The 218,966-nt window shown below is 71.3% G+C and carries 182 protein-coding genes, 1 tRNA gene, 2 pseudogenes and 1 riboswitch; of the genes and pseudogenes, 124 read left to right on the forward strand and 61 right to left on the reverse strand.

The window, feature by feature from the left end:
* The first annotated feature begins 289 nt into the window (after window positions 1-289).
* From ACFC51_RS28940 to ACFC51_RS28950, 3 genes are all read left to right on the forward strand, one after another.
* A tRNA-Thr gene (locus ACFC51_RS28940) sits at window positions 290-362 on the forward strand.
* Window positions 363-582: 220 nt separating this feature from the next.
* Entirely contained in the window at window positions 583-1,116 is a 534-nt protein-coding gene (locus tag ACFC51_RS28945; RefSeq protein WP_376380271.1) for a DinB family protein, read from the forward strand.
* Between the two features lie 192 nt (window positions 1,117-1,308).
* A complete protein-coding gene (locus ACFC51_RS28950; protein WP_376531659.1) occupies window positions 1,309-1,749 on the forward strand; it encodes a hypothetical protein in 441 nt (146 codons plus the stop codon).
* A 272-nt stretch (window positions 1,750-2,021) separates the two neighbouring features.
* Here the strand turns inward: ACFC51_RS28950 and ACFC51_RS28955 are convergent, their stop codons facing one another.
* Complete coding sequence (locus ACFC51_RS28955) at window positions 2,022-4,637, reverse strand: SpoIIE family protein phosphatase (protein WP_376531661.1); 2,616 nt, start codon at window positions 4,635-4,637, stop codon at window positions 2,022-2,024.
* A gap of 413 nt (window positions 4,638-5,050) precedes the next feature.
* Here ACFC51_RS28955 and ACFC51_RS28960 point away from each other — a divergent pair, with 413 nt between their 5' ends.
* From ACFC51_RS28960 to ACFC51_RS29010, 11 genes are all read left to right on the forward strand, one after another.
* Entirely contained in the window at window positions 5,051-10,486 is a 5,436-nt protein-coding gene (locus tag ACFC51_RS28960; RefSeq protein WP_376531663.1) for a HAMP domain-containing protein, read from the forward strand.
* A gap of 244 nt (window positions 10,487-10,730) precedes the next feature.
* A complete protein-coding gene (locus ACFC51_RS28965) occupies window positions 10,731-11,411 on the forward strand; it encodes a two-component system response regulator (protein WP_376531665.1) in 681 nt (226 codons plus the stop codon).
* Window positions 11,412-11,522: 111 nt separating this feature from the next.
* The gene (locus ACFC51_RS28970; RefSeq protein ID WP_376380258.1) at window positions 11,523-14,291 is read left to right on the forward strand and encodes a DNA translocase FtsK; all 2,769 of its coding nucleotides are present in this window, start codon (window positions 11,523-11,525) and stop codon (window positions 14,289-14,291) included.
* 213 nt (window positions 14,292-14,504) lie between these two features.
* On the forward strand, window positions 14,505-15,305 hold the full coding sequence (locus tag ACFC51_RS28975) for a helix-turn-helix domain-containing protein (protein WP_376380255.1): 801 nt from the start codon (window positions 14,505-14,507) through the stop codon (window positions 15,303-15,305).
* Window positions 15,306-15,474: 169 nt separating this feature from the next.
* Window positions 15,475-16,953, forward strand: a complete 1,479-nt coding sequence (gene rimO, locus ACFC51_RS28980; RefSeq protein ID WP_376376488.1) for a 30S ribosomal protein S12 methylthiotransferase RimO — start codon at window positions 15,475-15,477, stop codon at window positions 16,951-16,953.
* Window positions 16,950-17,780 carry a CDP-diacylglycerol--glycerol-3-phosphate 3-phosphatidyltransferase gene (gene pgsA, locus ACFC51_RS28985; protein ID WP_376376486.1) on the forward strand — a complete coding sequence of 277 codons (831 nt, stop codon included), beginning with the start codon at window positions 16,950-16,952 and terminating at the stop codon, window positions 17,778-17,780. Before rimO ends, pgsA begins: the two co-directional genes overlap by 4 nt.
* A complete protein-coding gene (locus tag ACFC51_RS28990) occupies window positions 17,777-18,289 on the forward strand; it encodes a CinA family protein (RefSeq protein ID WP_376376484.1) in 513 nt (170 codons plus the stop codon). Before pgsA ends, ACFC51_RS28990 begins: the two co-directional genes overlap by 4 nt.
* Window positions 18,290-18,398: 109 nt before the next feature.
* A complete protein-coding gene (locus tag ACFC51_RS28995; protein ID WP_376376483.1) occupies window positions 18,399-18,782 on the forward strand; it encodes a helix-turn-helix domain-containing protein in 384 nt (127 codons plus the stop codon).
* Between the two features lie 338 nt (window positions 18,783-19,120).
* Window positions 19,121-19,591: a Dps family protein gene (locus tag ACFC51_RS29000; RefSeq protein ID WP_376376482.1), complete on the forward strand. Its 471-nt coding sequence runs from the start codon at window positions 19,121-19,123 to the stop codon at window positions 19,589-19,591.
* Between the two features lie 43 nt (window positions 19,592-19,634).
* Complete coding sequence (locus ACFC51_RS29005) at window positions 19,635-19,823, forward strand: CsbD family protein (RefSeq protein WP_376376480.1); 189 nt, start codon at window positions 19,635-19,637, stop codon at window positions 19,821-19,823.
* Between the two features lie 248 nt (window positions 19,824-20,071).
* Window positions 20,072-20,320 (forward strand): hypothetical protein, encoded by a 249-nt coding sequence (locus ACFC51_RS29010; protein ID WP_376376478.1) that lies wholly within the window; start codon window positions 20,072-20,074, stop codon window positions 20,318-20,320.
* Between the two features lie 67 nt (window positions 20,321-20,387).
* On the opposite strand, the gene ACFC51_RS29015 is transcribed toward ACFC51_RS29010, so the two are convergent.
* Together ACFC51_RS29015 and ACFC51_RS29020 are read right to left on the reverse strand one after the other, a co-directional pair.
* A complete protein-coding gene (locus ACFC51_RS29015; RefSeq protein WP_376376476.1) occupies window positions 20,388-21,194 on the reverse strand; it encodes an Fpg/Nei family DNA glycosylase in 807 nt (268 codons plus the stop codon).
* Window positions 21,195-21,267: 73 nt separating this feature from the next.
* Window positions 21,268-25,977 carry a DEAD/DEAH box helicase gene (locus ACFC51_RS29020; protein WP_376376474.1) on the reverse strand — a complete coding sequence of 1,570 codons (4,710 nt, stop codon included), beginning with the start codon at window positions 25,975-25,977 and terminating at the stop codon, window positions 21,268-21,270.
* A gap of 101 nt (window positions 25,978-26,078) precedes the next feature.
* On the opposite strand from ACFC51_RS29020, the gene ACFC51_RS29025 reads away from it, so the two are divergent.
* The 3 genes from ACFC51_RS29025 to ACFC51_RS29035 are packed head-to-tail and all read left to right on the forward strand — an operon-like array spanning window position 26,079 to window position 28,037.
* Window positions 26,079-26,942, forward strand: a complete 864-nt coding sequence (locus tag ACFC51_RS29025) for an AraC family transcriptional regulator (protein ID WP_376376473.1) — start codon at window positions 26,079-26,081, stop codon at window positions 26,940-26,942.
* Window positions 26,943-26,952: 10 nt separating this feature from the next.
* Window positions 26,953-27,735 (forward strand): AzlC family ABC transporter permease, encoded by a 783-nt coding sequence (locus tag ACFC51_RS29030; protein WP_376376471.1) that lies wholly within the window; start codon window positions 26,953-26,955, stop codon window positions 27,733-27,735.
* Window positions 27,732-28,037 carry an AzlD domain-containing protein gene (locus tag ACFC51_RS29035; protein ID WP_376376469.1) on the forward strand — a complete coding sequence of 102 codons (306 nt, stop codon included), beginning with the start codon at window positions 27,732-27,734 and terminating at the stop codon, window positions 28,035-28,037. Before ACFC51_RS29030 ends, ACFC51_RS29035 begins: the two co-directional genes overlap by 4 nt.
* Before the next feature lie 10 nt (window positions 28,038-28,047).
* On the opposite strand, the gene ACFC51_RS29040 is transcribed toward ACFC51_RS29035, so the two are convergent.
* The gene (locus ACFC51_RS29040) at window positions 28,048-28,962 is read right to left on the reverse strand and encodes a hypothetical protein (RefSeq protein ID WP_376531667.1); all 915 of its coding nucleotides are present in this window, start codon (window positions 28,960-28,962) and stop codon (window positions 28,048-28,050) included.
* A 79-nt stretch (window positions 28,963-29,041) separates the two neighbouring features.
* Here ACFC51_RS29040 and ACFC51_RS29045 point away from each other — a divergent pair, with 79 nt between their 5' ends.
* The 4 genes from ACFC51_RS29045 to recX all read left to right on the forward strand — a co-directional run bounded on the left by ACFC51_RS29045 (window position 29,042) and on the right by recX (window position 32,956).
* On the forward strand, window positions 29,042-29,236 hold the full coding sequence (locus ACFC51_RS29045; protein WP_376376465.1) for a DUF3046 domain-containing protein: 195 nt from the start codon (window positions 29,042-29,044) through the stop codon (window positions 29,234-29,236).
* Window positions 29,237-29,444: 208 nt separating this feature from the next.
* Window positions 29,445-30,566, forward strand: coding sequence for an AI-2E family transporter (locus tag ACFC51_RS29050; protein ID WP_376376493.1), 1,122 nt, complete (start codon window positions 29,445-29,447; stop codon window positions 30,564-30,566).
* A gap of 569 nt (window positions 30,567-31,135) precedes the next feature.
* Window positions 31,136-32,260: a recombinase RecA gene (gene recA, locus ACFC51_RS29055; protein WP_376376463.1), complete on the forward strand. Its 1,125-nt coding sequence runs from the start codon at window positions 31,136-31,138 to the stop codon at window positions 32,258-32,260.
* A gap of 3 nt (window positions 32,261-32,263) precedes the next feature.
* Window positions 32,264-32,956 carry a recombination regulator RecX gene (gene recX / locus ACFC51_RS29060; RefSeq protein ID WP_376531669.1) on the forward strand — a complete coding sequence of 231 codons (693 nt, stop codon included), beginning with the start codon at window positions 32,264-32,266 and terminating at the stop codon, window positions 32,954-32,956.
* A gap of 376 nt (window positions 32,957-33,332) precedes the next feature.
* Here recX and ACFC51_RS29065 read toward each other — a convergent pair whose 3' ends face one another.
* The 9 genes from ACFC51_RS29065 to ACFC51_RS29105 all read right to left on the reverse strand — a co-directional run bounded on the left by ACFC51_RS29065 (window position 33,333) and on the right by ACFC51_RS29105 (window position 40,768).
* Complete coding sequence (locus ACFC51_RS29065; RefSeq protein WP_376376459.1) at window positions 33,333-34,010, reverse strand: hypothetical protein; 678 nt, start codon at window positions 34,008-34,010, stop codon at window positions 33,333-33,335.
* A gap of 326 nt (window positions 34,011-34,336) precedes the next feature.
* The gene (locus tag ACFC51_RS29070; protein ID WP_376531777.1) at window positions 34,337-34,750 is read right to left on the reverse strand and encodes a rhodanese-like domain-containing protein; all 414 of its coding nucleotides are present in this window, start codon (window positions 34,748-34,750) and stop codon (window positions 34,337-34,339) included.
* Window positions 34,741-35,373: a cysteine dioxygenase gene (locus ACFC51_RS29075; RefSeq protein WP_376531779.1), complete on the reverse strand. Its 633-nt coding sequence runs from the start codon at window positions 35,371-35,373 to the stop codon at window positions 34,741-34,743. Before ACFC51_RS29075 ends, ACFC51_RS29070 begins: the two co-directional genes overlap by 10 nt.
* A 96-nt stretch (window positions 35,374-35,469) precedes the next feature.
* Window positions 35,470-35,556, reverse strand: coding sequence for a putative leader peptide (locus tag ACFC51_RS29080; RefSeq protein WP_311605579.1), 87 nt, complete (start codon window positions 35,554-35,556; stop codon window positions 35,470-35,472).
* Between the two features lie 32 nt (window positions 35,557-35,588).
* The gene (locus ACFC51_RS29085) at window positions 35,589-37,220 is read right to left on the reverse strand and encodes an FAD-dependent monooxygenase (RefSeq protein ID WP_376376457.1); all 1,632 of its coding nucleotides are present in this window, start codon (window positions 37,218-37,220) and stop codon (window positions 35,589-35,591) included.
* Between the two features lie 178 nt (window positions 37,221-37,398).
* Complete coding sequence (locus tag ACFC51_RS29090) at window positions 37,399-38,313, reverse strand: amino acid ABC transporter permease (RefSeq protein ID WP_376531671.1); 915 nt, start codon at window positions 38,311-38,313, stop codon at window positions 37,399-37,401.
* On the reverse strand, window positions 38,310-38,978 hold the full coding sequence (locus ACFC51_RS29095) for an amino acid ABC transporter permease (protein ID WP_376376453.1): 669 nt from the start codon (window positions 38,976-38,978) through the stop codon (window positions 38,310-38,312). The genes ACFC51_RS29090 and ACFC51_RS29095 overlap by 4 nt, the downstream gene beginning before the upstream one ends.
* A gap of 98 nt (window positions 38,979-39,076) precedes the next feature.
* On the reverse strand, window positions 39,077-39,919 hold the full coding sequence (locus ACFC51_RS29100; protein WP_376376451.1) for a glutamate ABC transporter substrate-binding protein: 843 nt from the start codon (window positions 39,917-39,919) through the stop codon (window positions 39,077-39,079).
* Between the two features lie 63 nt (window positions 39,920-39,982).
* Window positions 39,983-40,768, reverse strand: a complete 786-nt coding sequence (locus tag ACFC51_RS29105) for an amino acid ABC transporter ATP-binding protein (RefSeq protein ID WP_376376449.1) — start codon at window positions 40,766-40,768, stop codon at window positions 39,983-39,985.
* 362 nt (window positions 40,769-41,130) lie between these two features.
* On the opposite strand from ACFC51_RS29105, the gene ACFC51_RS29110 reads away from it, so the two are divergent.
* Window positions 41,131-41,823: a response regulator transcription factor gene (locus ACFC51_RS29110; RefSeq protein WP_376531673.1), complete on the forward strand. Its 693-nt coding sequence runs from the start codon at window positions 41,131-41,133 to the stop codon at window positions 41,821-41,823.
* A gap of 16 nt (window positions 41,824-41,839) precedes the next feature.
* On the forward strand, window positions 41,840-43,234 hold the full coding sequence (locus tag ACFC51_RS29115) for a sensor histidine kinase (RefSeq protein ID WP_376376445.1): 1,395 nt from the start codon (window positions 41,840-41,842) through the stop codon (window positions 43,232-43,234).
* Between the two features lie 16 nt (window positions 43,235-43,250).
* Here ACFC51_RS29115 and ACFC51_RS29120 read toward each other — a convergent pair whose 3' ends face one another.
* Together ACFC51_RS29120 and ACFC51_RS29125 are read right to left on the reverse strand one after the other, a co-directional pair.
* Window positions 43,251-44,249, reverse strand: coding sequence for a TAXI family TRAP transporter solute-binding subunit (locus ACFC51_RS29120; RefSeq protein WP_376376443.1), 999 nt, complete (start codon window positions 44,247-44,249; stop codon window positions 43,251-43,253).
* 126 nt (window positions 44,250-44,375) lie between these two features.
* Window positions 44,376-45,290 (reverse strand): YceI family protein, encoded by a 915-nt coding sequence (locus ACFC51_RS29125; protein ID WP_376376441.1) that lies wholly within the window; start codon window positions 45,288-45,290, stop codon window positions 44,376-44,378.
* 261 nt (window positions 45,291-45,551) lie between these two features.
* Here ACFC51_RS29125 and miaB point away from each other — a divergent pair, with 261 nt between their 5' ends.
* Together miaB and ACFC51_RS29135 are read left to right on the forward strand one after the other, a co-directional pair.
* Window positions 45,552-47,072 (forward strand): tRNA (N6-isopentenyl adenosine(37)-C2)-methylthiotransferase MiaB, encoded by a 1,521-nt coding sequence (gene miaB, locus ACFC51_RS29130; protein WP_376376439.1) that lies wholly within the window; start codon window positions 45,552-45,554, stop codon window positions 47,070-47,072.
* A gap of 14 nt (window positions 47,073-47,086) precedes the next feature.
* Window positions 47,087-47,806 carry a class III extradiol dioxygenase subunit B-like domain-containing protein gene (locus ACFC51_RS29135; RefSeq protein WP_376376437.1) on the forward strand — a complete coding sequence of 240 codons (720 nt, stop codon included), beginning with the start codon at window positions 47,087-47,089 and terminating at the stop codon, window positions 47,804-47,806.
* Window positions 47,807-47,920: 114 nt separating this feature from the next.
* Here ACFC51_RS29135 and ACFC51_RS29140 read toward each other — a convergent pair whose 3' ends face one another.
* Window positions 47,921-48,163 carry an antitoxin gene (locus tag ACFC51_RS29140; RefSeq protein WP_376376435.1) on the reverse strand — a complete coding sequence of 81 codons (243 nt, stop codon included), beginning with the start codon at window positions 48,161-48,163 and terminating at the stop codon, window positions 47,921-47,923.
* 175 nt (window positions 48,164-48,338) lie between these two features.
* On the opposite strand from ACFC51_RS29140, the gene miaA reads away from it, so the two are divergent.
* Window positions 48,339-49,277: a tRNA (adenosine(37)-N6)-dimethylallyltransferase MiaA gene (gene miaA, locus ACFC51_RS29145; protein ID WP_376376433.1), complete on the forward strand. Its 939-nt coding sequence runs from the start codon at window positions 48,339-48,341 to the stop codon at window positions 49,275-49,277.
* 398 nt (window positions 49,278-49,675) lie between these two features.
* Here the strand turns inward: miaA and ACFC51_RS29150 are convergent.
* Window positions 49,676-50,037: pseudogene (locus ACFC51_RS29150) on the reverse strand (ISAzo13 family transposase); the annotation flags it as partial.
* A 441-nt stretch (window positions 50,038-50,478) separates the two neighbouring features.
* Here ACFC51_RS29150 and ACFC51_RS29155 point away from each other — a divergent pair.
* The 3 genes from ACFC51_RS29155 (at window position 50,479) to ACFC51_RS29165 (ending at window position 52,879) form a co-directional block, all read left to right on the forward strand.
* Window positions 50,479-50,838 carry a peptidase inhibitor family I36 protein gene (locus ACFC51_RS29155; protein WP_376376429.1) on the forward strand — a complete coding sequence of 120 codons (360 nt, stop codon included), beginning with the start codon at window positions 50,479-50,481 and terminating at the stop codon, window positions 50,836-50,838.
* Between the two features lie 1,240 nt (window positions 50,839-52,078).
* Window positions 52,079-52,264: a hypothetical protein gene (locus ACFC51_RS29160; protein ID WP_376376428.1), complete on the forward strand. Its 186-nt coding sequence runs from the start codon at window positions 52,079-52,081 to the stop codon at window positions 52,262-52,264.
* A gap of 402 nt (window positions 52,265-52,666) precedes the next feature.
* A complete protein-coding gene (locus ACFC51_RS29165; RefSeq protein WP_376531675.1) occupies window positions 52,667-52,879 on the forward strand; it encodes a hypothetical protein in 213 nt (70 codons plus the stop codon).
* A 422-nt stretch (window positions 52,880-53,301) separates the two neighbouring features.
* Here the strand turns inward: ACFC51_RS29165 and ACFC51_RS29170 are convergent, their stop codons facing one another.
* Genes ACFC51_RS29170 through ACFC51_RS29180 form a run of 3 tightly spaced genes read right to left on the reverse strand, consistent with a single transcriptional unit; the run spans window position 53,302 to window position 55,339 of the window.
* Window positions 53,302-53,751 carry a hypothetical protein gene (locus ACFC51_RS29170; protein ID WP_376531677.1) on the reverse strand — a complete coding sequence of 150 codons (450 nt, stop codon included), beginning with the start codon at window positions 53,749-53,751 and terminating at the stop codon, window positions 53,302-53,304.
* Between the two features lie 41 nt (window positions 53,752-53,792).
* Complete coding sequence (locus tag ACFC51_RS29175) at window positions 53,793-54,809, reverse strand: hypothetical protein (RefSeq protein WP_376531679.1); 1,017 nt, start codon at window positions 54,807-54,809, stop codon at window positions 53,793-53,795.
* Between the two features lie 14 nt (window positions 54,810-54,823).
* Window positions 54,824-55,339, reverse strand: coding sequence for a hypothetical protein (locus ACFC51_RS29180; RefSeq protein WP_376376420.1), 516 nt, complete (start codon window positions 55,337-55,339; stop codon window positions 54,824-54,826).
* A 1,101-nt stretch (window positions 55,340-56,440) separates the two neighbouring features.
* Here ACFC51_RS29180 and ACFC51_RS29185 point away from each other — a divergent pair.
* The 5 genes from ACFC51_RS29185 (at window position 56,441) to hflX (ending at window position 63,343) form a co-directional block, all read left to right on the forward strand.
* Window positions 56,441-56,878: a hypothetical protein gene (locus tag ACFC51_RS29185; RefSeq protein WP_376376417.1), complete on the forward strand. Its 438-nt coding sequence runs from the start codon at window positions 56,441-56,443 to the stop codon at window positions 56,876-56,878.
* 53 nt (window positions 56,879-56,931) lie between these two features.
* Window positions 56,932-57,804 (forward strand): diaminopimelate epimerase, encoded by an 873-nt coding sequence (gene dapF / locus ACFC51_RS29190; protein ID WP_376376415.1) that lies wholly within the window; start codon window positions 56,932-56,934, stop codon window positions 57,802-57,804.
* Window positions 57,805-57,944: 140 nt separating this feature from the next.
* Window positions 57,945-60,092: a RelA/SpoT family protein gene (locus tag ACFC51_RS29195; RefSeq protein ID WP_376376413.1), complete on the forward strand. Its 2,148-nt coding sequence runs from the start codon at window positions 57,945-57,947 to the stop codon at window positions 60,090-60,092.
* Between the two features lie 106 nt (window positions 60,093-60,198).
* Window positions 60,199-61,689, forward strand: a complete 1,491-nt coding sequence (locus ACFC51_RS29200) for a M1 family metallopeptidase (protein WP_376531681.1) — start codon at window positions 60,199-60,201, stop codon at window positions 61,687-61,689.
* 133 nt (window positions 61,690-61,822) lie between these two features.
* Window positions 61,823-63,343, forward strand: a complete 1,521-nt coding sequence (gene hflX, locus ACFC51_RS29205) for a GTPase HflX (RefSeq protein ID WP_376376409.1) — start codon at window positions 61,823-61,825, stop codon at window positions 63,341-63,343.
* 145 nt (window positions 63,344-63,488) lie between these two features.
* Here the strand turns inward: hflX and ACFC51_RS29210 are convergent, their stop codons facing one another.
* Window positions 63,489-64,700: a trypsin-like serine peptidase gene (locus ACFC51_RS29210; protein ID WP_376531781.1), complete on the reverse strand. Its 1,212-nt coding sequence runs from the start codon at window positions 64,698-64,700 to the stop codon at window positions 63,489-63,491.
* 339 nt (window positions 64,701-65,039) lie between these two features.
* Between ACFC51_RS29210 and ACFC51_RS29215 the strand changes: the two genes are divergently transcribed.
* Genes ACFC51_RS29215 through ACFC51_RS29235 form a run of 5 tightly spaced genes read left to right on the forward strand, consistent with a single transcriptional unit; the run spans window position 65,040 to window position 73,052 of the window.
* Complete coding sequence (locus tag ACFC51_RS29215; protein WP_376531682.1) at window positions 65,040-66,431, forward strand: diaminobutyrate--2-oxoglutarate transaminase family protein; 1,392 nt, start codon at window positions 65,040-65,042, stop codon at window positions 66,429-66,431.
* Window positions 66,432-66,458: 27 nt separating this feature from the next.
* On the forward strand, window positions 66,459-68,384 hold the full coding sequence (locus ACFC51_RS29220) for an IucA/IucC family protein (RefSeq protein ID WP_376379271.1): 1,926 nt from the start codon (window positions 66,459-66,461) through the stop codon (window positions 68,382-68,384).
* A 40-nt stretch (window positions 68,385-68,424) separates the two neighbouring features.
* Complete coding sequence (locus tag ACFC51_RS29225; protein WP_376379268.1) at window positions 68,425-69,141, forward strand: GNAT family N-acetyltransferase; 717 nt, start codon at window positions 68,425-68,427, stop codon at window positions 69,139-69,141.
* Between the two features lie 60 nt (window positions 69,142-69,201).
* A complete protein-coding gene (locus ACFC51_RS29230; RefSeq protein WP_376531683.1) occupies window positions 69,202-71,037 on the forward strand; it encodes an IucA/IucC family protein in 1,836 nt (611 codons plus the stop codon).
* A gap of 50 nt (window positions 71,038-71,087) precedes the next feature.
* Window positions 71,088-73,052, forward strand: a complete 1,965-nt coding sequence (locus ACFC51_RS29235) for an ATP-dependent DNA helicase (RefSeq protein WP_376379262.1) — start codon at window positions 71,088-71,090, stop codon at window positions 73,050-73,052.
* Window positions 73,053-73,229: 177 nt separating this feature from the next.
* Here the strand turns inward: ACFC51_RS29235 and lexA are convergent, their stop codons facing one another.
* A complete protein-coding gene (lexA, locus tag ACFC51_RS29240; protein WP_329233606.1) occupies window positions 73,230-74,027 on the reverse strand; it encodes a transcriptional repressor LexA in 798 nt (265 codons plus the stop codon).
* Between the two features lie 524 nt (window positions 74,028-74,551).
* Between lexA and nrdR the strand changes: the two genes are divergently transcribed.
* The 3 genes from nrdR to ACFC51_RS29255 all read left to right on the forward strand — a co-directional run bounded on the left by nrdR (window position 74,552) and on the right by ACFC51_RS29255 (window position 79,103).
* Window positions 74,552-75,067, forward strand: coding sequence for a transcriptional regulator NrdR (gene nrdR / locus ACFC51_RS29245; protein ID WP_376379259.1), 516 nt, complete (start codon window positions 74,552-74,554; stop codon window positions 75,065-75,067).
* 156 nt (window positions 75,068-75,223) lie between these two features.
* Window positions 75,224-78,133, forward strand: a complete 2,910-nt coding sequence (locus tag ACFC51_RS29250) for a vitamin B12-dependent ribonucleotide reductase (RefSeq protein ID WP_376531685.1) — start codon at window positions 75,224-75,226, stop codon at window positions 78,131-78,133.
* A gap of 505 nt (window positions 78,134-78,638) precedes the next feature.
* Complete coding sequence (locus ACFC51_RS29255; RefSeq protein ID WP_376531687.1) at window positions 78,639-79,103, forward strand: hypothetical protein; 465 nt, start codon at window positions 78,639-78,641, stop codon at window positions 79,101-79,103.
* Window positions 79,104-79,186: 83 nt separating this feature from the next.
* Here the strand turns inward: ACFC51_RS29255 and ACFC51_RS29260 are convergent, their stop codons facing one another.
* On the reverse strand, window positions 79,187-79,717 hold the full coding sequence (locus ACFC51_RS29260; protein ID WP_376379250.1) for a TerD family protein: 531 nt from the start codon (window positions 79,715-79,717) through the stop codon (window positions 79,187-79,189).
* Window positions 79,718-79,921: 204 nt separating this feature from the next.
* Here ACFC51_RS29260 and ACFC51_RS29265 point away from each other — a divergent pair, with 204 nt between their 5' ends.
* From ACFC51_RS29265 to ACFC51_RS29290, 6 genes are all read left to right on the forward strand, one after another.
* Entirely contained in the window at window positions 79,922-80,527 is a 606-nt protein-coding gene (locus ACFC51_RS29265) for a YdbC family protein (RefSeq protein WP_376379247.1), read from the forward strand.
* A gap of 92 nt (window positions 80,528-80,619) precedes the next feature.
* Window positions 80,620-81,279 carry a histidine phosphatase family protein gene (locus ACFC51_RS29270; protein WP_376379244.1) on the forward strand — a complete coding sequence of 220 codons (660 nt, stop codon included), beginning with the start codon at window positions 80,620-80,622 and terminating at the stop codon, window positions 81,277-81,279.
* A 12-nt stretch (window positions 81,280-81,291) separates the two neighbouring features.
* On the forward strand, window positions 81,292-82,203 hold the full coding sequence (locus tag ACFC51_RS29275; RefSeq protein ID WP_376379241.1) for an ADP-ribosylglycohydrolase family protein: 912 nt from the start codon (window positions 81,292-81,294) through the stop codon (window positions 82,201-82,203).
* 223 nt (window positions 82,204-82,426) lie between these two features.
* Window positions 82,427-84,208, forward strand: a complete 1,782-nt coding sequence (locus tag ACFC51_RS29280) for a DUF4153 domain-containing protein (RefSeq protein ID WP_376531689.1) — start codon at window positions 82,427-82,429, stop codon at window positions 84,206-84,208.
* 604 nt (window positions 84,209-84,812) lie between these two features.
* Window positions 84,813-85,523 (forward strand): ribonuclease HII, encoded by a 711-nt coding sequence (locus tag ACFC51_RS29285; protein ID WP_376531691.1) that lies wholly within the window; start codon window positions 84,813-84,815, stop codon window positions 85,521-85,523.
* 58 nt (window positions 85,524-85,581) lie between these two features.
* Window positions 85,582-86,220: a hypothetical protein gene (locus tag ACFC51_RS29290; RefSeq protein WP_376531693.1), complete on the forward strand. Its 639-nt coding sequence runs from the start codon at window positions 85,582-85,584 to the stop codon at window positions 86,218-86,220.
* A gap of 57 nt (window positions 86,221-86,277) precedes the next feature.
* Here the strand turns inward: ACFC51_RS29290 and ACFC51_RS29295 are convergent, their stop codons facing one another.
* Together ACFC51_RS29295 and ACFC51_RS29300 are read right to left on the reverse strand one after the other, a co-directional pair.
* A complete protein-coding gene (locus tag ACFC51_RS29295; protein WP_376380767.1) occupies window positions 86,278-86,910 on the reverse strand; it encodes a hypothetical protein in 633 nt (210 codons plus the stop codon).
* Between the two features lie 216 nt (window positions 86,911-87,126).
* Window positions 87,127-89,298 (reverse strand): RecQ family ATP-dependent DNA helicase, encoded by a 2,172-nt coding sequence (locus tag ACFC51_RS29300; RefSeq protein ID WP_376380770.1) that lies wholly within the window; start codon window positions 89,296-89,298, stop codon window positions 87,127-87,129.
* A gap of 111 nt (window positions 89,299-89,409) precedes the next feature.
* On the opposite strand from ACFC51_RS29300, the gene ACFC51_RS29305 reads away from it, so the two are divergent.
* From ACFC51_RS29305 to ACFC51_RS29330, 6 genes are all read left to right on the forward strand, one after another.
* Complete coding sequence (locus ACFC51_RS29305) at window positions 89,410-90,792, forward strand: DUF4192 domain-containing protein (protein ID WP_376531695.1); 1,383 nt, start codon at window positions 89,410-89,412, stop codon at window positions 90,790-90,792.
* Between the two features lie 141 nt (window positions 90,793-90,933).
* Complete coding sequence (locus ACFC51_RS29310) at window positions 90,934-91,698, forward strand: NUDIX domain-containing protein (protein ID WP_376380776.1); 765 nt, start codon at window positions 90,934-90,936, stop codon at window positions 91,696-91,698.
* 146 nt (window positions 91,699-91,844) lie between these two features.
* Window positions 91,845-93,812: an ATP-binding cassette domain-containing protein gene (locus ACFC51_RS29315; protein ID WP_376531697.1), complete on the forward strand. Its 1,968-nt coding sequence runs from the start codon at window positions 91,845-91,847 to the stop codon at window positions 93,810-93,812.
* A 180-nt stretch (window positions 93,813-93,992) separates the two neighbouring features.
* Entirely contained in the window at window positions 93,993-94,859 is an 867-nt protein-coding gene (locus ACFC51_RS29320) for a FadR/GntR family transcriptional regulator (protein ID WP_376380784.1), read from the forward strand.
* 323 nt (window positions 94,860-95,182) lie between these two features.
* On the forward strand, window positions 95,183-96,727 hold the full coding sequence (locus ACFC51_RS29325) for an RNA polymerase sigma factor (RefSeq protein WP_376380782.1): 1,545 nt from the start codon (window positions 95,183-95,185) through the stop codon (window positions 96,725-96,727).
* Window positions 96,728-96,853: 126 nt separating this feature from the next.
* Window positions 96,854-97,684, forward strand: a complete 831-nt coding sequence (locus ACFC51_RS29330) for a trypsin-like serine protease (protein WP_376531699.1) — start codon at window positions 96,854-96,856, stop codon at window positions 97,682-97,684.
* A 106-nt stretch (window positions 97,685-97,790) separates the two neighbouring features.
* Here ACFC51_RS29330 and ACFC51_RS29335 read toward each other — a convergent pair whose 3' ends face one another.
* On the reverse strand, window positions 97,791-98,024 hold the full coding sequence (locus ACFC51_RS29335) for a hypothetical protein (protein ID WP_014153643.1): 234 nt from the start codon (window positions 98,022-98,024) through the stop codon (window positions 97,791-97,793).
* Between the two features lie 432 nt (window positions 98,025-98,456).
* On the opposite strand from ACFC51_RS29335, the gene ACFC51_RS29340 reads away from it, so the two are divergent.
* The 6 genes from ACFC51_RS29340 to ACFC51_RS29365 all read left to right on the forward strand — a co-directional run bounded on the left by ACFC51_RS29340 (window position 98,457) and on the right by ACFC51_RS29365 (window position 105,239).
* Window positions 98,457-100,583 carry a type IIA DNA topoisomerase subunit B gene (locus ACFC51_RS29340; protein WP_376367377.1) on the forward strand — a complete coding sequence of 709 codons (2,127 nt, stop codon included), beginning with the start codon at window positions 98,457-98,459 and terminating at the stop codon, window positions 100,581-100,583.
* 123 nt (window positions 100,584-100,706) lie between these two features.
* Window positions 100,707-101,246, forward strand: a complete 540-nt coding sequence (locus ACFC51_RS29345) for a DUF1453 domain-containing protein (RefSeq protein ID WP_376531701.1) — start codon at window positions 100,707-100,709, stop codon at window positions 101,244-101,246.
* Complete coding sequence (locus ACFC51_RS29350) at window positions 101,243-102,406, forward strand: sensor histidine kinase (RefSeq protein WP_376531703.1); 1,164 nt, start codon at window positions 101,243-101,245, stop codon at window positions 102,404-102,406. The genes ACFC51_RS29345 and ACFC51_RS29350 overlap by 4 nt, the downstream gene beginning before the upstream one ends.
* Window positions 102,403-103,080: a response regulator gene (locus ACFC51_RS29355; RefSeq protein WP_376531705.1), complete on the forward strand. Its 678-nt coding sequence runs from the start codon at window positions 102,403-102,405 to the stop codon at window positions 103,078-103,080. The genes ACFC51_RS29350 and ACFC51_RS29355 overlap by 4 nt, the downstream gene beginning before the upstream one ends.
* Window positions 103,081-103,209: 129 nt before the next feature.
* On the forward strand, window positions 103,210-103,650 hold the full coding sequence (locus tag ACFC51_RS29360; RefSeq protein ID WP_376531783.1) for a DUF485 domain-containing protein: 441 nt from the start codon (window positions 103,210-103,212) through the stop codon (window positions 103,648-103,650).
* On the forward strand, window positions 103,647-105,239 hold the full coding sequence (locus ACFC51_RS29365; protein ID WP_376367385.1) for a cation acetate symporter: 1,593 nt from the start codon (window positions 103,647-103,649) through the stop codon (window positions 105,237-105,239). Before ACFC51_RS29360 ends, ACFC51_RS29365 begins: the two co-directional genes overlap by 4 nt.
* A gap of 37 nt (window positions 105,240-105,276) precedes the next feature.
* Here ACFC51_RS29365 and ACFC51_RS29370 read toward each other — a convergent pair whose 3' ends face one another.
* Both ACFC51_RS29370 and ACFC51_RS29375 read right to left on the reverse strand, forming a co-directional pair.
* Window positions 105,277-105,954, reverse strand: coding sequence for a response regulator (locus ACFC51_RS29370; protein ID WP_376531707.1), 678 nt, complete (start codon window positions 105,952-105,954; stop codon window positions 105,277-105,279).
* Window positions 105,951-107,795: an ATP-binding protein gene (locus tag ACFC51_RS29375; RefSeq protein ID WP_376367389.1), complete on the reverse strand. Its 1,845-nt coding sequence runs from the start codon at window positions 107,793-107,795 to the stop codon at window positions 105,951-105,953. Before ACFC51_RS29375 ends, ACFC51_RS29370 begins: the two co-directional genes overlap by 4 nt.
* A gap of 158 nt (window positions 107,796-107,953) precedes the next feature.
* On the opposite strand from ACFC51_RS29375, the gene ACFC51_RS29380 reads away from it, so the two are divergent.
* Window positions 107,954-108,961: a LacI family DNA-binding transcriptional regulator gene (locus tag ACFC51_RS29380; protein WP_376531709.1), complete on the forward strand. Its 1,008-nt coding sequence runs from the start codon at window positions 107,954-107,956 to the stop codon at window positions 108,959-108,961.
* A gap of 28 nt (window positions 108,962-108,989) precedes the next feature.
* Here the strand turns inward: ACFC51_RS29380 and ACFC51_RS29385 are convergent, their stop codons facing one another.
* Window positions 108,990-110,585, reverse strand: a complete 1,596-nt coding sequence (locus tag ACFC51_RS29385; RefSeq protein WP_376531711.1) for a citrate/2-methylcitrate synthase — start codon at window positions 110,583-110,585, stop codon at window positions 108,990-108,992.
* Between the two features lie 164 nt (window positions 110,586-110,749).
* Between ACFC51_RS29385 and ACFC51_RS29390 the strand changes: the two genes are divergently transcribed.
* Both ACFC51_RS29390 and ACFC51_RS29395 read left to right on the forward strand, forming a co-directional pair.
* Window positions 110,750-111,913, forward strand: a complete 1,164-nt coding sequence (locus tag ACFC51_RS29390) for a citrate synthase/methylcitrate synthase (RefSeq protein WP_376367395.1) — start codon at window positions 110,750-110,752, stop codon at window positions 111,911-111,913.
* A 22-nt stretch (window positions 111,914-111,935) separates the two neighbouring features.
* Window positions 111,936-113,000 (forward strand): CobW family GTP-binding protein, encoded by a 1,065-nt coding sequence (locus ACFC51_RS29395; protein WP_376531713.1) that lies wholly within the window; start codon window positions 111,936-111,938, stop codon window positions 112,998-113,000.
* A 24-nt stretch (window positions 113,001-113,024) separates the two neighbouring features.
* On the opposite strand, the gene ACFC51_RS29400 is transcribed toward ACFC51_RS29395, so the two are convergent.
* A complete protein-coding gene (locus ACFC51_RS29400) occupies window positions 113,025-115,475 on the reverse strand; it encodes a DNA topoisomerase (ATP-hydrolyzing) subunit A (RefSeq protein WP_376531715.1) in 2,451 nt (816 codons plus the stop codon).
* Window positions 115,476-115,720: 245 nt separating this feature from the next.
* Here ACFC51_RS29400 and ACFC51_RS29405 point away from each other — a divergent pair, with 245 nt between their 5' ends.
* The 4 genes from ACFC51_RS29405 to ACFC51_RS29420 all read left to right on the forward strand — a co-directional run bounded on the left by ACFC51_RS29405 (window position 115,721) and on the right by ACFC51_RS29420 (window position 120,566).
* Entirely contained in the window at window positions 115,721-117,073 is a 1,353-nt protein-coding gene (locus ACFC51_RS29405) for a M16 family metallopeptidase (RefSeq protein WP_376367400.1), read from the forward strand.
* 26 nt (window positions 117,074-117,099) lie between these two features.
* Window positions 117,100-118,482, forward strand: a complete 1,383-nt coding sequence (locus tag ACFC51_RS29410) for a M16 family metallopeptidase (RefSeq protein ID WP_376531785.1) — start codon at window positions 117,100-117,102, stop codon at window positions 118,480-118,482.
* Window positions 118,483-118,672: 190 nt separating this feature from the next.
* Window positions 118,673-118,840, forward strand: a riboswitch (cyclic di-AMP (ydaO/yuaA leader).
* Between the two features lie 13 nt (window positions 118,841-118,853).
* On the forward strand, window positions 118,854-119,636 hold the full coding sequence (locus ACFC51_RS29415) for a M23 family metallopeptidase (protein ID WP_376367402.1): 783 nt from the start codon (window positions 118,854-118,856) through the stop codon (window positions 119,634-119,636).
* A gap of 222 nt (window positions 119,637-119,858) precedes the next feature.
* Window positions 119,859-120,566 (forward strand): GntR family transcriptional regulator, encoded by a 708-nt coding sequence (locus tag ACFC51_RS29420; RefSeq protein ID WP_376367404.1) that lies wholly within the window; start codon window positions 119,859-119,861, stop codon window positions 120,564-120,566.
* 172 nt (window positions 120,567-120,738) lie between these two features.
* Here ACFC51_RS29420 and ACFC51_RS29425 read toward each other — a convergent pair whose 3' ends face one another.
* Window positions 120,739-121,020, reverse strand: a complete 282-nt coding sequence (locus tag ACFC51_RS29425; protein WP_012378711.1) for an HPr family phosphocarrier protein — start codon at window positions 121,018-121,020, stop codon at window positions 120,739-120,741.
* A gap of 164 nt (window positions 121,021-121,184) precedes the next feature.
* Between ACFC51_RS29425 and ACFC51_RS29430 the strand changes: the two genes are divergently transcribed.
* The 4 genes from ACFC51_RS29430 to ACFC51_RS29445 all read left to right on the forward strand — a co-directional run bounded on the left by ACFC51_RS29430 (window position 121,185) and on the right by ACFC51_RS29445 (window position 126,651).
* Window positions 121,185-124,097 carry a GNAT family N-acetyltransferase gene (locus ACFC51_RS29430; protein WP_376531717.1) on the forward strand — a complete coding sequence of 971 codons (2,913 nt, stop codon included), beginning with the start codon at window positions 121,185-121,187 and terminating at the stop codon, window positions 124,095-124,097.
* A 70-nt stretch (window positions 124,098-124,167) separates the two neighbouring features.
* Window positions 124,168-124,764, forward strand: coding sequence for a DUF5998 family protein (locus tag ACFC51_RS29435; protein WP_329233674.1), 597 nt, complete (start codon window positions 124,168-124,170; stop codon window positions 124,762-124,764).
* On the forward strand, window positions 124,764-125,951 hold the full coding sequence (locus ACFC51_RS29440; RefSeq protein WP_376531719.1) for an alkaline phosphatase family protein: 1,188 nt from the start codon (window positions 124,764-124,766) through the stop codon (window positions 125,949-125,951). Before ACFC51_RS29435 ends, ACFC51_RS29440 begins: the two co-directional genes overlap by 1 nt.
* Window positions 125,952-126,000: 49 nt before the next feature.
* Window positions 126,001-126,651, forward strand: a complete 651-nt coding sequence (locus ACFC51_RS29445) for a thymidine kinase (protein WP_376367410.1) — start codon at window positions 126,001-126,003, stop codon at window positions 126,649-126,651.
* A 299-nt stretch (window positions 126,652-126,950) separates the two neighbouring features.
* Here the strand turns inward: ACFC51_RS29445 and ACFC51_RS29450 are convergent, their stop codons facing one another.
* Window positions 126,951-127,727, reverse strand: coding sequence for a VOC family protein (locus tag ACFC51_RS29450; RefSeq protein ID WP_376531721.1), 777 nt, complete (start codon window positions 127,725-127,727; stop codon window positions 126,951-126,953).
* 237 nt (window positions 127,728-127,964) lie between these two features.
* Between ACFC51_RS29450 and ACFC51_RS29455 the strand changes: the two genes are divergently transcribed.
* Window positions 127,965-128,792: a sulfurtransferase gene (locus ACFC51_RS29455; protein WP_376531723.1), complete on the forward strand. Its 828-nt coding sequence runs from the start codon at window positions 127,965-127,967 to the stop codon at window positions 128,790-128,792.
* An 82-nt stretch (window positions 128,793-128,874) separates the two neighbouring features.
* Here the strand turns inward: ACFC51_RS29455 and sepH are convergent, their stop codons facing one another.
* Window positions 128,875-129,939, reverse strand: coding sequence for a septation protein SepH (gene sepH, locus ACFC51_RS29460; RefSeq protein ID WP_376367415.1), 1,065 nt, complete (start codon window positions 129,937-129,939; stop codon window positions 128,875-128,877).
* Between the two features lie 497 nt (window positions 129,940-130,436).
* Here sepH and ACFC51_RS29465 point away from each other — a divergent pair, with 497 nt between their 5' ends.
* A complete protein-coding gene (locus ACFC51_RS29465) occupies window positions 130,437-131,540 on the forward strand; it encodes a hypothetical protein (protein ID WP_376531725.1) in 1,104 nt (367 codons plus the stop codon).
* Between the two features lie 24 nt (window positions 131,541-131,564).
* On the opposite strand, the gene ACFC51_RS29470 is transcribed toward ACFC51_RS29465, so the two are convergent.
* Window positions 131,565-132,884, reverse strand: coding sequence for a D-arabinono-1,4-lactone oxidase (locus ACFC51_RS29470; protein WP_376531727.1), 1,320 nt, complete (start codon window positions 132,882-132,884; stop codon window positions 131,565-131,567).
* A complete protein-coding gene (locus ACFC51_RS29475; protein WP_376367421.1) occupies window positions 132,844-134,088 on the reverse strand; it encodes an MFS transporter in 1,245 nt (414 codons plus the stop codon). The genes ACFC51_RS29470 and ACFC51_RS29475 overlap by 41 nt, the downstream gene beginning before the upstream one ends.
* A 125-nt stretch (window positions 134,089-134,213) precedes the next feature.
* On the opposite strand from ACFC51_RS29475, the gene ACFC51_RS29480 reads away from it, so the two are divergent.
* Entirely contained in the window at window positions 134,214-135,338 is a 1,125-nt protein-coding gene (locus tag ACFC51_RS29480) for a ferrochelatase (RefSeq protein WP_376367423.1), read from the forward strand.
* A gap of 68 nt (window positions 135,339-135,406) precedes the next feature.
* Window positions 135,407-136,207 (forward strand): inositol monophosphatase family protein, encoded by an 801-nt coding sequence (locus ACFC51_RS29485; protein WP_376367424.1) that lies wholly within the window; start codon window positions 135,407-135,409, stop codon window positions 136,205-136,207.
* A gap of 99 nt (window positions 136,208-136,306) precedes the next feature.
* Here ACFC51_RS29485 and ACFC51_RS29490 read toward each other — a convergent pair whose 3' ends face one another.
* Window positions 136,307-136,480 (reverse strand): hypothetical protein, encoded by a 174-nt coding sequence (locus tag ACFC51_RS29490; protein ID WP_329233710.1) that lies wholly within the window; start codon window positions 136,478-136,480, stop codon window positions 136,307-136,309.
* A gap of 363 nt (window positions 136,481-136,843) precedes the next feature.
* Here ACFC51_RS29490 and ACFC51_RS29495 point away from each other — a divergent pair, with 363 nt between their 5' ends.
* The 4 genes from ACFC51_RS29495 (at window position 136,844) to ACFC51_RS29510 (ending at window position 140,408) form a co-directional block, all read left to right on the forward strand.
* On the forward strand, window positions 136,844-137,497 hold the full coding sequence (locus tag ACFC51_RS29495; RefSeq protein WP_376367426.1) for a response regulator transcription factor: 654 nt from the start codon (window positions 136,844-136,846) through the stop codon (window positions 137,495-137,497).
* Window positions 137,498-137,504: 7 nt separating this feature from the next.
* Window positions 137,505-138,737, forward strand: coding sequence for a sensor histidine kinase (locus tag ACFC51_RS29500; protein WP_376367428.1), 1,233 nt, complete (start codon window positions 137,505-137,507; stop codon window positions 138,735-138,737).
* 405 nt (window positions 138,738-139,142) lie between these two features.
* Window positions 139,143-139,439, forward strand: a complete 297-nt coding sequence (locus ACFC51_RS29505) for a DUF4193 domain-containing protein (protein WP_003965732.1) — start codon at window positions 139,143-139,145, stop codon at window positions 139,437-139,439.
* 12 nt (window positions 139,440-139,451) lie between these two features.
* Complete coding sequence (locus tag ACFC51_RS29510; protein ID WP_376367430.1) at window positions 139,452-140,408, forward strand: hypothetical protein; 957 nt, start codon at window positions 139,452-139,454, stop codon at window positions 140,406-140,408.
* A 21-nt stretch (window positions 140,409-140,429) separates the two neighbouring features.
* Here the strand turns inward: ACFC51_RS29510 and ACFC51_RS29515 are convergent, their stop codons facing one another.
* Window positions 140,430-140,885, reverse strand: coding sequence for a DUF3093 domain-containing protein (locus ACFC51_RS29515; protein WP_376367432.1), 456 nt, complete (start codon window positions 140,883-140,885; stop codon window positions 140,430-140,432).
* Between the two features lie 57 nt (window positions 140,886-140,942).
* Here ACFC51_RS29515 and ACFC51_RS29520 point away from each other — a divergent pair, with 57 nt between their 5' ends.
* The 8 genes from ACFC51_RS29520 (at window position 140,943) to ACFC51_RS29555 (ending at window position 148,454) form a co-directional block, all read left to right on the forward strand.
* On the forward strand, window positions 140,943-141,527 hold the full coding sequence (locus ACFC51_RS29520; protein ID WP_376367434.1) for a PaaI family thioesterase: 585 nt from the start codon (window positions 140,943-140,945) through the stop codon (window positions 141,525-141,527).
* Entirely contained in the window at window positions 141,527-142,054 is a 528-nt protein-coding gene (gene dut / locus ACFC51_RS29525; protein WP_376367436.1) for a dUTP diphosphatase, read from the forward strand. Before ACFC51_RS29520 ends, dut begins: the two co-directional genes overlap by 1 nt.
* Before the next feature lies 1 nt (window position 142,055).
* Window positions 142,056-142,829 (forward strand): DUF3710 domain-containing protein, encoded by a 774-nt coding sequence (locus tag ACFC51_RS29530; protein WP_376367438.1) that lies wholly within the window; start codon window positions 142,056-142,058, stop codon window positions 142,827-142,829.
* A gap of 153 nt (window positions 142,830-142,982) precedes the next feature.
* Window positions 142,983-143,717, forward strand: a complete 735-nt coding sequence (locus ACFC51_RS29535) for an ABC transporter ATP-binding protein (RefSeq protein ID WP_376367440.1) — start codon at window positions 142,983-142,985, stop codon at window positions 143,715-143,717.
* A 166-nt stretch (window positions 143,718-143,883) separates the two neighbouring features.
* Complete coding sequence (locus tag ACFC51_RS29540) at window positions 143,884-146,427, forward strand: DUF4118 domain-containing protein (RefSeq protein ID WP_376367442.1); 2,544 nt, start codon at window positions 143,884-143,886, stop codon at window positions 146,425-146,427.
* Window positions 146,428-146,482: 55 nt separating this feature from the next.
* Window positions 146,483-147,190, forward strand: coding sequence for a response regulator (locus ACFC51_RS29545; protein ID WP_376367444.1), 708 nt, complete (start codon window positions 146,483-146,485; stop codon window positions 147,188-147,190).
* A 70-nt stretch (window positions 147,191-147,260) separates the two neighbouring features.
* Window positions 147,261-147,680 (forward strand): OB-fold nucleic acid binding domain-containing protein, encoded by a 420-nt coding sequence (locus tag ACFC51_RS29550; RefSeq protein ID WP_376367446.1) that lies wholly within the window; start codon window positions 147,261-147,263, stop codon window positions 147,678-147,680.
* A 3-nt stretch (window positions 147,681-147,683) separates the two neighbouring features.
* On the forward strand, window positions 147,684-148,454 hold the full coding sequence (locus ACFC51_RS29555) for a DUF3159 domain-containing protein (RefSeq protein WP_376367448.1): 771 nt from the start codon (window positions 147,684-147,686) through the stop codon (window positions 148,452-148,454).
* A gap of 54 nt (window positions 148,455-148,508) precedes the next feature.
* Here the strand turns inward: ACFC51_RS29555 and ACFC51_RS29560 are convergent, their stop codons facing one another.
* Both ACFC51_RS29560 and ACFC51_RS29565 read right to left on the reverse strand, forming a co-directional pair.
* Window positions 148,509-149,186, reverse strand: coding sequence for a TrkA family potassium uptake protein (locus ACFC51_RS29560; RefSeq protein WP_073748168.1), 678 nt, complete (start codon window positions 149,184-149,186; stop codon window positions 148,509-148,511).
* Window positions 149,186-149,854, reverse strand: coding sequence for a TrkA family potassium uptake protein (locus ACFC51_RS29565; protein WP_014153600.1), 669 nt, complete (start codon window positions 149,852-149,854; stop codon window positions 149,186-149,188). Before ACFC51_RS29565 ends, ACFC51_RS29560 begins: the two co-directional genes overlap by 1 nt.
* A 530-nt stretch (window positions 149,855-150,384) precedes the next feature.
* Here ACFC51_RS29565 and ACFC51_RS29570 point away from each other — a divergent pair.
* Window positions 150,385-152,439 carry an APC family permease gene (locus ACFC51_RS29570; RefSeq protein ID WP_376367450.1) on the forward strand — a complete coding sequence of 685 codons (2,055 nt, stop codon included), beginning with the start codon at window positions 150,385-150,387 and terminating at the stop codon, window positions 152,437-152,439.
* A gap of 103 nt (window positions 152,440-152,542) precedes the next feature.
* On the forward strand, window positions 152,543-153,886 hold the full coding sequence (locus ACFC51_RS29575) for a class I SAM-dependent RNA methyltransferase (protein WP_376531729.1): 1,344 nt from the start codon (window positions 152,543-152,545) through the stop codon (window positions 153,884-153,886).
* Window positions 153,887-154,898: 1,012 nt separating this feature from the next.
* Here ACFC51_RS29575 and ACFC51_RS29580 read toward each other — a convergent pair.
* Complete coding sequence (locus tag ACFC51_RS29580; RefSeq protein WP_376531731.1) at window positions 154,899-155,534, reverse strand: ScbR family autoregulator-binding transcription factor; 636 nt, start codon at window positions 155,532-155,534, stop codon at window positions 154,899-154,901.
* Window positions 155,535-156,091: 557 nt separating this feature from the next.
* Here ACFC51_RS29580 and ACFC51_RS29585 point away from each other — a divergent pair.
* Window positions 156,092-156,772 carry an HAD family hydrolase gene (locus ACFC51_RS29585; RefSeq protein WP_376531733.1) on the forward strand — a complete coding sequence of 227 codons (681 nt, stop codon included), beginning with the start codon at window positions 156,092-156,094 and terminating at the stop codon, window positions 156,770-156,772.
* A gap of 32 nt (window positions 156,773-156,804) precedes the next feature.
* Here the strand turns inward: ACFC51_RS29585 and dhaL are convergent, their stop codons facing one another.
* The 3 genes from dhaL to ACFC51_RS29600 all read right to left on the reverse strand — a co-directional run bounded on the left by dhaL (window position 156,805) and on the right by ACFC51_RS29600 (window position 159,862).
* On the reverse strand, window positions 156,805-157,476 hold the full coding sequence (dhaL, locus tag ACFC51_RS29590; protein ID WP_376531735.1) for a dihydroxyacetone kinase subunit DhaL: 672 nt from the start codon (window positions 157,474-157,476) through the stop codon (window positions 156,805-156,807).
* A gap of 55 nt (window positions 157,477-157,531) precedes the next feature.
* Window positions 157,532-158,530 carry a dihydroxyacetone kinase subunit DhaK gene (locus tag ACFC51_RS29595; RefSeq protein ID WP_376367460.1) on the reverse strand — a complete coding sequence of 333 codons (999 nt, stop codon included), beginning with the start codon at window positions 158,528-158,530 and terminating at the stop codon, window positions 157,532-157,534.
* A gap of 153 nt (window positions 158,531-158,683) precedes the next feature.
* A complete protein-coding gene (locus ACFC51_RS29600) occupies window positions 158,684-159,862 on the reverse strand; it encodes a PP2C family protein-serine/threonine phosphatase (RefSeq protein ID WP_376531737.1) in 1,179 nt (392 codons plus the stop codon).
* Window positions 159,863-160,365: 503 nt separating this feature from the next.
* On the opposite strand from ACFC51_RS29600, the gene ACFC51_RS29605 reads away from it, so the two are divergent.
* From ACFC51_RS29605 to ACFC51_RS29645, 9 genes are all read left to right on the forward strand, one after another.
* On the forward strand, window positions 160,366-160,551 hold the full coding sequence (locus tag ACFC51_RS29605) for a hypothetical protein (protein WP_376367462.1): 186 nt from the start codon (window positions 160,366-160,368) through the stop codon (window positions 160,549-160,551).
* Window positions 160,548-160,742, forward strand: coding sequence for a hypothetical protein (locus ACFC51_RS29610; RefSeq protein ID WP_376367464.1), 195 nt, complete (start codon window positions 160,548-160,550; stop codon window positions 160,740-160,742). The genes ACFC51_RS29605 and ACFC51_RS29610 overlap by 4 nt, the downstream gene beginning before the upstream one ends.
* A 52-nt stretch (window positions 160,743-160,794) precedes the next feature.
* The gene (locus ACFC51_RS29615) at window positions 160,795-160,989 is read left to right on the forward strand and encodes a hypothetical protein (RefSeq protein ID WP_376367466.1); all 195 of its coding nucleotides are present in this window, start codon (window positions 160,795-160,797) and stop codon (window positions 160,987-160,989) included.
* 43 nt (window positions 160,990-161,032) lie between these two features.
* Window positions 161,033-161,248, forward strand: coding sequence for a hypothetical protein (locus tag ACFC51_RS29620; protein WP_376367468.1), 216 nt, complete (start codon window positions 161,033-161,035; stop codon window positions 161,246-161,248).
* Window positions 161,249-161,418: 170 nt separating this feature from the next.
* Complete coding sequence (locus tag ACFC51_RS29625) at window positions 161,419-163,344, forward strand: alpha/beta fold hydrolase (RefSeq protein ID WP_376367470.1); 1,926 nt, start codon at window positions 161,419-161,421, stop codon at window positions 163,342-163,344.
* Entirely contained in the window at window positions 163,341-163,949 is a 609-nt protein-coding gene (locus ACFC51_RS29630) for a hypothetical protein (RefSeq protein WP_376531739.1), read from the forward strand. Before ACFC51_RS29625 ends, ACFC51_RS29630 begins: the two co-directional genes overlap by 4 nt.
* Complete coding sequence (locus ACFC51_RS29635; RefSeq protein ID WP_376367473.1) at window positions 163,946-164,752, forward strand: class I SAM-dependent methyltransferase; 807 nt, start codon at window positions 163,946-163,948, stop codon at window positions 164,750-164,752. Before ACFC51_RS29630 ends, ACFC51_RS29635 begins: the two co-directional genes overlap by 4 nt.
* Window positions 164,749-166,605 carry an ABC transporter ATP-binding protein gene (locus ACFC51_RS29640; RefSeq protein ID WP_376531741.1) on the forward strand — a complete coding sequence of 619 codons (1,857 nt, stop codon included), beginning with the start codon at window positions 164,749-164,751 and terminating at the stop codon, window positions 166,603-166,605. Before ACFC51_RS29635 ends, ACFC51_RS29640 begins: the two co-directional genes overlap by 4 nt.
* Window positions 166,606-166,702: 97 nt before the next feature.
* On the forward strand, window positions 166,703-168,190 hold the full coding sequence (locus ACFC51_RS29645) for a phytoene desaturase family protein (protein WP_376367477.1): 1,488 nt from the start codon (window positions 166,703-166,705) through the stop codon (window positions 168,188-168,190).
* Window positions 168,191-168,397: 207 nt separating this feature from the next.
* Here the strand turns inward: ACFC51_RS29645 and ACFC51_RS29650 are convergent, their stop codons facing one another.
* A complete protein-coding gene (locus ACFC51_RS29650; protein WP_376367479.1) occupies window positions 168,398-169,402 on the reverse strand; it encodes a helix-turn-helix transcriptional regulator in 1,005 nt (334 codons plus the stop codon).
* A 162-nt stretch (window positions 169,403-169,564) separates the two neighbouring features.
* On the opposite strand from ACFC51_RS29650, the gene ACFC51_RS29655 reads away from it, so the two are divergent.
* Complete coding sequence (locus ACFC51_RS29655; RefSeq protein WP_376367481.1) at window positions 169,565-171,445, forward strand: hypothetical protein; 1,881 nt, start codon at window positions 169,565-169,567, stop codon at window positions 171,443-171,445.
* A gap of 95 nt (window positions 171,446-171,540) precedes the next feature.
* On the opposite strand, the gene glpK is transcribed toward ACFC51_RS29655, so the two are convergent.
* The 3 genes from glpK to ACFC51_RS29670 all read right to left on the reverse strand — a co-directional run bounded on the left by glpK (window position 171,541) and on the right by ACFC51_RS29670 (window position 176,466).
* Window positions 171,541-173,058, reverse strand: coding sequence for a glycerol kinase GlpK (glpK, locus tag ACFC51_RS29660; RefSeq protein ID WP_376367483.1), 1,518 nt, complete (start codon window positions 173,056-173,058; stop codon window positions 171,541-171,543).
* A gap of 27 nt (window positions 173,059-173,085) precedes the next feature.
* A complete protein-coding gene (locus ACFC51_RS29665) occupies window positions 173,086-173,931 on the reverse strand; it encodes an MIP/aquaporin family protein (protein WP_376367485.1) in 846 nt (281 codons plus the stop codon).
* A 531-nt stretch (window positions 173,932-174,462) separates the two neighbouring features.
* Window positions 174,463-176,466, reverse strand: coding sequence for a beta-N-acetylglucosaminidase domain-containing protein (locus ACFC51_RS29670; RefSeq protein WP_376531743.1), 2,004 nt, complete (start codon window positions 176,464-176,466; stop codon window positions 174,463-174,465).
* Between the two features lie 197 nt (window positions 176,467-176,663).
* On the opposite strand from ACFC51_RS29670, the gene ACFC51_RS29675 reads away from it, so the two are divergent.
* Both ACFC51_RS29675 and ACFC51_RS29680 read left to right on the forward strand, forming a co-directional pair.
* A complete protein-coding gene (locus ACFC51_RS29675; protein WP_376367489.1) occupies window positions 176,664-177,062 on the forward strand; it encodes a VOC family protein in 399 nt (132 codons plus the stop codon).
* 153 nt (window positions 177,063-177,215) lie between these two features.
* A complete protein-coding gene (locus ACFC51_RS29680; protein ID WP_376367491.1) occupies window positions 177,216-178,178 on the forward strand; it encodes a hypothetical protein in 963 nt (320 codons plus the stop codon).
* A 72-nt stretch (window positions 178,179-178,250) separates the two neighbouring features.
* Here ACFC51_RS29680 and ACFC51_RS29685 read toward each other — a convergent pair whose 3' ends face one another.
* Window positions 178,251-178,757, reverse strand: coding sequence for a hypothetical protein (locus ACFC51_RS29685; protein ID WP_376367493.1), 507 nt, complete (start codon window positions 178,755-178,757; stop codon window positions 178,251-178,253).
* Window positions 178,758-179,393: 636 nt separating this feature from the next.
* Here ACFC51_RS29685 and ACFC51_RS29690 point away from each other — a divergent pair.
* From ACFC51_RS29690 to ACFC51_RS29705, 4 genes are all read left to right on the forward strand, one after another.
* Window positions 179,394-180,893 (forward strand): NCS1 family nucleobase:cation symporter-1, encoded by a 1,500-nt coding sequence (locus tag ACFC51_RS29690; RefSeq protein WP_376531745.1) that lies wholly within the window; start codon window positions 179,394-179,396, stop codon window positions 180,891-180,893.
* A 23-nt stretch (window positions 180,894-180,916) separates the two neighbouring features.
* Window positions 180,917-181,642 carry an aspartate/glutamate racemase family protein gene (locus ACFC51_RS29695; RefSeq protein ID WP_376367497.1) on the forward strand — a complete coding sequence of 242 codons (726 nt, stop codon included), beginning with the start codon at window positions 180,917-180,919 and terminating at the stop codon, window positions 181,640-181,642.
* Between the two features lie 68 nt (window positions 181,643-181,710).
* The gene (gene allB / locus ACFC51_RS29700; protein WP_376531747.1) at window positions 181,711-183,048 is read left to right on the forward strand and encodes an allantoinase AllB; all 1,338 of its coding nucleotides are present in this window, start codon (window positions 181,711-181,713) and stop codon (window positions 183,046-183,048) included.
* A gap of 227 nt (window positions 183,049-183,275) precedes the next feature.
* Window positions 183,276-183,779: a DinB family protein gene (locus ACFC51_RS29705; RefSeq protein WP_376367501.1), complete on the forward strand. Its 504-nt coding sequence runs from the start codon at window positions 183,276-183,278 to the stop codon at window positions 183,777-183,779.
* 64 nt (window positions 183,780-183,843) lie between these two features.
* Here the strand turns inward: ACFC51_RS29705 and ACFC51_RS29710 are convergent, their stop codons facing one another.
* The 9 genes and pseudogenes from ACFC51_RS29710 to ACFC51_RS29750 all read right to left on the reverse strand — a co-directional run bounded on the left by ACFC51_RS29710 (window position 183,844) and on the right by ACFC51_RS29750 (window position 194,804).
* The gene (locus ACFC51_RS29710; protein ID WP_376531749.1) at window positions 183,844-184,992 is read right to left on the reverse strand and encodes a serine hydrolase domain-containing protein; all 1,149 of its coding nucleotides are present in this window, start codon (window positions 184,990-184,992) and stop codon (window positions 183,844-183,846) included.
* Window positions 184,993-185,240: 248 nt separating this feature from the next.
* Complete coding sequence (locus ACFC51_RS29715; RefSeq protein WP_376531750.1) at window positions 185,241-186,530, reverse strand: VWA-like domain-containing protein; 1,290 nt, start codon at window positions 186,528-186,530, stop codon at window positions 185,241-185,243.
* Window positions 186,527-187,807 (reverse strand): AAA family ATPase, encoded by a 1,281-nt coding sequence (locus ACFC51_RS29720; protein ID WP_376531752.1) that lies wholly within the window; start codon window positions 187,805-187,807, stop codon window positions 186,527-186,529. The genes ACFC51_RS29715 and ACFC51_RS29720 overlap by 4 nt, the downstream gene beginning before the upstream one ends.
* A gap of 108 nt (window positions 187,808-187,915) precedes the next feature.
* Entirely contained in the window at window positions 187,916-189,346 is a 1,431-nt protein-coding gene (locus ACFC51_RS29725; RefSeq protein WP_376367508.1) for a hypothetical protein, read from the reverse strand.
* 183 nt (window positions 189,347-189,529) lie between these two features.
* Window positions 189,530-190,342: an HpcH/HpaI aldolase/citrate lyase family protein gene (locus ACFC51_RS29730; RefSeq protein ID WP_376531754.1), complete on the reverse strand. Its 813-nt coding sequence runs from the start codon at window positions 190,340-190,342 to the stop codon at window positions 189,530-189,532.
* Window positions 190,339-191,205 carry a hypothetical protein gene (locus ACFC51_RS29735; RefSeq protein WP_376531756.1) on the reverse strand — a complete coding sequence of 289 codons (867 nt, stop codon included), beginning with the start codon at window positions 191,203-191,205 and terminating at the stop codon, window positions 190,339-190,341. Before ACFC51_RS29735 ends, ACFC51_RS29730 begins: the two co-directional genes overlap by 4 nt.
* An 18-nt stretch (window positions 191,206-191,223) precedes the next feature.
* Window positions 191,224-192,633 (reverse strand): MFS transporter, encoded by a 1,410-nt coding sequence (locus ACFC51_RS29740; RefSeq protein WP_376367514.1) that lies wholly within the window; start codon window positions 192,631-192,633, stop codon window positions 191,224-191,226.
* Between the two features lie 286 nt (window positions 192,634-192,919).
* Window positions 192,920-193,716, reverse strand: a pseudogene (locus ACFC51_RS29745) (alpha/beta fold hydrolase).
* A 122-nt stretch (window positions 193,717-193,838) separates the two neighbouring features.
* Entirely contained in the window at window positions 193,839-194,804 is a 966-nt protein-coding gene (locus ACFC51_RS29750; protein ID WP_376367518.1) for a LysR family transcriptional regulator, read from the reverse strand.
* Between the two features lie 127 nt (window positions 194,805-194,931).
* On the opposite strand from ACFC51_RS29750, the gene ACFC51_RS29755 reads away from it, so the two are divergent.
* The 6 genes from ACFC51_RS29755 (at window position 194,932) to ACFC51_RS29780 (ending at window position 203,046) form a co-directional block, all read left to right on the forward strand.
* Window positions 194,932-196,140: a CaiB/BaiF CoA transferase family protein gene (locus tag ACFC51_RS29755; protein ID WP_376531758.1), complete on the forward strand. Its 1,209-nt coding sequence runs from the start codon at window positions 194,932-194,934 to the stop codon at window positions 196,138-196,140.
* 261 nt (window positions 196,141-196,401) lie between these two features.
* Window positions 196,402-197,568: an acyl-CoA dehydrogenase family protein gene (locus tag ACFC51_RS29760; RefSeq protein WP_376367522.1), complete on the forward strand. Its 1,167-nt coding sequence runs from the start codon at window positions 196,402-196,404 to the stop codon at window positions 197,566-197,568.
* A 356-nt stretch (window positions 197,569-197,924) separates the two neighbouring features.
* On the forward strand, window positions 197,925-199,469 hold the full coding sequence (locus ACFC51_RS29765; RefSeq protein ID WP_376367524.1) for a polysaccharide lyase family 1 protein: 1,545 nt from the start codon (window positions 197,925-197,927) through the stop codon (window positions 199,467-199,469).
* A gap of 286 nt (window positions 199,470-199,755) precedes the next feature.
* Window positions 199,756-201,228 carry an aldehyde dehydrogenase family protein gene (locus tag ACFC51_RS29770; RefSeq protein WP_376367526.1) on the forward strand — a complete coding sequence of 491 codons (1,473 nt, stop codon included), beginning with the start codon at window positions 199,756-199,758 and terminating at the stop codon, window positions 201,226-201,228.
* A gap of 279 nt (window positions 201,229-201,507) precedes the next feature.
* On the forward strand, window positions 201,508-201,777 hold the full coding sequence (locus ACFC51_RS29775; protein ID WP_376531760.1) for an aspartate/glutamate racemase family protein: 270 nt from the start codon (window positions 201,508-201,510) through the stop codon (window positions 201,775-201,777).
* Window positions 201,778-201,819: 42 nt separating this feature from the next.
* Window positions 201,820-203,046 carry a cysteine desulfurase-like protein gene (locus ACFC51_RS29780; protein ID WP_376367530.1) on the forward strand — a complete coding sequence of 409 codons (1,227 nt, stop codon included), beginning with the start codon at window positions 201,820-201,822 and terminating at the stop codon, window positions 203,044-203,046.
* Between the two features lie 30 nt (window positions 203,047-203,076).
* Here ACFC51_RS29780 and ACFC51_RS29785 read toward each other — a convergent pair whose 3' ends face one another.
* The gene (locus ACFC51_RS29785) at window positions 203,077-203,865 is read right to left on the reverse strand and encodes an IclR family transcriptional regulator (protein WP_376531762.1); all 789 of its coding nucleotides are present in this window, start codon (window positions 203,863-203,865) and stop codon (window positions 203,077-203,079) included.
* 97 nt (window positions 203,866-203,962) lie between these two features.
* Between ACFC51_RS29785 and ACFC51_RS29790 the strand changes: the two genes are divergently transcribed.
* The 3 genes from ACFC51_RS29790 (at window position 203,963) to ACFC51_RS29800 (ending at window position 207,743) form a co-directional block, all read left to right on the forward strand.
* Entirely contained in the window at window positions 203,963-204,934 is a 972-nt protein-coding gene (locus tag ACFC51_RS29790; protein WP_376531764.1) for a 5-dehydro-4-deoxyglucarate dehydratase, read from the forward strand.
* Window positions 204,935-205,031: 97 nt separating this feature from the next.
* Entirely contained in the window at window positions 205,032-206,369 is a 1,338-nt protein-coding gene (locus tag ACFC51_RS29795) for a gluconate:H+ symporter (protein WP_376367534.1), read from the forward strand.
* Between the two features lie 45 nt (window positions 206,370-206,414).
* Complete coding sequence (locus tag ACFC51_RS29800) at window positions 206,415-207,743, forward strand: enolase C-terminal domain-like protein (RefSeq protein WP_376367536.1); 1,329 nt, start codon at window positions 206,415-206,417, stop codon at window positions 207,741-207,743.
* A gap of 65 nt (window positions 207,744-207,808) precedes the next feature.
* Here ACFC51_RS29800 and ACFC51_RS29805 read toward each other — a convergent pair whose 3' ends face one another.
* Window positions 207,809-208,687 (reverse strand): SDR family NAD(P)-dependent oxidoreductase, encoded by an 879-nt coding sequence (locus ACFC51_RS29805; RefSeq protein ID WP_376531766.1) that lies wholly within the window; start codon window positions 208,685-208,687, stop codon window positions 207,809-207,811.
* 147 nt (window positions 208,688-208,834) lie between these two features.
* On the opposite strand from ACFC51_RS29805, the gene ACFC51_RS29810 reads away from it, so the two are divergent.
* Complete coding sequence (locus ACFC51_RS29810; RefSeq protein WP_376367540.1) at window positions 208,835-209,770, forward strand: LysR family transcriptional regulator; 936 nt, start codon at window positions 208,835-208,837, stop codon at window positions 209,768-209,770.
* Between the two features lie 139 nt (window positions 209,771-209,909).
* Here ACFC51_RS29810 and ACFC51_RS29815 read toward each other — a convergent pair whose 3' ends face one another.
* Both ACFC51_RS29815 and ACFC51_RS29820 read right to left on the reverse strand, forming a co-directional pair.
* Entirely contained in the window at window positions 209,910-210,713 is an 804-nt protein-coding gene (locus ACFC51_RS29815; protein WP_376367542.1) for an ABC transporter ATP-binding protein, read from the reverse strand.
* Window positions 210,710-210,865 carry a hypothetical protein gene (locus ACFC51_RS29820; RefSeq protein WP_376367544.1) on the reverse strand — a complete coding sequence of 52 codons (156 nt, stop codon included), beginning with the start codon at window positions 210,863-210,865 and terminating at the stop codon, window positions 210,710-210,712. The genes ACFC51_RS29815 and ACFC51_RS29820 overlap by 4 nt, the downstream gene beginning before the upstream one ends.
* Window positions 210,866-210,935: 70 nt before the next feature.
* Between ACFC51_RS29820 and ACFC51_RS29825 the strand changes: the two genes are divergently transcribed.
* The 8 genes from ACFC51_RS29825 to ACFC51_RS29860 all read left to right on the forward strand — a co-directional run bounded on the left by ACFC51_RS29825 (window position 210,936) and on the right by ACFC51_RS29860 (window position 218,935).
* Complete coding sequence (locus ACFC51_RS29825) at window positions 210,936-211,625, forward strand: FadR/GntR family transcriptional regulator (protein ID WP_376531768.1); 690 nt, start codon at window positions 210,936-210,938, stop codon at window positions 211,623-211,625.
* Between the two features lie 115 nt (window positions 211,626-211,740).
* Window positions 211,741-212,097, forward strand: a complete 357-nt coding sequence (locus ACFC51_RS29830; protein WP_376531770.1) for an NUDIX domain-containing protein — start codon at window positions 211,741-211,743, stop codon at window positions 212,095-212,097.
* Between the two features lie 244 nt (window positions 212,098-212,341).
* Entirely contained in the window at window positions 212,342-214,612 is a 2,271-nt protein-coding gene (locus ACFC51_RS29835) for a heavy metal translocating P-type ATPase (RefSeq protein ID WP_376531772.1), read from the forward strand.
* Between the two features lie 79 nt (window positions 214,613-214,691).
* Window positions 214,692-215,144, forward strand: a complete 453-nt coding sequence (locus ACFC51_RS29840) for a flavodoxin family protein (RefSeq protein ID WP_376531773.1) — start codon at window positions 214,692-214,694, stop codon at window positions 215,142-215,144.
* Between the two features lie 289 nt (window positions 215,145-215,433).
* Window positions 215,434-216,081: a TetR family transcriptional regulator gene (locus ACFC51_RS29845; RefSeq protein WP_376367553.1), complete on the forward strand. Its 648-nt coding sequence runs from the start codon at window positions 215,434-215,436 to the stop codon at window positions 216,079-216,081.
* 76 nt (window positions 216,082-216,157) lie between these two features.
* Window positions 216,158-217,345, forward strand: a complete 1,188-nt coding sequence (locus ACFC51_RS29850; protein WP_376367555.1) for an NAD(P)/FAD-dependent oxidoreductase — start codon at window positions 216,158-216,160, stop codon at window positions 217,343-217,345.
* Between the two features lie 47 nt (window positions 217,346-217,392).
* Window positions 217,393-218,616 (forward strand): cytochrome P450, encoded by a 1,224-nt coding sequence (locus ACFC51_RS29855; protein ID WP_376531775.1) that lies wholly within the window; start codon window positions 217,393-217,395, stop codon window positions 218,614-218,616.
* 127 nt (window positions 218,617-218,743) lie between these two features.
* On the forward strand, window positions 218,744-218,935 hold the full coding sequence (locus tag ACFC51_RS29860; protein ID WP_376367559.1) for a ferredoxin: 192 nt from the start codon (window positions 218,744-218,746) through the stop codon (window positions 218,933-218,935).
* The last annotated feature ends 31 nt before the right edge of the window (window positions 218,936-218,966 follow it).

The following is a 218,966-nucleotide window of genomic DNA, read 5'->3' on the forward strand; positions in this document are numbered from 1 at the left end:
TGCAGGGGGGACCCTGTGGGAGAGTAGGACGCCGCCGAACAATTATTCCGGGAAAGCCCCGTGCCCTTGTGGCACGGGGCTTTTCTGCGTTCCGGCGCCGACTCTCACTCGTGAGCGTCGCCGGCCCGAGGTGTGGGACCCGCGTCGTGCTCGGACGAGGCCGAGGCGGCAACCGTCGTCGCAACCGCGGCCGAAGCGCGCTGCGACGCGTCGTGGATCTCTTCGAACTGGTGGTTCTGAGCACCCCCGTGTTCGGGGTATGCTTTACCTCGTTGCCGCAAGGCAGCAGGCCCCAATAGCTCAGTCGGTAGAGCGTCTCCATGGTAAGGAGAAGGTCTGCGGTTCGATTCCGCATTGGGGCTCAGCAGAGAAAGGCCCCCGCCGATGGCGGGGGCCTTTTCCGTACCCTCGCCACCGAGCTCGCACGCCTACGCAGCACCAGGTGCCGCCGGCCTCGGGGTCGTCGCCGCTGTGGGCACCTGACCTTCCACATCGGGCGAGGGAAGGGCCATGGCGGCACGATGTCAGGCCGGAGCCGGTTTCCCAGGCGGATCAGACCACCACGACGGACAAGGTGAGCGCATGGAATGGACAGCACCGCCGGTCGTCCGCACCGTGGATCTCGGCAGCCTGGGCACTCTCCCCGAGCGTCAGATGCTGGAGGGGTGGCTGCAGTGGCACCGGGAGACACTGATGGCCAAGTGCGCCGGGTTGCAGTCGGTGGACCTGGCCAGGACGACGGTGGAGCCGTCCTCGCTCAGTCTCCTCGGCCTCGTCCGTCACATGGCGGAGATCGAGCGCTGGTGGTTCCGGCGGAGCTTCGCGGGTGAGGCTCTCGGAGACGTCTTCACAGGCCCGGAGGACGGAAACGAGGGGCTGGACGGGGTCGACGCGGGGGATGCGCCCCGGGCCTTCGCGTCGTTCCTGACCGAGGTTCGTCTGAGCGATGCGGCAGCTGCCGGCCGGGACCTCGACGAGACGTTCCGGTCGGCACGGGGAGCCTCTTTCAGCCTGCGATGGGTCTACGTCGTGATGATCCAGGAGTACGCCCGGCACAACGGCCATGCAGACCTTCTCCGGGAGCGTACCGACGGGGCGACGGGCGACTCCGGTTGATCCCCGCCGCCGGACGCCCGCAACTGGAGCCGGACGCGCGCATCGGAGAGTCGAGCAGCACGGGCGGTCCACAGCAGACGGGGCCTCACGGGAACTCGTCTGCTGAGTGATGCGGGTAGGGCGGTTCTGCCGATCACCCGGGAGGGCGCCGCTGACATTTTGACCAGGACGGCGGGAAGGTCGCACGAATCCATGGACAGTGACCTGCGGTGTGCTGCCGTCGTGGCGCTCGGCGAGCTCGGACGGAGCGACGACTGGCGTGACCGCGCGGATGCCGGGCACAGCCTGGCAGGGTTCGCCGACATGCAGGAGGCCGTAGAGCCGCTGCTGGGCCTTGTGCTCGATCCGGGTGACACCTTCGTCACCAGGCGAACCGCGGAGGGCTTGCTTCGTCGGAGGGACAAGGCCGGACTGACGATCATCGCGTCCGCCCTGGCAGTTGCCAACGACAACCACGCCGATTGGATCCACACCGCAGTCCTCGACGTCTTCAGCATCTTCTCGGCCGACCTGGACGAGGCGTTGCGGCTCTGCGAGGAGCTGTCGGGCGACGCCGACAGCCGCGTTGCCGCCGGGGCCCGTCGTCTGCACCAGAGCCTGGCAGAGATCGATCCCGTTCTCCGCCCCTCGTAGTGGGGGTGCAGGTTGCCGCTGACAGGGACGGCGAGGAGCACGTGGTCGGCTCAGTGCCACGCAGCGATTCCGTCGATCATGCGCAGGCGGATCGTGAGAACTGCCGTACCCGGGCTGTGCCGAAGCCGACGCAACAGTGCTTGTCGACGCGGGTGGCCACCGCCCGGTGCTGCTTCAACCTGCTGATCGCCCGCGCGTTCCGATGTTTTCGCTGCTCCTCGTCGTACCCGGTGACGTCCGCCTTGAAAGCGCCATATGACCAGTCGGAGGTCCTAGACGTTCTGCGGCTCCGGGACACGCATGGCCAGGATGGCCATGTCGTCGGACGCGGGCTCCGCAGCGAAGCGCTCCACCGCCCGCAGGATGCGGCCCGCCACCGCGCCGGCCGTCAGGCCCGTACACATGGACAGGACATCGGCCAGGCCGTCGTCGCCCAGCATGCGAGCCCCCTCGCGGCGTTCGGTGACTCCGTCGGTCACGCACAGGAGCACATCCCCGGGATCCAGGGTGACTTCCTGCTCGTACAGTTCGAGGTCCTCGATGACGCCCAGCAGCGGCTGGGGTTCGGCCGCCGCCTCAACGGAGCCGTCCTGGCGCAGACGCAGCGGGAGAGGATGGCCGGCACAGACGACCTTCAGGAGGGCGCTTCCGTCCTCCTGCGGCCACAACTCCCCGTAGAGCAGAGTGAGGAAGCGGCTGCGTGCGCCCTCGTCCAGGATCGCGGCGTTGAGCCGCTCCAGCACCGCCGGGCCGCCGAAGCCCTCACGGGCCAGCAGGCGCAGGGCGTGCCGGGCGAGGCCGGTGACGGCCGCCGCCTCAGGGCCCGTGCCGCAGACGTCGCCGATGGCGAAGCCGTAGGCACCGTCGCGGATGGGGAACACGTCGTAGAAGTCGCCGCCGACCTCGTTGCCCTCGCCCGCCGCGCGGTAGATGACCTCGATCTCGACGTTGGGCACGTCGGGCAGGCCGGGCGGCAGGAGGCTGCGCTGCAGCGACTGGCTGATGGCCATGCGCTCCGAGTACAGGCGCGCGTTGTCGAGGGCGAGAGCGGCCCGTCGGGACAGGTCCTCGGCCAGCTCCAGGATCTCCTGGCGGAAGTGCTCGTCGGACGGCTTGCCGAGGGTGAGCATGCCGATCACGCGGTTCCTGGCCACCAGGGGCAGGACCACGGTCTCGCCCCCCACAGCGGCCGCCGTGGCCAGGACGGTGCGGGCAGCTGCCCCCATGCTCAGCGGCGCGTCCCTGCCCAGGGTGCGCTTGGACGTGCGCAGGGCTGCCTGGTGCCCGGCTTCCGCGGGTACCGGCCAGAGCCGGGCGCCCGGGGCGGGGACGGGGTCGGGAGGGTCGATGGAGGAGAGCAGGGCCTTCAGGCCGTCGATGCGTTCCTCGTCCTCGTGGAGGACGTAGGAGAGGTACGGCTCCGAGGACTGGTCGGCGATGGTGTAGACGGCGCACCAGGTGGCCAGGGTGGGCACGGTCATCTGGGCCATCAGCGCCAGTGTCTGATCCCGGTCCAGCGTGCCGGCGAGGAGGTCGGACGCCTCGACGAGGAAGGACAGCGAGCCACGGCGCAGACGTTCCAGCTCGCCGAGCCTGGCCGACTCGACGGCCAGGGCGATACGGTCCGCCGCGAACTGCAGCCGCAGCGCCTCCTCGTTGGAGTAGCGCCCCGCGGCTTCGGCCGCCACCCCGAGAGAACCGGTGAGACGCCCCTCGACCTTGAGAGGGACCGTGACGACGGAGCGCATCCCTGTGTCGACGAGCAGCGGCACGGCGCCCGGGACGACGGTGAGGTCCTCATGGACCGCGGGCATACGGGCGGAGCCGTAGCGCCCGGTGCCGGCCTCGACGGGCACCCGGGCGAAGCGCTGGCGGGCCGAGGGGAGGCCGGTCGTCGCCCGGACCTCCAGCTCCGTCTCGTCGTCGGTGGCCAGCAGCAGGAAGGCGGCGTCGGCATCGAGCATGTCGCGGGCGCGTTCCACCGTGCGCTGCAGCAGTCCGTCGAGGTCGTCGGGAGCGGGCGAGCCGATGAAGATCTCGAACGGATCCGTGCTGCGGTTCTCGGCCGAGGTGTCGGAGACGGGGGCGCGGACCGGCGTCTGGAGCACGGCGCGTTCGTAGTCGCGCACGAGGAGGCAGACGGTGGAGGGCTCGCCGTCCGCGTCGCGGACTCGGAGGTGCGAGGCGTACACGGGGATGATCCGGCCGTCCGCGCCGCGGATGCCGTAGCTGCCCTCCCACCGGGAGAGCTGGAGGGCATCGGCGATGCCGGTGTTGGTACCCGGCGTGTGCGGCCAGGCCACGAAGTCGGTCAGCTGTTTTCCGCCGACCTGCTCCGCGGCGTAACCGAAGAGGAACGTGGCGTCGTCGTTCCACGAGGCGATGGAGCCGGAGCCGTCGATCTGCACGACGGCCACCCGTACGCGTGGTTCCGCGACCGGCAGCAGAGCGGTGGGCAGCACGGGGCTGGCGGAGCGGACACCCACGGGGCGTTCCGGGAGGTCGAGCTGGAACCAGACATGTTTGTGCGTGGGGGTGTACTCGACGCCCCAGCGGGAGGCGAGTGCCGCGCAGAGCAGCAGCCCTCGGCCGCCTTCGCGATCGGGGCTGCCGAAGTCCAGACCCGAGCTCTGGAGCGGGACCTCACGCTCCGGATAGTGGTCGGCGACCTCGACGCGTACGCCGTCCTCGGTGCGCAGACAGAGCACATCGGCGGCCGTGCCCGCGTGCACGACGGCATTGGTCACGAGTTCACTGGTAAGAACGACGGCGTCGTCAACGACGTCGGTGTAACCCCACCCCTGGAGGGTGTCGCGGACGAACGCGCGGGCGGTCGCGACCGAGCGTCCGACCGGATCGAAGGTGGCAGCCGCGCGCGCGGTGATCACAGCACTCCCCATTGGTGTCTCGTCGCTTCCCCGAGTCCTGTGCCCGTTTGTCGCCGCTTCGATTCGCCTGCCAGGCTAGACGCTCGCCAGGTGTCCCGGGTACACGAGGGCAGACTTGGGTACGCAGGGCACCCAGTGGTTGTGCGCCGGGCGCACAACTATGGGGCCCCCGGTGAGGGAAATGGGATGACCGTGAGACCTTCCCCGCCCTCCCGTTCCGGCCTGGTACGTTTCAACGATTTGACGACCGCATAGTCACCCGTCGACGGTGTGCTGTGGCGGTGAGCCAGAGTGGACATGGGCAAGCTTCCGATAACGGCCCGAGCGATACGGTCAACCCCTGCGGGAGGGACACGGTGGAGTCTGGCGTGGCGGCGCGGGGTTCAGGAACGCGCACAAAAGGCGGGCAGTCCGTGAAAAAGCAGCGCAATGGGACCATCGATGTGGACGCGGCAGCTCTGAACAGACTGCTCGCTGCGCTCGTGGCGATGCGCGACGGCAACTTCCGCAGGAGGCTCACCGTCTCCGGCGACGGCGTGCTCACGGAGATCGCAGCGGTCTTCAACGAGGTGGCCGACCGCAACCTGCACCTGACGGGCGAGCTCGCCCGTGTGCGGCGTGTGGTCGGGCGCGAGGGGAAACTCACCGAGCGCCTCGAGACCGGGGCCTGCGAGGGTTCCTGGGCGGCTGCCATCGACGCCTCCAACGAGCTCGTCGACGACCTTGCGCGGCCCGTGTCCGAGGTCGGGCGTGTGCTCTCCGCGGTCGCCGACGGCGACCTGGAGCAGCGGATGGAGCTGCGGACCCACGCGGTGGACGAGACCGTGCGCCCGTTGCGCGGGGAGTTCCTGAAGGTCGCCCGCACGGTCAACAACCTCGTCGACCAGCTGTCCGCCTTCACCGAACAGGTGACACGCGTCGCGGTCGAGGTGGGCACCGAGGGCAAGCTGGGCGGCCAGGCCCAGGTGCGCGGCATGTCCGGGTCCTGGAAGGACCTCACCGACTCCGTGAACACGATGGCCTACCGGCTCACCGCACAGGTGCGTGACATCGCCCTGGTGACGACGGCCGTGGCCAAGGGGGACCTGTCACGGAAGGTCACCGTCCATGTGGCCGGTGAGATGCTCCAGCTCAAGAACACCGTCAACACGATGGTGGACCAGCTGTCGTCGTTCTCGTCCGAGGTGACCCGGGTCGCCCGTGAGGTGGGCACCGAGGGCGAGCTGGGCGGGCAGGCGACGGTGCCCGGTGTGGCCGGCGTCTGGAAGGACCTCACCGACTCCGTCAACACGATGGCCGGGAACCTCACCTCCCAGGTACGCGGAATCGCCGAGGTGACGACGGCCGTCGCCAACGGCGATCTCTCGCAGAAGGTCACGGTGAGCGCCCGCGGCGAGGTCGCCCAGCTCGCCGAGACGATCAACCAGATGACCGAGACGCTGCGTACGTTCGCCGACGAGGTGACGCGTGTGGCGAGCGAGGTCGGTGGTGAGGGTCTGCTCGGCGGTCAGGCCCAGGTGCCGGGTGCGGCGGGCACCTGGAAGGACCTCACCGACTCGGTGAACACGGTCTTCCGGAACCTGACGACGCAGGTGCGTGACATCGCGCAGGTGACCACGGCGGTGGCCAGCGGTGACATGACGCAGAAGGTCACCGTCGACGTGGCCGGCGAGATGCTGGAGCTGAAGAACACCGTCAACACGATGGTGGACCAGCTCCAGGCCTTCGGTTCCGAGGTGACCCGGGTGGCCCGGGAGGTCGGCGTCGAGGGCCGCCTCGGCGGCCAGGCCGAGGTGCCGGGTGCGGCGGGCACCTGGAAGGACCTCACCGACTCGGTGAACACCGCCTTCCGCAACCTCACCGGCCAGGTGCGTGACATCGCGCAGGTCACCACGGCCGTGGCCAACGGTGACCTCTCGCAGAAGGTCACCGTCGATGTCGCCGGCGAGATGCTGGAGCTGAAGAACACCGTCAACACGATGGTGGCGCAGCTGTCCAACTTCGCCGACCAGGTGACCCGGATGGCCCGCGACGTGGGCACGGAGGGCCGCCTGGGCGGTCAGGCGCGCGTCGACGGTGTCTCCGGTACGTGGAAGGAGCTCACCGACTCCGTCAACTTCATGGCGGGGAACCTCACCTCGCAGGTGCGGCAGATCGCGCAGGTGACGACGGCGGTGGCGCGGGGTGACCTGTCGCAGAAGATCGACGTGGACGCCCGGGGCGAGATCCTGGAGTTGAAGAACACCATCAACACGATGGTCGACCAGCTCTCCGCCTTCGCCGACCAGGTGACGCGCGTGGCGCGCGAAGTGGGCACCGACGGGCGTCTCGGCGGCCAGGCCCAGGTGCCGGGTGTGGCCGGCGTGTGGCGTGACCTGACGGACTCGGTGAACGGCATGGCCGGGAACCTCACCGCCCAGGTCCGCAACATCGCGCAGGTCGCCACGGCGGTGGCGCGGGGCGACCTGTCGCAGAAGATCGACGTGGACGCCCGCGGCGAGATCCTGGAGCTGAAGAACACCCTCAACACGATGGTCGACCAGCTCTCGAACTTCGCGGAGCAGGTGACCCGGGTGGCCCGTGAGGTGGGCACGGAGGGGATCCTCGGCGGGCAGGCGGAGGTGCAGGGGGTCTCCGGGACGTGGAAGGACCTCACGCAGTCCGTCAACGGCATGGCGAACAACCTGACGCTCCAGGTGCGCAACATCGCCGAGGTCACCACCGCCGTCGCCAAGGGCGATCTCTCCAAGAAGATCACCGTCGACGCCAAGGGCGAGATCCTCGAACTGGTGACGACGGTCAACACCATGGTCGACCAGCTGATGAACTTCGGTGACGAGGTGACCCGGGTGGCCCGTGAGGTGGGTACCGAGGGCATCCTCGGCGGCCAGGCCAGGGTGCGCGGCGCCACGGGCATCTGGAAGGACCTCAGCGAGAACGTCAACCTGATGGCCAACAACCTGACCAGCCAGGTGCGCAACATCTCCCGGGTGTCGTCCGCGGTCGCCAACGGCGACCTGACGAAGAAGGTCACCGTCGAGGCGCGCGGAGAGGTCGCCGAACTCGCCGACACCGTCAACACGATGGTGACGACGCTGTCCTCGTTCGCGGACGAGGTGACCCGGGTCGCGCGCGAGGTGGGCACGGAGGGCGAGCTGGGCGGCCAGGCGCGCGTCCCCGGAGTCTCCGGTACGTGGAAGGACCTGACCGAGTCGGTGAACTCGATGGCGTCCAACCTGACCGGACAGGTGCGTCAGATCGCCACCGTGACCACGGCCATCGCCAAGGGCGACCTCACCAAGAAGATCGACATCGACGCGCGCGGTGAGATCCTGGAGCTCAAGAACACCATCAACACGATGGTCGACCAGCTGTCCTCCTTCGCCGAGCAGGTGACCCGGGTGGCCCGCGAGGTGGGTACCGAGGGGCAGCTGGGCGGCCAGGCCAGGGTCCGGGACGTCGACGGGACCTGGCGCGACCTCACCGAGTCGGTGAACGAGATGGCGGGGAACCTGACCCGTCAGGTGCGCGCCATCGCCGCGGTCGCCACCGCGGTGACCCGGGGCGATCTCAACCTCAAGATCGATGTCGATGCGGCCGGCGAGATCCAGGTGCTGCAGGACAACATCAACACGATGATCGCGAATCTGCGCGACACCACGCTCGCCAACAAGGAACAGGACTGGCTCAAGGGCAACCTCGCCCGTATCTCCGGTCTGATGCAGGGCCGCCGCGACCTGGACGACGTCGCCTCGCTGATCATGAGCGAGCTGACTCCGGTCGTCTCCGCCCAGCACGGTGCCTTCTTCCTCGCCATCAGCACCGGTGACGGTGAGGAGGTGGGATCCGACAGCGGCAACGAGAGTGCGTACGAGCTGCGCATGCGCGGCAGTTACGGCTACTCGGCAGGCTCGATGCCGACCTCCTTCCGTCCCGGTGAGACGCTCATCGGGACGGCGGCGGAGGAGAAGCGGACGATCCAGGTGGACAACGTGCCGCCGGGGTATCTCAAGATCTCGTCGGGGCTCGGCGAGGCGCCGCCCGCGCACGTGATCGTGCTGCCGGTGCTGTTCGAGGGGCAGGTCCTCGGTGTCATCGAGCTGGCCTCGTTCCAGCCGTTCACCCACATCCAGCGGGACTTCCTCAACCAGCTCGCCGAGATGATCGCCACGAGCGTCAACACCATCAGCGTCAACACGAAGACCGAGAAGCTCCTCGAACAGTCCCAGGAGCTCACCGAGCAGCTGCGTGACCGATCGCAGGAGCTCGAGAACCGGCAGAAGGCGTTGCAGGCCTCCAACGCCGAGCTGGAGGAGAAGGCCGAGCTGCTGGCTCAGCAGAACCGCGACATCGAGGTGAAGAACACCGAGATCGAGGAGGCGCGGCAGGTCCTGGAGGAGCGCGCCGAACAGCTCGCCGTCTCGATGCGCTACAAGTCCGAGTTCCTGGCCAACATGTCCCACGAGCTGCGTACGCCGCTCAACTCGCTGCTCATCCTGGCCAAGCTGCTGGCCGACAACGCCGAAGGCAATCTCTCGCCGAAGCAGGTGGAGTTCGCCGAGACGATCCACGGCGCGGGCTCCGACCTGCTCCAGCTGATCAACGACATCCTCGATCTGTCCAAGGTCGAGGCGGGCAAGATGGACGTCAGCCCGACGCGGATCGCGCTGGTGCAGCTGGTCGACTACGTGGAGGCGACGTTCCGGCCGCTCACCGCGGAGAAGGGGCTCGACTTCTCCGTACGGGTCTCCCCGGAGCTGCCCGCCACGCTGCACACGGACGAGCAGCGGTTGCTGCAGGTCCTGCGCAACCTCCTGTCCAACGCGGTGAAGTTCACCGACAGCGGCGCCGTGGAGCTGGTGATCCGGCCGGCCGGCGCCGACGTGCCGAACTCGATCCGGGAGCACCTGCTGGAGGCCGGCTCGCTGCGCGACGCCGACGGTGACCTGATCGCCTTCTCGGTGACCGACACCGGGATCGGTATCGCCTCCAGCAAGATGCTGGTCATCTTCGAGGCGTTCAAGCAGGCGGACGGCACGACCAGCCGCAAGTACGGAGGGACGGGGCTGGGCCTCTCCATCAGCCGGGAGATCGCGCGCCTGCTGGGCGGTGAGATTCACGCCGCGAGCGAACCGGGACGTGGTTCGACGTTCACGCTGTACCTGCCGCTGCACCCCAGCGAGCTGCCGCCGCAGGGCTACCCGCAGATGGGGCCGGGGCCCGTCGAGATCCAGGGCGGTCCCGGCGACGGTGCCCTGCGCCTGGAGTCCTCGCACGACAACGGCGGCGAACAGCCCCTGGGCGATCCCGCCAACTCCGCCGGGGTGTTCAGGCGCCGGCGCAAGGCCCTCGGCGGCTCGACGCAGCGTCCCGCCCTGGCGAACGGCGCCTCCGGCGAGGCACCGGCCGCGGCGCCCGAAGAGTGGGTCAGGAGCGCGCAGGAGGAGCAGGAGCCCCGCAGGACCTTCCGCTTCCAGGGCGAGAAGGTGCTCATCGTCGACGACGACATCCGCAACGTCTTCGCCCTCACCAGCGTGCTGGAGCAGCACGGGCTGTCGGTGCTGTACGCGGAGAACGGGCGCGAGGGCATCGAAGTCCTTGAGCAGCACGACGATGTGACGATCGTACTGATGGACATCATGATGCCCGAGATGGACGGCTATGCCACGACGACGGCGATCCGCCGGATGCCGCAGTTCGCCGGTCTGCCGATCGTCGCACTGACCGCCAAGGCGATGAAGGGGGACCGCGAGAAGGCGATCGACTGCGGGGCCTCCGACTATGTGACCAAGCCGGTCGATTCCGATCATCTGCTGTCGGTGATGGAGAAGTGGATGCGCGGAGAGTGACCAGGCGCCCGGCAGTTCACCGGAATCCGTCGACCGACTCTGTCGGGAGGAGTGTGAGTGGGCCGATTCCGGGGAACCTTCTGGTCTTCGACCGCGTTTTCGCTATGTGCACAGTGACATCGCGGTGACAGGGTGTGGTGACGGGCGGGGTGCGGCTACCATGACCGGCACAAGGACGGACGGCGTAAGGGAGTCGTCCCCTGGGGCGGCACCCGGTGCGATGCCGGGGCGAGGAGGGCGGGCCATGGTGCAGAAGGCCAAGATCCTCCTGGTCGATGACCGGCCGGAGAATCTGCTGGCGCTGGAGGCCATCCTCTCTGCGCTCGATCAGACACTGGTGCGGGCATCGTCAGGGGAGGAAGCGCTCAAGGCGCTGCTCACGGATGATTTCGCGGTCATTCTGCTGGACGTACAGATGCCCGGTATGGATGGATTCGAGACGGCTGCGCACATCAAGCGGCGGGAGCGGACCCGTGACATCCCGATCATCTTCCTGACGGCGATCAACCACGGTCCGCATCACACCTTCCGGGGCTATGCGGCAGGCGCGGTGGACTACATCTCGAAGCCCTTCGACCCTTGGGTGCTGCGGGCCAAGGTCTCGGTCTTCGTCGAGCTCTACATGAAGAACTGCCAGCTCCGGGAACAGGCGGCGCTGCTCCGGCTCCAGCTCGAAGGCGGTGCCCACCAGGGCGCCGACGAGAAGGAGCCGGCCGGTCTGCTCGCCGAGCTCTCGGCGAGGCTCGCCGCGGTCGAGGAGCAGGCCGAGGCCCTCTCCAAGCAGTTGGACGACGAATCGGCGGACGCGGGGGCCGTCGCCACCGCCGCCCATCTCGAGCGCAAGCTCACGGGGCTGCGCCGCGCTCTCGACGCGCTGGAACCCGGCGCGGGCGGTTCCGCGGCCACCCTGCCCTCGCAGAGCTGACCCGCGACCGCCTGAGGGTGCGTCAGTTCACCACCCGCGCAAGGGCGACACGGACGGGTGAAGCCGTGGGCACACGTGTCCACCGCCGTCGGCACCGGTAACCTCAGTCACATGGCCTCACGTACGTCCGGCAAGGGTTCCCTGGGCACGGCGGGCACCGCGAAGCGCGCCGGCCGTACCCAGGGACCGGCGAAGAAAGCCGCGCCCGCCAAGAAGGCGGCGGCGAAGAAGACCGCGCCCGTCAGGAAGGCGCCCGCCAAGAAGGCGGCCGCGAAGAAAGCCGCGCCCAGGCCCGCACCGTCCCCCACGGGGGGCGTGTACCGGCTCGTCCGCGCGCTGTGGCTGGGCACCGCGCACGGTGTCGGGGCGGTGTTCCGTTCCATAGGGCGCGGCGCGAAGGGACTCGACCCGGCGCACCGCAAGGACGGACTCGCCCTGCTGCTCCTCGGCCTCGCTCTGGTCGTCGCGGCGGGCACCTGGTCGCATCTGAAGGGCCCCGTCGGCGACCTCGTCGAAATGCTGGTGACGGGGGCGTTCGGCCGGCTCGATCTGCTGGTGCCGATACTGCTGGGCGCCGTCGCCGTGCGGCTGATCCTCTATCCGGAGAAGCCGGAGGCCAACGGCCGCATCGTCATCGGGCTCTCCGCCCTCGTCATCGGCGTGCTCGGCCAGGTCCACATCGCCTGCGGATCGCCGGGCCGCGAGGACGGCACCGGCGCCATGCAGGACGCCGGCGGGCTGATCGGCTGGGCCGCCTCCCAGCCCCTCGTGTTCACGATGGGCGAGGTCCTCGCCGTCCCGCTGCTCCTGCTGCTCACGGTCTTCGGACTCCTGGTGGTCACCGCCACCCCGGTCAACGCCATCCCCCGGCGGATGCGGCAGTTGGGTGTAAGGCTCGGCATCGTCGACCCGGTGTACGTGCCGGGCGAGGAGGACGGGAGCGACGACGAGCGCTACGACGAGCAGTGGCGCGACGCGCTGCCCGAGGGCTCCCGGAGGCCGGGGGCCCGCGGTGCGGGACCGGACGCGTACGACCCGGACCAGGCCGAGGGCGAGGCGCTGGCCAAGCGGCGCAGGCCCCGCAGGACGTCGGCGCAGCCCGCGATGAACCGCACCCTGGACGCGGTGGACGTCGCCGCCGCGGCGGCAGCCGCGCTCGACGGAGCGGTGCTCAACGGCATGCCCCCTTCCCCGGTGGTCGCGGATCTGACCCAGGGCGTCTCCACCGAACGTGAGCGGACCGCGACCCCGGTGCCCGGTGCACGCTCGGCCGCGAAGACCCCGGCCGGCGACGCAGGTGTGGAGAAGGACGTGTCCTCCGGGGGCGTCCCCGATCTGACGAAGCCCGCCCCCGAGCGGCCGCTGCCGCTGCCCGCCCGGGCCGAGCAGCTCCAGCTCTCCGGCGACATCACCTATGCGCTGCCCTCCCTGGACCTGCTGGAGCGCGGTGGTCCGGGCAAGACGCGCAGCGCCGCCAACGACGCGGTCGTCGCCTCCCTGACCAACGTCTTCACGGAGTTCAAGGTCGACGCCGCCGTCACCGGCTTCACCCGCGGCCCGACGGTCACCCGCTACGAGGTCGAACTCGGACCCGCCGTCAAGGTCGAGCGGATCACCGCCCTCACCAAGAACATCGCCTACGCCGTCGCCAGCCCCGACGTCCGGATCATCTCCCCGATCCCCGGCAAGTCCGCCGTCGGCATCGAGATCCCCAACTCCGACCGGGAGATGGTCAACCTCGGTGACGTCCTGCGCCTCGCGGACGCGGCGGAGGACGACCATCCGATGCTGGTCGCGCTCGGCAAGAACGTCGAGGGCGGCTACGAGATGGCCAACCTGGCGAACATGCCGCACGTCCTGGTCGCCGGAGCGACCGGTTCCGGCAAGTCCTCCTGCATCAACTGCCTGATCACCTCCGTCATGGTGCGGGCGACGCCCGAGGACGTACGGATGGTGCTCGTCGACCCGAAGCGCGTCGAGCTCACCGCCTACGAGGGCATCCCCCACCTCATCACGCCGATCATCACCAACCCGAAGAAGGCCGCCGAGGCACTCCAGTGGGTCGTAAGGGAGATGGACCTCCGCTACGACGACCTCGCGGCCTACGGTTTCCGGCACATCGACGACTTCAACCACGCGGTGCGCACCGGCAAGGCGAAGGCACCGGAGGGGAGCGAGCGGGAGCTCTCGCCCTATCCGTACCTGCTGGTCATCGTCGACGAGCTGGCGGACCTCATGATGGTGGCCCCGCGCGACGTCGAGGACTCCATCGTCCGCATCACCCAGCTGGCGCGTGCCGCCGGCATCCACCTGGTGCTCGCCACGCAGCGCCCCTCGGTCGATGTCGTGACGGGTCTGATCAAGGCCAATGTGCCCTCCCGGCTCGCCTTCGCGACCTCGTCGCTCGCCGACAGCCGGGTCATCCTGGACCAGCCCGGCGCCGAGAAGCTCATCGGAAAGGGTGACGGTCTGTTCCTGCCGATGGGGGCGAACAAGCCGACCCGTATGCAGGGCGCCTTCGTCACCGAGGCCGAGGTCGCGGCCGTCGTCCAGCACTGCAAGGATCAGATGGCGCCGGTCTTCCGCGAGGACGTGGTGGCCGGCACCAAGCAGAAGAAGGAGATCGACGAGGACATCGGCGACGATCTCGATCTGCTCTGCCAGGCGGCCGAGCTCGTCGTGTCCACCCAGTTCGGCTCGACATCGATGCTTCAGCGCAAGCTGCGCGTCGGCTTCGCGAAGGCCGGTCGGCTGATGGATCTGATGGAGTCGCGCAATATCGTGGGTCCCAGCGAGGGTTCCAAGGCGCGCGATGTCATGGTGAAACCGGACGAACTCGACGGTGTGTTGGCCGTCATCCGCGGGGAAACCGCTTCGTAGGAGTTTTGCGGGCAACCGTTTCGCCCGGCCGTACGTCAAGTTGAAAGGAGGACCAGCGGGATGATCCGTTGCGCCCTCCGATCTCCGTCCTGCCCGAGGGGCTGTCCGGCGAACCCGATGGCGTACAAAGTCGTCGCTCCCGGTTGCCCCACCCTTTCGTACCACCCCTAGACTGAACATCCAGCAGGTGGCTCACGCTCGAAAGGCGCCCCCGTGTCCATCGGCAACTCCCCCGAAGACGACCGGCCTTCGATCGGTCGCGCGCTTCAGCAGGCTCGTATCGCCGCAGGTCTGACGGTCGAGGAAGTCAGCAGCTCCACCCGGGTGCGCATCCCCATCGTGCACGCGATCGAGGAGGACGACTTCTCCCGCTGCGGCGGCGACGTCTACGCACGCGGCCACATCCGCATGCTCGCCCGTGCCGTACGGCTCGACCCCGATCCACTGATCGAGGAATTCGACGCCGAGCACGGCGGGCGTCCCGCGCCCACCCCCGCGGCACCGCTGTTCGAGGCGGAGCGCATCCGCTCCGAACCCCGTCGGCCCAACTGGACCGCCGCCATGGTCGCCGCCATCGTCGCCGTGGTCGGCTTCGTCGGCTTCACGCTCTTCAACGGCGAGGACGAGGGGTCGGGCGCGGCACAGGTCGCCGAAGGCTCGACCCCCGACAAGACCACCCCCAAGCCCACCGCGACCAAGCCCGCCGACCCCAAGCCCGCGCCCTCCGAGAGCGCCATCGCCGCTGCCCCCAGGGACAAGGTGACGGTCAGGCTCAGCGCCACCGAGGGCAAGAGCTGGATCTCGGCCAAGGACCACAACGGGCGGCTGCTCTTCGACGGGCTGCTGAACCAGGGCGACTCCAAGACCTTCCAGGACAAGGAGCGGGTCGATCTCGTCCTCGGCGACGCCGGGGCCATCGATCTCTTCGTGAACGGCAAGAAGGTCGACGACGAGTTCGAGTCGGGTCAGGTCGAGCGGCTCTCGTACACCAAGGGTGACCCCGAGGTCGGCTGACCTCCGCACCCGAGCACGTCCGGACGGTGCGTGCCCGGCGGTTTCCGCCGGGCACGCACCGTCCGCGTATGGCGTGCTTTCCCCATGATCCACCGGAGCTTCGGTCACTCCGCGTAGCGGTGAACCCTGCACGGTAGGGCGGGCGCCGGGACAAAGTAGTCTTGAGCCCATGCCCGAACGCCGTACCGTCGCCCTTGTCACTCTTGGCTGCGCCCGTAACGAGGTGGACTCGGAGGAGCTCGCAGGCCGCTTGGCAGCGGACGGCTGGGAGCTCGTCGAGAACGCCACGGACGCGGATGTCGCCGTCGTCAACACCTGTGGATTCGTCGAAGCCGCCAAGAAGGACTCCGTCGACGCCCTGCTCGAAGCCAACGATCTGAAGGATCACGGCAGAACCCAGGCCGTCGTCGCCGTCGGCTGCATGGCCGAGCGCTACGGCAAGGATCTTGCCGAGGCCCTGCCGGAGGCGGACGGAGTCCTCGGATTCGACGACTACGCCGACATCTCCGACCGCCTGCAGACCATCCTCAACGGCGGCATCCACGCCTCCCACACCCCGCGCGACCGCCGCAAGCTGCTGCCGATCAGCCCGGCCGAGCGGCAGGACGCCGCCGTCGCACTGCCGGGGCACGCCCAGGAGATCGCGCCGGCGCCGGCGGACCTGCCGGAAGGTGTCGCACCGGTCTCGGGACCGCGGGCACCGCTGCGCCGCAGGCTGGGCACCAGCCCGGTCGCCTCCGTGAAGCTCGCCTCGGGCTGTGACCGGCGCTGCTCGTTCTGCGCCATCCCCTCCTTCCGCGGCTCGTTCATCTCGCGGCGCCCCTCCGACGTCCTCCAGGAGACCCGCTGGCTCGCCGAGCAGGGCGTCAAGGAGGTCATGCTCGTCTCCGAGAACAACACCTCGTACGGCAAGGACCTCGGGGACATCAGGCTCCTGGAGACCCTGCTGCCCGAGCTCGCCGACGTCGACGGGATCGAGCGGATCCGCGTCAGCTACCTGCAGCCCGCGGAGATGAGGCCGGGGCTGATCGACGTGCTCACCTCGACGCCGAAGGTCGCCCCGTACTTCGACCTCTCCTTCCAGCACTCCGCCCCCGGGGTCCTGCGCGCGATGCGGCGGTTCGGCGATACGGACCGTTTCCTCGAACTGCTGGACACCATTCGGGGCAAGGCTCCGCAGGCCGGTGCCCGGTCGAACTTCATCGTGGGATTCCCCGGTGAGACGGAGGCCGACCTGGCCGAGCTCGAGCGCTTCCTCACCGGTGCGCGCCTCGACGCGATCGGGGTCTTCGGCTACTCCGACGAGGAGGGCACCGAGGCCGTCGGCTACGAGAACAAGCTGGACGCCGACGTCATCGCGGAGCGCCTCGCGCACATCTCGCAGCTCGCCGAGGAGCTGACCTCGCAGCGTGCCGAGGAGCGGGTCGGTGAGACCCTCCAGGTCCTCGTCGAGTCCGTGGAGTCCGACGAGGACGGCCCCGTGGCGGTGGGCCGAGCCGCCCACCAGGCGCCCGAAACGGACGGCCAGGTCATCTTCACCGCACGCGAAGGGCTCGTGCCGGGCCGTATGGTCGAAGCGAAGGCAGTGGGCACCGAGGGAGTGGACCTCGTGGCCGAACACCACGAGCTTGCGGAGGCAGCCAGATGACGGGAGCCCCGGCATCCGCGGCAGGCGGCTCCGGCGCGACGCCGGTTCCCCGCGGCGGCAAGCTGGGCGCGGCGGCCGTCAACCAGGCCGGCCTGTGGAACATCGCGAACATCCTCACGATGGTGCGCCTGCTGCTGGTCCCGGGCTTCGTCATGCTGCTCCTGCACGACGGCGGCTACGACCCGGTCTGGCGTTCGTTCGCCTGGGCGGCCTTCGCCGTCGCGATGATCACCGATGTCTTCGACGGGCATCTGGCACGCACCTACAACCTGGTCACCGACTTCGGGAAGATCGCCGACCCGATCGCGGACAAGGCGATCATGGGCGCGGCGCTGATCTGCCTGTCTTCACTCGGGGACCTGCCCTGGTGGGTCACCGGTGTGATCCTCTTCCGTGAACTCGGCATCACGCTGATGCGCTTCTGGGTCATCCGGCACTCGGTGATCCCGGCCAGCCGCGGCGGGAAGGTGAAGACCCTCGCCCAGGGCATCGCCGTGGGCATGTACGTCCTGGCACTGACGGGACCCCTGGCGACTCTGCGCTTCTGGGTGATGGCGGTGGCCGTCGTCCTGACGGTCGTCACCGGCCTCGACTACGTGCGTCAGGCCATCGTGCTGCGCGGTCACGGACTCGCGGCGGAGCAGGCCGCCGCCCTCGAAGCGGTCGCTGCGGCCGCGGAGGCCGAGGGTGGCGTGGGCGGCGCGTGCGCCGCCGACGACGTGGACGCCGCGGGGGGAGCGGGCGGGGAGCCCGTCGTCGAGCCGCTCGTGGATCCCGTCGGGGAGCGCGTGGCGGGCGGCAGGGGGACTGCGGAGGCCGAGCGGTGACATCCGGGGCGGCCCGGGTGCTGCGGCGGCTCCAGGAGCGCGGTGAGACGCTCGCCGTCGCAGAATCCCTCACCGGGGGCCTGGTGGCCGCCGAGCTCACCTCCGTACCCGGGGCCTCGCAGACCTTCCGTGGGTCCGTCACGACCTACGCCACGTCCCTCAAGCGGGACGTGCTGGGCGTCGACGGCGCGCTCCTGGCCGAGCGCGGCGCGGTCGATCCCGCGGTCGCCCGCTCCATGGCCGCCGGCGTACGCCGGGTGCTGGGCGCGGACTGGGGGATCGCGACCACCGGTGTCGCCGGCCCCGAGCCGCAGGACGGCAAGCCCGTGGGGACCGTCTTCATAGCCGTTTCCGGGCCGGGCGACGTGCAGAAAGTCGCCGAGCTGAGGTTGAACGGCGGGCGGGCGGACATTCGTAAGGAGAGTGTGCGGAGCCTGCTCGAGCTGCTCTCCGGCGAACTCGGGGAAAATGCGAGGGCACAGGATACGGAACAGAACGGGGGGAATTGATGTTTGCAGCCCTGAGTGAACACGACATCGCTCCCCGCACGGCCGCAGCGCGAGGCGGTACGGTGGGGCGTGAAGGATGCGGCTACGCGGTCCGAGGAGGGAGCCACCGATGATTCTGCTCCGTCGCCTGCTTGGTGACGTGCTGCGTCGGCAGCGCCAGCGCCAAGGCCGTACTCTGCGCGAAGTCTCCTCGTCCGCCCGAGTCTCGCTCGGCTATCTCTCCGAGGTGGAGCGGGGGCAGAAGGAGGCATCCTCCGAACTGCTCTCCGCCATTTGCGACGCGCTGGACGTACGGATGTCCGAGCTCATGCGTGAAGTGAGCGACGAACTGTCGCTGGCTGAGCTGGCCGAGTCGGCAGCGGCCAGTGATGCGGTGCCTGTGCCAGTACGCCCGATGCTCAATTCCGTCTCCGTTGCGTCGGTCGGCGGCGTACCCACGGGACGGGTGACCATCAAGGCGCCCGCGGAAGCGGTGGATGTCGTCGCCGCCTGACCGCACGGTTCGTGGTGAACGAAGCCCCGGCGGCCCCTCACGGGGTCGGCCGGGGCTTTCGCGTGTCGTGGCCGCGCGCACGGGCGGCGTCCGTGCCTTCGGGATCCGTGCCTTGCTCCCGGTGTGAGCTCCTGTGCTGTGCGTCCCCGCGATGTGTGCCGTTGGGGTGTGTGTCCTTGCGGTGTGTGCGGAGCCGATCGCGGGGCATGCGGCCAAGTGAGGCCGGAGGGCAATTCTCCGGATCAGCCACCTGAATGCCGGTTTCACCACATATGTGACATTGTGGACAGGTGGCAGGCCAGGTGGTAGGCCGAACAGCTATCTGAACGGAGAAGTGCATGTCTGTCGTGAAGAGCGCTCTTTCCGATGCCGACCGCAAGGTCGTGGGAGACGCGCTGCAAGGCGCGCTGGTCGACCTGGTCGACCTCTCCCTGGTGGCCAAGCAGGTCCACTGGAACGTGGTCGGTCCCCGCTTCCGCTCCGTGCACCTCCAGCTCGACGAGGTCGTCGACACGGCACGACAGCACTCGGACACCGTCGCGGAGAGGGCCTCCGCGGTGGGAGTCAACCCGGACGGCCGGTCCAAGACGCTCGCGAAGACCACGGCGATCGATGTCGTGCCCGACGGCTGGATCAAGGACGTGGACGCGGTACGTGTCCTCGTGGACGCCCTTCGCGTGGTCATCGACCGCATGCGGGAGCGGATCGAGGCGACCGACGAACCGGACCCCGTGAGCCAGGACATCCTCATCACGCTCACCGCGGATCTTGAGAAGCACGCGTGGATGTTCCAGGCCGAGAGCGCCTGAAACCGCGACCGAACCGAACTTCGCACTCGAGGAAGGAATCGCCGTGACGGACAAGAAGGCCATGGACAAGCTCAAGGGCAAGGCCAAGGAGACGACCGGCAAGCTCACCGGAGACCGCCGCAAGGAGGCCGAGGGCAAGGCCGACCAGGCCAAGGCCAAGGCGGAGGGCGCCTTGGGCGAGACCGGTGACCGTGCCAAGGGTGTGAAGGACTCGCTCACCGACGACAAGTGAGACGTCCTGCCACCGGCGTGCCCCCGAGGATTCCGGTCCCGGGGGCACCGGCATGTCCGGGCTCGCGGGATGCAGCCGGGGCCGACCCGGGGGAAACTGCGGGAGGGAGCCCGGTCCCGCTCCCCCCGACAGCGGCTCCAGGAGAGCGCGCACCGCCCCTCGGCTCGCGCCTCGCACGCCGGTCGTGCACCGGTGCGCCCTCCCGTCGGGCGATCGTGCCGTACTAGCGTCGGCCGGAGGAGGCAGCCATGGTGCGGCGATGGGTGCCGGCGCTCGTCCTCGGTGGTGCCTGGTGGTGGGCCGTGCTGCGGCTGCTCCTGAAGCCGGAGCACGCCGGAGTGGTCGAGGGCGCGGTGGCGGCAGGAGGATGGGGGCTGAGTCTCCTGCCGGTCCATGTGGCAGCCGTGGCGCGTCCCGAGAAGGCCGCCGAGGGGTTCGGCGCGGACCGGACAGAGGGAACGGGCCCGACAGAGATATCCGGCCGGCTCCCTCGATGAGCCGTTCCGTCGATGTCGCCACGACAGCCGTGCCGGCCGTCGTACTGGTCGTCGGACTGTGTGGATCTCAGGCGGTGGGCCCCGACTGGCAGCGCGGACACCAGTAGGTGGGGCGGTTGTCCCGGTCCGCCACACGGATCGGGGTGGCACACCGCAGACAGGGGCGGCCCGCTCGCCCGTAGACGAAGAGCCGTTCCCTCACGCGGCTCCTGGACCGGGCCGCGGTCGCTCGCGTGGTGGTCCGCATCGGACGATCGCGATTGGCTTCCAGGAGTTGCTTGGCCGTGCTGACCAGGCGGGTGGTGAGGGGCAGGGGCAGCTCTCCCACCGGCAGCCAGGGCGTCGCACGGGCCATGAAGCAGAGCTCGCACATGTAGACATTGCCGATTCCCGCCAGATTGCGCTGGTCCAGGAGCGCGTCGCCGACGCGGCGCCCGGGGTCGGCGAGCAGATTGCGCAGAGCGGTGTCCGGATCCCAGTCCGGCCCCAGGAGATCGGGGCCGAGGTGCCCGACCGCCTGTTCCTCGTCCTCGGTGCGGAGGAGTTCCAGGACCGGTAGCCGGTAGCCGACGGCGGTGCGCTCCGCGGTGGCGAGGACGGCGCGGATCTGATGGGAGGGACCGCCCCTCCAGCGCTCGCCGTGTCCGTACACGCGCCAGGCACCCTCCATGCGCAGATGGCTGTGGAGGGTGAGGCCGCCCTGGAAACGGGTGAGCAGGTGCTTGCCGCGCGCGGTGACGCCCAGCACGGTGCGGCCGGTCAGGTCGGCCGTGGCGAACCGGGGGACACGCAGGTCGAAGCCCGTCAGCACCTGGTCGGCCAGTGCTGCGTCGAGACGCCGGGCGGTCTGCAGGACGGTGTCACCTTCAGGCATGGCTCCATGATGCGCGGACGGTGCCGTGGGTGGCCGTGTCCCGCGCGCTGCCGCCGTGTCCCGTGGCCGTGGCTCAGGCGCGCAGGCGCAGCCCCCGGGGTGTGGCGAGGAAGCCGGCGGCCTCCAGGGTCCGGCCCAGCGGGGAGGTCAGCGAGGACACGCCGTTGGTGCGTTCCACCGTGACCGTGCCGAGGGTCCCCGCACGGGCGGCCGACGCGAGTGCCTCGGCCGCTGCGCGGAGCGCGGGGTCGGAGGGATCGGTGGGCCACGCGAGGAGGGATTTGCCGCCGCGCTCCATGTAGAGCGTCAGCTCGCCGTCCACGAGGACCACGAGCGACCCGGCCTTGCGCCCTGGTTTGTGTCCGGCGCCGTCAGGCGACTCGGGCCAGGGCAGGGCGGCGCCGTACGCGTTGGCGGGATCGGCCGCGGCGAGGACCAGGGCACGCGGCACGGAGCCCGGGTCGGCGCGGTCACGCGCCGTGGAGACGGCTCTCAGCCGGTCCACGGCACCGTCCATCGCGAACTGCGCGGCCCCCAGCCCCTCGACGACGTAACCGCGGCGGGCCTGCCCGCTGTCCTCGAACGCGGCGAGGATGCGGTAGATCGCGGAGAACCCGCCCTCGACGCCCTCCGCCTGCACCGCGCCACGGGTGACGACGCCGTGGCGGTCGAGCAGCGTGCGGGCCAGGGCGTGAGCGCGATGGGTCGGCTCGGGCTCCGCGGGAGGCAGGAGCGACCAGCGTCCCGACACGGTCGGCGGGCCGGTCCTGGAGGCCGGCCTGGCCGCCGCGGTCAGCGACCCGTAACGCCCGCGCGGCACATTGCGTCGCGCGCGGTGTGCGGTGGAGCCGGCGGTGCGTCCCGAGCCGAGGAGCGAACGCAGCGGGGCCAGCGTGTCGTTGGTCAGCCGGCCCGACCAGACCAGGTCCCAGAGCGTGTCGGCCAGCTGGGGGTCGGTGCAGTCCGGGTGGGTGGTGGCGCGGACCTGGTCGGCGATCTGCCGGAAGAAGAGCCCGTACCCGCCGGAGAGGACGGTGAGGACCGACTCGTGCAGCGCGGTCAGCTCCAGCGGGTGGGGCGGGGGCAGAAGCAGCGGCGCGCTGTCGGCCAGGTGGACGGAGAGCCAGCCGTCCTTCCCGGGGAGGGCGCCCGCGCCCGCCCAGACGACCTCGCCGGTCGTCGTGAGCTCGTCGAGCATGGCCGGGGTGTAGCCCATGACGCGGCTCGGCAGGATCAGCTTCTCCAGGGCGGACGCGGGGACCGGAGCGCCCTGCAACTGCTCGATGGCGCGGGCCAGTCCGTCGATACCGCGCAGGCTGCTGTCGCCCACGTGCTGCCACTGGGGGAGGAAGCCGGCCAGCGCCGCGGGCGGAACCGGCTCGAGCTCCTGGCGGAGCGCGGCGAGCGAACGGCGGCGGAGCCGTCGCAGGACCGTGGCATCGCACCACTCCTGGCCGATGCCCGCGGGGTGGAACTCGCCCTGGACGACGCGGCCCGACGCGGCGAGCCGTTGCAGTGCCCCGTCCGTGACGGCGGTTCCGAGGCCGAAGCGGTGTGCCGCCCGGGTGCTGGTGAACGGGCCGTGCGTACGGGCGTACCGGGCGAGCAGGTCGCCGAGGGGGTCCTTGACCGGCTCGGTGAACGCCTCGGGGACGCCCACGGGGAGGGCGGTGCCGAGGGCGTCGCGCAGCCGGCCCGCGTCCTCGACGGCCGCCCAGTGAGGGGCGCCGCCGATGCGGACCCGGAGGGCGCGCCGCGAGGTCTCCAGCTCCGGTGCCCACGCGGGCTCCGCACCGCGCTCGGCCAGCTCCGCGTCGGTCAGCGGGCCGAGGACGCGCAGCAGATCCGCCACCCCCTCGACGTCCTTGATCTTCCGGTCGTCGGTCAGCCACTGCAGCTCCCGCTCCAGTTCGCCCAGGACATCGGCGTCGAGCAGCTCGCGCAGCTCCGCCTGGCCGAGCAGCTCGGCCAGGAGATGGGAGTCGAGCGAAAGGGCTGCCGCACGCCTCTCGGCGAGCGGTGAGTCGCCCTCGTACAGGAACTGCGCGACATAGCCGAAGAGGAGCGAGCGGGCGAACGGGGACGGCTCGGGCGTGGTCACCTCGACCAGGCGGACACGGCGCGCCTCCAGGTCGCCCATCAGCTCGGTGAGGCCAGGAACGTCGAAGACGTCCTGGAGGCACTCGCGGACGGCTTCGAGGACGATCGGGAACGAGCCGAACTCGGAGGCGACCTGAAGCAGCTGGGACGCGCGCTGGCGCTGCTGCCACAAGGGGGTGCGCTTCCCCGGACTGCGCCGGGGCAACAGCAGCGCGCGGGCCGCGCATTCACGGAAGCGGGAGGCGAACAGAGCCGATCCGCCGACCTGTTCGGTGACGACCTGGCTGATCTCGCCCTTGTCGAACACCACGTCGGTCGCCGCCACCGGGGGCTGGTCGCTGTCGAATCCCGCAGCGGGAGAGACCCGTCCGGCGTCGCCGTGCCCGTCGCTCCCGCCACGTCCCGCATCCGCCTGGACCGGGTCGAAGTCGAGGAGGTCGAGGCCCATGAGATCGGCGTCCGGCAGCCGGAGCACGATGCCGTCGTCCGCGTGCATGACCTGTGCGTCCATGCCGTACCGCTCGCCGAGCCGTGCGGACAGGGCGAGTGCCCACGGTGCGTGCACCTGGGCGCCGAACGGCGAGTGCACCACGATCCGCCAGTCGCCGAGTTCGTCCCGGAACCGCTCGACCAGAACCGTGCGGTCGTCGGGGACGTGGCCGCAGGCGCGGCGCTGCTCGTCGAGGTACGACAGGATGTTGTCCGCCGCCCAGGCGTCGAGCCCGGCGGCGAGCAGCCGCAGCCGCGCGTCCTCGTCGGACAGCGCGCCGATCTCCCTGAGGAACGCGCCCAGGGCGCGGCCCAGTTCCAGCGGGCGGCCCAGTTGGTCGCCCTTCCAGAAGGGCAGTCTGCCCGGGACCCCGGGGGCGGGCGAGACCAGGACGCGGTCCCTGGTGATGTCCTCGATCCGCCACGACGTGGTGCCCAGGGTGAAGACGTCGCCGACCCGGGACTCGTAGACCATCTCCTCGTCCAGCTCGCCGACCCGCCCGCCGCCCTTCTTCGGGTCCGCGCCCGCCAGGAAGACGCCGAAGAGCCCGCGGTCGGGAATGGTGCCGCCCGAGGTGACGGCGAGCCGCTGGGCTCCGGGGCGGCCCGTGACCGTACCGGTGACGCGGTCCCACACGACCCGGGGGCGCAGCTCGGCGAACGCGTCGGACGGATAGCGGCCGGCGAGCATGTCGAGCACGGCGGTGAACGCGGACTCGGGCAGGGAGGCGAAGGGAGCCGCCCGCCGGGCCAGCGCGAGCAGGTCGTCGGCCTGCCAGCTGTCGAGGGCCACCGTCGCGACGATCTGCTGGGCGAGCACGTCCAGGGGGTTGGACGGGATCCGCAGGGCCTCGATGGCCCCCGTACGCATCCGCTCGGTGACCACGGCCGCCTGCACCAGGTCGCCGCGGTACTTGGGGAAGACCACACCGGTGGACACGGCACCGACCTGGTGCCCGGCGCGGCCCACCCGCTGCAGACCCGAGGCCACCGACGGCGGCGACTCGACCTGGATCACCAGATCGACCGCCCCCATGTCGATGCCCAGCTCCAGGCTGGAGGTGGCTACCACGGCCGGCAGCCGGCCCGCCTTGAGGTCCTCCTCCACCTGGGAGCGCTGCTCCCTGGAAACCGAGCCGTGGTGCGCCCGGGCGAGGACGGCCGGTGCGCCCTTCGCGGCCCCGGACTGGGCCATGACCTCGGCGGGGGAGTGGGCCTCGGGCAGGGGGCCGCCGGCCTCCGCCCCCTCCTCGGACACGGCACCGGTCGCACGCTCGTAGGCGATCTCGTTCAGCCGGTTGCACAGGCGCTCGGCCAGCCGTCGTGAGTTGGCGAAGACGATCGTCGAGCGGTGGGACTGGACGAGATCGGCGATCCGCTCCTCGACATGGGGCCAGATCGACGGCTTCTCGGCCTGGCCGCCCTCGTCGCCCGTGGCGGGGGAGCCGCTCAGCTCGCCCAGGTCCTCGACCGGAACCACGACGGAGAGGTCGAACTCCTTGGCGGACGGCGGCTGGACGATCTCCACCTTCCGCTGAGGTGACAGGAACCGTGCGACCTCGTCGACCGGCCGGACCGTCGCCGACAGCCCGATACGGCGCGCGGGGCTCGGCAGCACCTGGTCGAGACGCTCCAGGGACAAGGCCAGATGGGCGCCGCGCTTGGTGCCCGCGACGGCGTGCACCTCGTCGACGATCACCGTCTCGACCCCGGCCAGCGCGTCGCGCGCCGAGGAGGTGAGCATCAGGAACAGCGATTCGGGTGTGGTGATCATGATGTCCGGCGGCTTCGTCGCCATCGAGCGGCGCTCGGCCGGAGGGGTGTCGCCGGAGCGGATCCCCACCCGCACCTCCGGCTCGGGCAGCCCCAGCCGGACCGATTCCTGACGGATCCCGGTCAGCGGCGAGCGCAGATTCCGCTCCACGTCCACCGCGAGGGCCTTCATCGGCGACACGTAGAGCACACGGCAGCGCTTCTTCGCCTCGGCGGGCGGCGGGGCGGCGGCCAGCCGGTCGAGGGAGGCGAGGAAGGCGGCGAGAGTCTTGCCCGATCCCGTCGGCGCGACGACCAGCACGTCCGAGCCCTCGGCGATGGCCCGCCAGGCGCCCTCCTGCGCCGGGGTGGGCGCGTCGAAGGCGCCCGCGAACCAGCCACGGGTCGCGGGCGAGAAGGAATCGAGTGCGGAACCGGCCATGCCCCCCATCGTGCACCCCGCCACCGACAACGGCCGGTGGACAGGCCCGGCGCTCACCTCCGCGAGCGTCGGCATGGGCCCGGACCTGCGAGAATTGCGACATGGTGGAGGTGAACACGACACAGGAATGGGCGAGGCACTGGCAGCACGCCGAACTGCCCGACCTCGACCTGCTGCGCGCCCGGTACGTCCGCCACACCTTTCCGCGCCACAGCCACGAGGGCTACGTCTTCGCCACGGTCACCAGCGGCGTCGAGGACGTCGGCCTTCCCGGCGGCACCGTGCACGCCGGCCCCGGGACCGTGCTCATGATCAACCCTGAGGTTCCGCACACCGCACGCGCCGGAGTGCCGGAAGGGTGGGCGTACGCCACGCTCTATCCGTCCTCCCAGGTGATCAACGACATCGCGGCCGAACTGATGAACACGCGCGGCACGGTCGGCTTCGCCGAGACAGGGGTGACGGACCCGCGCGCAGCCCGGCTGATCACCGAGGTCCACCGGGCGGCCGAAGAGGGCAACGCCCTGGCCGCCGACAGCGTCCTGCGCCTCCTGGTCGCCCAGCTGGTCGACCGCCACGGCAGCGCGATGCCCGCCAGGGTGTCCCATGTCGCCGGCGCCCGTGACGCCGCCCGCGCACGCGCCCTGCTGGAGGAACGGATGGAGCGGCCGCCCACCCTCGAAGCGCTCGCCGCGGACCTGGGCACCAGCCCGTTCGCGCTGCTGCGGGCCTTCAAGAAGCAGTACGGAATGCCCCCGCACACCTGGCTGACCGATGCCCGCGTGCGCCGTGCACGCCGCCTGCTCGACACGGGGACCGCTCCCGCCGAGGCTGCCGTCGCCGTGGGCTTCACCGACCAGCCCCACCTCAACCGTCACTTCACCCGGATCGTCGGGGTGCCTCCGGGCGCGTACCGGCGTGAGCGCGCAAGAACGTACAAGACCGGCGGGGATCAGCCCCCGTAGCGTTCCGGACGTGGCAGAACAGACAGCACCCCCTCCAGCGCCCCCTCGGACCACGGCCGGCCCGGACACCCGGGCCCCGGCCGCGGAGAAGCCGGACGCGGCAGTCGTCCGGGACGCGCTCGGCGTGGGCATAGCCGTGGGTCTCTCCGGCTTCGCCTTCGGCGTGACCTCGGCAGGCTCCGGACTCACCCTCCTCCAGACGTGCGCGCTGAGCCTCCTCGTCTTCACCGGCGCCTCCCAGTTCGCGCTCGTCGGAGCCCTCGCCGCCGGCGGCAACCCCTACACCGCCGCGGCCGGAGCGTTCTTCCTGGGCATCCGCAACGCCTTCTACGGACTGCGGCTGTCGCAGCTCCTGGCCCTGCCGCGCGCGCTGCGGCCCCTCGCCGCCCAATGGGTCATCGACGAGACGACCGCCGTCACCCTGCCCCAGCCCACCCGGCGCGCCGCACGCATCGGCTTCACCGTCACCGGGCTCACCCTCTACGCCCTCTGGAACCTGACCACGTTCATCGGCGCGCTCGGAGCCGAGGCGCTCGGCGACACCGACGTCTGGGGCCTGGACGCGGCCAGCCCCGCCGTGTTCCTCGCCCTGCTCGCCCCGATGCTGAGAAGCACCACGGAGCGCGTCACGGCGGGGCTCGCCGTCCTGCTGGTGCTGGGACTCCTGTCAGTGCTGCCGGCGGGCGCGCCTGTCCTCGTGTCGGCCCTGGCCGCACCCGTCGTCCTCTTCCTCAAGGGCCGCACCACCGACAGGACCGTCACCGAGGACGCGACGCCCGGGGAGGGCCGATGAACATCTGGATCGCCATCGGGCTCACCGCCGTCGGCTGCTACCTCGCCAAGCTCCTGGGGCTGCTGGTCCCCGCCGGAGTCCTGGAACGCCCCCTCGTGCAGCGCATGGCGGCGCTCCTGCCGGTCGCCCTGCTGGCGGCGCTGACCGCCCAGCAGACGTTCGGGGACGGGCAGCACCTGGTGCTGGACGCCCGGGCGGCCGGGCTCGCGGCGGCAGCCCTCGCCCTCGTCCTGCGGGCCCCTTTCCTGGTCGTCGTCGGAGCTGCCGTCGTGGTCACCGCCGTCGTGCGCGCCGTGTCCTGAGCGGCACGGATCAGCGGAGGCCGCGGCCGTACGCACGGAGGGTCTGCAACGCCCTGAGCGTGACGATCGGGCGGCCCTCCAGGGCCGTTCCGGGAGCCCACTGACGCCAGTTGACCGGCCAGCCGCCGTCCTCCTGCTGCTCGGCCGCCAGATGGTCCAGGGAGCTCTCCAGCTCGCCGTCGCTGAACCAGCGGCGGGCGAGCGACCCGGGCGTGCGGGCGTAGTCGTAGGGGAAGTGGTGCTCCCCCTGGGCGTAGCCGGGGGCCACCGGGTACTCCGCCCGGCGTCGCGGATCGGTCACGACCAGCCGCTGATCGCGCACCAGTTCCCCGAGCCGGTCGGCCGCCGTCTCGGCACGCGCCCGGTCCGGGACGCCGTCCAGGAAGGCGACCGCGGCCTCGATCTCGTACGGATGGGAGTGTTCCAGTGCGTCGACGGCGGCCCAGCAGAAGTCGGTGGCCCTGAACAGCCAGGCGTGCCACACCTGGTTGCGGTGCAGCAGTCCGACCACCGGGCCCGTCGCCAGAAGTTCGGCGGGCGGGTCGTCGACCACGGGGATGAACGGGGCGGCGGGGTAGCCCCGTTGGGACGGACGGAGCGCGGGCAGGGCGCCTTCCTTGGTCGACACATCCGTCAGATAGCGGCAGATCCGCTCCACGCGCAGACCACCGCAGCGGCCGATCGAGTCGAGAACGCTCAGCGCGTGAGCGGTGTGCAGCGGTTGGCTCACCGGCCCCCGGAGATCGGGTTCGAGCGCGTGACCGTAGCCGCCGTCCTCGTTCCGGTAGGCGGTGAGCGCGGTCTCGACGATGTCCGCGCCTCCTGAGAGGAAGAGGTGGGCGAACCGCCGCTGTTCGAGGACGCGTGCGGTGAGCCAGATGAACTGCTCGGCGCGGGCGAGAGGGGTTGGTCCGGTTCCAGCCATGGACCGACCGTAGAGGGAAAAGCACCCTCGACAGGGCCCTCCCGCCCGGCCCCACTCTCAGGAGCGGGATACTGAAGGCATGCGGTTGACGATTTTCTGGGAACGGATGGCAGAACACTTCGGCGAGACGTACGCCGATTCCTTTGCGCGGGATCACCACATGGCCGAGCTCGGAGGACGCACGGTGCACGAAGCGCTGGCCGCGGGCTGGGAGGCCAAGGACGTCTGGCGGGGGGTCTGCTCGGCGGTCGGCGTGCCTCCGGACAAGCGCTGAGCGCCGCGGGTTCCGCCAACAGGCGGACCACGTCACCCGCGCCGCCCGCTCCCCGGCCGCAGGGCCGGGCGGCGGAGGAGCCGCCGCAGTGAGCGAGACTTGTCCCGTGGCACCGACAGACGACACCGCCCAGACCCAGCCGCCCGCCTCGCCGCCTGTTCCGCCGGCCGCACCACCGAATCCGCCGCCCGGTGGCGGCTCCGTCCGCATGCCCGGCTGGCTGCCGCGCGCCATTGTCCTGGCTCTGGCGCTCTACGGGTGTTTCCGACTGGGCAGCTGGGCCTTCGACCAGCTCATCGGGCTGCTGACCAACATCCTCATCGCCTTCTTCCTGGCGCTGGCCATCGAGCCGGCCGTCAGCCGCATGGCCGGTCGAGGGATGCGGCGGGGGCTCGCCACCTTCCTGGTCTTCCTCGCCGTGCTGATCGCCGGTGTGGGCTTCGTCGTCCTGCTCGGATCGATGCTCGCCGGACAGATCGTCGACATGGTCGAGGAGTTCCCCAAGTACCTCGACTCGGTGATCAACTGGGTCAACCAGACCTTCCACACGGAGCTCTCCCGCGTCGAGGTGCAGGACAGCCTGCTGCACTCGGACTGGCTCCAGAAGTACGTGCAGAACAGCGCGACCGGCGTGCTCGACGTCTCCACGACCGTGCTCGGCGGACTGTTCCGGCTGCTCACGATCTTCCTGTTCTCGTTCTACTTCGCCGCCGACGGCCCCCGGCTCCGCCGCGCACTGTGCTCCGTCCTGCCGCCCTCCCGGCAGACCGAGGTGCTGCGCGCCTGGGAGATCGCGGTCGACAAGACCGGCGGCTACATCTACTCGCGCGGCTTGATGGCCCTGATCTCGGGCGCGGCGCATTACGTCCTGCTGGTGGTCCTCGGAGTGCCCTACGCACCCGCGCTCGCGGTCTGGGTCGGCCTGGTCTCGCAGTTCATCCCCACGATCGGCACCTATCTGGCCGGCGCGCTGCCCATGCTGATCGCCTTCACCGTCAACCCCTGGTACGCGTTGTGGGTTCTCGGTTTCGTCGTGGTCTACCAGCAGTTCGAGAACTACGTGCTGCAGCCGAAGCTCACCTCCAAGACGGTCGACATCCACCCCGCGGTCGCCTTCGGGTCGGTGGTCGCGGGCACGGCACTGATGGGTGCCGTCGGGGCGTTGATCGCCATCCCGGCGGTCGCGACGCTCCAGGCCTTCCTGGGGGCCTATGTGAAGCGCTACGACGTCATGGACGACCCGCGGGTGCAGGGCGGGCACCGCTGGCGGCGCGGCGAACCGGTGCTGACGAGGATCCGCCGGGCCGTGCGGGGCGTGGGGCGAGGATGAGGCGGGGGCTCCTCGCCCCTGACGGACGCCACCGGGCCCCGGGACGGGGCCACCGTGCTCCTTGCGGCTGCCATGGTGTTCCTGGGGGGCGTCGTCCCTCTCGCCTGTCGTTCCCTCCTGGCCGGTTCCGGTCGGTCGTCGTGGGTGGACGTCGCGTACGTCACGGGGCACGGGTGGGCGGCTCCGAGGGCACGGATCATTTCCGGCCCGTCGACGGGCACTCGGCCGTCGCCCGCTGTGTTGCGGGTGGCTCCGCCGACAGGCGCGCGGTTTCCCGGCAGGCGGGGAGAATGTTCCACGTTTGGTGGGAAATACCCGCGATGTCTGTCACAGTCCATTGACGTGCTCGATGTCGCCTGTTATAAGCCGCTACGCTCGGTTGTGTCGGCCCGGCGTGGTGCGCTTGACACGTAAATCGAACATCCATTCTCATGGGATTCCGGCCGGGTTTTGCCGGGCCCGACCGTGGAGTTGTCCACAGGCCGGGAGGACGTCGAGGCCCATTGTCAGTGGCAGGGGTTAGCGTCTGTGACGTGAAGCGATCGACTCAAGCAAATCGGGTGGAACCCATGGCAGGAACCGACCGCGAGAAGGCGCTGGACGCCGCACTCGCACAGATTGAACGGCAATTCGGCAAGGGCGCGGTGATGCGCCTCGGTGAGCGGCCGAACGAGCCGATCGAGGTGATCCCCACGGGGTCCACCGCGCTCGACGTCGCGCTCGGCGTCGGCGGGCTTCCGCGCGGCCGCGTGGTGGAGGTCTACGGACCGGAGTCCTCCGGTAAGACGACGCTGACCCTGCACGCCGTGGCGAACGCGCAGAAGCTCGGCGGTTCGGTGGCGTTCATCGACGCGGAGCACGCGCTGGACCCGGAGTACGCGAAGAAGCTCGGCGTCGACATCGACAGCCTCATCCTCTCGCAGCCGGACAACGGCGAGCAGGCCCTGGAGATCGTGGACATGCTGGTCCGCTCCGGTGCGCTGGACCTGATCGTCATCGACTCCGTCGCGGCTCTGGTGCCCCGTGCGGAGATCGAGGGCGAGATGGGTGACTCGCACGTGGGTCTGCAGGCCCGTCTGATGAGCCAGGCGCTCCGCAAGATCACCAGTGCGCTCAACCAGTCCAAGACCACCGCGATCTTCATCAACCAGCTCCGCGAGAAGATCGGCGTGATGTTCGGTTCCCCGGAGACCACGACCGGTGGCCGGGCGCTGAAGTTCTACGCCTCGGTGCGTCTGGACATCCGCCGGATCGAGACCCTCAAGGACGGCACCGACGCCGTGGGCAACCGCACCCGCGTCAAGGTCGTCAAGAACAAGGTCGCGCCGCCGTTCAAGCAGGCCGAGTTCGACATCCTCTACGGCCAGGGCATCAGCCGAGAGGGCGGTCTGATCGACATGGGCGTGGAGCACGGCTTCGTCCGCAAGGCCGGCGCCTGGTACACGTACGAGGGCGACCAGCTCGGCCAGGGCAAGGAGAACTCCCGCAACTTCCTCAAGGACAACCCCGACCTCGCCAACGAGATCGAGAAGAAGATTCTCGACAAGCTCGGCGTCGGTGTCCGTCCGGAGGATGCCGCGGCGGAGCCTGCAGCCGATGCTGCGGCGGGTGCTCCGGCTGACGGGGCGGCCAAGTCGGTACCGGCTCCCGCGACCAAGGCCAAGCCTGCCAAGACCGCGGCGGCCAAGAGCTAGGCCGTGACGCGTCGCACGGAGTGGCCGGGCGCAGACGCCGGTGCGGGTCCCGGCCCCGAGTACGCCGCAGAACCGTCCGGGGATCCTCCGGAGCCCGGCCGGGGGGCCGGGTTCGGCGAGGGCGCGGGCCGTCGTTCCCGTTCCCGCTCCAGAAGCAGCGGTTCCCCTTCCTCGTCGAGGGCCGAGAAGGGGGAACCGCGAGACCCGGTCGAGCAGGCGCGCAACATCTGCCTCAGGCTTCTGACCGGGACCCCGCGCACCCGCAAGCAGCTGGCCGACGCGCTCCGTAAGCGGGAGATCCCCGACGAGGCCGCGGAGGAAGTGCTGTCGAGATTCGAGGACGTGGGCCTGATCGACGACGCGGCCTTCGCCGACGCCTGGGTCGAGTCGCGGCACCACGGCAGAGGGCTGGCCCGTCGTGCCCTGGTGCGGGAGCTGCGGACCAAAGGGGTGGACTCGGCGGTGATCGACGAGGCCGTCGGGCAGCTCGATCCCGAGCAGGAGGAGGAGACCGCCAGAGAGCTCGTCGCGCGAAAGCTCCGCTCCACCCGGGGGCTGGACCGTGACAAGCGCCTGCGCCGGCTCGCGGGGATGCTTGCGCGCAAGGGGTACGGGGAGGGGATGGCCCTGCGCGTGGTGCGTCAGGCGCTCGAATCCGAGGGGGAGGACACGGAGGGGCTGGACGAGCCCTTCTGACCGGGGGAAGGGAGCAGGGGGACGGGGGAGCAGGGGAAACGGGAACAGCCGGGGTGCGGGGGACGGGGAAGCGGGGGGCGGGAGCAGCGGGCTTTCCGACGGGTACATAACGGTGCCGATACCCGGGGGCGCGGGGCGCGCGCCTGCACGGCCCTGGTGGCGCTGCGGCGGTGGCGGAGGGGGCCACCGCCGCGGAGTCATCGGCTCTGCGGCAGTGGCGGAGGGGTCACCGCCGGGGAGTCATCGGCTGTCGGTGGCCCGCTCCGGCCTGCGGCGCCCATCGGTCCCAGGTACAGGCGGCGGAGCCGGCGTGGAGTCGCCGGGTGGTCCTGCTGACACCGGGCAGAAGCCAGGCGTGGGGTGCGTGGTGCCGGGGTCAGTGCCCTGCCAGGGATGCCCGGCGGATCGTGGCGTCGATCAGTGCCAGCGCTTCGGTCGCGGTGCGCCCGGGGTGCCGGTTCCAAGGGCCGATGAGGTCGGTCCAGCCCTGCGAACGCAGCTCGGTGATCAGCCAGGCGCCGGCACGGTCCACGGTGGAGAGCGAGCCGTACCCCAGCCGGTGGGCGGTCAGCATGGCCCCGCAGAGGCAGCGTGCACCGCGGGCGTTGCGCAGGCGGTAGGGGGTGTTCTGCCAGCCCCACTCGGTCAGGATCTGCCGTGCGTAGCCGAGATGGACGGACGGACGCACATCGGGCTGTCCGATGCGGCGCCAGGAGTGCAGATGCTCGGGCAGTACGGCGCCGAAGCGCCCGGGCAGAGGGCGCTCACGGGGTTGCCGTGCGGGTCGCCCTGCGGGCAGCGCCCGTAGGGAGTCGTCGACGAGCCGGTCGACCGGGACGCTGAGCAGATCCCGCCAGTCGGCCGGGCGTACGAGCGGTGCCTCACCGTCCGGGGTGGGTGTCTGTGGCGCCGTCGTCATCGGTGCGGGCTCGCGCGGTGAGGGCTCCCGGGCGGTGCGCTCCCACTCCGCGACGATGTCCTGCCACGCGTCCGTCCCGTGGAGCCGGGAGGCTTGGGCATCGAGCTGGTCCGGGGTGAGCTGAGCGGTTTCCATCGGCGCCACATCTCCGTACATTCCGGTCCTCAGTGATGAGGCGAATGTCCGTCGTGCGCGAGGATCGCTCCACCGGAGAGCGGCGTTCGGGTGGGCAGGTGCGGCATTCGGTCCTGCCCACAGCCGACAGCCGCCTACCGAGGGCCGCCTGCCGAGGGCCGCCTGCCGAAGGCCGACACCGACGGGCTCGGGGCGGTGCAGCCGGTCGTTCGGCCTCCGGCGGGGCGGTACGGAGAGCGGGCTTCCCGGTGCCCCTCCGGGCTCCCCGGAGGCCCGGCCACCGTGACGGAGCGCCGTCGGCGGTGCCGGGCTCCGGCCCCTTCCGGTCAGGGGGTGACGGGAAGTCCCGCCGCGCGCCACGCCTGGAAGCCACCCGTCAGATCCGTGGCCCGGTGCAGTCCCAGCTGACGCAGGGAGGCGACCGCGAGACTCGATGCGTAGCCCTCGTTGCAGATCACCACGACCTGCAGGTCGTGGCTCACCGCCTCAGGGGCACGGTGGCTGCCCTGCGGATCGAGTCTCCATTCCAGCTCGTTGCGCTCGACCACGAGCGCCCCCGGGATCAGCCCGTCCTTCTCGCGCAGCGCGGCGTAGCGGATGTCGACCAGGAGCGCGCCCTCGGCGGCCGCAGCCGCGGCCTCCTCGGGGCCGATCCGCTCAAAGCCGGCCCGCACCTGGTCGAGCAGTTCGTCGATGCCCACCGGCTCCTGGCCGTCCTCGTACGCGCCGCTCACTGCCAGTCCTCCGGGTGCTCCGTCTGCTCCAGACGCAGCACCGTTCCCGTGCGGCTGTAGCGGCGGATCTGCGGCAACGGCGGATAGTACGCGTGGACGGAGACGGCGTGCTCCTCGGCGGATTCGTTGAGGACCTCGTGGACGTGGTGCTGCCCGAAGGCCCTGCCCTGGCCGGTCGCCAGGAGCCGGGTCCGGTCGACGCCCTCGTTGAGTTCGAGGGTCTTCCAGCCGTCGGTGGGCAGACGCGCGGCCAGGGAGTGTTCCCTGAGTGCGCCTGCCGCCACGGTGAACGCGCCGGTCGACTCGGCGTGGTCGTGCCATCCGGTGCCGGTGCCGGGAGGCCAGCTGATCAGCCAGGCCTCGCTGCCACCGGGGCCCTCGAGCCGGAGCCAGGTGCGTCCCTCGGGATCAAGGGGGAGCGAGGCTACGAGCGCGGTGTCCTCGGCGGTCCGGCGGACGAAGTCGAGGAGCTCGGCAGCGCTCGGGGCCGGAGCGTCCGGGCCGGTGGCCGCCGCGGCGACCGCGTCCGGAGGGACCGGGACGCCGGCATCCGCCCCTGGAGTGGCCGGGGCGGTGACATCCGCCGGGGAGGTGACGCCCGCGCCGACGGCGGACGCGGGTGTGGGCAGGGAGGAAGAAGAGGTTGCAGACACAGGGACCGTCCTGAGAAGTTCGCTTGGAAGCACGGCGGCGCGGAACGCGGCACGCGTGCCCGGGAAGGCGATTCAGCAGGACGGGCGACACACGCAGCCCGCGTAACGGACGAGGTCCATATGGACCCTCCGCCACAGGCGCACATCGGTGTCGGTCATGATCTGGAGTACACCATGTGCGTCTGCGACGGTCAATTGACGTCCGCTGTCCGGTCGGAGCTCGTGGTGGTGCGCGCGTCGTCGTCGTGCGCCGTGTCCACGCCGCCACGCGCTGCCTCGGCCGCCGCGAAGAGCTCCGCGGGCCGCACTCCGCCGAAGGCCGCCACGAGATGCCCGTCCGGCCTGACCATCAGCACCGTGTGGGCCGTCGCTCCCGGGTAGCTCTCGGTCACCAGCAGCTCGGCCTTCACAGGGAGGGCCTCCACCGCGTCGACGAGCCGGGGCATGACTCCCGCGGTCATCCAGTGCCGTCTGTCCCACACCCCTGTGCCCGGTGCGACCAGGATCACCAGCAGATGCCCCTGGCCCAGCCGGTCGCGGAGCCGCACCGCCGTCCCGTCGGGCGCGGTCACCCGGACATCGGTGACCGGTGCCCCGGGGGCCGTCCCCACTGTCGCGTGCGCCTCGGCGTGTCGAGGCGAAAGAGGGGAGTGCGTGTACGACGGGGGCGCGCCCAGGGGTCCGCATCCCAGATGACCGTCGGCCAGCAGGGTGTCGTGCCCGCGCGCGCTGCCGGGTACGAGCGTCCGGAGGCCCCCGCCGCCCCGCAGTATCGGCAGCGACTGGTCGGCCGCGCGGAGCCGGGAGGCGACTGCGGCCCTGCGCTCCGCCTGGTAGCTGTCGAGCAGCAGCTCGGAGCCGCTCTGGTGCCATGCCTGGGCCAGCTTCCAGGCCAGGTTCTCGGCGTCCCGGAGCCCCTCGTCCAGACCCTGGGTGCCGAGCGCGCCCAGCAGGTGCGCGGCGTCACCCGCCAGGAAGGCACGCCCGGACCGCCACCGCCTGGCCAGTCTGTGGTGGAGCGTGTACACGCCTGTGTCCAGCAGCTCGTAGGCCGGTGTCTCACCGCACCAGCCTTCGAGCGTGTCGCGGATCCGGGTGATGAGGGCGTCGGGGGTGACGAGTTCGCCGCGCGGCGGAAGGAGCCAGTCCAGTCGCCAGACACCACCCGCGAGCGGCCGCGCCGTGACCTCCGCACCGCCCGTGCGCCAGGGCGGGGACCGGTGCAGCACGGCCTCGCCGGGCCAGGGAAGATCGGCCCGCAGCGCGGCGACGGCGTGCCGCTCGACCGCCGTACGGCCGGGGAACCTGATGTCGAGGAGCTTGCGCACGGTGGACCGCGCGCCGTCGCAGCCGACCAGGTAACTGCCGCGCCACCAGGTCGATCCGGGCTCCCTGGTGTGCACCGTGACGCCGTGGGCGTCCTGCTCCAGGGTGTCGATCCTGCTGAGCGGAACCATGGTGACGAGATCCTGCGCGGCCACGGCGGCCCGCAGTCCCCCGGTGAGCGCGTGCTGGGGCAGATGGACGGGCGAGGGCAGCGGAACAGTGCCTTCCATGTCGCCCAGCGGCACGGCGCGCACCAACTGCTTGCGCCGCACGGACCGCCAGCCGGTCCAGCGCAGCCCCTCGTGGTGGAGCGCCGGGCAACCCAGGCGTTCCACCAGGTCAGCGGTGTCCTCCCGCAGCACGACCGTGCGCGCGGGGCGTGGTTCGTCCTTGCCCGGGCCCTCGTCGAGGAGGACCGAGGGGACGCCCTGAGCGGCGAGAGCGAGCGACAGCGCCAGCCCGACCGGGCCGGCGCCGACGACGATCACCGGGTCCACGGTGTGATCCCTTCCGCGCCGGTCGTCGAGATCGAGGGGGAGGAGGTGGTGGCTGCCGGAATCGTTCGAGGCGGGATCACAGAACGTATGCAACCTACTGCCGGTGCTTGCGTCAAGTGAACGTGGCGGGGGCGCGGCAGTTGCGCCGCGCCCCCGTGGGTCGAATGACGACGGACCGTCAGGTCCCGCTCCCGTCCTTGATGACGAGCGGCGGCGCGCCGATGGTCTCGGCGCCCCCGTCGGGGCCGGCACCGACGGTCGCGCCCGTGCTCTTCCTGCCCCGCCGCAGCCGGCGCTCCAGCCAGCTCGCGAAGGACGTGAGTGCGAAGTTCAGGGCGATGTAGATCAGGGCGATGATCGTGAAGCACGCGATGGTGTTCGCGCCGTAGTTCGCGCTCATCGGGCGGACCGACGCCAGCAGCTCGGGGAAGGTGAGCACCGCACCGCCGAGTGCCGTGTCCTTCACGATCACGACGATCTGACTGACGATCGCGGGCAGCATCGCGGTGACGGACTGCGGCAGCAGCACGTACCGCATCGTCTGCCCCTTGCGCATGCCGATCGCCTTCGCGGCGTCGGTCTGGCCGTTGGGGAGCGACAGGATTCCGGCCCGCACGATCTCGGCGAGTACCGAGGCGTTGTACAGCACCAGGCCCGTCACGACGGCGTACAGCAGGCGCTCGTCGGTGGCGATGTCGGTGAACTCCGCGTACGCCGCGTTGGCCGTGATCATCAGGATCAGGACGGGGATCGCGCGGAAGAACTCGACGACGACGCCTGCGGGCATCCGCACCCAGCGGTGGTCGGAGAGCCTGCCGATGCCGAACAGGGCGCCGAGCGGCAGGGCGATCAGCAGGGCGAAGAACGCGGCCTTGAGCGTGTTCTGGAACCCGGGCCAGATGTACGTCTCCCACGGCTGGGGGCTCGTGAAGAACGGCTCCCACTTGACCCAGTCGAGCTGGTGCTTCTCGTCGAGACTGGTGTACACCCACCACAGCACCGCGGCGAGGGCGGCCACGAAGACGACGGTGTAGAGGATGTTGCGCCGCTTGGCGCGGGGCCCCTGCGCGTCGAAGAGGACGGAGGTCGTCATCGCTTCACCGCCACCTTCTTGCTCACCCAGCCGAGGAGAAGCCCGGTCGGAAGGGTGAGGCAGATGAATCCGAACGCGAAGACGGCGGATATGAGGATCAGTTGGGCTTCCGCTTCGATCATGTCCTTCATCAGGTACGCCGCTTCGACCACGCCGATCGCCGCGGCGACCGTGGTGTTCTTGGTCAGCGCGATCAGCACGTTGGCCAGCGGGTTGACGACCGCGCGGAAGGCCTGGGGGAGGACGATCAGCCGCAGGACCTGGGTGAAGCTCAGCCCGAGGGCGCGCGCGGCCTCGGCCTGGCCGGCCGGCACCGTGTTGATGCCCGCCCGCAGTGCCTCGCACACGAAGGCGGCGGTGTACAGGGCCAGGGCGAGCACGGCGAGCCGGAAGTTGATGACCTCGAAGTCGCCGCCGCCGCCGAGCGTGATCTGCAGGGTCTGGAAGAGACCGAGCGAGGCGAAGACGATGATGACGGTCAGCGGGATGTTGCGGACGATGTTCACGTAAGCGGTACCGAAACCGCGCATCAGGGGGACCGGGCCGACCCGCATACCGGCCAGCAGCGTTCCCCATATGAGGGAACCGAGAGCGGAGTAGACGGTGAGTTTCACCGTCACCCAGAAGGCCCCCAGTAGGTCGTAACCTTCAAGAAAGTCGAACACGATCTCCCGTGCTTCCACGTGTGGGGAGGGCTCGGTGCGCCGCCTCGCCGGCGGCGCACCTCGTCAGCCCGGCTTCGGACCGTCCGGAGTGAGGAGCCCTACTTGACGACGTTGCCGATCTTCGGCGCAGGGTCGTTCTTGTAGTTGGCGGGGCCGAAGTTGGTCTCGACCGCCTTGTCCCAGGAGCCGTCCGAGACCATCTTGGTGAGCGCGGCGTCGATCTTCTTCTTGAGCTCGGCGTCGCCCTTCTTGAGGCCGATGCCGTAGTTCTCGTTGGTCATCTTGAAGCCGGCCAGCTTGAACTTGCCCTTGTGGACGTCCTGCGCCGCGTATCCGGCGAGGATCGAGTCGTCCGTCGTCAGGGCGTCGACGGCCTTGTTCTCGAGGCCGGTGAGGCACTCGGAGTAGCCGCCGTAGTTCTGCAGCTGCGCCTTCGGGGCCAGCTTCTCCTTGACGTTCTTCGCGGACGTCGAGCCCGTGACGGAGCAGAGCTTCTTGTTGTTGAGGTCCTCGGGCGTCTTGATGGTGTCGTCGTCGGCGCGGACGAGGACGTCCTGGTGCGCGAGGAGGTACGGGCCCGCGAAGTCGACCTTCTGCAGGCGCTCGTCGTTGATGGAGTACGTCGCGGCGATGAACTTCACGTCGCCGCGCTCGATCGCGGTCTCGCGGTCGGCGCTCTTGGTCTCGACGAACTCGATGTCCTTGGCGTCGTAACCGAGTTCCTTGGCGACGTACGTGGCGACGTCGACGTCGAAGCCGGCGAACGTGCCGTCCGGCGTCTTCAGGCCGAGACCGGGCTGGTCGATCTTGATGCCGATCGTGATCTTGCCACCGCCGCCGGAGCCCGCGGCGTCGTCCTTGTCGTCGGAGCCACAAGCGGTGGCGGTGAGGGCGAGAGCGAGCACGGCGGCGGACGCTGCAGTGACCTTGCGAAGCTGCATGATGGAATTCCTCGGGTTGACGCGGTGTGAGTACTCAGCTGGTGCTGGACCAGCCGTGCGGGTTCAGTGGTGAAGGATCTTCGACAGGAAGTCCTTCGCCCGGTCGCTGCTCGGATTGCTGAAGAACTGGTCGGGAGTCGCCTCCTCGACGATCTTCCCGTCCGCCATGAAGACCACGCGGTTGGCCGCCGAGCGGGCGAAGCCCATCTCGTGGGTGACGACGACCATCGTCATTCCGTCCCTGGCCAGCTGCTGCATGACCTCGAGGACTTCGTTGATCATCTCCGGGTCGAGCGCCGACGTGGGCTCGTCGAAGAGCATGACCTTGGGGTCCATGGCCAGCGCGCGGGCGATGGCGACGCGCTGCTGCTGGCCACCGGAGAGCTGTGCGGGGTACTTGTCCGCCTGCACGCCGACCCCTACGCGGTCGAGCAGGTTGCGGGCCTTCTCCTCGGCCAGCTTCTTGTCCGTCCCGCGAACCTTGACCTGGCCCAGCATCACGTTCTCGAGCACCGTCTTGTGCGCGAAGAGATTGAACGACTGGAAGACCATGCCGACATCGGCACGCAGCCTGGCGAGCTCCTTGCCCTCCTGGGGCAGCGGCTTGCCGTCGATCGAGATCGCGCCCGAGTCGATCGTCTCCAAGCGGTTGATCGTGCGGCACAGCGTGGACTTCCCGGACCCGGAGGGTCCGATGACTACGACGACCTCGCCCGCGGCGATGGTCAGGTCGATGTCCTGGAGCACATGCAGCGCGCCGAAGTGCTTGTTGACGTTGCTCAGTACGACAAGGTCGCCCCCCGCAGGTGCGGCATCCTCGGCAGCCTTGGTCACTGACACTCCGCTCATCGGCTTCTTGCTCCGTCCTCCTCGGTTAGGGAAGGACCCTAGTGACGCAGTGCGACCAGCGTCATTACATCTGAGCGGAAATTGAGCATAACGATCCGGCCGCAACCGGACACACCGTGTGAACGGGACGCCACGGGGTGCTCGCCGGCGTACCGGGTGGGTAACGGAAACCCGGTGGTAACGGGCAGGGGCTTGACTGGCGTACCGGTCATCGGCGTGGATGCCCTGGTACGGAAATGACGTGAATCGCCGCTGTACGGGAAGGTTCGCCGGGTGGAACACCGGCGCACCGTCACGCACGGTCCCGGCCGTCACGAAGAAAAGCGAAGCACCTTGAGAAGTCATGAGGCGGTGAGGGGACCATGAGACTGCTGCTCGTCGAGGACGACGACCACGTCGCGGCCGCGCTCTCCGCCGTGCTCTCCCGGCACGGTTTCCAGGTCGTCCACGCCCGCAGCGGCGAGGAGGCCCTGCAGGCGCTGCTGCCCGCCGACAAGGAGCCGTTCGGGGTCGTGCTGCTCGACCTCGGACTTCCCGACCAGGACGGCTACGAGGTGTGCGGGAAGATCCGCAAGCGCTCGGCGATCCCCGTCATCATGGTGACCGCGCGTTCCGACGTCCGGTCCAGGATCCACGGCCTCAACCTCGGCGCCGACGACTACGTCGTGAAGCCCTACGACACCGGTGAGCTCCTGGCCCGTATCCACGCCGTCGCCCGGCGCAGGACGGCCACGGGGGACACCGGTCCGACCCCCCTCGCGGCGCTGCGGATCGGCCCGGTCCGCATCGAGCTGCCCACGCGCAGGGTCAGCGTCGACGACCAGGAGGTCCCGCTCACCCGCAAGGAGTTCGACCTGCTCGCGCTGCTCGCCCAGCGCCCCGGCGTGGTCTTCCGCCGGGAGCAGATCATCAGCGAGGTCTGGCGGACGAGCTGGGAGGGGACGGGGCGCACGCTCGAGGTCCACGTCGCCTCGCTGCGCTCCAAGCTGCGGCTTCCCGCGCTGGTCGAGACCGTGCGGGGCGTCGGCTACCGGCTCGTCCCGCCGTCGGACTGAGGACGTAAGCCTTCCTGTGCGCACCCGCCTGCTCCCCCTGCTCATCGTCCTCATGGCCGCCGTGCTGCTGGCCCTCGGTTTCCCGCTGGCCGTGCGGGTGGCCGCGGCCGAACAGCAGCGGGTCGTCATCGACCGGATCGACGACACCGCGCGTTTCGGCGCGCTCGCCCAGTTCGTCAGCGAACCCGTCCGCGGCTCCGACGAACGGCGGCGGACCCTCCGGACCGAACTCGAGGCCTACGACTCGGTGTACGGCATCCGGGCCGGAGTCTTCTACCGGGACGACAGGGCCCTCGCCAAGGCACCCGCCTCCTGGACCCTGCCCGCCGAGGGGGAGGGGCGGGAGGCCTTCCAGGAGGCCCTGCTCGGCCGTCGCTCCCACGACCCGCCCCAGGTCTGGCCCTGGCAGCACGGCAGGATCGTCGTCGCCTCCCCGGTCGTACGGGACGGGGACGTGGTCGCCGTCGTCGTGACCGACTCGCCGACCGGCGACATGCGGTCACGGACCGTGCGCGGCTGGCTGCTCATCGCTCTCGGGGAGGCCGTGGCCATGCTGGTGGCGGTCGGTGCGGCGATCCGGCTCACCGGCTGGGTGCTGCTGCCCGTCCGCGTGCTGGACGCGGCCACCCACGACATCGCGAGCGGCCGGATGAGGTCGCGGGTCGTCGCGTCCGGCGGTCCCCCCGAACTCAGGCGGCTGGCAAGGTCGTTCAACGAGATGGCCGACAACGTCGAGGACGTGCTGGAGCAGCAGCGGGCCTTCGTGGCCGACGCCTCGCACCAGTTGCGCAACCCGCTGGCCGCTCTCCTGCTCCGGATCGAGCTCCTCGCACTCGAACTCCCCGAGGGCAACGAGGAGATCGCCTCGGTCCGTACGGAGGGCAAGCGCCTCGCGCAGGTCCTGGACGACCTCCTGGACCTCGCGCTGGCCGAACACGCGGCGGCGGACCTGCAGCTCACGGACATCGCGGCGCTCACCGGCGAGCGGGTCGCCTCGTGGCGCCCGCTGGCCGAGGAGAAGGGCGTGCGGCTGACGCAGGACGGGGCGCCCGCGGTGACGGGCTGGGCGGACCCGATCGCGCTGTCCAGCGCGCTGGACGCCGTCATCGACAACGCGCTGAAGTTCACGCCGGAGGGCGAGGAGGTCAGGGTCACGGCCGGATCCGACGGGGAGAGCGCGACCGTCGTGGTCGCGGACCGCGGGCCCGGTCTCACGGAACAGGAGCTGGAGCGCGTCGGGGACCGGTTCTGGCGCAGCGGGCGGCACCAGAACGTCAAGGGGTCCGGGCTCGGCCTCTCCATCTCGCGTGCGCTGCTCGCGGCGGGCGGCGGGACGATCGGCTACGGCACCCACGAGCCGCACGGCCTGCGGGTCACCGTGACGGTGCCGCGCAATCCTCCGCACGTGTGAGACCCGCACCGTCCCGTCAGGGCTTGGCCGAGCGGTAGTAGCGCTTGGCGCCCTCGTGAAGGGGCAGCGGATCCGTGTAGATCGCCGTCCGCAGGTCCACCAGCTGCGCCGAGTGCACCTCGCGGCCGATCCGGTCGCGGCTGTCGATCACGGTCCGGGTGAACGCCTCGGTCGTCAGCGGATCCACCCGGTCCGTGGTGATCAGCAGATTGGAGACCGCCACCGTCTGCACCTCCTGCCCCTGCTGGGCGTCGTGGTAGGCGTCCGCCGGCATCACGGCCGAACGGTAGTAGCGGGTGGACCCGCCGGCCGCCTGGAGCTCGGTGATCAGTTTCTCGTCGAGGGGCACCAGGCGGATCGCGAACCTCTCCGAGAGGTCCTGCACCGCGCCGGTCGGCAGGCCGCCCGACCAGAAGAAGGCGTCCAGCCGTCCGTCCGTCAGCCTCTCCGGCATGGTGTCGATGCCCGCGTGGACGGGGGTGATGTCGGCCGTGGGATCGAGGCCCGCCGCCGTCATCAGCCGGTCGGCGACGAGAAGCACCCCGGACCCCGCCTGCCCCACGCCGACCCGCTTGCCGCGCAGATCGGCGACCGTCCGGATCCCGGAGTCCCTGGGCACGATCAGCTGGACGTAGTCGTCGTAGAGGCGGACGCAGCCCCGCAGCCGGTCGGCGCCCGCCTTCCCGCTGCGCAGATACGTGGCGACGGCATCGGCCGTGGCGATGGTGAAGTCGGCCTTTCCCGTCGCCACCCGTTCGACGTTCTGCTGGGAACCCTCGCTCGTCTGCAGCCCTATGGACACCTTGGGCATGTCCTTGGCCAGGGCGCCTTCCAGCCGCTGGCCGTAGCGCTGGTAGACCCCGCTCCGCACGCCGGTGGAGAACGTGAGCGAGCCGCTCGGCTCCTCCTCCCCGATCGGGAGGACCCACCACAGCAGCAGTCCGAGCACGACGGCGGCGGCGGCGCCCCCCTGAAGGGTGCGTCGCCGGCCGAAACGGGACAGTGCGTGCAGCATGGCGCGATCCTGCCATTCGCCGGCCCGTGCTGGCCAGGGCGGACAGGTCACAGCCGTGCCCCAGCGGCCCGTCCTCCTCCCGCGGTCAGGGCCTCCGGGCCGCGGGACGGGAGGCCCCCTCCGCCGTCACTCCGGGGGCGTGGGGGTGTCGGGGCCCTGGAACATCGTCTGGATGTCCAGCTCCAGCTGGATCGTGGGCCCGACGATGGCGATGCCGCGGGCGAGCATGTTGCGCCAGTTCAGGGTGTAGTCCTCGCGGTGCAGCTCGGCCGTGGCGCGCGCCGCGCAGCGCAGTTCCTCGCCGTATCCGCCGTTGACGGCTCCCAGGTACTGCGTGTCCAGGGAGACGGAGCGGCTGACACCGTGCATCGTCAGCCCTCCCTGCACCGTCCAGTTGTTCCCGCCCCGGTACACGAAGCGCCTGCTCGCGAAGTGGAGGTGCGGGTAGTTCTCCACGTCGAGGAAGTCGGCCGACCGCAGATGGTTGTCCCGGGTCTTGTTGCCCGTGGTGATGCTCGATGCGTCGATGCGTATCTCCACCTGCGAGTCCTCGACGACGGGTGCGATCCGGACCCCGCCCTCGAAGGCGGTGAAGCGGCCGTGCACGTTGGCCATCCCGACGTGCTTCGCGATGAAGCGGATCGCGGTGTGCGGCGGATCGAAGAGCCAGGTGCCGGGTGCAGGGGGCTCCAGCTGCCGGGCCACGTCCAGTTGCACGCGGCCCATCGACAGGGTCTCGCCCGCGGCGATCCCGAAGGTCCAGCTGGCCGGCTGCATCCCCTCGGCCGTCATCAGCAGGCGGTAGTCGCCGGGCGGCAGGGCCGCGACGAACATGCCGTAGAGGTCCGTGGTGCCCTTCGCGACCGTGCGGGCCGTCTCCTGGGCGGTCACCGTGATCTCGGCGCCGCCGAGCGGCTGGCCCATCGGGTCGATCACCTCGCAGGTGACGGTTCCGGCCCCGGCCGGTACGGGAAGAGCGAATCTCGCACCGCCGCCGGAGGCCTCCTTGGATCGCCTGCCGCGGAGGAGAGAGAGGACCATGACATGCACCTTTCGAGCGTGGAAGATCAGCATAGGAAGAGAACGGAACGAGGCATTCAACGGCCCCCCGGGTCTCCGGACCGGGACGGCCCCCGCTGTCCGCGGGCCCGCGGACACAGCCGGCCCGGCCGGGCGTTCCGCGTGAGGACGCCGCAGCCCGGGCCCGGGGCGGCAGGGGCGGCCCGCCCCCGAGGCTGCCGTGCGCGTCGCGCCCGGGCTCCGGCGTAGGGGCGTGCTCCGGGTACCGCCTACCCTTGTCCCATGACCAGCGGCAACCGGAGCGAAGCAGTGGACGTCCAGAAGAGCTACGAGGTACGCACTTACGGGTGCCAGATGAACGTCCACGACTCCGAACGCTTGTCGGGTCTCCTGGAGGGCGCCGGTTACGTGCGCGCCCCCGAGGGCTCCGACGGTGACGCCGACGTCGTCGTCTTCAACACCTGCGCGGTGCGCGAGAACGCCGACAACAAGCTCTACGGCAACCTCGGCCGCCTCGCCCCGATGAAGACCAAACGCCCCGGGATGCAGATCGCCGTCGGCGGCTGCCTGGCGCAGAAGGACCGCGACACGATCGTCCGGCGCGCCCCCTGGGTGGACGTCGTCTTCGGCACGCACAACATCGGCAAGCTGCCGGTGCTCCTGGAGCGCGCCCGGGTCCAGGAGGAGGCGCAGGTCGAGATCGCCGAGTCCCTGGAGGCGTTCCCCTCGACGCTGCCCACCCGCCGTGAGTCCGCCTACGCCGCCTGGGTGTCGATCTCCGTCGGCTGCAACAACACCTGCACCTTCTGCATCGTCCCGGCGCTGCGCGGCAAGGAGAAGGACCGCCGCACCGGCGACATCCTGGCCGAGATCGAGGCACTCGTGGCCGAGGGCGTCAGCGAGATCACCCTGCTCGGCCAGAACGTGAACGCCTACGGCTCCGACATCGGCGACCGGGAGGCCTTCTCCAAGCTGCTGCGGGCGTGCGGCACGATCGAGGGCCTGGAGCGCGTGCGGTTCACCTCGCCCCACCCGCGTGACTTCACCGACGACGTGATCGCGGCGATGGCCGAGACGCCGAACGTCATGCCGCAGCTGCACATGCCGATGCAGTCGGGCTCGGACACGATCCTCAAGGCCATGCGCCGCTCCTACCGGCAGGAGCGCTTCCTCGGAATCATCGAGAAGGTGCGTGCCGCCATGCCGGACGCCGCCATCTCCACCGACATCATCGTCGGGTTCCCCGGGGAGACGGAGGAGGACTTCGAGCAGACCATGCACGCCGTGCGCGAGGCCCGTTTCGCGAACGCCTTCACCTTCCAGTACTCCAAGCGCCCCGGCACCCCCGCCGCCGACATGGACGGGCAGATCCCCAAGGAGGTCGTGCAGGAGCGGTACATGCGCCTGTCGGCCCTCCAGGAGGAGATCTCCTGGGAGGAGAACAAGAAGCAGGTGGGCCGGACCATCGAGGTCATGGTCGCGGAGGGCGAGGGACGCAAGGACGGTGCCACGCACCGGCTGTCCGGCCGCGCTCCCGACAACCGTCTCGTCCACTTCACCAAGCCGGCCGAGGACGTACGCCCCGGGGACGTCGTCACGGTCGCGATCACCTACGCCGCTCCGCACCACCTGCTCGCCGAGGGCGTGCCCCTCGGCGTCCGCCGCACCCGGTCGGGCGACGCCTGGGAGAAGCGCACGGCCGCTCCTGCCGCACAGCCCGCCGGGGTCATGCTCGGACTGCCCGGCATCGGCGCCCCGGCGCCGCTGCCCGCGGCCGCCACCCCTGGGTGCGGCTGCGACTGAGTACGCTGACCGGCATGCTTGTCGCCGCCGCCGTCTGTCCCTGCCCGCCGCTCCTGGTTCCCGAGGTGGCCGCGGGCGCCGGGCCCGAGCTCGACGCCGCGAGGAACGCCTGCCTCGACGCACTGGGCGTGCTCGCCGCCTCCCAGCCGGACCTGCTGATCGTCGCCGGGCCCGCCGGGCCTGACGACCGGGGCCCGTTCCTCCCGGGCTCGGCCGGCTCCTTCGCCGCCTTCGGCGTCGACCTGACCGTGCAGCTGGGGGAGCCGCCCGCCGGGGCCGCCGCCCCGGAGCGTCCGCTCCCGGCGTCCCTCTCCGTCGGCGCGTGGCTGCTCGGGCGGGCCGGGTGGAGCGGCCCTCCGGCCGAAGGTCTCGGTGTGGGGGAGACGCTGACCACCGAACGCTGCCTGAGGGCCGGGGCCGACCTGGCGGCCAGGGCGGAGCGGGTGGCCCTGCTCGTCATGGGTGACGGCAGCGCCTGCCGTACGGTCAAGGCGCCCGGCTACCTGGACGAGAGGGCGGCCGGCTTCGACGCCGAGGCGGCCCGGGCCCTGGGCCGCGCGGACGTGGCCGCGCTGAGCGCCCTGGACGAGACCCTCGCGTACGAGCTCAAGGCGGCGGGCAGGGCACCCTGGCAGGTGCTCGCGGGCGCCGCCCGGGGCGCGGGTCTGGACGGGCGGCTGCTGTACGAGGACGCCCCCTACGGCGTGGGCTACGCCGTCGCCGCCTGGTCGTGAACCGAGGCCGGGGCGCCGCCGCCCGCCGGTGAACCCGGCGGGTCCGTCGCCGTCATGCGCGGGGGCCGCGGAGCGATCCCGCTCCGCGGCCCCCGGTCTCCGTCGGTACCCGGGTCAGGACGCGGGCGGCGGTGGTGTCCCGCCCTCGTTCTTGTTGCCCAGGCGGTCGACCGCGTCCTTGGCCTTCTGCGTACCGGACACGATCTTGTCGCTGTACTTGCCCTTGGTCTTCTGATCGACGGTGCGGGCTGCCTTGTCGAGGCCCTGGTCGATCTTGCCCCCGTGCTGCTGCGCGAGGTCGCCGACCTTCTCCTTGGCCGGGGCCAGCTTGGCCTTCAGGTTGTCCAGGAAACCCATGGGGCACCTTCCGTGCTGGGGGACTGTGGGTCACATTTTACCCGTCTGTGCGCAATCATGCGTGACTCGCCGTGTCCGTCCGTGCCCGGCGGGGAGCGGGCCGGAAGGCGCTCCTCGCAAGCGCGTGCCGGTTCTCCCGGTCGGGGCGCGTCCCGAAGTTTGGGAGACTGTCCCGGTGAGAAGAGCAGCTCCCAGCCCCCGCGTCATCACCGTCGTCGGCCCCACCGCCGCCGGGAAGTCCGATCTGGGCGTGTTCCTCGCCCAGGAGCTCGGCGGCGAGGTGGTCAACGCCGACTCCATGCAGCTCTACCGGGGCATGGACATCGGCACCGCGAAGCTGACCTCTCCCGAGCGCCTCGGCGTCCCCCACCACCTGCTGGACATCTGGGACGTCACCGAGGCCGCGAGCGTCGCCGAGTACCAGCGGCTCGCCCGCGCCGAGATCGACCGGCTGCTGGCCGAAGGGCGGACCCCCGTCCTGGTGGGCGGCTCCGGCCTCTACGTGAAGGGCGCCATCGACGCCCTGGAGTTCCCGGGCACGGACCCCGAGGTGCGCACCAGGCTCGAACAGGAACTGGCGGAGTCCGGCTCCGGCGCCCTGCACGCCCGCCTCGCCGCCGCCGACCCCGAGGCCGCCCGCGCCATCCTGGCGAGCAACGGGCGCCGGATCGTCCGCGCCCTGGAGGTCATCGAAATCACGGGCAAGCCCTTCACGGCCAACCTCCCGGGCGACAAGGCGGTCTACGACGCCGTCCAGATCGGCGTGGACGTCGAACGCCCCGAGCTCGACGAGCGGATCAGCACCCGGGTCGACCGGATGTGGGAGGCCGGTCTGGTGGACGAGGTGCGCGCACTGGAGGCCGGCGGCCTGCGGGAGGGGCGGACCGCTTCGAGGGCGCTCGGCTACCAGCAGGTCCTGGCGGCACTCGCGGGGGAGTGCACCGAGGAGGAGGCGCGCACCGAGACCGTGCGCGCCACCAAACGCTTCGCGCGCCGTCAGGACTCGTGGTTCCGCCGCGACCCGCGCGTCCGCTGGCTGAGTGGCTCCGAGGGACAGCGCGGAGAACTCCCGCACCGGGCGCTGGCGTTGGTCGAACGGGCGGTCTCGGCCTGATCGCGTGACGGGAGAGCCACGTGTAGGAGAAAGCTTCAGCGCTGCATCGACGCAACTCGGCCAGAGTCCCAGGTGCCGGGGCTTCATCAGCCTTCGACCGTTGGGTACCGCTTGTGCGGATGAGTGCTGACCTGTTGCTGACTGTGCTGATGGCCGGCCAGCCGGGGCGGGTGCAGGTGGGTCCGGGAATTCGCTGTGCGATCCGACTGTGGCCGTCCGCAGGAACCCGTGGATTCGCCGCAGGTCGCCTGCCGGGGCGGCAGGGTGAGTGACGCAAGCCGCACCCGTGCGACTCGACGGCGGTGCAGTGGGCCCTGATCGGGCCGTCGAGCATGTGACATCGGCGATCGTGCGGATTCCTCGTCCATCGAGAGCACCACCGCACTCGGCGGGAGGGCCGAGGTGAGGGCGCACACCGCGGTGTCGTGATCGGTGCCGACGCTGACCCGTCCGGTGCTCGCCGCCCTGTCATGGATTGCGTATTCGACCGCCTTCCCTGACCGGCCAGAGGCCGTGTGTCCTGCCCCTCGGGGCTGCCGTGCGCGGCCGGTGATCTTGTACTCGCCGATCAGCTCCTTCTTCTGCTGTCCATGGAGCGTCCCTGCCGGGGTGCTGAGCATCTTCGATGGTCCTGGCGTCGGCCCGCAGACCGAGGCCTTCCTCTCGCAGCGAACCGGCGACCGTGTCAGGAGACCCGGCGGCCCTGACGGGTCAGCGCCGCTTGCGGCTTCATCGCCCACCGCAGCGGTGCCGTCGGGTCGCGGCCCGGCGGCAGCGACGAACCACCATGCCCCAGCAACAGCGCTCCCGCTCCCATGGCCGGCCGGCGCCGACGCTCGTCCAGATGCGGCAACAAAGCCTGGCCCCTCTCAGCCGGGGCGTACTCGATCCCCTCCGGCCTCCTCCTGCCGCAACAGCGAGTCCCGCAACTGGAAGCCGCGACTTGTTTCCAGACAATTCCTGAATGGACACACCTCGGCTCCCGCCGATGGCTTCACCTTCAGGCCAGAAGAGCTATTTGGCGAGATCGCGTCGCTTGACACAAGGGGAATGTCGGACTCAATGCACTTTGCAATACTGGTCAACGCCCTTCACGACGTCTAGTGTCGTGTCGAATTATGCACGTCACTGCAGTGTCGGACGAAAGGGACGCATTGTGCGTAGGATTCACGTTCTTGCTTGTGTAACTGCTGCGCTCGGGATGGTCGCACTCGCCTCGCCGGTGGAAGCGGCGTCGTACGACGGGGTCTGTAATTCATCGGGCGGAGGGGAGATCTGCCTGTATCGTGACGCGAACGCCAGCGGTATCGTCTATGACACGCTCTATAGCAAGCCGTCGTATACGGGAACATATTTCGGTACGAGTATCTCGATCGACAACAGCGTGACCTCGGTCAAGAACCTCGACCCGGACACCACTGCATATTTGTTCACCAATGCAAATTACACGGGTGACTATGCGACCGCCTGGGCGGGGGCCACGTTGAACGACTTGAGTTCGGCCACGGACAACAAGGTGTCATCACACTGCTTCTGGAGTAACGCCGCTTGCCCCAACTAGCGGCGACGAGGATTGCGGGCGTTATTGAGGGTAAAGCAACGGCAACGCCCGCAAGACTCGAATTCGGAAAGGGTACCTCTCGCATGAACTCGATGCGACGGAAAGTCACACAAGGCGTGGTCGCCATACTTTTCTGTGCCGGATTCTCGGGGTGCACGGCCGAAGGTTCCACGCACAAAGACGGAGCCGAACCCAAAGTGGCGTCCCGGCCCATGACCACGTCCAGCCCGGTCCCGCATCCCCTGGCTTTCCCGCTGGACTCGTACAGATTGAGTGCCCAGGATCGACAGGTCATTGAGCAAGCGGAGTTTGTTCTGGCGAATGAGTGCATGAAGCGACGCGGTATGAGTTGGCCGGCGCCACTCAGACCGCTGGGGCGGAGCCATTCGCCCAACGAACGCCGCTACGCTGTGAGCGATGAAGCCATGGCCTCCCAGTACGGCTACCAGTTGCCCCCTCCCATCGGGGTCACTCGGGCGGAACAGCGTCAGTGGGACAAGGATGGCAAGGAGCGTCTTGCCGGCGTAGCCCCTGCCACTATGAATGCCTACACCGGAGAGGGTGGCGGCGGTCCCGGCTGCAGAGAGCGCGCACGACAGGAACTGGCCATGCAGTGGATCCGCCTCGCCGATCCGGTGGCGGCCGCTTCGAGTGCCGCTTGGCAGCACGCCCAGGCCGACAAGAATGTGCGTGCACTTGACGGCGAGTGGAGCACCTGCATGCGAGCCTCGGGACATCATCGGTCTGATCCCCTGGTTGCCGCCGGCTCATGGTCGGACTCCGGGCTCACGAAGGGGGATTCAATACGTCCGCCAGGAGCGGCAGAGACTGCCATGGCCATTACGGATGTCAAGTGCAAGAAGTCTGTCGACTACATCGCGCGCCGCCAAACCATTGAAGCAAGCTACCAAAGGGACGAAATCTCGTCGCATACGGCTCAGATACGGGCCTACAGGTCCGCGTGGAAACTCAGTCTCGAGAAGGCGCGAGCTGTTTCCAGGAGCTCGTGACAGGATCGTGTCGAACGGTTTCGGCAGGGCGTGACCAACGACGCCTCGACCTGCACGAGGCCTGGTCCTCCTCGCCTGCGCACTCATCTGCTGGAGAAGGATCAGCCGACAGCGTGCGCGGTCCTACGCTGTCCAGCTGTGACTGACAACCCTCTGCATCGGGCCGCCAGTAGGCTCGTCCGCTCCAGCCGGTCCGCTGCCGAGTAACAGGGCACCGGGGACGCTTCGGCGTGGAAGTCGAGTTGGTCGAGCCCGTCACGCAGGCTCGGGCGTTCATCGACTTCGTGAACCTCATCGACCACCTGGCACACCCGGCCCCAAAAGACCTCCCAGCGATCGGTAGCCTCCTCGATGCCGTCGTGCTCGACTTCATGCCCGACGGTGAGCTGCGCCTGTCGGCGCGTCCGTCGTCATGACCCGACAAAGGAACGAAGGCTTCGCCGTCGATCGTGCCGGATGACCGGTGGGAGCGGATCGAGCTGCTCCTGCCGAAGCGGGAGAGACGGTTCAGCTACCTGGGTCGCAAGCCGGTCACGGACCGGCAGGTCCTGTGAGGGATCCTGTTCGTGCTGCACACCGGCATCCAGTGGAACGCCTGTCCCAGAAGCTCGGCTTCGGATCCGGCATGACGGGCCGGCGTCGCATGTGGAACGGGAATGAGGCCGCGGCCCGGCAGAATCTGCACGAGATGCGGCCGGCCGAGCCGAACGTCCTTCGTCCCGTTGATGGGGACGAGCCTGCCGTGACCGGCCGCGATGCCGTGCGGAGTCGGAGCAGCCGAGGTGACCTGACCGGGGAAGGCGACCGGCTGAGACTGCTTGCCGGAGGCCGCGTCCACGGCGATCAGCCAGGTCCTTCCGCTGCTCGTCCCCGTCGTCACTCAGCTGCGTGGACACGACATCGTCCCCGGTGGCGCGGCCCGGGGAAAAATGGGCGAGCGACGCGGTGAGCGGCAGCTCGGCCACCTGCCGCTGCCCAGTTCGACGACGGCGGTGAAGGCGCCGCGCACCATCAGCTCGGGGTCGTTGTGAAGGTCCGAGGCGTGTGGGCGACGGCCGCGTATGTCCTGGATCCGGTCACGCACGCGTTACCTGTCCAGATATCCGCATCGAATCCGACTTCGCAGGGTGGCTACGGTACTGAACTCGTAGCTCTCCTTCTCCTTGCCCGTCAGGACGTGAAAGCCGTGCCGTCACCGGAGGTATACGGGGCCACGTCCTGACGGGCAAGGAGAAGTTCTCGCCCAGGACGGAGGCGCGGTTCTTCTTGCCGACTGCGTGGGGTCTGCTCGTCGCCTCGGGCAGGCTCCTGTCGCCTTGAACGGCATCCTCGGGGACCTTCGGTCCCTGGGCCTGCGGGAGGCGGACAACGACGAGGACATGATCGCCGTCGCCGCCGCCATCACCGCCGCGTATTTCCTCTGCCTCACACGCGCAGAGGTTTACTGCCTTTCCTACTCATGATCGACAAGGGGGGTGAATTCGTCGACGTAGATCTTCGGAATGCGCGGAACCGGACCCATGTCCTCGGAGCCGATCACCGCTTCATCACGCCCGGTTTCACCAGAAGGGACGTCCTGGAGCCAGAATTGGTTGTAGGCGGTCCAGCCCTTACCGTCGGCGATGCTGATCTTGATCGAATACGTCGCGTTCCGTGCGTAGGTATTGGATACCTCGATCTCGGTCCGCACCCCGCCGCTCTCCGGCGTGGCACGCACGACCAGATCTCCGTATTCCAGGACGCGCACACGTCCTTCGGAGTGCACCGACGGCACGGGCGAGGAACGCGGTGGAGGAATGCTCTGCGCCACGCTCGAAGTCGCCGGCCTCGGTGGCTCGGTGGCTCGTTCAGCGGCGTCGTGCGTGCACCCGGCGGCCAGCACGGACGCCGCCAGCAGACCCATCGCCCTGGCCGTACGAAGTCCGGGCAGGGCTGCTCCTGCGCTCACTGGGAGGAGGCAGCCATCTGCTTGCGCGCGGCAGCGACTTCCTTGCCGTGCTGCGACTTGATCCCGGTCAGTCGGCTCTTGTCGCCGGCGATCTGCTCGTTCTGGATCGCGGTCTCCACATCGGACCAGACCTTGACCAGATCTGTCTGCGTCTTGCAGTCGATGTCGTCAACCGCCAGGGCGATGGACTCCTGCGACGGCTGCCCGTCGTTCGTGACGCCCTGGTCCATCGCCTTGTACGGATCGGCAAGTCCCGCATGGCCCTTGCCGTCCATGCACGAAGACCACGCACCGATGGCCTTGATGACCTTGGTGTCCTGCATCGACTGCGTCAGGCTGTCCCCGGCGAGCTCCGCCACGGCGATCGGGTCGGCTTCCTGCGCGCCGAGTTGGTCCTTGGACCAGCCGATGCAGCCGCCCGTCTTCAACTTCTTCCCGTTGTGCTCGGCCCGAGCGGGCTTGACGCCCTGGCCGGGGCTGCTCGACGTCACTCCCGCCTTGGTTCCCTCAGGTGCCTTGAGAGGTTCGGGCTTGGTGTGGCCGGTCAGGATCTCGACCTCGACATCGGACAGATCGCGCAGGGGCTGCTCGGTGTGCTCCCGCAGCGCGGGGGCGAGCTCGTAGCCGTACTTCTGCGCTTCGGCCCGGTCGGTGATGCCGTAGCGACGTTCGATGTTGACATCGTTATCGCTGGGAGGGGGGTTGGCGCCCGCTCGCGGCAACGCCAGCTCGATGCCGTACTCCTTCATGCAGGACTGCTGGAGATCGGTGGCAGCCTGCTCGACGGCGACCTGATCCGCGTAGGAAGCCATGTACTCCTCCAGCGGAAGGGTCAGGTTCTTGGTCAGGCCACTCGTGGGGACCTTCTCGGGCCAGTTGGCCTTGTTCACGATCGTCTTGCTGTCGGCCGCGATCTTCGTGGTGTCCTGAGTCGTGCCGGAGGAACAGGCGCTGACCAGGAAGGCCGAAGCGGTCAGGGCTACTGCGGTGGCTATCCGCTTGGTGTGCTTCACGGAGAAATCCTTCTTTAACCGAAGTGGGAGGATGCGTTGTTGTTGTGCAAAGCGGAGATCAGGTCGGTGAGGTTGCAGTCCCCGTAGGGCCCGTTCTTCGCGAAGTACTGGGACGTGCCGCCGTAGCCGGAGTTGTAGTACACGCGGTAGTTGTCATCCCGGGCGCAGTTCTGTACCGACCCGGCATTGTTCTTCATGTATTCGCCGTTGCCGTTGCCGCCGTTGCCGAAGACATACCGGTAGGTCGTCAGTGACGATCCCTGGTACTGGCTCGTACCCGAGTGGTCGGACACGTTGCCGTAGAAGCTCGTGAACGCCGACTTGATATAGCCGTCCTGGACGGCGAATTGCTTCGTGTTGTAGAACAGCCACAGATCGCCGTACGAGCAGGTGATCCACGGAACATCGCAGTTGTCCATGACTTTGTACTCCGCCGCATGAGCCGGACCGGCGGTCGCCATCACAGCCACCACGGCCGCGAAGGACGTAGCGAAGGCTGCTGCTTTCTTCTTGAAGCGGATGCTCTTCATCAGATCTCCATCGATAGATCATTTATGCGAAGTGGATCTTCACATCCGGTCGGCCGACCTGGCAAGCATGTTCATGACCAAGCCGGGCTTCGTTGCGCCAATGTGATGTCGGGCTCGCGAACGCCGGGGCCGAAGGGAACGAAGGAGGTGACCCGGCGCATGGGTGGTGCGCCGGAGGGTCGGGGGTCATGGCCCTCGCACGGCGTCTTCGACGACTGCGACGGTGACGGGGCGTCAGATTGGCGTGCCCTGTGTCGAGTTGGAGGGCTATGTCCTCCGGCGGTCCAGCTCGTCGGGTCGGCCATGGTGCTGAGTGCGTGGAGTCGGACTGTTCCTCTTGCCGCCGAGCTTCCGGATGCCGACGCCGACGGGCCACCGCAGGTGCCTGATCCGGTCCGGAGCCGGCGTCCGGGGCCGGCTCCACGACGAGATCCTGCACCGCCTGCACGACGCCGGTCTGCTCGACTCGTCCCGGGCTCGACTCAGCTCACCTGGGGGTGAAGCGGGAGCGATCTCACAGGTCCGAGCCCTGCGGACCGAGGTGCGGCGGGTTCCAGGACGCACGTCCTGTCGGACGCGAACGGACTGCCCGTCCTCGTCGGCCTCTCCGCGGCCGACGTCCACCACGGTCTCGCGCTGCAGCTCGTGATCACCGGTCGACGAACGAGACGCGACCCCCTGTCGCGGCCGCTGGTTCAAAACCCGGCCCCTGCATGAGGAGCGAGGCGTGCGGCGTCCCACACCGGTGGAAAATCGCGTGTCGCGGAAGCGGATCGTGCAGAGGTGCGGGAAGCTCGACGGGCGGGGCGCTCTCAGGGCCTGAAGAGGCTCCTCGCGCCCCGCGCAAGCTTGTTCGACATGGTCCCTTCTCCGGATGGTCGCGGCCGGTCAATCCGGCGCTGACCTGCGGCTATTGCTGACCTGCCGCTGACTCGCCGACTAGCAGCACGCGTCTGACCTGCATAAACCCTGAAGCGGCGCTGTAACAGCCTGATCACGTGATGGCATCGGGAAGCTCCGGCCGTCAATTCGGCGGTCTCCGCCGTGCCATCATCGAGCATCGATCGACCAGTGGAGTCCGAGTTGGGAGGGCGCGTGGCGATGGAGGCCGGCCCTCGCGACACAGACCGAGATGCACCGGGTACGCAGCACGAGGCAGGACGCCTGAGCCCTGACGGGCCGGACGAACACCAGGTGGCCCCCGAGGTCGAGGTCGAGCTCCGCCCCGCCCGCAGGCTGCGGATCTGGCAGCTCGCGCCCATCGTGGGCCTGGCGGCGGTCGGCTCCCTGATGTTCGCCTTCCCCCTCGCGTTCGAGTTCGGCGGCGGCGGTGCCGTCGTGGCGATGCTGGGACTGCTGATCAGCTGCTGCGCCGCGGGCTGGGGCATGATGGCGGCGCGCCGCGTGGGCCACACCTGGCCCGGCCTGCCCGGCCGGGGATCGGACGAGCGCCCCGACTGGCGCATGGTCGCGCTGTACGTGGCGGTCTGCGCCGTACTGGTGGCCCTGGCCGTCTGGCGCGTGGCCCGGCTCCGCTGACCTGCCCGGACCCGGATCGGCGGCCCGTCGGCGAAGCCTCGTACAGTTGGCTCGTGAGCACTTCGCAGATCTCCTTCCTCAAGGGCCACGGCACCGAGAACGACTTCGTGATCGTTCCCGACCCGGACAACGCCCTCGACCTGCCGGCCTCCGTCGTCGCCCGGCTCTGCGACCGCCGGGCGGGCATCGGCGGCGACGGGCTGCTGCACGTCGTGCGGTCCGCGGCACACCCCGAGGCCCGGGGCATGGCCGAGCAGGCCGAGTGGTTCATGGACTACCGCAACGCCGACGGCTCCATCGCGGAGATGTGCGGCAACGGGGTGCGCGTCTTCGCCCACCACCTGCGGCGCGCCGGCCTCGTCGCCGAAGGTGATCTGGCCGTCGCGACCCGGGGCGGGGTCAAGCGGGTGCACATCGCCAAGCACGGTGACATCACCGTCTCCATGGGGCGTGCCGAGCTCCCGGAGGACGGTGTCACGGTCACGGTCGGCGGCCGGAGCTGGGCGGCCCGCAACGTGAACATGGGCAATCCGCACGCCGTCGCGTTCGTCGAGGACCTGGCACACGCCGGGGAGCTCCGCTCCGTACCGCCGTTCAGCCCGCAGTCCGTCTACCCGGACGGGGTCAACATCGAGTTCGTCGCCGACCGCGGGCCGCGGCACGTCGCCATGCGGGTCCATGAGCGCGGCTCCGGCGAGACCCGCTCCTGCGGCACCGGCGCCTGCGCCGTGGCCGTGGCGGCCGCACGCAGGGACGGTGTGGACCCCGCGCTGACCGGCGCCCCCGCCACCTACACCGTGGATCTGCCCGGCGGCACCCTGATGATCACCGAATTCCCGGACGGCGGGATCGACATGACGGGACCTGCGGTGATCGTCGCCGAAGGGGTGATCGACCCCTCCTGGCTCGAAACGGTGATCGGTTAGAGCTTCGCTCGAATGGGTGATCCGTTTCACGCTGAGCGAGAGCGGGACTGCGCCACGTGGTGGGGTCGATAGCATCAAGCACCGGCCCGGAGGTGCATCCGCTCCTCTCCACCGCCGGTCGACGTTGCCGGAGGTGCCCCATGAGCGCAGAGGCCACCAATCCAGGTGCTCCCCTTCGCAAGCGCGGTCGTCCACGGATCGATCTGCGCAGGCTGGGCCGTGTCGCCCTGCTCGGGCCGGTCTCCCGTGACCGGCTGCCCGACGCCATCGGGCACGTCGCGGAGGCACACCGAGCGCACCACCCCGACGCCGACCTCTCCCTCCTGCGCAGGGCCTACGTCCTCGCCGAGTCCTCCCACCGCGGACAGATGCGCAAGAGCGGTGAGCCGTACATCACCCATCCGCTGGCGGTGACTCTGATCCTCGCCGAACTGGGCGCGGAGACAACGACCTTGACGGCCTCCCTCCTCCACGACACGGTCGAGGACACGGAGGTGACCCTCGATCAGGTGCGGGAGGAGTTCGGTGACGAGGTCTGCTACCTGGTCGACGGCGTCACCAAGCTCGAGAAGGTCGACTACGGCGCCGCAGCCGAGCCCGAGACCTTCCGGAAGATGCTCGTCGCGACCGGCAACGACGTCCGGGTCATGTCGATCAAACTGGCCGACCGGCTGCACAACATGCGGACCCTCGGTGTCATGCGCCCCGAGAAACAGGCCAGGATCGCCAAGGTCACCCGCGACGTGCTCATCCCCCTCGCCGAACGTCTCGGTGTGCAGGCGCTCAAGACGGAGCTCGAGGACCTCGTCTTCGCCATCCTCCACCCCGAGGAGTACGAGCGCACCCAGGTCCTCATCTCCGCCTGGGAAGGCGCGCAGGACCCGCTCACCGAGATCGCCGACAGCGTCAGGACCACGCTGCGCGACGCCGGCATCAGCGCCGACGTACTCATCAGACCCCGGCACGTCGTGTCCGTCCACCGGGTACGGATGAAACGCGGCGAGATGCGGGGCACCGACTTCGGACGGCTGCTCGTCCTGGTGGGGGAGGACGCCGACTGCTACGCGGTCCTGGGCGAGCTCCACACCTGTCTCACCCCGGTGATCTCCGAGTTCAAGGACTTCATCGCGGCCCCCAAGTTCAACCTCTACCAGTCCCTGCACACCGCGGTGGTCGGACCCGAGGGCGCCGTCGCCGAGGTCCTCATCCGGACGCACCGCATGCACAAGGTGGCGGAGGCGGGCGTCGTCGCGCTCGGCAATCCGTACACCCAGGACGGCAGCACCACGGCGCACCAGGCCGAACCTGCCGACGGCGAGCGCGCCGACCCGACCCGGCCCGGATGGCTCTCCCGTCTCCTCGACTGGCAGGAGTCCGCCACCGACTCGGACACGTTCTGGGCCACGCTCCGCGCCGACCTCGCTCAGGACCGGGAGATCACCGTCTTCCGCACCGACGGGGGGAGGCTCGGGCTGCCCGCCGGCGCCAGTTGTATCGACGCCGCCTACGCGCAGTACGGGGAAGAGGCGCACGGCTGCATCGGAGCCCGGGTCAACGGCCGGCTGGCCACGCTCAGCACCGTCCTGAACGACGGCGACACCGTGCAGCTGCTGCTCGCCCAGGACGCCTCGTCCGGCCCCTCCCCGGAGTGGCTCGACCACGCCCGAACCCCCGCCGCCCGGATCGCGATCACGGCATGGCTCGACACGCATCCCGAGAGCGCGCAAGGCGCCCAGCGGAGCCGGCCGGACGCACCGCGGCCGCACGCCCAGCCGGCCGACGAGCCGCAGAGCAGCCGGGGCAGGACGGCGGGAAGGGCTCCGAGCGTGGCCGTCGACGCGCCGGGTGCGCCGGTCCGGCTCGCCGGCTGCTGCACCCCGGTGCCGCCCGACGGCATCGTCGGGTTCACCGTGCGCGGCGGGGCCGTGACGGTCCACCGCGAGGAGTGCCCCGCGGTGACCCGCATGCGGAACACCGGCCGGGCCGCCGTGGGGGCCCGCTGGAGCGACCCGGGCGACTGGAGCGGCACCACCGACTACCGCGTCACCCTCGTCGCCGAGTCCTTCGGCCGGCCCCGCCTCCTCGCCGACCTCACCGAGGCCATCGCGACCGCGGAAGCGGCCATCGTGTCGGCGACCGTCGAGCCGCCCACCGAGCAGCGCGTCCGGCACACCTACACGCTGCAGCTGCCCGACGCGGCAGGGCTGCCGGGCCTCATGCGCGCCATGCGCGACGTACCCGGCGTGTACGACGTGAGCCGGGCCCAGCAGCCCGCCGCGACGGGCTGACGGCCCGCCCCCGGGGGCCTCTCCTTGCCGCGTCCCGTCGACCCCGTTCGGGTGGTGCGGCGCGCGCCACACCCGTGTGGGCGGTGAGCGCTGGTAGCCGTAGTCCATGCCGCTCACCTCGCGCCGACTGCGTGCCGCTCTGCTGGCCACCGCGTCGGTCACCCTCGTCGCCGCCACCCTGCCCGCACCCGAGCCGCTCGGCATCGGTGACCGACTGTTCCCCCATCTCGGCAACCCGGGCTACGACGTCCTCGCGTACGACATCTCGTTCACCTACAAGGGCAGCAACACCGCACCCCTCGATGCCGTCACCACCATCGACGCGCGGACCACGGCACCCCTGGACCGGATCAACCTCGACTTCGCCCGCGGCGCCGTACGTTCCGTCGAAGTCAACGGCCTGGATGCGGAGTTCGCCACCGCCGGCGAGGACCTGGTCGTCGACGCGCCCGTCCCGCTCCCGGACGGGGCACCCGTACGGATCACCGTCCGGCACACGAGCGACCCCACCGGGGACAAGGCCAACGGGGGCTGGGTCCCCACCGCCGACGGTCTCGCGATGGCGAACCAGGCCGATGCCGCACACCGCGTCTTCCCCGGCAACGACCACCCCGCCGACAAGGCGTACTTCACCTTCCGGGTGACCGCCCCGAAGCAGTTCACGGTGGTGGCGGGCGGCCTTCCCGCCGGACAGCGGCACCACGCGGACACGACCACCTGGACCTACCGCACCGAGCACCCCATGGCGACCGAACTGGCCCAGGTGTCCATCGGCCGCTCCGCGGTCCTGCACCGCACCGGGCCGCGTGGCCTGCCGGTACGCGACGTGGTGCCCGCGGCCGACCGCGAGAAGCTGGAGCCCTGGCTGAAGAAGACCCCGGCGCAGCTGGAGTGGATGGAGAAGCAGGTGGGGCCGTACCCGTTCGAGACGTACGGACTGCTGGTCGCCGACACCGAGACCGGCTTCGAACTGGAGACCCAGACGCTCTCCCTCTTCGAGCGTTCCCTGTTCACCGACGCGGGGTACCCCGCGTGGTACGTCGACTCGGTCATGGTCCACGAGCTGGCCCACCAGTGGTTCGGCGACAGCGTCTCCCCGCGGTCCTGGTCCGATCTCTGGCTCAACGAGGGACACGCCACCTGGTACGAGGCCCGCTACGCCGAGGAGCACGCGAAGAAGCCCCTGGAGCGGCGGATGCGGGAGGCCTACGCGCGCTCCGACACGTGGCGCGCAGCCGGCGGCCCTCCCGCCCGCCCCGACGTCCCTACTCCCGACCACAAGATCAGCCTGTTCAGGCCCGTCGTGTACGACGGGAGCGCGCTCATCCTGTACGCCCTGCGCGAGGAGATCGGTGAGGCCGCGTTCGACCGCCTGGAGCGGACGTGGGTACGTGCCCACCGCGACGAATCGGCCACCACCCAGCAGTTCACCACCCTCGCGTCCACGCTCGCGGGCCGGGACCTGACGGCGTTCTTCGACGGCTGGCTGTACGGGACGAAGACCCCGCCGATGCCGGGCCACCCGGACTGGCGTACCGACGCGCCCCGGGACGCCGCGGCCGGGCGGAGCCCCGCCAGAGCACCGAAACCCGAGTGACGCGCCGGGCGGGGACATGCCACTATCGACGCGTCGGCACGGCGGCCGGCCGGTCGGTCTCCCCCGGGGGAATCTTCCGGCGGGGTCACACGTTGTGACTGACGTAACGGACTTCTATCGACGTAAGGATCCAATGACCTCCTCTTCTTCCCTTCCCCAGGACGCGCAGGACGCGCAGAGCGCCCCGGAAGCCACCTCCGAGAGCCTCACCGAGAGCCTTCGGGCCGACGCCCTGATGGAAGAGGACGTCGCCTGGAGCCACGAGATCGACGGAGAGCGGGACGGCGAGCAGTTCGACCGTTCGGAGCGCGCGGCGCTGCGCCGCGTCGCCGGTCTCTCCACCGAGCTCGAGGACGTCACCGAGGTCGAGTACCGGCAGCTGCGCCTGGAGCGTGTGGTACTCGTCGGTGTCTGGACATCGGGGACCGTCCATGACGCGGAGATCTCCCTCGCGGAGCTCGCGGCACTGGCCGAGACGGCCGGCGCCCAGGTGCTCGACGCCGTGTTCCAGCGGCGCGACAAGCCCGACCCGGCCACCTACATCGGCTCGGGCAAGGCGCTGGAGCTGCGGGACATCGTTCTCGAATCCGGGGCCGACACCGTTGTCTGCGACGGTGAGCTCAGCCCCGGCCAGCTGATCCACCTGGAAGACGTCGTCAAGGTCAAGGTGGTCGACAGGACCGCCCTGATCCTCGACATCTTCGCCCAGCACGCCAAGTCCCGTGAGGGCAAGGCGCAGGTGTCGCTGGCGCAGATGCAGTACATGCTGCCGCGCCTGCGCGGCTGGGGTCAGTCCCTGTCCCGTCAGATGGGCGGCGGCGGCTCCAGCGGCGGTGGCGGCATGGCCACCCGTGGTCCCGGTGAGACCAAGATCGAGACCGACCGGCGACGGATCCGCGAGAAGATGGCGAAGATGCGCCGGGAGATCGCGGAGATGAAGACCGGCCGGGAGATCAAGCGCCAGGAGCGCAAGCGCAACAAGGTGCCCTCGGTGGCCATCGCCGGATACACCAACGCGGGCAAGTCGTCGCTGCTCAACCGCCTCACCGGAGCGGGTGTCCTCGTGGAGAACGCCCTGTTCGCGACCCTCGACCCGACCGTGCGCCGGGCCGAGACACCGAGCGGCCGCATCTACACCCTGGCGGACACCGTCGGGTTCGTGCGGCACCTGCCCCACCACCTCGTCGAGGCCTTCCGCTCCACCATGGAGGAGGTCGGCGAGTCCGACCTGATCCTGCACGTGGTGGACGGCTCGCACCCGGTGCCCGAGGAGCAGCTCGCCGCCGTGCGTGAGGTGATCCGGGAGGTCGGCGCCGTCGACGTACCCGAGATCGTCGTGATCAACAAGGCGGACGCCGCGGACCCGCTGGTGCTCCAGCGCCTGCTGCGCACCGAGAAGCACGCGATCGCGGTGTCGGCACGGACCGGCGCGGGGATCGACGAGCTGCTCGCGCTCATCGACGCCGAGCTGCCGCGGCCGTCCGTGGAGATCGAGGCGCTCGTGCCGTACATCCAGGGCGGGCTGGTCTCCCGGGTGCACGCCGAGGGTGAGGTGATCTCCGAGGAGCACACCCCGGAGGGCACCCTGCTCAGGGCACGTGTCCACGAGGAGCTGGGGGCGGAGCTCGCGGTCTTCGTCCCCGCCGCCCACTGACGCGGCAGACACGCAGGAGGCCGGGCACCCCAGTCACTGGGGTGCCCGGCCTCCTGCGTGTGCGGGCCGGTTCTCCTGCGCGGGCCCGGCTCGCGCGCGGGCCCCGGCACGACGGCTGCCGCGCCGGGGCCCGCGTACCGCGGTCCTACCGCCCCGCGTACTTCTTGCTGACCGCCTGGTAGACGCCCTCGGCCTCCTTGCCCAGCCGGGGGCCGGCCAGCCAGCCTGCCATCACCGGGCCGATGGAGGTGTTGGAGACCAGGGCCGGCTTGCCGTCCTGGCCCTTCGCGACCCAGCCGCCGCCCGAGGAACCACCGGTCATCGTGCAGCCGATGCGGTACATCGTCGGCTGTGCCTCGAACACGGCGAGGCGCCCCGGCTCATCGGTGCACTGCAGGGCCTTCTGGCCGTCGTAGGGCGGGGCGGCCGGGTAGCCGGTCGCCGTCATGCTGTCGATCTGCGGGACGGCCGGGGCGTTGAAGTCGACCGGGAGTGCCGAACCGACGGTCTCCTCCAGGGACTTGCCCGTCGATCCCTTCTCCGGAGCGACCTGGAGCACGGCGAAGTCGTACGGAGCGCCCTGCCCTCCGGTCGCGGCGCCCTGGTTGATCCACTGGTCGGAGGTCTGCGCCCACTGGCCCCACCACACGCCGTACGGAGCGATCTGCTCCTTCGAGGCGTTCTCCAGTTCCGCCGTCGACAGGCCGCTGTCGTTGTACGACGGGACGAAGGCGATGTTGCGGTACCAGCCGCCGTTCTTGCCCGCGTGCACGCAGTGGCCGGCGGTCCACACCATGTTGGACTTGCCCGGGTGGGCCGGGTCCTGCACCACGGTCGCCGAGCAGACCATCGAACCCTCGGGGCCGTCGAACAGCAGCTTGCCGGACGTCGGCGCGCTGTCGTGGTAGGGCGTACCCAGGTTCGCCGCCTCGACCGGGGAGGGGGTCGGATCCGTCACGCCCTCGTCGCCGGAGATGTCGTTGTCGACGGGGTTCTCCGGGGGCTTGTCCGCCTCCCGCATCCGGTCCGGGTCCCAGAGGTCCTCGATGATCGGGTTGACGTAGTCCTTGGCCTCACGCAGCCACTTGTCCCTGTCCCAGTTCCTCCACTCGCCGTCCCTCCACGAGTCGAGGTCGATCCCGTGCTCCTTGAGACGGTCCTTGAGGTCGTCCGGGATCACGACCTTCCCGTCGGCCGCCTGGCCGGTGGAACTGCTCGGCTCGCCGGCCGCGCCGTCCTCCTCCGGCCCGCAGGCCGTGGCGGTGAGCGTCAGCACGGCCGCGAGGGCGGAGGCGGCGAACACCCGGGGGGCGCGGCGGACACTCCCCCCGCGGCGTGCGGTGTCGATCGGGCGCATGGGTCGCATCTGGTGATCCCCCTGGGACTTCGTCACTGACTTCGTTACTGCACTGCGGACTCGGGACACGCGGGCACGGCACGGCGGGGTGCGGCGCACACTCCCGGAGCGGCGGCTCCTTCCCGGGTGCGGCCCCTACTATGCCGGTGCCGATGGGGACGGCGCGCGGCAGGGCCGCGGTTCCGCTGCGCAAGGATCTTCCGATTTACCCGTGATCTCCTGCCGTTCGCGTCGTTGGTACGTACGGGGGACACCCGGACCGCGTTCATTGCCGCATCCGCCCTCGAAGAGGCCGTACCGAGGCGCAACGCAACTGTTACCGCAGGAGGACCGACAGCCGTGGCCGTGACCGAACCAGCTCCGGTGGCGATTCCCCCCGCGCACGAGGGGATCCTGCGGCGTCAGGCGCTGCGCGAATCGGCTGCCCGCACCTATGCGCGGTCCCTGCCGATCGTGCCCGTGCGCGCGCGGGGCATGACCATCGAGGGAGCCGACGGCCGGCGTTATCTCGACTGTCTGTCAGGGGCGGGCACCCTGGCGCTCGGTCACAACCACCCCGTGGTGCTCGAGGCCATCAGGAAGGTCATCGACTCGGGCGCCCCGCTGCACGTGCTCGACCTCGCCACCCCGGTCAAGGACGCCTTCACGACCGAGCTGTTCTCCACGCTGCCGCGGGAGCTCGCCGACGACGCCCGCATCCAGTTCTGCGGTCCGGCGGGCACGGACGCCGTCGAGGCCGCGCTCAAGCTGGTGCGGGTGGCGAGCGGGCGCAGTGGACTCCTCGCCTTCACCGGCGCGTACCACGGCATGACCGCGGGAGCGCTGGCCGCCTCGGGAGGCGCCACGGACGCGGGGGTGACGAGGCTCCCCTTCCCGCTCACCTACCGCTGCCCCTTCGGAGTCGGCGGGGAGCGCGGTGCGGAGATCGCCGCGCGCTGGACGGAACACCTCCTGGACGACCCCAAGGGGGGTGTGCCCGCGCCGGCCGGCATGATCCTGGAGCCCCTCCAGGGCGAGGGCGGGGTGAATCCCGCTCCGGTCGGCTGGATGCGCCGGATGCGGGAGATCACCCAGGAGCGTTCGATCGCGCTGATCGCGGACGAGGTGCAGACCGGGGTCGGCAGGACCGGCACGTTCTGGGCGGTCGAGCACAGCGGGGTCGTACCCGACGTCATGGTGCTCTCGAAGGCCATCGGCGGCTCGCTGCCCCTGGCGGTGATCGTCTACCGTTCCGGGCTCGACCTCTGGCGGCCGGGGGCGCACGCCGGTACCTTCCGGGGGAACCAGCTGGCCATGGCGGCCGGAGCCGCGACCCTCGCGTATGTACGGGAGAACCGGCTCGCGGAGCGCGCGGGGACGCTGGGCGCGCGCATGCTCGCCAGGCTCCAGGCGCTGAGCGCCGACCATCCGAGCATCGGTGACGTCCGGGGCCGCGGTCTGATGCTCGGCATCGAGCTCGTGGACCCCGAGGCCGAGCCGGTCGCCGTCACGGCGGAGAGCGGCGCGGCTCCGCCGCCCGATCCCGCCCTCGCCGCGGCGGTGCAACAGGAGTGCCTGCACCGGGGGCTCATCGTGGAAGTCGGAGGACGGCACAGCGCCGTGGTCCGTCTGCTGCCTCCCCTCACTCTCACCGACGAGCAGGCGACGGCTGTCGTCGACCGTCTCGCCGACGCGCTGAGAGCGGCCGAGCGTTCTCCGTACCGCCGGGCCGCTGCCGGGCCGACCCGCTGATCCCGGACCCCTCACAGGAAGACCGCCGTGAATCCCACCCCTGCGCCCGAGGCCGACGGCCCCCTCACCAGCCAGCAGCGAGGACATGACCTCCCTGACGGGCTGCTCGCCGTCGAGTCGACGACCGTGCCGCGCCAGAAGGCCGGACCCCACGGACCCCCGCGTGCCGGAGCGGACTGCCCGGCCGGAGCCGCATTCGCCGCCCGGCCCGGCCACGCGGACGCCTGGGACCATCCGGACCCGCTGGACCATCCGGATCCGCTCCGGGCCGCGGACTCCGCCGGCACGGAGAACCTGTTGCGCTGCTGGACCAGGGAGAACGACCTGCCCCGGCCGCACGGGGACACCCTGCGCATCCCGCTGCCCGCGAGCGGCACGGCCCTGCTGGTCCCGGTCGCCCACTGGTCCGCTACAGGCTGGCACCGCTTCGGCTCTCCGGTGCTCGAGAACGCGCCCGTCGGTGCCCCGGGCGCCGACGCCGTGACCGTGGCCGCGCTGCTGAGCCGTGAGAGCGAGCGGAGTGCCGGGGTCGACCTGGTGGCCAGGGTGGCCGACTCCGTGCGGCACACCGCTGCCTTCATCGCGGACCGGCGCGGCGCGCCCGACGCGTCGTCCGAGGCGGATCTCTTCCTCGCCGCCGAACAGTCCCTCGTCCTCGGCCACCCCCTGCACCCCACGCCCAAGAGCCGCGAAGGACTCTCCGAGTCCGAAGTCCTGCTCTACTCGCCCGAGTTGCGCGGCTCCTTCCCGCTCCACTGGGTGGCCGTGGACCGCTCCGTGCTGGCCTCGGACTCGTCGTGGACGAAGGCCGGTCGGCCGGTGGCCGCCGAGGCGCTCCTCGCGCCCCACGCCGACGGGCTGAGTCTCCCCCGGGGGACCGCGGCCCTCCCGCTCCACCCGTGGCAGGCCACGGAGGTCCTGCGCCGCCCCGAGGTCGTGGCGCTGTGCGAGAAGGGCCTCCTGCACGACCTCGGCCCGTACGGGGAGCGCTGGCACCCCACCTCCTCCGTCCGTACCGTGCACCGGCCCGGAACCGACCTGATGCTCAAGCTGTCCCTGGGCGTACGCATCACCAACTCCCGCAGGGAGAACCTTCGTAAGGAGCTCCACCGCGGAGCCGAGGTCCACCGGCTGCTCCGCACCGGGCTGGCCGACCGCTGGCGGGAGGCGCACCCGGGCTTCGACATCGTCCGGGACCCCGCGTGGCTGGCCGTCGACTACCCGGACGGAAGCCCCGCCCCCGGCCTCGACGTGATGCTGCGCCACAACCCCTTCGGCCCGGACGACGACGCGGTGTGCGTCGCGAGCCTCACCGCCCCCCGCCCGTGGCCCGGCCGTTCCGGTACGCACTCGCGGCTCGCCGACACCATCTCCTCGCTGGCCGCCCGCACGGGCCGGGCGACCGGGGCCGTGTGCGCCGAGTGGTTCCTGCGCTACCTCGACCGGGTCGTCCTTCCCGTCCTCTGGCTCGACGCCCACGCGGGGGTCGCCCTGGAGGCGCACCAGCAGAACACGCTCGTGCTCCTCGACCACGACGGCTGGCCCGTGGGCGGCAGGTACCGCGACAACCAGGGGTACTACTTCCGCGAGTCCCACCGGAGCGCGCTCGAGCGCCGGCTCCCCGGCATCGGAGCCGTCAGCGACACGTTCGTCTCCGACGCCGTCACCGACGAGCGGCTCGCCTACTACCTGGGCATCAACAACGTGTTCGGGCTGATCGGGGCCTTCGGAGCCCAACGCCTCGCGGACGAAAGGCTGCTGCTCGCCGCGTTCCGCCGCTTCCTCGAAGGCGCCGCGTCACTGGGCTCGCCCCTGCCCGCGTACCTGCTGGAGACCGGCCAGCTGCGCTGCAAGGCCAATCTGATGACCCGGATGCACGGCCTCGACGAACTGGTCGGGCCGGTCGACACCCAGTCCGTCTACGTCACCATCGCCAACCCCCTCCGAGGCTGAGAGTCAGGACCGCCCGAACCCACGAGAGGAGAGTGTCACGGTGCATCACGCCGATGCCCCCGCCGGGACCGGTGCCGACCCGTCCGACGCCACCGGTTCCGAGGACACCCTGGAGCTGCGGCTCACGGAAGAGCTCCTCGCCCTGCTCGGTGACGGCCCCGCCGTCCCCGAGGCGGCCGACTCCTCCGCTCTCGTGGGCAGTCCCGGCACATGGAGCCCGGTCACCACTCCGGCCGGGGAGTTCCAGCTCGTCGCGGTGGAGGCGGAGCGCGACCTCGCGACGATCAGCCGCTGGATGAACGATCCGGCGGTCGCCGCCTTCTGGGAGCTGGCAGGACCGGAATCGGTCACCGCCGCACACCTGGGGCACCAGCTCGCCGGGGACGGCCGCAGCGTGCCCTGCCTCGGGGTCCTCGACGGCTCACCCATGAGCTACTGGGAGATCTACCGGGCGGATCTGGACCCTCTGGCCCGCCACTACCCCGCACGGCCCAACGACGTGGGCGTCCATCTCCTCATCGGCGGTGTGGGCAACCGTGGACGGGGCATCGGCTCCCGGCTGCTCCGGGCCGTCTCCGACCTCGTGCTGGACAACCGTCCGCTCTGCGCCCGGGTCGTCGCGGAGCCCGACCTGCGTAACACCCCGTCCGTGTCCGCCTTCCTGAGCGCCGGATTCCGATTCTGCGGGGAAGTGGACCTGCCCGACAAGCGCGCCGCCCTGATGGTGCGTGACCGAGCCCATCGTGACCAGCTGTGAACAACTCGCACTACCGCCCAGCCCGCTCGAACCCCATCGGTCCCACCCGGAGGAGTCCCCGTGCCGACATATCCTGCGAGCCGTCATCCGGCGGAACCTCACACTTCGTTCGACACCCCGGAGCTCAACCGGGCCGTCTGGGACCGGGCGGCGGCGAGGCTGCTCGCCAAGATGATCGGCGAGTTCGCGTACGAGGAAGTCATCCGTCCGCTGCCGGTGACGGATGAGGGTGCCGGGTCGCCCGGCGACTACACCCTGGCTCTCGACGACGGCACAGCGCTGTCCTTCCGGGCACGGCGCGGTGTCTACGGGAGCTGGCGCGTGGACCCCACGACGATCCGCGAGGGCGCCGGGGGCGGGACACCCTTCCACGACCCGCTGCGGTTCCTCGCCCGTGGCCGCCGGCTCCTCGGCCTCGACGGGGCCACGCTCGGCCACCTCATCCGTGAACTGACCGCCACACTCACGGCCGACGCCCGGCTCGACCACTCGGCCCTCAGTGCCGCGGAGCTCGCCGGGCTCCCCTACGCCGAGCTCGAAGGCCACCAGACGGGACACCCCTGGCTCGTCGCGAACAAGGGCCGCATCGGATTCTCCGCCGCCGACGCCGCCCGCTTCGCCCCGGAGGCGCGGTCCGCCACCGTACTGCCGTGGATCGCCGTCAGCACGCGCATAGCGAGCTACCGGGGAGTGGGCCGTGTGGCCGATCCCGGGGACCTCTACGGCCACGAACTGGACCCGGGCGTCAGCGAGTCCTTCACCGCCGTGCTGCGCGGCAGGGGGCTCGACCCCGCGGAGTACCTGTTCCTCCCCGTGCACCCGTGGCAGTGGGACGAGTGGATCGTCCCGCTCTTCGCCCCCGCCGTCGCGGACGGCGACATCGTGCCCCTGCACACCGACGACGACCTCCGGCTGCCGCAGCAGTCCATCCGGACCTTCACCAATGTCGGGCGGCTCGACCGGCACACGGTCAAACTGCCGCTCTCGATCCTCAACACCCTCGTCTGGCGCGGCCTGCCCACCGAACGCACCCTCGCCGCCCCCGAGGTCACCGCGTGGGTGCAGGGACTGTGCGAGGCCGATCCGTTCCTCCGCGACACGTGCGGCGTCATCCTGCTGGGGGAGGTGGCCTCGGTGACGGTCGAGCACCCCCTCTACGACCATCTCCCCGAGTCGCCTTACCAGTTCAAGGAGATCCTCGGGGCGATCTGGCGGGAGCCCCTCCAGCCGAGGCTCGCACCCGGTGAACGCGCCCGTACGCTGGCCTCGCTGCTGCACACGGACCCCGGCGGCCGTTCCTTCACCGCCGAGCTCGTCAGCCGTTCCGGACTGGCCCCGGCGGCCTGGCTGACCCGGCTCTTCGCCGCCCTGCTGCCCCCGCTCCTGCACTTCCTCTATCGTTACGGCACGGTGTTCTCCCCCCATGGCGAGAACGCCATCGTGGTCTTCGACGAGAACGACGTACCGGTCCGCCTCGCGATCAAGGACTTCGTCGACGACGTGAACGTCAGCGCGCGTCGGCTGCCCGAGCACGACACGATGCCGGAGGGTGTCCGGGACATCCTGCTGACGGAGGACCCCTCCTTCCTGACCCAGTTCATCCACTCCGGGCTGTTCGTGGGCGTCTTCCGCTACCTCTCCCCGCTCTGCGAGGAACAGCTGGACGTACCGGAGGGTGAATTCTGGTCACTCGTCCGTGCCGAGATCCTCCGCCACCACGCCCGTTTCCCCGAGCTGAAGGAGCGGTTCGAGATCTTCGACATGCTGACGCCGACGATCGAGCGCCTGTGCCTCAACCGCAACCGTCTGCATCTGGACGGCTACCGCGACCGGCCCGAGCGCCCGCACGCCGCCGTTCACGGCGTGGTCCCCAACCCGCTGCACCCCTCGGCGTGAGTCCGGGACCGCTCGATGGTGTCAGTGGGGAGCCTTAGGGTGGACGGGCTATGACGAAGCCATCTCTCCCCGAGCTCCTCCACGCCGCCGTCGCCGCCGTCGGCGGTACGGAAAGGCCCGGCCAGGTCTCCATGGCCGAGGCCGTCGCCGAGGCCGTCGACGACAACGCCCATCTGCTCGTCCAGGCCGGAACCGGCACGGGCAAGTCCCTCGGCTACCTGGTGCCGGCGCTGGCCCACGGTGAGCGGGTCGTGGTGGCCACGGCGACGCTCGCCCTTCAGCGCCAGCTCGTGGAGCGGGACCTCCCCCGTACGGTCGAGGCCTTGCACCCGCTGCTGCGCCGGCGGCCCCAGTTCGCGATGCTCAAGGGCCGGTCGAACTACCTCTGTCTGCACCGGCTCCACGAAGGGGCGCCGCAGGACGAGGAGGAGGGGCTCTTCGACCAGTTCGAGGCGGCGGCGCCGTCGAGCAAGCTGGGCCAGGACCTGCTGCGCCTGCGCGACTGGTCGGACGAGACGGAGACCGGCGACCGTGACGACCTGACGCCGGGTGTCTCGGACCGTGCCTGGTCCCAGATCTCCGTCTCCTCCCGCGAGTGCCTCGGCGCCACCAAGTGCGCGTACGGTGCCGAGTGCTTCGCGGAGGCGGCCCGCGAGAGGGCCAAGCTCGCCGATGTCGTCGTGACCAACCACGCCCTGCTCGCGATCGACGCGATCGAGGGGGCGCCCGTGCTCCCCAAGCACGAGGTGCTCATCGTCGACGAGGCGCACGAGCTGGTCTCGCGGGTCACCGGAGTGGCGACCGGCGAACTCAACCCCGGCCAGGTGAACCGGGCCGTGCGGCGTGCGGCGAAGCTCGTCAACGAGAAGGCGGCCGACGCCCTGCTGACCGCGTCGGAGGGCTTCGAGCGGGTCATGGAGCTCGCCCTCCCGGGGCGCCTCGAAGAGGTGCCGGAAGACCTCGGCTACGCGCTGATGGCGCTGCGTGACGCCGCGCGCACGGTGCTCTCCGCTCTCGGCGGCACCAGGGACAAGTCCGTCCAGGACGAGGACGCGGTCCGCAAGCAGGCCATGGCGTCGGTCGAGTCCATCCACGGCGTCGCGGAGCGCATCACCCAGGGCTCCGAGTACGACGTCGTCTGGTACGAGCGCCATGACCGCTTCGGCGCGTCGGTCCGCGTCGCACCGCTGTCCGTGTCCGGTCTGCTGCGCGAGAAGCTGTTCGCCGACCGCTCGGTGGTGCTGACCTCGGCCACGCTCAAGCTCGGCGGCGACTTCAACGGCGTCGGGGCGTCGCTCGGACTCGCACCCGAGGGCACGGCCGGGGACGACATCCCGCAGTGGAAGGGGCTCGACGTCGGCTCGCCGTTCGACTATCCGAGGCAGGGCATCCTCTACGTCGCCCGGCACCTGGCCACGCCCGGCCGGGAGGGTTCCCGCACGGACATGCTCGACGAGCTCGCCGAGCTGGTGGAGGCGGCGGGCGGCCGCACCCTGGGACTGTTCTCGTCCATGCGGGCGGCCCAGGCGGCAGCCGAGGAGATGCGGGGCCGGCAGGACAAGCCGGTTCTGCTGCAGGGCGAGGAGACCCTCGGGGAGCTCATCAAGAACTTCGCCGCAGACCCCGAGACCTGCCTGTTCGGGACGCTGTCCCTCTGGCAGGGCGTCGACGTCCCCGGCCCGAGCTGCCAGCTCGTGGTCATGGACCGGATTCCGTTCCCCCGGCCGGACGACCCGCTGATGAGTGCGCGCCAGAAGGCGGTCGAGGAAGCCGGCGGCAACGGCTTCATGGCGGTGGCGGCGACCCACGCGGCGCTCCTGATGGCACAGGGCGCCGGCCGGCTCGTCCGGGCCATGGGCGACAAGGGTGTGGTCGCGGTGCTCGACCCCCGGCTCGCGAACGCCCGGTACGGCAGCTACCTCCGCGCCTCGCTGCCGGACTTCTGGTACACGACCGACCGGAACCAGGCACGCCGCTCGCTGGCGGCCATCGACGCGGCGGCCAGGACCGCGTAGTGAGGGGAGCCCCTCCTTGGTGCCGGGCCTCGACCCGGCACCAAGGAGGGGCGGCAGACGCTTCGGGGCACCAGGGTCGGCGGCAGACGTTTCAGGAACCCCTGGGATCGGTGGAGGACATGTCAGGACCCCGGGATCGGCGCAGAGATCCCGGGGCCCGGTCCGAACCGGCGGGGATCACACCCGCCGCAGCACCGCCACGACCTTGCCCAGGATCGTCGCCTCGTCACCGGGAATCGGCTGGTAGGCGGAGTTGTGCGGAAGAAGCCACACATGACCGTCCTCGCGCTTGAATCGCTTGACCGTCGCCTCGCCGTCCAGCATGGCCGCCACGATGTCGCCGTTCTCCGCGACGGGCTGACGCCGCACGGTGACCCAGTCCCCGTCCATGATCGCGGCTTCGATCATCGAGTCGCCGACGACCTTCAGCACGAAGAGCTCGCCGTCACCGACGAGCTGGCGGGGGAGCGGGAAGACGTCCTCGACGGACTCCTCGGCGAGGATCGGGCCTCCGGCCGCGATCCGTCCGACCAGGGGCACGTACGAGGCGGCGGGCTTCCCGGTCGTGTCCGTCGGCTGCGTGCTGGGCTGGTCCGAGCCCCTGACCTCGTAGGCCCGGGGACGGTGGGGGTCGCGGCGCAGGAAGCCCTTGCGCTCCAGGGCCATCAGCTGGTGGGCGACGGACGAGGTGCTGGACAGCCCCACCGCCTGGCCGATCTCGCGCATCGACGGGGGATAACCCCGCCGCTGCACGGAATCCCGGATCACCTCGATCACGCGCCGCTGCCTGTCCGTGAGCCCCGAGCTGTCCGCCCGGATCCCTGGGGGACGGCCGGGCAAGGAGCGTGCGGGTCGCGTGGGCTCCGGCCCCTCCGCGTTCATGACTGCGTCATTCATGGCATGTACCGGCTCAAGTCGGCCCTGGGAGCGGTGGTCCTGGGCGGTGATGGTGGCACTGTCTGCGGTGGTGGTCACGTCGGCCCCTCTCGAATGGTCTCCCTGGTTAGGCAACGGTAGTAGCTTTCGAAAGGTTGCGCCAAACACACGTTCGAGTGAAAAACAAATAAAGGGCTGTCACGGGCTTGCCGAGAGGTGTATGAGATGGCGCCGGCGGGCCCGGCGCGGTGCGCAGACCGTCAGGGATCACGCTAGCGTTCCGCCGGCCCGATCCCGCCTCGGGGGGTGTGGCCCCGGCGTGCCGCGGCGGGCCGCCCCGAGCTGTCGCGGGTGCCCCCCGCGGCCGGGGCGGGAGTGCGTTTCCCGTACCCTCGTGGCGGGCCGTAGGCTGCCCCCCGGCCCTTCGGGAAGCGCGACACGCGCGGGGGGTAGGGGTGGAGCAAAACCCTAGATGTAGTGGTTGCACTGCTATCGCCGCCCATAAGTAGTGGTCCCCGGGCCTTCGGGGTCTGGTTCATCGCCTATGCTTGGGGCTGTCCTCGAGGGTCCGTGACGGACCCCGGAGGGCTATTCAGTCGTGCTGTGAAGGAGGGTTCGGAGACATGCACTGCCCCTTCTGCAGGCACCCCGACAGCCGGGTCGTGGACAGTCGCACGACGGACGACGGGACGTCGATCCGACGGCGCCGGCAGTGCCCCGACTGCTCCCGTCGCTTCACGACGGTGGAGACCTGCTCGCTGATGGTGGTCAAGCGCAGCGGCGTGACCGAGCCCTTCAGTCGCACCAAGGTCATCTCGGGGGTCCGTAAGGCGTGCCAGGGGCGTCCGGTCACCGAGGATGCCCTGGCGAAGCTCGGCCAGCGGGTCGAGGAGGCGGTGCGTGCCACCGGGAGTGCCGAGCTGACGACGCACGACGTGGGTCTCGCCATACTCGGCCCCCTGCAGGAACTCGACCTGGTCGCGTACCTGCGTTTCGCGTCGGTGTACCGGGCGTTCGACTCGCTCGACGACTTCGAGGCCGCCATCGCGGAGCTCCGCGACCAGCGGCCCCGCGCAGAGCAATGCGGGAGCGGGGGGACCCCGGAGGTCCCCGCCCCCGCCGCAGTCGCCGCTGATTGATCACCTGACCGGCCCCGCAGGGGCTGCGGGCCGGTGGCGGGCGGCACCAGACCTGTTCCGAGGCGCTGTGCGCGGCGCCCGGAGCATCAGACACACACTGTGCCCTGGGAAGAACTGGGCACTTCAGGGCGTTTTTGCCCACATATGGGAGGCGGCATGACAGAGACGGCGAGCGGCCCGGCACGGGGTTCCCGCACCAAGGGAGCCAAGTCGACTGCGACCAAGCAGGGCCTGCGCATCGAGCGCATCCACACGACCCCCGGCGTGCACCCGTACGACGAGGTCGCGTGGGAGCGCCGTGACGTCGTCATGACCAACTGGCGCGACGGCTCGATCAACTTCGAGCAGCGTGGCGTCGAGTTCCCCGACTTCTGGTCGGTGAACGCGGTCAACATCGTCACCAGCAAGTACTTCCGGGGGGCTGTCGGCACGCCGCAGCGGGAGACCGGTCTGCGTCAGCTGATCGACCGGATCGTGAAGACCTACCGGAAGGCCGGCGAGGACTACAACTACTTCGCCTCGCCCGCCGACGCGGAGATCTTCGAGCACGAGCTGGCCTACGCCCTCCTGCACCAGATCTTCAGCTTCAACTCGCCGGTGTGGTTCAACGTCGGGACCCCGCAGCCGCAGCAGGTCTCGGCCTGCTTCATCCTGGCCGTCGACGACTCCATGGAGTCGATCCTCGACTGGTACAAGGAAGAGGGCATGATCTTCAAGGGCGGTTCCGGCGCAGGCCTGAACCTGTCCCGCATCCGCTCCTCCAAGGAGCTGCTCTCCTCCGGGGGCAACGCCTCCGGCCCGGTCTCCTTCATGCGTGGTGCCGACGCCTCCGCAGGAACGATCAAGTCCGGTGGCGCCACGCGCCGCGCGGCCAAGATGGTCATCCTCGACGTCGACCACCCCGACATCGAGAACTTCATCGAGACCAAGGTGAAGGAGGAGGAGAAGATCCGCGCCCTGCGTGACGCGGGCTTCGACATGGACCTGGGCGGCGACGACATCACGTCCGTCCAGTACCAGAACGCCAACAACTCGGTCCGTGTGAACGACGAGTTCATGAAGGCCGTCGAGAGCGGCGGGAAGTTCGGGCTGCGTGCCCGGATGACCGGTGACGTCATCGAAGAGGTCGAGGCGAAGTCCCTCTTCCGCAAGATGGCCGAGGCCGCCTGGGCGTGCGCCGACCCCGGTATCCAGTACGACGACACCATCAACCACTGGCACACCTGCCCGGAGTCCGGCCGCATCAACGGCTCGAACCCCTGCAGCGAGTACATGCACCTGGACAACACCTCGTGCAACCTGGCCTCGCTGAACCTGATGAAGTTCCTCAAGGACGACGGCGAGGGCCACCAGTCGTTCCAGGCGGAGCGCTTCGCCAAGGTCGTCGAGCTGGTCATCACCGCGATGGACATCTCGATCTGCTTCGCGGACTTCCCGACCCAGAAGATCGGCGAGAACACCCGCGCCTACCGGCAGCTGGGCATCGGCTACGCCAACCTGGGCGCCCTGCTGATGGCCACCGGCCACGCGTACGACAGCGACGGCGGCCGCGCGCTCGCCGGAGCCATCACCTCGCTGATGACCGGTACGTCCTACCGGCGTTCCGCCGAGCTCGCCGCGGTCGTCGGCCCGTACGACGGCTACGCCCGTAACGCCGATCCGCACCAGCGCGTCATGAAGCAGCACTCGGACGCCAACGCCGTGGCCGTCCGCGTCGACGACCTGGACTCGCCGATCTGGGCCGCCGCCACGGAGGCCTGGCAGGACGTGATCCGCCTCGGCGCGAAGAACGGCTTCCGCAACGCCCAGGCGTCGGTCATCGCCCCGACCGGCACCATCGGTCTCGCGATGTCCTGCGACACCACCGGCCTCGAGCCCGACCTCGCCCTGGTCAAGTTCAAGAAGCTCGTCGGCGGCGGCTCGATGCAGATCGTCAACGGCACGGTCCCGCAGGCGCTGCGCCGCCTCGGCTACCAGCCGGAGCAGATCGAGGCGATCGTCGCCCACATCGCCGACCACGGCAACGTGATCGACGCCCCCGGCCTCAAGAACGAGCACTACGAGGTCTTCGACTGCGCGATGGGCGAGCGCTCCATCTCGGCCATGGGCCACGTGCGGATGATGGCGGCGATCCAGCCGTGGATCTCCGGCGCGCTCTCCAAGACGGTGAACCTGCCGGAGACGGCCACCGTCGAGGACGTCGAGGAGGTCTACTTCGAGGCGTGGAAGATGGGCGTCAAGGCGCTCGCGATCTACCGCGACAACTGCAAGGTCGGCCAGCCCCTCTCCGCCAAGACCAAGGAGAAGGAGAAGGAGGCGGTCACCGCCAAGGCCGAGGACACCATTCGTACGGCCGTCGAGAAGGTCGTCGAGTACCGTCCGGTCCGCAAGCGTCTGCCCAAGGGCCGTCCCGGCATCACCACCTCGTTCACGGTGGGCGGCGCCGAGGGCTACATGACCGCCAACTCCTACCCGGACGACGGTCTCGGCGAGGTCTTCCTGAAGATGTCCAAGCAGGGCTCCACCCTCGCCGGCATGATGGACGCCTTCTCGATCGCCGTCTCGGTGGGTCTGCAGTACGGCGTGCCGCTGGAGACCTACGTCTCCAAGTTCACCAACATGCGCTTCGAGCCGGCCGGCATGACGGACGACCCGGACGTGCGGATGGCGCAGTCGATCGTCGACTACATCTTCCGCCGCCTGGCGCTCGACTTCCTGCCGTTCGAGACGCGCTCCGCGCTCGGCATCCACTCGGCCGAGGAGCGTCAGCGCCACCTCGACACCGGTTCGTACGAGCCGGCCTTCGGGGAGGACGACCTCGACGTGGAGGGGCTGGCCCAGTCCGCTCCCGTCCACGTGGAGCCGCTGAAGGCCGTCGCCTCGCCCGAGGAGACCGTCGCGGAGAAGCCGGCCCCCAAGGCCGCCCACACCTCGGCCGAACTGGTCGAGATGCAGCTCGGCATCAGTGCGGACGCACCGCTGTGCTTCTCGTGCGGCACGAAGATGCAGCGCGCCGGGTCCTGCTACATCTGCGAGGGATGCGGCTCGACCAGCGGATGCAGCTGATCCAGGGCGGAGCGGCGCCGGGCACCTGGCCCGGCGTAGCCCGCGCGGGCGGCTGAACAGTGCGTGACGAAGGGGACCGGCCGGTGGCCGGTCCCCTTCGCCGTGTCCGCGACGCTGCCGCCGCGCCCGGTCAGCGGCCTTCGTCTCCGGGGGGCCCGCAGGGCGGAAACCCAGCTGACAGCGTGAGCCCGTTGGTGGTGCATCGGGCCGTGACCACAGAGCCGCGTCTGCCCCTCCGCGTCGTCGTGCCACCGCTCGGGGCCCACGGGGCGGTGGAACCGTCATCGCGACGGGCGGGACGTCCTGGCCGATGTGTTCGAGGAGGGCGGGATGTCCTGGCCGATGTGTTCGAGGAGGGCCCGGCGGAGGACCCCCGGCATCTGCTGGGCCCGGAGGCCCCTCTGCACGCGACCGAGGCCCCCGTGAGGTCCGGCTCGCCGAGGCGGAGTGCACCGAAGGATGCTGCGGCGCCGTCCATGTGACCGTCCGCCGTGAGGGGCGGCACGTGGTCTGGAACGGATGGCGCAATCCGGACGACGGGAACTTCGGGCTCCCGGAGTTCAGGTTCGAGGCGGAGCAGTACGAGGCGGAACCCCGGCGGGCCGGTGCGGATCTCGGCTGGGAGCGGCCGGCCCGACGGGTGGCCGGACTGCTGGAGGCCGGGGTCCGGGCGCACCCCGGCCGGTTTGCGGCCTGGGGGTGCGAGCTGTCCGCCGTCCCCGCCCGGCCCTGGGAGCCCGAGCGGATCGTCGTCTTCCTGCTCCATCCCGGTGTCGCGGCCGTGGTGGACGGCCGGCCGTGGCTCCGGTTCAGGATGACCGTCCCGGTCACCGGGGACGATCCCGCCGAACAGGCCGAGCGTCTCTGTGCCCTTGTCACCGCCCAGGACCCCCGCCGGGGCGCGGAGGTCTCCGGCGGATCGAAGGAGTTCGCCGACCTGCTCGGCCACCCGTGGACGCCGACAGGATGATCTTTCTTCTGGGTCCCCGAGGAGAGCATGGGGGCGTTCGTCCCACCTGATGTCAGCCGGACGGGGTTTCCGTCCGCCGGATGTCAGCCGGAACGGCTCCCCATCACTGCGGCGAACGACCCGGGGTCGCCGTCGTATCCGCGGACCGTTCCGTGGAAGCCCCACGAGCCCGAGGAGTCCCGGACGAATTCCGCGACGACCGCGGCGGTGGCCGCCGCCACCGTGGAGAAGTCGTCCTCCGCCAGGTTCGTGTAGCCCTCCCTGACCTGCACGGCCGTGTGCTCTATCTGGCCGAAGGTCTTGTGGCCGTCGCGCTGCTGGATGGCGACGCCGACCACGACCCTCGCGTACGCGTCCGACAGCCGGTCCAGCTCCAGCGTCATGACCTCGTCGAAGCCGTACCCCTGCCCCGTCCGGCTGTCCCGGTTCAGCGTGATCGTCCCGTCCGGTGACCTGCTGTCGAAGTGCACGAGATAGACGGGGCTGCCGTAGGGTGCGTCCGCCCCGTAGGTGGCCGCGATGATGTCGAGGTCGTTGGCGGGCTCACCGGCGCCGCTCGGGTCCCACTTGACCCTGATCTCGACCTTGTCGATGTCCTTGTTGGGAGTGCTCATCGGACGGGTCTCCTCGCTGCTGGACCGACAGTCCCACCTACCGTCCTCAGATCATGTCCGTAACTGTCCGTGAATCCAACCGTGTTGGATGGGGGCGTCGTATTCGGGCCATCGCGTGGCGCCGGCAGCACGACGGCGGCGCCGGCCCGCACCGGCAGGCCCGGAGCGTGACCCACGCCACGCCCGGCGCCGTACGATGGCGCAGTGCTGGTCAAGTGGATTCGCTGCACCGTGGTCGACCGCCGCGGTTTCGAGCGGGGGCAGCGGAAGTGGGCGGGGCTGCTCGGCGAGCCGGGATTCCTGGGGCAGAGCGGCGGGTGGAGCCGAGGGCGGCCCGACGTCGCCCATGTGTTCGCGTTCTGGGAGAACCGGGTCTTCTACGACTCCTTCATGGCCCGCGGGCACGACCGGCCGGCCGCATCCCAGTCCGGCACGTACAAGGACATGCAGGTGAAGCTCTTCGAGTACCGCTTCGACGTGAAGACCGGTTTCGAGCCGGATTTCACCGACGCCGACGTGGTCAGGGTGGCGCACAGCCGGGTGTACGAGGACCGCGTCGACCACTTCGCCCTCATGCAGCAGAAGGTGTGGAACCCGGCGATGGCGGGATCTCCCGGGATGCTGCGCGGGGTCTTCGGGGAGGCGCCCGGTCACGAGTTCCTGGTGTTGTCGATGTGGCAGTCGAGCGCGGAGCGCGGCAAGTACCGCCCCGCGAGCGTCGACCGGCTCTCGGCGCGCGCGGAGACCGAGAGGGACGTCGAGGCGCTCACGGGCGACGTGGTGCGGCTCGAACCGTCATGGACGGTCTGATCCGCACTCCCGCCGCCGTCTCCTTGGTCACATACGCCCGATGGAGCCCGCACCATTGCTCGATCGGGCCGCACGGCATCTAGGGTCGGTACATGGCACGACCGCAACGCATCGTTCTCGTCCGCCACGGTGAGTCCGAGGGCAATGCCGACGACACGGTCTACGAACGCGAGCCCGACCACGCGCTGAGGCTGACGGAGAAAGGCCTCCGCCAGGCACGGGCGACGGGCTCCCGGCTGCGCGAGACGTTCGACGGTGAGCGCGTCAGCGTCTACATCTCGCCCTACCGGCGGACTCACGAGACCTTCCGGGCCTTCGGCCTGGAACCCGGCAGTGTCCGCGTCAGGGAGGAGCCCCGGCTGCGCGAGCAGGACTGGGGCAACTGGCAGGACCGGGACGACGTGAGGCTCCAGAAGGCCTACCGGGACGCGTACGGGCACTTCTTCTACCGATTCGCGCAAGGCGAGTCCGGGGCCGATGTGTACGACCGGGTCGACGCCTTCCTGGAGAGCCTCCACCGCAGTTTCGACGCTCCCGACCATCCGCCGAACGTCCTGCTGGTCACCCACGGGCTGACGATGCGGCTCTTCTGCATGCGCTGGTTCCACTGGTCGGTGGCGGAGTTCGAGTCGTTGTCCAATCCTGGAAACGGCGAATCGAGGACGCTGCTGCTCGGCGAGGACGGCCGCTACACGCTCGACCGGCCCTTCGCGCAGTGGCGCACTCCCGAGCCGTACGGCATCTCCGGATAGAGTGGCAGGGCGATGACCGCTGACTCCGCTTCCGACCGCTTCGAACGCGCTCTGGCCAGCCTGCGTGGACTGTCCGTGGGAGATGCCCTCGGCTCCCAGTTCTTCGTCCCGGCCAACTACCCCCTGCTCAAGAGCCGGGACCTGCCTCCCGCCGACTGGCAGTGGACCGACGACACCGAGATGGCCTGTTCCGTGCTCGCGGTGCTGGCCGCGCACGACCGGATCGACCAGGACGTGCTCGCCCAGTCCTTCGCCCGGCACCACGACTTCGACCGCGGCTACGGTCCCGCCGTGAACCGGCTGCTCAGACTGGTGCGGGAAGGCGGTGACTGGCGGGAGCTGGCGTCCGCCCTCTTCCAGGGGCAGGGATCCTGGGGCAACGGCTCGGCGATGCGTATCGCGCCGCTGGGCGCCTGGTACGCGCACGACCCGGAGCAGGCCACCCACCAGGCGGAGATCTCCTCCTACACCACCCATCAGCACCGCGAGGCCGTCGTGGGGGCCATGGCCGTCGCCGCGGCTGCCGCCCTCGTCGCGGCACCCGGAGGGCCGCCGCGACCGGGGGACCTGCTCGACGGTGTCATCGCCCTCGTTCCGCGCAGCGCCGTCGGTGCGGGGCTCCGCAGGGCGCGCGACATGCTCGACTACCGGGACGCGGGGACGGTCGCGGCGGTGCTCGGCAACGGCCGCCGCACGAGCGCCCATGACACGGTGCCCTTCGCCCTCTGGTCGGCGGCGCGCAGCCTCGGCGACTTCGAGCAGGCCTTCTGGGTGACGGCGCAGGCGGGCGGAGACGTGGACACCACCTGCGCCATCGTCGGCGGAATCGTCGCCTCGGAGCCCGTCGGTGCGCCTCCCGCGGACTGGCTGGCCCGGACCGAGGAACTGCCCGACTGGGTTCCCCTCGCGCCGGCGCGCCGCTGATCCGCGTCCGTTCGCTCCTCCTGGCGCCGTCGGCCCCCCCTGCCCGGCACCCGTCTGTCACGGTCCTGCCACAGCGGTGGCCCGGCGGGCCCGAAGGAACCGGGCTGGCCTTACTCTTTCGGCCACGCCACCCCCATCGATCTTGGTGGGCGTGTGCCCAGAGATGCCGGGGCCCCGCGCCGCGATGTGCCGTGCGAGCGGACCCCGGTGGGGGAGGGGTCCCATGTCCGAACAATCGTCCGACGCATCCAGCCGGCCCGGGACGGCACCGGAATCAGGTGACACCGCGGAAGCGGCGTCCGCCGGCGCGTCCGCGCCGGTGAGCGAGCCGCCTTCCGCGGGCCCCGGCCTCGCGGACGCACCGGCGGCCCGGCCCGCGCGGGCATCCACCCCGCCGGTGCCGCCGCAGGGCTCCGGACCGGATGTGCCGAAGGTGCCCGCCTATCTCCGGCCGCAGCCCCGCCCGGACGTCTGGCCGGGCAGGAGCCCGCAGACACCCGGTGTGCTGTCCCGGCTGCGGCCCGCGTCCCCGCCCGCCGTGGTACCGGCGACGCTGTGGTCGGTCCTCGCCACGGCTCTGCTCAGCGCTCTGCTGCTCGGTGACGGCCTGGGGCCCAACCTGCTCGTCGTGGCCGTGCCCGCAGCCCTGGGGGCCTTCTTCGCCGCACGCTCGGCGGGGCGCGTACTGCGTCCCTGGACCGCTGTGTGGGCCGTGGGCGGAATGGCGCTCCTGGCGATTCCGGCGCTCCGGGAGGCGGGGTGGCCGGTCTTCCTCGCCGTCGTGTCTGCGCTCGCCCTGGGATCGCTCGCCCTGCACGGGAGCCGCAGCTGGCCCGGTGTGCTGCTCGGCTCGCTGGGGCTGTTCCCCTCGGTCGCGGGCGGCGTGCGCTGGGGGTGGCGCGGAGTGCGCGACCGTGCGGGCGACTCCCGCGGCCGGGTGCGCACCGTGGTCCGCAGTGCGGCGGTGGCGGTCGTGCTGCTCATCGTGTTCGGCGCGCTCTTCGCCTCCGCGGACGCGGCCTTCGCCGACCTGCTGGGCAGTCTCACCCCCGACGTGTCCGTCGGCGACAGCCCCTGGCGCCTGTTCCTCTTCGTCCTGGGCGCGGTCGGCGCCCTCGCCGCCGCCTACAGCGCTGCGGCTCCGGTGCGCTGGGACGGCATCACCGTCCGGCCGGGCAAGGCCAGGAACAGGGCGGAGTGGGCTGTTCCGCTGATCGTGCTCAACCTGCTCTTCGCGGCCTTCATCGCGCTCCAGCTCGTCGTGCTCCTCGGCGGGTACGACAAGGTGCGCAAGGAGACCGGCCTGCTGCCCGCCGAGTACGCCCGGCAGGGCTTCTGGCAGCTTCTCTGGGCGACCCTCCTGACCCTGCTCGTCATCGCACTCGCCCTGCGCTGGGCTCCCCGGGGCCGCCCTGGCGACCGCACCCTGGTCCGGAGCGTCCTCGGGGCGCTGTGCGTGCTCACTCTGGTCGTGGTGGCCTCCGCGCTGCGTCGCATGGACCTCTACGTCGAGGCCTTCGGGCTGACCCGGCTGCGGATCTCCGTGGCAGCCGTGGAGCTCTGGCTCGGAGTGGTGCTGGTCCTCATCATCGCGGCCGGAGTCCTCGGAGCCAGGATGCTTCCGCGGGCGATCGCCGCGAGTGCCGCGGTCGGGGTGCTGGCCTTCGGACTGCTCTCGCCCGACGGACTGATCGCCGAGCAGAACGTCCAGCGGTACGACAGGGACCGGAGGATCGACCTGGAATACCTCAAGGGGCTGTCCGCCGATGCCGTACCGGCTCTGGACAAGCTCCCGGAGCCGCTCAGGTCCTGCGCGCTGGAGCACTTCCAGCGCGACCTCGCCGGGCAGGACACTCCCTGGTACGCCTCCAGCTGGGGCGAAGTCCGGGCCCGGGACGTCCTGGAGAGGACATCCGTGCAGAACCACGGCTCCGAGTGCTACGGCCTCGGGCAGGAGACCGGCGACCGGGACGACTTCGACGAGGACTCCTACGACCCGTACTGAGCCCGGGTGTCCAGCGCCGGGCCGTGCGAGGCCCGGCGCTCTCCCGCTCGCAGGACGGGACACCTCGAACGCGGCGATCCGGCCGGGGGGTTCGAGGAACGGGAGCCGGATCGGTGCGGGACGGCGGCGCGGCGGTGACGTGGTCACGGCGGCGGGCGCCCGTCCAGGGCCGGGCGGCCTCGGCCTCCGGGCTGTCCGTACGCGCAGAGGGTTGTTCACATCTGCGACGGTGTCCCGGATCGACTGCTTCCGTGCGGCGACCTGCCGGAGGGAACGAAGCTCGCGAGCGACGGCCTGCGACGTGCAACTGAACCGGTTGGGGGTGGTGGAGGAGACTCAGTCCGGTCTCGTCGGTACGCCATGTCGGGTGTTTTCCAGTGGCGGAGAGATGTTCCATGGGGTGTGCGAGCGCGAAGACCCGTCCAGTGTCCAGGTCCGGAACACCGGCCGGGTCAGGAGGGTGCCCCACCGCCTGCGGGGGCGTCGGCGCGGTGTCCCGCGCGCCCCTGGACGGTGTTCCGGACATGCCCGGAAACGGGCGGAACGGCTGGACGGTGCCCCGGGGTGTTCTTGCCGTGCCCATCGGCGTACCCTGGCAGGCGCCATGCCGTACGAACCACCCACGCACACCGTCGAGCGCTCACTGCGCGCTACCTCCGGTGCCAGGACCGTCGCCGGTGTCGACGAGGTCGGACGCGGAGCGTGGGCCGGCCCCGTCACCGTGTGCGCGGCCGTCACCGGTCTCCGCAGACCCCCCGAGGGCCTCACCGACTCCAAGCTGATCAGTCCCAAGCGCCGGGCCGAACTCGCCCCGACGCTCGAGAAGTGGGTCACGGCCTACGGGCTGGGCCATGCGTCACCCCTGGAGATCGATGACCTCGGTATGACCGCTGCCCTCCGTCTCGCGGCTGTCAGGGCTCTCGACGCCCTGCCCGTCCGGCCGGACGCCGTGATCCTCGACGGCAAGCACGACTACCTCGGAGCGCCCTGGAACGTCCGTACGGTGATCAAGGGCGACCAGTCCTGCATCGCCGTCGCTGCGGCCTCGGTGATCGCCAAGGTCCACCGGGACACGATGATGGCCGAACTGGGCGCGGACACGGGGCAGTACGCAGACTTCGCCTTCGGCGCGAACGCCGGTTATCCGTCACCGGTGCACCGGGCCGCGCTGGCGGAACAGGGGCCTACGCCTCACCATCGCCTCAGCTGGGCCTACCTCGACGCGCTGCCCAAGTGGCAGCACCTGAAGAAGGTCCGATTCTCCGCAGAGGCGGCGGCACTGGAAAGCGGGGGCCAACTCGGCTTCGACTTCTGATCGCGCAGGCGCACCTACGTGCCGACGCGTGCGCGTCGGCTGTGACAGACAACCATTCATGCCTCTCATCCCCGAGGAGCCTCAGATTCCCGAGAGCGCCCAGGGTCCCCGCGTTACTCCGGCCGCCGGCCGCACCGCGCCGACCCCCCGTCCCGTACCCGGCCCGCGTTCCGCGGCCACACCGCGTCCCGGAAACCCCGGCCGCGGACCCGCGCGGCCCGCGCCCCCGGCGCAGCGCCCGCATCCCACACCCGCACCTCCCGCCGCTACGGCACCCGCCGGGCGGACGCTGCCGGAGGACCGTTCCGCCGCGCAGTTCCAGGTGATTCCCGCTCCGGTCGACGGTGCGATCGACGCCGCCGACGAGGCCGTCGACCTGCTGCTCGACTCCGGACGGGCGCCCGGCGACATCCTGGTGCTCACCACCGGCGGCCAGCACCCCTGGGCCTCCCACGAGCTCTCCTTCGGAGAGGCCGCGTACTGGGCCCAGCACGACGCCGGCGACGACGTCTTCTTCGCCGGTACGGCGAGCGCCGGCCGCTGCGCCCCGAGGCCCGTGGTCATCGTCGCCGTCAACGGCGAACTGGACGACACGGCTGCCCGTGCGCTCTCCGACGTGCGGGGGCGCGCAGGCGCGCTGCTGGTCGTGTGCGGAGATCCCCAGAAGATCAACTCCGCGCTCGGTGCCGGAGTCTGAGCCGTATCCCCGTGGGTCCCGGCCGTCCGCGAGGACGGCCGGGACCCACGGGCCGTTTCACCGGGCGGCGCTCCGCCGCAGTGCCTCGGCGGCCCCGCCGCCGGTGCGCAGCGGAGCGGGGTCGTGGTCGACGGCGGCGTCCGCCAGGGCCGACGGCCTGGACAGCAGCGACGGCATGCGGCCGCCCCGGCCCTCGCCGAGGACCTGCCAGCCGCCGCGCGTCAGCGTGATGTAGGCCCCGCAGCGCAGACCGTGCAGGGTGCAGGCGTCGCGCAGGCCCCACATCCACGCACCGTCCTCCTCCGTCCATCGCTCGTCGCCCTCGCGGCAGTAGAGCAGGACCGCTGTACGCACCGGGGTGCGGCGGCGCAGATCGTGCGGGATCACCCGGCGCAGGTGAGCCAGCAGGGCGTTGCGGAACTCCCAGCCGTCCGTGGCCGCGGTGGACCGCCGGGCGAACGAGGCGCTGGCCGTGAGCCGTTCCTCATGATCGAGGACGGCGACGACCGCGGTGGCCGGAGCAGGCCGGTGCCGCGCGTGGAGGCCGCTGACGACCTCGCGCGGACTGCGCAGCAGGGGTATGCCGGCCGCCGCCCACTCGGCCGGTTCGAGCATCCTGGCGACGTGGTTGACGGAGCCGGCGGACGCCGACAGTGAAGTGGCTGCGGACGGAGCGAATCCGAAGGTCACGGTCCTCCCTTCGCTACGCGCCCACGGTGCGGGCAGGGTCGAATGAGGGCGCGCCGCGGCACAGCCCTTCCGGGCCCGCGAAAAGACCGTGCGGGGAGCGACTTCAATTCTTCCTGTCGTACCGGCAGGCGGCAACGAGCAATTGGCGCGGCTGACGGGTATCTGACGGAATGACACAGATATCCCTGCCCGTTCGGCGACGAACGAAGCCATGTCTCACGCCTGAACCGCGAGGACCAGCGGAAACACCCCCTCGGCACCCGCACGTCGGAGCAGCCGTGCCGCGACGGCGAGCGTCCACCCCGTGTCGGAGAGATCGTCCACAAGCAGGACGGGCCCTCCCGCGGAGGCGAGCGCCTCCGCCAGCGGAGGCTCCACGACGAGTGCCTCGTGCAGCGCCTTGACCCGCTGCGCGCTGTTGGTCTGGGAGATCCGCAGGTCCTCGCTGCCGGGTGCGTAGGTGACCGTGCCCAGCAGGGGCATCCGGCCGATCTCGGCGATCCGGCTGCCGAGCGAATGGACCAGCTGCGGCCTCCGGCGCGAGGCGACCGTGACGACGCCGACCGGCCGGGAGGCCGCGTCCGGCGCCCCGGAGGCCCAGCCTCCCGGGCCGCGGGCCCAGTCGGCGATGACCGTGACCACCGCACCGGACACGTCGTCGGGAACCGGGGCGTCCTGGGCCTGGGCCGCGAGCAGCGGACGCAGCCTGTTGCCCCAACCGATGTCCGAGAGCCTGCCGAGCGCCCGGCCCGGAAGGGCCAGCTCGCCCGCCGGGATGCGGCCCTTGAGATCGACCCCCACCGCGGAGAGACCGGTGGGCCACATCTTGCGCGGCTCCACCTCCACTCCGGGCCGGCCCAGCTCCCCGCGCGCGCCGTCGAGCGCGGCCGTGGAGACCTTGTCGTCGAACCGTGAACCCGCGCAGTTGTCACAGCGCCCGCACGCGGTGGCCTCCTCGTCGTCCAGCTGGCGCCGGAGGAACTCCATGCGGCACCCCGTCCCGGAGGCGTAGTCGCGCATGGCCTGCTGCTCGGCTGCCCGCTGTCGCGCCACCCAGGCGTAGCGCTCGGAGTCGTAGACCCAGGGCTCGCCGGTGGAGATCCAGCCGCCCTTCACCCGCTTCACGGCACCGTCGACATCCAGCACCTTGAGCATCGTCTCCAGACGGGTGCGCCGGAGGTCGACCAAGGGTTCCATGGCAGGCAGCGACAGGGGGCGGCCCGCCTGGGCGAGGACGTCGAGAGTCCGGCGGACCTGTTCCTCCGGCGGGAAGGCGACCGAGGCGAAGTACTGCCAGATGGCTTCGTCCTCCTTGCCAGGGAGCAGCAGAACCTCGGCGTGCTCGACCCCGCGGCCGGCGCGTCCGACCTGCTGGTAGTAGGCGATGGGGGAGGACGGCGATCCCACGTGCACGACGAAGCCGAGGTCGGGCTTGTCGAATCCCATCCCGAGCGCCGACGTGGCCACCAGGGCCTTGACCCGGTTGGCCAGGAGATCGTCCTCGGCCTGCTGCCGGTCGGCGTTCTCGGTCCGGCCGGTGTACGAGGTGACCGGGTGTCCGCACTGGCGGAGGTAGGCCGTGATCTCCTCGGCGGCCGCCACCGTGAGCGTGTAGATGATGCCGGAGCCCGGCAGCTCCCCCAGATGATCGCCCAGCCAGGCCAGACGGTGAGCGGCATCGGGGAGCCGGAGCACGCCGAGGCTGAGGCTCTCCCGGTCCAGCGGGCCCCTCAGTACCAGCGCGTCCGTGCCCGCCCCGGTGCCGAGCTGCTCCGCGACGTCCGCGGTCACCCGGGCGTTGGCGGTGGCCGTCGTGGCGAGCACGGGAACGCCCGCGGGCAGGTCGGCGAGCATGGTCCGCAGCCTGCGGTAGTCCGGGCGGAAGTCGTGCCCCCAGTCCGAGATGCAGTGTGCCTCGTCGACCACGAGCAGACCCGTCGCCGCAGCGAGGGCAGGCAGCACCTGATCCCGGAAGTCGGGGTTGTTGAGCCGCTCGGGACTGACCAGCAGCACGTCCACCTCGCCCGCCGCCACCTCGGCCTGGACGGTCTCCCACTCCTCCGTGTTGGAGGAGTTGATCGTGCGGGCACTGATGCCGGCCCTGGCCGCCGCCGCCACCTGGTTGCGCATCAGGGCGAGCAGGGGCGAGACGATCACCGTCGGCCCGCTGCCCTGCGCGCGCAACAGCGACGTCGCCACGAAGTAGACCGCGGACTTGCCCCACCCCGTCCGCTGGACGACCAGGGCTCTGCGCTTGTCGGCGACGAGGGCCTCGATGGCCCGCCACTGGTCCTCGCGCAGCCGGGCGGTGCCGGTGGCGTCCCCGACCAGACGAGCGAGTACGGAATCGGCCGAGGCCCTGAGCTCTGCACGGTCTGCGTTGGTCATGCCCCCATGCAACCCGATGCCTACGACAAAGCGCGAACGGTGGCACCGCCCCTGTGGACAAGTTATCCACAGGGGGTCGCGGAAATCGGCGCCCCGCGGGACGGTCGTGCCATGAACAAGCACGACGAAACCGCCGGGCCCTCCGACGCGCAGCAGATCACCCTGCGCGGTCCCGCGGAACTTGCCGACGCCCTTCCCTACCTGATGGGCTTCCATCCGAACGACAGCGTGGTCATGGTGGCCCTGCACGGGGGCCGGGGCCGCTTCGGCGGCCGGCTCAGGCTGGGCATCCCGCAGCAGCGGGAGGAGTGGGCGCCGGTTGCCGAGCAGCTCGCGCGCAGCCTGATCGTCGGAAGCGAGAAGCGGGATTCCCGCCCCGACGCCATCGTCGTCTTCCTCTGCCAGGACCCTCCCGTGGGGGAGAGCGCTTCCCTGACCATGGAGCGCCTGAGGCCGCTCGCGCAGAGTCTGCGCACGGCCTGCGGGGCGCTGGACGTTCCCGTGCTCGAGGCGCTCTGCATCTCCGACGGCCGTTACTGGTCCTACTGCTGCCCGGACGAGCGCTGCTGCCCGGCCGAGGGCAATCCGCTGGCGCTCCCGGGCACCACGGTGATGGCGGCAGCCGCCGCGTACGCGGGCATCCAGGTGCGTGGATCACTGCGCGACATGGAGGCGCGGCTGACGCCGTGGGACTCCGCGGCGGCCCAGGAGCAGGAGGAGGCGCTCGACTCGGCGGGCGCCGTGCTGGTGTCCCGGATCCTCGACGCCGACGGGCGCGGCGAGGTGGCACGCGAGACGCTCGCCCTCGCCCGGGAACTCACACGACGCCTCGGCAGCGCGCCGGCCGCAGGGACCGCGGCGACCGACGCCGGTGACGACGGTCTGATCACGTCGGAGGAGGCCGCGGCAGTGATTCTCGGCCTCCAGGACCGTGAGACCAGGGACCGTGTCGCCGAATGGATGGAGGGGCGCGAGGCCGAGGCGGCGCTACGGCTGTGGCGTGCGCTCGCCCGCCGGTGTGTCGGCCCCTACGTGGAACACGCCGCGGCACCACTCACACTCGCCGGCTGGGTCTCGTGGTCCACCGGGGACGAGGCGGGAGCCAGGGTGGCACTGGGGCTCGCACTGCGGGCCGACCCCCACTACACGTTCGCCCAACTGCTGCACCAGGCGTGCAATCAGGGCCTGGATCCGGAGACGCTGCGTCGCTGCCTCCGCGGTGAGCGCGTACTGCGTGACCGCCGGGAAGAGGACAGCTCCTCCGGTGGACGTGCTGGACGTCCTGGAGGCGATGGAGGTGATGGACGTGCTGTGCGGCGGGCGGAGAGCCGGCGCGGGCCGCGGCCGGTGCGTGATCCGGGCGGGAAGCGGAAGCGGAGGGCTGCGCCCCGGCCGGCCCGCTCCACCGGTTCGCACCCCGGCGCGCCCGCGAGCCGCGGTCGGGCCAGGGACACCCGGCGGCTGGATCACCGGGGCTCAGGAAGGCGGGAGTGATTACCGGGCGCACCCCGACGAAGTCCGGCAGGACTGACCGCGATCCTGCAACGGGCCGCGAGCGGGGGCGGAAGAGAAGAGGTGCGCAACGGGTGGTGCGAAGGGAGTGTTTATCGTCAGGAAGACGACTATGATTTCGGCATGCCGCCCTACGACCCGTCGACCTTCCCGCCCTTCGCCGTCACCGTCGACCTGGTCGTCCTCACGGTGCGACGTCACGCGCTCTGCGCGTTGGTGGTGCGTCGCGGTGAATCGCCTTTCCAGGGAAGGTGGGCACTGCCGGGGGGATTCGTCAGGGCCGACGAGGATCTCGGTGCGGCGGCGGCGCGTGAGCTCGTCGAGGAGACCGGGCTCTGCGCGCACGACCCGGCAGGCCCCTCCGTCGGAAACGGCGCCCACCTCGAGCAGTTGGCCACGTACGGCGATCCGGGTCGCGATCCTCGGATGCGGGTCGTCAGCGTCGCGCACCTCGCGCTGGCTCCCGACCTCCCCGCCCCACGTGCGGGTGGTGACGCGAACAGCGCCCGCTGGGCGTCCGTCGACGACCTGCTCGGTCCTGGGGGCGGCTTCGGTCGGGAGGGCGAGCAGTCCGCGCCCCTCGCCTTCGATCACGCGAGGATTCTCGACGACGGGGTGGAGCGGGCCCGCTCGAAGATCGAATACTCCTCACTGGCCACGGCCTTCTGCCCGCCCGAGTTCACCGTCGGGGAGCTGCGCAGGGTGTACGAGGCGGTGTGGGGTGTGGTCCTGGATCCGCGGAACTTCCACCGCAAGGTCACGGGCACGCCCGGCTTCCTGGTTCCGTCCGGAGGGACCACCACACGGCAGGGAGGTCGCCCCGCGCAGCTGTTCCGGGCCGGTGCGGCGACCGTACTGAACCCCCCGATGCTGAGGCCGGAAGTCTGAGCACTTCCGGCTCCGCAGGTACGCGTTGCGTGGACCTGCGGAACGCCCACGGATCCATCGGTGCACCAAAAGTCTGAAATGTCGCGTTATCTTGCGGGGGTACCCCTCCCTGCCGCCGAGCGGTCTCACCCTCCGCGAGAGAAGCGATGCTCCAGGCCATCGGACTCACCAGTGCCCCCCGCCGCGACTGCCCTCCCGTCGTGGACGACCTGACCTTCGAAGCCCCGCCGGGCAGTGTCACCGCGCTGCTCGGCGCTCCGGGCTCCGGCAAGACCACGGCCCTCCGCCTGATGCTCGAACTGCAAACGGGGAGGGGTGTCACCTATTTCAAGGGCCGGCCCCTGCACCGCATCGGCCATCCCGCCCGTGAGGTCGGGGTGCTGCTCGGTGACGTGCCGGGACACCCCGCGCGCACCGCCCGCGGCCAGCTCCGGATGCTCTGTGCCGCTGCCGGGGTACCGGCCTCACGTGCCGACGAACTGCTCGAGGTCGTCGGTCTCGCGGGGCTCGGAGACCAGCGCATCGGGACGCTCTCGGCCGGGATGGACCGGCGGCTCGGTCTCGCCTCGGTGCTGCTCGGGGATCCGCACACGCTCGTCCTCGACGAGCCCACCAAGGGCCTCTCGCCCCGGGAGAAGAGCTGGCTCCACGGGCTGCTCCGCGCGCACGCGGCCGAAGGCGGCACGGTCCTGCACACGACCGGCGATCCCAAGGAGGCCGCCCGCGCAGCCGACCGTGTCGTCACCATCCACCGGGGGCGGCTCGTCGCGGACCAGGCCGTCTCCGACTTCTCCCGCACGCGCCTGAGACCACGGGTCGCCGTGCGGACCCCGCAGGCGGCCCGGCTCGCCGCCGTGGTGAGCCGTGAGGCCCGCGCGGCTCGTCGGTCCGTCGAAGTGGTCGCCGAGGACGGCAGTCGCCTGTCCGTGTACGGCAGCAGTTGCGCGGAGGTCGGGGACGCGGCGTACCGCCACGGAGTTCCCCTCCACCAACTCGCGGACGAGACGGGGGACGCGGGTCCGGTCGCCGTTCCGGCCCCGGGGGTGGGCGGAGCTCAGGTCAGGGGTGCGGGTGGCCCTCCGGTCCGGGGAGCGGTCGCTGTCTTGGACAGGGGGCCGGCCGGTGTGCCGGTCCGGGATTCCGTCGCCGTTCCGGTCCGGGGTTCTGGCGGCGGCCCGATCCCGGGTTCCGGCGGGGGTGGTCCGGCAAGGACGCCGACCGCTGTCCACGTCCTGGATCCGAGCGGCGGCCCGAACGGCGTTCCGGTGAGGACCGTGCTGCCAGGGCCTGCCTCGACCGTGGCGATCTCGCAGTTGCCGCCGCCGATCTCCGTGCGCCCGGCCCGCGGTCCGCTCCGGCCTCTGCGGTACGAACTGCGTCGTCTCTTCGGCGTCAGGACGGCCACTCTGATCCTTGCGTCGGTCCTGGTCGTGTCCGCGGTCCTCTCCGTGGTCCTGGCCCGCTCCGGCAGGACGCCCCTGCCCGATCTTCTGGTCGCCTGGCCGGACCTGCTGCCGCTTCCTCCAGCGGCGTTCGCCGCCGGGCTGCTGGGGGCGCTCTCCTTCGGTGACGAGTTCCGCTATCCGGCGCTCGCTGCGGGACGAGGGACGATTCCGCGCCGTATCGGCCTCCTGGTGGCCAAGCTGACCGTCTCCGCCGGGGTCGCGCTGCTGCTCGCCGTGCTTTCCGTCCTCGTCGACGCCGAAGCCCTGCACCTCGTGTACGGAGGGGACTTGGTGACCGTTCCGGCCCATGCTCCCCAGCTCGCCGCCAGTTGGGCGGGGCTGTCGGTCGGGTGCGCCTGGGCGGGGCTGCTCGGGGCCGGAGTGTTCCGGCTGACCGTCGCCGGAGTCGCGGCGGTACTGGCGGTACCGGTCCTTGTCGTACCGCTGGTCCAGGAACTCCTCGCGGGTCCGGCGGTCCGTTCGATCGCCGGACTTCCGGGCCGGCTGCGTGAACTCGGCTGGCTGCAGTGGCCTTACGCGGTGGATCGCTGGGCCATGGCCGTCGTGCGCGTCGTTGCTCAACCCGTGGGGCTGGCGCTCTCCTTGTCGTTGTCCATCCTGATCTGCGCGTATGTGTTCACCAGCCTTCGAGGTAGGGCTCGTTGGTGACCGATTCGCGCACGATGGGTGGTCATCTGCGGTAACTAGCCTGAAAGCGTGCGATTTTTACCGATAACGCGTCAATTGAGAGGTGGGTGCCGATCACCCTTTCGTGTGCTTTTCAGCAAAGACCTCAAGGGCTGGGCGAGCCGCGCCGAAAAAGGATGCGTGAGTACCCTTGCGCACACCATGATGACCGCCGCCCGCTCCGCCGACTCCGGCCTCGCCGGCCCGGGCGAACTCGATCGCTACCCCTATACGGAGTCGCCGGCCGGGGAGCGTGCCTCGCTCCGCTCCTGGGGAGGGGCCGATTCCGAACTCGGGCGGGCGAGCCGGCGAGGCACGGCCAGCAGGGGCCGTGGGCTGCACGGCCAACTGGTCCAGCAGCTCGGCCAGATGATTGTTTCCGGTGACCTCGGAGCCGACCGGCCGCTCGTGCCGGAGGAGATCGGCCAGCGTTTCGAGGTCTCCCGCACCGTCGTGCGGGAGTCCCTGCGGGTTCTCGAAGCCAAGGGCCTGGTCAGCGCCCGCCCCAATGTGGGTACGCGGGTCCGGCCGGTGAGCGACTGGAATCTGCTGGACCCCGACATCATCGAATGGCGGGCCTTCGGCCCGCAGCGTGACGACCAGCGCCGTGAGCTGGAGGACCTTCGCTGGACCATCGAGCCGCTGGCCGCCCGTCTGGCCGCCGGGCACGGCCGCGAGGACATTCAGCAGCGCCTCGGCGACATGATCGAGATCATGGGGCACGCGATGGGGCAGGGGGACGCCATCACGTTCTCCAGGGCCGACGCGGAGTTCCACGGCCTGCTCATCCAGGCGGCGGGCAACCGCATGCTCGAACACCTCTCCGGGATCGTGTCCGCGGCGCTGCACGTCTCCGGTGGGCCCGTCTCCGGCTGTGACCGGCCCGCCGAGGCATCCCTCGGCCACCATGCGCGGATCGTCGAGGCACTCGCCTCGGGGGATTCCGCCGGTGCGGAAGCCGCCATGCGCCAGCTGCTGGTCGGCCACACAGACGGCGAGCGAGTGGTTCCCGCGCCTCGCGAGCACTGAGCGCCGTCGGATCGGGGTATGCGGACCGTGTGCCGCCGGGCCCGGGCGGTTCGGTGGCACATTTGTGCGGAGACGCGACCCCTGGTTCTGTTTGTCGCGAATGAGGTGTGACTGGGGCCACGCGAATTGGGCGTAACACTCCTCGAAACAGTGCGATGACTTAAGAGGTGACCGCCGCGGAAGGAATACAGCAGCCACATAGTGCGCTGTGCAGTTCTGAGGCCAAGCCCGCGCCGTCGGCGACATCCCCAGCCGACGGTCGTCGGTTCAGCCCCCTCCAGGGCCGGGCCGGAAGCCGTTTCCATCGTTCCGAGAGGTTGTTCGTGTCGGCCAGCACATCCCGTACGCTCCCGCCGGAGATCGCCGAGTCCGAGTCTGTGATGGCGCTCATCGAGCGGGGAAAGGCTGATGGGCAGATCGCCGGCGACGACGTGCGTCGGGCCTTCGAGGCTGACCAGATTCCGCCAACCCAGTGGAAGAACGTTCTGCGCAGCCTCAACCAGATCCTCGAGGAAGAGGGTGTGACGCTGATGGTCAGTGCCGCGGAGTCGCCTAAGCGCGCCCGCAAGAGCGTCGCAGCGAAGAGCCCGGTCAAGCGCACCGCCGCCAAGACTGTCGCGGCCAAGACGACCGTGACGAGGACCGTCGCGGCCTCCGCCGCCCCGGCGGCCGAGAGTGCGGACGCAGCGGCCGGCGACGCCGTTGCCGCTCCTGCGAAGAAGACGGCAGCCAAGAAGACGGTTGCCAAGAAGGCCGCGGCGAAGAAGACCGCGGTCAAGAAGACCGCCGCGAAGAAGACCGGCAAGCAGGACGACGAACTGCTCGACGGCGACGAGGCGGTCGAGGAAGTCAAGGTCGGCAAGGGTGAGGAAGAGGAGGGCGAGGGCGAGAACAAGGGCTTCGTCCTCTCCGACGACGACGAGGACGACGCGCCTGCGCAGCAGGTCGCCGTCGCCGGCGCCACGGCCGACCCGGTCAAGGACTACCTGAAGCAGATCGGCAAGGTTCCCCTCCTCAACGCCGAGCAGGAGGTCGAGCTCGCCAAGCGGATCGAGGCCGGCCTCTTCGCCGAGGACAAGCTCGCCAACTCCGACAAGCTCGCGCCGAAGCTCAAGCGTGAGCTGGAGATCATCGCCGAGGACGGCCGCCGGGCCAAGAACCACCTGCTGGAGGCCAACCTCCGTCTCGTGGTGTCGCTGGCCAAGCGGTACACCGGTCGCGGCATGCTCTTCCTGGACCTCATCCAGGAGGGCAACCTCGGTCTGATCCGAGCGGTGGAGAAGTTCGACTACACCAAGGGCTACAAGTTCTCCACCTACGCGACGTGGTGGATCCGTCAGGCCATCACCCGCGCCATGGCCGACCAGGCCCGCACCATCCGTATCCCGGTGCACATGGTCGAGGTCATCAACAAGCTCGCGCGGGTGCAGCGCCAGATGCTCCAGGACCTGGGCCGTGAGCCCACCCCGGAGGAGCTGGCCAAGGAGCTCGACATGACCCCTGAGAAGGTCATCGAGGTCCAGAAGTACGGCCGTGAGCCGATTTCGCTCCACACCCCGCTGGGTGAGGACGGGGACAGCGAGTTCGGAGACCTCATCGAGGACTCCGAGGCCGTCGTGCCCGCGGACGCGGTGAGCTTCACGCTGCTCCAGGAGCAGCTTCACTCCGTGCTCGACACGCTCTCCGAGCGCGAGGCGGGCGTGGTCTCGATGCGATTCGGTCTCACCGACGGTCAGCCGAAGACGCTGGACGAGATCGGCAAGGTCTACGGGGTGACGCGCGAGCGCATCCGTCAGATCGAGTCCAAGACGATGTCGAAGCTTCGCCACCCGTCGCGCTCGCAGGTGCTGCGCGACTACCTCGACTAGAGCGGGGACGGACATGGGCCGGGCCCGGAACCTCCAGGTTCCGGGCCCGGCCCATGTCCGCATGCGGAGGGCACGGCGGAGGATGACGCTGAGTGGGCACTGTTCACCTCGGCGTCAGGAGCTCCCATGCCCCGCGTTCCCCTCCGTGCCCTTCCCGCTGCCCTCACCCTGGCGCTCGCCACGGCAGTGATACCCCTCGGCCCCCCGGCCCTCGCGCAAGCGGACAGCATCATCGTCGGCGGACGGCCGGTGGCCGTCGCGGACAGCCCGTGGGTCGTGGCCCTGTCGAGTCGTGACCGGTTCGGAGGAACCCGCGCGGGCCAGTTCTGCGGGGGAGTGGCGATCGCGCCCACCAAGGTGCTGACGGCCGCGCACTGCCTGCGGGAGGACGTCCTGGGGGCCGCCGTCCCGGACGTCCGGGATCTGCGGATCATCGCGGGTCGGGACGAGCTCAGCGGGCCGGGGGGTCAGGAGATCTCCGTGCGGTCGACCTGGGTCAACCCCGGCTACGACCCGCACACCAACGCCGGCGACCTGGCGGTCCTCACCCTCGACCGGGCGCTGCCGGAGGGGGATGTCATCCCGATGGCAGGGGCTGGGAGCGCGGCCTACGAGCCGGGCACCGCGGCGACGGTGTACGGCTGGGGCGACACCACCGGATACGGCGCCTACGCCTCCACGCTGCGTGCTGCCACCGTGCAGGTGCTGCCGGACAGCGAGTGCGTGCGGGCGTACCCCGGCGGCACACAGGGCGCGTACGAGGCCTCATCGATGCTCTGCGCCGGTGAAACGGCGGGAGGGCGTGATGCGTGCCAGGGGGACAGCGGAGGGCCGCTGGTGGCCCGTGGGAGCCTCGTCGGGCTCGTCTCGTGGGGCAGCGGCTGCGGAAGCCCGGGCAGCCCTGGCGTCTACACCCGGGTGTCCGCGGCGATCGGGTGGATGGCCGGGCAGAGCTGACCGCGGGATCGCACCGGAAGACATGAGAACGGGCGGCTTCCCCTCAGGGAGGCCGCCCGTCGGCCGGTCCTGGACCGTACCCGTGGCTCGTCGTGGATGCGAGGTGTCAGTGTTGTTCCTCGTCGGCGGCACTGGCCTGCACGGCAGTGAGCCGATCTGTCTCATCCTGTATTTCCGCGGCGATCTTCTTGAGTTCCGGCTCGAACTTGCGCCCGTGGTGGGCGCAGAAGAGCAGTTCACCGCCGCTGATCAGGACGACGCGCAGATAGGCCTGGGCGCCGCAACGGTCACAGCGGTCTGCTGCGGTCAGCGGGCTCGCGGGGGTCAGAACAGTAGTCACGTCGCCTCTTCTCTAGCTCGACGAGCTGTCGTACCAGGGTCAACATCCAACCAGGCCGAAAACGTTCCCGCTCGTGGCATTTCTTCGAAACTTCTTCTCAGGATGGCTGTCTGTTGCCGGTTGGCGGCGAATGTGCCGTATTGCGTAGCGCTACGGTTTCGCGTTGCTTGTGTGGGCCGGTCCGCCGGCTGGCTTGCCGGTTGTTCATGAGGACGTGCCCGGAGCCTAAATGGTTCATGCCTCGAAGGGAACGTGATGTGCGCGTCACCCCGACGAGTGATCGAACGCGTATGCGAGGCTGGACTACCATAAGGATTCCCCCTGGGTGGCGTTACAACCGCTCTACCAGGCCTCGGTAGGCTCTCAGCGGCTACCGAGGCCGAGCCCGTTACCCACTGGGCCCCAAATGAAATTCAGCGAGGAGCGAACCGCGTGACCGCCGATTCCGTGCCGTCCACTGCGCTGCTGACCGGAGCAGGCGGCGCAGACAGGGACAGCTCCAACTACACCGCGCGGCACCTTCTCGTCCTCGAGGGGCTCGAGGCGGTTCGCAAGCGCCCCGGAATGTACATCGGGTCCACCGACAGCCGGGGACTCATGCACTGCCTCTGGGAGATCATCGACAACTCCGTCGACGAGGCTCTCGGCGGGTACTGCGACTCCATCGAGGTCATCCTCCACGACGACGCTTCCGTCGAGGTCCGTGACAACGGCCGGGGCATCCCGGTCGACGTCGAGCCCAAGACCGGTCTCTCCGGCGTCGAGGTCGTCATGACCAAACTGCACGCCGGCGGAAAGTTCGGCGGCGGCTCGTACTCGGCGTCCGGCGGCCTTCACGGCGTCGGAGCCTCGGTCGTGAACGCACTCTCCGCCCGGCTGGACATCGAGGTCGACCGCAACAGCGCGACCCACTCGATCAGCTTCCGCCGCGGTGTTCCGGGCATGTTCACCGAGCAGGGACCGGACAGCCCCTTCGACCCCGCCAACGGACTCCGCAAGGGCAAGCGCGTCGCGAAGACGCGTACGGGCACCCGCACGCGGTACTGGGCGGACCGGCAGATCTTCCTCAAGGACGCCAAGCTCAACCTGGAGACCCTGCACCAGCGGGCGCGCCAGACGGCGTTCCTCGTGCCGGGCCTGACCATCGTCGTGCGCGACGAGCGCGGCATCGACGGCGAGGGCAAGACCGAGGAGACGTTCCACTTCGACGGGGGGATCAGCGAGTTCTGCGAGTACCTGGCCCAGGACAAGGCCGTCTGCGACGTCCAGCGGCTGACCGGGACGGGGACGTTCAAGGAGACGGTGCCCGTCCTGGACGACCGCGGACACATGACGGCGACCGAGGTGACCCGTGAGCTGGGCGTCGACATCGCCCTGCGCTGGGGCACGGGCTACGAGACCAACCTCAAGTCCTTCGTCAACATCATCGCCACCCCCAAGGGCGGCACCCACGTCTCCGGCTTCGAGCGCTCCCTCACGAAGACGGTGAACGAGGTCCTGCGGTCCGCGAAGCTGCTGCGCGTCGCCGAGGACGACATCGTCAAGGACGACGCGCTGGAGGGGCTGACCGCGGTCGTCACCGTGCGGCTCGCGGAGCCGCAGTTCGAGGGGCAGACGAAGGAGGTGCTGGGCACCTCGGCGGCCAACCGGATCGTGGCCAACGTGGTCGCCAAGGAGCTCAAGGCCTTCCTGACGTCGACCAAGCGTGATGCCAAGGCGCAGGCCAGGGCGGTGCTGGACAAGGCGGTGGCCGCGGCCCGCACCCGCATCGCGGCCCGCCAGCACAAGGACGCGCAGCGCCGTAAGACGGCGCTCGAGTCGTCGTCGCTGCCCGCGAAGCTCGCCGACTGCCGGAGCGACGACGTGGAGCGCAGCGAGCTCTTCATCGTGGAGGGCGACTCGGCCCTCGGCACGGCGAAGCTGGCCCGCAACAGCGAGTTCCAGGCCTTGCTGCCGATCCGCGGAAAGATCCTCAACGTCCAGAAGTCGTCCGTCTCGGACATGCTCAAGAACGCCGAGTGCGGCGCCATCATCCAGGTCATAGGAGCCGGCTCCGGGCGCACCTTCGACATCGACGCGGCCCGGTACGGCAAGGTCATCATGATGACGGACGCCGATGTCGACGGTTCTCACATCCGCACCCTGCTGCTCACCCTCTTCCAGCGGTACATGCGGCCGATGGTCGAGGCGGGGCGGGTCTTCGCGGCTGTGCCTCCGCTGCACCGGATCGAGCTCGTCCAGCCCAAGAAGGGCCAGGACAAGTACATCTACACGTACTCGGACAACGAGCTCCGCCAGACGCTGCTGGAGCTCCAGCGGAAGAACGTCCGGTTCAAGGACTCGATCCAGCGGTACAAGGGCCTCGGCGAGATGGACGCGGACCAGCTGGCGGAGACCACGATGGACCCGCGGCACCGCACCCTGCGCCGGATCAACATCGGTGACCTGGAGTCGTCCGAGCAGATCTTCGACCTGCTGATGGGCAACGAGGTCGCGCCCCGCAAGGAGTTCATCACGAGTTCGGCGGCCACCCTGGACCGCTCGCGTATCGACGTCTGACCTTCTCCACCCGTGGGTGGAGGAGCTTTCTCCACCCACGGTCAGCCCCTGAGCCGATCCGGTGATCCCTGCGGCTCCGTAGCGTCGAAGACATCGAAATCTTCACGCCACTCGGAGGCCGCCGTGTCAGAGCTCTTCAACGTCCTGGTGATGGTCGCGGTCGTCGCGCTCGTCGTCGTGCGTCAGTTCTCCGCCCAGAGGGTCGGCGACCGGAGGCAGTGGTGGGTGCTCCCCGCAGTCCTGTTCATCGTCGCTCTGCGCAGTGACGGGGCCCTCGACCACCGGCACGAGGCGTTGTCGGCCGTGATGCTGGGCGGCGGCCTCGTCGTCGGACTGCTCACCGGGGCGGGATGGGGGTGGACCGCACGTCTGTGGCAGGGGCCGGACGAATCCGTCTGGAGCCGGGGCACCAGGGCAACGGTGTTCGTATGGGCGGGAGGCATCGGGCTGCGCCTCTCTCTGGCCGTGGCCGCCCTGCTGCTCGGGATACACCAGGGGACGGCCGCCCTGCTCGTATCGCTGGCGGCGATGCTGTTCGCACGCGGTGCTGTCCTGGCCATGCGGGCCAGGGGTGTGCGCGAGCAGTACGGTGTCCCCGCTGGTTCTCCGGCCGGCGACGCGCCCTCCGGGGCCGTGCGGGCCATGTCGAAGGGCGGGGTGTGAACCGCGATACGTGGACGAGCTGGCCCTCCAGGGAAGCCCTCACCCGAGCGCCCCGGACCCGGACCCGGACCGCGATCGGCCGGCTCGTGTGGAGCGCGGTTTTCATCGGCCTCCTCTGGAACGCATTCGCGGACGGGCGGTTCGCTCTCTGGCAGGTCGCGCTGGGCCTGGCGGTGACCGCGGGCTGCGCGACAGCCGCCAGAGCGTTCTTCCGCACCACCAGGGAGCACCGCCTGGGACCGTCCCTCGGGCTGCTGGTGCTGCTGACGCTGGTGGCGGCCGGGGCTCTGGAGGCGGGTGCCGGAGCGCTCGCGATCGTGCTGTGGTGCGGGTGTGCCGTGGTCGCCCTGGAACGGCTCCCGCTCGTTGCCGCGGTTCCCCTCACCGCGGTGACACTCACCGCCTACGCCCTCGTCAAGGGCGACGGCTGGCTGACGACCGTGATCACCACGGGCAGTCTCTGTCTGGGCGGATACGTGCTGCGGCTCGATGCCGAGGCCCGAGGCAGTTCCCGGCGGCTCCTCGCACAGGAGCGGGCCGCGAGGGAGGCGGAGGCAGGCGCGGCCGCGCTGGCGGAGCGGTCCAGGATCGCGCGGGAGATCCACGACGTGCTGGCCCACAGCCTCTCCGCGCAACTGGTGCACCTGGAGGCTGCCCGGCTGCTGATCGAAAGGGAGCCGTCCGCGGAGTTCCGCGACCAGGTCCTGGAGCGGGTGGTGGCGGCGCGCTCCATGGCGCGTGAGGGCCTCGCGGAGACGCGCCAGGCGCTCTCCGCCCTGCGGGGGGAGATGACCCCGGTGGAGGACTTCCTGCGGCAGCTGATGGCCGATGAGCGGGCCGACGTGTCCGTGACGGGAGAGCGGCGTGAGCTGACCGCGGAAGCGTCGCAGGCGGTGCGGAGGGTGGCACAGGAGGCTCTGACCAATACCCGCAAGCACGCTCCGGGGGCAGCGATCTCTGTCCGGCTGGAGTACCTGCCGGACCTGGTCTCCCTGCAGGTGCGCGATTTCGGCGGTCGCCGTCCGGCGGGCGAGCTCGCTGTCAGCGGCTCCGGTTACGGTCTGGTGGGGATGAGGGAGCGTGCCGAGCTGCTCGGCGGCACCCTGGAGGCAGGGCCGGACGAGGAGGGGTTCGTGGTGAGGCTGCGGGTGCCCGCATGAGCGCGCGGGTGGTGGTCGCCGACGACCAGTCGGTGGTGCGTGAGGGAATCGTCATGCTGCTGGGGCTTCTGCCGGGCATCGAGGTGGTCGGAGCCGCGCGCGACGGCGACGAGGCGGTCGCCCTCGTCGCCGAGACGGCGCCCGACGTGGTTCTGATGGATCTGCGCATGCCCCGTTGCGACGGTGTCGAGGCCACCCGCAGGATCCGTCGGGAGCACCCCGGGACCCAGGTGGTGGTCCTCACCACCTTCGCGGACGACGATTCGCTGTTCACCGCTCTGCAGGCGGGTGCGCGGGGTTACCTGACCAAGGACGCCCGCGGTGAGGAGATCGCCCAGGCCATCGAGGCCGTGTTGTCCGGTGAGGCGGGTCTGTCGCCGAAGGTGCAGAGCCGGCTGCTGGAGCGGGTCACCGCCCAGGCAGTCGAGACCGGGGCGCCGCCGCCCGCCGGGCTGCCCGACGGCCTCACCCCGAGAGAGGCCGAAGTTCTGGTGCTCATCGCCGACGGCCTGTCCAACACGGAGATCGCGCGCACGCTGCACATCTCCCGGGCCACCGTGAAGACGCACATCAACAACCTCTTCTCCAAGACGGGGGCGCGCGACCGGACGGGGGCGGTGCGCTATGCGTACGGCAGGGGTCTTGCACACCCACCCGGCACTTCCGTCACCTGAAATGGTGAAGCACGGCTAATGAAGTGCCCGGGATCTTCCCGATCTGCCCATTCTTGGCTACGCGGCCGAAAAGGCTTGTGGACAAGGGAGTTGTTGGTGGAGAAGGAAGCAGGGCCGGGCGCCGCAGCGGTGCGGCTCGACGACCCGTGGTACGAGGCGCCGGCCACCGGGTGGGACGAGCCGGACGGTACGCGGTCCGTCAACGGTGACGGGCGGTCCCGGCCGGCGGAGCAGCGGGGCCACAGTGCCGCCGAGATCTATCTGGAGGTGCAGAGCAGCCCGGCTTTCCGCGAAGTGCGCCGTCGCTACCGGAGATTCGTGGTGCCGGCCGCAGTCGCCTTCCTGCTCTGGTATCTGGCCTACGTCATCGCGGCGACCACCGCACACGACCTGATGGCACGTCCCGTGACCGGTGCGCTGAACGTGGCCATGGTCGCGGGGCTGGGACAGTTCCTGACCACGTTCCTGCTCACCTGGGGGTACGCGCGCCACGCGCGTCTGCACCGGGACCGTGCCGCGCTGGAACTGCGCTGGGAGACCCAGGAGATGACAAGAGGGGCCGGCCGGTGAGGGGAGAGCACCAGACGCTGGCGCTGCTGCTGTTCAGCGTGTTCATCGCCGTGACGCTCGGCATCACCACGTGGGTCAGCCGGAACAGGCAGGGGTCCGCGGAGGAGTTCTATGCCGGCGGGAGGCTGTTCTCCCCCATGGAGAACGGATTCGCCATCGCCGGCGACTACATGTCGGCCGCGTCCTTCCTCGGCATCTCCGGGCTGATCGCCCTCTTCGGCTACGACGGCATGCTCTACTCGGTCGGCTTCCTGGTGGCCTGGCTCGTCGTCCTTCTCCTCGTCGCCGAACTCGTGCGCAACTGCGGCCGGTTCACCCTCGCCGACGTGGTCGCCGCCCGTATGGCGGAGCGCCCGGTGCGCACGGCGGTGGGCGCGTCGTCCGTCACCGTCTCGGTGCTCTATCTGGTGGCCCAGATGGTGGGGGCCGGCAGCCTCGTCGCGCTCCTGCTCGGCGGCACCGGCGACACCGCCCGGTCCTGGACCGTGGTCGGGGTCGGAGCGCTCATGGTGGTCTACGTGTCGCTCGGCGGCATGCGGGCCACGACCTGGATCCAGATCGTCAAGGCGGTCCTGCTGATGGCCGGCGCCGTCGCGCTGACCGTCCTGGTCCTCGCCCGCTTCCACGGCGACGTCAACGCACTGCTCACCTCCGCAGCCGAACGCAGCGGCCGCGGAAGCGACTTCCTCTCGCCCGGGCTCAGGTACGGCGGGAGCTGGACGGCGCGGTTCGACTTCATCAGCCTCGGCCTCGCCCTCGTCCTCGGCACGGCCGGCCTGCCGCACATCCTGTCGCGCTTCTACACGGTTCCCACCGCCCGCGCGGCCCGGCGCTCCGTGATCTGGTCCATCGGGCTGATCGGCAGCTTCTATCTGATGACCATCGTGCTCGGGTTCGGAGCGGCCGCGCTCGTCGGTTCCAGCGAGGTCCGGGCGTCCAGCGCCTCCGGGAACACGGCTGTTCCGCTCCTGGCACTCGTCCTCGGAGGCGGTGAGGGATCCACCGGCGGCACGGTGCTCTTCGCCGTCGTGGCCGCGATCGCCTTCGCCACGATCCTCGCCGTCGTCGCCGGGATCACGCTCGCCTCCTCCGCCTCCGTGGCCCACGACCTCTACGCCTCGCTCCGGCGGCCGGGTGCCAAGCAGCGGAGCGAGGTGGGCGTGGCACGGGTGGCCGCGGCGGGCGTCGGGGTGGTCGCCATCGCGCTCGGGCTCCTCGCCCAGGACCTGAACGTCGCGTTCCTGGTGGGGCTGGCCTTCGCGGTCGCCGCCTCCGCCAACCTCCCGGCGCTGCTCTACTCGCTGTTCTGGCGGAACTTCACCACCCGGGGAGCGGTCTGGGCCGTCTACGGCGGCCTGGTCCCGGCGATCGTGCTGGTCCTGCTCTCGCCGGTCGTCTCGGGGAGCCCCACCTCGCTCTTCCCCGGAGTGGACCTCGCGCTCTTCCCCCTGGAGAACCCGGGACTCGTGTCGATCCCCGCCGGCTTCCTGGCCGGATGGATCGGCACCGTCACCTCACCCGAGCCGCCCGATCCGGCGAAGCACGCCGAGACGGAGGTCCGGTCGCTGACGGGGGCGGGAGCGGCGTAGCCGCACGGGGGGGCGGACGAGAGCGGGGGCGGCAGCCTCAGGAGCCGGTGGCCCAGGTGTACCTGTGTTCCGGGCGGCCCGTCTCGCCGTACCTGAGCGACAGCCGCACCCTGCCCGTGCGCTCCAGCAGCTTCAGATAGCGCTGGGCCGTCTGCCGGCTCATGCCGGCGCTCTCCGCGAGCTCCTGCGCGGAGAGCGGCCCGTCGGCCGTGCGCAGGGCCTGCCGGACCAGGTCGGCGGTCGTCGTCGAGTGCCCCTTGGGGAGGTCGGATCCGCCCGTTGCCCACAGGGCTCCGAACATCCGGTCCACCTCCGTCTGCTCGGCCTCGCCGCCGCCTTCGAAGGTGCGGCGCAGGGCCGCGTACGCCTCCAGTTTGGTGCGGAGCCCGGCGTACGCGAACGGCTTCACCAGGTACTGCAGGGCCCCGTGGCGCATCGCGGCCTGAACGGTCGCGACGTCGCGCGCCGCGGTCACCATGATCACATCGGTGTGATGGCCGAGCGCGCGCAGTTCCCGCACCACCGCCAGGCCGTTGCGGTCCGGCAGGTAGTGATCCAGCAGGATCAGGTCCACGGGCGTGTCGCCGATCCTGGCAAGGGCCTCGCTGGCCGAGTGGGCCATGGCTGCCACGCGGAAGCCCACCACCTTGGAGACGTAGGCCGCGTTGATCCGGGCGACCCGCACATCGTCGTCGACGACCAGAACCTCGATCACGGGGTGTCTCCTGACGTCACGGGCCGTTCCGCGGCCGAAGGGCTGCCGGGGGCGGGAGTGTCCCACTGCTCTTCCGGTCCACCGGAGGCGAGGGTGGGGACGACCGGCCCCGGCCCTCGGTCCGGACCCGGGCGCTGTTCTGGATCCGTTCCCGCCTCCGGGCCCTGATCCGGCCCGGAGGCGGCGCGGCGCGCCAGATCCGGCCCGGGGGCGGCGCGGTGCGCCGGTTCGCTCAGGGCTTCCGGGAGGACGACGGTGAACACCGCCCCGCCTCCGGGCGATGCCGACACGGACACGGTGCCTCCCTGCCGTTCGGCGAGCCGTCGCACCAGGGGCAGCCCCAGGCCGCGCTTGCCGTGGGCCGGGAGCTCCTTGGTCGACCAGCCCTCCAGGAAGATGGACTCGTGGTCGCCGTCCGGTACGCCGGGCCCGCTGTCGCGCACCCGCAGTTCCACCGTACGGCCGTCGGCCCGCAAGCCGATCTCGATGCGCGCGTCCGCCGTGCCGGCGGCCGCGTCCAGTGCGTTGTCGACCAGATTGCCGAGGACGGTGACCAGACCCCGCGGATCGACCAGCCGGTCCGGCAGCAGTGTCTCCGGTGCCATCCGCAGGGCGACGCCGCGCTCCGCGGCCACGGTCGCCTTGCCGACCAGCAGCGAGGCGAGCAGAGGATCGTGGACCTTCTCGGTGACCTGCTCGGCCGTCGCGCGGTGGACCCCGACGACCTCCGTGACGAACTCCACCGCTTCTTCGTGCATCTCCAGTTCGAGCAGGCCCAGGAGGGTGTGCAGCCGGTTGGCGTGCTCGTGGTCCTGGGCGCGGAGTGCGTCGATCAGCCCACGGGTGGAGTCGAGTTCGCGGCCGAGGTACTCCAGCTCCGTCCGGTCGCGCAGCGTGGCCACGGCCCCGCCGTCGTCGGTAGGCATCCGGTTGGCCAGCAGTACGCGGCTGCCGCGGACGGTGACCAGGTCGTCGCCGAGGACCCGGCCTGCCAGCACGTCGGTGGTGCGGCCCGTGCCGAGGGCCTCGTCGAGCGGCTTGCCCGCGGCCTCCGGGCCGATACCGAGGAGGCGCTGCGCCTCGTCGTTCAGGAGCCTGATCCGTCCCGTGCGGTCGAGTGCGACGACCCCCTCGCGGATGCTGTGCAACATGGCCTCGCGTTCGGTCAGCAACGCGGAGATGTCGGAGAACGCCAGATCGTGGGTCTGTCGCTGAAGCCGGCGGGAGATCAGATACGCGGCCAGTGCTCCCACGGCCAGCGCCCCGCCCGCGTACGCGAGCAGCCCCGGGATGGTGGCGAGAAGCCGGGCGCGGACACTGTCGTAGGCGATGCCGACCGAGACGGCACCGACGACCCGGTCCGATCCGTCGAGCAGCGGCACCTTGCCGCGGGCAGAACGCCCGAGTGTGCCGCTGTCGATCTCCATCACGGACCTGCCGGCGAGCGCGGCGCTCGGGTCGGTGGAGACGACGTCGCCGATGCGGGAGGAGTCGGTGTGCGACCAGCGCACCCCCTGCCTGTCCATGATCACGACGTACTCGGCGCCGGTCGACCGCCTGATGCGTTCCGCCGCGGCCTGGACCGCGCCGTCCGCACTCGGCTCGGTGGAGACCAGCGAGGCGGCGAGCTGCGGCTGTGCGGCCGTGCTCTGCGCGATCGCGAGGGCACGGCGCATCGCCTGGTCGTCGAGCTGCGCGCTCAGCGGTGCCAGGAAGAGGCCTGTGACGAGGACCGTGACGCCGGTGACGATGGCCAGCTGCATCAGCAGGACCTGCGAGAAGACCCGCTTCGGCCAGCCGAACCGGCGTGGTCCCCGTGGGGTGGTCGGTGAGGCGCTCATCGTACGAACGGTAGAGGCCGCAGAGTGCTGACCGAAATCTCCGGCCATCGGACGCCGGTGGACCGGGGCTCTTGCCTCTCCGCCGCCCATCTGTGAGCGTTCTATGGGTATTGACCTTGACGCAATCTGCTTGCTTTTCTTGCGCTAATCTTGCGCTCATGACGCGACGACTTGCTCAGGTTGCCCAGAAAGTTGGAGTCAGCGAGGCCACGGTCAGCCGCGTGCTGAACGGCAAGCCGGGCGTCTCCGACGCCACACGGCAAGCCGTCCTCTCCGCCCTGGACGTACTCGGGTACGAACGTCCGACGCAGCTCAGGGGCGAGCGCGCCCGGCTGGTCGGACTCGTTCTGCCCGAGCTCCAGAACCCGATCTTCCCGGCCTTCGCCGAAGTGGTCGGGGGTGCGCTCGCCCAGCAGGGGCTGACCCCCGTGCTCTGCACGCAGACCAAGGGGGGTGTCTCCGAGGCCGACTACGTCGAGCTGCTGCTCCAGCAGCAGGTGTCCGGGGTCGTGTTCGCCGGAGGTCTCTACGCCCAGGCCGACGCCCCTCACGACCACTACAAGGTGCTCGCCGACCGCAAGATCCCGGTCGTCCTGATCAACGCGGCCATCGCTCACCTGGGCTTCCCCACAGTCTCCTGCGACGACTCGGTGGCCATCGAGCAGGCCTGGCGCCACCTCGTCTCCCTGGGCCACGAGAAGATCGGATTCGTTCTCGGCCCGGCCGACCACATGCCCTCCCAGCGCAAGCTGGCGGCAGCCCGCGCCCTCGCCGGACAGTTGGGCGCCACCGTGCCGGACGAGCACGTGGCGCGGGCGATGTTCTCGCTCGAAGGCGGACAGGCCGCGGCCACCCGGCTGCTCGAGGAGGGGGTCACCGGCATCATCTGCGCGAGTGACCCGCTGGCCCTGGGTGCGGTCCGCGCGGCGCGCCGCCGGGGGCTGTCGGTGCCCGAGGACGTCTCCGTCGTCGGCTACGACGACTCGGCGTTCATGAACTGCACCGAGCCGCCGCTGACCACCGTGCGCCAGCCGATCGAAGCGATGGGCAGGGCCGCCGTCGAACTGCTCTCGGTGCAGATCGGGGGGCGTGCGGTGGCGTCCGACGAACTCCTCTTCGAGCCGGAGCTCGTCGTACGCGGATCCACGGCACGTCCGCCCCGGTAGAGCCGGTGAGATTTTGCGCAGCCTGTAGCTAATTTGCAGGGGCGGGGCCGGAGCCAGGACCGGGACCGAAGCCTGGAGCGGAGCCGGAGCCGGAGCCGGGACCCGCGCCAGGCCCAGGGCCGGGGCCGGAACCCTTGCCAATCCCGTACCCCTTTCCGTGCGCCGTCGCCGTCGCCGACGAGGCCGCCCTCGTGGCAGCCGCGCCCGCGCCCGCGCCCGGGGCCGGTGACGGCAGCGGCTGCGGCGGCCGCGGGCCGGTGTACTGCCCGCTGGGCCGCATGCGCAGTGGCGCCTCCGCGTACTCCTCCATCGCGTGGGCGATCCAGCCCGCGGTGCGGGAGACGGCGAAGACCGTCTCGCCCGCCTCGGCGGGCATGCCGCACGTGACCGAGAGGACTGCCAGCGCGAGATCGATGTTGGCGTGCAGCGGGGTGTGGCGGGCGGTGGTCGCGACGACGTCCCGTGCTGCCTCCATCGCCGGGGCCGCCTGCGGGACCTCGTCCAGCAGCGCGAACAGCACACGCGCCCGCGGGTCCTCGCCCGTGTAGAGGCGATGGCCGAGCCCGGGCACCCGCCGTCCGGCACGCAGGTGCTCCGCGACGACCGGAGCCGCGCCGCCCCGGCCGACGACCTCCGCGAGCATGCGGTGCGCCGACCCGCTCGCGGCTCCGTGCAGCGGGCCCTCCAGCGCGCCGAGTCCCGCGGAGACCACGGCGTACGGGTGTGCGTGGGTCGACGCGGCGACGCGTGCGGCCAGGGTCGAGGCTGCGAGGTCGTGGTCGGCCAGCAGCCCGAGCGCGGTGTCGAGCACGGCCAGTGACGCCGCGTCGGCGGGCCGGTCGGAGAGCTTGGGCCACAGCCGGCAGGCGAGGGAGGCGTCGGCGCCCTTGTCCCCGTCGGCGGCCTTACCCCCCTCGGCGCCCCTGCCCCCCTCGGCGCCCCTGCCCCCCTCGGCGTCGGTGTCCCCCCTGGCGTCCGTGCCCCCGCCGGAGTCCGTCCCCCCGTCGGTCTCTCCGGCCGCCGGCAGCGCGCCCACCAGGGTGGGGAGCAGGCCCCGGGCGCTGCTCAGCACCCCGTCCCGGGAAAGGTCGAACCGGAGGGGATCGGCGGCAGCGGCGGCGGCGACCGCGGCGCGGAGCCGGTCCGTCGGGCTGCTGTGGCGCGGCAGAGCGGCTGCCGTGCGCCGTGCCGCGGTGAGGGACTCGGCAGGCGCGGTGAACCGGGCACCCGGCCGGAGCTCGCCCGTCCAGATCCACTCGGCGACCTCCTCGTAGCCGTACCGGCGGGCCAGCTCCGCGGCGTCGACGCCGCGGAAGAAGTAGCGGTCCGGTTCGATGAGCGTGATGCCGGTACGGAAGACCAGCTCGCCCGCGGTGGACGACGACGGGTCCCTGCGGCCGGTGCGGCGGGCCAGGGCGTCGACCTCGGCGGCGTCGAACAGGCTGCCGCGGCCACCGGGGGTACGCCTGCTGGTGAGCTGGCCCCGGCTCACGTACGCGTACACGGTCTCGGGCTTCACCCCGAGACGTCCGGCTGCCTCCCGGGTGGTGAGCCCCGGGGCGTCGGAGGCCCTCCCCGTTTCCGCGTCCTGCGCTCCGGTCCCGTGCGTCGAGTCATCCGTCATGGCCCCACCGTACCCATGTCCATGGCTCGTCCATGTCGAATCATTTTCGGCGGGCCCTTAGGTTGATTCAATCAACATTGACAATCATTTAGTCAAGCATGGACAGTCGAATCAACGTTCAACTCGTAGAACGTCCAGCCCATGAGGTGGAAGAGGGACCTGCCATGCCTGCCACGCACCCGCCAACCGCTCCGCTCGACGTGCCCCGTGGCCTCGCCGGCGTGATCGTCACCGATACCGCGCTCGGAGACGTACGCGGACGCGAAGGCTTCTACCACTACCGCCAGTACTCGGCGGTCGAACTGGCGCACAGCCGCAGCTTCGAGGACGTCTGGTACCTGATGTTCCACGGCGAGCTGCCCGATCGGGCGGCCGGCGCCGACTTCGCCGCACGCACCGCCGGTCTGCGCCGGCTGCCCCCGGAGGTGCGGGAGGCGCTGCCCGTCATCGCCCGCGCGGGGACGCTCTCCGGTCCGCTCGCCGGGCTGCGGACCGCGCTCTCGCTGCTCGGGGCCTCGGCAGGATTCCGCCCGGTGTACGACATCGGCGCCGACCGCCGCCGCGAGGACGCCCTCGCCGTCTGTGCGGCGGTACCCACGGTGCTGACCTCGCTCCACCGCCTGGGCCAGGGCCTGGAGCCGGTCGAGCCGCGGGACGACCTGCCGTTCGCCGCGAACTACCTGTACATGCTCACCGGCGAGGAGCCGGAGGCGGCACGCGTCGCGGCTGTGGAGCGGTACCTCGTCTCCACCGTCGACCACGGCTTCAACGCCTCCACGTTCACCGCCCGGGTGATCGCCTCCACCGGCGCGGACGTCGCCGCATGCCTGGTGGGAGCCGTGGGGGCGCTCTCCGGCCCGCTGCACGGCGGAGCGCCCAGCCGTGCGCTGGACACTCTGGACGCCATCGGAACCCCCGACCGGATCGACGGCTGGATCCGCGAACGAGTCCTCGCGGGGGAGCGGATCATGGGATTCGGCCACCCCGTCTACCGCACCGAGGACCCGCGCTCCCGCATGCTGCGCTCGGTCGCCCAAAGCTTCGGCGGGCCGCTCGTCGACTTCGCCGTCGAGGTCGAACGGCAGGTGGAGGCGATCCTCGCCGAGCTCAAACCGGGACGCGAGCTGCACACCAACGTGGAGTTCTACGCCGGGGTCGTCATGGAGCTCTGCGGACTGCCCCGCGAGATGTTCACCCCCACCTTCTGTGCCGCGCGCATGGTCGGCTGGAGCGCCAATATCCTGGAACAGGCGGAGGACTCGAAGATCATCCGTCCGGCGGCCCGCTACGTCGGGCCCCCGCCGCCCCACCCCGTGCCGGCACCCTGACCCACCCGAGGAAGGCCACCCGTTGACCCCGCCCCGCGCCCCGCAGATCCCGGTCGTCGTCCTGGCGGGCTTCCTCGGATCCGGCAAGACGACCCTGCTCAACCATCTGCTCCGCAACAGGGCGGGCAACCGCATCGGTGTCGTCGTCAACGACTTCGGCTCCATCGAGATCGATGCCATGACGGTCGCGGGACAGGTCGGGTCCACGGTCTCGCTGGGCAACGGCTGCCTGTGCTGCGCCGTCGACGCGAGCGAGCTCGACACCTATCTGGAGACGCTGACCGGCCCGGCCGCCCGCCTCGACGTGATCGTCATCGAGGCGAGCGGTCTCGCCGAGCCCCAGGAGCTCGTACGCATGCTGCTGGCCAGCGACAATCCGCACGTCCGGTACGGGGGACTGGTCGAGGTGGTCGATGCCGCGGAGTTCCCCGCCACGCGGCAGCGCCATCCCGAGATCGACCGCCATCTGACGGCCGCCGACCTCATCGTCCTGAACAAGACCGACCGGGTCGAGGATGCGGAGCTCCGGGCCGTCCGGGAGGCCGTCGTCGCCGCGGGCAGCAGGGCGGCGGTCGTGTCCGCCGCGTACGGGAGGATCGACCCGGAGCTGCTCATCGACCCCGTGCAGCGGTCCGACGAGGACGACCCGGCCCGCCAGCTGACCTTCGAGGACCTGCTCCCCGAGGCCGACCGCATGCACGAGGAACACCTGCACGCGGCCTACGAGAGCCTCTCCTTCGCCACCGACGTGCCGCTGAGCCCCCGCCGCTTCATGGCGTTCCTGGACTCCAGGCCCGCGGGTCTCTACCGGATCAAGGGCTTCGCCGGCTTCGGCGCCGGAGACCCCGGCAACCGGTACGTCCTGCACGCCGTGGGCAGGTTCCTGCGCTTCGTGCCGCAGCCCTGGCCCCACGGCGAACCACGGAGTACGCAGCTGGTCCTGATCGGATCCGGCATCGACGCCGAGGCGCTGCGCAAGGAGCTCGAGGCCTGCCAGGACCCCTGGCAGGACGCCGGTGACGAGCTGGAGCGCAGCATGTGGGGCGTCCTGCGGTACGTGCGGCAGCCGGACGGCGACGAGGCCTGAGGCCCCCCGCCGCCCGGCGGTCGCCTACAGCGGCCCGGCGATCACCGCGACCGGGCTCGTCTGGGGTGTGCCCGATCCGTCGCGGCGGGGATCCACGGCCGGCAGATCCGCGGGTGCGCCGTTCTTCTGGGCCGCCCGCGCCGGGGACCCGCCCGCCCAGGCGAACACCAGGACGTCCTCCCCCTTGAGGAAGCGCTGGCAGCGCACACCGCCGGTGGCCCTGCCCTTGCGCGGGTACTGGTCGAACGGAGTGAGCTTCCACGTCCGCTCGGAGTCGTCCAGCGTGCCGTGCGAACCGGCGACGGTGAAGACCACGGCATCCGCCGCCGGATCCACCGCGCTGAACGACAGGACCACCGTGCCCGGCGCGAGCTTGACGCCCGCCATACCGCCCGCCGCGCGTCCCTGCGGACGCACCGACGAGGCCGGATAGCGCAGCAACTGCGCGTCGGACGTGATGAAGACCAGGTCCTCCTCGCCCGTACGCAGCTGGGTGGCGCCGACGACGCGGTCACCGTCCTTGAGCGCGATGACCTCCAACTCGTCCTTGTTGGGCGGGTAGTCGGGCACCACGCGCTTGACCACGCCCTGCAGCGTGCCGAGCGCCAGGCCGGGCGCTTCCTCGTCCAGGGTGGTGAGGCAGATCAGTGCCTCGTCCGGCTCCAGCGTGAGGAACTCCGAGACCTGGGCCCCTCCCGAGAGGTTCGGAGCCGCGTGGGTGTCCGGCAGCTGCGGAAGGTCGATCACCGAGAGCCGCAGCAGCCGGCCCGCGGACGTCACGGCGCCCACGTCCCCGCGTGCCGTGGCGGCGACGGCCGAGACGATCGCGTCGTGCTTCACGCGCTTGGCGTCCTCGGCCTGGACGACCGGCTCGGCGTTGGCGGTACGGGCCAGCAGGCCGGTCGAGGAGAGGAGGACCTGGCACGGGTCGTCGGCGACCTCAAGCGGCACCGAGGCGACCTGCGAACCCGCGGACTCCAGAAGCACCGTGCGGCGGTCGGTGCCGAACTTCTTCGCCACCGCGGCCAGTTCGGCCGAGACGAGCTTGCGCAGCTCGGCGTCCGACTCCAGGATCGCGGTCAGCCCGTCGATCTCCTCGGTCAGCTTGTCGCGCTCGGTCTCCAGCTCGATCCGGTCGAAGCGGGTGAGCCTGCGCAGCGGGGTGTCCAGGATGTACTGGGTCTGGATCTCGCTCAGCGAGAAGCGCTCCATCAGGCGCTCCTTCGCCTGCGCCGAGTTGTCGCTGTCCCGGATGAGGCGGATGACCTCGTCGATGTCGAGCAGCGCCACGAGGAGGCCCTCGACCAGGTGCAGCCGGTTGCGGCGCTTGGTCCTGCGGAACTCGCTGCGCCGGCGCACCACGTCGAAGCGGTGGTCGAGATAGACCTCCAGGAGCTCCTTGAGTCCCAGGGTGAGCGGCTGCCCGTCGACCAGCGCCACGTTGTTGATGCCGAAGGACTCCTCCATCGGCGTCAGCTTGTAGAGCTGCTCCAGCACGGCCTCGGGGACGAAGCCGTTCTTGACCTCGATCACCAGGCGCAGACCGTGGGCGCGGTCCGTGAGGTCCTTGACGTCGGCGATGCCCTGGAGCTTCTTCGAGCCGACCAGGTCCTTGATCTTGGCGATCACCTTCTCCGGACCGACGGTGAAGGGCAGTTCGGTGACGACGAGACCCTTGCGACGGGCCGTGACGCTCTCTATGGCGACGGTCGCACGGATCTTGAACGTGCCGCGCCCCGCCGCGTAGGCGTCCTTGATGCCGCCGAGGCCGACGATCCTGCCACCGGTCGGCAGGTCGGGTCCCGGGACGAAGCGCATCAGCGTCTCGAGGTCGGCGCCCGGGTGCCGGATGAGGTGGCGGGCGGCGGCGATGACCTCGCCGAGGTTGTGCGGGGGCATGTTGGTCGCCATGCCGACCGCGATACCGGACGCACCGTTGACCAGGAGGTTCGGGTACGCCGCCGGGAGGACGACCGGCTCCTGCTCCTGGCCGTCGTAGTTGGACTGGAAGTCGACGGTGTCCTCGTCGATCGACTCCGTCATCAGGGACGTGGCGTCGGCCATCCGGCACTCGGTGTACCGCATGGCGGCCGGCGGGTCGTCGTTGCCCAGTGAGCCGAAGTTGCCGTGCCCGTCGACGAGGGGCAGGCGCATCGAGAACGGCTGTGCCATGCGCACCAGTGCGTCATAGATCGACGCGTCGCCGTGCGGGTGCAGTTTGCCCATCACCTCGCCGACGACCCGGGCGCACTTCACGTAGCCGCGGTCGGGGCGCAGTCCCATCTCGTTCATCTGGGACACGATGCGGCGGTGCACCGGCTTCATGCCGTCGCGGGCGTCGGGCAGCGCCCTGGAGTAGATCACCGAGTAGGCGTACTCGAGGAAGGAGCCCTGCATTTCGTCGACGACGTCGATGTCGAGGATCTTCTCCTCGAAGTCGTCCGGCGGCGGGGTTTTCGTGCTGCGGCGGGCCATCGCGGCTGCGACTCCTTCACAGATTCTGTCGGGCAACCTCAGGTTCTGACGCCGACCATTGTGGACCGCCGTACCGACAACGCCGACCTCGACCCGTCCGAAGCGGTCCCGGGGCCCCCGCCGGGCCCCCGTTTACGGCAGCATCTACGACAACATTCACCCAACGGGAACTTCGCCAGGTGCCCGTGCGCTTGCTTAGAGTGGCAGGTCCGGCAGGAAATCCTGTACCGATCGAAGGGACGTACATGCCCATGGGTCACACGGCCACAGCCCAGGCCGGTTCCGGCGGCTTGACGGCGACCGAGCACCGCCTGGCCAACGGCCTGCGCGTGGTGCTCTCCGAGGACCATCTGACCCCCGTCGCCGCGGTCTGCCTCTGGTACGACGTCGGCTCCCGCCACGAGGTCAAGGGCCGTACGGGCCTGGCTCACCTCTTCGAGCACCTGATGTTCCAGGGGTCGGGGCAGGTCAAGGGGAACGGGCACTTCGAGCTGGTGCAGGGGGCCGGTGGTTCTCTCAACGGCACGACCAGCTTCGAACGCACCAACTACTTCGAGACGATGCCCACGCACCAGCTGGAGCTGGCCCTGTGGCTCGAGGCCGACCGGATGGGCTCGCTGCTCGCCGCGCTCGACGAGGAGTCCATGGAGAACCAGCGGGACGTCGTGAAGAACGAGCGCCGCCAGCGCTACGACAACGTTCCGTACGGCACCGCCTTCGAGAAGCTCACCGCCCTCGCCTACCCCGAGGGCCACCCGTACCACCACACGCCGATCGGCTCGATGGCCGACCTCGACGCGGCGACCCTGGACGACGCGCAGGCGTTCTTCCGCACGTACTACGCGCCGAACAACGCGGTGCTCTCCGTCGTCGGTGACATCGACCCGGAGCAGACGCTCGCCTGGATCGAGAAGTACTTCGGCTCCATCCCCTCGCACGACGGCAAGCAGCCCCCGCGCGACGGCACGCTGCCGGAGGTCATCGGCGAGCAGCTGCGCGAGGTCGTCCACGAGGAGGTCCCCGCGCGTGCGCTGATGGCCGCCTACCGCCTGCCGCACGACGGCACGCGCGCGTGCGACGCCGCGGACCTCGCCCTGACCGTGCTCGGCGGGGGCGAGTCCTCCCGCCTGCACAACCGTCTGGTCCGCCGCGACCGCACGGCGGTGGCCGCCGGCTTCGGGCTGCTCAGGCTGGCCGGCGCGCCCTCCCTGGGGTGGCTGGACGTCAAGACGTCCGGCGGTGTCGAGGTGCCGCAGATCGAGGCTGCCGTCGACGAGGAGCTGGCCCGCTTCGCCGAGGAGGGCCCCACGCCCGAGGAGATGGAGCGCGCCCAGGCGCAGTTGGAGCGCGAGTGGCTGGACCGGCTCGGCACGGTCGCCGGCCGCGCCGACGAACTCTGCCGGTACGCCGTCCTGTTCGGTGACCCGCAGCTCGCCCTGACCGCGGTCGGCCGGGTGCTCGACGTGACGGCGGACGAGGTCAGGGAGGCCGCCCGGGCCGCCCTGCGACCCGACAACCGTGCGGTCCTGGTCTACGAGCCGGTCGAACCGGCCGACGAGACGGACGGCACCGACGCGCACGAGGGGGCCGACAAGTGACCGACGCCGCCGTGACTGGAGTAGCGATGGAGTACCACCCGCAGCCGACCGCCGGCGAGGCCCGGCCCTGGGCCTTCCCCGCGCCCGAGCGCGGCGCCCTGCCCAACGGGCTCACCGTGCTGCGCTGCCACCGCCCCGGCCAGCAGGTCGTCGCCGTGGAGATCTTCCTCGACGCGCCGCTCGACGCCGAGCCCGAGGGGCTGGACGGCGTGGCGACGATCATGTCGCGCGCCCTGTCCGAGGGCACGGACAAGCGCTCCGCCGAGGAGTTCGCCGCGGAGCTGGAGCGCTGCGGCGCCACGCTGGACGCGCACGCGGACCACCCGGGGGTCCGGGTCTCCCTCGAGGTCCCGGTCTCCCGCCTGTCCAAGGCGCTCGGCCTGGTCGCCGAGGCCCTGCGGGCCCCGGCCTTCGCCGAGAGCGAGATCGAGCGCCTGGTCGGCAACCGCCTCGACGAGATCCCGCACGAGCAGGCCAACCCCGCCCGCCGGGCCGCCAAGCAGCTGTCCAAGGAGCTCTTCCCCGCCACGGCCCGGATGTCGCGTCCGCGCCAGGGCACGGAGGAGACCGTCCGGCGGATCGACGCAGCCGCCGTGCGCGCCTTCTACGACGCCCACATCCGCCCGTCCACGGCGACGGCGGTCGTCGTCGGCGACCTCACCGAGGTGGACCTGGACGCGCTGCTCGCCGAGACCGTCGGAGACTGGTCGGGCAATGCGGGACAGGCCCGCCCGGTGCCCCCGATCACCGCGGACGACACCGGCCGTGTGGTCATCGTGGACCGTCCCGGAGCCGTCCAGACACAGCTGCTGATCGGCCGGATCGGCGCGGACCGGCACGACAGCGTGTGGCCTGCCCAGGTCCTCGGCACGTACTGCCTGGGAGGCACACTCACCTCACGGCTGGACCGCGTGCTGCGCGAGGAGAAGGGCTACACCTACGGGGTCCGCGCCTTCGGGCAGGTGCTGCGCTCGACGGCGCCCGGCTCGTCCTCCGGGGCGACCGGGGCCGCCATGCTCGCGATCAGCGGTTCCGTCGACACGGAGTCCACCGGGCCGGCGCTCGACGACCTCTGGAAGGTCCTGCGCACGCTTGCGGCCGAAGGGCTCACCGACGCCGAGCGCGAGACGGCGGTGCAGAACCTCGTGGGCGTCGCCCCGCTGAAGTACGAGACGGCGGCCTCGGTCGCGGGCACCCTGGCCGACCAGGTGGAGCAGCACCTGCCGGACGACTACCAGGCCGAGCTGTACGCGCGTCTGGCGGCGACCGGCACGGTGGAGGCGACGGCAGCCGTGGTCAACGCGTTCCCGGTGGACCGTCTGGTGACCGTCCTGGTCGGGGACGCCGCACAGATCGCGGAGCCCGTACGGGCGCTCGGCATCGGCGAGGTGTCGGTCGTCACCGGCTGACATGACGGGACATCAGGGACCCCGGCGGAGCACTCCCGCCGGGGTTCTTCCTTTTGTCTCTTTTAAGCGTAAAATACATGTTCATCCTGTGGGATGTGCGACAAAAGGCCCGTTCCGTTTGGCGGCGGAAAGCGGCCCGCTCTAGCGTCGGCCCGGCTGTCCGTCAGACGAATGCCGCATCCGTGGCGCCGGGCAGCCATCGCCGAGTCCCCGTCAGGCGCGAGCCTGGGGAGCCGGGGACCCACGAAGTCCCTGGGGTGAATCGGATCCCTGCACCTCGCGCGAGGCTCAGGGGGCCGTAGGAGACCTTCCTGCTCCGAACCCGTCAGCTAACCCGGTAGGCGAGAAGGAAGGAAAGGACCAGCCCCTCCATGGCGTTCATCCGTGCCACCGGGAAGCACCGTGCCCCGAGCCGTCTGACGCGCAAGAGCGCCGAGGTCGCCGGCATCGCGGCCCTGGCCACCGCCGGTGTCATCGGCGCCACCGCGTCCCCCGCCCTCGCCGCGGACTCCGGGACCCCCGCCGCGTCCTCCACCGGCCTGACGCAGACCGTCGCCCTCGACACCACGCTCGCCGCCCAGATCGACGCCCAGGCCCAGGCCCAGGCGCACCAGGCCGAGGTCGTGGCCAAGGCCGAGGCCGCCGCGAAGGCGAAGGCCGAGGCGAAGCGCAAGGCCGAGGCCCGGGCCAAGGAGGTCCGTGAGGAGAAGGCGCGCGCGGCCCGCGCTGCCGAGCGCGCCCGGCTGAACGCGTTCCACCTCCCGGTCGCCGGCTCCCACGTGACCACCGGCTACAAGTCCGGTGGCGCGCTCTGGTCCTCCGGCACCCACTCCGGCGTGGACTTCCAGGCGGCGTCCGGCACCTCCGTCGTCGCGGTCGGCGCCGGTACGGTCGTCGAGGCGGGCTGGGGCGGCGCCTACGGGAACAACATCGTCCTCAGGATGAAGGACGGCACGTACACGCAGTACGGCCACCTCTCCTCGATCGGCGTCTCCGTCGGCCAGAGCGTCGGCTCGGGCGAGCAGATCGGCATCTCCGGCTCGACCGGCAACTCCACCGGGCCGCACCTGCACTTCGAGGCCCGGACCACTCCCGAGTACGGCTCGGACATGGACCCCGTCGCCTACCTCCGTGCCCACGGCGTCCAGGTCTGACCCCACGCCGTACGACACCGCTCCGACGAAGGCCCCGGCACCCGCCGGGGCCTTCGCCGTGCGTCCGGGGAGGCGTGCGCCGAAGCCCCGTGGAACTGCTCCCTGGCCAAAAGATATCCATGGATTCCGCCCCGCCATCGGAAATTCCGGCCGGTTGCAATAGAGTCGCAGAACAGGCGTCGATCGGCCGCGTTTCGCGGGGATTAAGGCGGAGGTTCGGACATGCGCATTCCCGCGCATTCGGTATGCACGGCAATCCGTGACGACATCGTCTCCGGTGTCTTCGAGCGCGGCAGCCGCCTCACCGAAGAGGTGCTCGCGCGTCGCTACGGCGTCTCCCGCGTCCCCGTGCGCGAGGCGCTGCGCACGCTGGAGTCCGAAGGGTTCGTCGTCACCCGCAGGCATGCCGGCGCCTGTGTCGCCGAGCCCACGGAGCAGGAGGCCGCGGACCTCCTGGACATCCGGATGCTCCTGGAGCCCCTGGGGGCAGCCCGCGCGGCACAGCGGCGCACCGAGGCGCACCTCAAGGTGCTGCGGGGCCTGGTCAGGCTGGGGCAGGAGCGGGTCCGCCGGGGTGAGGGCGAGGATCTGCGCTCGCTGGGCGGCTGGTTCCACGAGACGCTGGCACAGGCCTCGGGCAGCCCGGCGCTCATCGCACTGCTCACCCAGCTCCGACACAAGATCGCCTGGATGTACGCCGTCGAGCAGCCGGTCCGCCCCGCGGAATCCTGGGCCGAGCACGGCGCCCTCGTCGACGCCGTGGCGCGCCGCGACGCCGAGCGGGCCAGGGCGCTCGCCACCCAGCACGCCGAGCGGGCCACGGCGGCACACCGGCTGCGGCGCACGGACCGTACGGGGCACACGTCATCGCCCCCGGCCCGGGTGAGGACTTCGCAACACCCCGTAAACATCGCGGGAGCCCGTCATTAACAATGGCACCGTATACAAAGAGAGCAATTATCGGAGGGCTTTCTTTTTGCTGCCCTGAATCATTGTTTCCGGAGTCGTGTACGCCCCTGGGCCGGAAACAGAAAAGCCGCGGCTCCCGGTCGGGGTGCCGCGGCTTTCCCGCAGAAAGAATCCGGATTCGGATCGGCCTGGATCAGACGGTCTCCGGAAGCTCCTCGAGCCCCTCGGCGACCAGCTTCGCCAGACGGTCCAGGGCGGCCTCGGCGTCGTCCGCCTCGGACGCGAGCACGATCTCCTCGCCGCCCTGGGCGCCCAGGCCGAGCACCGCGAGCATGGAGGCGGCGTTCACGGGGTTGCCGTCCGCCTTGGCGATCGTCACGGGGACGCCGGAGGCCGTGGCGGCACGGACGAAGATGGAAGCGGGGCGGGCGTGCAGGCCCTCGGCCCAACCGACGTTGACGCGGCGCTCAGCCATGGTTCTGCCCTTCACGTATCAATGGGTTGTCTAGACCAGTCTCTCATGTGGTGCGCACTGCTGTGCCCGGCGTCGCCACCGGGCGTCCACCGCCCTTCGGCTCCCCCAGCGTGCCCCTGCTGCGAACCCCTCGCGACCGGTGCGCGGCACCGTAGGCTTTGCCCATGGAGCCCACTCCGGAACAGAGTCCGCACCACGCGTACCCCGACCACTGGGAGGCGGACGTGGTGCTCCGCGACGGCGGCACCGCGCGCATCAGGCCCATCACCACGGACGACGCCGAGCGGCTGGTCAGCTTCTACGAGCAGGTGTCCGACGAGTCGAAGTACTACCGCTTCTTCGCCCCGTATCCGCGTCTCTCCGCCCGGGACGTGCACCGCTTCACCCATCACGACTACGTCGACCGGGTGGGACTCGCCGTCACGATCGGCGGCGAGTTCATCGCCACCGTGCGCTACGACCGGATCGACGAGCGGGGCCGGCCGGCCTCCGCCCCCGCGGACGAGGCGGAGGTCGCCTTCCTCGTCCAGGACGCCCACCAGGGCCGCGGAGTGGCGTCCGCCCTGCTCGAACACATCGCGGCGGTGGCCAGGGAGCGGGGCATCCGGCGCTTCGCCGCCGAGGTGCTGCCCGCCAACAACAAGATGATCAAGGTCTTCCGGGACGCCGGGTTCACCCAGCAGCGCAGCGTCGAGGACGGCTCCGTCCATCTCACCCTCGACCTCGAGCCCACGGCCGAGTCCCTCGCGGTCCAGCGCGCCCGCGAACAGCGTGCCGAGGCGCGCTCCGTGCAGCGCCTGCTGGCCCCCGGGTCCGTCGCGGTCGTCGGAGTGGGCCGGGCGCCGGGCGGCGTGGGCAGGACCGTGCTGCGCAATCTGCTCGGCTCGGGCTTCACCGGACGCACCTACGCGGTGAACACGTCCTTCCCCGAGGACCTGGACACGGTCGAGGGGGTCCCCGCGCACCGCTCGGTGGGAGAGATCGGTGAACCGGTCGATCTCGCCGTCGTCGCCGTCCCCGCCGACCGGGTGCCCGAGGCCGTCGCCGAGTGCGGCGAACACGGCGTCCAGGGCCTCGTCGTCCTCTCCGCCGGATACGCCGAGCGCGGTGCCGACGGCCGCGAGCGGCAGCGGGAGCTGGTCCGGCAGGCACGCTCGTACGGCATGCGGATCATCGGCCCCAACGCCTTCGGCATCATCAACACCTCCGACACGGTCCGGCTCAACGCCTCCCTCGCCCCCGAGTTGCCCAAGGCCGGGCGCATCGGGCTCTTCACCCAGTCCGGAGCCATCGGGATCGCGCTCCTCTCCGGCCTCCACCGCAGGGGCGCCGGCCTGTCGGCGTTCATCTCCGCGGGCAACCGGGCCGACGTCTCCGGCAACGACTTCCTGCAGTACTGGTTCGAGGACCAAGGCACCGATGTCGCCCTGCTGTACCTCGAATCGCTCGGCAACCCGCGCAAGTTCACCCGCCTCGCCCGCCGGACGGCGGCCGTCAAGCCCGTCGTCGTGGTGAAGGGCGCCCGGCACAGCGGAGCCAACCCGCCCGGCCACGCCGTACCGGTCAGCCGCATCCCCGACGCGACGGTGTCCGCGCTGATGCGGCAGGCGGGCGTGATCCGCGTCGACACCGTCACCGAGATGGTCGACGCGGGCCTGCTCCTCGCCGGCCAGCCCCTGCCGGACGGCCCCCGGGTGGCGATCCTCGGCAACTCCGAGTCCCTCGGCCTCCTCACCTACGACGCCTGCCTGGCGGAAGGGCTGCGTCCGCGCCCGCCCCGCGACCTCACCACGGCGGCGGGCCCCGGGGACTTCCGGGACGCGCTGGCGGAGGCCCTCGCCGACCGGAAGTGCGACGCCGTCATCGTGACCGCGATCCCCTGGGTGGGGGAGAACGGCGAGGCGGAGACCGGCGACGGTGAGGTCCTCGCGGACGCGCTGCGCGAGGCGGCGGCCACCGGCCCGGCCAAGCCCGTGGCCGTGGTGCACGTGGAGATGGGCGGCCTGGCGCAGGCACTGGCGGCTGCGGCGAGCACGGCCGCCCGCCCGGACGCCCGGACCGCCGGCCCGGGGCCGCTCGCCCCGTCGCCCGCCCCCGAGCCCCCCGCCCCGTCCCCCGTACCGGCGGTGAGCGCACCCCGGAGCGGGGATCCGGCACCGGCCGCGACTCCCGGGGAGCCGGACGTCACCGGGCACTCCGCCGGGCGCATCCCCGCCTACCCCGCTGCCGAGCGGGCCGTCCGGGCGCTCGCCGAGGCGGTGAAGTACGCCCAGTGGCGCCGCCAGGCGGCCGCCCCCGGCAAGGTGCCCGAATTCCTGGACGACACCATCGACGAACACGGGACCGCCGGGCTGATCGAGACGCTGCTCGGCCCGGACCCCGACCCGCGCGGCCGCCCTCTCACCCACGACGAGGCCCGCGAACTGCTCGCCCGCTACGGCGTCGCCGTGCGTTCCGCGCTCCCCGCCCCGGACCCGGAGGTAGCCGTCGCCGCCGCCGCGAAGCTCGGCTACCCCGTGGCCCTCAAGACCACCGCTCCCCATCTCCGGCATCGAGCCGACCTCGGTGGTGTGCGGCTCGACCTCGCCAACGAGAACGCCCTGCGCCGCTCGTACGCCGAACTGACCGATCTGCTCGGCTCGCCCGCGGAGCTCAGGCCCGTGGTGCAGGCCATGGCGCCCCGGGGCGTCGACACCGTCGTCAGGGCCTCGATCGACGCGGCCGCCGGCGCCGTGCTCTCCTTCGGTCTGGCCGGGGCTCCCTCCGAACTGCTGGGCGACACGGCCCACCGTCTCGTCCCCGCCACCGACCGCGACGCCGCCGAACTGATCCGCTCCATCAGGGCGGCTCCGGTGCTGTTCGGGTGGCGCGGAGCCGCGCCGGCGGACACCGCGGCGCTCGAGGAGCTCCTCCTTCGGGTCTCCCGGCTGGTCGACGACCACCCCGAGGTGGTGTCGGTCACCCTGGAACCCGTGGTCGTGGCCACGCAGGGCCTCACGGTGCTCGGAGCGAGCGTCCGGCTCGCGCCGCCGCCCGCCCGCGGAGACCTCGGTCCCCGCCGCCTCCCCAGCTACTGACCGGCGGATCGGCGTACGGGCCCGCCCACGGCGTCCCCCGCAGCCACCGGTCCCCCGTAGGATGGTCCTCATGGCAAAGACCGGTACGACGACCCAGGGGCTGCGCGCGGCGATCGAGCGCAGCGGCTACTACCCGGCCCTCGTGGCCGAGGCGGTGGAGGCCGCCGTCGGCGGTGAGCCGGTCGCTTCGTACCTGGTGCACCAGGAGACCACGTTCGACTCCAACGAGGTCCGCCGCCATGTCACGGTCCTCGTCCTGACGGACACCCGCTTCATCGTCAGCCACACCGACGAGCAGGCCGCCGACACCAGCTCCCCGACGCCGTACGCCACGACGTCCACGGAGTCGGTCAAGCTGGACCGCATCTCGTCCGTCGTGGTCAGCCGTGTGGTCGCCAACCCCGAGAAGTACGTGCCCGGCACCCTGCCCCGCGAGGTCGTCCTGACCATCGGCTGGGGCGCGGTCTCCCGCATCGACCTCGAGCCCGCCGCCTGCGGCGACTCCAACTGCGAGGCGGACCACGGCTACACCGGCAGCTCCACCGCCGACGACCTCAGTCTGCGGGTCAGCGAGGCCGGCGACGGCCCGGACACCGTGCGCCAGACCCTCGCGTTCGCCCAGGCCCTCTCCGAGGCCACGGCCGCGACCGCGCCGCCCGCCCGCTGATGGTCCAGCCCGCCTGGCAGGACCCCGTCCTGCTCGCCCCCGAAAGCGCGCCCGTGCCCGAGTACGGCACCGGCTCGCTCTCCGATCTGCTGCCGACGCTGGTCGCGGGCCAGGGCGTACCCGGTTTCGAGGCGACGATCCCGGAGCTCACGCCGGCCGACCGGAACTGCGTCTTCCTGATCGACGGCCTCGGCTGGGAGCAGATCAAGGCCCATCCGGACGAGGCGCCCTTCCTCCACTCGCTCCTGGCCACCTCCCGCGGCGGCACCGGCCGGCCCCTCACCTCGGGCTTCCCGTCCACCACGGCGACGTCGCTCGCCTCGGTCGGTACGGGCCTGCCCCCCGGGGAGCACGGTCTTCCCGGCTACACGGTGCGCAACCCGGGGACGGGCGCGCTGATGAACCAGCTCCGCTGGCGCCCGTGGACGGACCTCGAGGCCTGGCAGCCGTACCCCACCGTCTTCAAGCTCGCCGACGCCGCGGGCGTGCGCACGGCGCAGGTCTCCGCACCCGGCTTCGAGCAGACCCCGCTCACCAAGGTCGCGCTCAGCGGCGGCTCCTTCCTCGGCAGGCTCACCGGCGAGGACCGGATGGACCTCGCCGCGGAGCGGCTCGCCGCCGGCGACAGGTCACTCGTCTACACGTACTACAGCGAGGTCGACGGCCAGGGACACCGCTTCGGTGTCGACTCCGACGCCTGGAGGGGGCAGCTGATGTACGTCGACGGGCTCGCCCGGCGCCTCGCGGAGCAACTGCCGTCCCGCTCCGCGCTCTACATCACCGCCGACCACGGCATGATCGACATCCCGTTCGACGAGCAGTCCAGGATCGACTTCGACGAGGACTGGGAGCTGGGCGCCGGGGTCGCCCTGCTCGGCGGTGAGGGCCGTGCCCGCCACGTGTACGCGGTGCCCGGGGCCGAGGCCGACGTACTCACCGTCTGGCGCGAGGTGCTCGGCGAGCAGTTCTGGGTGGCGAGCCGTGACGAGGCCGTCGCGGCGGGCTGGTTCGGTCCGCGGATCGACGAGCGGGTGTACGGCAGGATCGGCGACGTCGTGGCCGCCGCCCACGACGACGTGGTCATCACCGCCTCGGTCAACGAACCCAACGAGTCCGCCATGGTGGGGATGCACGGATCACTGACCCCCGTGGAACAGCTCGTCCCGCTCCTCGAAGTACGCTCCTAGCCGACGTCCCCCCCACACGTACCGCACCCTGAAAGGCGCTCGACTTCTCATGCCCGAGCTTGTGTTCTTCTCCGGAACGATGGACTGCGGAAAGAGCACGCTGGCCCTCCAGATCGGCCACAACCGGTCGGCGCGCGGGCTCCGGGGCGTGATCTTCACCCGGGACGACCGCGCGGGGGAGGGGAAGCTGTCGTCCCGTCTGGGCCTGGTGACCGAGGCGGTCGAGGCGTCCCCGGGGATGGATCTCTACGGCTATCTCGTGAGCCGGATGTCGAAGGGCGACAAGGTCGACCACGTGATCGTGGACGAGGCCCAGTTCCTCGCCCCCGAGCAGATCGACCAACTGGCCCGTGTCGTCGACGACCTCGGCCTTGACGTGTTCGCCTTCGGGATCACCACGGACTTCCGCACCAAGCTCTTCCCCGGCTCCCAACGGCTGATCGAGCTGGCGGACCGGATAGAGACGCTCCAGGTCGAGGCGCTCTGCTGGTGCGGTGCCCGTGCCACGCACAACGCACGGACGGTCGGCGGGGTGATGGTGGTCGAGGGCGAGCAGGTCGTCGTGGGCGACGTCGACCAGCCGGCCACGGACGTCGGCTACGAGGTCCTCTGTCGTCGCCACCACCGCCGCCACATGACGAGCGCCACGGCCCACGCGGGTGCGCTGTCACCGGACGTCCTGCCGGTGGCTTCCCCCTGACCGGCCGCCCGCGACCCTTCCGGGCAGCCTCGCCAGGTCCCGTGCCCTCCGGTGAACTCCACGCGTACGGGATCTCTTTCACCGCCCCGCCCGGGTGCCTTCCTCCGCGTGCGGGAGACGACGGCGCACGGCTCACGCACGATGCGCACCCCGGGCCCGCCAGGGACGTTGTCCCCGGCCTCGTGGCGGCCGGCCTCGCGCGCCCGAACCGGCCGCACGGGCGCAGGTCTTGACGCTCCGTCCCCCTGACGGGCCGGCGCCGGCCGGCAACGGGCGGGGGAGCAGCCCGGGTCCTGAGGTCAGCTGCCGGGCGGGCGGACGATCGTGAAGACCGCGCCCTCCGGGTCGGCCACCGTGGCCAGTCTGCCGCTGGACGCCTCCCGCGGCGGCTGCAGCACATGACCGCCGAGCTCCACCACGCGTGCCGCCGCCTCATCGGTGTCGGCGACCTGGAAGTAGGTCATCCAGTGCGGGCCGCGGTCACGCGGCAGACCGTGGCCCACGCCGTGCAGCGCGGCTACGGGGCGGCCCTGGAGGTGCAGTGTCTGGTAGTCGAAGTCGGCCGAGACGACCGCCTCGGTCTCGAACCCGAACACGGCCTGGTAGAACTTGGCGACCGACGCGGTCTCCCGGGTCACCAGCTCGTTCCACACGGGAGTGCCCGGGGTGCCCGCCAGCGCGGTGCCGAGATGCTCGGCGGCCTGCCACACCCCGAAGACCGCTCCGCCGGGGTCGGAGGCGAGCAGGAGGCGGCCGGCGTCCCCCGCCTCGATGGGCCCGACGGCCACCGTCCCGCCGCAGGACCGGATCGCCTCCGCCGTGGCGTCCGCGTCCTCCGTGGCGAGATAGGTCGTCCAGGCGATCGGAAGGTGCCGGTCGGGCGGCAGTTGTCCGATGCCCGCGACCTCCTTGCCGCACAGCAGCGCACGGACGTAGGGCCCCAGCTGTTCCGGTCCGGGCCGGAACTCCCAGCCGAACAGCTGGCTGTAGAACTCCTGGGTCGCGGTCAGGCCGTGCACGATCAGACTCACCCAGCACGGTGCTCCGGGCGTGCGCCGGGCGGCAGCCTCGGTCATCTTCTTCTCTCTCCTCGTACCATCGGGCCGGCCGTACGGGAGGACGGGCCCGCACGGCGTCCGTCGGTACGGATACGGGTGCGTACGCTCCGTGCAGATGCTCGCACCACTCAGGCTCCGAGGCACCCCGGCCGCGCCGCGTTTCCCCGCTTCCCTCGGGTCGGAGTCCGTTTTGGTGTAGTACATCCTTTTCGGTGCGCTGCCACCCGGGGCGGCCCCTGCGCGAAGATGGCACCCATGAAGCCCATCATCACCGCATCCGAATGCATGAGCGAGTCGGCCGGGCCGCGCCCGCCCGTGTTCCTGGACATCCGCTGGCAGCTCGGCGGCCCGAACGGCCGTGCCGACTACGAGGCCGGGCACATCCCCGGCGCGGTCTTCGTCGATCTCGACTCCGAGCTCGCCGGCCCGGCGGGCAGCGGAGGCCGCCATCCCCTGCCGGACCCGGAAGCCTTCGGCGCCGTCATGCGGCGCGCAGGAGTCGGCGCCAGGACCCCGGTGGTGGTCTACGACGGAGGCCAGGGGTGGGCGGCGGCCCGCGCCTGGTGGCTGCTGCGCTGGGCCGGGCACTCCGATGTCCGTGTGCTGGACGGCGGACTGGCCGCCTGGACGGGTGAGCTCACCACCGACGATCCCGAGCCCGCCGAGGGCGACTTCCGGCCGGAGCCGGGTGCGCTCGGTCTCCTGGACGCGGACGCGGCCGCGGAACTGGCCCGCTCCGGTCTGCTGCTCGACGCACGGGCCGCGGAGCGCTACCGGGGGGAGGTCGAGCCCCTCGACCGCGTCGCCGGCCACATCCCCGGCGCGGTGTCCGCCCCGACCACGCAGAACGTCGAGGAGGACGGGCGCTTCCTGCCCGCCGACGCGCTCGCTGCCCGGTTCACGGAGCTGGGCGCCGGCAGCGGCACCCCGGTCGGCGTCTACTGCGGCTCCGGTGTCTCGGGGGCCCACGAGGTCCTGGCGCTGGAGCTGGCCGGGCACCGGGCCTCGCTGTACGCCGGGTCCTGGTCGGAGTGGTCGTCGGACGAGTCCCGTCCCGTCGCCACGGGGCCGGACCCCGCCTGACGCGCCCCGCCTTCCGGATACGGCGAGGGCCCGTACGCGACTGCGTACGGGCCCTCCTCGTCCGCGGGTGTCCGCCCCGCGGTCAGTCCTGCTTCTTCCGGCGCGTACCGAAGACGATCTCGTCCCAGCTCGGGACCGCCGCACGACGTCCCGGACGGACACCGTCCGCCTCCGCCTGGCGGTCCGTCGTCCCGGTGAGCCGGTCCCGGTGGCCCGCCACCGCGCGGGGCATCAGGACGTCGGCGTACGCCGCACCCGCCCCTGCGGACGCCGCCGCGGCCGGAGGCTCGTCCGCCTCCGGCTCCTGCTGGACGGCGGGCTCGAGTGCGGGAGGCTCGGGCTGGGAGGGCCGCTCCGGCACGACCATGTCGCCGCGGAAGCTCGGGACCGCCTCCAGGAGGCTGGTCAGCGAATCGCGCTCGCCCGCGGACACACCGGCGATGCGCTCCTCCGGCTCGGCGGCCGGGGGAGCGGGGCGCTCGATCTGACGGTCCAGGGCGCGGTCCAGCGGCCGGTCGCGCGGCAGCCGCGCGATCCGGGGCACGAACGGGAAGCTGGGCTCCGGGGCCGCGACGTCGTCGGTCTCGCCGATCAGCGAGCGCGCCTCTTCGTCCACGGCCTGGACCAGCCGGCGCGGCGGGTCGTACGTCCAGCTCGCCGAGTGCGGCTCACCGGCGACGCGGTAGACGAGGAGGACCTCCCAGGTGCCGTCGTCCCGGCGCCAGGAGTCCCACTGGACGGTCTCCCTGTCGGCGCCGCGCAGCAGCAGCCGCTCCTGCACCGCCTCGCCGAGCTGGGGGCCGGTGTTCTCGCCGGGGCGCCGCACCGGAGTCTTACGGGCACGCTCGGCCATGAAGGCGCGCTCCGCGAGCACGGGGCCCTCGAAGCGGCGTACCCGGTCCACCGGGATGCCGGCGAACTGGGCGACCTCCTCCGCGGAGGCACCGGCGCGTATGCGCGCCTGGATGTCGCGGGGGCGGAGATGGCTCTCCACCTCGATCTCGATCTGGCCGAGCCGGGCGCGGTCGTTGCGCACGGCGGCACGCAGCCGCTCATCGATCGGAAGCGTGTACTCCGTGCTGTCCGCAGCCTTGAGCACCAGTCGTGTGCCGTCGTTTGAGACGGCCACGACACGCAGTTCGGGCATGGGAACCTCCCGGGTGGTGCCTGCCGACGTCACGTGCGTCGCTGCTTCCGCTAGTCGAGTGTGACCTGCCCGGGTTCAGCCTGCCACAACCTTGCCAAGTTACCCGGCGTGTCGGGCCTCGGCCCTGGACGCCACGATGGCACGGTTACCTCTTTGCGACGCGGAGCGACCAGGTGGTCGCTCCATGTAGCAGGCGCCCGTGCGATGCCGCGGCGCCGCCGGTTCGGGTGCCGCCTTTCGGCCCCCTCCCGCAGGTCCCGGACGCCCGTATGGGAGTCCGGCCCCAGGGCTCGCCACAGTACTCCATTCGGGCCACGTGGGTGGACCGGCGCGCCGCCGAAGTTCTCGCCGGGCACGGGAGTTGGGTTACCCCGTTGTCAGCGATATGCCCCCGATGAGTGTGCTGCTTCACAAAATCTCCAGAAACGGAACTATCTGATTCGCTCAAATGTCCCTTCCTGGTGCAAGGTGGGGTAGTTGTCGAGCAGGGGCTGATCATGGTTCAGGAGCCGCAGAGTGATGCGGAACGCAAGGAAAGGCGCATAGATCTGAGCCTGCCGCAGGTTGCCGGCAGTGCCGTCGCGGCGGTGGCGGCGGCGGTGATGGCCTCGCAGCTCGGTGTGTACGGAACGATCGCCGGCGCCGGCGTGATGAGCGTGGTCGCCACCTGCGGAGGGTCCGTCTTCCAGCACTTCTTCCGTCGCACGGGCGAGCAGATCCGCGAAGTCACCGTCCAGGTGAAGCATCCGGCGGGCCGTCAGGTGACCGTGCGGACGCGGGAGACATCGCCCGCGCGCCGGGGGCCGGAGGACGACGCCACGCGGATGCTGCGCACCGCGGAGCCCGAGGCGGAGCGCACCACCGTGCTGCGGCAGTTCGGCCCCGGAGGCACGGACCCGGACCGCACCACCGTGCTGCGGCAGGCCGGTCCCGGGGGAGCGGACCTGGACCGTACGACCGTGCTGCGGCAGGTCGGCCCCGGAGGCACGGACCCGGACCGCACGACGGTGCTGCGGCAGGTGCGGCCCGCGGGTGCGGCCCCGGTGGGTCCGCACCCGGACGAGGCGCTCACCGACGACTCCTACTCCGACGCCCGTACGCACGGCACCCGGGTGCGGGGCTGGAAGCGCTCGGTCCTCGCGGCGACCGGCGTCTTCGTCCTGTCCATGGCCGGTATCACCGTGTACGAAATGGTGTCCGGCCACGACCTGGGGGGCAACGGAGGGACGACGATCGGTTCCGTCGTGAGCGGGGAACGCCACGGCGGGACGACCTCGCCCTCGCCCTCCTCCGGCACGGGCCGGGACGACGGGGACGGCGACCGGGTGCCGGACGGCGGGAGCTCCACGACGCCCGGCACCGATCCCGGCACCGATCCCGGCGACGGCCGGAGCGCTCAGCCCGAGCCCTCCGGCGGAGACGGTTCGGTCACCGGCCCCACCCCCATGCCTTCCGCGTCCTCCGGGGCGACCACTCCGGAGCCCTCCGCCCCGACGGCGCCGGACGCATCCGGTACCACTCCGGCGCCGGATCCGACGGGAGCGGACGAGGCCCCGGACCAGCAGGACGGGACAGGGACGGGAACGGACACCACCAGGTGATCCGGGCCGGCCGGACCCGGGGGCTCAGTCCCCGAGCACGCGGCGCAGGTAGTCGTTGGCGAACAGCCGGTCCGGGTCGAGCCGGTCCCGTACGGCGGTGAACTCGGCGAACCGGGGGTAGGCGCCGGCGAGGTAGCCGGAGTCCCGGGTGTGGATCTTGCCCCAGTGCGGCCGGCCCTCGTACGCCGTCATGATCCGCTCGACCGCCGTGAAGTACGCCTGGTACGGCGTGCCCCGGTACAGGTGCACCGCGATGTAGGCGCTCTCCCGGCCCGAGGCCGTGGAGAGCGCGATGTCGTCCGCGGGCGCGGTGCGGACCTCCACCGGGAAGCTGATCCGCAGCGGCGAGCGTTCCACCATGGCCTTCAGCTCACGCAGGGCCTCGACGGCCGCCTCGCGGGGCAGGGCGTACTCCATCTCGACGAAGCGCACCCGCCGGGGGCTGGTGAACACCTTGTACGGGATGTCGGTGTACGTCCGGGCCGACAGAGCCCGGCTGGAGACCCTCGCGAGGGAGGGGATGGCCCCGGGGAGCACCCGGCCGACCGAACAGGCGACCTGGAAGATCCCGTTGGAGAGCAGCTCGTCCTCGATCCAGCCGCTGATCCGCCCGGGCGGATCGGCGGGACCCGCGCTGCGGTTGTTGCGCTTGGTGTTGCAGTTGCCGGTGTGAGGGAACCAGTAGAACTCGAAGTGTTCGTTCTCCGCGACGAGCCGGCCGAAGTCTGCGGTGACCCGGTCGAAGGTCATCGGTTCCTCACGGGCGGTGAGGAGGAAGACGGGTTCCACCGCGAACGTGACGGCGGTGACCACGCCCAGGGCGCCGAGCCCGATCCGGGCCACCGCGAAGACGTCCGGATTCTCGTCGGGCGAGCACCGCAGCACCGTGCCGTCGGCCGTGACCAGTTCCAGCGCGCGGATCTGAGCGGCGATCGACGCCGAGTCGCGGCCGGTGCCGTGCGTACCCGTGGAGGTGGCCCCGGCGACCGTCTGCTCCATGATGTCGCCCATGTTGGTGAGGGAGAGCCCCTCGCGGGCGAGCGCCGCGTTCAGGCGCTTCAGCGGCGTGCCCGCCTCGACCGTCACGGTCATCGCCGCGCGGTCGATGTCGCGGATGCCGGTGAGCAGGTCCGGGCGTATGAGGACGCCGTCGGTGGCCGCGGTGGCGGTGAACGAATGGCCCGTGCCGACGGGCTTGACCGTCAGGCCCTCCCCGGACGCGCGGCGGAGCACCTCGGCGAGCTCGTCGACGGAAGCAGGGGACGCCACGCGTGCGGGCCGGGCGGTGACATTGCCCGCCCAGTTACGCCACGTGCTCGCCGTCCGTGCGTAGGTGTCGGTCATCTTCCCCGCGCCCTCCCGTAGGAACCGGCTCCGCGAGCCGGCGATACCCCAGGAACGCCACCGCGGCCGCGAGCGCTCCCGCCACGGCGGGCACCGCGTACCCCGCCTCCGCCCCTGAGGCGTCGACCACCCAGCCTGCGGCGGAGGAGCCGAGCGCCACCCCGACCGCGAGTCCGGTACTGGTCCAGGTCATGCCCTCGGTGAGCTGGGTGCGCGGTACGTGCTGTTCGACGAGAGCCATCGTGGTGACCATCGTCGGTGCGATGGCGAGGCCCGCGACAAAGAGCGCCACGGCCAGGAACGGCAGGCTCCCGGCCAGTTGGAGGGGGATCATACTCACGGCCATCGCACACACTCCCACCAGCCACCTGGTGGAGGGCTTCCCCCTCAGGTGCAGCAGGCCGAAGACCGCCCCGGCGAGGCACGACCCCAGGGCGTAGACGGCGAGCACGAGGCTGGCCGCGGCCTTGTGGCCGCGCTCCTCGGCGAACGCCACCGTCACCACGTCCACCGCGCCGAAGATCGCCCCCGTGGCGACGAACGTGACCACCAGCACCTTGAGACCGGTCGAGCGCAGGGCCGACCCGCCCGTGTGGTGCTCCTTCGGGTGGGGCACGGGCTCGGTCGCGCGCTGGGCGGTCAGCCAGAACACGCCCACCACCAGGAACCCGCCCGCCAGCAGCGGACCCGCCTCCGGGAACCAGGCGGTGGAGAGACCGATGGAGACGATGGGTCCGAAGATGAAGCACACCTCGTCGACGATCGACTCCCAGGAGTACGCGGTGTGCAGCTGACGCCCCGTGCCCCGGTAGATCTCGGCCCAGCGGGCCCGGACCATCGACCCCACGCTCGGGACGCAGCCGGCACCCGCGGCGAAGACGAACAGGGTCCAGTCCGGCAGCCGCTGCTGCGCGCAGACCAGCAGTCCCGCGACCGACGCGGCGGCGAACAGGGTGACGGGACGCAGGACCCTGCGCTGCCCGTAGCGGTCGACGAAGCGGGAGACCTGCGGCCCCATGACGGCGGCCGCCATGGCGAGCGTCGCGGAGAGCGCGCCCGCCAGCCCGTAGCGGCCGGTGAGCTGGGAGACCATCGTCACCACGCCGATCCCCATCATGGACAGCGGCATCCGGCCGAGGAAGCCGGCCGCCGAGAACGCCCGGGTTCCCGGGGCGGCGAAGAGGGCGCGGTAGGGGCTGGGCAAGGGGGAGCTCCGGGGAAGCCTGTCAGGTGTACGGGGGGCTGATACAGCTTACGGCGGCCAGGTGGAGCGCGGACCCGCCGACGGCGGTTGCCGCGCTGTCGGCGGCGGGTGGCAGGATCGGGTGCATGTCCGATCTGCGTGGTCCCGCTCCCTACGACGCCCTGCTGCTGCTCTCCTTCGGCGGTCCCGAAGGCCCTGACGACGTCGTCCCGTTCCTGGCGAACGTGACGCGTGGCCGGGGCATCCCCGAGGAGCGGCTCAAGGAGGTCGGCAAGCACTACTTCCTCTTCGGGGGCGTGAGCCCGATCAACGCGCAGAACAGGGCGCTGCTCGACGCCCTGCGCAAGGACTTCGCCGACCACGGTCTCGAACTGCCGGTGTACTGGGGCAACCGCAACTGGGCCCCCTACCTCACCGACACCCTCCGCGAGATGGTGACGGACGGGCACCGCCGGATCGCCGTCCTCGCCACCAGTGCCTACGCCTCGTACTCCGGCTGCCGCCAGTACCGCGAGAACCTCGCCGAGTCGCTGTCCGCGCTGGAGGCCGAGGGGCTCCCGGTGCCGCGCGTCGACAAGCTCCGGCACTACTTCAACCACCCCGGCTTCGTCCGCCCCATGGTGGACGGAGTGCTGGCCTCGCTGGCCGACCTCCCCGAGGACGTCAGGGCGGGGGCGCACCTTGCCTTCACCACCCACTCCATCCCCACGGCGGCGGCCGACACCTCCGGGCCGGCGGAGACCCACGGCGACGGCGGTTCCTACGTCGCCGAGCACCTGGACGTCGCACGGATGATCACCGAGGCCGTCCGCGAGGAGACGGGCGTCGAGCACCCCTGGGAGCTGGTCTACCAGTCGCGCAGCGGCGCCCCGCACATCCCGTGGCTCGAGCCCGACATCTGCGACCACCTGGAGACGCTCCACGGCGACGGAGTCCCCGCGGTCGTCATGGCCCCCATCGGTTTCGTGTCCGACCACATGGAGGTGCTGTACGACCTCGACACGGAGGCCACCGCGAAGGCCGCCGAGCTCGGGCTGCCGGTGCGCCGCTCCGCGACGGTGGGGGACGACCCCCGGTTCGCCGCCGCCGTGCGGGAGCTCGTCCTCGAGCGCGCCGCCGTGGAGCAGGACCGGCCCGTCGCGCCGTGCGCCCTGGGCGCCCTCGGCCCCTCCCACGACCTCTGCCCCGTCGGCTGCTGCCCGGCCAGGGCCCCCAAGCCCGCGGCGGCCGGGGCCGACAGCCCCTTCTGACCGCCGCTTCCCCCGCCGCACGGGCACCGGTACGTCCGTCCGGCCCGCGACACGACCTCTGGAGCGCTGTGACCGACCCCCTCCTGTCCGAACTGCTCGACCTCGCCCTGGAAGCCGCCCGCAGGGCCGGCGCGCTGCTCCGCGACGGACGCCCGGCCGACCTCGGGGTGGCCGCGACGAAGTCCAGCCCGATCGACGTCGTCACCGAGATGGACATCCGGGCGGAGAAGCTCATCACCGGCTACCTCTCCGAGCACCGCCCCGCCGACGGCTTCCTTGGCGAGGAGGGCGCGAGCGCCGAGGGAACCAGTGGCATCCGGTGGGTCATCGACCCGCTCGACGGCACGGTGAACTACCTCTACGGCCTGCCGACCTGGTCCGTCTCCATCGCCGCGGAGCGCGACGGGGAGCGGGTCGTCGGCGTGGTCGAGGCCCCGATGCGGCGGGAGACCTTCCACGCCGTCCTCGGGGGCGGCGCGTTCGGGAACGGCGACCGGTTGCGGTGCCGCCCCACGGCCCCCCTCGACCAGGCCCTGGTGTCGACCGGCTTCAACTACGTCACCGAGGTCCGCACCCACCAGGCTGCCGTGGCCCAGCAGCTGATCCCGCGGCTGCGGGACATCCGGCGCGGGGGATCGGCCGCCATCGAGCTATGCGACGTCGCGGCCGGCCGGCTCGACGGCTACTACGAGCGCGGACTCCACCCGTGGGACGTGGCGGCGGGTGATCTCGTCGCCAGGGAGGCGGGCGCGCTCACCGGCGGCAGGCCCGGACGGCCCGCCGACGGGGACCTGACCATCGCGGCGACGCCCGGCGTCTTCGAGCCGCTGCAGGCGCTCCTCGAAGAGCTGGGAGCCTGGCACGACTGACGTACGCCCTCCGGGCCCGTCGCGGCACCCAGGGAGGACGCACCAGCACGAGAGGGCCCCGGAGAGCCATGACGGCTCCCGGGGCCCTCTCGTAGCGGCTCAGACGCTTGTGGCGCCGATTTCCACGCCGTGCTCGGCGGCGAGGCGGTGCAGGTCGTCAAGCTCTCCCTGCTCGACGTCCGCGAGGAAGTCGTCGCCCGTTTCGCGAGCCTTGGTGAGGTCGGACTCGGTGGTTCTGATGCGTTGCAGCAGACCTGCGGTGAAAGCGTCCATGAAGCGCCCCCTCGTCGTGGGTCGGTGGCACGGGGGTGTGCCCGGTGGTCCTCCGGTCCGCGAACCGGAGTGCGGGTGATCACGCAGTCCCTCTGGAAGCAGGACGGGCTGTGGTACGCCACATGCAGGGCGTGATCGCGGGTGTGAGGTCGTCCTCCCCCCGGCGGGCCCGGGAGAAACCTCAACTGGCATATGAATCCGTTCATTTCCCCGGAGGTCCGGCCGGAGCGGCGTCGTCTTACCGCCGGTTTATGCGCGTTACGGGCAGGATGGACGCGCACAGTCGGTGCCGCTGACGTGCGGCGAGCGGCCGGATCCAGGGCCGCTCGCCGTTTTTTCGGGAATCTAGGGAAGGACTGCGCCGTGCGCGTACTCGTCGTCGAGGACGAGCAGCTGCTCGCCGATGCGGTGGCCACCGGTCTGCGCCGGGAGGCCATGGCCGTCGACGTCGTCTACGACGGAGCGGCGGCCCTCGAGCGCGTCGGGGTCAACGACTACGACGTCGTCGTGCTCGACCGGGACCTCCCGGTGGTGCACGGCGACGACGTCTGCCGCAAGATCGTCGAGCTCGGCATGCCCACCCGCGTGCTGATGCTCACCGCGTCCGGTGACGTCAGCGACCGGGTCGAGGGCCTGGAGCTCGGCGCGGACGACTACCTGCCCAAGCCCTTCGCCTTCAGCGAGCTGACGGCGCGGGTGCGCGCCCTGGGGCGCCGCACCACGGTCGCGCTGCCCCCGGTGCTCGAGCGGGCCGGCATCAAGCTCGACCCCAACCGCCGCGAGGTCTTCCGGGACGACCAGGAGATCCAGCTCGCCCCGAAGGAGTTCGCCGTCCTGGAGGTCCTGATGCGCAGCGAGGGCGCGGTCGTCTCGGCCGAGCAGCTGCTGGAGAAGGCCTGGGACGAGAACACCGACCCCTTCACCAACGTGGTGCGGGTGACGGTCATGACCCTGCGGCGCAAGCTCGGCGAGCCTCCCGTCATCGTCACCGTCCCCGGCTCCGGATACCGGATCTGAGGGCGTGATGGCAGCGTCACCGGCACCCATGAAGGCGCCTCCGAAGCCGACCTGGGAACCCAAGGCGCAGGAGTCCCCGTACCCCTGGCTGCGCCCGACCATCCGGATACGCCTCACCCTGCTGTACGGCGGGATGTTCCTGATCGCCGGCATCCTGCTGCTCTCGATCATCTACATGCTGGCCGCCCAGGCGCTGAACGTGGGCAGCGACCTGCCGTTCCAGGTCGTGAACGGGCAGGTCACCAGTGAGGTCTGCGACCTGCCGACCAAGGCGAGCCCCGACACCTTCAACGCGGCGATGAACGCCTGCGTCAACCGTCAGCGCGAACACGCGCTCGACTCCCTGCTGAACAGGTCGCTGCTCGCCCTGGTCGGCCTCAGCGTCATCGCGTTCGCCTTCGGGTACGCCATGGCGGGCCGTGTCCTGTCGCCGCTCGGCCGGATCACCCGCACCGCCCGGCGCGTGGTGGGCACGGACCTGACCCGGCGGATCGAGCTGGACGGCCCGGACGACGAGCTCAAGGAGCTCGCGGACACGTTCGACGAGATGCTGGACCGGCTGGAACGTGCCTTCACCGCCCAGCAGCGGTTCGTGGGCAACGCCTCGCACGAGCTGCGCACGCCCCTCGCGATCAACCGCACACTTCTCGAGGTCCATCTCTCCGACCCGGAGGCCCCGCCGGAGCTGCACCAGCTGGGCAGGACGCTCCTGGCCACGAACGAGCGCAGCGAACAGCTGGTCGAGGGGCTGCTGCTGCTCGCCCGCAGCGACAACCAGATCATCGAGCGCAAGCCCGTGGACCTGGCCGAGGTCGCCGGCCGTGCCATCGACCAGACCAGGGCCGAGGCGGTGGCGAACGGTGTCGAGATCCGCGGGGAGCGGGCCCAGGCCGTCGTCCAGGGCAACGGGGTCCTCCTGGAGCGCATCGCGCTCAACCTCGTGCAGAACGCCGTGCGCTACAACGTGGCGGAGGACGGCTGGGTCGAGGTCACCACCGAGCTCCAGCACGGGCAGGCGCTCCTGGCCGTCTCCAACACCGGCCCGGTCGTGCCGGCCTACGAGATCGACAACCTCTTCGAGCCCTTCAGGCGGCTGCGCACGGAGCGCACGGGCAGCGACAAAGGCGTCGGACTCGGCCTGTCGATCGCGCGATCCGTCGCGCGGGCGCACGGAGGCCGTATCATCGCGGAGCCCCGCGAGGGTGGTGGTCTCGTGATGCGCGTCACCCTGCCGGTCTGAGAGGCTTCACGGTGTGAAGCCGCATTGAATGGCTCTGTTCGCTTTGGGCGGAATTTTTGAACCGTGTTTCCGTTCTGTCTCTGTGTGATCGATCACAGAAGCGAATTTCGGTCTCTCCACTCTCCGTGATCACAACTCCTCCCGAAAGCCTGGAAACGTCCGGGTTTCCGGGGGGCGATATCACGGGAAGTACACGGGGTGGCGCCCGTGAACCGCACCGATCGGACCGTGTACGGTCCCCATCGCCACCCAAGCTGATCGCTCACGAGAGATCCGGTTGGGTGTCGATTGAGTAACAGACCTTGATGTGAGGCAAAATCTCCGCCTCAGGTCGGGCACAAGTCCGGCCTCTCACGCGTTACGTGCGCTGAGACACCGCAGACACCCAAGAGGGGGAGAGCGAACATGGCAACGGATTACGACACCCCACGCAAGACCGACGACGACGTGGACCAGGACAGCCTCGAAGAGCTCAAGGCTCGTCGGAGCGACAAGACGGCATCCGCCGTCGACGTCGACGAGTTCGACGCGGCCGAGGGACTGGAGCTGCCCGGCGCAGACCTGTCCAACGAAGAGCTGGCCGTGCGGGTCCTGCCCAAGCAGGCCGACGAGTTCACCTGCATGAGCTGCTTCCTCGTGCACCACCGCAGCCAGCTGGCGCGCGAGAAGAACGGCCAGCCCATCTGCCGCGACTGCGACTGAGGCCGGCCGGCCGTGGCAGGCGACACACCGTTCCGGAAGCGGCGCTTGCGGCGCACGAAGTCGTCGGAGGCACATCAGGGCGGCGCAGGCCCGGCAGAGGGCGAGAGCCCCACTGCCGAGCACCAGGCCGCCCTGCCTGCCTCTCCCGGCACACCTGACGACGAGCGGGGCCGTCCGGCCTCGCTCGAAGCGGTAGGGGCGGCCGACCGGCCTCCCGGATCCGCACAGGACGGACCGGAGCGTTCCCCGAAGGGGTCCGGCCGTCTGCACACACTGAAACGAGGCGTACGCAGGAGCCGGGAGAGCGCCGTATCCGCAGTCGGCCTGGTGGCCGACCGCATCATCGACACGGCTCCCCGTGTCCCCGTGCGGGACCTCGCCACCCTGCGCAGGCAGTTCCCGGGGCTCGGCCCCGAAGAGCTCGCCGACAAGCTCGTCGCGGGTGCCTGCAAGGCCACCGCGGCCGTCGGCGCGGGCATCGGGGCTGCGGCGATGATGCCCGTACCCCCCGCCATGCTCGCCGAGCTGGCTGCCGAGATCACCGGGGTCGCCGCCGTCGAGATGAAGCTCGTCGCCGAGCTCCACGAGGTCTACGGGCGGCGCCCGCCGGGCAATCTCGGCCAGCGCAGCACCGCGTATCTGACGTCGTGGACGGAGGAGCGCGGCATCGACGTCTCCCGTCCCACCACGCTCAACGCCGCGCTGGGCGGACAGATGAAGCGCGAACTGCGCCAGCAGATCATGAAGCGCATGGTGCGCGACCTGCCGAACCTCATCCCGTTCATGGTCGGCGCCGCCGTGGGCGCCCTGATGAACCGGCGCGACACCAAGAAGCTCGCCGACCGGGTCAGGAACGACCTGCGGCGTCACCAGGTCCCCTGGGACCGTCTTCCGGCGCTTCCCCCGCTGGAGCAGCCCGCGGAACCCGCGAAGGAACTCCCCGAGGGCCTGGACGACCCGGGCCGCTGATCCCCGGTCCGGTGCCCGGCCTCAGGCCGGCACGGGCGTGAGCGCCGCGACCAGTGCCTGCGGTTCCCGTGTCGACAGATAGACGTACGGCGTCGGGTCGGCAGGATCCGTGACCTTCACCCGGACCGCCGTCGGGATGTAGCTGCGCAGCAGCATGAACGCGCGGGTGTCCGCCTTGTACGAGCGCCAGGCGCGCGCCTCCTCCCCTTCCAGCACCTCGGCGTCGCCGAGTGCCTCCAGGGGGATGCGCGCATCGCCCGCGACGAGGGCGCCCGCCACGACCCGGATGCGCGCGGAGCCGTACGAGCTCACGCCCGCGCACGCCGCGGCGGTGCCGCCGACCAGGCCGCCGAGCATGGGCAGGGCGCCGAGCGGCAGGAGCATCAGCGCACAGGCGACACCGATGCCGAGAGCGATGAGCCACCACGAACGGGGTGCGGTGAGGCGTTCGTCGAAGGGGGGTGCGGAAGGCTGCATGAAAGAAGCTTGGCACGGCGCGCCCCGCGGTCGGCCGCGCGGGTAAGGTCTGCGCCTGTGAGTGGAACATCTGCACGTCTGACACCCCCGGCCGACGCGGTGAAGCCCGTCCGGCATCCCGAGGCCCCGGCGCCCGGCGAGATCCTCGGCTCCCACTACGAACACTGTTTCGGCTGTGGTGGCGGACAGCCGCACGGACTGCACCTGCGCGCGACGGCCGGCGAGGGTGTGAGCGTCACCGCCGAGTTCACCGTGAAGCCCGCCCACCAGGGTGCCCCGGGGCTGGCGCACGGCGGGGTCCTGGCCACGGCCATGGACGAGACGCTCGGCGCCCTGAGCTGGCTGCTGCGGGTCATCGCGGTGACCGGACGGCTGGAGACCGACTACGTCCTGCCGGTCCCGGTGGACACCGTCCTCTTCCTGGAGGCCGAGGTCACCGCCGTCCACGGCCGGAAGATCTACTGCCGTGCGACGGGACGGACCGGCGGCCCCGAGGGACCCGTCGCGGTCCGCGCGGAGGCCCTCTTCATCGAGGTCAAGGTGGACCACTTCATCGACAACGGACGGCCGGAGGAGATCCGGGCGGCCATGTCCGACCCCGACCAGGTCCGGCGTGCCCGTGCCTTCGAGGTGAACCCCTGATGCGCCGGCCCCTCGACGTACTCATCCGCAGGGTCGACCCGGACGTGCCGATTCCCGCCTACGGTCACCCGGGCGACGCCGGCGCCGACCTGGTCACCACCGAGGCCGCCGAACTCGCCCCCGGCGAACGCGCGGTGCTCCCCACCGGGGTGTCGATCGCGCTGCCCGACGGCTACGCGGCCTTCGTGCACCCCCGCTCCGGCCTCGCAGCCCGCTGCGGAGTGGCCCTCGTGAACGCCCCAGGGACGGTCGATGCCGGGTACCGTGGGGAGATCAAGGTCATCGTGGTCAATCTCGACCCACGCGAGACCGTGAAGTTCGAACGGTTCGACCGGATTGCCCAACTGGTCGTCCAGCAGGTCGAGAAGGTGCGTTTCCACGAGGTGACGGAGCTTCCCGGCTCGGCGCGGGCCGAGGGGGGCTTCGGATCCACCGGCGGCCATGCCGCTGTGGACGGCGTCACGGGCGGTAACACCCAGGGTGGGAACAGCTACGCTTCGGTCGTATCCGACCGGGAAGGACATTGACGTGTTCGGACGTCGCAAGAACAGTGGTTCCGCCAAGGACTCGGCGGACGAAGCACGCGAGGCCGAGCAGGTCGCCGACGAGCTCGACGACAACGGGGCCGAGAGCGGCTCGCCGCGCCGCACGAACCTTCCGCCCGCACCCCGCCCCGACGGGCCGTGGGACATCTCCGAGACGTCCCAGCCCGGCGAGGGCCGGGTGGACCTGGGCGGCATCTTCGTGCCCGGGGTCGAGGGCATGGAGCTCCGGGTGGAGGTCGCCGGTGACGCCATCGTCGCGGCCACCGTGGTGCTGCGCGACAGCGCGGTCCAGCTTCAGGCATTCGCCGCCCCCAAGAAGCAGGGCATCTGGGGCGAGGTGCGCGAGGAGATCGCCTCGGGCATCACCCAGCAGGGCGGGGTCATCGACGAGGTCGAGGGCCCGCTGGGCTGGGAGCTGCGCGCCCAGGTCCCCGTACAGCTCCCGGACGGCAAGAACGGTGTGCAGCTCGTGCGCTTCGTCGGGGTCGACGGGCCGCGCTGGTTCCTGCGCGGAGTGATCTCCGGTCAGGGTGCGGTGCAGCCGGAGACCGCCGGGCTGCTGGAGACCATCTTCCGGGACACCGTCGTCGTGCGCGGCGAGGGCCCGATGGCTCCGCGCGACCCGATCGTCCTCAAGCTTCCCGACGACGCCCAGATGGTGCCCGAGGGTGTGCAGCAGGAGGACCAGGAGAGCTCGAAGTTCTCCGGCGGCATGGGCCAGCTCCAGCGCGGGCCCGAGATCACCGAGGTGCGCTGAGCGCACCCCGGCAGCTTCCAGGTCCGGTGGGCCGCGTCCCGGGGAGGGGATGCGGCCCACCGGCCTTTCCATTGCCTCACCGGGTGCGTCATGCACATACTGGCCGCTGCCGAGGGAGCGGTACGCACGACGGCGTACGCACGGGGGAGAGCGATGACACGGAGCACCGAGGGACGGGCCGGCACGGCCCTGGCAGACGGCCCCGCCGACGGTCCGATGGTGCGGATCGAGGACCTGCACCGGTCGTACGGGACGGGCGCCTCGGCCGTGCACGCCCTGCGCGGCGTCTCCTTCGAGATCCCCCGTGGAGAGCTCGTCGCACTCAAGGGCCGCTCGGGATCGGGCAAGACCACCCTGCTCAACCTCGTCGGCGGCCTCGACGCCCCCGACGGCGGGCGCATCACGGTCGCCGGCACCGACCTCTCGGAGCTCGGTGAGGACGGGCTGCTGGAGCTGCGCCGGGACCGGATCGGCTTCATCTTCCAGTCCTTCGGCCTGATACCGATCCTGACCGCGGCGGAGAACGTCGGCGTACCCATGCGCCTGCGCAGGACGGACCCGCACGAGCGCGAGGAGCGGGTGGCCCTGCTGCTCTCGCTGGTGGGCCTCGGCGATCACGCCCAGCAGCGTCCGGGAGAGCTCTCGGGCGGCCAGCAGCAGCGTGTCGCCATCGCCAGGGCGCTCGCCAACCGGCCCGCCCTCCTCATCGCCGACGAGCCCACCGGGCAGCTCGACGCGGAGACCGGACTCGCGGTGATGCAGCTCCTGCGGGCCGTCGTGCGCAGCGAGGGCGTCACCGTCCTCGTCGCCACCCACGACCCCCAGCTGCTCGGCTTCGCCGACCGGGTCCTGGAGCTCAGCGACGGGCACATCGTCGAGCACGCGTAGCCGTGGCGGACGGGGTGCCGCACGGCCTCGCACGCCGACCGCATCAGAATCCCGTCAATACGGTCTCCGCGCCCGCCCCTGACCCCGTGTGCAGGCAAAACTCGGGGTAGCTTCGACACCGGCTGCCGAATCGGCGGCAGCCGGTCGCAAAGAAGACAATGGGGCCATGGCACGCGGCAAGCTTCGGATCTACCTGGGTGCGGCACCCGGCGTCGGCAAGACGTACGCGATGCTGTCCGAGGCCCACCGCCGCGTGGAACGGGGCACGGACTGCGTCGTCGCGTTCGTGGAGCACCACGACCGGCCGCGCACCGAGGTGCTGCTGCACGGTCTGGAGCAGATCCCCCGGCGCGACATCGAGCACCGCTCGGCCGTCTTCGCCGAGATGGACGTCGACGCCGTGCTGGAACGCGCCCCGGCCGTCGTGCTCGTGGACGAACTGGCCCACACCAATGTGCCGGGCTCCCGCAACGCCAAGCGCTGGCAGGACGTCGAGGAACTCCTCAGGGCGGGCATCGACGTGGTGTCCACCGTCAACATCCAGCACCTGGAGTCCCTCGGCGACGTCGTGGAGTCGATAACGGGGGTGCGCCAGCAGGAGACCATCCCCGACGAGGTCGCCCGCCGGGCCGACCAGATCGAGCTTGTCGACATGTCGCCCCAGGCGCTGCGCCGCCGCATGGCCCACGGCAACATCTACCAGTCCGACAAGGTCGACGCGGCCCTGTCCAACTACTTCCGGCCCGGCAACCTCACCGCCCTGCGCGAACTGGCGCTCCTCTGGGTCGCCGACCGGGTCGACGAGTACCTCCAGCAGTACCGCGGCGAGCACGACATCAGCGCCCCCTGGCAGGCCCGCGAGCGCATCGTCGTCGGACTGACCGGAGGCCCCGAGGGCCGCACGCTGATCCGCCGCGCCTCCCGGATGGCTGCCAAGGGCTCCGGCAGCGAGATCCTCGCGGTGTACATCGCCCGCAGCGACGGGCTGACCAGCGCCTCGCCGAAGGAGCTGGCGGTGCAGCGGACCCTCGTCGAGGACCTCGGCGGCACCTTCCACCACGTCATCGGCGACGACATACCCTCCGCGCTCCTCGCGTTCGCACGGGGCGTCAACGCCACCCAGATCGTCCTCGGCTCCAGCCGCCGCAAGACCTGGCAGTACGTCTACGGCCCCGGGGTGGGCGCCACCGTCGCCCGCGAGTCGGGACCCGACCTCGACGTGCACATCGTCACGCACGAGGAGGTGGCCAAGGGGCGCGGGCTGCCCATCGCGCGCGGCGCGCGGCTCAGCCGCACCCGGATCATCTCGGGCTGGCTGGTCGGCGTCGGCGGCCCGGCTCTCCTGACCCTGCTCCTGCACGGCATGGAGAACGGGCCGGGACTCGCCAACGACGTCCTGCTCTTCCTCTTCATGACCGTCGCCGCCGCCCTGCTCGGCGGACTGGCCCCCGCGCTCGCCTCGGCCGCCGTGGGCTCCCTGCTCCTGAACTACTGGTTCACCCCGCCCACCCACACCCTGACCGTGCAGGACCCGGAGAACTTCGTCGCCATCGTGATCTTCTTCGCGGTGGCGGTCGCGGTCGCCTCCGTCGTCGACCTGGCGGCACGGCGCACCCACCAGGCGGCCCGGCTGCGCGCCGAGTCGGAGATCCTCTCCGCCCTCGCCGGGAGCGTCCTGCGGGGCGAGACCGCCCTGGACGCGCTGCTGGACCGGGTCCGCGAGACCTTCGGCATGGAGTCCGTCGCCCTCCTGGAGCGGCAGAGCGACGTCGAGCCGTGGACCTGCGCCGGGTCCGTCGGCCCCGCACCCGTGGCCCGGCCCGACGACGCGGACGTGGACATGCCCGTCGGCGACCACATGGCACTGGCGCTCTCCGGGCGCGTGCTGCCCGCCGAGGACCGCAGGGTCCTCGGCGCCTTCGCCGCGCAGGCCGCCGTGGTGCTCGACCGGCAGCGCCTGGTGGGGGAGGCGGAGGCGGCCAGGCGGCTGGCCGAGGGCAACCGGATCAGAACCGCGCTGCTCGCGGCCGTCAGCCACGACCTGCGCACCCCGCTGGCCGCCATCAAGGCCGCCGTGAGCTCCCTGCGCTCCGACGACGTCTCCTGGTCCGACGCGGACGAGGCGGAGCTCCTCGCGGCCATCGAGGACGGCGCCGACCGCCTGGACCACCTGGTCGGCAACCTCCTCGACATGTCACGCCTGCAGACCGGCACGGTGACCCCGCTGATCCGCGAGATCGACCTCGACGAGGTGGTCCCGATGGCGCTCGGCGGCGTGCCGGAGGGCAGCGTCGACCTGGACATCCCCGAGACGCTTCCCATGGTCGCCGTCGACCCCGGGCTGCTGGAGCGGGCCGTGGCCAACATCGTCGAGAACGCCGTCAAGTACAGCCCCGGCCGCGCACGGGTCGCCGTCGCCGCCAGCTCCCTGGGCGAGCGCGTCGAGCTGCGGGTGGCCGACCGGGGCCGCGGGGTCCCCGACGAGGCCAAGGAACGCATATTCGAGCCCTTCCAGCGCTACGGTGACGCCCCGCGCGGCGCCGGGGTCGGCCTCGGGCTCGCGGTCGCCCGCGGCTTCGTGGAGTCCATGGGCGGCACCCTCGACGCCGAGGACACCCCGGGCGGCGGGCTCACCATGGTCCTCACCCTCACGGCCGCCCCGGGGCAGGTACGGGCCGGCCCCGTCCCTCCCGCGCACGCCACCTCATGAGAACTCCGGGGCGCACCCCCACCCCGTACACGTATTCCGGAAAGGCAGGTCCGCGATGACCCGGGTCCTCGTGGTCGACGACGAGCCGCAGATCGTACGCGCCCTCGTGATCAACCTGAAGGCGCGCAGGTACGAGGTGGACGCGGCGCCCGACGGGGCGACCGCCCTGCAGCTGGCGGCGGCGCGCCACCCCGACGTCGTCGTCCTCGACCTCGGCCTGCCGGACATGGACGGCGTCGAGGTGATCCGGGGACTGCGCGGCTGGACCCGGGTGCCGATCCTCGTGCTCTCCGCCCGCCACACCTCCGACGAGAAGGTCGAGGCCCTCGACGCGGGCGCCGACGACTACGTCACCAAGCCGTTCGGCATGGACGAGCTGCTGGCCCGGCTCCGCGCCGCCGTGCGACGGGCGGAGCCGGTCGGCCCGGACGGCGGCGACGACCTCGTGGTCGTCGAGACCGAGGGGTTCACCGTCGACCTGGCCGCGAAGAAGGTCCACCGCGAGGGCCGCGACGTGCGGCTGACGCCCACCGAGTGGCACCTGCTGGAGGTCCTCGTCCGCAACGCCGGGCGGCTCGTCAGCCAGAAACAGCTGCTCCAGGAGGTCTGGGGGCCCTCGTACGGCACGGAGACCAACTATCTGCGGGTCTACATGGCGCAGCTGCGCCGCAAGCTGGAGGCGGATCCCTCGCACCCCAGGCACTTCGTGACCGAGCCCGGAATGGGCTACCGATTCGAGCGGGGGCGCCCCGTTCCGGAGTGAACGGGGTCACTCGTCCGGGTGGTCCTCGTGCGGGCCCGCCCCTACCACAGGAGACCGGTACCCTTCGGGTATGAGTGCTGTTCCCCGATCCGAGAAGTCCGGCAGCAGGGCGGAGAAGCCGTCCGGCCGCCTCCGCCGCATGCTCGACCGGCTGTCCAGCTCCCAGGAGGACCTCGAGTCCCAGGAGCTGCGGGAGGACTCGCACGCATCGGGATGCACGCGCATCTCCGAATGCACGGACCGCCAGATCGTCAAGGTCACTGGTACCTTGCGGACCGTCACCCTGCGCCCGCGGGCCGGAGTGCCCGCCCTGGAGGCGGAGCTCTTCGACGGCACCGCGCCGCTCGACGTGGTCTGGCTCGGCCGGCGTTCCATCGTCGGCATCGAGCCGGGCCGCAAGCTCATCGCGTCGGGCCGCGTGGCCATGAGCCACGGACGCCGGGTGCTGTTCAATCCCAAATACGAACTCCGACCGCTCGGCAAGGAGTAGCCGGTGACGTCTCTCGACAAGCCGACGTCCGACACGGACCAGCCCCACCGCACCGACCAGCAGGACGCCGACGCGAAGGCGGTCACGGAAGCCGCGCTCTTCGAGGCGTTCGGCGGCGTGCGGGGCATGGTGGAGACAGTCCTGCCCGGGCTGCTCTTCGTCACGATCTTCACCATCAACAAGGACCTGACGGCCTCGGCGGTCGCCGCCCTGGGCGTCTCCCTGCTCCTCGTCGTCGTACGGCTGCTCCGCAAGGACACCGTCAAGCACGCGTTCAGCGGGGTCTTCGGCGTGGCCTTCGGTGTGCTCTTCGCGAAGATGACGGGCAACGCCAAGGACTTCTATCTGCCGGGCATGATCTACACGCTCGGACTGGCCCTCGCCTACCTCGTGACGACGATCGCCGGCGTGCCGCTGATCGGGCTGATCCTGGGCCCGGTCTTCAAGGAGAACCTCTCCTGGCGCACCAGGAACCCCGGCCGCAAGAAGGCGTACGCCAAGGCCAGCTACGCCTGGGGGCTGATCCTGCTCGCCAAGTGCGCGATCCTCTTCCCGCTCTACTGGTGGGCCGACACCGCGCAGCTCGGCTGGGTCCTGGTCGCGCTCAAGATCCCGCCGTTCCTGCTCGCGGTGTATCTGACCTGGGTCTTCCTCGCCAAGGCGCCGCCGCCCATCGACGTCTTCGCCGAGATGGAGGCAGAGGAGCAGGCCGAGAAGGAGCGGAAGGCCGCGCAGAGCGCGCGGGCAGCGGAAGCCCGCAACTCCGAGATCTGACACACGCGTGGGGCCCCGGACGGGATCGGTCCGGGGCCCCACGCGTGCACGGACTCAGTCCTCGGCCGGCTCCCGGCGCACCGACAGCAGGTCCTCCAGCTGCTCCTCGCGCGCCTGTGCGGCCACGAACAGCAGCTCGTCACCGGCCTCCAGGGTCTCCTCGGGGCTCGGCGTCAGCACCCGCGTACCGCGGATGATCGTGACGAGCGAGGTGTCCTCGGGCCAGGCGACATCGCTCACCCGGATGCCCGCCATCGCCGACTCGGGGGGCAGCGTCAGCTCGACCAGGTTGGCGTCGCCGTGACTGAACCGGAGCAGCCGGACGAGATCGCCGACGCTCACGGCCTCCTCGACCAGGGCGGACATCAGGCGCGGCGTGGAGACCGCGACATCGACCCCCCAGGACTCGTTGAACAGCCACTCGTTCTTCGGGTTGTTCACCCGGGCCACGACCCTCGGCACCCCGTACTCGGTCTTCGCGAGCAGGGAGACGACCAGGTTCACCTTGTCGTCCCCGGTCGAGGCGATCACGACGTTGCACCGCTGGAGCGCGGCCTCGTCGAGGGACGTGATCTCACAGGCGTCCGCGAGAAGCCATTCGGCCATCGGGACCCGCTCCACCGAGATGGCCGTCGGCGCCTTGTCGATCAGCAGGACCTCATGCCCGTTCTCCAGGAGCTCGGCCGCGATGGAACGGCCCACCGCGCCGGCCCCGGCAATCGCCACGCGCATCAGTGACCGCCCTCCTCGGGACCTTCGGCAAAGGCCTCCTCGACCTTCGCGATCTCGTCCGTACGCATCATCACGTGGACCAGGTCGCCCTCCTGCAGAACCGTCTGCGACGTGGGCAGTATGGCCTCACCCAAGCGGGTGAGGAAGGCGACGCGGACGCCCGTCTCCTCCTGCAGTGTGCTGATCTTGTGCCCGATCCACGACGGCGTGGTGTGCACCTCCGCGAGCTGCACACCACCGCTCGGGTCGCGCCACAGCGGCTCCGCGCCCGACGGCAGCAGACGCCGCAGCATCTGGTCCGCGGTCCAGCGGACGGTGGCGACCGTGGGGATGCCCAGGCGCTGGTAGACCTCGGCGCGCCGCGGGTCGTAGATGCGCGCCGCGACGTTTTCGATGCCGAACATCTCGCGCGCCACCCGGGCCGCGATGATGTTGGAGTTGTCGCCGCTGCTGACCGCGGCGAACGCCCCGGCCTCCTCGATCCCCGCCTCGCGCAGGGTGTCCTGGTCGAAACCGACCCCGCTGACCCGCCGGCCGCCGAATCCGGAACCGAGGCGACGGAACGCCGTGGGGTCCTGGTCGATCACGGCGACCGTGTGCCCCTGCTGCTCCAGGGTCTGTGCGAGAGCGGCTCCGACACGCCCGCAGCCCATGATGACGATGTGCACCTTGCGCCTACCTCGCCGTCCTGGTCATCCGGATGACCTGCGAAAACACCCTGCTCACACTTCTCTCTCAGCTTGCGGGGCAAACAATGGGGCAACGACTTCCGGCGTTGCCCGGGGATGAGCTTATGCGGCCACGACCGCACCGCCTCATCCGAGTGTGCGTACCCCGCGGGCCGATGAGCAAAAGGGAGCCGGGCCGCGTCCGCGAGGGGGCCCGGGGAACCCACCGGGACGGCAGGCGGACGGGAGGCCGGGGAGGGACCGGACAGAGGACCGTGGGGGCGACGGCAGGGTGTGCGGGGAGAGGGCCGGAACGACGACCGTGAGGGAACGCCGGGGCATCCGGGGAAGAGGTCGGCAGGGTGACCGGAACGACGGCGTCCGACCGGACCCGGCCCGTCCGTGACGCAAGGATTTCGTTAAGGATTCCGTGGACTTTTCCGGTGAGGGCGGGTCATCATGAAGGTTTTCCGGGTTCTGAGGGGGTGGTGCCTCGGCGGCGTGTCCCGGCAACGCTTACGATCCTCACCGTGTCCAAACTGACCGACGTGCCCAAACGGATCCTGATCGGCCGGGCGCTGCGCAGCGACAAGCTGGGGGAAACGCTCCTCCCCAAGCGCATCGCGCTCCCCGTCTTCGCATCCGACCCGCTGTCCTCCGTTGCGTACGCACCCGGAGAAGTCCTCCTCGTGCTGTCCATCGCGGGCGTGTCGGCGTACCACTTCAGCCCGTGGATCGCAGTCGCGGTCGTGGTCCTGATGTTCACCGTCGTCGCCTCGTACCGGCAGAACGTCCGTGCCTACCCGAGCGGTGGCGGCGACTACGAGGTCGCCAACACCAACCTCGGGCCGAAGGCCGGTCTGACCGTCGCCAGCGCGCTCCTCGTCGACTACGTCCTCACCGTCGCCGTGTCGATCTCCTCCGGTGTGGAGAACCTCGGCTCCGCCGTGCCCTTCGTCGTCGAGCACAAGACGTTCTGCGCGATCGGGGCCATCGTGCTCCTGACGCTGATGAACCTGCGCGGCGTCAAGGAGTCCGGCAAGCTCTTCGCGATCCCGACGTACCTCTTCGTGGCCGGCGTCTTCGTGATGATCCTCTGGGGAGCGTTCCGGGGGCTCGCCCTCGGCGACACCATGCACGCGCCCACCTCGGACTACGAGATCAAGCCCGAGCACCAGGGGCTCGCCGGCTTCGCCCTCGTCTTCCTGCTGCTGCGCGCCTTCTCCTCGGGGTGCGCAGCGCTCACCGGCGTCGAGGCGATCAGCAACGGTGTCCCCGCGTTCCGCAAGCCCAAGAGCAAGAACGCCGCGACCACCCTCGCGGCGATGGGCCTGCTCGCCGTCACCATGTTCTGCGGCATCATCGGCCTCGCCATGGCGACCGACGTGAAGATGGCGGAGAACCCGGCGAAGGACCTGATCCACAACGGCGCGGCGGTCGGCGCGGGCTTCGTCCAGGACCCGGTGATCTCCCAGGTCGCCGCGGCGGTCTTCGGGGAGGGCACCTTCCTCTTCGTCTTCCTGGCGGCGGCCACCGCACTCGTGCTGTTCCTCGCGGCGAACACCGCGTACAACGGCTTCCCGCTGCTGGGTTCGATCCTCGCCCAGGACCGCTACCTGCCCCGCCAGCTGCACACCCGCGGCGACCGGCTGGCCTTCTCCAACGGCATCGTGCTGCTGGCCGGGGCCGCGATCCTGCTCGTCTGGATCTACGGGGCCGACTCGACCCGGCTGATCCAGCTGTACATCGTCGGCGTGTTCGTCTCCTTCACGCTCAGCCAGACCGGCATGGTGCGGCACTGGAACCGTCACCTGCGTACGGAGAACGACCCCGCGGCACGGCGGCACATGATCCGCTCCCGGGCGATCAACACCTTCGGCGCGTTCTTCACCGGCCTGGTCCTGGTCGTCGTCCTGGCGACCAAGTTCACCCACGGCGCCTGGGTCGCCCTGCTCGGCATGGTGATCTTCTTCGGCACGATGACCGCGATCCGCAAGCACTACGACCGGGTCGCGGAGGAGATCTCGGCGGAGGAGGCCCCCTCGGACGACACCATCCGGCCCTCGCGGGTCCACTCGATCGTCCTGGTCTCCAAGCTCCACCGGCCCACGCTGCGCGCCCTCACGTACGCCAAGCTCGTGCGCTCCGACCAGCTGGAGGCGCTCTCCATCAGCGTCGACCACGAGGAGACGAAGGCGCTCCGGGAGGACTGGGAACGCCGCGGCATCGACATCCCGCTGAAGATCCTCGACTCGCCCTACCGAGAGGTGACCCGGCCGGTCATCGAGTACGTCAAGAGCCTGCGCAAGGACCGCCCGCGCGATGTGATCAGCGTCTACATCCCGGAGTACGTGGTCGGCCACTGGTACGAGCACCTGCTCCACAACCAGAGCGCGCTGCGGCTCAAGGGGCGGCTCCTCTTCACCCCGGGGGTGATGGTCACGTCGGTGCCGTACCAGCTGGAGTCCTCCGAGGCGGCGAAGGTCCGGGCGCGCAGGCGCGCGGACTGGAACGCGCCCGGCGCCGTCCGCCGCGGCCCCGTCGAGCGGCGGCACCACAAGGAGTCCAGCAGCACCAAGAGCTGACCGGGCACCGCTCCCATGGCGAGCGGCCGGCTTCCGCCCACGTAGACTGGTGGGCTGTTGTCCGGCCGCTTTCCCGTTTCCTGATCTCTGGAGCCACCCCCTCATGCAGAACGAATCCACGTCGTCGCAGGCCGGGGAATCCCTGATCGGTCGGGAGTACGAGGTCGAGGTCGGCCCCGTCGCCCACGGCGGCCACTGCATCGCCCGCACGGACGAGGGGCAGGTGCTCTTCGTGCGGCACACCCTTCCGGGCGAGAAGGTCGTCGCCCGGGTCACCGAGGGCGAGAGCGGCTCGCGCTTCCTGCGGGCCGACGCCGTCACCGTCATCGACGCGTCGAAGGACCGGGTCGAGGCCCCCTGCCCGTACGCCGGACCCGGCAAGTGCGGCGGCTGCGACTGGCAGCACGCCAAGCCGGGCGCCCAGCGCCGCCTCAAGGGAGAGGTCATCGCCGAGCAGCTCCTGCGTCTCGCGGGCCTCACGCCCGAGGAGGCCGGCTGGGACGGCACGGTCATGCCGGCCGAGGGCGACAAGCTCCCGCCGGGCGAGGTCCCGGCCTGGCGTACCCGCGTCCAGTACGCCGTCGACGCGGACGGCCTGGTCGGCCTGCGCAAGCACCGCTCGCACGAGGTCCAGCCGATCGACCACTGCCTGATCGCGGCGCCGGGCGTCTCCGAGCTCGGCATCGAGAAGCAGGACTGGCCGCAGATGGCCACGGTGGAGGCGATCTCCGCCACCGGCTCCCACGACCGCCAGGTCATCCTGACCCCGCGCGAGGGCGGCCGGCTCCCGCTGGTCGAGCTGGACAAGCCCGTCTCGGTCATGCGCGTCGACGAGAAGGACGGCGGAGTCCACCGCGTCCACGGCCGCGCGTTCGTCCGGGAGCGTGCCGACGACCGTACGTACCGCGTGGGCTCGGGCGGCTTCTGGCAGGTCCACCCGCAGGCGGCGGACACGCTGGTCCGCGCAGTCATGCAGGGGCTGCTGCCCCGCAAGAACGACACGGCGCTGGACCTCTACTGCGGCGTCGGCCTGTTCGCGGGCGCCATCGGCCAGCGGATCGGCGAGAAGGGCGCGGTGCTGGGCATCGAGTCCGGCAAGCGCGCGGTCGAGGACGCCCGGCACAACCTGAAGGACCTGGACCGGGTCCGCATCGAACACGGCAAGGTCGACCAGGTCCTGCCGCGCACGGGCATCACCGAGTGCGACCTGATCGTCCTTGACCCGCCGCGCGCGGGCGCGGGCAAGGGCACGGTCAAGCAGCTGGTCGCCCTGGGCGCCCGCCGCATCGCGTACGTGGCCTGCGATCCGGCGGCGCTGGCGCGGGACATCGCGTACTTCGCGGAGGGGGGGTACAGGGTGCGGACGCTGCGGGCGTTCGATCTGTTCCCGATGACGCATCATGTGGAGTGCGTGGCGATTCTTGAGCCTGCCGAGAAGGGCGCTTGACCTGCGACTTTCAGGTGCGGCCGGTGGCGCTCGACCTGTTTCCCGAAGTGCGGCGGTTCGAGGGGGCGGATCGCCCCTCGTGCCCTCCTGACCTTCGAATTCATCAGTGACGCCCTTGCGTCGGCGACGCCTTCAAAGGCTCGCTGGAGATTCTTGACTCCCGAATGACGCTCAGGTCGGGAGTCTCAACCTCCCGCGGCTCTCCGGCTGTGGCCGTGCCGGCCCATCGGTGCAGGTGAGGTCTCCGGTACGGGATTCCAGGTGCGGCTTCATGGTGCCGCCGAGCGGGGTCGGTGGCATCCGTCACGCGGGTGGACGGCTTTCCTGGGCCGTGTGCGGCGAGCTGGACAGGGTCTCCCACCCGGACGACGCCACGACACCGCAGAATGAGGTGTCGGAGAGCAGCCGAATGCTGAGACGGGCTCATCACCTGCCATAGGGGAGCCAACGGAAGGGAGTTCGGTGCCGCCGAGTCGCCACCGTCGAAGGTGGCGGTCGGGTGTCCGAATTCGTCGACGGGCAAGCCGGGTTCTCCCTCGATCCGGTCCATTTCGCCACGCGAGCGAGGAGACCGGACTGATCTGACCGACCGGGCACGACTCTGGAGGACCGCCTTCTGCGAGGCGGTCCTCTTCGGTTCAGCGGTTGTCCCGGCATTGAAGCCTCGGGCCCCGACATGGCAGGCACCGGCGGGGTCGTTCCCTGGGGGCCGTAGAGATTCGAGGGGTGGCAGGAAGGCGGTCCGGGCGCCACGACCTGGAACGTCTCTCCGGGGCGGCCCGAGGCGACCGCGGAGATCGACGGGGAGCGGAACGCGCGTCCACCTCCGGTCGTCGCCCGGCGAGCCCCGTCCGCCCGGGGCCGTCATCGAGGAGATCCGCCCGCAGGCCGGGCAGAGCCCGGCTGCCGCTCCGTAAGCTGCCTGGCCCGGACCGGTCGACGCGGCTTCCACGCAGCTCCGGTCCCCGGCCGGGCTGCCACCCGCGGCGGATCCGGTGAGCCGGGTCGTCCTTCAGCCCTGGGCCGGGATCCGTGCCCGCGCCCGGGCGAGCAGGGCGGCCGGATCCGGCTCTGCCTGGAGGGACTTGAGCGTCAGCAGCCACCACTGGTCGAACTGCTCGCCGCGGTCCCGCCCGCCCGGCAGGTCGTCGGCCAGTGTGCAGAGCCCGAAGAACGCGCACACGAGCGTCACGGCCGCGACCGACGGCTTCACGTCGGCCGCGAGCTCACCGCGCGTCCGGGCCTGGGCGAGGAGCCGGGTGGCAGCAAGGGACCACACGTCGAACGGCGTGGGCACGACTCCGTCGATACCTCTGCGCTCCGCCCACAGCCGGGCGCCCGCGCGGGCCATGACGTCCTCGCTGAGGGAGCGCGCGACGCCGAGGCTCAGGACGACCAGCTTCTCCAGCGGGGGGATTCCCCGCGCCGCGTAGGGGGCGGCGAGCTGCGGCCAGGTGGCGAAATGTTCCCGGGCCACCGCCAGGGCCAGCTTCTCCTTGCTCGAGTAATGAAAATAGATCGCTCCGCTGGTTTTTCCCGAGTGGTCACTTATGTCATTGACACTCGTTCCCGCGTATCCCTGTTCGGCAAAGAGGTGTGCCGCTGATTCCAACAGTACCTTGCGGGTCGTCCGGGCTCTGTCCTGCATCTCTGTTCCACTTTCGCTCAAACGTTCCGTCAATGCGGTCAGGAAGTGCGGCCTCTCGCCATGGGGGGTGCAGTCGCATCGCGCGAAGATCTTATTATTCGCCAGTCGTGCACGGGTGCGTGTTCACGCAATCCACCGCCCGGTGGGGGAGGTGCATTGCGTGCGGGGTGCGCCTGTGTCCCGCGGCGGAGCAGGCTGTCGGGTGCACCGCTCACCAGGCGCGTTGCGGGAGATCAAGGATCCGCAGTTCATTTCTCCGGCGTTTTCGCGCGCCCCGGACGCCGGTGTCCGAGGTAATTCCATGCACTCGAATTGGTGATTGCGGAAACCGGGAGCGCGAAATAACGTAACGGCCATGATGTTTTCGGTTCGAGCTGAAAGCATCGATCCACGTCCGCCACGACGCGCTCAGCAACGTGCACGCGGTCGCAGCAGCCGTGCCCATGCGCGCGGTTCCCTCATCGCTGCGCATTTCTTGACCCGCAACCCGGCACCTCTCTGCCATCCGTGCACCCGTGCACCGAAACGGTCGGCGCAGTCTCCGAGAACGGCAGCCCATGACAGCTCGTAACATCCTCGCCTGGTCCCCGTCAGCCATCGTCTTCGACTGCGACGGGACTCTGATGGACACGGAACGACACTGGCAGGAGGCCCGGAACGTCACCTTCCGGATCTTCGGCCTCACGCCTCCGGCCGGATTCGCCGACCGTGCCAAGGGCGTGCACTACACCGAGTGCGGCGCGCTCATGGCCGATGAGACCGGAAAGCCGGACCTCGCGGACGACATGGCCGCCACACTCCTCACCACCTTCACGGCGCTGGTCGACGAGGACCCCGTCACCATTCCGGGAGCCCCCGCCCTGGTCCGGCTGGCAGCTCGCCACATCCCTCTGGCGGTGGCGAGCAACTGCCCCCGGACGGTGGTGGAATCATGCCTCGACCGGGCCGGACTCCTCGGCTTCTTCAGCCACGTCGTGGTTGCCGGAGAGGACGTACGGCCGAAGCCGGAGCCCGATGTCTACAGCACGGCCGTCCGCCTCTGCGGTGTCCCGCCCGAGGGGGCTCTGGCCGTGGAGGACTCGCTCACGGGTATGGAATCAGCTCGCCGGGCAGGTCTCCGGGTCATCGGCATCGGACCCTGCCCGCCGGGTCCCGGTGCGGAACAGGCGGACCTGTGGGTCGAGAGCCTCGCCGACCGTGACCTGGTGTGCTGGGCCCGCAGCCACATCGGCGAGTAGATCTCCCCGCCGTCGCCCGGCCGCGTGCGTGGTCAGCCGCTGGGCCGAAGAAGAGGCCCAAGGGCGGGCACGGTGGCTCCCGCGGAGGCGAAGAACAGGGCGATGCCCACCGCTCCGGGATCGGGTACGCCTGTCGCCCGTTCACCGAGATAGCTGGCCCGGCCCATGCGCGCCGACAGCGAAGCGGTGTCCCGCACGCCCTGCCAGGCACCTTCCGCCGCCGCGGCCAGAGCGGACGCGGCCGGCGCGGTCCCCGCCGCCCGCAAGGCGGCCGCGGCCGGATCCAGCGCGTCGACCAGCGTCTTGTCGCCCGGGGCCGCGTCGCCCACACGGCGGATCGCGGCGAGGCCCCGGGCGGTGCCGTCGGCGAGTGCGACGGTCGTCAGAGACGAACCGGAGGCCGCGGCGGCCCCGCTCAGCGACTGGAACAGCAGACCGAACAGAGGTCCGCTGGTCCCGCCGATCTCGTCGAGGAAGGAGGTGGCCATGACTCCAAGGGTCTGCGCGGGGCCGGCGGACTCGTCCGTACGGGCGAGGAGAAGACCGGCGGCCCGCACCCCGGCCGCGAGATTGGTCCCGAAGTCGCCGTCCCCCGCCCGCTGGTCGAGCGCGGTCAGCTCGGCCTCGGTGGCGTACACCGAGTCGCTGAAGCGGCGCATCCAGTCGCGGGTCCGTGTCCCGTCCAAAGCCGCGGCGGTCGTCATGTGTCCGTCCTCCTGCTCCTGTTGCGGGCCGCCGGGGCGACGGCCCGCGGGCCGCTCACCACCGCAACGCCGGTGTGCGGACGGGCGCGTCGTAGAAGCCCAGTGTGTCGTGGTCGGCGACCATGAGGGTCAGGGAGAAGCCCCGCATGTCGAGCGCGGTCACGTAGTCACCGACGAGGTGCCGCGCGAGCTGTACACGGCGGCCGTCCAGGATCCGGCCCAGTTCACCGAAGATGCCGTACAGCTCGAGGGAGGTGACCGACCCCAGGCCGTTGACCAGCGCCACGACCGGATCCTCGGGTCCGGGTCGCAACGCGTCCAGCAGGGCGCCGGCCATGTCTTCCAGCAGAGCGCGCACGCTGTCCTGGCTCCTGGTGCGCTCGGCGCGCTCGCCGTGGATCCCGACGCCGTACTCGAGTTCCCCCGTCGGCAGTCCGAACGCCGGCTCACCGGTGGCCGGCGCGGTGTGGGCGGCGGAGGCGGCGGCGAGCGTCCGGCACCGTCCCGCGAGGGCGGTGCCCAGTTCCACCAGCCCTTCGAGCCCCATCCCGGTGTCGGCCGCGCCGCCCAGGACCTTCTCGACCAGCATGGTGGCGCCCGTGCCACGGCGGCCTGCGGCGATCTTGTCGGAGTCGGAGGCCAGGTCGTCGTCGACGAGGACCCGTGCGCAGGTGATGCCTGCGGCGGCGAGCCGTTCGGCCGCGATACCGAAGTTGATCCGGTCGCCGGTGTAGTTCTTGACGATGTGCAGGACACCCTCCGGCCCCGCAACCGCGCGCGACGCCCGGAAGATCTGCCGGTTGTGCGGGGAGGCGAAGACCCTCCCGGGGCAGGCGGCATCGAGCATGCCCGCGCCGACGTATCCGAGGTGCAGGGGTTCGTGCCCCGAGCCGCCGCCCGACAGGAGCCCCACCCGGCGGGCCGGTGAGGGGTGCCGGGCGGTGAAGAACCCGTCATCGGCGTCGTACGCCACGAGGTCCGCGTGTGCGCGGGCGAAGCCGGACAGCGCGTCGGGGACGAGTTCACCGGCGTCGTTCTCGAAGTACCTGGCCACGTGCCGAACCTCTCCTGTCCAGCGCCGCGGGACCGGTCGGGCCGGCCGTCGGGCGAGACCTCCATGGTGGAGTGACCGCACGCATGCGGCAACTCGCGGAACGTGGCTCCGGCAGCCGCGCAGCGCGGCGTCCCGTCGCGTTCCGGGAGCGGTTCAGGCCGGAGTCGTCCCGAGAGACGCCGAGGCCCCTGTGCCGCTGATCCGGTGCGGAGAGCGGCGCAGGGCGAGTACCGCCAAGTCGTCCTGCTGCGCGCCCTCCGTGAAGGCGTGGACATCACTGACGAGCGAATCGGTGAGCCGGCCCGCCGTGATGTCGACGCGGCCCGCGAGCTGCGCTTCGAGCGGATAGAAGGTGCCCGCGGGGGAGCGGGCCTCGGTGAGTCCGTCGGTGCACAGCAGGAGCGTCGCGCCCTCGGGGAACGGGAACCAGGACACCGTGCGCGGCTCGGCGACGAGGTCCGCCAGACCGAGCGGCGCGTGCTCCGTCCCGGCGCCCACGGCGGTGACGTCCCCGTCGTGCAGCAGGTAAGGAGGGATGTGGCCGCACGTGACGAGCTGGGCCTCGGAGCCGGTGTCCACCCCCACGACGACGGCGGTGACGAACCGCTCCTGCTCACCGCCCTGTTCCGCGTAGCCGTTGTGGCGGACCACCGCCGCCTCGAGCGAGTCCACGAGCGCGGTCACCGTCGGTTCGCGGTGGGCGGCCTCACGGAAGGCTCCGACCACGTCGATGGCCATGCCGATGGCGGCGAGTCCCTTGCCCTGGACGTCGCCGATCAGTACCCGGGTACCCCACGGGGTGGCTGCCACGTCGTAGATGTCGCCCCCGACGAGTTTGTCCTGCTGCACCGGCTCGTACACGCCGTCCACAAGTACGTCGTCGGTGAGCAGCGGCAGCGGACGCAGGATCTGGCGCTGCATCGCGGCAGCGGTCGAGCGCAGACTGACCAGCGCGCCCTCGCGTGTGATGCGCAGCCAGGAGCCGTAGACGGCCAGTGCCCCGAAGCCGAGGGCGAACAGGGCCAGGACCACCCGGTCGGCGAGGGCCTCTCCCGACAGGGCCACGGGCACGACGACGACGACACTCACCCACGCGGAGACCAGGGCGGTCTGGCGTGGGGCGCACAGCGCGGAGGCGAATGCGGGGAGGAAGACCAGCAGCCCCAGCAGGAGCACGGCGGTTCCGGTCAACGCGCCCAGGACGATCGTCACCGCTGTCGCCGAGAGGGTCACCAGGACGACAGCGCGCGTCGGGGGCGTGTGGATCGAGGTGTCGTCCTCCCCGTCCGCACGCCCCGCAGCACCCGGCGCCGCACGCAACGAACGGAACATTCCAGCCCTCCAGTGGCGGTGTGATCAGGCGATGCGGGGACCGCATGGCGCGACGGACGGGGTGGCCACGATCATCCAATCTGCCCGGTACGCCGGAGGGAGGCTGGCCGCCTCCGCGCCGAAGTGCGTCCACCCGGGTGCTTCTTCCGGGGGCTCGTCGGCGTCCGCGGCGGCCGTGGACGCGGCGTGACCCGCCAGGGCCGCCCGCCGCTGGACGGCAGCCGGACACCTCGTGACGGACTCGCCGAGGGAAAAATCATGCGCCGTTCCCGCACGCCCCAAACCACGTCTACGCCGGCAGCGTCGCGCCTGCACCATCCTGCGGGCAGCCCTGCAGCCTTGTGCCACCCGACGGCCTTCCCGCCGGCCTGTGGCCCCGCCATCGTTGAAGGCACAGACGGAACGCCGCCCGGCCGGGCCCCTCGGGGTCCGGGGGGCCGCGATGCCGTACGGACCTGTGGCGGAAGCCTCCGGGTGCCGTCCAGGCTGACAGAGGAGGGAACATGCAGCAGATCAGAACGCCGGGCTGGGCCGCCGTCGGACCGCTCGACGAGAGGACCGAGGGACAGACCTTCGGCGGTGCCGCACCGATCGCCGCCACCCAGGTGATCGTGACGGTCGCCGCCGCCGTGGTCGTCGCCTACGCGGCCGGAGCGATCATCGGCAGCACCACCGAGCCCTCGCTGTGACCGGCACCCGGTGGGAGACGGCCGTATGCCCCGCCACTGCGGCCACGATGCCCGCCCTGTCCGAGAGCGACGCCGGGTACGCCGGTCCGGCAGCCGGCCCGATCGCCTCGGTGCTGGTCGTCCTCGTGGCGGAGGTCTGCGCCTATCCGGTGATCGCCTCTGACGGCGGCACCCACGATCCGCAGCTCTGAACAACCCCGCGACACCGCCCCACACACCTTTTCACACCCTAGGAGGAAGTCCATGAGCGCTGCCGTTTTCCAGGCCGTCCCGGCCGCGGCAAGCCCCCTGACCGAGAAGGACCCCGGTTTCACCACCACGGGCACGGCCCCCGTCGCGGCCACGCCCGTCCTCGCGACGGCGGTGTTCGCCGCCGGCTTCGTGGCCGGTGTGGCGGTCTGCGACGCGATCGGCGACACGTCGCCCGTCGAGCAGTGATCGCGGACCCCAGCCCGACCGGAACACGGACAAGGAGAGCCAGATGAACGACGTTTCCTTCCTGACAAGACCCGGTGCCCTCACCGACATCGAGGTCGACGACCCGCAGGGCCGGTTCATCACCGCCCATGCACCTGTCATGGCCACGCCAGCCGTGGCGGCCGGCGTGATCATCGGCGTCGCCCTGGTGAACGCGTTCGTGGCCGGGCGGGACGGTGGGCCTCTCGAGCCCCCCATCGAAGTCGAAATCCTCGGCTGACACAGACGTTCGGTCCCGGCCGGAGCGGCGTGCCGCCCGGCCGGTGGCCGCACGAGGACGGCCGGACACCGGCCTCCCGCACCGGAGCGCATCCGTATCCGGGCAGTCCGCACGCCGAACGCCCACGCAGCCGGCCGGCCCTGCCCGACTTCCGCCCAGGAGTACCTTCCATGCTCTCTCGCCTCGCCAAGCTCAGAGCCTCCGGGCCCACCGCCCGGGCGGCGCTCTCGGCCCTCACCGGCCCCCTGCCCGTCTCCCGCAGCCAGGCCATCGGCGCCTCCGAACGGATCGCGGCGGTCACCTCCCTGCTGTCCAGCCTGGAGCACCTCACCACCCCGGATCAGAAACGGCCGGGCGGACTGAACGACTGGGCACTCGCCCGGTACGGGCACGCCCACTCCGGCAGGCCACTGCGCAAGCTGCTCGACTTCGTCGCCGACGAGCGGACCAGCCGGTCGCTGCACGCCGCCCGGGTGGCCGCGAGCGCCGCTCTCCTGCTCCCGGGCGACAGCCGGGCGCGCGGAGCGGCCAGTCTCTTCCTCGGTCTCAGCGGCGCCCTGCTCTATCCCACCCACCGCTACGGCACGGACGGCTCCGACCAGGCGTCCAACCTCGTGCAGACCGCGACCGGCCTGGCGCGGCTCGCCCCCTCGCCCGCCGCCCAGGACGCGCTGGTGTGGTACGTGGCGCTCCAGTCCAACCTGTCGTACGTCGTCTCCGGCTGGATCAAGCTCCTCGGGAAGGACTGGCGCACCGGCTCCGCCCTGACCGGCGTCATGCGGACCAGGACCTACGGGCACGAGAAGGTGTGGCGACTGACCCGCCGTCACCCCCGGTCCGCACGGGCCCTGGCCCACGGGGTGCTGGCGATGGAGTGCCTGTTCCCGGTGCTGTACCTCAAGGGCGGCCTGCTGACCCGCCCGGTGATCGCCGGCGTCGCCGCCTTCCACGTCGCCAACGGCTCCGTCATGGGACTGGGCAGGTTCATTCCGGCCTTCACAGCGATGCACCCGATGGTCGCGTACACCAGCACGCCCCGCAGCCACCCCGCCGTCGCCGGACGGGACGACCGGATGCCGGCGGCCGCTGCTCTGCTCCTGGCCGGCGGCGCGGTCGCGGCGGCCGCGGTGGCGGTCCACCGCAGGTTGCGGACGACCGATCACGCCTTCGGCGCCACGGTCACCACCCGGCACGGCAACGAACTGGCCCACGACGGCACGGTCAGCCGGACGGGGGAGGGCCCGGTGGCGGTCCTCGTGCACGGACTCGGCGCCCTGCCCGCGCACTTCAGCTGGTACGCCAAGGCCCTCAATGCCGACGGACGCCAGTGGCTGGCCTACAGCCGGGCCGGTTACGGGGCGAGCAGACGCCACGCCCCGACGCCGTACCACCTGGGCGAATCGGTGGACGACCTGGTCGACCTGATCGAGGCAGCCGTCCCGGAAGGGCGCCAGGTCTCGCTGGTCGGGCACTCCCTGGGCGGAGAGCTCGCCCGACGGGCGGCCGTCCGGCTCGGCGAGCGGGTGCACTCCGTCGTGTACGTGGACAGCTCCCACCCCCAGCAGCTCGACCGGTCCAGCCAGCAGAGCGCGAACGCCCGGCACGTCGAGGAGATGATCCGTTCCACGTCCGTCAGCCTGCGGGCGGGCCTCGGCGTCCTCATGCAGACACCGGGCTGGATCCGGAACCTGCCTGCCCCGGTGCGGAGCAGAGCGATGGCCGAGTACACGGACCACCGCGTGTGGACCGCCGCACTGCGTGAATGGCGGGCCGCGGAACGGGACTTCCGGTCCTTCGTGGGACCCCTTCCCCGGCTGGACACCCACGCCCTGGTGCTGTCCGCCCAGCACACGGTCGACCGGGACCCCGACCACCTGCTCCTGCACAAGGACCTCGCCGACGCGCACCTGGCCGGCCGCACCGTCCGCAGCACCGTCGTCGAGACCGCCGACCACGACGGCATCCTGACCGACCCGCAACTCGCGTGCGAGGCCGCCCGCCGTCTCGTGGCCTTCCTGGGCGACACCACGGCCGTGCCGTCTTCCGCCACCGCGGGACAGCCCACCGCCCAGGCCGGCCAGGAGGGGGCCCGATGAGCAGCACCGCTTCCGCCGCCGGGGCCCGCCGCCTCCTCGCCCGTCACTTCAGCGGCACGGACGGCAACGTACGGCTGCTCGCCGGCCTGCTGCTGGTGGGCACCCTCTGCGCCCAGCACCCCCAGCCGACGTTCAGCAGGCTCGCCCGGCTCGACGTGTTCTCCACGCTCTTCCCGAACTGGCGCTTCTTCGCGCCGACTCCGGCCCAGCACGACCTGCAGTTCTACTGCCGCACCCTCGACGAGGCCGGAGAGACCTCCGACTGGGCGCCGGTGGAGGTCATCGCGGGGCGCAGGGCCCACCAGATCGTCTGGTTCCCCGAGCGCCGGTCCGAGAAGGCCGTCTTCGACCTGGGCACCGAGGTGATGCGCCATCTCGACAAGGGGTTCACGACGGCCCGCGCCCTACCCGGATACCGCATCCTGAGCGCCTACTTCCGGGCCGGGATCGAACGTTCCGGCGCCACCGGCATCAAGGGTTTCCAGTTCACGCTGGTCCGCAACGCCGGCTACGACGACTCCGAGGAGCCGGAGATCATCTTCGTCTCCCCCTACACCCCGATGCGTCATCCGTCCGCTCCGGCGGCAGAAAGCGAGCAGGCATGAGCACCGCGACCGCACCGTCGGACACCGCCGCCCCCGCGATCGCGGACATCGGCTACGGCAGGGTCTTCGCCGACTTCTACGACCGGCTCTTCCCCCAGGACGGCTCGGCCGACCGCACGGCCGTGACGCTGGCCGGCTGGCATCCCGGCGGGTCCGCCCTCGAACTCGGCGTGGGCACGGGCCGTATCGCCGTACCGCTCGCACGTCTCACCGGCGACGTCGTGGGCGTGGACTCCTCCCCGGAGATGCTCGAACAGCTGCGGACCGCCATCGAGGAGTCCGGGGCCGCCGTGACCCCCGTGCACGGCGACATCCGCGCCTACGCCGACAGCCACCGCTACGGACTCGTCTACTGCGTCTGCGGCACGATGTCCCTGGTCCTCGACCCTGCGGGCCAGCGCGCCGCCGTCGCCCGGGCCGCGCGACGCCTCACGCCCGGGGGAACCCTGGTGGTGGAGACCCACAACCCCGGCTTCGTCCACACCCTGCACGAAGGACTCAGCCGCACCTCCTTCTTCGCGCCCTACCCCGCACCCGGGACCGGGCTCCAGACCTACTCCACACTCCTCGCCGAACAGGGCCTCTGGCACACCTCGCACCTGCTGCACGAGCCCGGCGGCACCCGGATAGGGACCGAGATCACGCGACTCACCACCCCGGAGGACATCGAGGCCTACGCAGCCGAAGCCGGACTCGAACGGGTCAGCCTCCACGGCGACTGGTCGGGCGGGCCGTTCGTCGCAGCCCAGAGCCCCGTGCACATCAGCCGGTTCGTCCGCGCCGACCGGACGGAGCAGTCATGACCACCACGACCACGACCACGACCGCGCCGCGTGGCCTCGTCGCGGAGCTGACCCGTGCCCAGACCCGGCTCCTGACGGGCGGGGTGCTGCTCGGGATCCTCGGCGTGGCCTCCACCCTCGTGCAGCCGAAGCTCGTCGCGCATCTCATCGAGGCAGTCGGCCGGCACGAGCCGGTCGCCCTCTTCATCACCCTGCTGGCCGTCCTGTTCGTGGCGGACGCCGCGCTCTCCGCGACCCAGGGATGTCTCATCGGCCGGGCCGGCGAGAACATCGTCCGCGACGCCCGTGTCCTGCTCTCGGGCAGGGTGCTGCGCGCCGACCTCTCGCACCTCAACACCCAGCGGCAGGGCGACGTCCACACCCGGCTGGTGGGCGACACCGCGCTGATGAAGATCGCGCTCACCCAGAGCCTCGCGCAGATCCTCCTCAACGGGCTGATCGTGCTCGGGGGCGTGGTGATGATGGCTCTGATCGACGTCTGGCTGCTGCTGGTGACCATCGGCTGCCTCGGTGTCGCCAGCGTCGCCTCCATCGGGGTCGCCCGCGGGCTGCGCCGGGCGGCCCTGGTCAACCGAGCGGACACCGGCGAGTTCGGCGCGGACCTCCAGCGGGTGCTCGCCGCCCTGCCCACCGTGAAGGCCGCCGGCGCCGAGGGCCGCGAGGAGGAACGGCTCGCGGCGCGCGCGGACACGGTCCGCCGGTCCGGCAACCGGGTCACCGTGCTCAACGCCCTGTTCTCACCGGTCCTGAACGTCGGTCTGCAGGCCTCGCTGGCCGCCGTGATGGGCGTGGGCATGGCCAGGGTGGCGACCGGCTCCCTGAGCGTCGCCGACTTCACGGCCTTCACGATGTACCTCTTCTACCTCGTCTCCCCGCTGGTGCTCGTGTTCCTCTCGCTCGGCACCTACCAGCAGGGCCGGGCCGCCGTGCAGCGCGTGGACGAACTGGCCGGCATCCCTCAGGAGGACACTCCCGCTCCGGCCGCGGCCCCCGGCCCCGACGCCGGCCCGGAGCGGGCGCAGGACACCGCCCCGCCCGCTCCGGAGGGCGGGCACCCGGCCGTCGAATTCCGCGACGTCCGCTTCGGCTACGGCGACCGGCCCGTCCTGGACGCGGTCTCCTTCACCGTCCCCCGGCGCGGGCTCACGGCACTGGTCGGTGTGTCCGGCGCAGGCAAGACGACTGTCTTCCAGCTCATCGAGCGGTTCTACCGCCCCGGGCGGGGAGCGGTGCTCCTGGACGGCAGGGACATCGCGCACCTGTCACCCGCCGAGATACGCAGCGACGTCGGCTACGTCCAGCAGGACAGCGCCGCGATGCGCGGCACCCTCCGGGAGAACATCGTCTACGCCGCACCCGACGCCACCGAGGCCGACATCGAGGAGGCGGTCGAACTCGCCGGGCTCACCGACGTGGTCGCAGGCCTGCCCGAAGGGCTGGACACACCCCTCGGCGACCACGGCATCGGCCTCTCCGGCGGCCAGCGGCAGCGGCTCTGCGTGGCCCGGGCGCTGCTTCAGAAGCCCGCCGTGATCCTCCTCGACGAGGCCACCGCCCACCTCGACTCCGAGGCGGAGGCGGCCCTGCGCGACAGCCTGAGGCGCATCGCCCGCCGCTGTGCGGTCGTCGCCATCGCGCACCGCATCTCCACGGTGGTCGAGGCCGACCGCATCGTGGTCCTCGACGACGGCCGGGTGCGTGCCGTCGGCACCCACCCGCAACTCATCCGGGACGACGCCCTCTACGGCCGCCTGGCCGCCGCGCAGTTCGCGGACGGCGCCCGTGCCGAGGCCGCCGCCGAAGCGGCCACCGGCGTACCGTCCGGGCAGCCCGTCGTGGGGGTGGCCGGATGATCCCCACCCCCGCCCGGCCCGTCCCGGCGACGGCCGGGCACCGCCCGCCGGGCCCTCGCGGCGGACGGCCGTCCGCCGCCGGGACAGGGCGCCCCCGGTGAGCGGAGCGGACGCGGCTGTCGTCGGCAGCGGCCCGAACGGCCTCGCCGCCGCAGCAACCCTGGCCCGGGCCGGCCTGCGGGTCGAGGTGTACGAGGCCGCCGGCACCCTGGGAGGCGGCCTGCGCGGAGCCGACCTGTTCGACTCCGGCGTGGTCCACGACATCTGCTCGGCCGTGCATCCGATGGGCATGTCCTCCCCGTTCTTCCGGGAGTTCGGCCTGGCCGAGCGGGTGGACATGCTCCGCCCGGACATCAGCTACGCCCATCCCCTCGACGACGGCCGGGCCGCCCTGGCGTGGCACGACCTCGACGCGACCTGCGCCGGGCTCGGACCGGACGGGGCGCGCTGGCGCCGGCTGATGGAACCCCTGCTGGCGCACGGGGCGGACCTGTCCGGGCTGCTCCTGTCCGATCTGCGGCGGCCTCCCGGGCTCCGGGCCGCCCCGGCTCTGCTGAGCCGGGTCCTGCTCCACGGGACCCGGCTCGGGCCGCTCACCTTCCGCGGCGAGGAGGCCCGGGCGCTGCTGGCCGGTGCCGCCGCGCACCTGACCGGCCCGCTGCCGTCGCTGCCCGGCGCCGCCGTCGGGCTGCTGCTGGCACAACTCGCCCACGGGCCGGGCTGGCCGGTACCGCGCGGCGGCAGCCGGAGCATCGCGGACGCGCTGACCGCCGACATCCGGGCGCACGGCGGCGTCCTGCACACCGGCCAGGAGATCACCGATCTGCGGCAACTGGACGGTGTACGGGCGGTGCTCCTGGACGTCTCGCCCACCGCACTGGCATCCCTTGCCGGGGACCGGCTGCCCCCTCGCTACGCCCGGGCGCTGCGCCGCTACCGCTACGGTCCGGCGGCGGGCAAGGCCGACTTCCTCGTCTCGGAACCGATCCCCTGGTCCGCACCCGGTGTCGGCCGGGCGGTGACCGTGCACCTCGGAGGGACGGCGCAGGAGGTCTTCCGGCAGGAGACGGCCAACGCCCGGGGCACGCCGGGCGAACACCCCTTCGTGCTGGTGGTGGACCCGGCGGTCGCCGACCCGGGGCGCGCCCTTCCCGGGCGTCGTCCGGTGTGGGCGTACGCGCACCTCCCGCACGGTTCCACCCGCGACCCGCTGCCGCTGATCCGGGCGGCGATCGAGCGGTACGCTCCCGGCTTCGCCGACACCGTGGTCGCCGAACGCGGAGTCTCCGGGGCCGCGTTGGCCCGCTACAACCCGAACTACGTCGGCGGGGACATCGCTACGGGGGCCATCGGCCTGCGGCAGTCCCTCTTGCGGCCGGTCGCCCGCTGGGACCCGTACCGCACCCCGCTGCCGGGGGTCTACCTCTGCTCGGCCGCCACGCCGCCGGGCCCCGGCGTGCACGGGATGTGCGGCCTGCTGGCCGCCCGGACCGCCCTGCGCAGAGAGTTCGGCCTGCGGGTGCCGCCGCTGCGGCCGGCCGAGGCAGGTGCCGGCGACGCCGGCCGGGGCGGAGCGGCGGGCTGAGGCACCGCGGCGGAGTCCCGCACGGCCCCCGTCGGCCGGCGGGCCCCGCCGGCCGCCCGCGAGGGCCGATGTTCGGGGGCGGCCGACGGGACGGGTCCTGCGGCTGGAGCGGCACTCGGACCGGACGGCCGTCCTGCGTGCGGGCCCGCGACGGCCGGGTCCGCACGGCCGGCCTGCCCGGGGCGGCCCGCCCGTACCCGGCCGCGCTCACACCCAGCCGCGCTCACGCGCGAGCAGTGCGGCCTGGGCCCGGTTGCATGCGCCCAGCAGACGCAGTACGTCGGAGATGTGCCGCCGGTAGGTACGGAGGGACATCCGGGCCTGCCGGGCGCCCGTCTCGTCCTTGCTGACGGCGCACATGGCGGTGAGCACCAGGCGCTGGGTCTCGGTGAGCCGGGCGACCTGCCCCGTGTCCGCCGCCACCAGACCGGCGAAGTCGGTCGCGGTGGCCCACAGCCGTTCGAAGAGGCCGACCAGGCTGCTCACCAGCCCGCGCTCCTCCGTGTACAGCGCGCCGCGCCCTGTGTCGCGGGCGTCGATGGGCACCAGCGCCGCGTGCCGGTCGTAGACGAGGACCGTCTCGGACAGCTCGTCGGCGACCCGGACAGCCGCCCCGCCGAGATGCAGGTGCCGCAGCTGGTCGAGTCTCCCGGCGTCCGCGAGTGCGGACACCTGCACCAGGACCCGCACCCGCACCGTCTTGCTCAGCCGCCCCAGGTCGAGGTGCCGGGCGTAGCCGGCATGCTCCGGCGTCAGGGCGTCGCAGGGGTCGGCCGCGAGCACCTCCGACCGTGCACCGAAGGTCAGTTGGCCCACTCGGGCGCGTACCTCCCGCAGATCCTCCAGCCGGAACAGGGCGGCGGCGCCTTCTCCCGGAGCGGCGGTCCCGGGTGCCGGACCTTCGTGCCGCAGGGACCGCAGGATCGGCCGTACGTCGACGAGTTGACGCATCGTCCGGTGGGCTGTGTCCAGTTGTTCCCCGGCCAGCCGGGGAACAGCGACGACGGGATCCACGGCCCAGGTGTTCGCGTCGTCCCCGTGCAGCAGGCGCAGCTCCCGGAGCCGTGCGACGGCCCGCACTTTGCTCTCGCGTCCTCCCGGTAACACCCCGGGGATCTCGCTCTCCGGTGTTCCGGGATTCCGCAGGAAGTGCCGGTACACGTCCTCCTGGGTGCTGGTCAGACCGAGTACGGACATGCAGTGGGTGTTCATGTGGCCTCCCCGAGGGCTCGGTCCGGTCGTCCGGCGCGATCACCGACCCACGCTAGCCACTGCCCCCGGGCGGTGGAGTCCCACAGCGGTCTCACAGGAGTCTCAGAGGCCGATCCGGGTCGCGGTCTTCTCGTCGCGAAGCCCGGTCAATAGGGTGTCGCCGTGATCGACGACGGGTCCGTGGGAAGCGTGGTGGGAGACCTCATGTCCGAGCCGGCGGCCACCGGCCCACCGGCGCGGGCGACGTCGCCGGAGGTACTGCGGACTGCGATGGACCGCCACCGGCTGGTCAACCTGACGGGACCGCTCGGGAGCGGCAAGTCCTGGCTGGTGTCACGCCTGTCGTCGGCGCGTGTGCTGGACCTGTCCCGCGGAGACGCCGCGGACGCCGTGCGGGCGGCGGTCGAGGAACCCACCGCCCGGCCGCTGGTGCTGGACGGGGCCGACGGCCCGGATGCCCTCGCGGCGCTGGAGCACGCGCGGCTCCCACGCGAAGCGCCCGCCGCCCCCCTGCTCCTGGTGAGCCGGCGGTCCTTACTGGCCCAGCCCGGCTGGACGCTCTCCGGCGCGGCTGTCATCGAGACCGTGCCGTGGTCCGACGACCGGACGGCCCGGCTGGTGGCCGGCGCTCAACTGGCGGGACCGGTGGCACGGGACATGGTCGTCCGCATGGCAGGGGGCAACCCGCTGATCGCCTGCGCGGCGTGCCGGGCCCTGCACGCGGGCGCCTCGCCGGACGTCCCCGGGGCTGTCGCGGACCAGGTCGTGCAGGAGATCACCGAGCGGCTCTCGCGCGAGCAGCCCGCCCGCGGGTGGCAACGCGCCCTGGACGGACTCGCGACCGTCTGGGGCGGGGACCGGGAACTCCTCGGAGAGGGCCGGGAGCTCTTCGACACCCTGGGCCGGCTCAGTCTCGTGACCCGTACGGAACTCGGTCTGACCGTTCTGGAACCGTTCCGCTCCGTGTTCGAACAGGCCCACCGGTGGCGGCAGCCCGCCGCCCACCACGGTTTACGGTCCCGCGCGCACACCCATCGAAGGCGAGAGCTGGCCGCGGAGGCGAGTGTCGCCCGCAGGGGGCGGCTCGCCGAGGGAACCATGGCCCTCGTCGGCGACACCGTCGTACACGAGACGCTGTTCCCGGCGAGCGCGGGCGACGGCGCGATCCAGGCCGCGAACCCGGGCGACGCCGACGACATCGGCGGGCTCATGCACCAGTGGGCCCGGCAGGGAGGCATGGACACCCGGCGTACGGAGCGCCTGGTGGAACGGTGGCTGCACGACGACCTCGCGGGCTTCCGGATGGCCCGGGACCGCGACGGCCGGGCCGTGGGAGTCATGGGCCTGGTCCGTGTCGCCGACCGCACCGTCGGCAGCATGGAACCCCTGCTCCAGCAGCACACCGACCGGCTGATGGGCGGGCAGCGGACCCGGTCCCTGGTCCTCGGGGCCGCGTACTGCCCGGAGCGCGGACTGCACGCGCGGCTGCTGCGTGACCTGCTGCACCACGTCATGGCCAACAGCCTGCTGCTGACGGTCTCCACGCCGAGCCCGCGCTACCAGCACCTCCTGACGAGCTTGCACTTCCGCCAGCACGGCACGACCACCGACGACGTCTACCGGTGCGGCCGGAAACCCGAGATATACAGCCAGGACTTCGGGCACGAGGCGATCACCGAATGGGTGGAGCGGCTCTCCCTCGGGCCGGGGCCGGGCGCCCCCTCGGCCACCGGCCGAGACGTGGGACAGGCACTGGCGCATGTCACCGACCCGTCCTGGCTGGCGCACAGCCCGCTGCTGCGCCCGCCGGGTACGGAGACGGCGGAGGACCTGCGGAGGGCGCTGCGGGACGGGGTGCGCACCCTGGCGGACAGCGACGTACGCGAGGACGCCGAAGCCGGGCAGATCCTGTTGCACTACTACCTCGGGCGCCGGCAGACCCATCAGCAACTGGCTCGCCGGCTCCACATGAGCCGGGCCACCTACTTCCGCCGGCTCCGGCACGGACTGGACCTGCTCGGGCAACGGCTGGGGGTCGGCTGAGTCCCGCGCGCCGGTGGCGCGTGAGATCTGCCGCGGCTGCGGCTCCGAGCCGGCCCGCCGGCCGTCAGCCCGTCGGATTCCGCGCGGCACGTCCCTCAGGGGACCTTCACCCAGTCGAGCGTGCGCTCCACCGCCGCCTTCCAGCCCGTGTAGCCGTCCGCGCGCTGTCGGTCGGACCACTGCGGCGACCACCGCTTGGACTCGTCCCAGTGGGTGCGCAGTTCGTCGGTGCTCTGCCAGAAGCCCGTTGCCAGCCCTGCCGCGTACGCGGCGCCGAGCGCGGTGGTCTCCGCGACGACGGGCCGGCTGACGGGGACTCCGAGGACGTCCGCCTGGATCTGCATGCAGAGGTCGTTGGCGGTGACGCCGCCGTCGACCTTGAGCACGTCGAGATGGACCCCGGAGTCCTGTTCCATGGCATCGACCACATCGCGGCTCTGGTAGCAGATGGCCTCCAGGGTCGCCCGCGCCAGATGCGCGTTGTCGTTGTACCTGGCCAGGCCGACGATCGCTCCGCGGGCATCGGAGCGCCAGTAGGGGGCGAACAGCCCCGAGAACGCGGGGACGAAGTACATGCCGCCGTTGTCCTCCACCGTGCGCGCCAGGTCCTCGCTCTCGGCGGCCGTCTTGATGATCTTCATCTGGTCGCGGAGCCACTGCACGGCGGAGCCGGTCACGGCGATGGAACCCTCCAGCGCGTAGACCGCGGGGCTGTCGCCGAACTTGTACGCCACGGTGGTCAGGAGGCCGTGCCGGGAGCGGACCGGCTCCGTGCCGGTGTTGAGCAGCAGGAAGTTGCCCGTGCCGTAGGTGTTCTTGGCCTCGCCCGGTGCGAAGCACACCTGTCCCACCGTGGCGGCCTGCTGGTCGCCGAGGACGCCGCCGATGGGGATGGCGGCGCGCAGCGGCCGGGAGGTGCGCGTCGCGCCGAAGGCGTCCGGGTGCGACGAGGGGTGGATGTCGGGCAGCATCGCCCGGGGGATCCGGAAGAAGCCCAGGAGCTCGTCGTCCCAGTCGAGGGTTTCCAGGTTCATCAGCATGGTGCGGCTCGCGTTGGTCACGTCGGTGGCGTGGATGCCGCCGTCGGGGCCGCCGGTCAGGTTCCACAGGACCCAGGCGTCCGTGTTGCCGAAGAGGGCGTGGCCCTTCTCCGCCGCCGCCCGCACACCGTCGACGTTCTCCAGGATCCACTGGATCTTGCCCGCCGAGAAGTAGGTGGCGGGCGGCAGCCCGGCCTTGTGGCGGATGACGTCGCCGCGGCCCGTGCGTTCCAGGTTCGCCGCGATGGTGTCGGTCCGGGTGTCCTGCCAGACGATCGCGTTGTAATAGGGCCGCCCGTTGCGCGGGTCCCAGACCACCGTGGTCTCGCGCTGGTTGGTGATGCCGATCGCCGCCAGGTCCTCCGGGGACAGGCCGCCGTAGCGGAGGGCGTTCTGCATCACCGAGTTGGTGCGCTCCCAGATCTCCACCGGGTCGTGCTCCACCCACCCGGACCGGGGGAGGATCTGGGCGTGCTCCAACTGGTGCTTGGCGACCTCGTTGCCGCCGTGGTCGAAGATCATGAATCGGGTGCTGGTGGTCCCCTGGTCCACCGCGCCGATGAAGTCCGCCATGATGTGCCGCCTCTCCGGCCGGTGTGGTCAGTCCTCGGCCGCCGGGACACGTCCCGCCGGCTCGGGCTCCGCGGACGGCAGGAACCGGCCGATGAAGCCCTTGTACAGTCCCGCGCCGAGCAGCCCGCCGATCAGCGGGCCCACGATGGGGACCCAGAAGTACAGATTTCCGTACTGGTCCCGCCACGCTCCGCCGTACCCGGTGAGGAAGCTCGCCAGCCGTGGACCGAAGTCGCGGGCGGGGTTGATCGCGTAACCCGCGTTGGTTCCCCAGGCCATGCCGATCGCGACCACGACCAGCCCGGTGATGAACGGTCCCAGGTTGGCGCCGGGCGGGGTGTTCAGCATGTCGGTGATGGCCATGATCAGCAGCAGCAGGATGGCGGTGCCGATGACCTGGTCGCGGAAGGCGCCCCACTCGTGGACCGGCAGGGCGGGGTTTCCGTTGGCGGGCAGGGTGGAGAACACCGTCTGCGTCTTCACCGTGTGCCCGGGGTCGGCCTTCGCGAGTGCCTCGCTGTAGTTCCAGCGCACGAGGAGCGCCGCCACGAAGGCGCCGGCCGTCTGCGCGAGCGCGTACGGCACCACCTTCCTCCAGGGGAACCCCTTGAAGGCGGCGAGCGAGACGGTCACCGCGGGATTGAGGTGGGCGCCGCTCAGCCGTGCCGCGACGTAGACGCCCAAGGTCACCCCGAGGCCCCAGGCCCAGGCGATGCTGTCGTGGTCCCCGAGGCCGCCTGGCGGGTCCGTCAGGGCCCCGCCTGCGGCCACCTGGGCCACCACACCGCATCCGAAGAGGATCAGGATCATCGTGCCGGCGAACTCGGCCGACAGCTCGCCCAGCATTCCGGATTTCGTAGGTCGCTCAGCCATGAAAGCTCGCCCTCCGCCGGCCGGACCGGCCATCGACTGCGCAGCAGTAGGGGGAGGTTAGGACGCCTCGCCGGGCGAGCACATCTCGGAGTCCGTCTCCGCCGAGCAGCTGCTTCACCCGATCGGCCGAGCGGAGGGCCCGGGCCGGCAGCCGGCCTCCGGGGCTCCTGGTGCGGAGAAGAGGCAGGCCGTGGGGCGGGTCGCGGTACACCGCACACCGTCGGGCGCGCGGAACGGAACCTCACACCGCCGCCGTGCTCCGTCGGGGTGACGCCGACCGCCCGCCCCCGTTCCGCCCCGGTCGCGGCTCCAGGACCGCCGGCGGGGAGCGACGACAGGGGCTGTCGCACCGCGGCCCGCCCCCGGCTGCGGCCGCCCGTATCCGTGCAGCCGGAGCCGTGCGGAAGGCGGCCACGCCCGGAGACCGGCATGCGGTCCCGGCGGGTCCGGGCGGACGTCACCGTCCTGGGGGTGTCCGCGCCGAGGGGAGGACCGGCCCCGGGCGCCGGGTCCCGGCGCCCGGGGCACGCGTCACAGCTGTGGCGCCTGCTGGATGAACGTGTCCAGCACTCCGTCGGCCACCTTGATCGTGCCCTGCGGCCGGGTGGTGCCCGGGATGGTGGTGACCGCGGCGGCCTTCTTCGCCAGGCCGGCCGCCTCGGCGAAGTCAGCCTGCCCGTCACCCGAGTGGAGCCGGTCCCGCAGGCCGTCCAGGCTGGCGTCGAGCGCCCCGCCCCACAGGTCGAGCGCGTCCAGCCAGGGCTTCGTCTGTGACAGGAAGGCGGGGTCCCGTACGCCGGCACGGATCTGCTCGGGCGCCCCGGCCAGCACGTCCGCGTAGGCGTCGAGCTTCCTGAGCGCGGCCCGGCGCTCGGCGCCGGATCCGCTGTTCCAGGCCTTGGTGAAGTCCTCCAGCCGTGAGCCCAGTTCGGGTGCCTGCGGTTGCCAGTCCGTCTCACCGAAGGTCGGCGCGAGGTGTTCGGTGTCGAAGAACGCCAGCAGCGCACGGGTGGTGGCGGGGTCTCCGCCTGCCAGGTAGCCGGCTGCCGCGCGCCAGGTGCGGCCGGGGTCGTAGTCCTCGTCGTTCCAGGCGAAGGACGCCCCGCCGAACAGGGCGACCTTGCTCGGCGCGGCCTGGTTCATCGGGTTGAGCACGATGCCGCTCAGCGCCTTGTGCAGCCCGGCCTCCCGCTTGTCGTACGGGGCCATCAGCAGCCGGCCCGTCGTCTGCCCGTAGTCGTTGACCGGGTAGTTGTCCCAGAGGAACACCTTGCGTCCCCACACCGCGGAGGCCGCCCGGGCGTCCTCCATGCTGATCGAGGGGGGAACGACGTCCGTGCCCGTCCACTGCACGACGACCTTCGGGTCCAGGTGCGCGCGGAGCACGGACTTGTAGGCGGAGTCCGCCGTGTCGGAGTACTCCGTGGGCACGAACTGGAGCGGCCGGGCATCCGGGTGGGCGTCGATGAAGTCGTGCTGCACGGCGTTGAGCAGGTCGCTCTGCGCCTGCCCCGCACTGCCCTTCCCCGGAGCGCCGTACTTCTCCTGGTCGGCGGCGCAGTTCCACCTGGTGTAGCTGATGTCGTCCAGCGCCACGTAGAAGCTGCGGGCGCCCTGGTCGTGGAGGGTGCCCAGCTTCGTCTCCAGGGCGTTCACGTCGTCCGGGTCGCTGTAGCAGATCGACAGCCCGGGGGAGACGGCGTAGGTGAAGTCGACATGGTGGGCGGTGGCCTGCTCGATCAGTGCGCGCAGGTCGGCCAGTCGGTCGGCGGGGTAGGGCTCGCGCCACTCCTCGCGCAGGTACGCGTCGTCCTTCGGTGTGTAGATGTAGGTGTTGGCCTTGATGTCGCCGTAGAAGGCGAGTTGGTCCAGCCGGTCGCTGTGGGACCAGGGGGCGCCGTAGAAACCCTCGATGCTGCCGCGCAGGGGCATGGCCGGGTGGTCGGTGACCGACACGGCGGCCAGGCTGTGTCGTCCGGTGACCAGCTGCCTCAGCGTCTGGGCGGCGTAGTAGATGCCGTCGCCGTCGTTGCCCGCGAGCACGACGCTGTCGCCCCGGGATGCAAGGGAGTAGCCCTCCGCGACCAGGGTGCCGGGGACGGTGCCGCCGGTGGCGCGCAGGGCGTCGGCCACCGCGCCGTCCTTGATGGAACCGGCGACGACGGTCAGCCCCGCTCCGTGGTGACGCGTCGCCGGGGCGGAGCCACCGGCCGTGCTCGTGACGATGTGGCGGGCCCCGGCCGAGGCCAGCGCCTTCCTGATGACATCGGCGCTCGGGGTGTCGACGTCGTCACCTAGGACGAGGTGCACACGGTCCGGGACACGCAGGTCCCGGCCCGCCGACTTCATCTGCTGCGGTGTGGGGGTGACGACGGGCCGGCCCGAGGAGGGGGCGCCGCCGGGAAACGCCGTGACATCGGGCTCTCCGGCCGCCTGGGCGGGAGCGGAGAGCGTACCGAGAGCCAGCAGGGCTGCGGCGCCGAGAAGGGGGAGACGGGGGACACGGGGGAGACGGTACGGATGACTTCGAGGCATACGGGTCACTGCACCTCCACGAAAGTGGACCACTACATTCAGGTGGTGGAGTGGTCTAAACCACCACTCGTGGGCACCGGTGTCAAGATCAAGCTCCGAGAAAGAGCGCACCGATCCCTGACGGGGTGTCGGTTTCCGGGGGTACGCCCCGAACCTGCCCGGGGCGGGTGACCGGTGCCGCACCTAGACTCGCCCTCATGCTGAGACTCGGAGTTCCCGCCATCGGTGTGACGGACATTCCCCGCGCGGTGGCCTTCTGGACCGAGGCCCTGGATCTGGTCGCCTCCCGTGAGGCGGAGAGCGATACATGGCGGTTCCTCGACCACGCCGACGGCTCCGGGCGCGCCCTCGGCCTGATGCGCAGTACGTCCCCGGCCGAGCCCCGGCCCCGCGTCCACCTGGACCTCTACGCGGACACGCGGGAGGAACAGCGGGCGGAGGTGAGCCGGTTGACCGGACTGGGTGCGCGTGCCGTCGACTGGGACTCCTACCCGCCGGATCCCGACTTCGTCGTCCTCGCCGACCCGGACGGCAACATCTTCTGCGTGGTCGACCTGAGCCACGCACCCGGCCCGGGCGACGGCGCGACTTCCTGAGGGCTGCGTCGGACCGGGCGCGGTGGTACGTCGACAGCACACGGTGCGCCGTGCGCACGGCCGTGGGACGAGGGGCAGCCGCAGGACCCCGGCGGGCGGTGGGCCGGAAATTCCCTGGTCCAGCCGGAAGCCGTCCGGAGATACTCCCTCTCCATGACGAGTGACGACCTCGACGGGGAATCATCGGCCAACCCTGCGCTGCGGCGGGTCCTCCGGCGCCACGGCGGCCCGGAGCTGCTGGACCTGCTCACCGACGGCATGTCCGGCGCGGATCTGACCACGCTGCTGCTCGAAGTCTTCCGACGCAGGGCGGACCGGCGCTCGCCCGCGGAGGTGATGCGGCGCTATCGCAGCGACCGGTTCGTCGCGCCGGCGCCGGTCGGTTTCGCCGCGCTCCGACGCACCGAGGACGCGCTGCTGTCCGCGCTGCCCGACGGCTTCGAGATCCTCGTGCTCGCCCCCGTCGTGCCGCTGGCCGCGCACTCCGCTGTCGCGTCCGTCGATCCCCGCAAGGTGATCGCGACGGTACGCGGCAGTGAGGTCGCGGCCGACCCGACCAACGCCCTTGCCCTGGAAGCGTCCCTGCGGCGGTCCCGGTCCCTGGCCGCCGATGCCCGCTCGGGCACGCCGGTGCGCCTGGCGGCCTTCCAACGAGTGGTCCGCGCACAGCACTTCGGACGGGCCGGGATGCTCGCACACTTCCAGATCCTCGGCCTGGTGACCGCCGGAAGGGACGCGGGCAACCAGTCGTTCGAGCACCAGCAGCTGACCGAGCACCTGCGGTTCGCCGCCCGTGCGTCGGCGGCCGCCGGGGCCCGGCACACACGGATACGGCTCACCTGCCTGGAGGAAGCGAGCCGTCAGGTCGTCGACCGGGTGCGGGAGGAATGCTCCGCATTCCCGGACGTCTCCGTCACCGAGGATCCCGACCGGACGACCGGGCGCGGGTACTACAGGGGAATCTGCTTCAAGGTCTTCGCCGGTGCGCGAGAGGACTGCCCGGAAGTCGGCGACGGCGGCTTCGTCGACTGGAGCCAACTCCTCACCGGCAGCCGCAAGGAACGCCTGCTGATCAGCGGCTACGGAGTCGACCGGCTCGCCGGGGCGTCGGTGTGAGGAGGCATGGGCGGGCGGGCGTCAGGCGCGTGCGGGCGGTGTGCCCGCGGGGCGCGCCTCCCGGACGCGCCGTCAGGCCGCGTAGCAGAGTTCCGTGGTGCCGATCGTGGCCGAGGCGTGGGGCTCGGTCGTGTGCGTGGTGGCCGGCGTCCGTGTGCGGTTGCGTGCGAAGACGACCAGGCGGAGCACCGCGAACCGTGCGACTCCGGTGAGTGCGGACGCGGACAGGTAGACGGCCTGGTCGAGCACCACGCCCGGGGACGCCACCAGTTGGTGCAGGGTGAGTATCGCCGCGCAGGTCACCGCGTACGCGGCCGCCGCGGATCCGGCGGACTGCGCGTGCTGGCGCCATGTCGCCCGTCCGCCGGCGCCGAACGTGAAGCGGGCGTGCAGTTCGGTGGCCAGGAGCGTGGACACCACGGTGACGAGGGCATTGGCGCAGACCCAGGGGATCCAGGAGGCGAGGGCCGACACGGCGAAGCTGGAGGCGAGGCCCACCCCGCCGCCGCAGAGCACGAAGCGGGCGAAGGCCGTGAAGGGACCGGGTGTCGCCTCTGTCCGGCTCTGTGCTGTCTCCATGGTCCGACCCCCTGTCCGGCTCACGCCGTGACGCGCCTTCGCTCGGCTGTCGTGCCGGGCCGCGCTCTTTGATGGTGCCATTCTGGCACATGAATGGCACCACTGTGAACCTCTTTGTGTGCCACGGGTGCCATCGATGGTGCCGATGGGGGTGGAAGGGGGTGAACGTGCAGGTCGGCGGCGTGGAGCCTGCGGTGCTGTGCCCCGCGGAGGGTGGAGTGTTGCGTCGTTCCGGGGCCGTCGGCGAGTTCGAGCGCCGGGTCCTGTGCTTGCGGGGTGTCGGTGCCCGCCCGTGGTCGGGCGTGCGAGGGGCCTGTCGATACGGTCGGAATCCACGGTTCCGGTGCTGGCCTCCGTGACCTCTCGTGTCGGGGTGCGGGCTGTTCGCGCTCGTCAGGCACGAGGTGTTGTGCGTTCGGTGCAGGTGCTGTGTCTGCGCCGAAGTTGCCCGCCTGCACCTCTTGACGCTGCCCTTTGGTGAAAACTACGTTTTGGGCTGCGGAAATCAACTTCCACTTTATGGAAACCTCTGAACCTCTCCCGGTCGCCAGGGGCCCTTGGTGTGCAGCCTTCTCCGAAGTGGGCCGTCCACGGGCCCCGTTGTGCGACCCCTAGCGAATGATCGAGGGCCGATCGATGACTGCTGTGGAGGACCGGCCGCCCGAGACGGCCACCGAGGACACCGGGACCGCCGGGGCGACCAGCTCCGTCCTGTACACCTATGACCTGGCCCCGACGAAGAAGCAGGGTCGCCGCTGGGGCGCCTACAACGTCTTCACCCTGTGGGCCAACGACGTTCACAGCCTGGGCAACTACGCCTTCGCCATCGGCCTGTTCGCGCTCGGGCTGAACGTGTGGGGCATCCTGGCCGCCTTCGCCCTCGCGTCCGTCCTGCTCTTCCTGCTGCTGACGTTGTCGGGCTTCATGGGGCACAAGACCGGCGTCCCCTTCCCCGTGATGAGCCGCATCGCGTTCGGCATCAAGGGGGCGAAGATCCCGGCCGCCGTCCGCGGAGTCGTCGCCATCGCCTGGTTCGGCATCCAGACCTACCTCGCCTCCGCCGTCCTGAGCGCCCTGCTCATCGCGATGTTCCCGGCGCTGCGGGACCTGGACTCCAACTCCCTGCTCGGGCAGTCCACCCTCGGGTGGATCTCCTTCCTCTCGCTCTGGGCCCTCCAGCTCCTCATCGTTTCCTACGGGATGCAGATGATCCGGAGGTACATGGCGTTCGCGGCGCCCACCACCCTGATCACCATGTGCGCCCTCGCGGTCTGGATGTTCGTACGGGCGGACGCCTCGATCTCCCTGTCCGTCGACGCCCCGCTCACCGGCGGCGCCATGTGGCTCCAGATCCTTCAGGCCGCCGCGTTGTGGGTGGTGATCTACGGGACGTTCGTCCTGAACTTCTGCGACTTCACCCGGTCGGCGAAGAGCCGCGGCTCGATCGTCCGCGGCAACGTGATCGGCATCCCGCTCAACATGCTCTTCTTCGCCGTCATCGTGGTGGTCCTCAGCGGGGCGCAGTTCAAGCTCGACGGGCGCGTCATCACCAGCCCCACGGACATCGTCCGGACCATCCCCAACATGTTCCTGCTGGCGACCGCTTCGCTCGCCCTCATCGCCCTGACCGTGGCGGTGAACCTGCTGGCCAACTTCGTGGCGCCGATCTACGCGCTCATCGACCTCTTCCCGCGCCGGCTGAACTTCCGCCGTGCGGGCGTGGTGAGCGCGGTCGTCGGGCTGGTGATCCTGCCGTGGAACCTCTACAACAGCCCGATCGTCGTGAACTACTTCCTCGGCGGGCTCGGGGCCCTGCTCGGACCCCTCTTCGGCGTGATCATGGCGGACTACTGGCTGCTGCGGAAGTCCCGGGTCAACGTGCCCGACCTCTACAGCGAGGACCCGCAGGGCGAGTACCACTACAGCCGCGGCTTCAACCCCCGCGCCGTCGTGGCCTTCGTGCCCAGCGCCGCTGTCGCCGTGGTCGTCGCCCTGGTGCCGTTCTTCCACGCAGCGGCAGGCTTCTCGTGGTTCGTCGGCGCCTTCCTCGCCGCCGTCCTGTACGCGTTCATCGCCGACCGCACCAGGCAGATCCAGGACGTGGACGGCGAGGCCATCGCCGTCGCCGCCGAATGAACCCCCGAAGCGAAGGCCGTACCGTGCGCATCCTCGTCGTCAACGTCAACACCACACAGTCGATCACCGACTCGATCGGCGAGCAGGCCGCCGGAGCGGCGTCACCCGGCACCGAGATCGTCCCGCTGACACCCGCCTTCGGGGCGGAGTCCGTCGAGGGCAACTACGAGAGCTACCTCGCCGCCATCGCCGTCATGGAAGCCGTACGCGCCTACCCGGAGCCGTTCGACGCCGTGATCCAGGCCGGTTACGGCGAACACGGCCGGGAGGGACTGCAGGAGCTGCTCGACGTCCCCGTCGTCGACATCACCGAGGCTGCGGCGAGCACCGCCCAGTTCCTCGGGCGCAGTTACTCCGTCGTCACCAGCCTCGACCGCACGGTGCCGCTGATCGAGGAGCGCCTCCACACCGCGGGTCTGAGCGCGCGCTGCGCCTCCGTGCGGGCCAGCGGGCTCGCCGTGCTGGATCTGGAGCGGGACGAGAAGGCGGCCGTGGACGCCATCGTCGAGCAGGCGGCCCAGGCCGTGGAGGTCGACCGCGCCGAGGTGATCTGCCTGGGGTGCGGTGGCATGTCCGGTCTCACCGAACGCGTCGTCGAGCGCACCGGTGTCCCCGTCGTCGACGGTGTGAGTGCCGCGGTGACGATCGCCGAGTCCCTCGTCCGGCTCGGGCTGACCACCTCGAAGGTGCGCACCTACGCCGCGCCGAGGCCCAAGCAGATCCTCAACTGGCCCCCGCAGGCACGCTGAGACCGAGACCAGCCGGGCGCAGCCCCCGGCCCCGTACGACGGACAACCGCAGAAGAGGAGGGGGCACCGTGCCCGATGTACAGCTGGTGTTGCGCTCGACCCGCGTCGTCACCCCCGAGGGGACGCGTCCCGCGTCGATCACCGTCTCCGGTGGGACCATCGCCGGGGTGCTGCCCCACGACGCGGAGGTGCCGGCCGGTGCCCGCCTGGAGGATTTCGGTGACGATGCCGTGTTGCCGGGTCTGGTGGATACGCATGTGCATGTGAATGATCCGGGGCGGGCGGAGTGGGAGGGCTTCTGGACTGCGACGCGTGCGGCGGCGGCCGGTGGTGTCACGACGTTGCTGGACATGCCGCTGAACTCCCTTCCGCCGACGACGACGGTGGAGAACCTGCGTGTCAAGCGGGAGGTGGCCGGGCCGAAGGCGCATGTCGACACGGGTTTCTGGGGTGGTGCGATTCCGTCCAACACCAAGGATCTGCGGGCGTTGTTCGAGGCCGGGGTCTTCGGTTTCAAGTGTTTCCTGTCGCCGTCGGGGGTGGAGGAGTTCCCTGAGCTGGATCAGGAGCAGTTGGCGCGGTCCATGGCGGAGATCGCGGACTTGGGCGGGCTTCTGATCGTTCATGCGGAGGATCCGCATCATCTGGAGTCCGCTCCGCAGCGGAGCGGGGGGAGGTACGCGGATTTTCTGGCTTCTCGTCCTCGGGATGCGGAGAACACGGCTGTCGAGGGTCTGATCGCTCTTGCCAGGCGTCTGGACGCGCGTGTTCATGTGCTGCATCTGTCGTCGTCGGATGCATTGCCGTTGATCGCGGCGGCGAAGGCGGAGGGGGTGCGGGTGTCGGTCGAGTCGTGTCCGCATTTCCTGACGCTGACGGCGGAGGAGGTGCCGGACGGGGCGACGGAGTTCAAGTGCTGTCCGCCGATCCGGGAGGCGGAGAACCAGGACGTGTTGTGGGCGGGGCTGGCGGACGGGACGATCGACTGCATCGTGTCGGATCATTCGCCGTGCACGACGGATCTGAAGACGCCGGATTTCGCCTCGGCGTGGGGTGGGATCTCCTCGCTCCAGCTGGGGCTGCCGGCGATCTGGACCGAGGCGCGCCGTCGTGGGCACGGTCTGGAGGATGTGGTGCGGTGGATGTCGGCGGGGCCGGCGGAGCTGGCCGGGCTGAGCCGCAAGGGGGCGATCGAGGCGGGACGGGACGCGGACTTCGCGGTCCTGGCACCGGAGGAGACGTTCACCGTGGATCCGGCGGGGCTCTTCCACCGCAACCAGGTCACCGCGTACGCGGGCAGGACGCTCCACGGTGTCGTCCGGTCCACGTGGCTGCGCGGTACGCGGATCGCGGCCGACGGCGTACTCGCCGAGCCCACCGGCCGCCTCCTCGAAAGGCACCACTGAGGGGCCTCTCGAATCGGCACGGAGAGATCCGCGCCGCACACCCCGCACCCCACGCTCAGGTCGTGGGGCATCCGGTCCCGTCCGGGTGCCCCACGGAGGTGTGCATCGCGACGGTACGCGCGCTGACCGCAGCCGTGGGGCAGCAGGAGCACACCCGGTGACCTGTCATGCGATCGGTGACCGGAGACGGCCACCGGCCACGTGAACGGATCAACTACGGTTCCCTCATGACGACTACGGAGCCTCGTCCTGATCTTCGGCCCCCGGGCCTGAACGCCGACGAGAAGACCACCCTGCTGGCCTTCCTGGGCTATCTGCGCGAGTCCGTCCTCGCGAAGGCGGCCGGTGTCCCGGAGCCGGCGGTCCGCACGGCCGGCGTCCCTTCCGGGACCAGCCTGCTGCTGTTGCTCAAGCATCTGACGGCAGTCGAGCTCAACTGGTTCGTCTGGGCCTACGCCGGCGCCGACCGTGAACTCCTGGAGGACGAGGGCGAGGTGCCCGCCGACGAGACCGCGTCGGACGTGGCGGACGCCTATCGTGAGGCGATCGCCCGAGCCGACGAGGTCGCCCTCGCGTGCACCGACCTGGACCGCCCCGGCGCACGCTCGCTGCGCGAGACCCCGCCGCCGTCGATGCGCTGGGTGCTGGTCCACATGATCGAGGAGACCGCCCGCCACGCCGGTCATGCGGACATCCTGCGCGAGCAGATCGACGGCTCGGTCGGGCGGTGATGCCGGTGTCGTACCTCGGGAGCGATCGCGACGACTGGCCGGCCGAACCGTTGGAACGGATCTCCTAGGGGCGGAACCGGCACAGTTCCTGGTCCATGAGTGCCGTCATGGCTCCCTGGGTCTCCCGGCCGCCGTCGCTGTTGACGTAGACCACTGCCGTCCGGCTCCCGTCCTGGGTCGCGCCTCCCCAGGTGCGATAGCCGAGCAGGTTGCCCGGATGGCCGAAGTAGCTGCCCCCGCAGGTCGACGCGATCTCACCCAGGCCGAGTCCGTAGCGCACATCCGCGTCGGGAGTGGGCACGGTGGTCCTCATCTCGTCGAGCTGGGCCGGGCGCAGCAGCCGGCCGCCGAGCAGCGCGGCGTAGAACCGGTTCAGATCGTGCGCGGTGCTGATGAGGGAGCCGGAGCCGACGGCCATGCTCGGGTCGAGCACCGTGACGTCGGTGCCGGTTCCGGCACCGGTACCGAATGCGGTGTAGGCCTGGGCGTGCGTGCCGGGCACCAGCGGGAAGGTGCCCGGCACGACGGTGCCTCCCAGGCCCAGAGGGCGGATGATCCTTGACCGGACCTCATGGGCCCAGCTCCGATGGGTGACCTTCTGCACGATCATCGCGGCGAGCATGTAGTTGGTGTTGGAGTACGACCAGCCTGCGCCCGGAACGCGAGGCGTCCGCATCGCCGTCGCCACCAGCTCCTCGGGGGTGTACGCACGGAACCGCTCGGCCCGGTAGCCGTCCGCGCCGTTCAACGCGGGTACCTCCGGCAGTACCTCGGGGATGTGGCTGGTGTGCTGGAGCAGCTGCCGCACGGTGATCAGCCTGCCGTCGTTGCCGTTTCCCCGGACCACGCCCGGCAGCCACTCCTCGACGGTGTCTTCCAGGGACAGCCGTCCTTCGCCGACGAGTTGCAGGACGACCGTGGCGGTGAAGGGCTTGGTCGCGCTGCCGATCCGGAATCTTCCGTTCCATGGCATCGGCCGTCCGGTGCCGGCCCGGGCCGTCCCGGCACGCGCGCTGTCACGGCTGCCCGGTGACGTCACCTCGGCGAACACCCCGACGGCACCGGTGTCGTGGACCGCGTCCACCTGTTGCTGGAGCGTGCCGGTGCCTTGCGGCCCGGTTGCCGCCGCAGGCCCGGCCGATGCGGCGGCGAGGAGTAACGAGGCCAGACCGGTGGCGAGCAGGCCGTGGCGGTGTCGTTTTGACGCATGCATGATCAATTCTTCGTCCGTCCGTGTCGCCTGCGCGTTCAGGGACCGCTCAGGCAGCGGCTGTTCCGCCCCGAGCCGGTGGCGACCATCCCACCAGCGGTGAGGGGGATCGGCCCATCCGGCCGCCCTCCTGGGACGACGGTGTGCTGTCCTCACCGGGCACCGGGGGCTTCCCTCATGAGGAGGCTGTGGGCAACCCCCGGCTCCGGGCCCCTGAGCAGCGGGGGGAGGCAGCCTGTGACCGGGACCCCTCAGCCGATGGCCACCACCCGCGCCCACGCGGGTGGTCCGTCGGGGCGGTACTCCGGATCGGACTCGTCGTAGGACGAGCGCCCGTGGTGCCGGCCGAAGAGTCCCACCACCGTCCGGCACGGCGGACGCCGGGACGGCCACGGGGTCTGGCCGTCGGTCAGCACCACGACGACGTCCGGTCGGGGGCGGGACTCCAGGGCACGGGCGAATCCCGTCCGCAGGTCCGTTCCGCCACCGCCGAGCAGCTCGACCCCCTCCGCGCCTCCGCACAAGGGGCGGACCCGGCCCGCCGCAGCGTCGCACGGCAGGACGCCGACGAGGTCGCCCCGGCCGCCCACCGCCCGTGAGATCGCCGCCACCTCCAGCAGCGCGCTGCCCAGTTCGGCGTCGCTGACCGATCCCGAGGTGTCGATCACCACCACGACCCGCGTCGGTCTGCGCCGCAGGGCGGGCAGGACGGCGCCGGGAACCGCGGCCGAGCGCCGGGCCGGTCTGCCGTAGACGTAGTCCTCTCCCGTGCCCGGCGCGGAGGCCGCGGCGCGCACGGCCGCACCCAGCAACTGCCGCCACGGCTGCGGCGGGTGGAACGCCTCCTCCGCCCACCGCCGCCACCCCGCGGGCACGCTCCCCGGGCGCCCGGCGATGCCCTGCGCCACCCGGAACCGGACCGCGTCCCGCTCCTGCGCGCTGAGCCCGTGCGCCCCGTCCGGACCCAGGTCCCAGGGTCGCGGGAGGCCGTCCGCGCCGCTGCCGCACTCCAGCCACGCCAGATGGGCGGTGTGGGGGCCGAGCCGGAACTGGCGGAGGTAGTCCTCCATCAGCTCGCCGTCCCGTAGCCCCAGGCTCCCCGGCACCACCGCTCCCTCGGGCTCGGCCAGGCCGTCCCCGAAGACGTCGTCGTTGATCTCGCAGTCTGCCGCGATGTTCATGCGCAACCGCTCCGCCGGGCCGCTCAGCTCGTGCCGGTGCGCGTAGCGGTCGCTGCGCCCGTGGTGGTCGCGCAGCAGGTGCGACACCTCGTGCACCCATACGCCGGCCAACTCCCCCACGGGGGTGCGGTCGACGAACGCGGGGGAGACGTAGCACCGCCAGTGGGCGTCGACGGCCATCGTCGGCACGGAGCGGGACTCCACGGGGTGCAGGGCGAAGAGGGCTGTCGCCAGATAGGGGCGGGCGCGCACCGCCTGAAGGCGGGCGGCGAAGAGCTTGCCCGTATCGAGCGGGTCCTGCGTGTTCCCGGGGGCCTCGCGGGACGCAGCCGGCGGGCCGCCGGGGGAGGGCTTGTTCATCGGTCCGCCCGCGCGACGGCCAGCGCCCGGACGTTCGCCCGGTCGGCGCGTCGGGACACGGACACCGCTCCCGCGAGCCGCTCGATCGACACCGGTACGTCCCAGTCGTCACGGCGCAGGGAGGCCAGTGTCGTCGCCGGGACGACCAGCAGATCCGGAGCGCCGGTCTCCGCCGCCTTCGCCAGCAGGGCCCACGCGGCGTCCCAGCGGTCCTTCGCCGGACGTGCGCGGACCGCCGCGACCACCGCGTCCAGCGCCGCCTGCCGCAGATCCCCGCGCTCCGGCAGCTGCGCGCCGCCGGGATCGGCCAGCAGCTCCTCCGGGTCCGGCAGGTCCATCCGGTCCAGGTGGGCCAGCAGTTCCAGTCCTGGCCCGTCCCCGACCGTCCCCCTGACCAGCATGGACAGGACGTCGCGGGAGGCGTCGGCGGCAGTGGCGAACGCGATCAGGGACAACGCCATGTCCCAGCTGCGCGGTGACGGCCAGGCGCCGCCCCGCAGCGCCTCGCCCGAGGGCAGCCGGTGCACCAGGGCGGGCCGTGCGCCCAGCAGTCCGCAGACCGCGCGGCGGGCGAACACCACGGCCTCGGGCAGCCGTCCGGCGTCGAGCGTCGGAAGGGTGGCCCGCGGCCAGACGCCTCCCAGCCCCCGCACCACGACGTCCACGTCATGGACCCACTGCAGATGGACGAACCGGTTGGCGAGCGGCGGACTCAGCTCCCAGCCGTCGGCGGCGGTGGACCGGGGGTTGGCGGCGGCGACGATCCGGACGTCCGGCGGCAGCCGCAGGGACCCGACCCGGCGCTCCAGCACAAGCCGCAGCAGGGCCGCCTGCACGGCCGGAGGTGCGGTGGACAGCTCGTCGAGGAACAGCAGCCCGCGTCCCGCCCGCACCAGCCGCACCGCCCAGTCCGGCGGAGCCATCGGGATGCCGTGGTCCGCCGGGTCGTCACCGATGACGGGGAGGCCCGAGAAGTCCGACGGTTCGTGCACGCTCGCGATCACCGTGGTCAGCGGCAGGTCCAGTGCGGCGGCGAGCTGGGTGAGCGCGGCCGTCTTGCCGATGCCGGGCTCGCCCCACAGCAGGACGGGCAGGTCAGCCGCCACCGCCAGGGTCAGCGCCTCCAGTTGCGGGTCCGGGCGCGGGGCAGTGGTCGTGTCCCGCAGCAGCGCCAGCAGCGCGCCCGACACGTCGAGCCTGGAGGCAGGGGCGGAGGGCGCGGGGACGTCGGACGTACACGGCCGGGGTGTCTCGGAGAGCGGGGCGGACATGGGCATGCGGCATCACCTTCGGGGTCGTCGGAACGGTCGCGTCCTTGAGGAGCGGGCGCGGGATGAGCGCGTAAGGAGGGCGGGGCCACGGCGCGGATCAGCCCGTGGAGCAGGTCAGCGCGAGGCTGCTTGCCTGGGTCGTGAGCGGTGGGCCTCGGGACGAGCCGGTGTCCGGGCCGGCTCGTCGCGCCGGGGGCCGGGCCCGGTCAGTCCCGCCCGGAACAGGCCGTGGCCGACGCGTCGTCGGGCCGCGTCGTGGAGGGCGTCGCGCAGGTCGCCGTCGCGGAGCAGGGCCCCGGGGCCGAGCGTGCTCTCGATGCGTGCCAGTGCCCCCGCGGTGTCTCCGTGGGCAAGCCGGTCACGGACATCGGTGAGGCAGTCCGGCCGGCGGTGCGCGGCGTCGATGACCTGGAGGCAGGGGAGCGGCGTGCCGGTGAGCGCGGCGAGCAGTTCCTCCCGACGGACCTCGGCGGGATCGTGGTCCAGCGGGACCAGCACCCCGCCGACCAGCCCGATCCGGTGCCGCGCTCCTCGGCAGTCCACGACACGGGGCACCGTACGGTCGTCCGCGGGCGGGTCCGGCGGGTCCGTGTCAGGACCGGGCCACGACGGCGGCGCGCCGGGCGCCAGAGCCGCCGCGACCAGGGGATGCAGCCCACCGGCCGCGATCCAGCCGCCGCGCAGCAGTTCCAGGTCGGGCAGCACCCATGTGGCGGCGTCGGGCAGGACCGGCAGTCCCGCACAGGCACCCGCTCGCACGAGACGGGCCGACCGCACCTCGGGCACACCGTCATCTTCCCCTGGCGGAGAAGGGGAAGGGCGTACGTCGAGGAGAAGACGGCGCCGGGCGCCGAGGCGGACCGCGATCCGGCCCCCCTCGGTACGGCCCTCCGCGGCCAGCAGCAGAGCCGCCTCGGCGGCCCACCCGTCGAGGGCGAACCGCTCAGGGTCCGGCACCGCCGAGGCCCACGCGGGCGCCGGTCCGGGCGGGGCGGCAACGGCCCCGGACCGGCCGCGCAGTTCACCGCTGCGCTCCGCGTCCCACAGATGGCGGTGCAGGTCCAGGCGGAACCGCCGGTCGGGAGCGCGGTAGCCGCGCGGTCCGGACGCGCGTCCGGGCGGGGCCGGTCCGTCCCACACGGCAAGGCTGATCCGCTGCCCGGCGTCCGCCCACGCAGGGGCGGTACGGGCCACGAGGTGCACCGGGCGTGCGCGCCCCGGCTCGTCGTACCGGGCGAGGACCAGGCTCGTCCCCGGCCGCAGGAAGCCGTCCGGTGCGGTCCGCGGCAGGTGCCACCGCAGCAGGTCCGGCGCCAGCCGGCGCAGATCCGCCCGGAGGCGGGCCGCGGTGCCGCTGCCGTGGACTCGTGAGACGGACCGCAGGTCGAGGTCGACGTCGAATCCGGCGGCGGCACACGCCCCCGCCCAGTCACCGGCGGTGCGCCGGGCCGTCGCGGTCCGGATCATGAGGGGCGGCACGGCGACTTCACGCACGCGCAGCCAGAAGGAAAGGCGGGAATCTCCGAACGCGGTTCCGGTGAGCATCAGCGCTCACCTTGCGCGGACGGGACCCCCAATCTGCGAACCCGTCGAGTAGTCATCGGCGGGAGCGTAGCCCGGACCGCCCGCAGGAGCCACACCTTTTCCGGAGCGGCACCCGTCGGTCCTTGACCACGCATCATCCCAAGGTGACTGAGCATGCGTCAGCCCCCGGTGCCGGGCCACGCGTCAGCCCGGGGTGCCCCCGGCCTGCCCCACGATCCTTCGTGCACGTTCCAGCACCGGCTTGTCGACCATGTGGCCGTCCACCGCCGTCACCGCCTCCCCGGCGTCCAGAACCGAGTGGGCCCAGCGCAGTTCGCCCTCCGTCGGGGCGAAACCGGCGGCCACCGGAGCGATCTGGGCCGGATGGATGCAGAGCTTCCCCGAGAATCCCAGCCGGCGTGCGTGGGCCGTGTCCGCGGCCAGGGCCTCCGGGTTCCGGACCGCGGTCGTGACACCGTCCACCGGCGGACCGATCCCGGCCGCCGCGGAGGCCAGGACGATCCTGGACCGGGCGTGCGCCAGCGCGAGGACGTCGTCGTGGGCGACACCGAGCTGCGCGGCGAGGTCCACGTTGCCGAACGCGGCGCGCACCACGCCCGGCACGGAGCACACCTCGTACGCCCGCTCGGCGCCGAGTGCCGTCTCGACGAGGGGGATCAACGCGCACTCCGAGCCGATCCGGGCCAGCACCGCGGGGTCCTCGGCCTTGGGCACCATCACCGGGAGGCCGAGACCCGCCGCCATGCGCAGGTCCGCCTCGAACCAGGGGGTGCCGGGCGCGTTGACGCGTACGACCGTGCGGTGGCCGATGCCCGGCCACCCGGCGGCGTCCCGGCGGGCCCGCTCCTTGTCCTCGGCGGCGACCGCGTCCTCCAGGTCGACGACGACGAGGTCGGCGCCCGAGCCGGCGGCCTTGTCGAAGCGGTCGGGCCGGTGCCCCGGTACGAAGAGGAAGGTACGGGCCGACGCGACACGGGTGTGCGGAGGAGTGCTCATGCGAAGGTCACATCGGCGGTGGCGTGGCGCGCCTCGCGGTGGGTGGACGTCCGGAGCAGTGCTCCCGTGGCCGAGGGGGTGCCCCCGGCGAGGAGGTGTTCTCCCGCGAACGCGGGCCGCCGGAGCCTGAAGGAGAGCGAGGCGACCCGGCGGTCCGGGGCCTCGCGCCTGACCACGTCCAGCATGAGCAGGGCGAGCAGCGGCCCGTGGACCACGAGGTCCGGATAGCCCTCCGTGCCGCGGCAGTACGGAGCGTCGTAGTGGATGCGGTGGGCGTTCGCCGTCAGCGCGCTCAGCCTGAACAGCAGCGTCGGGTCCGGCTGGAGACGGAGCCGCCAGGGCTCCTCGGCGTCGGGGACCGTGCGGGTGTCGACCTCGGCCGGGTGCTGCGAGCCGCCGCTGCCGGACCGGTAGACGATGTCCTGCTCCTCCACCAGGCAGAGCCGGCCCGCCTGGCGGAACTCGTGGCGTTCGGTCACGAACAGCAGTTCCCCGGTGCGCCCCTGCTTCGGTGTCACCGCGCCCAGGCTGCTGACGCGCGTCGCCGGCTCGCCCAGGCGCAGGGGCTCGGCGACGTCGCAGCGGCCGCCGGCGAACATGCGCTGCCGGTCGGGGAGGGGCGGCAGGAAGCGTGCGTCCCGCAGATGCCCGTCGGGGCCCAGTTCGTGCTGCGCGGGCCAGTGCAGGAAGTGGAACCACTGCCACAGCGGAGGCAGCGGGTCACCGGCGCTCGCGGCGGGACCGGGCAGGTCCAGGAGGGCGGACGCGGCGGCGGCGGGGCCGGGGTCCATCGCGTCGTGGGCGGTGGACGGTTCGGGGTGCCAGTGCTCGACGTACGAGCGGAGAGGAGCGGCGGGCTGCATGGGATCGGACCTCGTGTCTCAGGCGAGCGGGGCGGTCGTCCTCGACGGCTGGGGAGAGGCGCCGGGTGCCTCCGTGCCGCCGTCGAGGTGGGAGGTGCGGGACGGTTCCCTGACGAGCAGGGTGGCCAGGAAGGTCAGGCCGACGCATCCGGTGACGTACCAGAAGAAGAGGTTCTCCCGGCCGCCGCCCTTCAGGGCGAGCGCGATGGGCTCGGTCAGCCCGCCGAAGGTGGCGGTGACCAGGGCGTGCGGCAGGCCCACCCCGAGGGCCCGGACCTTGGTGGGGAACATCTCCGCCTTGATGATGGCGGCCAGGGCGGAGTAGCCGGTGACGAAGGTGAGGGCCACGGTCATGAGGAGGAAGGCGATCCAGGGGCTGCTCGTGCGGCCGAGGAGCGTCATGAGCGGCACGGTCAGCAGCATGCAGCCGCCGGAGAACGCGAACATCACCGGTCGGCGGCCCACCCGGTCGGACAGCGCGCCGACGGCCGGCTGCATCAGCATGTAGACGAAGAGCGCGGCGAACCCGATCAGGGTGACGGTGGACTTGGGGATGCCGGCGGTGTTCACCAGGTACTTCTGGAGGTACGTGGTGTACGTGTAGAAGGCGACCGTGCCGCCGATGGCGAGGCCGAAGACCGCGAGGAGCTGCCGCGGGTACTCGGCGAACAGGGCGACCAGACCCTTGCGTTCACGCACGCCGGAGCCGGCGCCGTTGCCCTGGGCCGCGGTGCGCGCCTGCTCCTTCTCGAAGTGCTCGGACTCCTCCATGCTGCGGCGCAGGTACATGACGACCAGCCCCGCCGCGGCACCGATCACGAAGGGGACGCGCCAGCCCCAGCTCTGCAGCTGGTCCTCGGAGAGAAGGTGCTGCAGGACGATTGCCACCAGCAGCGCGGCCAGCTGCCCCATGACGATGGAGACGTACTGGAAGCTGGACCAGAAGCCGCGCTGCCCCTCGGGCGCCACCTCCGAGAGGTAGGAGGCGCTGGAGCCGAATTCGCCGCCCACGGACAGACCCTGGGCGAGCCGGGCCAGGACCAGCAGGGCCGGGGCCCACAGGCCGATGACGTCATGACCGGGGGCGAGGGCGATGGTCAGGGAGCCGGCGCTCATGAGCGTGACGGACAGGGTAAGCGCCCGGCGCCGGCCGAACCGGTCCGCGTAGGCGCCGAGCAGCCATCCGCCGAGGGGGCGCATGAAGAAGCCGACGGCGAAGACCACCGCCGTGGACAGCAGTTGGGCCGTACGGTCGCCCTCGGGGAAGAAGACCGAGGCGAAGTAGATGCTGAACGTGGCGTAGGCGAACCAGTCGTACCACTCCACCAGGTTGCCCAGGCAGCCGCGTACGACGTTCGCGGTGACGCGGGAGCGGCCGGGCGTGGGCGTCGCGGATGTGGGGGCCGTGGGTGTGCGGCTCTGCGGCATGGGAGGCTCCGTTGCTTTCGTCGCCCAGGGGTGCTGCGGCTCGGGCGGCCCTTCGGCGCAGGAAGAAGGGGCTGTCGATGAGGAACTCGTCGTGGGCCGCGGGCCCCGCCAGGAGGCCGGTGCGCTGCCCGGATGCGGCTCATCCGCGGCGGCCCCACGTGCTCGGCGGCTCACGTGCCCCACATCATGAGCGCTGATGGGCTCACAAGAACAATAGAAATCCGTGATGCCGACATGACTCGTCCGCATGGCCGGGCCCGGCCCCTCCCGCCCGGGCCGGGGCCGCTCAGGCGAGGAAGGCGCGGACCAGGGCTCCGGCCGTGTCCCTGCACTCCTCGAAGTAGGCGTGGCGGGCGCCCGGGAGGAGGTGGACCCGGGCGTCCGGGATGCGTTCCGCCAGCAGCGCGGCGTTCTCCGGCGGGGTGAGCCGGTCCTGGCCGCCGTGGAGGATGAGCGTGGGCGCGGTGATCCGGGGGAGCACGTCCCACGCGTCGTGCCGGTTGCTGGCGGTCAGGTGGCCGTTGCGGGCGTGCGGCGGCATGTGCGGGTCGCCGAGGGTGCCGTACGGGCCGGGATGCTCCTGCGTCCAGCCGGGGGTGTACATCAGCTCCGTCAGGGTCCGCCGTACGGCGTCCGGGTCGGGCCCGGCCAGAGCCCGCCGTACCGAGGCGTCGCGTTCGACGGCCAGGGGGCCGCCCGGAGAGGTGCACCCGAGGACGAGGCGCCGTACCCGGTCCGGATGGCGCGCGGCGACCCACTGGGCGACCCGGCCGCCCATCGAGGTCCCGTACACGTCGGCGCGCTCGAGGCCCAGCGCGTCGAGGACGCACACGACGTCCTCGGCGAAGCGCGGGGTGGAGTACCCCTCCCGCGGGGCGTCGCTCGCGCCGGTGCCGCGGTAGTCCAGGGTGACGGTGCTGCGGGCGGGGTGGAGTCCTCGCGAACGCCGTCCCACCAGTGGTGGTTGTTCGCCTGGCCCGCGAGCAGGACGAGCGGGATGCCGGTGCCGCGGCGCTGGTACGCCACGGACACCCCGTCGTCGGTGCGCACGAAGGCGTCGGCTCGTTCGTCGGTGCCGGTCACTGGGTTCCTCGCAGGATGGGTCGTTGCGGAGAGGGGCGGTGCCTCGGCGTGTGCCGCGGCCCGGTGTACGCGATGAGCCTCATCGGCATCAGGCGTCAGGCGTAGGACGAAGGCGTCAGGTGTCAGGCGCTCCGGGCTTGTCCGTCGTCCGGCGCGCCGGACGCGTGCAGTTCGGCCGACGGCCACCGGCCCCGCGACACGGCCGCTTCGATGCGGCGGACCAGCTCCCGGGCGACGACCTCGACGGCCGGAGGCACCCGCCCGGACCGGGGGGTGCCCAGGACGATCGACCGCCATACGTCGGGCTCGCACAAGGGGGCGGCGCTGAGGGTGCCGTTCGCGACGTCCTCGGCGATGCCGACGCCGGGCAGAACCGTCCAGCCGTGGCCGGCGAGCACGAGCTGCTTCTGGACGCGCATCGCGTTGGTCTGCACGGCGATGTCCATCGTGCTCCCCGAGCGGGCCGCAGCCGCGTCGATCAGGGTCCGCAGGGCGTGCCCGCCGGCCGGCATCACCAGGGGACGAGCCGCCACGTCGGCGAAAGGGACGGGCCGGTCGGCGCGCAGTCCGGCGTCCGCGGGGGCCACCGCCCACAGCCGCTCCCGCACCAGGGGGCGGGCGTTGAGGGAGGGGGAGCTGTCCAGGTCGTACAGCAGGGTCAGGTCCAGGTCACCGTCGTCGAGCCACTGCTGGAGATGCCCGGAGTACCCCGTCATCAGCCGCAGTTCCACCCCCGGATGGGCCGCGCCGACGGCGGACACCAACGGCTCGGCGAGCAGGTCGCCGGTGCTCTCCAGCAGCCCGACCGTGACGATGCCCCTCACCTCCCCGGGGCTGGGCTGCACCTCGGCGCGTGCCCGCTCCAGCTCGTTCAGGGCCCGGCGCGCCCGGTCGACCATGATCTCGCCGGCCTCGGTGGCGCGCATGCCCTGTCTCGTGCGCTGGAAGAGTGACACGCCGAGCTCCTCCTCCAGGGTGCGAATCTGCCGGGTGACGGCGGGCTGCACCAGATGCAGGAGCTCCGCCGCGCGGGTCACGCTCCCCACCTCGGCGACCGTGATCAGTGCCTTGAGCTGCTTGACGTCCATGGTGCGTCCCTCTTCCGGCATCCGCGGCCCGCATGGCACCATCACGGATTGTTATTTCCCTTGGCCTCACATGAATGCACATGATGGTACGCCCGCACGGGTCACCGACATCTCCGGAGGACAACGCATGGCCGAGAAAGCAGCGCCCGCCGATGACCTGCCGCTGTCCGGCATCACCGTCGTGAGTGTCGAACAGGCGGTGGCCGCGCCCTTCGCCACGCGTCAGCTCGCCGATCTCGGAGCGCGCGTGATCAAGGTGGAGCGCCCGGGCGGCGGCGACTTCGCCCGCCGGTACGACACCACGGTGCACGGCCAGTCCAGCTACTTCGTGTGGCTGAACCGGTCCAAGGAGTCGGTGACGCTCGACCTGAAGTCCGAGGAGGGGAGGGAGATCCTGGAGGAACTCCTGGGCACGGCCGACGTGTTCGTGCAGAACCTCGCCCCCGGCGCCGCCGCGCGCATGGGCCTCGGGGCCGAAGCCCTGGCGGAGCGCTTCCCCTCGCTCATCCCCTGTTCCGTCACGGGCTACGGATCGGACGGCCCCTGGGCGGACCGCAAGGCCTACGACCTGCTGGTGCAGTGCCAGACCGGCCTGGTCTCCCTGACGGGCAGCGCCCGGGAGGCCGCCCGGGCCGGGGTGTCGGTCGCCGACATCGCTGCGGGCATGTACGCCTACAGCGGCATCCTCACCGCCCTGTTCACGCGTGCGACCCGCGGGTCCGTACGGGCCGTGGAGGTCTCGCTGTTCGAGGCGCTGGCGGAATGGATGGGGCAGCCCGCGTACTACACGGCGTACAGCGGCACCCAGCCGCCGCGGGTCGGTACCCGGCACGCCACCATCGCCCCGTACGGCACCTACACGGCGGCCGACGGCAAGGACGTCCTGCTGTCGGTGCAGAACGAGCGTGAATGGGCCGCGCTGTGCGGGCGGTTCCTCGGCATGCCCGCCCTCACCGACGACCCCCGCTTCGCCACCGGGTCCGCCCGGGTGAGCCACCGGGACGAGGTCGACGCGCTCCTGGCGGAACGGATCGGGGCGTCGGACAGCGCCGAGGTGATGGAACTGCTCGACGCCATCGGCATCGCCAACGCGCCGGTCAACGACGTGAAGCAGTTCCTGGAGCACCCCGTGCTGGCCGGCCGGGACCGCTGGCGGGAGGTGGCCGTACCCGGCGGGGAGACGGTGGCGGCCCTGGTGCCGCCCGTCGACCTGGCCGGGACCACCCCGCGCATGGACGCCGTCCCCGCCCTCGGCGAGCACACCGAGCGGATCCTGACCGAACTGGGCCACCCACCCGCCCGGATCGACGCGCTGCGGGCCCGCGGCGCCATCTGACCACCCGACACCCGACACCCGGCGCCCGGCACCCGACACCCGATACCCGGACCGGCGCGCGGCGCCCGTCCGGCCACCCGAACCCTGAGGCGGCTCCGGCGCCCGTCAGAGCACCGGACACCCGAGGCGTCCCGCAGCGCCGTCCGACCACTCCACACCCGGCCGCACCGCAGCACCGTCCGGCCGCGCGACATCCGAGCCGGACGGCGACGTCCGGCTGTCCGAACCCTGAGCAGGACCGCGGCAAGGAGGCCGCCCCACATGAGCACCCTCGACATCCTGTCCGAGGACGAGCAGTTCATCGTCAGCACGGTGCACGACTTCGTCGACAAGGACATCAAGCCCGTCGCCCGGGAACTCGACCACACCGACACCTATCCCGAGGCCCTCATCGAGAAGATGAAGGAGCTCGGCATCTTCGGCCTCGCCGTCCCCGAGGAGTACGGCGGCACCCCCGTGTCGACCCCCTGCTACGTCCTCGTCACCGAGGAGCTGGCGCGGGGCTGGATGAGCCTCGCCGGAGCCATGGGCGGTCACACCGTCGTCGCGAAGCTCCTGCTCCGCTTCGGCACCGAGGAGCAGAAGCGGCGCTATCTGCCCAGGATGGCCACCGGCGAGGTCAGGGCCACCATGGCCCTGACCGAACCCGGCGGCGGGTCCGACCTCCAGGCCATGCGCACCGTCGCGCGCAAGGACGGCGAGGGATACGTGGTGGACGGATCGAAGACCTGGATCACCAACTCCCGCCGCTCGCAGCTGATCGCACTGCTGTGCAAGACGGATCCGCAGGCGTCGCCCGCGCACAAGGGGATCTCCATCCTGCTCGTCGAGCACGGCCCCGGGCTGACGGTCTCCCGCGACCTTCCCAAGCTGGGCTACAAGGGTGTGGAGAGCTGCGAGCTGGCCTTCGAGGGCTACCGGGCGCCCGCGGACGCCGTGCTCGGCGGGGTCGAGGGCAACGGCTTCGGGCAGATGATGAAGGGCCTGGAGACCGGCCGCCTCCAGGTCGCCGCCCGCGCCCTGGGCGTCGGAAGGGCCGCCCTGGAGGACTCGCTCGCCTACGCCCAGGAGCGGGAGACCTTCGGGAAGCCGATCTGGAAGCACCAGTCCGTCGGCAACCGGCTCGCCGACATGGCTACTTCGCTCACGGCGGCCCGCCAGCTCACCCTGTACGCGGCCCGTGAGGCGGACGCCGGCCGCCGTGTGGACATGGAGGCCGGCATGGCCAAGCTCTTCGCCTCGGAGACGGCCATGCAGATCGCTCTCGACGCCGTACGGATCCACGGCGGTTACGGCTACTCGACGGAGTTCGACGTGGAGCGCTACTTCCGTGACGCGCCGCTCATGATCGTCGGAGAGGGGACCAACGAGATCCAGCGCAACGTCATCGCCGGCCAGCTCGTGCGGCGGGGCGGACTCGACGTCTGAGTGCTGGGACCGGAATGCCTCCCCGGGAGGGGGGTCGGGCGGTCCATGCCCTTCGTGGCGATCTGCGGTGCACGCGAGGGCACCGGGAACGGGGACGCAGCGGACAGCTGTATTTCTTACGTGTCATGAACCTTGTCAGCCCGGTCCCGGCCGCTCTATCGTCACCGGCAGAAAGCGCTTTCCCCTCCAGGGTGCCGTACCGGTGGAAGCGTCTGTCGCGACGGGTGTCGCGCCGGGCGCGCGTGAGCCGCCACCGGGCCGGCACGGGGCTCGGCCCTGCCCCGGAGGTCGCCGTTGCGACCGCGGCATGAGGCAGCTGATCAGATCAGCATGCGCAGACGAATGGGGACACGAACATGAGACGATCAGTCGCACGGCGGCTGTATGCGGCAGTGGCCACGATGGCGGTCGCGGGCGCGACCGGCGTGGTGCTGACGATGCCTCAGGCATCGGCCGCGGTAGCCGGTGGGGCCACCGGCTACGCGACTCAGAACGGCGGAACCACCGGCGGCGCCGGCGGCCAGACGGTGCGTGCCACCACGGGTACCGCGATCCACACGGCGCTGTGCAACCGGGCCAGCGCCAGCACCCCGATCATCATCGAGGTCGAGGGGACGATCAACCACGGCAACACGGCGAAGGTGTCGGGCGACAGCTGCAACACCGCCGCCGGGGTGATCGAGCTCAAGCAGATCAGCAACGTCACCCTCGTCGGTGTCGGCAGCGGTGCCGTCTTCGACCAGCTGGGCATCCACATCCGGGAGTCCAGCAACATCATCATCCAGAACGTGACGGTCAAGAACGTCAAGAAGTCCGGCTCACCCACCTCCAACGGCGGAGACGCCATCGGGATGGAGAGCGACGTCCGCAACGTCTGGGTCGACCACGCCACCCTCGAGGCGTCGGGCGGTGAGTCGGATGGCTACGACGGCCTCTTCGACATGAAGGACAACACGCAGTACGTCACGCTGTCCTACAGCACCCTGCGCAACTCCGGCCGCGGCGGGCTCATCGGTTCCAGCGAGACCGAGCTCTCCAACGGCTTCGTCACCTTCCACCACAACCTGTACGAGAACCTCGACTCGCGCACCCCTCTGCTGCGCGGCGGCATCGCCCACATCTACAACAACTACTACGTGAAGCTGAACGAGTCCGGCATCAACTCCCGTGCCGGGGCGAAGGCCAAGGTCGACAACAACTACTTCAAGGACTCCAAGGACGTCCTGGGCACGTTCTACACGGACGCGGCCGGTTACTGGCAGGTCAGCGGCAACACGTTCGACAACATCACCTGGTCCGCCAGGAGCAGCGAGAACAACCCCGCCGGGCCCAACCCGACGTCCAACACGAGTGTCAGCATCCCCTACGCCTACAGCCTGGACAACGCGAGCTGCGTGCCGTCGATCGTGGCGGCGACGGCCGGCGCGAACAAGGGCCTGAAGGTCTCGGACGGCAGCTGCACGCCGACCACCCCGACCCCCACCCCGACCGACCCGACACCGGACCCGACGGACCCCACGCCCGACCCCACCCAGCCCGGCGGGACCAACCTCAGCCTCGGGGCCGGGGCCGACGGCTCCAGCAAGGCTTCCGGGACGAGCTACGGCAACGTGCGGGACGGCAGCCTGAGCACCTTCTGGTCGCCGGCCGGTTCGACCGGCTCCGTCTCGGTCAAGTGGGGTACCGCCACCTCGGTGTCGAAGGCCGCCATCAAGGTGGCGTCCGGGTCCACCCTCGGTGCCTGGCGGATCCTGAACGGTGACACCGGTGCCGTCCTGGCCACCGGCAGCGGGGCGGGGACGGTCACGATCCCGCAGACCTCGCTGAAGAAGATCACCCTTGACATCACCAGCTCCAGCGGGACCCCGAAGATCGCCGAGTTCGAGACCTACGCCGGCTGACGCCGCGGTCCCGGCGTCCGTCGGGACACGGTGGGCACCCCGGAACTCCGGCGGTGCCCACGCGGCGAGGACCGCGGCGCCGGGCGCGGCGGCCGCTGAGCTCCCCGGGCGGGGGCCGTTCCCCGAGGGGGCGGCCCCCGCTGCCGTGTGCGGGGGAAGCGCGGATCCGGCGGACCCGATGCGGCGGAGCATCGGCGGGCAGGAGCCCTGTGGTGCAATCGAAGGGCCGGGCAAGTCCGAGTACCCGCCACCCGCACCGAAGCCGACTCGTGACAAGGAAGTCCTCATGACCAGCACAGACTCCGCCCCCGACACCACGCCGCTCTGGTCAGGAAAGATCTTCGACGGTTCCTGGCGCACCGCGGGCGGCGGCACCCTGGACGTCACGGCACCCGCCACGGGCAAGGTCGTCGCGACCGTGGGCGCGGCCACCGCGGGGGACGTCGACGCCTCCGTCGCGTCGGCCAGGACCGCCCAGCGCGCCTGGGCGAAGCTCGGTCACGCCGAGCGGGCTCAGGTCTTCATCAAGGCGTCCGCCCTGCTCTCCGCGGACCCGGACCGCATCGTGCGGTGGCTCGTCCCCGAATCCGGGTCCGGTCAGGGCAAGGCGCAGTTCGAGGTCGGTCTGCTCGTCGCCGAGCTCAACGAGGCGGCCGCACTCACCTCCGAGCCCTACGGAGAGCTGCTGCGGAGCTCGAAGCCCCGGCTCTCCGCCGTCCGCCGGGTCCCGCTGGGCGTCGTGGGCGTCATCAGCCCCTTCAACTTCCCCGCCATCCTCGCCCTGCGCTCCGTGGCCCCGGCCCTGGCCGCGGGCAACGCGGTGGTCCTCAAGCCCGATCCGCGCACCCCGGTCTCCGGCGGCCTCGCCCTCGCCGGACTGCTGGCCGACGCGGGACTGCCCGAGGGGCTGCTGCACGTCCTGCCCGGCGGATCCGACGTCGGTGAGGCCCTGGTCGCGCACCCGGACGTCCCCTGCATCTCCTTCACCGGCTCCACCCCGGCCGGACGGGCCATCGGTGCGGCCGCCGGCCCGCTGCTCAAGAAGATCCACCTCGAACTGGGCGGCAACAACGCCCTCCTGGTCCTCCCGGACGCGGACCTGGAGGCCGCGGCCTCGGCCGGTGCCTGGGGTTCCTTCCTGCACCAGGGCCAGATCTGCATGACCACCGGCCGTCATCTGGTCCATGTGTCGCAGGCCGCCGAATACGCCGCCAGGCTTGCCGAGAAGGCGGACTCCCTCCCGGTCGGCGACCCCACCGACCCGGCCAACGCCCTGGGTCCGGTCATCGACGAGCGGCAGCGCGACCGGATCCACTCGATCGTCACGCGCAGCGTCGAGCAGGGCGCGGTGCTCGCCGCGGGCGGCACCTACGACGGGCTGTTCTACCGGCCGACCGTCCTGACCGACGTCCCCCTGGACTCCCCGGCGTTCGCCGAGGAGGTGTTCGGCCCGGTCGCCCCCGTCGTCGCGTACGAGACCGTCGACGAGGCCGTCGACCTCGTCAACGCCTCGGAGTACGGGCTGTCCGTGTCGATCCTCACGGCGGACGCCTTCGCCGCGTGGGAGCTCGCCGACCGGATCGAGTCGGGCGCGGTGCACATCAACGACCAGACGGTGGACGACGAGGCCGTGGCCCCCTTCGGCGGCAGCAAGGCGTCGGGCACGGGAGGCAGGTTCGGCGGCCGGGCGAGTCTGGACACCTTCTCGGAGGTCCAGTGGATCACCGCGCAGGCCCACATCGAGCGCTACCCCTTCTGACGGTCCGCCGGCGGGCCGCGCCGTCATGGTCCGCGCGGGTGCGCGCGGCCGTGAGCCAGGAACGGACGAAGGGCTCCAGGACTGCGAGACCCAGCGACGGTGTCGGCCCGCCCGTCGTCCACCCGGTCGTACGGCCACACCAGCCACGCACCCGCGGCCGCGGCGCGCGACGGCTCGTCCCCTCCGGTGCGGTGGACGGGATGGGCCGGCAGGTGCGCGGTGCGCTGGGGACGGTGAGTTCCGTCCGCAGCACCGAGGGACGGAACGGGGTCACGGAGGATGACGCTGCCGTCCGGGGCCATCAGGCTGATGCCCGGCGCGAAGGCCGCGGTCGTGGCGGGCGGGGCCGATGTGATCGTGCTCGGCTGCACCGGGATGCTCGGCGTGGGCGCCGCTCTCCAGGAACGGCTCGCCCGGGACGGGCCCTTCGTCCCGGTCGCCGACCCGACCGGTGCTGCCATCATGAGCCTGGAATCCCTGGTCCGGCCGGGTGTGCGCCCGAGCCGAGCCTGCTACCTGCCGTCCCGGGCGAAGCAGCGCGTGGGCTGACCCGCGACGCTCCGCCCGTCCTTCCCCCTCCTGGAGTCCCCGTTGAGCAGCGAGACCGGCCCCACCCCCGACACCCTCGACGTGCAGGCGATCCGGGCCTGCTTCCCGGCGCTGAAGGCGGGAACCGCCCGCTTCGACGCGCCCGGTGGTACCCAGACGCCCCAGCAGGTCGTCGACGCGATCACCCGAGCCCTCACCCGGCCGCTGGCCAACCGGGGGGTGCTCACGGAAGGCGGCCGCAACGCCGAGGCGATCGTCGCCGGCGCGCGCGGGGCCCTGGCCGATCTGCTCGGCGCGCAGGCGGACACGGTGGTGTTCGGCAGGAGCGCCACGCAGCTCGTCTACGACCTGGCGCGGACCCTGGCCAAGGAGTGGGGACCGGGGGACGAGGTGGTGGTGTCCCGCCTGGACCACGACTCGAACATACGGCCCTGGATCCAGGCCGCCGAGGCGGTGGGGGCGGGGGTCCGGTGGGCCGACTTCGACCCCGCGACGGGTGAGCTGGACCCCGCGCACCTCGAGGCCGTGCTCTCCGGCCGCACCCGGCTCGTCGCCGTCACGGCCGCCTCCAACCTCATCGGCACCCGGCCCGACATGCCGGCCCTCGCGGCGCTGGCGCACCGGGCCGGAGCCCTGTTCCACGTCGACGCGGTGCACTACGCCTCGCACACCACGGTCGACCTGACCGCGCTGGGCGCGGACACCCTGGTCTGCTCGCCGTACAAATTCCTCGGACCGCACCTCGGCGTCCTGACCGGGCGGCGCGAGCTGCTGGAGTCCCTGCGTCCGGACAAGCTGCTCCCCTCCTCCGACGCCGTGCCCGAGCGGTTCGAACTCGGCACGCTGCCCTACGAACTGCTGGCCGGCGCGACGGCGGCCGTGGACTTCCTCGCGGGGCTCGTCCCCGGTGCGGGCAGCCGCCGGGAGAGTCTGCGGCGCGCGTTCACGGCCCTCGCCGCGCACGAGGACCGTCTGCACGGCCGCATCGAGGAGGGGCTGGCCGCGCTGGACGGCGTCACCGTGCATTCGCGCGCGGCGCGGCGCACCCCGACCACCCTGTTCACGGTGGCGGGCCGGGATCCGGGGGACGTCTCCCGGCAGCTGGCCGAGCGCGGCGTGGACGCGCCGGCCGGGGCGTTCTACGCACGGGAGGCGTCCCGGCGGCTGGGACTGGGTGACGAGGGCGGCGTACGGGTCGGCCTCGCGCCCTACACGTGCGACGACGACGTCGACCGGCTCCTGGACGCGCTCGCCGTGCCCCGCGGCTGACACCGTCAGGGCGTTCCCGACGCGCGCGGATCAGCGCCAGTCGGGAGCGCCCGACGCGGGGGACAGGACACTCTCGATCTTCGTACGGATCTCCCGCATGACCGCCACGACCCGGGCCTCGTGCTCCTCGCCGAGCCGTTCCAGCGGTACCGAGCAGCTGATGGCGTCGACGGCCGGAGAGTCGTACCGCAGGGCGAACCCGAAGCCCGCGATGCCCGCCACCGTCTCCTCGCGCTCGACGGAGTACCCGCGCTCGCGCACTCCCGCGAGGTCCGCGAGCAGGCTGGCGCGGTCCGTGTGCGTGTGCTCCGTACGGGGCGTCAAATACCCCTGGGGCAGGGGGAGTTCGTCATCCGGACGCTCGGCGAGCAGTGCCTTGCCGAGCGCTCCGGCGTGGGCCGGGATCCGGCGGCCGACCCTGGAGAGGGTGCGCCGGTACTCATGGGACTCGCGCGTCGCGAGATAGACGACGTTGGGCCCGTCCAGCCGGGCCAGGTGGATCGTCTCTCCGAGTGCGTCCGACGCCTCGTCGAGGTAAGGGCGGGCCGCGCGCACATGCGGATCGCTGTCCAGATAGCTCGTCCCCGTGTGCAGGGCGCGGATGCCGATCCCGTAGAGGGACCCAGTCGTGTCGGTCCGCACCCAGCCGCAGTCGATGAGGGTCCGCAGCAGTTGGTACATGCTGCTGCGCGGCACGCCCAGCTCTTCGGCGAGCTCGTCGAGGCGGGCCGGCCGGTCGCCCCGCGCGGCGAGGAGTTCGAGCAGTGCGACGGTACGGGACGCCGACTTCACCCCGCGGACCCCGCTGTTCTCCGGCATCTCCCCATCGTAGATCCGGGCTGTCGCACCCATTGACCCCGTCGCGTTCACCCGCCTAACCTCCGTTCTCATACATATACGCCATCTGCATATGGGGATGAGAGTTGTGGAGCGGTTCAGCGCGGACACCGAAGGCGTCGCCCAGCGGCTGCGGGACGGGATGGCGGGCGGGGTGCTCTCCTTCCCCCTCACCAGCTTCCGGGGCGACGGCAGCCTCGACCTGGAGTCGTACCGTGCGTACCTGACCGCCCAGGTGGCCACCGGCCCCGGCGCGGTGTTCCCGGCCTGCGGGACCGGCGAGTTCGGCGCACTCGACGAGGACGAGTACCGCGCGGTCGTACGGACGGCGGTCGAGGCCGCCGGTGGCCGGCTGCCCGTCGTCGCGGGCACGGGCTACGGCTGGGCGCAGGCGCTGCGCTTCGCCCGCATCGCGGAGGAGGCCGGAGCCGACGCCCTGCTCGTCATGCCCCACTACCTCGTCGCCGCCCCGCAGGACGGCTTGGTCGAGCAGCTCCGGCGCATCGCGGACGGCACCCGGCTGCCGCTGATCGCCTACCAGCGCGGCCAGGTCACCTTCACCGCCGACGGCGTGCGCCGCATCGCGGGGATCCCCGGCGTCATCGGCCTGAAGGACGGACACAGCGACCTCGACCGGCTCCAGCGCCTCACCCTCGCCGCACCCGAGGGCTTCCTCTTCTTCAACGGCGCCGCCACCGCCGAGATCCAGGCACGGGCCTACGCCACCGTGGGTGTCCCCGCCTACTCCTCGGCCGTCCACGCCTTCGCCCCCGAGATCGCCGACGCCTTCTTCGCCGCCCTGCGGGACGACGACGACGCGGTCACGCAGGAACTCCTGCGCGACTTCTACGTCCCGCTGGTCGAACTGCGGGACCGCGTCCCCGGATACGCCGTGTCCCTGGTCAAGGCCGCGGCCCGGCTGCGGGGACTCCCCGTCGGCCCGGTGCGCGCCCCGCTCACCGATCCCGGCCCGGACGACCTCGCCGACCTGGAGAAGATCCTCGCCACCGGGCTCGGCCTGGTCGGCGCCCCGCGCCGCCGGACCGCCTGAGCCCCCCCCACGCCGGCCCCGTGCTCCCGTCGCGGAGCTCCCCCGGGGCCGGCGGTCCGAGCACCCCCACAGTCCGACAGTTCAAAGGGGAACTGACATGCCGCTCCTCGTAGTCGGGATCAGCGTTCTCGCACTGCTGCTCCTGATGACCCGTATGAAACTCAACGGCTTCGCCGCGCTCCTGCTCGTGGCGGTCGGTGTCGCGCTGGTCCAGGGGATCCCGGCGGTCGAGATCCCCGACGTCCTCTCGGCGGGCATCGGGGACCAGATCGGCGACACGATGCTCACCATCGGCCTCGGTGCCATGGTCGGCCGGGTCATGGGCGACTCCGGCGCGGCCCAGCGGATCGCGGGCAGGCTGCTCGACGCCTTCGGGCCGCGCGGTGTCCAGCTGGCCATGGTGGTCACGTCCATGCTCATCGGCGTGACCATGTTCTACGAGGTCGCCTTCATCATCATCGTGCCCATCGCGTTCACGCTGGTCAGGGTCACCGGCGTGAACCTGCTGTGGGTGGGCCTGCCCATGTCGATCTCCCTGTCGACGATGCACAGCTTCCTGCCGCCGCACCCCGGCCCCACCGCCGTGGCGGCGACTTTCCACGCCTCCGTCGGACACACCCTCTTCTACGGCCTGTTCATCGCCGTACCCGCCGGTGCGCTCGTCGCGCTCGTGTGGCCGCGCCTGCCGTTCGTCAGGGCCATGAACCCCTCCATACCCAAGGGCCTCGTCAGTGAGCGCGAGTTCACCGACGAGGAGATGCCGGGCATGGGCTGGTCCCTGTTCGTGGCCCTCTTCCCGGTGGTGCTGATCGCCGGGGCGGCCGTGACCGACATGCTCACGACCGGCGAGAGCCCCTTCCTCCACGGGGTCGCCCTCCTCGGCTCCGCGCCCGTCGCGCTCCTGCTGGCCCTCCTTCTGGCAGCCTGGGCCTTCGGGCCGCGGATCGGCCGCAGCCTGGCCGACGTCAGCGCCTCCTGCGCCTCGGCGGCCCAGGCGATGGCGATGATCCTCCTGGTCATCGGCGCGGGCGGAGCCTTCAAGAACGTCCTCGTCGAAGGCGGGATATCCGACTACATCAAGGACGTCACCGCACACTGGCCGATCTCGCCGATCATCCTGGCCTGGCTCATCGCCGCCATCCTGCGCATCGCGCTCGGTTCGGCGACCGTCGCCGTGGTCACCGCCTCCGGCGTGGTGCTGCCGCTCCTCGCGGGCAGCGGCACCCACCCCGAGATGATGGTGCTCGCCGTCTCGTGCGGATCGATCGCCTTCTCCCACGTCAACGACCCCGGATTCTGGTTGTTCAAGGAGTACTTCAACCTCTCGGTCATCCAGGCGATCAAGGTCCGTACCGGCTACACGACGGTGCTCGCCGTTCTCGGCCTCGGCGGCGTCCTGGCGGCGGAGTGGGCCCTCGACACCCTCAGCCTCTGAACACCGGTCCCGGCCGCCCACCCGTACCCAAGGAGTCCGACCCGCATGAACCAGCCGACCGTCACCCACTTCGCCGTCTATCCCGTCGCGGGACGCGACTGCATGGAGCTGAACCTCTCCGGCGCCCACGGCCCCTTCTTCACCCGCAACATCGTCGTCCTCAAGGACTCCGAGGGCCGTACGGGACTGGGGGAGGTGCCCGGGGGCGAGAACATCACCCGGACCCTGCGGGACTGCGAGTCGCTGGTCGTCGGCGCGAAGCTGGGCGACCACAAGCGCGTCCTGCGTGAGATCGGCAGCCGGTTCGCGGACCGGGACGCGGGCGGACGCGGCGCCCAGACCTTCGACCTGCGGACCACCGTGCACGCCGTCACCGCTGTCGAGTCGGCGCTGCTCGACCTGCTCGGCCGGCACCTCGACGTCCCGGTCGCGGCCTTGCTGGGCGACGGTCAGCAACGCGACTCCGTACGGGTCCTGGGCTACCTCTTCTACGTCGGCGACCCCGACCGCACCGGCCTCGACTACGTCCGTGAGCCCGCGTCCCGCACCGACTGGTACCGCATCCGGCACGAGGAGGCCCTCACCCCCGGGGCGATCGTCCGCCAGGCCGAAGCCGCCTTCGACCTCTACGGCTTCCGGGACTTCAAGCTCAAGGGCGGCGTCCTCGCGGGCGCCGAGGAGGTCGAGGCCGTACGCGCCCTCAAGGACCGCTTCCCCGACGCCCGCATCACCCTGGACCCCAACGGCGCGTGGTCGCTGCGCGAGGCCGTCGAACTGTGCTCCCCTCTCGTGGGCACCCTCGCCTACGCCGAGGACCCGTGCGGGGCGGAGGACGGCTACTCGGGGCGCGAGGTCCTCGCCGAGTTCCGCCGGGCGACGGGCCTCCCGGTCGCGACCAACATGATCGCGACCGACTGGCGGCAGCTGACCCACGCCCTGGCGCTCCAGTCGGTGTCCATCCCGCTGGCCGACCCGCACTTCTGGACGATGCAGGGCTCGGTGCGGGTGGCCCAGCTGTGCAACGCGATGGGGCTGACCTGGGGCTGTCACTCCAACAACCACTTCGACATCTCCCTGGCCATGATCACGCACTGCGGTGCCGCGGCCCCGGGCGACTACAACGCCCTGGACACGCACTGGATCTGGCAGGAGGGCTTGGAGCGGCTGACCGTCGACCCGCCCCGGATCGCCGGCGGTGAGATCGCCGTCCCGGACGCCCCCGGCCTGGGCGTCGAGCTCGACATGGACCGCCTGCAGGCCGCCCACGAGCTCTATCTGAAGGAGGCACTGGGCGCACGGGACGACGCCGCCGCCATGCAGCACCTCGTCCCCGGCTGGACGTTCGACGCCAAGCGGCCCTGCCTGGTGCGGTAGTGCCGCCAGGGGCCGGAGCGGCGGCCGTTGAGCCACCGCCCCGGCCCCCCGGCCCCTGCCGGCTGTCAGGACGCGCGGCCCGCCGCCGCCAGGAGCTTCGCCGTCCAGAGGCGTACGGCTTCGGTGAGCTCGGGGGTGACGAACGCCAGGAGCGTGTCGTCGACGGTTCCGGCGGGACCGACGACCAGTCCGGTGCGGCCCTCCAGGGCCGGGTCGGTGGCGGCGGCCAAGGGGCCCTTCGCGGCGTCCGCGACGGGAGCCGAGACGCCCTGCTGGATCTGCTCCCAGTGCGGTCGCAGCGCCGGCGGCAGGATGTCGACGGTCATCTGCGCGGCGTTGTCGGTGGCGGCGGCACCGGGATCGGCGGCGAGGACGGCGACACCCCGGGGCTCCAGACGCTCCGCGAGCTCCAGGGAGTAGGCGAGGTGGGCCAGCTTGGCCCGTCCGGTGACGGCCAGGCCGTAGTGCGGGCCCGGCGGTTCGGCCTCGTCGAACACGGTCTGCGCCGCGGCGATCGCGCTCGACGTGACGTTCACGACGCGGCTCGGGGCCGCGGCGGCGAGCGCGTCGACGAGCGCCTCGGTGAGGACGTACGGGGAGAGGTGGTTCAGGGCGATGCTCGCCTCGACGCCCTCCGCGGTCTCCCACCGGCCGGTCCACATACCGCCGACGTTGTTCACCAGCAGGTCCAGGCCGCCTTCGCCGGCCAGCCGCTCCCCGAGCCGCCGGGTCGCGGCGAGGGACGACAGATCCGCGGGGACGAAGCGCCCCGCGGGGCGTCCCGCGGCCTCGTCGACGCGCGCCACCGCGGCCGCACCCCGCCCCTCGTCACGTGCGACGAGGGTGATGTCCCACCCCTGACGCGCCAGTCCCAGGGCCGTCTCCAGGCCGATCCCCCCGGTGCCTGCCGTCACCACTGCCCTCTTCGAGGCGTGCTCGGTCATGCTGTGCTCCCCATGCGATGCGTCGTCCGGGGGCGGGCCGCCCTCCGTCCGTGCCTCCAGCAGACAACCCCGGCTCCGGTCATGGAAGTTCCGATCCGGCATGGCCCGATGCCGCGACGGCATGGCGTCAGGTGGGAGGATGTCCGCATGGGTGATGTGGAGATCCGACAGGTCCACTACTTCGTCGCTGTGGCAGAGGAAGGCAATTTCACCCGTGCCGCAGAACGGCTGACGATGACTCAGCCCGCCCTCTCACGGGCGATCCTGGCCCTGGAGAAGACCGTCGGGGCCACCCTGTTCCTGCGCACCCCGAAGGGCGTCACCCTGACCGCCGCCGGGAGCGCGATGCTCGACGAGGGCAGGTCGCTGCTGGCGCAGGCGGGGAACGTGACCTCGCGCGTGCGCCGGGCCGCGGAGCAGCGGACGTCGGTGACGGTGAGCGGTCCGGGCTGCGACGCGGTCCTGCTGGACGGGATGGTCCGGTCGTACAACGAGGCCGACCCGGCGCATCCGGCCCGGACGGCCGTCGGCACCATCGACGACCAGCTCGACCGGCTTCGGTCGGGACGGGCCGACATCGCGCTGTGGCGCGGCCCGCTGGGCGATCAGGGACTGGGCGGCGTGGTGCTGCGCCGCGAAGGCGTGTGCGTGCTGGTGGGGGCCAGGCATCCGCTGGCGGGCAGGGACACGCTGCGGATCGCCGACCTCGCCGGTGAACCCCTGATCGGCTGGCGGGGCGCGGGTCCCCAGGTCGGCGACCCCGGCCTGTGGCCGGACGGGCTGCCCGGCACGCCGGGGCCCCAGGCCGGCGACGGCCTGCAGATGCTCGCAATCGTCCGGCTCGGACAGGCGGTCGCGCTCGCGGCCCAGCCGTCCGAGGGCACCGGCGCGCCCGAGGGGACCGTCAGCATCCGGCTGGAGGACGGCCCGGCCGTGCCTCTGCGGCTGGTCTGGCCGAAGGAGCGGACGACGCCGGACATCCGGCGCTTCGTCCGGCACACCGTCAGGTCGTTCCGGACGCCGCTGCCGCGCGGAACGCGACCCCACGGCGACCGGGCCCGCCCCGCGGCGTCGCACAGCTGATCCGGGCCCTCCCGGGAGCGGTGGAGCGGGACGAGGCCCGGCGGCGACGCCCTCTGCCGCGGGGACCCATGGCAGGAGCCGACGCCGCCGACGTCCTCAGGGGGACAGGCCCCCTGCCGAAGCGGGGAGCCGGTCCCGGTCAGCGACGGGCCGGGCGGTTCGCCCGTACGCTCCACCTGCCCTCGAAGCGGCTGAGGCGGACCGGGTGGTCGAAGCACTTGCTGACCTGATCGCTCGTCAGCACCTCGTCGACGGGGCCCGAGGCCAGGCACCGCCCGTCACGCAGCAGCATCGCGTGCGTCGTGCCGGGAGGGAGTTCCTCCAAGTGGTGGGTGACCAGCACCGACGCGAGTCCGGGTGAGCTCTGCTGGAGGGAGTCGAGCCTTTCGATCAGCTGCTCCCGCCCGGCGACGTCCAGACCCGTCGCCGGTTCGTCCAGGAGCAGCAGCCGCGGCCGCGGCATCAGCGCCCGCGCGATCAGGGCGCGCCCCCGTTCCCCCTGGGACAGGGTCGGCCACCGGGCCTCGCGCCTCCCGGAGAGGCCGAGCAGCCCGATGAGCTCCTCGGCCAGTGCGGTCTGCTCCGGTGCGGGCCTCCAGCGGGGGAGGGGCTCGATGCTGTTCGTCAGGCCCGTCAGGACGACGTCGCGCACCCTGAGCGGTGAGCGCAGCGCGTGCCGCGGATCGACGTGGCCGACGTACGTGCGCAACTGGCGCAGGTCGACCCGCCCCAGCTCGTGTCCCAGGACCTCGACCCTCCCCCGGGTGGGGTGGGTGAGGGCGCCCAGGAGGCCGAGCAGAGTGCTCTTGCCGGCGCCGTTGGCACCGAGCAGCGCCCAGTGCTCGCCGGCCCGCACCGTCAGCGACACCTCGTTGAGGATCGTGTTCCCGTCGCGGACGAGGTCGACGTCGCTCACGCGGAGCACCGGTCGGGTGTCCGTCATCGGGTCTGCGCTCCCGCCCGGTCGACGGCGGCCATGACCGTGTGGACGGATGCGGTGAGGGCCGAGGTGTCCCGGTCGGCGCCCAGGACGGCGACACCGTCCACCCGGCACTCGGCCAAGGCGGCGGCCGGGCGGAGCTCGTTCAGCGGCATGCCGGGTACAGTAGCCTCGAAGCAACTCCTCAGACAACCTGAGGGGTGCGGCCCCGGAGAGAGACACCACATGCCGCTGGGACCCCTGAGGCCCTCGCCCCTCGTCGAGCAGGCCACCGAACACCTGCGTGGACAGATCACCGGTGGTGCCTGGCCGGTGGGGACGAAACTCCCCGGCGAGACGACCCTGGCCGCCTCCCTGGGGGTGGGGAGGTCGACGGTCCGTGAGGCCCTGCGCGCACTCGCCGGGGCCGGACTCGTGCAGGCCCGGCAGGGGGCCGGCGTCTTCGTCGTCGCGGCCGAGCCCCAGGAGGACTGGGCCGCGAAACTGCGCCGCGCCGCCGTCACCGACGTGTACGAGGTCCGCATCGGCATCGAGGTCGAGGCCGCCCGGCTGGCCGCGCGGCGCCGTACGGACGGCGACGTCACCTCCCTCACCGCGGCCCTGGCCGGACGGCGCGCCGCGGCGAGCGCCGACGACGCCGCGTTCGTCGATGCCGACATCGCCCTGCACGCCGCCGTGGTCGAGGCGGCCCACAACCCCGTGCTCTCGGCGCTGTTCACCGAATTCGTCCCCGCGCTGCGGCAGGGGCTGATCGACATGCTGGAACTGCTCGCCCTGCGCTCCGACGACCCGAACCACGGGGACAACAGCCATGCACGGCTGGTGGACGCGGTCGTCCGGGGGGACGGCGACGCGGCGGGCCGTACGCTGCGCGAGGAACTGGAGGAGACGCTGGCCCGGCTCGTCCGGCCGTAGGGGGCCGGTCGGTGGCCGGGGGAGGAGCGGGAACGAACCCACCGAGGATCCGCGTCGCCGCGTACGTGTCAGGCTGCGAACCGTCGCGGAGCTCCTGGTGTTCCACCATGCCGACGTGCCGGAAGCCGGAACGCAGGTTCCCGCGGGGGGAGGCGGGCCGGGCGAGGAGCCGGCATCGGCCGTCCTGCGGGAGGTAGCGGAGGAGGCGGGCCTGGCGACCGCCACCGTGACCGTCCGGATCGCCGTGGACGGCAGACCTCACCCGCACTCCCGGCAGCCGCGCCTCACCACCTTCTTCCTGCTCCAGGCGCCGGCGGACACCCCGGGCGCGTGGCAGCACCGGGTGCGCGGCACGGGCGAGGACGACGCCCTCGTCTTCGAGTGCCGCTTCCCTCCCCTTCCGCCGCACCGGCCCCTGGCCGACGGTCAGGACGCCTGGCCGGGTCGGTGTGCGGCCCGTCTCGCGCGGTGACGTCAGGCACCTGAGGCCGGGGCGGCGCCCGTGGCCCTCCCGGTCCGAACCGGTGGGCGGCCGCGCAGGGGGAGCCTTCTCGTCGCCCCCGCGTGCAGGGCCCCACATGATCGACACATACCCCATGGGGGTATGTGTAATTCTCCCGCGAACGCTTGCGAAGGATACGGTGGGGGGGTATACCTGGAGGTCATGCAGATACCCATGAGGGGTATACTGTTTCCGTTCGGACGAGGAGCGCGAAATGACTCCCACGACACCCCGCGCCGCCCGGGTCGAGCTGGCCATCGGCGGCATGACCTGCGCCTCCTGCGCGGCGCGGATCGAGAAGAAGCTCAACCGCATGGACGGGGTCGAGGCCACCGTCAACTACGCCACGGAGAAGGCCAGGATCGTCTTCGCCGACGACGTCTCGATCGACGACCTGGTCGCCACGGTCGAGGCGACCGGCTACACCGCCCGGCCTCCGGCGCCGCCCCTCCCCGAGCCCGGCGACGCCACGGCTCCGGGGCGCGAGACCGGGGGCGAGGGCCCGGACCGAGAGCTGGAGTCCCTGCGGCAGAGGCTCGTCACCGCGATTCTGCTCTCCGTTCCGGTCATCGCGATGGCGATGATCCCGGCCTTCCAGTTCACGTACTGGCAGTGGCTCTCCCTCACCCTCGCCGCACCCGTGGTCACCTACGCGGCGTGGCCCTTCCACCGTGCCGCCTGGACCAACGCCAGGCACGGCACGGCCACCATGGACACCTTGATCTCGCTCGGCACGTCGGCCGCGTTCCTGTGGTCGGTGTGGGCGCTGTTCCTCGGGACGGCCGGGATGCCGGGCATGACGCATCCCTTCGCCTTCACGATCGGCCGCAGCGACGGGGCGGGGAACATCTATCTGGAGGCCGCGGCCGGGGTCACGGCCTTCATCCTGGCCGGCCGGTACTTCGAGGCCCGCTCGAAGCGGAAGGCGGGAGCCGCCCTCAAGGCCCTCATGGAGCTCGGCGCCAAGGAGGTCACCGTGCTGCGCGAGGGCCGTGAGACCACCCTTCCCACGGCCGCCCTCCAGGTCGGGGACCGCTTCCTCGTCCGCCCCGGCGAGAAGATCGCCACGGACGGGACGGTGGTCGAGGGTTCCTCCGCCGTGGACGCCTCCATGCTCACCGGCGAGTCGGTGCCCGTCGAGGTGTCCGCGGGCGACCCCGTCACCGGTGCGACGCTCAACGCCGGCGGGCGCCTGGTCGTCGAGGCCACCAGGGTCGGAGCCGACACCCAGCTGGCCAGGACGGCCGCCCTCGTGGAGGAGGCGCAGAACGGCAAGGCGGCGGCCCAGCGCCTGGCCGACCGGATTTCCGCGGTGTTCGTCCCGGTCGTCATCGCGCTGGCGCTCGCCACCCTCGGCTCCTGGCTCGGCTCGGGCGCCGGACTCACCGCGGCCTTCACCGCCGCCGTCGCCGTACTGATCATCGCCTGCCCCTGTGCCCTCGGTCTGGCCACGCCCACCGCGCTCCTGGTCGGCACCGGACGCGGCGCCCAGCTCGGCATCCTGATCAAGGGACCCGAGGTCCTGGAGAACACCCGCCGGGTCGACACGGTTCTCCTCGACAAGACGGGCACCGTCACCACGGGCCGTATGACGCTGCTGAGGGTCCACACCACCGGGTCGGCGGACGAGACCCGAGTGCTGCGCCTCGCGGGTGCGCTGGAGCACGTGTCCGAGCACCCGATCGCCCGGGCGGTCGCCGAGGGCGCGGCAGCACGCGTGGGCGTGCTGCCCGCTCCCGAGGACTTCGCGAGCATCCCCGGCCTCGGCGTCCAGGGCGTGGTGGAGGGGCACGCGGTCCTGGTGGGCCGCGAGAAGCTGCTGGCCGAACGGTCCGTCGTGCTTCCGGAGGGGCTCAGGAACGCCAAGGACCTCGCCGAGCGGAGCGGGAGGACCGTGATCGCCGTGGCCTGGGACGGCGAGGCGCGTGCGGTCATCGAGGTCGCCGACGCCGTCAAGGCGACGAGTGCCGAGGCGGTCCGCCGGCTACGGGCGCTGGGGCTCCGGCCCATCCTGCTGACCGGTGACAACAGGGCGGTCGCCGAGTCCGTCGCGGCCGAGGTCGGCATCGACGAGGTCATCGCCGAGGTCCTGCCACAGGACAAGGCCGAGGTCGTCAGGAAGCTCCAGGCGGAAGGGTGCAGCGTCGCCATGGTCGGCGACGGGGTCAACGACGCCGCCGCGCTCGCCCAGGCGGACCTCGGCCTGTCCCTGGGGACGGGCACGGACGCCGCCATCGAGGCGGGCGACCTGACCCTCGTACGCGGGGACCTGCGGGCGGCCGCCGACGCGATCCGGCTCTCCCGCAGGACGCTGGGCACGATCCGCTCGAATCTCTTCTGGGCCTTCGCCTACAACGTGGCGGCCCTCCCGCTCGCCGCGGCCGGTCTGCTGAACCCGATGATCGCCGGAGCGGCCATGGCCCTCTCGTCGGTCTTCGTCGTCGGCAACAGCCTCCGCCTGCGCGGATTCCGCGCGGCTGACTGAGGCTCTCAGGACTCGAGCCCGGGGCGACACGGCGCCCGGGGTTTGCGTCCGACGGGCCGGAGCGGCAGGGTTCGGGGGTGTGGCCACCCTGCTGATCGTGCATCACACCCCCTCGCCCAACTGCCAGGCGCTGTTCGAAGCGGTCGTATCCGGCGCGACGACGGAGGACATCGAGGGCGTACGCGTCGTACGGCGTGCCGCGCTCGCCGCCACGGCGTCCGACGTGCTCGCCGCCGACGGCTACCTGCTCGGCACCCCGGCGAACCTCGGCTACATGTCCGGCGCCCTGAAGCACTTCTTCGACCAGGTGTACTACCCGTGCCTGGACGCGACGAAGGGCAGGCCCTTCGGCTACTACGTCCACGGAGGCAACGACGTGACCGGGGCCGTACGCGGCATCGAGGCGATCACCACGGGGCTCGGCTGGCGCCGCGCGGCCGACGCGGTGACCGTCACGGGTGAGCCGGGGAAGGCCGAGACCGAGGCGTGCTGGGAGCTGGGGGCCACCGTCGCCGCCGGACTGATGGACTGAGGCCCCCTGCGGGCAGGGCGCCCGCCCGGGCGGGTTCGCGCCAATTCCGCGTGCCCGAGGTCCCGGTCCGCGCGGGGCGCGGACGCGCCGGAGGGAGCGGCGCACGTCCCCGCGGCCATCACCGTCCGCGGGCCGATCGAGGCAGGTGACGGGGTGTCGTGGACGGCCCGGGACCTTCCCGCGGCGGGTGTGTGACGATCTCGGCCATCCTTAAGTCAGTTGCTTGACCGGCGGGACGGCACCGGATTGCCTGGACGCCCCGAGACGCCCCCGACCGAGGAGACGGCAGATGGAGCGTACGGCGCGGACCGGGCAGGCCGGCGGGACCAGGGAGCGGATCCTCAATGCCGCGGAGCGGCTCTTCGCCGAGCACGGCGTCTACGCGGTGTCCAACCGCAGGGTCAGCGAGGCCGCGCGCCAGGGCAACAACGCTGCCGTCGGCTACCACTTCGGCACCAAGGCGGACCTGGTGCGTGCGATCACACGGAAGCACTGCCGGCCGATCGAGGAGGCCCGTGCCCGCCTCCTGGCCGGCATCGAGGACCCCGCGGACATAGGGGAGTGGGTGGCCTGCCTCGTCCGCCCCACCACGGAACACCTCGACGCACTGGGCAGCCCGACCTGGTTCGCCCGGTTCTGCGCCCAGGTCGTGACGGACCCCGCACTGCGGGACATCATGGCCGAGGAGTCCCTGGCCTGCCCCCCGACGCTGCGGGCCCTCGAAGGGCTGAACCGGTGCCTGCCGGATCTGCCGGCCGACGTCCACGTCGAGCGTGCCGACATGGCGCGCAACCTGATCCTCCACACCTGCGCGGACCGTGAACGCGCCCTCGCAGGAAACACCGCCACACCCCGCACGAACTGGCACGACACCGCCACCGGGCTCGTCGACGCCCTCGTCGGGCTCTGGACCGCGCCGGTCACCCGCTGCCGCTGACGGCCGCCCGTCTCCGCCTCCCCACCTGCCCACCAGCGGTTCCACGCGGGCCGCCCGTGCCGAGAACAGAGGTCCCATGACCCCCTCCCACGTGCTCGTGGCCGGTGCCTCCGCCGCCGGGCTGGCCACCGCGGAGGCTCTGCGCCGCAAGGGCTACACGGGCAGGCTGACGCTGCTCGGCGGTGAGCTCCACCCGCCCTACGACCGTCCTCCCCTGTCCAAACAGGTACTGGCAGGCACCCGGTCCCCCGACACGGTCCGGCTCCGCACCACCGACGTGCTGGCCGCTCTGGACGCCGAGCTCGTCCTCGGTGATCCGGCGGCCGGACTCGACCCGCGGACCCGCACGGTGCGCACCGCGTCGGGCCGCGAACTGAGCGCCGACGCCGTCGTCGTGGCGACCGGGCTCCGGCCGAGGACCCTGCCCGGCGGGCAGGACACCGCCGGTGTCCACGTGCTGAGGACCCTCGACGACGCGCTGGCGCTCCGGTCGGACCTGCTCGTGTCACGGCGGGCCGTGGTGGTCGGGGAGGGGGTGCTCGGCTCCGAGATCGCCGCCACCGCGCGCTCCATGGGCCTGGACGTGACCCTCGCAGGCCCCCGCCCGGCGCCCATGCTGGCCCAGCTGGGCCCCCTGGCCGCAGGGCTGCTCGCCGCGTTGCACACGGAGAACGGCGTACGGCTCAGACTGGGAGAGGCGGTCGCCGGGCTCGAAACCGCCCGGGGCCGGGTGACCGGAGTGCGCCTGGACACCGGCGAGGTCCTCCCCGCCGATGTCGTGGTGGTCGCCATCGGCGCCGAACCCGCCACCGGATGGCTGGCGGGCAGCGGGCTGCGGATCGACGACGGCCTGGTCTGCGACTCCCGTTGCCGGGCGGCGGAGGGGATCTACGCCGTCGGGGACGTGGCGGCCTGGCACCACGAACTCCTCGGCACCACGCTGCGCCTGGAGAACCGTACGAACGCCACCGAGCAGGCCCTCGTCGTCGCGGAGAACATCCTGGGCGCCGACCGGCCGTACGTCCCCGTGCCCTATTTCTGGACCGACCAGTTCGATGCCCGCATCCAGGCCCACGGCCGGCCCGGGCCGGATGCCGAGGCCACCGTCGTGGAGGGCGACACCGCGGGCGGCCGGTTCGTCCTGCGCTACGCGCGCGAGGGCAGGGTCACCGGCGTCCTCGGCTGGAACATGCCCCGGCAGGCCCGTCTGCGCCGCCCGGAGATCGGCGGCCCCGTCCCGTCCCCCGAACCGTCCGCGCCGTGACCACGGCCGACGGCTCGTCAGCCCCCGCACGACGAAGTGAGGAAGCGATGACCAGCACGGTACGTCCGGAAGAGGCGCACGCACCGACGGCCCCGGAATTCCCGATGACCCGGGCGGCGGCGTGCCCGTTCGACCCGCCACCGGCCCTGAAGACCGAGCAGGAACAGGGACCGCTCCGCAAGGTCCGTCTGTGGGACGGGACCACGCCCTGGCTGGTGACCCGTTACACCGACCAGCGCACCCTCCTCGCCGACCCGAGGATCAGCGCCGACGTCACCCGGTCCGGCTATCCCAGTCCGGCGCCGTTGAGGGGGACGAGCTTCAGCTTCATCCTGATGGACGACCCGGAACACGCACGCCAGCGGCGCATGGTGACGGCCCCCTTCACGATCAGGCGGGTGGAGGCGCTCCGGCCGGCCGTCCAGAAGATCGTGGACGGGCTGATCGACGAGATGCTGTCCGGCCCGGCACGGACCGACCTCGTCCAGTCCTTCGCCCTGCCGGTCCCCTCGCTGGTGATCTGCGAACTGCTCGGAGTGCCCTACGCCGACCACGACTTCTTCCAGCTGAACAGCAGGATCCTCATCAGCCGCACCGCGGCGGCCGAGGACCGTGCCGCGGCCCACGGCAACCTGATCGGGTATCTGGACGAGCTGATGGCCGACAAGATCGCCCGTCCTGCGGACGACCTCCTGTCGGGACTCGGTACGCGCGTCGAGGCGGGAGAGCTGTCCCGCCGTGAGGCGGCCGAGATGGGCGTGCTCCTGCTGCTCGCCGGGCACGAGACCACCGCGAACATGATCGCCCTGGGCACCCTCGCCCTCCTCGAACACCCCGCCCAGCTCGCCCTGCTGCGTGACACCGAGGACCCGAAGGTGGTCACCGGCGCGGTGGAGGAGCTGCTGCGCTACCTCAACATCACCCACGGGGGCCGTCGCCGTGTCGCCCTGGAGGACATCGAGATCGCCGGTGAGGTCATCCGGGCGGGGGAGGGGATCATCGTGCCGAACGACATCGGCAACCGTGACCCCGAGGTCTTCACCGACCCCGACCGGCTCGACCTCCGGCGCGACGCGCGCCGCCACGTCGCCTTCGGGTTCGGCGTGCACCAGTGCCTCGGCCAGCCGCTGGCACGCATGGAGCTGCAGGTGGTCTACAGCACCCTCTACCGCCGCATCCCGACCCTGCGCCTGGACACCGCCCTGGACCAGTTGTCGTTCAAGCACGACGGAGCCGTCTACGGGGTCCACGAGCTGCCGGTGGCCTGGTGACTCCTCGCACCCCACCACGGTCCCCGCGCCGACCGTCTCCTCACCGGCTGTCTCCTCAATGGCTGTCCCCGCGCCGACTCTCTCCTCAGACCGTCCCCTCACCGGCACCGACGACGAAGGAGTGCTCATGAAAGTGACCCTCGACCAGGACAAGTGCGTGGCATCCGGGCAGTGCGTGGTCGCCGCCGCCGACGTGTTCGACCAGGACGACGACGGCATCGCGGTGCTGCTCGACGCCTCGCCGCGGCCGGAACGGGCCGACGACGTCCAGCAGGCCGCGGCGGTCTGCCCGGCCCTCGCCATCACGGTCCAGGACTGACGGCAAGGAGCCCGGGGCGGCGGCCGCGGGC

It is taken from the genome of Streptomyces sp. NPDC055962, assembly GCF_042270185.1.
Classification (GTDB): Bacteria; Actinomycetota; Actinomycetes; order Streptomycetales; family Streptomycetaceae; genus Streptomyces.

Excerpts from the sequence above, each read along its gene's own strand:
- recA (WP_376376463.1), top strand. The coding sequence starts at position 31,136 with ATGGCAGGAACCGACCGCGAGAAGGCGCTGGACGCCGCACTCGCACAG.
- ACFC51_RS29310 (WP_376380776.1), top strand. The coding sequence starts at position 90,934 with ATGCCGCCCTACGACCCGTCGACCTTCCCGCCCTTCGCCGTCACCGTC.
- ACFC51_RS29620 (WP_376367468.1), top strand. The coding sequence starts at position 161,033 with ATGAACGACGTTTCCTTCCTGACAAGACCCGGTGCCCTCACCGACATC.
- ACFC51_RS29380 (WP_376531709.1), top strand. The coding sequence starts at position 107,954 with ATGACGCGACGACTTGCTCAGGTTGCCCAGAAAGTTGGAGTCAGCGAG.
- ACFC51_RS29430 (WP_376531717.1), top strand. The coding sequence starts at position 121,185 with ATGGAGCCCACTCCGGAACAGAGTCCGCACCACGCGTACCCCGACCAC.
- ACFC51_RS28950 (WP_376531659.1), top strand. The coding sequence starts at position 1,309 with ATGGACAGTGACCTGCGGTGTGCTGCCGTCGTGGCGCTCGGCGAGCTC.
- ACFC51_RS29845 (WP_376367553.1), top strand. The coding sequence starts at position 215,434 with ATGGAGCGTACGGCGCGGACCGGGCAGGCCGGCGGGACCAGGGAGCGG.
- ACFC51_RS29110 (WP_376531673.1), top strand. The coding sequence starts at position 41,131 with ATGAGACTGCTGCTCGTCGAGGACGACGACCACGTCGCGGCCGCGCTC.
- ACFC51_RS29015 (WP_376376476.1), bottom strand. The coding sequence starts at position 21,194 with ATGCCTGAAGGTGACACCGTCCTGCAGACCGCCCGGCGTCTCGACGCA.
- ACFC51_RS29855 (WP_376531775.1), top strand. The coding sequence starts at position 217,393 with ATGACCAGCACGGTACGTCCGGAAGAGGCGCACGCACCGACGGCCCCG.
- ACFC51_RS29330 (WP_376531699.1), top strand. The coding sequence starts at position 96,854 with ATGCCCCGCGTTCCCCTCCGTGCCCTTCCCGCTGCCCTCACCCTGGCG.
- ACFC51_RS29795 (WP_376367534.1), top strand. The coding sequence starts at position 205,032 with ATGCCGCTCCTCGTAGTCGGGATCAGCGTTCTCGCACTGCTGCTCCTG.
- ACFC51_RS29020 (WP_376376474.1), bottom strand. The coding sequence starts at position 25,977 with ATGGCCGGTTCCGCACTCGATTCCTTCTCGCCCGCGACCCGTGGCTGG.
- ACFC51_RS29445 (WP_376367410.1), top strand. The coding sequence starts at position 126,001 with ATGCCCGAGCTTGTGTTCTTCTCCGGAACGATGGACTGCGGAAAGAGC.
- ACFC51_RS29540 (WP_376367442.1), top strand. The coding sequence starts at position 143,884 with ATGGCACGCGGCAAGCTTCGGATCTACCTGGGTGCGGCACCCGGCGTC.
- nrdR (WP_376379259.1), top strand. The coding sequence starts at position 74,552 with ATGCACTGCCCCTTCTGCAGGCACCCCGACAGCCGGGTCGTGGACAGT.
- ACFC51_RS29465 (WP_376531725.1), top strand. The coding sequence starts at position 130,437 with ATGGTTCAGGAGCCGCAGAGTGATGCGGAACGCAAGGAAAGGCGCATA.
- ACFC51_RS29490 (WP_329233710.1), bottom strand. The coding sequence starts at position 136,480 with ATGGACGCTTTCACCGCAGGTCTGCTGCAACGCATCAGAACCACCGAG.
- hflX (WP_376376409.1), top strand. The coding sequence starts at position 61,823 with ATGACCTCCTCTTCTTCCCTTCCCCAGGACGCGCAGGACGCGCAGAGC.
- ACFC51_RS29500 (WP_376367428.1), top strand. The coding sequence starts at position 137,505 with ATGGCAGCGTCACCGGCACCCATGAAGGCGCCTCCGAAGCCGACCTGG.
- ACFC51_RS29575 (WP_376531729.1), top strand. The coding sequence starts at position 152,543 with ATGCAGAACGAATCCACGTCGTCGCAGGCCGGGGAATCCCTGATCGGT.
- ACFC51_RS29065 (WP_376376459.1), bottom strand. The coding sequence starts at position 34,010 with ATGGAAACCGCTCAGCTCACCCCGGACCAGCTCGATGCCCAAGCCTCC.
- ACFC51_RS29420 (WP_376367404.1), top strand. The coding sequence starts at position 119,859 with ATGCGCATTCCCGCGCATTCGGTATGCACGGCAATCCGTGACGACATC.
- ACFC51_RS29355 (WP_376531705.1), top strand. The coding sequence starts at position 102,403 with ATGAGCGCGCGGGTGGTGGTCGCCGACGACCAGTCGGTGGTGCGTGAG.
- ACFC51_RS29760 (WP_376367522.1), top strand. The coding sequence starts at position 196,402 with ATGAGCACCCTCGACATCCTGTCCGAGGACGAGCAGTTCATCGTCAGC.
- ACFC51_RS29275 (WP_376379241.1), top strand. The coding sequence starts at position 81,292 with ATGACCGCTGACTCCGCTTCCGACCGCTTCGAACGCGCTCTGGCCAGC.
- ACFC51_RS28965 (WP_376531665.1), top strand. The coding sequence starts at position 10,731 with ATGGTGCAGAAGGCCAAGATCCTCCTGGTCGATGACCGGCCGGAGAAT.
- ACFC51_RS29585 (WP_376531733.1), top strand. The coding sequence starts at position 156,092 with ATGACAGCTCGTAACATCCTCGCCTGGTCCCCGTCAGCCATCGTCTTC.
- ACFC51_RS29545 (WP_376367444.1), top strand. The coding sequence starts at position 146,483 with ATGACCCGGGTCCTCGTGGTCGACGACGAGCCGCAGATCGTACGCGCC.
- rimO (WP_376376488.1), top strand. The coding sequence starts at position 15,475 with ATGCCCGAACGCCGTACCGTCGCCCTTGTCACTCTTGGCTGCGCCCGT.
- dhaL (WP_376531735.1), bottom strand. The coding sequence starts at position 157,476 with ATGACGACCGCCGCGGCTTTGGACGGGACACGGACCCGCGACTGGATG.
- ACFC51_RS29685 (WP_376367493.1), bottom strand. The coding sequence starts at position 178,757 with ATGGAGACAGCACAGAGCCGGACAGAGGCGACACCCGGTCCCTTCACG.
- ACFC51_RS29135 (WP_376376437.1), top strand. The coding sequence starts at position 47,087 with ATGCTTGTCGCCGCCGCCGTCTGTCCCTGCCCGCCGCTCCTGGTTCCC.
- ACFC51_RS29050 (WP_376376493.1), top strand. The coding sequence starts at position 29,445 with ATGCCCGGCTGGCTGCCGCGCGCCATTGTCCTGGCTCTGGCGCTCTAC.
- ACFC51_RS29580 (WP_376531731.1), bottom strand. The coding sequence starts at position 155,534 with ATGCAGGACAGAGCCCGGACGACCCGCAAGGTACTGTTGGAATCAGCG.
- ACFC51_RS29105 (WP_376376449.1), bottom strand. The coding sequence starts at position 40,768 with ATGAGCGGAGTGTCAGTGACCAAGGCTGCCGAGGATGCCGCACCTGCG.
- ACFC51_RS29385 (WP_376531711.1), bottom strand. The coding sequence starts at position 110,585 with ATGACGGATGACTCGACGCACGGGACCGGAGCGCAGGACGCGGAAACG.
- ACFC51_RS29680 (WP_376367491.1), top strand. The coding sequence starts at position 177,216 with ATGACGAGTGACGACCTCGACGGGGAATCATCGGCCAACCCTGCGCTG.
- ACFC51_RS29080 (WP_311605579.1), bottom strand. The coding sequence starts at position 35,556 with ATGACCGACACCGATGTGCGCCTGTGGCGGAGGGTCCATATGGACCTC.
- ACFC51_RS29790 (WP_376531764.1), top strand. The coding sequence starts at position 203,963 with ATGAGAGTTGTGGAGCGGTTCAGCGCGGACACCGAAGGCGTCGCCCAG.
- ACFC51_RS29300 (WP_376380770.1), bottom strand. The coding sequence starts at position 89,298 with ATGACCAACGCAGACCGTGCAGAGCTCAGGGCCTCGGCCGATTCCGTA.
- ACFC51_RS29665 (WP_376367485.1), bottom strand. The coding sequence starts at position 173,931 with ATGGCTGAGCGACCTACGAAATCCGGAATGCTGGGCGAGCTGTCGGCC.
- ACFC51_RS29775 (WP_376531760.1), top strand. The coding sequence starts at position 201,508 with ATGACGCTGCCGTCCGGGGCCATCAGGCTGATGCCCGGCGCGAAGGCC.
- dut (WP_376367436.1), top strand. The coding sequence starts at position 141,527 with ATGCGCCGGCCCCTCGACGTACTCATCCGCAGGGTCGACCCGGACGTG.
- ACFC51_RS29735 (WP_376531756.1), bottom strand. The coding sequence starts at position 191,205 with ATGCAGCCCGCCGCTCCTCTCCGCTCGTACGTCGAGCACTGGCACCCC.
- ACFC51_RS29635 (WP_376367473.1), top strand. The coding sequence starts at position 163,946 with ATGAGCACCGCGACCGCACCGTCGGACACCGCCGCCCCCGCGATCGCG.
- ACFC51_RS29315 (WP_376531697.1), top strand. The coding sequence starts at position 91,845 with ATGCTCCAGGCCATCGGACTCACCAGTGCCCCCCGCCGCGACTGCCCT.
- ACFC51_RS29280 (WP_376531689.1), top strand. The coding sequence starts at position 82,427 with ATGTCCGAACAATCGTCCGACGCATCCAGCCGGCCCGGGACGGCACCG.
- ACFC51_RS29180 (WP_376376420.1), bottom strand. The coding sequence starts at position 55,339 with ATGAAGAGCATCCGCTTCAAGAAGAAAGCAGCAGCCTTCGCTACGTCC.
- ACFC51_RS29675 (WP_376367489.1), top strand. The coding sequence starts at position 176,664 with ATGCTGAGACTCGGAGTTCCCGCCATCGGTGTGACGGACATTCCCCGC.
- ACFC51_RS29025 (WP_376376473.1), top strand. The coding sequence starts at position 26,079 with ATGGTGGAGGTGAACACGACACAGGAATGGGCGAGGCACTGGCAGCAC.
- ACFC51_RS29390 (WP_376367395.1), top strand. The coding sequence starts at position 110,750 with ATGCCTGCCACGCACCCGCCAACCGCTCCGCTCGACGTGCCCCGTGGC.
- ACFC51_RS29100 (WP_376376451.1), bottom strand. The coding sequence starts at position 39,919 with ATGCAGCTTCGCAAGGTCACTGCAGCGTCCGCCGCCGTGCTCGCTCTC.
- ACFC51_RS29415 (WP_376367402.1), top strand. The coding sequence starts at position 118,854 with ATGGCGTTCATCCGTGCCACCGGGAAGCACCGTGCCCCGAGCCGTCTG.
- ACFC51_RS29690 (WP_376531745.1), top strand. The coding sequence starts at position 179,394 with ATGACTGCTGTGGAGGACCGGCCGCCCGAGACGGCCACCGAGGACACC.
- ACFC51_RS29040 (WP_376531667.1), bottom strand. The coding sequence starts at position 28,962 with ATGGCTGGAACCGGACCAACCCCTCTCGCCCGCGCCGAGCAGTTCATC.
- ACFC51_RS29850 (WP_376367555.1), top strand. The coding sequence starts at position 216,158 with ATGACCCCCTCCCACGTGCTCGTGGCCGGTGCCTCCGCCGCCGGGCTG.
- ACFC51_RS28970 (WP_376380258.1), top strand. The coding sequence starts at position 11,523 with ATGGCCTCACGTACGTCCGGCAAGGGTTCCCTGGGCACGGCGGGCACC.
- ACFC51_RS29750 (WP_376367518.1), bottom strand. The coding sequence starts at position 194,804 with ATGGACGTCAAGCAGCTCAAGGCACTGATCACGGTCGCCGAGGTGGGG.
- ACFC51_RS29035 (WP_376376469.1), top strand. The coding sequence starts at position 27,732 with ATGAACATCTGGATCGCCATCGGGCTCACCGCCGTCGGCTGCTACCTC.
- ACFC51_RS29770 (WP_376367526.1), top strand. The coding sequence starts at position 199,756 with ATGACCAGCACAGACTCCGCCCCCGACACCACGCCGCTCTGGTCAGGA.
- ACFC51_RS29800 (WP_376367536.1), top strand. The coding sequence starts at position 206,415 with ATGAACCAGCCGACCGTCACCCACTTCGCCGTCTATCCCGTCGCGGGA.
- ACFC51_RS29755 (WP_376531758.1), top strand. The coding sequence starts at position 194,932 with ATGGCCGAGAAAGCAGCGCCCGCCGATGACCTGCCGCTGTCCGGCATC.
- ACFC51_RS29170 (WP_376531677.1), bottom strand. The coding sequence starts at position 53,751 with ATGGGTCTGCTGGCGGCGTCCGTGCTGGCCGCCGGGTGCACGCACGAC.
- ACFC51_RS29765 (WP_376367524.1), top strand. The coding sequence starts at position 197,925 with ATGAGACGATCAGTCGCACGGCGGCTGTATGCGGCAGTGGCCACGATG.
- ACFC51_RS29605 (WP_376367462.1), top strand. The coding sequence starts at position 160,366 with ATGCAGCAGATCAGAACGCCGGGCTGGGCCGCCGTCGGACCGCTCGAC.
- ACFC51_RS29320 (WP_376380784.1), top strand. The coding sequence starts at position 93,993 with ATGATGACCGCCGCCCGCTCCGCCGACTCCGGCCTCGCCGGCCCGGGC.
- ACFC51_RS29045 (WP_376376465.1), top strand. The coding sequence starts at position 29,042 with ATGCGGTTGACGATTTTCTGGGAACGGATGGCAGAACACTTCGGCGAG.
- ACFC51_RS29730 (WP_376531754.1), bottom strand. The coding sequence starts at position 190,342 with ATGAGCACTCCTCCGCACACCCGTGTCGCGTCGGCCCGTACCTTCCTC.
- ACFC51_RS29515 (WP_376367432.1), bottom strand. The coding sequence starts at position 140,885 with ATGCAGCCTTCCGCACCCCCCTTCGACGAACGCCTCACCGCACCCCGT.
- ACFC51_RS29625 (WP_376367470.1), top strand. The coding sequence starts at position 161,419 with ATGCTCTCTCGCCTCGCCAAGCTCAGAGCCTCCGGGCCCACCGCCCGG.
- ACFC51_RS29440 (WP_376531719.1), top strand. The coding sequence starts at position 124,764 with ATGGTCCAGCCCGCCTGGCAGGACCCCGTCCTGCTCGCCCCCGAAAGC.
- ACFC51_RS29090 (WP_376531671.1), bottom strand. The coding sequence starts at position 38,313 with ATGACGACCTCCGTCCTCTTCGACGCGCAGGGGCCCCGCGCCAAGCGG.
- ACFC51_RS29505 (WP_003965732.1), top strand. The coding sequence starts at position 139,143 with ATGGCAACGGATTACGACACCCCACGCAAGACCGACGACGACGTGGAC.
- ACFC51_RS29285 (WP_376531691.1), top strand. The coding sequence starts at position 84,813 with ATGCCGTACGAACCACCCACGCACACCGTCGAGCGCTCACTGCGCGCT.
- glpK (WP_376367483.1), bottom strand. The coding sequence starts at position 173,058 with ATGGCGGACTTCATCGGCGCGGTGGACCAGGGGACCACCAGCACCCGA.
- ACFC51_RS29200 (WP_376531681.1), top strand. The coding sequence starts at position 60,199 with ATGCCGCTCACCTCGCGCCGACTGCGTGCCGCTCTGCTGGCCACCGCG.
- ACFC51_RS29480 (WP_376367423.1), top strand. The coding sequence starts at position 134,214 with ATGTCCGATCTGCGTGGTCCCGCTCCCTACGACGCCCTGCTGCTGCTC.
- ACFC51_RS29185 (WP_376376417.1), top strand. The coding sequence starts at position 56,441 with ATGGAGGCCGGCCCTCGCGACACAGACCGAGATGCACCGGGTACGCAG.
- ACFC51_RS29375 (WP_376367389.1), bottom strand. The coding sequence starts at position 107,795 with ATGAGCGCCTCACCGACCACCCCACGGGGACCACGCCGGTTCGGCTGG.
- ACFC51_RS29615 (WP_376367466.1), top strand. The coding sequence starts at position 160,795 with ATGAGCGCTGCCGTTTTCCAGGCCGTCCCGGCCGCGGCAAGCCCCCTG.
- ACFC51_RS29550 (WP_376367446.1), top strand. The coding sequence starts at position 147,261 with ATGAGTGCTGTTCCCCGATCCGAGAAGTCCGGCAGCAGGGCGGAGAAG.
- ACFC51_RS29455 (WP_376531723.1), top strand. The coding sequence starts at position 127,965 with ATGAAGCCCATCATCACCGCATCCGAATGCATGAGCGAGTCGGCCGGG.
- ACFC51_RS29125 (WP_376376441.1), bottom strand. The coding sequence starts at position 45,290 with ATGGTCCTCTCTCTCCTCCGCGGCAGGCGATCCAAGGAGGCCTCCGGC.
- ACFC51_RS29140 (WP_376376435.1), bottom strand. The coding sequence starts at position 48,163 with ATGGGTTTCCTGGACAACCTGAAGGCCAAGCTGGCCCCGGCCAAGGAG.
- ACFC51_RS29825 (WP_376531768.1), top strand. The coding sequence starts at position 210,936 with ATGCCGCTGGGACCCCTGAGGCCCTCGCCCCTCGTCGAGCAGGCCACC.
- ACFC51_RS29410 (WP_376531785.1), top strand. The coding sequence starts at position 117,100 with ATGGAGTACCACCCGCAGCCGACCGCCGGCGAGGCCCGGCCCTGGGCC.
- ACFC51_RS29630 (WP_376531739.1), top strand. The coding sequence starts at position 163,341 with ATGAGCAGCACCGCTTCCGCCGCCGGGGCCCGCCGCCTCCTCGCCCGT.
- ACFC51_RS29740 (WP_376367514.1), bottom strand. The coding sequence starts at position 192,633 with ATGCCGCAGAGCCGCACACCCACGGCCCCCACATCCGCGACGCCCACG.
- ACFC51_RS29450 (WP_376531721.1), bottom strand. The coding sequence starts at position 127,727 with ATGACCGAGGCTGCCGCCCGGCGCACGCCCGGAGCACCGTGCTGGGTG.
- ACFC51_RS29820 (WP_376367544.1), bottom strand. The coding sequence starts at position 210,865 with ATGCCGCTGAACGAGCTCCGCCCGGCCGCCGCCTTGGCCGAGTGCCGG.
- ACFC51_RS29010 (WP_376376478.1), top strand. The coding sequence starts at position 20,072 with ATGGTGCGGCGATGGGTGCCGGCGCTCGTCCTCGGTGGTGCCTGGTGG.
- ACFC51_RS29235 (WP_376379262.1), top strand. The coding sequence starts at position 71,088 with ATGACGAAGCCATCTCTCCCCGAGCTCCTCCACGCCGCCGTCGCCGCC.
- ACFC51_RS29305 (WP_376531695.1), top strand. The coding sequence starts at position 89,410 with ATGAACAAGCACGACGAAACCGCCGGGCCCTCCGACGCGCAGCAGATC.
- ACFC51_RS29405 (WP_376367400.1), top strand. The coding sequence starts at position 115,721 with ATGCCCATGGGTCACACGGCCACAGCCCAGGCCGGTTCCGGCGGCTTG.
- ACFC51_RS29600 (WP_376531737.1), bottom strand. The coding sequence starts at position 159,862 with ATGTTCCGTTCGTTGCGTGCGGCGCCGGGTGCTGCGGGGCGTGCGGAC.
- ACFC51_RS29715 (WP_376531750.1), bottom strand. The coding sequence starts at position 186,530 with ATGAACAAGCCCTCCCCCGGCGGCCCGCCGGCTGCGTCCCGCGAGGCC.
- ACFC51_RS29785 (WP_376531762.1), bottom strand. The coding sequence starts at position 203,865 with ATGCCGGAGAACAGCGGGGTCCGCGGGGTGAAGTCGGCGTCCCGTACC.
- ACFC51_RS29670 (WP_376531743.1), bottom strand. The coding sequence starts at position 176,466 with ATGCCTCGAAGTCATCCGTACCGTCTCCCCCGTGTCCCCCGTCTCCCC.
- ACFC51_RS29860 (WP_376367559.1), top strand. The coding sequence starts at position 218,744 with ATGAAAGTGACCCTCGACCAGGACAAGTGCGTGGCATCCGGGCAGTGC.
- miaB (WP_376376439.1), top strand. The coding sequence starts at position 45,552 with ATGACCAGCGGCAACCGGAGCGAAGCAGTGGACGTCCAGAAGAGCTAC.
- ACFC51_RS29560 (WP_073748168.1), bottom strand. The coding sequence starts at position 149,186 with ATGCGCGTGGCGATTGCCGGGGCCGGCGCGGTGGGCCGTTCCATCGCG.
- ACFC51_RS29835 (WP_376531772.1), top strand. The coding sequence starts at position 212,342 with ATGACTCCCACGACACCCCGCGCCGCCCGGGTCGAGCTGGCCATCGGC.
- sepH (WP_376367415.1), bottom strand. The coding sequence starts at position 129,939 with ATGCCCGAACTGCGTGTCGTGGCCGTCTCAAACGACGGCACACGACTG.
- ACFC51_RS29290 (WP_376531693.1), top strand. The coding sequence starts at position 85,582 with ATGCCTCTCATCCCCGAGGAGCCTCAGATTCCCGAGAGCGCCCAGGGT.
- ACFC51_RS29120 (WP_376376443.1), bottom strand. The coding sequence starts at position 44,249 with ATGCTGCACGCACTGTCCCGTTTCGGCCGGCGACGCACCCTTCAGGGG.
- ACFC51_RS28995 (WP_376376483.1), top strand. The coding sequence starts at position 18,399 with ATGATTCTGCTCCGTCGCCTGCTTGGTGACGTGCTGCGTCGGCAGCGC.
- ACFC51_RS29650 (WP_376367479.1), bottom strand. The coding sequence starts at position 169,402 with ATGAACACCCACTGCATGTCCGTACTCGGTCTGACCAGCACCCAGGAG.
- ACFC51_RS29815 (WP_376367542.1), bottom strand. The coding sequence starts at position 210,713 with ATGACGGACACCCGACCGGTGCTCCGCGTGAGCGACGTCGACCTCGTC.
- ACFC51_RS29805 (WP_376531766.1), bottom strand. The coding sequence starts at position 208,687 with ATGACCGAGCACGCCTCGAAGAGGGCAGTGGTGACGGCAGGCACCGGG.
- ACFC51_RS29640 (WP_376531741.1), top strand. The coding sequence starts at position 164,749 with ATGACCACCACGACCACGACCACGACCGCGCCGCGTGGCCTCGTCGCG.
- ACFC51_RS28945 (WP_376380271.1), top strand. The coding sequence starts at position 583 with ATGGAATGGACAGCACCGCCGGTCGTCCGCACCGTGGATCTCGGCAGC.
- ACFC51_RS29210 (WP_376531781.1), bottom strand. The coding sequence starts at position 64,700 with ATGCGCCCGATCGACACCGCACGCCGCGGGGGGAGTGTCCGCCGCGCC.
- ACFC51_RS29260 (WP_376379250.1), bottom strand. The coding sequence starts at position 79,717 with ATGAGCACTCCCAACAAGGACATCGACAAGGTCGAGATCAGGGTCAAG.
- ACFC51_RS29535 (WP_376367440.1), top strand. The coding sequence starts at position 142,983 with ATGACACGGAGCACCGAGGGACGGGCCGGCACGGCCCTGGCAGACGGC.
- ACFC51_RS29725 (WP_376367508.1), bottom strand. The coding sequence starts at position 189,346 with ATGCTCACCGGAACCGCGTTCGGAGATTCCCGCCTTTCCTTCTGGCTG.
- ACFC51_RS29710 (WP_376531749.1), bottom strand. The coding sequence starts at position 184,992 with ATGCATGCGTCAAAACGACACCGCCACGGCCTGCTCGCCACCGGTCTG.
- ACFC51_RS29435 (WP_329233674.1), top strand. The coding sequence starts at position 124,168 with ATGGCAAAGACCGGTACGACGACCCAGGGGCTGCGCGCGGCGATCGAG.
- ACFC51_RS29400 (WP_376531715.1), bottom strand. The coding sequence starts at position 115,475 with ATGGCCCGCCGCAGCACGAAAACCCCGCCGCCGGACGACTTCGAGGAG.
- ACFC51_RS29470 (WP_376531727.1), bottom strand. The coding sequence starts at position 132,884 with ATGACCGACACCTACGCACGGACGGCGAGCACGTGGCGTAACTGGGCG.
- ACFC51_RS29720 (WP_376531752.1), bottom strand. The coding sequence starts at position 187,807 with ATGCCCATGTCCGCCCCGCTCTCCGAGACACCCCGGCCGTGTACGTCC.
- ACFC51_RS29270 (WP_376379244.1), top strand. The coding sequence starts at position 80,620 with ATGGCACGACCGCAACGCATCGTTCTCGTCCGCCACGGTGAGTCCGAG.
- ACFC51_RS29195 (WP_376376413.1), top strand. The coding sequence starts at position 57,945 with ATGAGCGCAGAGGCCACCAATCCAGGTGCTCCCCTTCGCAAGCGCGGT.
- ACFC51_RS29705 (WP_376367501.1), top strand. The coding sequence starts at position 183,276 with ATGACGACTACGGAGCCTCGTCCTGATCTTCGGCCCCCGGGCCTGAAC.
- ACFC51_RS29000 (WP_376376482.1), top strand. The coding sequence starts at position 19,121 with ATGTCTGTCGTGAAGAGCGCTCTTTCCGATGCCGACCGCAAGGTCGTG.
- ACFC51_RS29250 (WP_376531685.1), top strand. The coding sequence starts at position 75,224 with ATGACAGAGACGGCGAGCGGCCCGGCACGGGGTTCCCGCACCAAGGGA.
- ACFC51_RS29425 (WP_012378711.1), bottom strand. The coding sequence starts at position 121,020 with ATGGCTGAGCGCCGCGTCAACGTCGGTTGGGCCGAGGGCCTGCACGCC.
- ACFC51_RS29810 (WP_376367540.1), top strand. The coding sequence starts at position 208,835 with ATGGGTGATGTGGAGATCCGACAGGTCCACTACTTCGTCGCTGTGGCA.
- pgsA (WP_376376486.1), top strand. The coding sequence starts at position 16,950 with ATGACGGGAGCCCCGGCATCCGCGGCAGGCGGCTCCGGCGCGACGCCG.
- ACFC51_RS29155 (WP_376376429.1), top strand. The coding sequence starts at position 50,479 with ATGGTCGCACTCGCCTCGCCGGTGGAAGCGGCGTCGTACGACGGGGTC.